Origin of the sequence: Amycolatopsis sp. NPDC051758, from assembly GCF_044453095.1 — a bacterium.
In the GTDB taxonomy this organism is placed as follows: Bacteria; Actinomycetota; Actinomycetes; order Mycobacteriales; family Pseudonocardiaceae; genus Amycolatopsis.
Genome location: NZ_JBITCJ010000011.1, coordinates 1 through 225,735 on the forward strand (window position 1 = coordinate 1; position 225,735 = coordinate 225,735).

At 70.7% G+C, this 225,735-nt stretch carries 213 protein-coding genes, 3 tRNA genes, 2 pseudogenes and 1 riboswitch (1 of these 219 only partly in view); of the genes and pseudogenes, 132 read left to right on the forward strand and 86 right to left on the reverse strand.

Translation table 11 applies throughout. The annotated features are described in order from the left end of the window. Positions 1-111: 111 nt before the first annotated feature. The 5 genes and pseudogenes from ACIA5G_RS39995 to ACIA5G_RS40015 form a co-directional block, all read right to left on the reverse strand. Positions 112-942, reverse strand: a pseudogene (locus ACIA5G_RS39995) (biotin-dependent carboxyltransferase family protein); the annotation flags it as partial. Beyond that, positions 939-1,550, reverse strand: coding sequence for an allophanate hydrolase subunit 1 (locus ACIA5G_RS40000; RefSeq protein WP_395933076.1), 612 nt, complete (start codon positions 1,548-1,550; stop codon positions 939-941). The pseudogene ACIA5G_RS39995 and the gene ACIA5G_RS40000, both read right to left, overlap by 4 nt. Continuing rightward, complete coding sequence (locus ACIA5G_RS40005; RefSeq protein ID WP_395933078.1) at positions 1,547-2,299, reverse strand: LamB/YcsF family protein; 753 nt, start codon at positions 2,297-2,299, stop codon at positions 1,547-1,549. The genes ACIA5G_RS40000 and ACIA5G_RS40005 overlap by 4 nt, the downstream gene beginning before the upstream one ends. Position 2,300: 1 nt before the next feature. Further along, positions 2,301-3,095 (reverse strand): putative hydro-lyase, encoded by a 795-nt coding sequence (locus ACIA5G_RS40010; protein WP_395933080.1) that lies wholly within the window; start codon positions 3,093-3,095, stop codon positions 2,301-2,303. Between the two features lie 10 nt (positions 3,096-3,105). Continuing rightward, the gene (locus tag ACIA5G_RS40015; protein ID WP_395933082.1) at positions 3,106-4,347 is read right to left on the reverse strand and encodes an MFS transporter; all 1,242 of its coding nucleotides are present in this window, start codon (positions 4,345-4,347) and stop codon (positions 3,106-3,108) included. Positions 4,348-4,464: 117 nt separating this feature from the next. Here ACIA5G_RS40015 and ACIA5G_RS40020 point away from each other — a divergent pair, with 117 nt between their 5' ends. Further along, positions 4,465-5,184, forward strand: a complete 720-nt coding sequence (locus tag ACIA5G_RS40020) for a GntR family transcriptional regulator (RefSeq protein ID WP_395933781.1) — start codon at positions 4,465-4,467, stop codon at positions 5,182-5,184. A 276-nt stretch (positions 5,185-5,460) separates the two neighbouring features. On the opposite strand, the gene ACIA5G_RS40025 is transcribed toward ACIA5G_RS40020, so the two are convergent. From ACIA5G_RS40025 to ACIA5G_RS40045, 5 genes are all read right to left on the reverse strand, one after another. Further along, the gene (locus tag ACIA5G_RS40025; protein ID WP_395933084.1) at positions 5,461-6,822 is read right to left on the reverse strand and encodes a ricin-type beta-trefoil lectin domain protein; all 1,362 of its coding nucleotides are present in this window, start codon (positions 6,820-6,822) and stop codon (positions 5,461-5,463) included. Beyond that, entirely contained in the window at positions 6,819-8,678 is a 1,860-nt protein-coding gene (locus ACIA5G_RS40030) for a ricin-type beta-trefoil lectin domain protein (RefSeq protein ID WP_395933086.1), read from the reverse strand. The genes ACIA5G_RS40025 and ACIA5G_RS40030 overlap by 4 nt, the downstream gene beginning before the upstream one ends. Next, positions 8,675-9,745 carry an RICIN domain-containing protein gene (locus tag ACIA5G_RS40035; protein WP_395933088.1) on the reverse strand — a complete coding sequence of 357 codons (1,071 nt, stop codon included), beginning with the start codon at positions 9,743-9,745 and terminating at the stop codon, positions 8,675-8,677. The genes ACIA5G_RS40030 and ACIA5G_RS40035 overlap by 4 nt, the downstream gene beginning before the upstream one ends. A gap of 72 nt (positions 9,746-9,817) precedes the next feature. Continuing rightward, positions 9,818-11,047, reverse strand: a complete 1,230-nt coding sequence (locus tag ACIA5G_RS40040) for a family 16 glycosylhydrolase (protein WP_395933090.1) — start codon at positions 11,045-11,047, stop codon at positions 9,818-9,820. A 782-nt stretch (positions 11,048-11,829) separates the two neighbouring features. Then, positions 11,830-13,065, reverse strand: coding sequence for an ROK family protein (locus ACIA5G_RS40045; RefSeq protein ID WP_395933092.1), 1,236 nt, complete (start codon positions 13,063-13,065; stop codon positions 11,830-11,832). A 132-nt stretch (positions 13,066-13,197) separates the two neighbouring features. Between ACIA5G_RS40045 and ACIA5G_RS40050 the strand changes: the two genes are divergently transcribed. The 10 genes from ACIA5G_RS40050 to ACIA5G_RS40095 all read left to right on the forward strand — a co-directional run bounded on the left by ACIA5G_RS40050 (position 13,198) and on the right by ACIA5G_RS40095 (position 23,755). After that, positions 13,198-14,385, forward strand: coding sequence for an ROK family protein (locus ACIA5G_RS40050; RefSeq protein WP_395933094.1), 1,188 nt, complete (start codon positions 13,198-13,200; stop codon positions 14,383-14,385). A 205-nt stretch (positions 14,386-14,590) separates the two neighbouring features. After that, positions 14,591-16,261 carry an ABC transporter substrate-binding protein gene (locus ACIA5G_RS40055; protein WP_395933096.1) on the forward strand — a complete coding sequence of 557 codons (1,671 nt, stop codon included), beginning with the start codon at positions 14,591-14,593 and terminating at the stop codon, positions 16,259-16,261. A gap of 18 nt (positions 16,262-16,279) precedes the next feature. Continuing rightward, a complete protein-coding gene (locus ACIA5G_RS40060) occupies positions 16,280-17,389 on the forward strand; it encodes an ABC transporter ATP-binding protein (protein WP_395933099.1) in 1,110 nt (369 codons plus the stop codon). Then, the gene (locus ACIA5G_RS40065; RefSeq protein WP_395933101.1) at positions 17,386-18,366 is read left to right on the forward strand and encodes an ABC transporter permease; all 981 of its coding nucleotides are present in this window, start codon (positions 17,386-17,388) and stop codon (positions 18,364-18,366) included. Before ACIA5G_RS40060 ends, ACIA5G_RS40065 begins: the two co-directional genes overlap by 4 nt. Before the next feature lies 1 nt (position 18,367). After that, complete coding sequence (locus ACIA5G_RS40070; RefSeq protein ID WP_395933103.1) at positions 18,368-19,351, forward strand: ABC transporter permease; 984 nt, start codon at positions 18,368-18,370, stop codon at positions 19,349-19,351. Next, the gene (locus tag ACIA5G_RS40075) at positions 19,348-20,343 is read left to right on the forward strand and encodes an ABC transporter ATP-binding protein (protein WP_395933105.1); all 996 of its coding nucleotides are present in this window, start codon (positions 19,348-19,350) and stop codon (positions 20,341-20,343) included. The genes ACIA5G_RS40070 and ACIA5G_RS40075 overlap by 4 nt, the downstream gene beginning before the upstream one ends. A 42-nt stretch (positions 20,344-20,385) precedes the next feature. Then, positions 20,386-21,789, forward strand: a complete 1,404-nt coding sequence (locus ACIA5G_RS40080; protein ID WP_395933107.1) for a GH1 family beta-glucosidase — start codon at positions 20,386-20,388, stop codon at positions 21,787-21,789. A gap of 72 nt (positions 21,790-21,861) precedes the next feature. After that, the gene (locus tag ACIA5G_RS40085; RefSeq protein WP_395933109.1) at positions 21,862-22,233 is read left to right on the forward strand and encodes a nuclear transport factor 2 family protein; all 372 of its coding nucleotides are present in this window, start codon (positions 21,862-21,864) and stop codon (positions 22,231-22,233) included. Between the two features lie 194 nt (positions 22,234-22,427). Next, positions 22,428-23,069 (forward strand): DUF2306 domain-containing protein, encoded by a 642-nt coding sequence (locus tag ACIA5G_RS40090; protein ID WP_395933783.1) that lies wholly within the window; start codon positions 22,428-22,430, stop codon positions 23,067-23,069. Positions 23,070-23,137: 68 nt separating this feature from the next. After that, on the forward strand, positions 23,138-23,755 hold the full coding sequence (locus ACIA5G_RS40095) for a DUF2306 domain-containing protein (RefSeq protein WP_395933785.1): 618 nt from the start codon (positions 23,138-23,140) through the stop codon (positions 23,753-23,755). Here ACIA5G_RS40095 and ACIA5G_RS40100 read toward each other — a convergent pair. Both ACIA5G_RS40100 and ACIA5G_RS40105 read right to left on the reverse strand, forming a co-directional pair. Then, positions 23,706-24,869: an acyl-CoA dehydrogenase family protein gene (locus ACIA5G_RS40100; RefSeq protein WP_395933111.1), complete on the reverse strand. Its 1,164-nt coding sequence runs from the start codon at positions 24,867-24,869 to the stop codon at positions 23,706-23,708. The two genes, ACIA5G_RS40095 and ACIA5G_RS40100, sit on opposite strands and share 50 nt — an antisense overlap. Next, a complete protein-coding gene (locus ACIA5G_RS40105) occupies positions 24,866-27,208 on the reverse strand; it encodes a bifunctional salicylyl-CoA 5-hydroxylase/oxidoreductase (RefSeq protein ID WP_395933113.1) in 2,343 nt (780 codons plus the stop codon). The genes ACIA5G_RS40100 and ACIA5G_RS40105 overlap by 4 nt, the downstream gene beginning before the upstream one ends. Before the next feature lie 67 nt (positions 27,209-27,275). On the opposite strand from ACIA5G_RS40105, the gene ACIA5G_RS40110 reads away from it, so the two are divergent. Further along, positions 27,276-27,671 carry a RidA family protein gene (locus ACIA5G_RS40110; protein ID WP_395933116.1) on the forward strand — a complete coding sequence of 132 codons (396 nt, stop codon included), beginning with the start codon at positions 27,276-27,278 and terminating at the stop codon, positions 27,669-27,671. Here the strand turns inward: ACIA5G_RS40110 and ACIA5G_RS40115 are convergent. Further along, a complete protein-coding gene (locus ACIA5G_RS40115; RefSeq protein WP_395933118.1) occupies positions 27,658-28,512 on the reverse strand; it encodes a PaaX family transcriptional regulator C-terminal domain-containing protein in 855 nt (284 codons plus the stop codon). The two genes, ACIA5G_RS40110 and ACIA5G_RS40115, sit on opposite strands and share 14 nt — an antisense overlap. 137 nt (positions 28,513-28,649) lie before the next feature. Beyond that, the gene (locus tag ACIA5G_RS40120; protein WP_395933120.1) at positions 28,650-28,901 is read right to left on the reverse strand and encodes a DUF2510 domain-containing protein; all 252 of its coding nucleotides are present in this window, start codon (positions 28,899-28,901) and stop codon (positions 28,650-28,652) included. Positions 28,902-29,064: 163 nt separating this feature from the next. Between ACIA5G_RS40120 and ACIA5G_RS40125 the strand changes: the two genes are divergently transcribed. Genes ACIA5G_RS40125 through ACIA5G_RS40135 form a run of 3 tightly spaced genes read left to right on the forward strand, consistent with a single transcriptional unit; the run spans position 29,065 to position 30,862 of the window. Beyond that, complete coding sequence (locus ACIA5G_RS40125) at positions 29,065-29,742, forward strand: GNAT family N-acetyltransferase (protein ID WP_395933122.1); 678 nt, start codon at positions 29,065-29,067, stop codon at positions 29,740-29,742. Positions 29,743-29,785: 43 nt separating this feature from the next. After that, a complete protein-coding gene (locus ACIA5G_RS40130) occupies positions 29,786-30,466 on the forward strand; it encodes a hypothetical protein (RefSeq protein ID WP_395933124.1) in 681 nt (226 codons plus the stop codon). A gap of 36 nt (positions 30,467-30,502) precedes the next feature. Continuing rightward, a complete protein-coding gene (locus tag ACIA5G_RS40135) occupies positions 30,503-30,862 on the forward strand; it encodes a PLDc N-terminal domain-containing protein (protein ID WP_395933126.1) in 360 nt (119 codons plus the stop codon). Positions 30,863-30,902: 40 nt separating this feature from the next. On the opposite strand, the gene ACIA5G_RS40140 is transcribed toward ACIA5G_RS40135, so the two are convergent. After that, positions 30,903-31,367 (reverse strand): MarR family winged helix-turn-helix transcriptional regulator, encoded by a 465-nt coding sequence (locus ACIA5G_RS40140; RefSeq protein ID WP_395933128.1) that lies wholly within the window; start codon positions 31,365-31,367, stop codon positions 30,903-30,905. A 144-nt stretch (positions 31,368-31,511) separates the two neighbouring features. On the opposite strand from ACIA5G_RS40140, the gene ACIA5G_RS40145 reads away from it, so the two are divergent. Next, positions 31,512-31,907, forward strand: a complete 396-nt coding sequence (locus ACIA5G_RS40145) for a nitroreductase family deazaflavin-dependent oxidoreductase (protein ID WP_395933130.1) — start codon at positions 31,512-31,514, stop codon at positions 31,905-31,907. Here the strand turns inward: ACIA5G_RS40145 and ACIA5G_RS40150 are convergent. Beyond that, on the reverse strand, positions 31,904-33,094 hold the full coding sequence (locus tag ACIA5G_RS40150) for an acyltransferase family protein (RefSeq protein ID WP_395933132.1): 1,191 nt from the start codon (positions 33,092-33,094) through the stop codon (positions 31,904-31,906). The genes ACIA5G_RS40145 and ACIA5G_RS40150 overlap by 4 nt on opposite strands. Positions 33,095-33,182: 88 nt before the next feature. Then, a complete protein-coding gene (locus ACIA5G_RS40155) occupies positions 33,183-34,502 on the reverse strand; it encodes an FAD-binding oxidoreductase (protein ID WP_395933134.1) in 1,320 nt (439 codons plus the stop codon). 87 nt (positions 34,503-34,589) lie between these two features. On the opposite strand from ACIA5G_RS40155, the gene ACIA5G_RS40160 reads away from it, so the two are divergent. The 4 genes from ACIA5G_RS40160 to ligD all read left to right on the forward strand — a co-directional run bounded on the left by ACIA5G_RS40160 (position 34,590) and on the right by ligD (position 38,947). Further along, on the forward strand, positions 34,590-35,468 hold the full coding sequence (locus tag ACIA5G_RS40160) for a LysR family transcriptional regulator (RefSeq protein WP_395933136.1): 879 nt from the start codon (positions 34,590-34,592) through the stop codon (positions 35,466-35,468). 62 nt (positions 35,469-35,530) lie between these two features. After that, positions 35,531-36,328 (forward strand): oxygenase MpaB family protein, encoded by a 798-nt coding sequence (locus ACIA5G_RS40165; RefSeq protein WP_395933138.1) that lies wholly within the window; start codon positions 35,531-35,533, stop codon positions 36,326-36,328. A gap of 49 nt (positions 36,329-36,377) precedes the next feature. Then, positions 36,378-37,952 (forward strand): hypothetical protein, encoded by a 1,575-nt coding sequence (locus ACIA5G_RS40170; protein ID WP_395933140.1) that lies wholly within the window; start codon positions 36,378-36,380, stop codon positions 37,950-37,952. Positions 37,953-37,990: 38 nt separating this feature from the next. Then, positions 37,991-38,947, forward strand: a complete 957-nt coding sequence (gene ligD / locus ACIA5G_RS40175; RefSeq protein WP_395933142.1) for a non-homologous end-joining DNA ligase — start codon at positions 37,991-37,993, stop codon at positions 38,945-38,947. 75 nt (positions 38,948-39,022) lie between these two features. On the opposite strand, the gene ACIA5G_RS40180 is transcribed toward ligD, so the two are convergent. Further along, a complete protein-coding gene (locus ACIA5G_RS40180) occupies positions 39,023-39,796 on the reverse strand; it encodes a CDP-alcohol phosphatidyltransferase family protein (RefSeq protein ID WP_395933144.1) in 774 nt (257 codons plus the stop codon). Between the two features lie 78 nt (positions 39,797-39,874). On the opposite strand from ACIA5G_RS40180, the gene ACIA5G_RS40185 reads away from it, so the two are divergent. The 6 genes from ACIA5G_RS40185 to ribA are packed head-to-tail and all read left to right on the forward strand — an operon-like array spanning position 39,875 to position 44,819. After that, on the forward strand, positions 39,875-40,837 hold the full coding sequence (locus ACIA5G_RS40185; protein WP_395933147.1) for a zinc-binding alcohol dehydrogenase: 963 nt from the start codon (positions 39,875-39,877) through the stop codon (positions 40,835-40,837). A gap of 32 nt (positions 40,838-40,869) precedes the next feature. Further along, positions 40,870-41,268 (forward strand): 6-pyruvoyl trahydropterin synthase family protein, encoded by a 399-nt coding sequence (locus ACIA5G_RS40190; protein WP_395933149.1) that lies wholly within the window; start codon positions 40,870-40,872, stop codon positions 41,266-41,268. Further along, complete coding sequence (locus tag ACIA5G_RS40195; RefSeq protein ID WP_395933151.1) at positions 41,265-42,332, forward strand: glycosyltransferase family 4 protein; 1,068 nt, start codon at positions 41,265-41,267, stop codon at positions 42,330-42,332. Before ACIA5G_RS40190 ends, ACIA5G_RS40195 begins: the two co-directional genes overlap by 4 nt. Then, the gene (locus ACIA5G_RS40200; protein ID WP_395933153.1) at positions 42,329-43,156 is read left to right on the forward strand and encodes a methyltransferase domain-containing protein; all 828 of its coding nucleotides are present in this window, start codon (positions 42,329-42,331) and stop codon (positions 43,154-43,156) included. The genes ACIA5G_RS40195 and ACIA5G_RS40200 overlap by 4 nt, the downstream gene beginning before the upstream one ends. Next, positions 43,153-44,172 carry a YbhN family protein gene (locus ACIA5G_RS40205; RefSeq protein ID WP_395933155.1) on the forward strand — a complete coding sequence of 340 codons (1,020 nt, stop codon included), beginning with the start codon at positions 43,153-43,155 and terminating at the stop codon, positions 44,170-44,172. The genes ACIA5G_RS40200 and ACIA5G_RS40205 overlap by 4 nt, the downstream gene beginning before the upstream one ends. Beyond that, complete coding sequence (gene ribA / locus ACIA5G_RS40210; RefSeq protein ID WP_395933157.1) at positions 44,169-44,819, forward strand: GTP cyclohydrolase II; 651 nt, start codon at positions 44,169-44,171, stop codon at positions 44,817-44,819. Before ACIA5G_RS40205 ends, ribA begins: the two co-directional genes overlap by 4 nt. Here ribA and ACIA5G_RS40215 read toward each other — a convergent pair. Continuing rightward, entirely contained in the window at positions 44,808-45,506 is a 699-nt protein-coding gene (locus tag ACIA5G_RS40215; RefSeq protein ID WP_395933159.1) for a creatininase family protein, read from the reverse strand. The genes ribA and ACIA5G_RS40215 overlap by 12 nt on opposite strands. 28 nt (positions 45,507-45,534) lie before the next feature. Here ACIA5G_RS40215 and ACIA5G_RS40220 point away from each other — a divergent pair, with 28 nt between their 5' ends. From ACIA5G_RS40220 to ACIA5G_RS40240, 5 genes and pseudogenes are all read left to right on the forward strand, one after another. Beyond that, entirely contained in the window at positions 45,535-46,335 is an 801-nt protein-coding gene (locus ACIA5G_RS40220) for an inositol monophosphatase family protein (protein ID WP_395933161.1), read from the forward strand. 137 nt (positions 46,336-46,472) lie between these two features. After that, positions 46,473-47,954 carry a serine/threonine-protein kinase gene (locus tag ACIA5G_RS40225; protein ID WP_395933163.1) on the forward strand — a complete coding sequence of 494 codons (1,482 nt, stop codon included), beginning with the start codon at positions 46,473-46,475 and terminating at the stop codon, positions 47,952-47,954. 118 nt (positions 47,955-48,072) lie between these two features. Further along, positions 48,073-49,132 (forward strand): annotated as a pseudogene (locus ACIA5G_RS40230) (glycosyltransferase). 160 nt (positions 49,133-49,292) lie between these two features. Continuing rightward, positions 49,293-49,706 carry a DUF4231 domain-containing protein gene (locus ACIA5G_RS40235; RefSeq protein WP_395933787.1) on the forward strand — a complete coding sequence of 138 codons (414 nt, stop codon included), beginning with the start codon at positions 49,293-49,295 and terminating at the stop codon, positions 49,704-49,706. 3 nt (positions 49,707-49,709) lie between these two features. Beyond that, positions 49,710-50,681, forward strand: a complete 972-nt coding sequence (locus tag ACIA5G_RS40240) for an RNA polymerase subunit sigma-70 (RefSeq protein WP_395933789.1) — start codon at positions 49,710-49,712, stop codon at positions 50,679-50,681. Here the strand turns inward: ACIA5G_RS40240 and ACIA5G_RS40245 are convergent. Both ACIA5G_RS40245 and ACIA5G_RS40250 read right to left on the reverse strand, forming a co-directional pair. Further along, the gene (locus tag ACIA5G_RS40245) at positions 50,668-53,910 is read right to left on the reverse strand and encodes a GH92 family glycosyl hydrolase (RefSeq protein WP_395933165.1); all 3,243 of its coding nucleotides are present in this window, start codon (positions 53,908-53,910) and stop codon (positions 50,668-50,670) included. The genes ACIA5G_RS40240 and ACIA5G_RS40245 overlap by 14 nt on opposite strands. A 103-nt stretch (positions 53,911-54,013) precedes the next feature. Then, positions 54,014-55,339, reverse strand: coding sequence for a PLP-dependent aminotransferase family protein (locus tag ACIA5G_RS40250; RefSeq protein WP_395933167.1), 1,326 nt, complete (start codon positions 55,337-55,339; stop codon positions 54,014-54,016). A gap of 47 nt (positions 55,340-55,386) precedes the next feature. Here ACIA5G_RS40250 and ACIA5G_RS40255 point away from each other — a divergent pair, with 47 nt between their 5' ends. Further along, a complete protein-coding gene (locus ACIA5G_RS40255; RefSeq protein WP_395933169.1) occupies positions 55,387-56,379 on the forward strand; it encodes an aldo/keto reductase in 993 nt (330 codons plus the stop codon). Here the strand turns inward: ACIA5G_RS40255 and ACIA5G_RS40260 are convergent. Then, complete coding sequence (locus ACIA5G_RS40260) at positions 56,307-57,203, reverse strand: LysR family transcriptional regulator (RefSeq protein WP_395933171.1); 897 nt, start codon at positions 57,201-57,203, stop codon at positions 56,307-56,309. The genes ACIA5G_RS40255 and ACIA5G_RS40260 overlap by 73 nt on opposite strands. A gap of 85 nt (positions 57,204-57,288) precedes the next feature. Between ACIA5G_RS40260 and ACIA5G_RS40265 the strand changes: the two genes are divergently transcribed. The 7 genes from ACIA5G_RS40265 (at position 57,289) to ACIA5G_RS40295 (ending at position 66,274) form a co-directional block, all read left to right on the forward strand. Then, on the forward strand, positions 57,289-58,542 hold the full coding sequence (locus ACIA5G_RS40265; RefSeq protein ID WP_395933173.1) for an MFS transporter: 1,254 nt from the start codon (positions 57,289-57,291) through the stop codon (positions 58,540-58,542). Between the two features lie 124 nt (positions 58,543-58,666). Continuing rightward, positions 58,667-59,263, forward strand: a complete 597-nt coding sequence (locus ACIA5G_RS40270) for a TIR domain-containing protein (RefSeq protein ID WP_395933175.1) — start codon at positions 58,667-58,669, stop codon at positions 59,261-59,263. Then, complete coding sequence (locus ACIA5G_RS40275; RefSeq protein WP_395933177.1) at positions 59,260-60,888, forward strand: CATRA system-associated protein; 1,629 nt, start codon at positions 59,260-59,262, stop codon at positions 60,886-60,888. Before ACIA5G_RS40270 ends, ACIA5G_RS40275 begins: the two co-directional genes overlap by 4 nt. Before the next feature lie 9 nt (positions 60,889-60,897). After that, on the forward strand, positions 60,898-61,509 hold the full coding sequence (locus ACIA5G_RS40280) for a hypothetical protein (protein ID WP_395933179.1): 612 nt from the start codon (positions 60,898-60,900) through the stop codon (positions 61,507-61,509). Then, positions 61,506-64,610 (forward strand): ATP-binding protein, encoded by a 3,105-nt coding sequence (locus ACIA5G_RS40285; protein ID WP_395933181.1) that lies wholly within the window; start codon positions 61,506-61,508, stop codon positions 64,608-64,610. The genes ACIA5G_RS40280 and ACIA5G_RS40285 overlap by 4 nt, the downstream gene beginning before the upstream one ends. Before the next feature lie 185 nt (positions 64,611-64,795). Beyond that, positions 64,796-64,972 (forward strand): hypothetical protein, encoded by a 177-nt coding sequence (locus ACIA5G_RS40290; RefSeq protein ID WP_395933183.1) that lies wholly within the window; start codon positions 64,796-64,798, stop codon positions 64,970-64,972. Between the two features lie 99 nt (positions 64,973-65,071). Then, a complete protein-coding gene (locus tag ACIA5G_RS40295) occupies positions 65,072-66,274 on the forward strand; it encodes a helix-turn-helix domain-containing protein (RefSeq protein WP_395933185.1) in 1,203 nt (400 codons plus the stop codon). On the opposite strand, the gene ACIA5G_RS40300 is transcribed toward ACIA5G_RS40295, so the two are convergent. After that, on the reverse strand, positions 66,249-69,203 hold the full coding sequence (locus ACIA5G_RS40300) for a tetratricopeptide repeat protein (protein WP_395933187.1): 2,955 nt from the start codon (positions 69,201-69,203) through the stop codon (positions 66,249-66,251). The two genes, ACIA5G_RS40295 and ACIA5G_RS40300, sit on opposite strands and share 26 nt — an antisense overlap. Before the next feature lie 200 nt (positions 69,204-69,403). Between ACIA5G_RS40300 and ACIA5G_RS40305 the strand changes: the two genes are divergently transcribed. From ACIA5G_RS40305 to ACIA5G_RS40315, 3 genes are read left to right on the forward strand one after another with little or no spacing between them, the layout of a single operon-like run. Next, positions 69,404-70,003: a hypothetical protein gene (locus ACIA5G_RS40305; RefSeq protein ID WP_395933189.1), complete on the forward strand. Its 600-nt coding sequence runs from the start codon at positions 69,404-69,406 to the stop codon at positions 70,001-70,003. After that, positions 69,990-70,928, forward strand: a complete 939-nt coding sequence (locus ACIA5G_RS40310) for a hypothetical protein (protein ID WP_395933191.1) — start codon at positions 69,990-69,992, stop codon at positions 70,926-70,928. Before ACIA5G_RS40305 ends, ACIA5G_RS40310 begins: the two co-directional genes overlap by 14 nt. Positions 70,929-70,973: 45 nt before the next feature. Next, complete coding sequence (locus ACIA5G_RS40315; protein WP_395933193.1) at positions 70,974-73,190, forward strand: DEAD/DEAH box helicase; 2,217 nt, start codon at positions 70,974-70,976, stop codon at positions 73,188-73,190. 6 nt (positions 73,191-73,196) lie between these two features. On the opposite strand, the gene ACIA5G_RS40320 is transcribed toward ACIA5G_RS40315, so the two are convergent. Beyond that, positions 73,197-73,269 (reverse strand) — tRNA-Arg (locus ACIA5G_RS40320). Positions 73,270-73,542: 273 nt separating this feature from the next. On the opposite strand from ACIA5G_RS40320, the gene ACIA5G_RS40325 reads away from it, so the two are divergent. The 8 genes from ACIA5G_RS40325 (at position 73,543) to ACIA5G_RS40360 (ending at position 80,935) form a co-directional block, all read left to right on the forward strand. Continuing rightward, positions 73,543-74,196 carry a response regulator transcription factor gene (locus tag ACIA5G_RS40325; protein WP_003087851.1) on the forward strand — a complete coding sequence of 218 codons (654 nt, stop codon included), beginning with the start codon at positions 73,543-73,545 and terminating at the stop codon, positions 74,194-74,196. Then, positions 74,197-74,805 carry a trimeric intracellular cation channel family protein gene (locus ACIA5G_RS40330; protein ID WP_395933195.1) on the forward strand — a complete coding sequence of 203 codons (609 nt, stop codon included), beginning with the start codon at positions 74,197-74,199 and terminating at the stop codon, positions 74,803-74,805. 68 nt (positions 74,806-74,873) lie between these two features. Beyond that, entirely contained in the window at positions 74,874-75,566 is a 693-nt protein-coding gene (locus ACIA5G_RS40335; RefSeq protein WP_284742850.1) for a response regulator transcription factor, read from the forward strand. After that, positions 75,563-76,978 carry an ATP-binding protein gene (locus tag ACIA5G_RS40340; RefSeq protein WP_395933198.1) on the forward strand — a complete coding sequence of 472 codons (1,416 nt, stop codon included), beginning with the start codon at positions 75,563-75,565 and terminating at the stop codon, positions 76,976-76,978. The genes ACIA5G_RS40335 and ACIA5G_RS40340 overlap by 4 nt, the downstream gene beginning before the upstream one ends. Before the next feature lie 48 nt (positions 76,979-77,026). Beyond that, positions 77,027-77,449 (forward strand): hypothetical protein, encoded by a 423-nt coding sequence (locus ACIA5G_RS40345; protein WP_395933200.1) that lies wholly within the window; start codon positions 77,027-77,029, stop codon positions 77,447-77,449. Between the two features lie 106 nt (positions 77,450-77,555). Continuing rightward, positions 77,556-78,356, forward strand: a complete 801-nt coding sequence (locus tag ACIA5G_RS40350; RefSeq protein ID WP_395933202.1) for a DeoR/GlpR family DNA-binding transcription regulator — start codon at positions 77,556-77,558, stop codon at positions 78,354-78,356. Beyond that, positions 78,353-79,435, forward strand: coding sequence for a galactose-1-phosphate uridylyltransferase (gene galT, locus ACIA5G_RS40355; protein WP_395933204.1), 1,083 nt, complete (start codon positions 78,353-78,355; stop codon positions 79,433-79,435). The genes ACIA5G_RS40350 and galT overlap by 4 nt, the downstream gene beginning before the upstream one ends. A 72-nt stretch (positions 79,436-79,507) precedes the next feature. After that, a complete protein-coding gene (locus ACIA5G_RS40360) occupies positions 79,508-80,935 on the forward strand; it encodes a trypsin-like peptidase domain-containing protein (RefSeq protein ID WP_395933206.1) in 1,428 nt (475 codons plus the stop codon). A gap of 849 nt (positions 80,936-81,784) precedes the next feature. Here the strand turns inward: ACIA5G_RS40360 and ACIA5G_RS40365 are convergent. Genes ACIA5G_RS40365 through ACIA5G_RS40380 form a run of 4 tightly spaced genes read right to left on the reverse strand, consistent with a single transcriptional unit; the run spans position 81,785 to position 84,868 of the window. Next, complete coding sequence (locus ACIA5G_RS40365) at positions 81,785-82,915, reverse strand: molybdopterin-dependent oxidoreductase (RefSeq protein ID WP_395933208.1); 1,131 nt, start codon at positions 82,913-82,915, stop codon at positions 81,785-81,787. Continuing rightward, positions 82,912-83,544 (reverse strand): methyltransferase domain-containing protein, encoded by a 633-nt coding sequence (locus tag ACIA5G_RS40370; RefSeq protein WP_395933210.1) that lies wholly within the window; start codon positions 83,542-83,544, stop codon positions 82,912-82,914. The genes ACIA5G_RS40365 and ACIA5G_RS40370 overlap by 4 nt, the downstream gene beginning before the upstream one ends. After that, positions 83,544-84,227, reverse strand: coding sequence for a DUF2064 domain-containing protein (locus ACIA5G_RS40375; RefSeq protein WP_395933212.1), 684 nt, complete (start codon positions 84,225-84,227; stop codon positions 83,544-83,546). Before ACIA5G_RS40375 ends, ACIA5G_RS40370 begins: the two co-directional genes overlap by 1 nt. Continuing rightward, positions 84,224-84,868: a glycosyltransferase family 2 protein gene (locus tag ACIA5G_RS40380; protein WP_395933791.1), complete on the reverse strand. Its 645-nt coding sequence runs from the start codon at positions 84,866-84,868 to the stop codon at positions 84,224-84,226. The genes ACIA5G_RS40375 and ACIA5G_RS40380 overlap by 4 nt, the downstream gene beginning before the upstream one ends. A 170-nt stretch (positions 84,869-85,038) precedes the next feature. Here ACIA5G_RS40380 and ACIA5G_RS40385 point away from each other — a divergent pair, with 170 nt between their 5' ends. The 3 genes from ACIA5G_RS40385 to ACIA5G_RS40395 are packed head-to-tail and all read left to right on the forward strand — an operon-like array spanning position 85,039 to position 88,224. Continuing rightward, positions 85,039-86,466, forward strand: a complete 1,428-nt coding sequence (locus ACIA5G_RS40385; protein ID WP_395933214.1) for a hypothetical protein — start codon at positions 85,039-85,041, stop codon at positions 86,464-86,466. A gap of 10 nt (positions 86,467-86,476) precedes the next feature. Further along, a complete protein-coding gene (locus ACIA5G_RS40390; protein ID WP_395933216.1) occupies positions 86,477-87,178 on the forward strand; it encodes a response regulator transcription factor in 702 nt (233 codons plus the stop codon). Further along, on the forward strand, positions 87,175-88,224 hold the full coding sequence (locus tag ACIA5G_RS40395) for a sensor histidine kinase (RefSeq protein ID WP_395933219.1): 1,050 nt from the start codon (positions 87,175-87,177) through the stop codon (positions 88,222-88,224). The genes ACIA5G_RS40390 and ACIA5G_RS40395 overlap by 4 nt, the downstream gene beginning before the upstream one ends. On the opposite strand, the gene ACIA5G_RS40400 is transcribed toward ACIA5G_RS40395, so the two are convergent. Both ACIA5G_RS40400 and ACIA5G_RS40405 read right to left on the reverse strand, forming a co-directional pair. Beyond that, on the reverse strand, positions 88,221-89,054 hold the full coding sequence (locus ACIA5G_RS40400) for an MBL fold metallo-hydrolase (protein ID WP_395933221.1): 834 nt from the start codon (positions 89,052-89,054) through the stop codon (positions 88,221-88,223). The genes ACIA5G_RS40395 and ACIA5G_RS40400 overlap by 4 nt on opposite strands. 37 nt (positions 89,055-89,091) lie before the next feature. Beyond that, positions 89,092-90,147 carry an NAD-dependent epimerase/dehydratase family protein gene (locus ACIA5G_RS40405; RefSeq protein WP_395933223.1) on the reverse strand — a complete coding sequence of 352 codons (1,056 nt, stop codon included), beginning with the start codon at positions 90,145-90,147 and terminating at the stop codon, positions 89,092-89,094. Positions 90,148-90,269: 122 nt separating this feature from the next. On the opposite strand from ACIA5G_RS40405, the gene ACIA5G_RS40410 reads away from it, so the two are divergent. From ACIA5G_RS40410 to ACIA5G_RS40425, 4 genes are read left to right on the forward strand one after another with little or no spacing between them, the layout of a single operon-like run. After that, positions 90,270-90,770 carry a molybdenum cofactor biosynthesis protein B gene (locus ACIA5G_RS40410; RefSeq protein WP_013230045.1) on the forward strand — a complete coding sequence of 167 codons (501 nt, stop codon included), beginning with the start codon at positions 90,270-90,272 and terminating at the stop codon, positions 90,768-90,770. A 43-nt stretch (positions 90,771-90,813) separates the two neighbouring features. After that, positions 90,814-91,644, forward strand: coding sequence for an aldo/keto reductase (locus ACIA5G_RS40415; protein WP_395933226.1), 831 nt, complete (start codon positions 90,814-90,816; stop codon positions 91,642-91,644). After that, the gene (locus ACIA5G_RS40420) at positions 91,641-91,907 is read left to right on the forward strand and encodes a hypothetical protein (protein WP_395933228.1); all 267 of its coding nucleotides are present in this window, start codon (positions 91,641-91,643) and stop codon (positions 91,905-91,907) included. Before ACIA5G_RS40415 ends, ACIA5G_RS40420 begins: the two co-directional genes overlap by 4 nt. A 46-nt stretch (positions 91,908-91,953) precedes the next feature. Beyond that, the gene (locus ACIA5G_RS40425) at positions 91,954-92,127 is read left to right on the forward strand and encodes a hypothetical protein (RefSeq protein ID WP_086861556.1); all 174 of its coding nucleotides are present in this window, start codon (positions 91,954-91,956) and stop codon (positions 92,125-92,127) included. A gap of 5 nt (positions 92,128-92,132) precedes the next feature. Here ACIA5G_RS40425 and mscL read toward each other — a convergent pair whose 3' ends face one another. From mscL to ACIA5G_RS40445, 4 genes are all read right to left on the reverse strand, one after another. Next, on the reverse strand, positions 92,133-92,546 hold the full coding sequence (gene mscL / locus ACIA5G_RS40430; protein ID WP_395933230.1) for a large-conductance mechanosensitive channel protein MscL: 414 nt from the start codon (positions 92,544-92,546) through the stop codon (positions 92,133-92,135). A 34-nt stretch (positions 92,547-92,580) separates the two neighbouring features. Next, positions 92,581-93,210, reverse strand: coding sequence for an SAF domain-containing protein (locus tag ACIA5G_RS40435; RefSeq protein WP_395933232.1), 630 nt, complete (start codon positions 93,208-93,210; stop codon positions 92,581-92,583). Between the two features lie 130 nt (positions 93,211-93,340). Beyond that, on the reverse strand, positions 93,341-93,652 hold the full coding sequence (locus ACIA5G_RS40440) for an FmdB family zinc ribbon protein (protein ID WP_395933234.1): 312 nt from the start codon (positions 93,650-93,652) through the stop codon (positions 93,341-93,343). A gap of 86 nt (positions 93,653-93,738) precedes the next feature. Then, complete coding sequence (locus ACIA5G_RS40445; RefSeq protein WP_395933236.1) at positions 93,739-94,329, reverse strand: 5-formyltetrahydrofolate cyclo-ligase; 591 nt, start codon at positions 94,327-94,329, stop codon at positions 93,739-93,741. Positions 94,330-94,353: 24 nt separating this feature from the next. On the opposite strand from ACIA5G_RS40445, the gene ACIA5G_RS40450 reads away from it, so the two are divergent. The 8 genes from ACIA5G_RS40450 to ACIA5G_RS40485 all read left to right on the forward strand — a co-directional run bounded on the left by ACIA5G_RS40450 (position 94,354) and on the right by ACIA5G_RS40485 (position 100,565). Beyond that, positions 94,354-95,259 carry a UTP--glucose-1-phosphate uridylyltransferase gene (locus tag ACIA5G_RS40450; protein WP_395933238.1) on the forward strand — a complete coding sequence of 302 codons (906 nt, stop codon included), beginning with the start codon at positions 94,354-94,356 and terminating at the stop codon, positions 95,257-95,259. Next, complete coding sequence (gene glp, locus ACIA5G_RS40455; protein ID WP_395933240.1) at positions 95,256-96,533, forward strand: gephyrin-like molybdotransferase Glp; 1,278 nt, start codon at positions 95,256-95,258, stop codon at positions 96,531-96,533. The genes ACIA5G_RS40450 and glp overlap by 4 nt, the downstream gene beginning before the upstream one ends. Beyond that, positions 96,533-97,201: a GNAT family N-acetyltransferase gene (locus tag ACIA5G_RS40460; protein ID WP_395933242.1), complete on the forward strand. Its 669-nt coding sequence runs from the start codon at positions 96,533-96,535 to the stop codon at positions 97,199-97,201. The genes glp and ACIA5G_RS40460 overlap by 1 nt, the downstream gene beginning before the upstream one ends. 162 nt (positions 97,202-97,363) lie before the next feature. Continuing rightward, the gene (gene glpR, locus ACIA5G_RS40465) at positions 97,364-98,203 is read left to right on the forward strand and encodes a gephyrin-like molybdotransferase receptor GlpR (RefSeq protein ID WP_395933245.1); all 840 of its coding nucleotides are present in this window, start codon (positions 97,364-97,366) and stop codon (positions 98,201-98,203) included. Positions 98,204-98,257: 54 nt separating this feature from the next. Further along, a tRNA-Ala gene (locus ACIA5G_RS40470) sits at positions 98,258-98,330 on the forward strand. A 302-nt stretch (positions 98,331-98,632) separates the two neighbouring features. Next, a complete protein-coding gene (locus ACIA5G_RS40475) occupies positions 98,633-98,992 on the forward strand; it encodes a GntR family transcriptional regulator (protein WP_395933247.1) in 360 nt (119 codons plus the stop codon). Further along, positions 98,992-99,873, forward strand: coding sequence for an ATP-binding cassette domain-containing protein (locus ACIA5G_RS40480; protein WP_395933249.1), 882 nt, complete (start codon positions 98,992-98,994; stop codon positions 99,871-99,873). The genes ACIA5G_RS40475 and ACIA5G_RS40480 overlap by 1 nt, the downstream gene beginning before the upstream one ends. Then, positions 99,870-100,565 carry a hypothetical protein gene (locus ACIA5G_RS40485; RefSeq protein WP_395933251.1) on the forward strand — a complete coding sequence of 232 codons (696 nt, stop codon included), beginning with the start codon at positions 99,870-99,872 and terminating at the stop codon, positions 100,563-100,565. Before ACIA5G_RS40480 ends, ACIA5G_RS40485 begins: the two co-directional genes overlap by 4 nt. 48 nt (positions 100,566-100,613) lie before the next feature. Here ACIA5G_RS40485 and ACIA5G_RS40490 read toward each other — a convergent pair whose 3' ends face one another. Next, positions 100,614-101,840, reverse strand: a complete 1,227-nt coding sequence (locus ACIA5G_RS40490; RefSeq protein WP_395933253.1) for a cytochrome P450 — start codon at positions 101,838-101,840, stop codon at positions 100,614-100,616. Between the two features lie 119 nt (positions 101,841-101,959). On the opposite strand from ACIA5G_RS40490, the gene ACIA5G_RS40495 reads away from it, so the two are divergent. Beyond that, positions 101,960-102,889, forward strand: coding sequence for an ATP-binding cassette domain-containing protein (locus tag ACIA5G_RS40495; RefSeq protein ID WP_395933255.1), 930 nt, complete (start codon positions 101,960-101,962; stop codon positions 102,887-102,889). Continuing rightward, on the forward strand, positions 102,886-103,635 hold the full coding sequence (locus ACIA5G_RS40500; RefSeq protein ID WP_395933257.1) for an ABC transporter permease: 750 nt from the start codon (positions 102,886-102,888) through the stop codon (positions 103,633-103,635). Before ACIA5G_RS40495 ends, ACIA5G_RS40500 begins: the two co-directional genes overlap by 4 nt. On the opposite strand, the gene ACIA5G_RS40505 is transcribed toward ACIA5G_RS40500, so the two are convergent. From ACIA5G_RS40505 to ACIA5G_RS40520, 4 genes are all read right to left on the reverse strand, one after another. Next, positions 103,619-106,747, reverse strand: a complete 3,129-nt coding sequence (locus ACIA5G_RS40505) for a BTAD domain-containing putative transcriptional regulator (RefSeq protein ID WP_395933259.1) — start codon at positions 106,745-106,747, stop codon at positions 103,619-103,621. The genes ACIA5G_RS40500 and ACIA5G_RS40505 overlap by 17 nt on opposite strands. 29 nt (positions 106,748-106,776) lie before the next feature. After that, positions 106,777-107,424, reverse strand: a complete 648-nt coding sequence (locus ACIA5G_RS40510) for a DUF6308 family protein (protein ID WP_395933260.1) — start codon at positions 107,422-107,424, stop codon at positions 106,777-106,779. A gap of 62 nt (positions 107,425-107,486) precedes the next feature. After that, positions 107,487-108,473 carry an alpha/beta hydrolase gene (locus ACIA5G_RS40515; RefSeq protein WP_395933261.1) on the reverse strand — a complete coding sequence of 329 codons (987 nt, stop codon included), beginning with the start codon at positions 108,471-108,473 and terminating at the stop codon, positions 107,487-107,489. Positions 108,474-108,489: 16 nt separating this feature from the next. Continuing rightward, complete coding sequence (locus tag ACIA5G_RS40520) at positions 108,490-109,788, reverse strand: cytochrome P450 (RefSeq protein WP_395933262.1); 1,299 nt, start codon at positions 109,786-109,788, stop codon at positions 108,490-108,492. Between the two features lie 182 nt (positions 109,789-109,970). Here ACIA5G_RS40520 and ACIA5G_RS40525 point away from each other — a divergent pair, with 182 nt between their 5' ends. Together ACIA5G_RS40525 and ACIA5G_RS40530 are read left to right on the forward strand one after the other, a co-directional pair. Continuing rightward, positions 109,971-110,789 (forward strand): SAM-dependent methyltransferase, encoded by an 819-nt coding sequence (locus ACIA5G_RS40525; protein WP_395933793.1) that lies wholly within the window; start codon positions 109,971-109,973, stop codon positions 110,787-110,789. An 11-nt stretch (positions 110,790-110,800) separates the two neighbouring features. Continuing rightward, positions 110,801-112,924: a putative bifunctional diguanylate cyclase/phosphodiesterase gene (locus ACIA5G_RS40530; protein ID WP_395933263.1), complete on the forward strand. Its 2,124-nt coding sequence runs from the start codon at positions 110,801-110,803 to the stop codon at positions 112,922-112,924. Here ACIA5G_RS40530 and ACIA5G_RS40535 read toward each other — a convergent pair. The 11 genes from ACIA5G_RS40535 to ACIA5G_RS40585 all read right to left on the reverse strand — a co-directional run bounded on the left by ACIA5G_RS40535 (position 112,867) and on the right by ACIA5G_RS40585 (position 123,174). Further along, positions 112,867-113,787, reverse strand: a complete 921-nt coding sequence (locus ACIA5G_RS40535; RefSeq protein ID WP_395933264.1) for a DMT family transporter — start codon at positions 113,785-113,787, stop codon at positions 112,867-112,869. The two genes, ACIA5G_RS40530 and ACIA5G_RS40535, sit on opposite strands and share 58 nt — an antisense overlap. A gap of 27 nt (positions 113,788-113,814) precedes the next feature. After that, positions 113,815-115,932 (reverse strand): MMPL family transporter, encoded by a 2,118-nt coding sequence (locus ACIA5G_RS40540; protein ID WP_395933265.1) that lies wholly within the window; start codon positions 115,930-115,932, stop codon positions 113,815-113,817. Positions 115,933-116,043: 111 nt separating this feature from the next. After that, the gene (locus ACIA5G_RS40545) at positions 116,044-116,292 is read right to left on the reverse strand and encodes a hypothetical protein (protein ID WP_395933267.1); all 249 of its coding nucleotides are present in this window, start codon (positions 116,290-116,292) and stop codon (positions 116,044-116,046) included. Next, positions 116,289-116,639, reverse strand: coding sequence for an ArsR/SmtB family transcription factor (locus ACIA5G_RS40550; protein ID WP_395933269.1), 351 nt, complete (start codon positions 116,637-116,639; stop codon positions 116,289-116,291). The genes ACIA5G_RS40545 and ACIA5G_RS40550 overlap by 4 nt, the downstream gene beginning before the upstream one ends. 69 nt (positions 116,640-116,708) lie before the next feature. Then, positions 116,709-117,446 (reverse strand): Long-chain-fatty-acid--CoA ligase, encoded by a 738-nt coding sequence (locus ACIA5G_RS40555; RefSeq protein ID WP_395933271.1) that lies wholly within the window; start codon positions 117,444-117,446, stop codon positions 116,709-116,711. Between the two features lie 52 nt (positions 117,447-117,498). Beyond that, the gene (locus ACIA5G_RS40560) at positions 117,499-118,221 is read right to left on the reverse strand and encodes a DUF2786 domain-containing protein (RefSeq protein WP_395933273.1); all 723 of its coding nucleotides are present in this window, start codon (positions 118,219-118,221) and stop codon (positions 117,499-117,501) included. 18 nt (positions 118,222-118,239) lie between these two features. Then, positions 118,240-118,935 carry a response regulator gene (locus tag ACIA5G_RS40565; protein ID WP_395933275.1) on the reverse strand — a complete coding sequence of 232 codons (696 nt, stop codon included), beginning with the start codon at positions 118,933-118,935 and terminating at the stop codon, positions 118,240-118,242. Then, positions 118,932-120,068, reverse strand: a complete 1,137-nt coding sequence (locus tag ACIA5G_RS40570) for a sensor histidine kinase (RefSeq protein WP_395933277.1) — start codon at positions 120,066-120,068, stop codon at positions 118,932-118,934. The genes ACIA5G_RS40565 and ACIA5G_RS40570 overlap by 4 nt, the downstream gene beginning before the upstream one ends. Before the next feature lie 194 nt (positions 120,069-120,262). Beyond that, on the reverse strand, positions 120,263-120,820 hold the full coding sequence (locus ACIA5G_RS40575) for a TetR/AcrR family transcriptional regulator (protein ID WP_395933279.1): 558 nt from the start codon (positions 120,818-120,820) through the stop codon (positions 120,263-120,265). Further along, entirely contained in the window at positions 120,799-121,596 is a 798-nt protein-coding gene (locus ACIA5G_RS40580; RefSeq protein WP_395933281.1) for an SGNH/GDSL hydrolase family protein, read from the reverse strand. Before ACIA5G_RS40580 ends, ACIA5G_RS40575 begins: the two co-directional genes overlap by 22 nt. A 105-nt stretch (positions 121,597-121,701) precedes the next feature. Beyond that, a complete protein-coding gene (locus ACIA5G_RS40585; RefSeq protein WP_395933283.1) occupies positions 121,702-123,174 on the reverse strand; it encodes a GAF domain-containing protein in 1,473 nt (490 codons plus the stop codon). A 104-nt stretch (positions 123,175-123,278) separates the two neighbouring features. Between ACIA5G_RS40585 and ACIA5G_RS40590 the strand changes: the two genes are divergently transcribed. Continuing rightward, complete coding sequence (locus ACIA5G_RS40590; protein ID WP_395933285.1) at positions 123,279-124,802, forward strand: aldehyde dehydrogenase family protein; 1,524 nt, start codon at positions 123,279-123,281, stop codon at positions 124,800-124,802. Next, a complete protein-coding gene (locus ACIA5G_RS40595; protein WP_395933287.1) occupies positions 124,802-125,173 on the forward strand; it encodes a DUF779 domain-containing protein in 372 nt (123 codons plus the stop codon). The genes ACIA5G_RS40590 and ACIA5G_RS40595 overlap by 1 nt, the downstream gene beginning before the upstream one ends. On the opposite strand, the gene ACIA5G_RS40600 is transcribed toward ACIA5G_RS40595, so the two are convergent. Next, a complete protein-coding gene (locus ACIA5G_RS40600) occupies positions 125,142-126,518 on the reverse strand; it encodes a M20 family metallopeptidase (RefSeq protein WP_395933289.1) in 1,377 nt (458 codons plus the stop codon). The genes ACIA5G_RS40595 and ACIA5G_RS40600 overlap by 32 nt on opposite strands. A gap of 54 nt (positions 126,519-126,572) precedes the next feature. Here ACIA5G_RS40600 and ACIA5G_RS40605 point away from each other — a divergent pair, with 54 nt between their 5' ends. Both ACIA5G_RS40605 and ACIA5G_RS40610 read left to right on the forward strand, forming a co-directional pair. After that, positions 126,573-127,256 carry an MOSC domain-containing protein gene (locus ACIA5G_RS40605; RefSeq protein ID WP_395933291.1) on the forward strand — a complete coding sequence of 228 codons (684 nt, stop codon included), beginning with the start codon at positions 126,573-126,575 and terminating at the stop codon, positions 127,254-127,256. Continuing rightward, positions 127,246-127,839, forward strand: coding sequence for a TetR/AcrR family transcriptional regulator (locus ACIA5G_RS40610; RefSeq protein ID WP_395933294.1), 594 nt, complete (start codon positions 127,246-127,248; stop codon positions 127,837-127,839). Before ACIA5G_RS40605 ends, ACIA5G_RS40610 begins: the two co-directional genes overlap by 11 nt. A gap of 2 nt (positions 127,840-127,841) precedes the next feature. Here the strand turns inward: ACIA5G_RS40610 and ACIA5G_RS40615 are convergent, their stop codons facing one another. Both ACIA5G_RS40615 and ACIA5G_RS40620 read right to left on the reverse strand, forming a co-directional pair. Continuing rightward, on the reverse strand, positions 127,842-129,416 hold the full coding sequence (locus ACIA5G_RS40615) for a beta-N-acetylhexosaminidase (protein WP_395933296.1): 1,575 nt from the start codon (positions 129,414-129,416) through the stop codon (positions 127,842-127,844). Between the two features lie 66 nt (positions 129,417-129,482). After that, on the reverse strand, positions 129,483-131,360 hold the full coding sequence (locus ACIA5G_RS40620; protein ID WP_395933298.1) for a propionyl-CoA synthetase: 1,878 nt from the start codon (positions 131,358-131,360) through the stop codon (positions 129,483-129,485). Between the two features lie 229 nt (positions 131,361-131,589). On the opposite strand from ACIA5G_RS40620, the gene ACIA5G_RS40625 reads away from it, so the two are divergent. Next, entirely contained in the window at positions 131,590-133,329 is a 1,740-nt protein-coding gene (locus tag ACIA5G_RS40625; RefSeq protein WP_395933300.1) for a serine/threonine-protein kinase, read from the forward strand. Positions 133,330-133,343: 14 nt separating this feature from the next. On the opposite strand, the gene ACIA5G_RS40630 is transcribed toward ACIA5G_RS40625, so the two are convergent. Next, on the reverse strand, positions 133,344-133,910 hold the full coding sequence (locus ACIA5G_RS40630) for a class I SAM-dependent methyltransferase (protein WP_395933302.1): 567 nt from the start codon (positions 133,908-133,910) through the stop codon (positions 133,344-133,346). 82 nt (positions 133,911-133,992) lie between these two features. Between ACIA5G_RS40630 and ACIA5G_RS40635 the strand changes: the two genes are divergently transcribed. After that, complete coding sequence (locus ACIA5G_RS40635; protein WP_395933795.1) at positions 133,993-134,706, forward strand: AraC family transcriptional regulator; 714 nt, start codon at positions 133,993-133,995, stop codon at positions 134,704-134,706. A 1-nt stretch (position 134,707) separates the two neighbouring features. Here ACIA5G_RS40635 and ACIA5G_RS40640 read toward each other — a convergent pair whose 3' ends face one another. Then, entirely contained in the window at positions 134,708-136,276 is a 1,569-nt protein-coding gene (locus ACIA5G_RS40640) for a dolichyl-phosphate-mannose--protein mannosyltransferase (RefSeq protein WP_395933304.1), read from the reverse strand. 80 nt (positions 136,277-136,356) lie between these two features. Here ACIA5G_RS40640 and rsmI point away from each other — a divergent pair, with 80 nt between their 5' ends. The 4 genes from rsmI to ACIA5G_RS40660 all read left to right on the forward strand — a co-directional run bounded on the left by rsmI (position 136,357) and on the right by ACIA5G_RS40660 (position 148,318). Next, a complete protein-coding gene (gene rsmI, locus ACIA5G_RS40645; protein ID WP_395933797.1) occupies positions 136,357-137,196 on the forward strand; it encodes a 16S rRNA (cytidine(1402)-2'-O)-methyltransferase in 840 nt (279 codons plus the stop codon). Positions 137,197-137,394: 198 nt separating this feature from the next. Further along, positions 137,395-141,567 carry a LamG-like jellyroll fold domain-containing protein gene (locus ACIA5G_RS40650; RefSeq protein ID WP_395933306.1) on the forward strand — a complete coding sequence of 1,391 codons (4,173 nt, stop codon included), beginning with the start codon at positions 137,395-137,397 and terminating at the stop codon, positions 141,565-141,567. Between the two features lie 36 nt (positions 141,568-141,603). Next, positions 141,604-147,930, forward strand: coding sequence for an RHS repeat-associated core domain-containing protein (locus tag ACIA5G_RS40655; RefSeq protein WP_395933308.1), 6,327 nt, complete (start codon positions 141,604-141,606; stop codon positions 147,928-147,930). Positions 147,931-147,934: 4 nt separating this feature from the next. Beyond that, positions 147,935-148,318 carry a hypothetical protein gene (locus tag ACIA5G_RS40660; RefSeq protein ID WP_395933310.1) on the forward strand — a complete coding sequence of 128 codons (384 nt, stop codon included), beginning with the start codon at positions 147,935-147,937 and terminating at the stop codon, positions 148,316-148,318. A gap of 13 nt (positions 148,319-148,331) precedes the next feature. Here ACIA5G_RS40660 and ACIA5G_RS40665 read toward each other — a convergent pair whose 3' ends face one another. Continuing rightward, positions 148,332-148,871: a QsdR family transcriptional regulator gene (locus ACIA5G_RS40665; RefSeq protein ID WP_395933312.1), complete on the reverse strand. Its 540-nt coding sequence runs from the start codon at positions 148,869-148,871 to the stop codon at positions 148,332-148,334. 50 nt (positions 148,872-148,921) lie between these two features. On the opposite strand from ACIA5G_RS40665, the gene ACIA5G_RS40670 reads away from it, so the two are divergent. Continuing rightward, entirely contained in the window at positions 148,922-149,878 is a 957-nt protein-coding gene (locus tag ACIA5G_RS40670; RefSeq protein WP_395933314.1) for a zinc-binding alcohol dehydrogenase family protein, read from the forward strand. On the opposite strand, the gene ACIA5G_RS40675 is transcribed toward ACIA5G_RS40670, so the two are convergent. The 5 genes from ACIA5G_RS40675 to ACIA5G_RS40695 all read right to left on the reverse strand — a co-directional run bounded on the left by ACIA5G_RS40675 (position 149,855) and on the right by ACIA5G_RS40695 (position 154,228). Beyond that, positions 149,855-151,105 (reverse strand): aminodeoxychorismate synthase component I, encoded by a 1,251-nt coding sequence (locus tag ACIA5G_RS40675; protein ID WP_395933316.1) that lies wholly within the window; start codon positions 151,103-151,105, stop codon positions 149,855-149,857. The genes ACIA5G_RS40670 and ACIA5G_RS40675 overlap by 24 nt on opposite strands. Positions 151,106-151,124: 19 nt before the next feature. Next, on the reverse strand, positions 151,125-151,739 hold the full coding sequence (locus tag ACIA5G_RS40680) for a glycoside hydrolase family 25 protein (RefSeq protein WP_395933318.1): 615 nt from the start codon (positions 151,737-151,739) through the stop codon (positions 151,125-151,127). Positions 151,740-151,817: 78 nt separating this feature from the next. Further along, entirely contained in the window at positions 151,818-152,582 is a 765-nt protein-coding gene (locus tag ACIA5G_RS40685; RefSeq protein ID WP_395933320.1) for an ABC transporter permease, read from the reverse strand. Continuing rightward, the gene (locus ACIA5G_RS40690; RefSeq protein ID WP_395933323.1) at positions 152,572-153,549 is read right to left on the reverse strand and encodes an ATP-binding cassette domain-containing protein; all 978 of its coding nucleotides are present in this window, start codon (positions 153,547-153,549) and stop codon (positions 152,572-152,574) included. Before ACIA5G_RS40690 ends, ACIA5G_RS40685 begins: the two co-directional genes overlap by 11 nt. A gap of 79 nt (positions 153,550-153,628) precedes the next feature. After that, positions 153,629-154,228, reverse strand: a complete 600-nt coding sequence (locus ACIA5G_RS40695) for a PadR family transcriptional regulator (RefSeq protein ID WP_395933325.1) — start codon at positions 154,226-154,228, stop codon at positions 153,629-153,631. A gap of 52 nt (positions 154,229-154,280) precedes the next feature. Here ACIA5G_RS40695 and metG point away from each other — a divergent pair, with 52 nt between their 5' ends. From metG to ACIA5G_RS40720, 5 genes are all read left to right on the forward strand, one after another. Next, positions 154,281-156,077, forward strand: a complete 1,797-nt coding sequence (gene metG / locus ACIA5G_RS40700; RefSeq protein WP_395933329.1) for a methionine--tRNA ligase — start codon at positions 154,281-154,283, stop codon at positions 156,075-156,077. Between the two features lie 9 nt (positions 156,078-156,086). Continuing rightward, positions 156,087-156,923, forward strand: coding sequence for a TatD family hydrolase (locus ACIA5G_RS40705; protein WP_395933331.1), 837 nt, complete (start codon positions 156,087-156,089; stop codon positions 156,921-156,923). A 209-nt stretch (positions 156,924-157,132) separates the two neighbouring features. Continuing rightward, on the forward strand, positions 157,133-158,557 hold the full coding sequence (locus ACIA5G_RS40710) for a transglycosylase family protein (protein WP_395933333.1): 1,425 nt from the start codon (positions 157,133-157,135) through the stop codon (positions 158,555-158,557). A 367-nt stretch (positions 158,558-158,924) separates the two neighbouring features. Next, entirely contained in the window at positions 158,925-159,761 is an 837-nt protein-coding gene (gene rsmA, locus ACIA5G_RS40715) for a 16S rRNA (adenine(1518)-N(6)/adenine(1519)-N(6))-dimethyltransferase RsmA (protein WP_395933335.1), read from the forward strand. Positions 159,762-159,897: 136 nt separating this feature from the next. Further along, positions 159,898-160,004: riboswitch (SAM riboswitch) on the forward strand. 193 nt (positions 160,005-160,197) lie between these two features. Beyond that, complete coding sequence (locus ACIA5G_RS40720) at positions 160,198-161,211, forward strand: methionine ABC transporter ATP-binding protein (RefSeq protein ID WP_395933337.1); 1,014 nt, start codon at positions 160,198-160,200, stop codon at positions 161,209-161,211. 75 nt (positions 161,212-161,286) lie between these two features. Here the strand turns inward: ACIA5G_RS40720 and ACIA5G_RS40725 are convergent, their stop codons facing one another. After that, complete coding sequence (locus ACIA5G_RS40725) at positions 161,287-162,684, reverse strand: MFS transporter (RefSeq protein WP_395933339.1); 1,398 nt, start codon at positions 162,682-162,684, stop codon at positions 161,287-161,289. Positions 162,685-162,788: 104 nt separating this feature from the next. Here ACIA5G_RS40725 and ACIA5G_RS40730 point away from each other — a divergent pair, with 104 nt between their 5' ends. The 6 genes from ACIA5G_RS40730 to ACIA5G_RS40755 are packed head-to-tail and all read left to right on the forward strand — an operon-like array spanning position 162,789 to position 168,790. Continuing rightward, a complete protein-coding gene (locus tag ACIA5G_RS40730; RefSeq protein WP_395933341.1) occupies positions 162,789-163,331 on the forward strand; it encodes a TetR/AcrR family transcriptional regulator in 543 nt (180 codons plus the stop codon). A gap of 9 nt (positions 163,332-163,340) precedes the next feature. Next, positions 163,341-164,303 (forward strand): 4-(cytidine 5'-diphospho)-2-C-methyl-D-erythritol kinase, encoded by a 963-nt coding sequence (locus tag ACIA5G_RS40735; protein WP_395933343.1) that lies wholly within the window; start codon positions 163,341-163,343, stop codon positions 164,301-164,303. Beyond that, the gene (locus ACIA5G_RS40740; RefSeq protein ID WP_395933345.1) at positions 164,300-164,722 is read left to right on the forward strand and encodes an ASCH domain-containing protein; all 423 of its coding nucleotides are present in this window, start codon (positions 164,300-164,302) and stop codon (positions 164,720-164,722) included. The genes ACIA5G_RS40735 and ACIA5G_RS40740 overlap by 4 nt, the downstream gene beginning before the upstream one ends. 4 nt (positions 164,723-164,726) lie before the next feature. Continuing rightward, positions 164,727-166,493 (forward strand): ABC-F family ATP-binding cassette domain-containing protein, encoded by a 1,767-nt coding sequence (locus ACIA5G_RS40745; protein ID WP_395933347.1) that lies wholly within the window; start codon positions 164,727-164,729, stop codon positions 166,491-166,493. Next, a complete protein-coding gene (locus ACIA5G_RS40750; RefSeq protein ID WP_395933349.1) occupies positions 166,490-167,077 on the forward strand; it encodes a (d)CMP kinase in 588 nt (195 codons plus the stop codon). Before ACIA5G_RS40745 ends, ACIA5G_RS40750 begins: the two co-directional genes overlap by 4 nt. A 24-nt stretch (positions 167,078-167,101) precedes the next feature. Further along, entirely contained in the window at positions 167,102-168,790 is a 1,689-nt protein-coding gene (locus tag ACIA5G_RS40755) for a fatty acyl-AMP ligase (protein WP_395933351.1), read from the forward strand. A 112-nt stretch (positions 168,791-168,902) separates the two neighbouring features. Here the strand turns inward: ACIA5G_RS40755 and ACIA5G_RS40760 are convergent, their stop codons facing one another. The 4 genes from ACIA5G_RS40760 to ACIA5G_RS40775 form a co-directional block, all read right to left on the reverse strand. Next, positions 168,903-169,259: a DivIVA domain-containing protein gene (locus ACIA5G_RS40760; protein ID WP_395933353.1), complete on the reverse strand. Its 357-nt coding sequence runs from the start codon at positions 169,257-169,259 to the stop codon at positions 168,903-168,905. A 168-nt stretch (positions 169,260-169,427) separates the two neighbouring features. Further along, positions 169,428-169,766 carry a DivIVA domain-containing protein gene (locus ACIA5G_RS40765; protein ID WP_395933355.1) on the reverse strand — a complete coding sequence of 113 codons (339 nt, stop codon included), beginning with the start codon at positions 169,764-169,766 and terminating at the stop codon, positions 169,428-169,430. Between the two features lie 21 nt (positions 169,767-169,787). Continuing rightward, on the reverse strand, positions 169,788-170,381 hold the full coding sequence (gene pth, locus ACIA5G_RS40770; RefSeq protein ID WP_395933358.1) for an aminoacyl-tRNA hydrolase: 594 nt from the start codon (positions 170,379-170,381) through the stop codon (positions 169,788-169,790). 9 nt (positions 170,382-170,390) lie between these two features. Then, positions 170,391-170,999 carry a 50S ribosomal protein L25/general stress protein Ctc gene (locus ACIA5G_RS40775; protein WP_395933360.1) on the reverse strand — a complete coding sequence of 203 codons (609 nt, stop codon included), beginning with the start codon at positions 170,997-170,999 and terminating at the stop codon, positions 170,391-170,393. Positions 171,000-171,369: 370 nt separating this feature from the next. On the opposite strand from ACIA5G_RS40775, the gene ACIA5G_RS40780 reads away from it, so the two are divergent. Together ACIA5G_RS40780 and ACIA5G_RS40785 are read left to right on the forward strand one after the other, a co-directional pair. Continuing rightward, positions 171,370-172,464 (forward strand): hypothetical protein, encoded by a 1,095-nt coding sequence (locus ACIA5G_RS40780; RefSeq protein ID WP_395933799.1) that lies wholly within the window; start codon positions 171,370-171,372, stop codon positions 172,462-172,464. 100 nt (positions 172,465-172,564) lie between these two features. Then, positions 172,565-173,206 carry an NAD(P)-dependent oxidoreductase gene (locus tag ACIA5G_RS40785; protein WP_395933362.1) on the forward strand — a complete coding sequence of 214 codons (642 nt, stop codon included), beginning with the start codon at positions 172,565-172,567 and terminating at the stop codon, positions 173,204-173,206. Here the strand turns inward: ACIA5G_RS40785 and ACIA5G_RS40790 are convergent. The 5 genes from ACIA5G_RS40790 to ACIA5G_RS40810 form a co-directional block, all read right to left on the reverse strand. Next, positions 173,200-174,069 carry a TIGR03621 family F420-dependent LLM class oxidoreductase gene (locus ACIA5G_RS40790; protein ID WP_395933364.1) on the reverse strand — a complete coding sequence of 290 codons (870 nt, stop codon included), beginning with the start codon at positions 174,067-174,069 and terminating at the stop codon, positions 173,200-173,202. The two genes, ACIA5G_RS40785 and ACIA5G_RS40790, sit on opposite strands and share 7 nt — an antisense overlap. Before the next feature lie 64 nt (positions 174,070-174,133). Further along, positions 174,134-175,114 (reverse strand): ribose-phosphate diphosphokinase, encoded by a 981-nt coding sequence (locus ACIA5G_RS40795; protein ID WP_395933366.1) that lies wholly within the window; start codon positions 175,112-175,114, stop codon positions 174,134-174,136. After that, a complete protein-coding gene (glmU, locus tag ACIA5G_RS40800; protein ID WP_395933368.1) occupies positions 175,111-176,583 on the reverse strand; it encodes a bifunctional UDP-N-acetylglucosamine diphosphorylase/glucosamine-1-phosphate N-acetyltransferase GlmU in 1,473 nt (490 codons plus the stop codon). Before glmU ends, ACIA5G_RS40795 begins: the two co-directional genes overlap by 4 nt. A gap of 48 nt (positions 176,584-176,631) precedes the next feature. Beyond that, the gene (locus ACIA5G_RS40805) at positions 176,632-178,386 is read right to left on the reverse strand and encodes a diguanylate cyclase domain-containing protein (protein WP_395933370.1); all 1,755 of its coding nucleotides are present in this window, start codon (positions 178,384-178,386) and stop codon (positions 176,632-176,634) included. A 42-nt stretch (positions 178,387-178,428) separates the two neighbouring features. After that, positions 178,429-178,500 (reverse strand) — tRNA-Gln (locus tag ACIA5G_RS40810). A gap of 204 nt (positions 178,501-178,704) precedes the next feature. On the opposite strand from ACIA5G_RS40810, the gene ACIA5G_RS40815 reads away from it, so the two are divergent. The 3 genes from ACIA5G_RS40815 to ACIA5G_RS40825 all read left to right on the forward strand — a co-directional run bounded on the left by ACIA5G_RS40815 (position 178,705) and on the right by ACIA5G_RS40825 (position 180,761). After that, positions 178,705-179,670, forward strand: a complete 966-nt coding sequence (locus tag ACIA5G_RS40815; protein WP_395933372.1) for an acyl-CoA desaturase — start codon at positions 178,705-178,707, stop codon at positions 179,668-179,670. A gap of 96 nt (positions 179,671-179,766) precedes the next feature. Beyond that, a complete protein-coding gene (locus ACIA5G_RS40820) occupies positions 179,767-180,360 on the forward strand; it encodes a TetR family transcriptional regulator (protein ID WP_395933374.1) in 594 nt (197 codons plus the stop codon). Beyond that, positions 180,357-180,761, forward strand: a complete 405-nt coding sequence (locus tag ACIA5G_RS40825; RefSeq protein WP_395933376.1) for a DUF6228 family protein — start codon at positions 180,357-180,359, stop codon at positions 180,759-180,761. Before ACIA5G_RS40820 ends, ACIA5G_RS40825 begins: the two co-directional genes overlap by 4 nt. On the opposite strand, the gene ACIA5G_RS40830 is transcribed toward ACIA5G_RS40825, so the two are convergent. The 6 genes from ACIA5G_RS40830 to ACIA5G_RS40855 all read right to left on the reverse strand — a co-directional run bounded on the left by ACIA5G_RS40830 (position 180,754) and on the right by ACIA5G_RS40855 (position 185,769). Then, a complete protein-coding gene (locus ACIA5G_RS40830) occupies positions 180,754-181,146 on the reverse strand; it encodes an NUDIX domain-containing protein (protein WP_395933378.1) in 393 nt (130 codons plus the stop codon). The genes ACIA5G_RS40825 and ACIA5G_RS40830 overlap by 8 nt on opposite strands. Beyond that, complete coding sequence (locus ACIA5G_RS40835) at positions 181,143-181,646, reverse strand: isochorismatase family protein (protein ID WP_395933380.1); 504 nt, start codon at positions 181,644-181,646, stop codon at positions 181,143-181,145. Before ACIA5G_RS40835 ends, ACIA5G_RS40830 begins: the two co-directional genes overlap by 4 nt. A 261-nt stretch (positions 181,647-181,907) precedes the next feature. Continuing rightward, complete coding sequence (locus tag ACIA5G_RS40840) at positions 181,908-183,089, reverse strand: PQQ-dependent sugar dehydrogenase (protein WP_395933801.1); 1,182 nt, start codon at positions 183,087-183,089, stop codon at positions 181,908-181,910. Positions 183,090-183,105: 16 nt separating this feature from the next. Then, positions 183,106-183,945 carry an alpha/beta fold hydrolase gene (locus tag ACIA5G_RS40845; protein WP_395933382.1) on the reverse strand — a complete coding sequence of 280 codons (840 nt, stop codon included), beginning with the start codon at positions 183,943-183,945 and terminating at the stop codon, positions 183,106-183,108. Positions 183,946-183,991: 46 nt separating this feature from the next. Beyond that, positions 183,992-184,648 (reverse strand): response regulator, encoded by a 657-nt coding sequence (locus ACIA5G_RS40850; protein ID WP_395933384.1) that lies wholly within the window; start codon positions 184,646-184,648, stop codon positions 183,992-183,994. After that, complete coding sequence (locus tag ACIA5G_RS40855) at positions 184,645-185,769, reverse strand: sensor histidine kinase (RefSeq protein WP_395933386.1); 1,125 nt, start codon at positions 185,767-185,769, stop codon at positions 184,645-184,647. Before ACIA5G_RS40855 ends, ACIA5G_RS40850 begins: the two co-directional genes overlap by 4 nt. Before the next feature lie 132 nt (positions 185,770-185,901). On the opposite strand from ACIA5G_RS40855, the gene ACIA5G_RS40860 reads away from it, so the two are divergent. After that, entirely contained in the window at positions 185,902-186,498 is a 597-nt protein-coding gene (locus tag ACIA5G_RS40860; RefSeq protein WP_395933388.1) for a class I SAM-dependent methyltransferase, read from the forward strand. After that, positions 186,470-186,958 carry a DedA family protein gene (locus ACIA5G_RS40865; RefSeq protein WP_395933390.1) on the forward strand — a complete coding sequence of 163 codons (489 nt, stop codon included), beginning with the start codon at positions 186,470-186,472 and terminating at the stop codon, positions 186,956-186,958. Before ACIA5G_RS40860 ends, ACIA5G_RS40865 begins: the two co-directional genes overlap by 29 nt. Here the strand turns inward: ACIA5G_RS40865 and ACIA5G_RS40870 are convergent. Further along, positions 186,934-187,707 carry a helix-turn-helix domain-containing protein gene (locus tag ACIA5G_RS40870; RefSeq protein ID WP_395933392.1) on the reverse strand — a complete coding sequence of 258 codons (774 nt, stop codon included), beginning with the start codon at positions 187,705-187,707 and terminating at the stop codon, positions 186,934-186,936. The two genes, ACIA5G_RS40865 and ACIA5G_RS40870, sit on opposite strands and share 25 nt — an antisense overlap. 74 nt (positions 187,708-187,781) lie before the next feature. Between ACIA5G_RS40870 and ACIA5G_RS40875 the strand changes: the two genes are divergently transcribed. From ACIA5G_RS40875 to ACIA5G_RS40890, 4 genes are all read left to right on the forward strand, one after another. Further along, positions 187,782-188,693: an LLM class flavin-dependent oxidoreductase gene (locus ACIA5G_RS40875; RefSeq protein WP_395933394.1), complete on the forward strand. Its 912-nt coding sequence runs from the start codon at positions 187,782-187,784 to the stop codon at positions 188,691-188,693. An 87-nt stretch (positions 188,694-188,780) separates the two neighbouring features. After that, entirely contained in the window at positions 188,781-192,335 is a 3,555-nt protein-coding gene (gene mfd / locus ACIA5G_RS40880; RefSeq protein ID WP_395933803.1) for a transcription-repair coupling factor, read from the forward strand. Between the two features lie 85 nt (positions 192,336-192,420). Then, entirely contained in the window at positions 192,421-193,269 is an 849-nt protein-coding gene (locus ACIA5G_RS40885) for a helix-turn-helix domain-containing protein (protein ID WP_395933396.1), read from the forward strand. After that, a complete protein-coding gene (locus tag ACIA5G_RS40890) occupies positions 193,238-193,399 on the forward strand; it encodes a DUF397 domain-containing protein (protein ID WP_395933398.1) in 162 nt (53 codons plus the stop codon). Before ACIA5G_RS40885 ends, ACIA5G_RS40890 begins: the two co-directional genes overlap by 32 nt. Here ACIA5G_RS40890 and ACIA5G_RS40895 read toward each other — a convergent pair. Beyond that, a complete protein-coding gene (locus ACIA5G_RS40895; RefSeq protein WP_395933400.1) occupies positions 193,383-193,790 on the reverse strand; it encodes a hypothetical protein in 408 nt (135 codons plus the stop codon). The two genes, ACIA5G_RS40890 and ACIA5G_RS40895, sit on opposite strands and share 17 nt — an antisense overlap. A gap of 86 nt (positions 193,791-193,876) precedes the next feature. Between ACIA5G_RS40895 and ACIA5G_RS40900 the strand changes: the two genes are divergently transcribed. From ACIA5G_RS40900 to ACIA5G_RS40945, 10 genes are all read left to right on the forward strand, one after another. Continuing rightward, positions 193,877-194,932, forward strand: a complete 1,056-nt coding sequence (locus tag ACIA5G_RS40900) for a SurA N-terminal domain-containing protein (RefSeq protein ID WP_395933402.1) — start codon at positions 193,877-193,879, stop codon at positions 194,930-194,932. Further along, on the forward strand, positions 194,929-195,858 hold the full coding sequence (locus ACIA5G_RS40905) for a MazG family protein (protein ID WP_395933404.1): 930 nt from the start codon (positions 194,929-194,931) through the stop codon (positions 195,856-195,858). Before ACIA5G_RS40900 ends, ACIA5G_RS40905 begins: the two co-directional genes overlap by 4 nt. Before the next feature lie 78 nt (positions 195,859-195,936). Beyond that, a complete protein-coding gene (locus ACIA5G_RS40910; RefSeq protein ID WP_395933406.1) occupies positions 195,937-196,500 on the forward strand; it encodes an RNA polymerase sigma factor in 564 nt (187 codons plus the stop codon). Further along, on the forward strand, positions 196,497-197,324 hold the full coding sequence (locus ACIA5G_RS40915; protein WP_395933408.1) for a zf-HC2 domain-containing protein: 828 nt from the start codon (positions 196,497-196,499) through the stop codon (positions 197,322-197,324). The genes ACIA5G_RS40910 and ACIA5G_RS40915 overlap by 4 nt, the downstream gene beginning before the upstream one ends. A 10-nt stretch (positions 197,325-197,334) precedes the next feature. Beyond that, positions 197,335-198,138 carry an ABC transporter ATP-binding protein gene (locus tag ACIA5G_RS40920; protein WP_395933410.1) on the forward strand — a complete coding sequence of 268 codons (804 nt, stop codon included), beginning with the start codon at positions 197,335-197,337 and terminating at the stop codon, positions 198,136-198,138. Then, positions 198,138-199,496: a hypothetical protein gene (locus tag ACIA5G_RS40925; RefSeq protein ID WP_395933412.1), complete on the forward strand. Its 1,359-nt coding sequence runs from the start codon at positions 198,138-198,140 to the stop codon at positions 199,494-199,496. The genes ACIA5G_RS40920 and ACIA5G_RS40925 overlap by 1 nt, the downstream gene beginning before the upstream one ends. After that, the gene (locus ACIA5G_RS40930; protein ID WP_395933414.1) at positions 199,493-200,056 is read left to right on the forward strand and encodes a hypothetical protein; all 564 of its coding nucleotides are present in this window, start codon (positions 199,493-199,495) and stop codon (positions 200,054-200,056) included. The genes ACIA5G_RS40925 and ACIA5G_RS40930 overlap by 4 nt, the downstream gene beginning before the upstream one ends. A gap of 46 nt (positions 200,057-200,102) precedes the next feature. Continuing rightward, complete coding sequence (locus ACIA5G_RS40935) at positions 200,103-200,228, forward strand: hypothetical protein (protein ID WP_395933416.1); 126 nt, start codon at positions 200,103-200,105, stop codon at positions 200,226-200,228. A 210-nt stretch (positions 200,229-200,438) separates the two neighbouring features. Next, a complete protein-coding gene (locus ACIA5G_RS40940) occupies positions 200,439-200,957 on the forward strand; it encodes an ArsR/SmtB family transcription factor (RefSeq protein WP_395933418.1) in 519 nt (172 codons plus the stop codon). 111 nt (positions 200,958-201,068) lie between these two features. Beyond that, positions 201,069-201,473, forward strand: coding sequence for a hypothetical protein (locus ACIA5G_RS40945; protein WP_395933420.1), 405 nt, complete (start codon positions 201,069-201,071; stop codon positions 201,471-201,473). A 56-nt stretch (positions 201,474-201,529) separates the two neighbouring features. On the opposite strand, the gene ACIA5G_RS40950 is transcribed toward ACIA5G_RS40945, so the two are convergent. Genes ACIA5G_RS40950 through efeU form a run of 6 tightly spaced genes read right to left on the reverse strand, consistent with a single transcriptional unit; the run spans position 201,530 to position 206,989 of the window. Next, positions 201,530-201,940 (reverse strand): PPOX class F420-dependent oxidoreductase, encoded by a 411-nt coding sequence (locus ACIA5G_RS40950; RefSeq protein WP_395933422.1) that lies wholly within the window; start codon positions 201,938-201,940, stop codon positions 201,530-201,532. A gap of 33 nt (positions 201,941-201,973) precedes the next feature. Beyond that, on the reverse strand, positions 201,974-203,113 hold the full coding sequence (locus ACIA5G_RS40955) for a GDSL-type esterase/lipase family protein (RefSeq protein WP_395933805.1): 1,140 nt from the start codon (positions 203,111-203,113) through the stop codon (positions 201,974-201,976). Then, positions 203,110-203,679 (reverse strand): TetR/AcrR family transcriptional regulator, encoded by a 570-nt coding sequence (locus ACIA5G_RS40960; RefSeq protein WP_395933424.1) that lies wholly within the window; start codon positions 203,677-203,679, stop codon positions 203,110-203,112. Before ACIA5G_RS40960 ends, ACIA5G_RS40955 begins: the two co-directional genes overlap by 4 nt. A gap of 60 nt (positions 203,680-203,739) precedes the next feature. After that, on the reverse strand, positions 203,740-204,996 hold the full coding sequence (efeB, locus tag ACIA5G_RS40965; protein ID WP_395933426.1) for an iron uptake transporter deferrochelatase/peroxidase subunit: 1,257 nt from the start codon (positions 204,994-204,996) through the stop codon (positions 203,740-203,742). Continuing rightward, positions 204,993-206,147: an iron uptake system protein EfeO gene (gene efeO, locus ACIA5G_RS40970; protein WP_395933428.1), complete on the reverse strand. Its 1,155-nt coding sequence runs from the start codon at positions 206,145-206,147 to the stop codon at positions 204,993-204,995. The genes efeB and efeO overlap by 4 nt, the downstream gene beginning before the upstream one ends. After that, positions 206,144-206,989 carry an iron uptake transporter permease EfeU gene (gene efeU / locus ACIA5G_RS40975; protein WP_395933430.1) on the reverse strand — a complete coding sequence of 282 codons (846 nt, stop codon included), beginning with the start codon at positions 206,987-206,989 and terminating at the stop codon, positions 206,144-206,146. Before efeU ends, efeO begins: the two co-directional genes overlap by 4 nt. A gap of 369 nt (positions 206,990-207,358) precedes the next feature. On the opposite strand from efeU, the gene ACIA5G_RS40980 reads away from it, so the two are divergent. Then, complete coding sequence (locus tag ACIA5G_RS40980; protein WP_395933807.1) at positions 207,359-208,105, forward strand: murein transglycosylase; 747 nt, start codon at positions 207,359-207,361, stop codon at positions 208,103-208,105. 237 nt (positions 208,106-208,342) lie between these two features. Here ACIA5G_RS40980 and ACIA5G_RS40985 read toward each other — a convergent pair whose 3' ends face one another. Beyond that, complete coding sequence (locus tag ACIA5G_RS40985) at positions 208,343-208,762, reverse strand: tetratricopeptide repeat protein (protein WP_395933432.1); 420 nt, start codon at positions 208,760-208,762, stop codon at positions 208,343-208,345. Positions 208,763-208,834: 72 nt separating this feature from the next. Between ACIA5G_RS40985 and ACIA5G_RS40990 the strand changes: the two genes are divergently transcribed. The 19 genes from ACIA5G_RS40990 to ACIA5G_RS41080 all read left to right on the forward strand — a co-directional run. Further along, a complete protein-coding gene (locus tag ACIA5G_RS40990) occupies positions 208,835-209,281 on the forward strand; it encodes a VOC family protein (RefSeq protein ID WP_395933434.1) in 447 nt (148 codons plus the stop codon). 93 nt (positions 209,282-209,374) lie between these two features. Next, complete coding sequence (gene eno / locus ACIA5G_RS40995; RefSeq protein ID WP_360686931.1) at positions 209,375-210,661, forward strand: phosphopyruvate hydratase; 1,287 nt, start codon at positions 209,375-209,377, stop codon at positions 210,659-210,661. Positions 210,662-210,858: 197 nt separating this feature from the next. Continuing rightward, complete coding sequence (locus ACIA5G_RS41000) at positions 210,859-211,221, forward strand: septum formation initiator family protein (protein ID WP_395933809.1); 363 nt, start codon at positions 210,859-210,861, stop codon at positions 211,219-211,221. Positions 211,222-211,340: 119 nt separating this feature from the next. Further along, positions 211,341-211,850 (forward strand): DUF501 domain-containing protein, encoded by a 510-nt coding sequence (locus tag ACIA5G_RS41005; protein ID WP_395933437.1) that lies wholly within the window; start codon positions 211,341-211,343, stop codon positions 211,848-211,850. 148 nt (positions 211,851-211,998) lie between these two features. Beyond that, positions 211,999-213,171, forward strand: a complete 1,173-nt coding sequence (locus tag ACIA5G_RS41010) for a lytic transglycosylase domain-containing protein (protein WP_395933439.1) — start codon at positions 211,999-212,001, stop codon at positions 213,169-213,171. A 10-nt stretch (positions 213,172-213,181) separates the two neighbouring features. Beyond that, entirely contained in the window at positions 213,182-214,135 is a 954-nt protein-coding gene (locus ACIA5G_RS41015) for an exopolyphosphatase (RefSeq protein ID WP_395933441.1), read from the forward strand. A gap of 282 nt (positions 214,136-214,417) precedes the next feature. Beyond that, positions 214,418-216,043: an ABC transporter substrate-binding protein gene (locus tag ACIA5G_RS41020; protein WP_395933443.1), complete on the forward strand. Its 1,626-nt coding sequence runs from the start codon at positions 214,418-214,420 to the stop codon at positions 216,041-216,043. Positions 216,044-216,134: 91 nt separating this feature from the next. Continuing rightward, positions 216,135-217,064, forward strand: coding sequence for an ABC transporter permease (locus ACIA5G_RS41025; RefSeq protein WP_395933445.1), 930 nt, complete (start codon positions 216,135-216,137; stop codon positions 217,062-217,064). Continuing rightward, on the forward strand, positions 217,057-218,010 hold the full coding sequence (locus tag ACIA5G_RS41030; RefSeq protein WP_395933447.1) for an ABC transporter permease: 954 nt from the start codon (positions 217,057-217,059) through the stop codon (positions 218,008-218,010). The genes ACIA5G_RS41025 and ACIA5G_RS41030 overlap by 8 nt, the downstream gene beginning before the upstream one ends. A 5-nt stretch (positions 218,011-218,015) precedes the next feature. After that, on the forward strand, positions 218,016-219,014 hold the full coding sequence (locus tag ACIA5G_RS41035) for an ABC transporter ATP-binding protein (RefSeq protein ID WP_395933449.1): 999 nt from the start codon (positions 218,016-218,018) through the stop codon (positions 219,012-219,014). Beyond that, positions 219,007-220,005, forward strand: a complete 999-nt coding sequence (locus ACIA5G_RS41040; protein WP_395933451.1) for an ABC transporter ATP-binding protein — start codon at positions 219,007-219,009, stop codon at positions 220,003-220,005. The genes ACIA5G_RS41035 and ACIA5G_RS41040 overlap by 8 nt, the downstream gene beginning before the upstream one ends. Before the next feature lie 73 nt (positions 220,006-220,078). Then, the gene (locus tag ACIA5G_RS41045; RefSeq protein WP_395933453.1) at positions 220,079-221,800 is read left to right on the forward strand and encodes a S8 family serine peptidase; all 1,722 of its coding nucleotides are present in this window, start codon (positions 220,079-220,081) and stop codon (positions 221,798-221,800) included. An 88-nt stretch (positions 221,801-221,888) separates the two neighbouring features. After that, the gene (locus tag ACIA5G_RS41050; RefSeq protein WP_395933455.1) at positions 221,889-222,719 is read left to right on the forward strand and encodes a hypothetical protein; all 831 of its coding nucleotides are present in this window, start codon (positions 221,889-221,891) and stop codon (positions 222,717-222,719) included. A gap of 48 nt (positions 222,720-222,767) precedes the next feature. Further along, positions 222,768-223,595: a hypothetical protein gene (locus ACIA5G_RS41055; RefSeq protein ID WP_395933457.1), complete on the forward strand. Its 828-nt coding sequence runs from the start codon at positions 222,768-222,770 to the stop codon at positions 223,593-223,595. Beyond that, the gene (locus ACIA5G_RS41060; protein ID WP_395933459.1) at positions 223,592-224,377 is read left to right on the forward strand and encodes a hypothetical protein; all 786 of its coding nucleotides are present in this window, start codon (positions 223,592-223,594) and stop codon (positions 224,375-224,377) included. The genes ACIA5G_RS41055 and ACIA5G_RS41060 overlap by 4 nt, the downstream gene beginning before the upstream one ends. Beyond that, the gene (locus ACIA5G_RS41065) at positions 224,374-225,150 is read left to right on the forward strand and encodes a hypothetical protein (RefSeq protein ID WP_395933461.1); all 777 of its coding nucleotides are present in this window, start codon (positions 224,374-224,376) and stop codon (positions 225,148-225,150) included. The genes ACIA5G_RS41060 and ACIA5G_RS41065 overlap by 4 nt, the downstream gene beginning before the upstream one ends. Then, positions 225,147-225,323 carry a hypothetical protein gene (locus ACIA5G_RS41070; RefSeq protein WP_395933463.1) on the forward strand — a complete coding sequence of 59 codons (177 nt, stop codon included), beginning with the start codon at positions 225,147-225,149 and terminating at the stop codon, positions 225,321-225,323. Before ACIA5G_RS41065 ends, ACIA5G_RS41070 begins: the two co-directional genes overlap by 4 nt. A 54-nt stretch (positions 225,324-225,377) precedes the next feature. Next, positions 225,378-225,635, forward strand: a complete 258-nt coding sequence (locus tag ACIA5G_RS41075; RefSeq protein ID WP_395933465.1) for a hypothetical protein — start codon at positions 225,378-225,380, stop codon at positions 225,633-225,635. After that, positions 225,632-225,735 carry the 5' portion of a hypothetical protein gene (locus ACIA5G_RS41080; RefSeq protein ID WP_395933467.1) on the forward strand. 199 nt of this gene lie beyond the right edge of the window, so only the first 104 of its 303 coding nucleotides appear in the window; it begins with the start codon at positions 225,632-225,634; its stop codon lies off the right edge, out of view. The genes ACIA5G_RS41075 and ACIA5G_RS41080 overlap by 4 nt, the downstream gene beginning before the upstream one ends.

Genomic DNA, 225,735 nt, shown 5'->3' on the forward strand with positions numbered 1-225,735 from the left:
GCGGGGGGGGGGGGGGGGGGGGGGGGGGGGGGGGGGGCCCGCGGGGGGGGGCCCCCCCGCGGGGGGGGGGGGGGGGGGGGGCGGGGCGGGGCCCCCCCCCCCCCCCCACGACGCGGGACGGAAGCTCAGGGTCTGGCCGGGGCGCAGTTGCGCGGCGAGGTCGAGGTCGTCCTCTTCGACAACGGCGATCACCGGGTAACCACCGGTGGTCGGGTGGTCGGCGTGGAACAGGATCGGCCGGCCCGACGGTGGCACCTGCAGCGACCCGGGCACACACGCCTCGGACGGCAGCTCGTCGGTGCGGACCCGCCGGAGCGGCGGGCCGGTGAGCCGGATGCCGACCCGATCGGAGTCCGGCGAAACCGTGTACACAGTGGACAACAGCTCGTCCGGCGAAGCGAACCAGTCGCGACGCGGTCCCGGCGTCACGCGCAAAACCGGCGACGACGGCAGCGAAGCACGGGGAGCCAGGTCGACCACCGGGAAGCCGAGCGCCGCGTCACCCACCGGCAGCAGCATCCCGGCCGTCACCGGGGGCGGGCCCAGCTTGCCGAGCGTGTCGGTCGCCCGCGAGCCCAGCACCGGTGCAACGTCGATCCCGCCGCGGACCGCGACGTAACACCGCAGGCCCGCGGAAGCCGTGCCCAGCGCGAACTCCTCGCCGGGCCACAGCGTGATCGGGGAATTCAAGCCGCCCTTCGACAGCGGGCACAGTGCGCCGGTCACCGCCACCGTCGTGACGCTCGAAGCACGCAGCACCAACCCGCCGAGCGTCACCTCGAGTGCCGCGGCGCCCGGCGAATTCCCGACGAGCCGGTTGGCCAGCCGGAACGACCCGCGGTCCGCGGCGCCCGACCGGCCGACGCCGAGTGCGGCGTGCCCGGGCCGGCCGAGGTCCTGCACCGTTGTCGTGAACCCCGGCCGGACGACCTCGAGCTTCACGACGTCACCGCCGAGAACCGGACGCGGGTGCCGGGTGGCAGCAGGTTCGGCGGCTCGCGCTCGACGTCCCACACCGGCACGTCCGTCCGGCCGAGCAGCCGCCAGCCGCCGGGCGACGCGCTGGGGTAGACCGCGCTGTACTCGCCGGCGATCGCCACCGAGCCGGCCGGGATGCGCGTGCGTGGTGACGACCGGCGTGACACGTGCAGCCGAGTGTCCAAACCGGACAGGTAGGCGAATCCTGGCGCAAAACCGCAGAACGCCGAGACGTACGAACCCGCGCTGTGCCGCTCGATCACGGAAGCCACGCTGAGACCGGCCTCGGCCGCGACGTCTGCCAGGTCTTCACCGTCGTACACCACCGGGATCACCACCTCGCCGGAAGCGGAAACCGCCGTGTCCAGAGGGGACACCTCGCGCAGCACGGCACCAAGCCGGTCCGCGGTTGTCACCGCCGGATCGAAGCGCACCAACAGCGTCCGCGCCGCCGGGACCAGCTCCTCGACGCCGGCGATGTCCAGTGACGTCACCGCTGCTTGGTAGCCCAGCACGTCGTCCAGTTCCACGAGCACCGCGCGCCGTCCGCACGGCAGCAGCCGGACGGTCATCCGGTGAACGCGGTGAGCGCCACGTCCGCGCCGGTCAGGCCGTCGCGGATCCGCCGGGCCAGCTCCACCGCGCCCGGCGTGTCCCCGTGCACACACAGGGAATCCGGGCGCAGGTCGAGCTTGCTGCCGTCGGCCGTCACGACCCCGCCGCCGGTCGCCATCACCACCGCGCGCTCCGCCACGGTGGAAGCGTCGTGCAGCACCGCGCCGGGCTGCTTGCGCGAGACAAGCCGGCCTTCGGCGGTGTAGGCGCGGTCGGCGAACGCCTCGGCGTACGCCACCACCCCGGTTTTTTCCGCCTGCCGCTGCATTTCCGAGTCCGGCAGGCAGAGCAGCGCGAGCGCGGGGTCGTACCGGCGCAGGCCGGCGACGATCGCCGCGGCCTGCTCCGGGTCGCTCGCCGCGGTGTTGTACAGCGCGCCGTGCGGCTTCACGTACGTCACGCGGCTGCCGGCCGCGCGGGCGAACGCGTCGAGGGCGCCGATCTGGTAGAGCACCTCGTCCGCCAGGTCGTCGGGCGCGATGTCGAGCGCGCGCCGGCCGAACCCGGCCAGGTCGCGGTACCCGACGTGCGCCCCGATCGCGACGCCGCGCTCGGCCGCCAGCTCGCACACCCGCCGCATCACCGACGGGTCGCCGGCGTGGAAGCCGCACGCGACGTTCGCGCTGGTCACGATGTCGAGCATGGCTTCGTCGTCGCCCATCTTCCAGGCGCCGAAGCCCTCACCGAGATCACTGTTCAGATCCATCTCAACCCACCCGGTATTCGCTGTCGTGCCGGTCGGTGACGAACATGTACCCCGGCGCGTGGGTGATCGCGAACGGCGGACGTGACGCCATCAGCGCTGCCTGCGGGGTGACCCCGCAGGCCCAGAACACCGGGACGTCACCGGGGTGCGCGTCCACCGGATCGCCGAAGTCCGGCCGGGAAAGGTCTTCGATCCCGAGCGTACGCGGATCGCCGATGTGCACCGGGGCGCCGTGCACCGACGGCATCGCGCGGGTGATCCGGATGGCGTCGTCCACCCGCTCCTCCGGGATCTGCCGCATCGAAACGACCATCGGGCCGAAGAGCCGTCCGGCGGGTTCGCACTGCCGGTTCGTCACGTACATCGCGACGTTGCGGCCCTGGTCGACGTGCCGCAGCGGGATGCCCTCGGCGGCCAGCGCCGTCTCGAACGTGAAGCTGCAGCCGATGGAGAAGGCGACCATGTCGCTGCGCCACAGACCGGTCGCGTCGGACACCTCGCCGGCCAGCACGCCGTTCTGCCAGATCCGGTAACGCGGCAGGTCGGTGCGCAGGTCCGCGCCCTCGGCGAGCCGGGTGGCAGGGTCGCCCGGGTCGGTGACGTCGAGCAGCGGGCACGGCTGCGGGTTGCGGGTGCAGAACAGCAGGACGTCGTAGGCCCAGTCCTCGGGCACGGCGATCAGGTTGGTCTGGGTGAAGCCGTTGGCCCAGCCCGTGGTGGGGCGGGCGTTGCCGCGGCGGAACACCGAGCGCGCCTGCGCCGGGCTGAACGTCGCGGGCTGGTCGAAGGTCGTCATGAGCTCCCCCTCAGTCGACAAGTTCGATGCCTCGGGTTTCGGGCAGGCCCAGCAAGGCGAGCACGGCGATGCCGTACCCCAGCGCGCCGAACACGATCGCGCCGCCCGCGCCGAGGAAACCCACGACGGTCGGGAAGATCGCGCCGACGGCCCGGCCGAAGTTGTACGTGAAGCCCTGCCCGGTGCCGCGCAGCGTCGTCGGGTACAGCTCGGCCAGGTAGGCGCCGAAGCCGCTGAAGATCGCGGACATCGAGAAGCCGAGCGGGAAGCCGAGCACGAGCACCAAGCCGTTGGCGCCCTTGGGGATCTGGGTGTACGCGACGATCAGCCCGGCCGACAGGATCGCGAACGTCAGGAAGGTTTTCTTGCGCCCCATCAGGTCCGTGAGGTAACCGCCGCAGACGTACCCGACAAAGGCCCCGGTGATCAGGAAGGCGAGATAGCCGCCGGTGCCGATCACGGTCAGCTCGCGCGTCTTCTTCAGGTAGGACGGCAGCCACGTCGAGATCGTGTAGTAGCCGCCCTGGACGCCGGTGGCCAGCAGCGCGGCGAAGAACGTCGTGCGCAGGAGGTCACCCTTGAAGATCTGGCGGAGCGTGCCCTTGGGGCGTTCGGCCTTCAGTCGTTCCTCGGCGCGCGGCGCGTCTTTGACGCTCTTGCGGACCCAGAGCACGAGCAGCGCCGGGATGACGCCGGTCCAGAACATGATCCGCCAGGCGACGTCGTCACTCGCGACGGTGAACACGACGGTGTAGACGATCACCGACAGGCCCCAGCCGACCGCCCACGCGCTCTGCACGAACGCCACGGTCCGGCCGCGGTAGCGGGACTGCGAGTACTCGGCGACCAGCGCCGCGCCGGCGGCCCACTCGCCGCCGAAGCCCAGGCCCTGCAGGGCGCGGAAGATCAGCAGCGTCTCGAAGTTCGGTGCGAACCCGCAGAGCACGGTGAAGATCGTGTACATCGCGATGGTGATCTGGAGCGTGCGGACGCGGCCGATCCGGTCGGCCAGCATGCCGGCCCCGACCCCGCCGACGGCCGAGACGACCAGCGTCGTCGTGCCGAGCAGGCCGGCTTCGCCGCTCGAAATGCCGAAGTACACGGTGATCGCGGCCAGGCCGAGCGGCAGGGTCTGGTAGTCGAACGAGTCCAGGCCGTAGCCGCCGAACGCGCCCACGAAGGCGCGGCGTCCGCGTTTGCCGAGTGTGCGGAACCAGTCGAACGGCCGGGCCTCGGTTGCTGTGGCAGTCATGTCGGGCACCTCCTGGCCAGTGTCTCATCGTGGCGTGCCTCACACAGTAGGGATTGTTGAACAATTCCACAAGACGGCAATTACATCGTCCTCAGTGTGACGGGTACCATCGGTGAGGTGGTCATCGAAGACAGCGCAGTCCCGGGCCTGGAGGCCGATCGTGGCCTCGTCAGCCGCAAGAGCACGGCCGAGCGGGTGGCCGGCGTCCTCCGCAAGCGCATCGCGGAGGGCTTCTTCCTGCCCGGCGGGCGGCTCTCGGAGCAGGACATCGGCAACGCGCTCGGCGTCTCGCGCAACACGCTGCGCGAGGCGTTCCGGCTGCTCACGCACGAGCGCCTGCTGGCCCACGAGCTCAACCGCGGGGTCTTCGTCCGCATCCCGAGCGTCGAGGACGTCGTGGACATCTACCGCGTCCGCAAGATCATCGAGTGCGCGGCGGTCCGCGAGGTGACGGCGAAGCCGGCGTCCTTCGCCCGGATCCGCGAGAAGGTCGAGATCGGCGACGAAGCCGCCCGGACGGGCAACTGGAAGGACCTCGGCACCGCGAACGTCTGGTTCCACCAGGAGCTGGCCGCGCTGTCCGGGAGCGAGCGGATCAACGAGCTGGTCGGCCGGCTCACCGCCGAGCTGCGGCTGGTCTTCCACATCATGGCCGAGCCGCGCCGCTTCCACGAGCGCTACCTGCCGCGCAACCACGAGATCCTGGACCGCATCGAGGCCGGCGACGGTACGGGTGCGGAGCAGCTGCTGATGAAGTACCTCGAGGACGCGGAGGAGCAGCTGGTCGGGGCGTATGCCGACCGCGCCGACGCGGCCCGGGCGGCGATGTCCGAATAGCTGGGGTCGGCGCGGTGGTTGGGCGCGAGGCGTGGCCGTTCGGGCACCGTCGGCGTCCGGACGGGCCGAGCACTCGTCTTGACCGGGTCCGGCTGGATAACCTCGGGGCGGTTTCGCCGCCGGAGACCCCCAGCGGCAGGCGAGACCACCCGGCTGCCGGGTCGCGGCCTCCCCAGTGCCGCGGCCCGGCAGCCCCAGAACCCAAGATGCCGTCAAGGCCACCTTGCGGGCGTCAGACGCCCATAAGGTGGCCTTAACGGCATTCGAGGGGGAGCGTCAGCCGGCGTAGCGGGCGAAGATCCGCGTGAAGTCCCACGCCTGCTGGGAAACGCCCGAACACGTGTCGTCGTTCGGGTAGGCGCCCGGGCACGGGCGGTCGCGGTTCGCGGACCAGAACGTCAGCCGGGCCAGGTGGTGCGTGTTCGCGTAGGCCAGGATGGTGGTGAAGTCGTTGAGCGTGACCGTCTCGTTGTTGTCCGTGATGCCGTTCATCGACGAGATGCCCATGTGCCGGTAGGCCGTGTCGTCGTCGTAGCCGTAAGCCGACTTGACGACGTTCTTGAGGCCCTCGGCGGCCCGCTGCGTCAGCGTGCCCATGTTCTGGCCGGCGCCGCCGAAGTCGAACGGCATGATCGTCCAGCCGTCCACCGTCAAGCCCGCCGAAGCCGCCCGGTTCACCAGGCTGTTGTCCGGTCCGGACTGTCCGGTGCCGAACGTGACGTACAGCTTGATGCCCGGGTTGTTCGCCCGCACCGTCTTCAGCGCGTCGACCGTGCGCTGCTGCACCGTCGGGTTGCTGTAGGCGTCGGCCTCGATGTCGATGTCGATCGCCTTGAGACCGTAGGCGTTGATCACCTTCTGGTAGCCCGCCGCCAGCTCACCCGCGCTGCCGCACGACGACTCCAGCTTGTTGCCGGAGTACCCGCCGAACGACGGGATGACGTCGCCGCCGCCCGCGCGCACCGCGTTGATCGTGTTCTGGTCGACACCGCCGGTGAGCGCCCGGCCGCCGTCCCACATCGGGTTGCAGTAGCCGTTGGACAGGACGAACGCCAGCGTGAACCACTTGACGCCGGTGGCGTTCTGGATCGTCTGCGGGCTCGGCGGGTTGCCCCAGCCGTTGTAGAGGTACGGCGCGACGGCCATCACGCCCGGCCCGGTCGGCGGGGTGGTGCCGCCGCTGGGGAGCGTCCACTGCTGGTTGGCCGTGCTCGCGCACGTCCAGATCTGCAGCCGCGTCCCGTTGGCACTCGAGTTGCCGGTGGCGTCGAGGCACTTCCCCGACCCGGTGTTGACGAGGTTCTTCGCCGCGTTGGCCGTCCACTTCTGGGCGTTGGAACCGTTGCAGTCCCAGAGCTGGATGGTCGTGCCGTTCGCCGTGCCGGCGCTGGTCACGTCGAGGCACTTGCCCAGCGCCTGCAGGGATCCGTCGGACCCGACCGTCCACTGTTGAGCGTTCGAGCCGTTGCAGTCGTAGAGCTGGATCGCCGTCCCGTTGGCGCTGCTGGCCGCGTTGACGTCGACGCACTTGCCGGCGATGCCGGTGATCGGGCCGGTCGCCGCCTGCGCGACACCCGGGGCGAGCACCAGTGCCGACGCCGCCGCTACGAGAGCGCCGAATGCTGCGAGTTTCTTCATGCGGGCACGTTCCACTTCTGGTTGGCGGCCCCGGTGCACGTCCAGATCTGCAGCCGGGTGCCGTTCGCACTCGAATTGCCGGTCGCGTCGAGGCACTTGCTCGACGCCGCCCCGACGATGTCCCGGGCCGCCGTGGCCGCCCATCTCTGGTTCGCCGTCCCGCCGCAGTCCCACAGCTGCAGCTGGGCACCATCCGCTGTGGACTGTCCGGTCACGTCGAGGCACTTGCCGAGCGCGCGGATCGTGCCGTCGGTGCCGACCGTCCACTGCTGCGCACCCGAGCCGTTGCAGTCGTAGAGCTGCACGGCCGCGCCGTTCGCGCTGCTGGCGTTCGCGACGTCCAGGCACTTGCCGCCGAGGCCGGTGATCGGGCCGGTCTTGCCGGTGCTGCCGCCGTTGCCCTGGTTGCCGGCCCAGGTGAACGTCGCCGACGTGTGGCCGGGCAGGTTGTAGGTGAACGAGGAGTTGCCCCAGTTCACCCGCACGCTCTGGTTGCCGGTGCTGGTGTTGTACGCGATCAGCGCCTTCGAGCCGTCCGGGTTCTTCCACGCGACGTTGCGGACCGTCGAGTTGTCGTTCGAGTCGATCCGGACCGCGCCCGGCTTCACGAACTTCGTCAGGTGACCCATCGTGTAGTACTCGACGGTGTAGTCGACCTGGCCGTTGCGGCCGTCTCCGTTGTGGACCGTCACCAGGCCGGTGCACGTGTCACAGCCGCCGTTGTGCGGGTTGTGCGCCTGGTCCATCGCCAGGCTCCACTTGGTGACCGTGCGGCTCCAGTTGCGCGTGTAGTCGACGATGTTCGTCATGTCCTCGGCCTGCTGGTTCGACACCCAGGTGCCGCCCGAGTGCTCGGTCGAGTACGCGTTCACGCTCGGGTACTGGTTGTGCACGGTCGTCTGCTGCGAGACGTTCCCGCCGTAACCGTGCCAAGCCATGCCGCCGAAGTTCGGGTGGCTGCGGATCGCCGCGTCGTCCATTGTGGGCGCCGCGAAGGACTGGTACTGGTCCCAGTTCCAGTCGAGCGCGAGGACCTTTGTGGACAGTCCGGCGTTCTGTAGCGCGGGCAGCAGGTTGGTCTTGGTGAAGTACGCCAGGCCCGCGCCGTTCCAGTTGGTCGACGGGTAGCTCGCGCAGCACGTCGGCTCGTTCTGCACCGACAGGTAGTTGATCGGCACGCCGGCGGCCTGGTAGGCCTGGGCGTACTTGACGAAGTACTGCGCGTAGGCCGGGTAGAACTGCGACTCGACCCAGCCGAGCAGGTAACTGTCGTTGTCCTTCATCCACGGCGGCGCGCTCCACGGCGACGCCATGACCTTGATCTGCGGGTTGAGCTGCAGCGCCTGCTTGGTCAGCGGCAGGACGTCGGTCTGGTCGTGGGCGATGGAGAACTTCGTCAGGTTTGGGTCGGTCTGCCCGGCGGGCACGTCGTCGAACGTGTAGCTGTAGCGCGCGATGTCCGACGCGCCGATCGGGTTGCGCAGGAAGCTGATGCCGATGCCCGCGTTGGGGTCGAACAGCTTCTGCATGACCGAGTTGCGCGTGCTGGCGCTGAGCAGGTTGCTCGAGTTGAGCAGCCACGCGGCGGAGTCGGTGAACGACGCGCCGGCGCCTTCGAACTGTTGGTAGGTCGTGTTTTCGTTGACGTTGATGGTCTGGCCGCCGGTCCCGGTGCCCGCGGTGAAGCTGATCGGTGTCTGCTGCTGCAGGCCGCGGGTGACGTTGACACCCTTGGCGTCGTCGGTCGTGGTGAGCCAGACGTTCACGGTCTCGCCTGCGGCTTGCGCAGGCACGGCGAAGGTGGCGGCCGCGAGCGCGGTCACACCCAGTACGGAAAGGAGAGAGCGTTTTCTCATGGGAGTGTCCACTTCTGGTTCGCGCCGGTCCCGCAGGTCCAGATCTGGAGCCGGGTCCCGTTGGCGGAGGTGTTGCCGGTGGCGTCGAGGCACTTGCCGGAGCCGGCGTTCACGAGGTTCTGCGATCCGTTGGCCGACCACTTCTGCGCGTTGCTGCCATTGCAGTCCCACAGCTGGATCGGGGTGCCGTTCGTGGTGCCCGCGCTGGTGACGTCGAGGCACTTGCCGAGTGCGCGGATCGTGCCGTCGGTGCCGACCGTCCACTTCTGAGCGGTGGAGCCGTTGCAGTCGTAGAGCTGGACGGCGGTGCCGTTGGTGCTGCTGGCCGCGTTGACGTCGACACACTTGCCGCCGATGCCGGTGATCTGCCCGCCGCCACCGGTGGGCGGCGTGGTGGTGCCGCCGGCGAACTGCGTGGCGACCTGCTCGCCGAGGCTGGTGGCGTTGGCGTGGTTCTCGATCGGGTTGACGTGCGTGTTCGGGAACACGATGTACGTCACCGGGCCTTCGGTGCCACCGTTGCTCGGGTCCGGGTTGATGCCGAGGTTGACCGCCGTCGCGTAGGACGCCTCACCGATGATGCTGGTCGGCCCGGTGTCGCCGACCACGGCGTAGGTGACCTGGTTGTTGTAGATCACCGCCACGACCGAACCGCCGTCGATGCCGTAGTTGCGGTAGTCCCATGTGGACGTCGGCTGCGGCAGGACGATGTAGGGCAGCTGCGCGGCGTTGAGCGGCTGGTCGGTCGAGGTGTGGAACGCGGTGTCGGGGTAGAAGCAGCAGTCGGTGTCCTCATTGCACTGTGTGGTTCGGACACCGTCGCAGTCGATGTCCATGTCGGCCTTGAAGAACACCGCACCGTTGGCCTGGCAGACGGGCACGGTGGCCGCGCCGCCTTCGTCGAAGGAGTACTTGCCGTTCGAGATCTGCTGGCAGGACGTCGTCTTCGCGAGCAGCTGGCTCGCGGACGGGCCCGCCTCGACCGCGGCCTGCGCCGAACCGGCCGCCGTCAGGTAGGAAAGCGCTATCAGGGCACCGCCCAAAAGCGCCAGGAGCTTTCTCCGCACTGGATTCTCCTAGGGAAAGAGGGTGCGACGACCAGGCGGACCGAGCCGGCCCGCCTGGTCGAGGGGGTCAGATCAGGGCGTGGTCCACTTCTGGTTGGCGCCGCCGCCGCAGGTCCAGATCTGCAGGCGGGTGCCGTTCGCACTCGAATTGCCGGTGGCGTCGAGGCACTTGTTCGCGTTGGGGTTCACGATGTCCTTGGCCCCGCTGATCGCCCACTGCTGGGCGGCGGTGCCGTTGCAGTCGTAGAGCTGCACCGCGGTGCCGTCGGCGGTGCCGGCGGCGTTGACGTCCATGCACTTGCCCAGCGCCCGGATCGTGCCGTCGGTGCCGATGGTCCAGTTCTGCGCCGCATTGCCGTTGCAGTCGGTGATCTGGATCGGCGTGAGGTTGGCGGTGCTGGCGCCCGCGACGTCGACACACTTGCCACCGATGCCGGTGATCCGCCCGGTGCGCCCGGTCGGCGGGGTGCCGCCGCCGGTGTCGTTGGTGACGTGCACGTAGTCGACGACCAGCTGCTGCGGGAACTGCGTGCTGCTGTTGGGGTCACCCGGCCAGTAGCCACCGACGGCGAGGTTCATGATGAGGAAGAAGCCGTGGTCGTAGACCCAGCGGTTGCCGTTCAGGTCGGACGGCGTGCGCGTCTGGTAGAGGTTGCCGTCGACGTACCACTTGATCTGGTTCGGGGCCCAGTCGATGGCGTAGGTGTGGAAGTCGTCGGAGAAGTTGGGGCCGCTGTACCCCGCGCCGATCCCGCCGGCGCCGGAGTAACCCGGGCCGTGGATGGTGCCGTGCACGGTGTTCGGCTCGAACCCGACGTTCTCCATGATGTCGATCTCGCCGTCGGTCGGCCAGTTGCCGCCGCCGAGCATCCAGAACGCCGGCCACATGCCCTGCCCGCGCGGGAGCTTCATGCGCGTCTCGAAGTGGCCGTAGGCCTGGGTGAACTTGCCGGCGGTGTTCAGCCGTGCGGAGGTGTATTCGCAGCGGCCGTACCAGCAGTTGTAGTTGCCGGGGTTTTCGCGCTTGGCCGTGATCACGAGGTGGCCCTGGCCGTCGAGCTGGGCGTTGTTGGTACCGGAGGTGTAGTACTGCCGCTCGTGGTTGTTGACGTTGTCGCCGGTTTCGAGCTGCCACTTCGACCCGTCGACGGCGGCGCCCGCGGGGCCGTCGAAGTCGTCGGTGAAGGTGGCCGCGGCTTCGGCCGCGGGCGCGGACAGCGCTTGCTGCCCGGCGAACAGGAGGGAGGCAGCGGCGAAGAGTGCTGCTGCTCTTCGGAACTTGCGGAACTTCGAGGTGGACATCGTTGTCGCCTCTCTCACCGTGGGGACCGGCGTTCCGCGCGCAGCACGGAACGCGGGGAGGGGAGGTGGCCTCGCATGCCGGGGCGGCGGCAGGCGCGACCGAGCGTCGCCGCGGCTCGCGACCCGGGGCGGGGTGGGTCACGGACGACGGCGGGTGGGCTTTGTTGTGTCTGGCAACAAAGTATGCATGGTCCAGACAAGCCGGGCAACCGTCGGACGGTCATTTTTTTTCAACCCGAATTAAGGGTGGGCGGGTGACGTCGCCGGGCGGTTGGAGCGCTGGTGAGGGTGGTTCCCGGTGAGTGGGGCACGGTCTTGTCCACAGGCCTTCGGGGTTGTGGACAGGTTGGTTGCCGGGGTGGGTTTGCGCCGGGGTTTGTCGGGGGGTGTCGATACGCTGGAGCGGGGATGGTCCCCCTGGGAGGGCGGGCCCTGCTTGGGGGCGGTGATGGGGCTTTGCCGCGGCAGGGTTTCCGCGCGGTCGCGCAGTCGCCCGGCGACCGCCAAGGGCCGGGCAGACCGGAGTGCCGGTGCAGCCGATCGCGAGTCGGTTACCGACTTTGCCGGAATCCTGCCGGGGAGGGCGGGCCTGCTTCCCGGCGGTGATGTGGCTTAACCGCCGCAGGGCATCCACAGAGTTGCCGAGTTGTGGACAGGTGAGCTGTCGGCGCGGGCTTGCGCCGGGTTCTGTCGGGCGGTGCCGATACGCTGGAGCGGGGATGGTCCCCCTGGGAGGGCGGGCCCTGCGTTGGGGGCCACGAGTGGGGAAACCGGATCCGGTCTCAGGCCGCGTCGGAGTCCGGAGCGCTCGGCTTCGCGATCCGCGACGTCGCCCCCTGCTCCAGCAGATCCGCCACCGGCAAGGTCGCCGCTCCCGTTGCCACGGCGTCCAGCCCCAATGACCCCAGCTGGATCGACGTCTGGCTGAACGGATGCCGCAGCGCGTGCTCGCCCGCTGCTTCCCGGATCTGCGGCAGCAGCTGCTCGCCCAGGGCCAACCCTGCCCAGCCGCCGATCACGATGCGCTCCGGGTTGAACAAGTTGATCAGGTTCGCGATGCCCGCGCCCAGGTAACCGGCGGTTTCCTCGAGGACGCGCGACGCCGTCTTGGACCGAGGGGCCGCTGCGAGCAGGGCTGCGAACTGGGCCTGCTCGTCCTCGCCCGGGACGTCCTTGCCGCGCACCCGCCGGTACCGCGCCAGCACCCCGCCGGCGCCGATGTACGCCTCCAGGCACCCGCGCGCGCCGCAACGGCAGTCCTGTCCGCCGTACGCGATCGTCGTGTGGCCCCACTCGCCCGCGCTGCTCGTCGAGCCGCGATACGTCGTGCCGTCGGTGACCACTGCCGCGCCCACGCCCGAACCGATCAGCGCTATCACCGCGTGCTTCGCCCCGCGGCCGGCGCCGAACCACATCTCCGCCTGGCCCTGTGTCTTCGCGCCGTTGTCGATGAACAGCGGGAGCGTCACGCCGGCGTCCTGCAGCAGCGACACGAACGGCACCGCGTCCCAGCCGACCGTCGGCGCGTGCACCAGGACCTGCGCACCCTGCTCGACCGTGCCCGGCACGCCGATGCCGACGCCGAGCACCGCCGAGTCGTCGATGCCCGCGCTCGCGAACACCTCACGCAGCCCGGACGTCACCTGCGCGACCGCGGTTGCCGGGTCCGGCGCCTTCGGCAGCGGGTGCTCGACCGTCGCGAGCCGGTTCATCGCCAGGTCGAACAGCTCGACCTTGACGCCGGTTTCGCCGATGTCGACGCCCGCGACGTGGCCGTACGCCGGGTCGACGCGCAGCAGCACACGGGGCCGTCCGCCGTCGGACTCGACCTGGCCCGCTTCGGTGATGAGCCGTTCTTCGCCCAGTTCGGCGGTCACGTTGCTGACCGTTGCGGCACTCAATCCGGTGAGCTGGCTGAGTTCGTGCCTCGACAGCGGGCCGTCGAAGTACAGTTTCGACAGCAGCAGGGATCGGTTGTGCCGCCGCAGATCGCGGACGGTGGTGCGCTTGCTCGCCATGGGCAACCCATCTGAACTCTTACCGGCTCACTGACAGGATGCCTGATCACCGTAAGTTGTGGCTATGTATTAAGTAGTGAACTAAGTCCCGAACTGATGGTCGCACGGCCGGTGTCTGGCACAATCCCCACGGTGACCCAGGTGGTACGCCAGACGACCAGAGACCTCCGGCGGCACAACCGCGCGGCACTCCTCTCCTCCCTGTACCTCCGAGGCCCCGTCAGCAGGCTGGAGCTAGTAGCTGAATCGGGACTATCGGCCGCCACCGTTACCAACGTCGTCTCCGAGCTCATCGCGGACGGCGTTGTCGCGGAGGCGGGCTCGGTCGAATCCGACGGCGGCCGGCCCCGGACGCTGCTGGCCGTCCGGCCCGACTTCGGGCACGTCGTGGGCGTCGACGTCAGCGAGACGCACGTCGAAGTCGGCCTGTTCGACTGTGCGCTCGGGACCCTCGGCACGGTACGGCACCCGCTCGTCGGCACCCGGCTCGATCCGGACGAAGTGGCCGGATTGGTGCGAACCGGCATCGCTGAAGTGCTCGAAGGCGGCGAACCGGACGCGGTGTTCGGCGTGGGCATCGGCGTGCCCGGCGCGGTCCGCGACGGCGGGATCGTGCACGCGCCCACCCTCGGCTGGCGCGGTGTGGCCTTCGCCGACCTGATCCGCCCGCACATCGACGCACCCCTTCACCTCGACAACCGCGCCCGCACGCTCGGCCAAGCCGAGACCTGGCGTGGCGCCGGCCGAGGCGCCGAACGCGCCATCGTCGCGCTGCTGGGTGTCGGGGTCGGGGCCGCCGTCGCCACGGCCGGGCCGTCGCACCCGGGCATCACCACGAGCGAGTGGGGCCACACCGTCGTCAAGGCGGCCGGGGCGGCCTGCCGGTGCGGCTCGCACGGCTGCCTGGAGGCCTACGTCGGCACCGAGGCGATCGTCCGTCACTACGCCGGCCGCGTCGGCAAGGAACCGGTCATCGGGGACGAAAGCGACGCCGAGCTGGCCCGCATCGTCGCCGAGGCGACCGTCGACGGCCCGGCCGCCGAGGTGCTCGCCGAGACCGGCGAATACCTCGGGATCGGCATCGCGAACCTGATCAACCTGCTCAGCCCCGACCGGGTGGTGCTTTCCGGCTCGGCGGGGGCGATCATGGGACCGGCGATCCTGCCCGCGGTGCGTGACGCGGTGAGCCGGCACGCGCTCGACTACCTGGCGGGCCGCACCGAGGTCGTCCTCGGCCGGCTCGGGCCCGAGGCGGTGGCGCTCGGCGCGGCGACCCTGCCCATCGCCCAGCTGCTCGCGGCCGGCGGCCGGAGCGGCTGAAACCCTTGCGCCGCAAGGAGTAGCACCTGAGGCAGCCCATAGTGGTCAGTTCTTTTAGTACTTAAACTTAGGCACAAAACGTTACCACCGTGTTATTGACGTGACCCGAGTCACCCGGGTTGACTTCGGGGCGTCGTTCGGTCGCCGGCGGTCGGGGCTCGCTACCAGTCGACACCAAGCAAGTCGTCGATGACTAGGAGGACCGATGCGAGTCAAGCGCTCCATCGTCGCAGCGCTAGTAGCACTGATGGCCGTCACCGGCCTGACCGCGTGCGGGGGAGGCAGCTCGAGTGCCGGGCAGGGCAACCCCGACGCGGTGCTCAACGTCGGCAAGCCCGACGGCCCGCAGTCGGAGAACAACAACCCGTTCCTCGAGACGTCCGCCCTGTCGAACATGGGCTACCGGTGGATGATCTACGAGCCCCTGGTCATGCACAACCGCGTCAAGCCGCAGGAGCCCGGCAAGCCCTGGCTGGCGACGAAGTGGGACTGGTCGGACAACTACAAGAAGCTGGTCCTGACCGTCCGGGACGGCGTCAAGTTCTCCGACAATAAGCCGATGACCGCCGAGGACGTCGCCTACACGTTCCAGCTGCTGCGCGACAACAAGGCGCTGAACGTCGACGCCGTCCCGTTCAAGGACATCACCGCGGCCGGCAACCAGGTGACGCTGGGCTTCGAGACCTCCCAGTTCGTCAACCAGCTCAAGATCCTGCAGACCCTCGTCGTGCCGAAGCACGCCTGGCAGGGCATCAAGGACCCGGCGCTCGACACCGTGAAGAACCCGATCGGCACCGGGCCGTACACGCTGAAGTCGGCGACGCCGCAGACGATGATCGTCGTCCGGCGCGACAGCGGCTACTGGCAGGAAGCGCCGAAGGTCAAGGAGATCCGCTACACCTCCTACACCGACAACAACGCGCAGGTCAACGCGCTGGTCAGCGGGGCGTCGGAGTGGAGCTTCGTCTTCATCCCGAACTACAAGGCCGTCTACACGAGCAAGGACCCGCAGCACTACAAGCTGTGGTTCCCCGCGCAGCTGGCCGTCCACGGCCTGTGGTTCAACACCGAGAAGGCGCCGTGGAACGACCCGAAGCTGCGCCAGGCGATCAACAAGGTGGTCAACCGCGACGATATCTTCAACCAGGGTGAGGCCGGCTACTTCTACCCGAAGAACGACCAGGTCACCGGCATTCCGACGCCGGCGGGCGACCCGTTCATCGCGCCGCAGTACAAGGGCCAGTCGGTCCAGGTCGACGTGCCGGGCGCGAAGTCGCTGCTGACCGGGGCCGGGTACAAGTTCAACGGCGACAAGCTGGCCGACCCGAGCGGCAAGCCGGTCACCCTGAAGCTCACCGTGCCGTCGGGCTGGTCGGACTACATCACCGACCTCGAGATCATCAAGGACAACCTGTCGCAGATCGGCATCACCGCGACGGTCGAGAAGATGAACCAGGACGCGTGGATCAAGTCGGTCGACACCGGTGACTTCGAAGGCCTGATGCACTGGACCAACGACGGTGCGACGCCGTACGACATGTACCGCGACGTCATGGACGGCACCCGCTACAAGCCGACCGGCCAGGGTGGCATCAACGGCAACTACGGCCGCTTCAAGAACGACGAGGCGACCCAGGCACTCGCGACCTACGCCAACGCCGAGGACGACGCCGCCCGCACCGCCGCCATGGCGACGCTGCAGAAGATCATGATCGACCAGCAGCCGATGATCCCGACCTCGGCGGCCAACTCCGGCGGCGAGTACAGCACGAAGAACTGGGTGGGCTGGCCGGACGAGGCCAACCCGTACGGCCCGGCGCAGCCCACGCTGCGCAACGCGCTCGACATCGTCCTGCACCTGAAGCCCGCGGCCTGATCCATGGCGGACTCAGTCATGACGGAACACGGGGACGGCCGCGGCGACGCGGCCGCCCCCGCCCCCTCCGACCCCATCGCCGTCGGGTCGGAGGGGGACCTCCCCGTGGTCCTCGAAGCCGAAGGACTCACGAAGCACTTCCCGGTGCGGCGCAAGGGCCGGGCCGCGCTGACCGGCCCGCGCCGCGCCGTCCAGGCCGTCGACGACGTGACCTTGACGCTCCGGCGGGGCCGGGTCACCGCGCTGGTCGGTGAGTCCGGCTCAGGCAAGTCGACGGTCGCCCGCCTGCTCGCGGGGCTCTACCCGCGCACCGCCGGTGACATCCGGCTGCACGGCGAGACGGTGAACGTCCGCCACGGCCGGGCGTTCCGGGCCTACTGCCGCCGGGTCCAGATGATCTTCCAGGACCCGTTCGCGTCGCTGAACCCGGTGCACACCGTGCGCTACCACCTCACGCGGGCGCTGAAGATCCACGGCCGCGCGGGTGACGACCTCGAGCAGGCGCTGCACGACCTGCTCCTGCGCGTCCAGATGACCCCGCCCGAGCGGTACATCGACAAGTTCCCGCACGAGCTGTCCGGCGGGCAGCGCCAGCGCGTCGCGATCGCGCGGGCGCTCGGCGCCGACCCGGAGGCGCTGCTGGCCGACGAGCCGGTGTCCATGTTGGACGTCTCGATCCGGCTCGGGGTGCTGAACCTGTTGCGGGACCTCAAGGAGCGCCTGCACCTGGCGATCCTCTACATCACCCACGACATCGCGTCGGCGCGCTACTTCGCCGACGAGACGATGGTGATGTACGCGGGCCGGATGGTCGAGGGCGGCGACAGCGAGACCATCACGCAAAACCCGGCGCACCCGTACACGCGCCTGCTCATCAACTCCGCGCCCGACCCGGACCGGCTCCAGGCCGGTGCCGGGGACAGCGAACTCGCGCCCGGTGAGGTGCCCGCCGAGCGTGGCGCCGGTGAGCCGCCGAGCCTGATCGACCCGCCGTCCGGCTGCCGGTTCCACCCGCGCTGCCCGGTCGCGATGGAGCGGTGCAAGACCGACCTGCCGCCGCGGTTCGAGGTCGACGACGCGCCCGGCCACTGGGCCGCGTGCTGGCTGTACGACGGAGCCGCCCGATGAGGTTCCTGCTGCAGCGGCTGGCCTTCTACGTCTTCACCGCGTGGGCCGCCGTCACCATCAACTTCTTCATCCCGCGGCTGATCCCCGGCGACCCGGTGCAGTCCCTGATCGCGAAGAACCAGGGCATGATCAGCGCGGAAGCCATGCAGTCGCTGTACACCCTCTTCGGCCTGGACAAGAACGAAAGCCTGATCTCCCAGTACTTCGACTACTGGGGCCAGCTCTTCCGCGGTGACCTCGGGATCTCGTTCACGTTCTTCCCGTCGCCGGTGTCGGAGCTGATCGGCGACAGCCTGCCGTGGACGATCATCCTGGTCGGCATCACCACGATCGTCGGCTTCGCGCTCGGCACCGGGCTCGGGGTGGTGGCCGGCTGGAAGCGAGGCTCGTGGGTCGACGGCCTGCTGCCGGTGACGACGTTCCTCTCGTCGATCCCGTACTTCTGGCTCGGCCTGATCGCCCTGGCGCTGCTGGCCGGCCCGGGCAGCTTCTTCCCGTCGTCCGGCGGGTACGACCCGGGGGTGGTGCCCGGCTGGGACGGCGGGTTCATCGGCAGCGCGATCCAGCACAGCCTGCTGCCCGCGCTCACCATCCTGATCAGCTCGATGGGCAGCTGGATCCTGGGCATGCGCAACATGATGGTCACCGTCGCGTCGGAGGACTACGTCACCGTCGCGCACGCCAAGGGCCTGCCTGAACGCCGGGTGATGGTCGGGTACGCCGCGCGCAACGCGCTGCTGCCGAGCGTGTCCGGCTTCGCGCTGGCGCTGGGTTTCATCGTGGGCGGCACGCTGCTGGTGGAGATCGTCTTCTCCTACCCGGGTGTCGGTTACCAGCTGTTCCAGGCGGTCGGCTCGCAGGACTACCCGCTGATGCAGGGCATCTTCCTGATCATCACGCTGTCGGTGCTGGTGGCGAACCTGTTCGCCGACGTCGCGTACCTCGCGCTCGACCCGCGCACCCGGAAGGAGGGCTGACATGGCTGTGCCCGCAGCGGACGTCAAGGCCGTGCAGGCCCTGCCGGCCGGCGCACCCGTCCGCCGGCGTCGGTTCCGGTTCCTCACCGGCGGCAAGACGGCCACCGGCCTCGCCGTCATCGTCTTCTTCCTGGTGATCGCGATCATCGGCGAGTGGATCGCGCCGTACGACCCGTCGGCCCGCAGCAGCGACCTGCTCGAAGGGCCGTCGGGCCGGCACTGGTTCGGCACCACGCACCTCGGCCAGGACATCTTCAGCCAGGTGGTGGTCGGCACCCGCAGCGTCATGCTCGTCGGGCTGGCCGCCGGCGTCGTGGCGACGATCCTCGCCGTCGTCGTCGGCGTGACGTCCGGCTACCTCGGCGGCACGCCGGGTGAAGGGCTTTCCGCGCTGTCCAACGTGTTCCTGGTGATCCCGGCGCTGCCACTGATCATCATCATCGGCAGCGCGGTGCCCACCGGCGGTGACATCCTGGTGGCGGTGATCATCGGGTTCACCTCGTGGGCCTGGGGCGCCCGGGTCCTCAGAGCGCAGACGCTTTCCCTGCGAGGGCGCGAATACGTCGAAGCGGCCCGGGCGACCGGCGAGTCGACGTGGCGGCTCATCTTCTTCGAGATCCTGCCGAACCTGACCGCGGTGATCGCGTCCAGCTTCGTCGGCACGGTGATCTTCGCGGTGATGTCGGAGATCACGCTGGCGTTCGTCGGCGTCTCCGGACTGTCCAACTGGAACTGGGGCACGATCCTGTTCTGGGCGCAGAGCCAGCAGGCCCTCGCGCAGGGCGCGTGGTGGTGGTTCGTGCCGGCCGGGCTGGCGATCGCGATCCTCGGCACCGCGTTGTCCCTGCTCAACTTCGGCATCGACGAGTTCGTCAGCCCGCGGCTGCGCGGGAGCGGCAAGGCGCACGTCAAGGGCGCCGACGGGCGAACGCATCGCATGCGCGTGGGCTTCACGCCCGTGCTCGGGCGGGAGGAACAGCCATGATGGACCCGGTCCTGGAGATCAAGGGCCTGGACGTCGACTACGGCGTCGGCGAAGAGGCCGTGCGCGCGGTCCGGGACGTGCACCTTACGCTGCACCGCGGCGAAGTCCTCGGCCTGGCCGGGGAAAGCGGCAGCGGCAAGTCCACTTTGGCCTACGGGCTGACGCGGCTGCTCGCGCCGCCGGGCGTGATCCGCGGTGGCCAGGTCATCTACCACCCCGCCGACGGTGAGCCGTACGACGTCCTGAAGCTGACGGACAAGCAGCTGCGGGACTTCCGGTGGGCGGAGACGTCCATCGTGTTCCAGGGTGCGATGAACTCGCTGAACCCGGTGCACAAGGTCGTCACGCAGCTCGTCGACGTCATCAAGGCGCACGAGCCGCGGTCGACGAAGGCCGGCCGCTACGCGCGGGCGAAAGACCTGCTCAAGCTGGTCGGGATTTCGGCCGACCGGCTGGAGGCGTTCCCGCACCAGCTGTCCGGCGGCATGCGGCAGCGCGTGATGATCGCGATGGCGCTCGCGCTGGAGCCGCGCGTGGTCATCATGGACGAGCCGACCACCGCGCTCGACGTCGTGATGCAGCGCCAGATCCTCGGCCAGCTCGTGGAACTGCGGGAACGGCTGGGCTTTTCGGTCCTGTTCATCACGCACGACCTTTCGCTGCTGGTCGAGTTCTCGGACCGGATCGCGATCATGTACGGCGGCCGGATCGTCGAGCAGGCGCCGGCGTCGGACCTCTACCGGGACGCGCTGCACCCGTACAGCCACGGCCTGCTGAACTCGTTCCCCGCGCTGCGGGGCCCGCGCCGCGAGCTCAGCGGCATCCCCGGCTCACCGCCGGACACGCGGGGCATGCCGGCCGGCTGCGCGTTCCACCCGCGGTGCCCCAAGGCCTTCGAGCCCTGCGACTCGCGGGTGCCCGAGCTCGGCCTGCCCGGCGGGGACTCGTCGCGCGAAGTGGCGTGCTGGCTGCACCCCGTGGTTACTCCCTGAACGCCGCTCGCCCCTGTCCGGTACCACTGGAGGAGACCTGCCTTGACCGAGACCACAGCCGCGACCGCCCAGCAGCAGGCGTTGATCGACAGCCTGCCGCCGGACTTCCGCTGGGGCGTGGCCACCGCCGCGTACCAGATCGAAGGTGCGGTCTCCGAAGACGGGCGCACACCGTCCATTTGGGACACCTTCTGCCAGGTGCCGTGGGCGATCGACAACAACGACACCGGTGAAGTGGCGTGCGACCACTACCACCGGATGCCGGCGGACATCGGGCTGGTCGACGAGCTGGGCGCGGACACCTACCGGTTTTCCGTGGCGTGGCCCCGGGTCCAGCCGCGCGGGCGCGGCGGGGTCAACGAAGCCGGGATCGGGTTCTACGACCGGCTGGTGGACGAGACGCTCGGTCGCGGCATCGCGCCGTGGCTGACGCTGTACCACTGGGACCTGCCGCAGGAGCTCGAGGACGCGGGCGGCTGGCCGGCGCGCGACACGGCGTACCGCTTCGCCGACTACGCGATGCTGGTGTTCGACCGGCTCAAGGATCGCGTCCGGCACTGGACGACGCTGAACGAGCCGTGGTGCTCGGCGATGCACGGGTACGTCCACGGCGTGATGGCGCCGGGCCGGCGTGACTACGCGGCCGGGTTGCACGCGGTGCACCACCTGCTGCTGGGCCACGGGCTCGCGACGCAGCGGATGCGCGAGGCCGCGCCGCCGGACACGGAGTTCGGCATCACGCTGAACATGTGCACGGCCGACCCGGCGACGGACTCTCCCGAAGACGTCCGCGCGGCGCGTCAGGCCGACGGCCTGGGCGTCCGGATTTACCTGGACCCGTTGGTGCGCGGGGAATATCCGGCGGACGTGGTCGAGGACCTGGCCGCGCGCGGTGTCAAGCTGCCGGTGCAGGACGGCGACCTGTCCGTCATTTCGGCACCGCTGGACTTCCTCGGCGTGAACTACTACTTCGGCCAGCAGTTCTCGGGTGTCGACGAGACCGGCCGCGCGGTCGACGACGACGGTGTCCCGGCGTCCCGCACGGTCCCGTTCGGCGAGCCGACCACGGCGATGGGCTGGGAGATCCTGCCGGACAAGTTCACCGAGCTGCTGACCCGTCTCGGCCGGGACTACCCGAACCTCCCGATGTACATCACGGAGAACGGCTCGGCCTTCGACGACGACCCGGACTCGTCGGGCTTCGTCCGCGACGAGCAGCGCACGGCGTACCTGGCCTCGCACATCGCGGCGGTGGCGGCGGCGCGCAACGCGGGCGCGGACGTCCGCGGGTACTTCGCCTGGTCCCTTTTGGACAACTTCGAGTGGGCATACGGGTACGCGAAGCGGTTCGGGCTGATTCGCGTGGATTACGAGACGCAGGAGCGGACGATCAAGCAGAGCGGGTACTTCTACCGCGACACCGTGCGGCGGGTTCGCGGCAGCTGACGCGTCCGGCCGCCTGTTCGCCGATCGCATAATGCCGCGGACCGCGCAGCACGCGCCGGTAGCGTCCGGGGCATGGAAGATGCGACAGGGCGCGCGGAGCTGCGCGCGGCCGAAGACCGGCTGCAGGCGGCCCAGCTCGCCGGGGACGTCGAGGAGCTCGACCGGCTGCTCGACGACAGGGTGTGCTTCGCGATCGGCGCCGAGCTGCAGACGAAGCAGGACGACCTCGACGGCCACCGGTCCGGGCGCCAGAAGGTGACCCGGCTGGTGGAGGAGGACCTGCGGATCTTCGTCGACGGCGGCACCGGCGTCACCTGGTTCCTCGGCCAGGTCGCCGCGGTCGTCGACGGGCAGCCGATCGAGGCGCGGATGCGGTACACGCGCACGTGGCTGCGCACGGACGTTGGCTGGCGGGTCGTCGCGGCCCACATCGCGCCCGCGTGAGTCACCGCGCTGAAGCCGTCACGGCTCTTCGGCGGTAAGGACGGCCCCACCACCCCGGCGGTGGCGGGCACCATGGTTCACCCCCGGGGACAGCCCTAGCGTCGGACGGACAGCCGACCCCGGGGGTAACCATGACCGTCCGAACGGAGATCAGACCCGCACCACAACCGCAGCGCTGGTGGCGAAGGCCGTGGATCGGCCCGCTGGCCCTGCTGGTGCTCGCCTTCCTGGCCTTTTCGCTGCCGCCGTACCTCGCCTTCGATCCCGCCCGGTCGCGCGTGCCGCAGCCGGCCGGTTTCGCCGCGCACTACTGGTTCCTCGTCGCCCACGTGATCTTCGGGTCCATCGCGATGGTGGGCGCGGTGCTGCAGATCTGGCCGTGGCTGCGCCGGACGCACCCGGTTTTCCACCGGCACACCGGCCGCGCCTACGTTTTTGCCGGTGTGCTGCCGGCCGGGGTCATGGCGCTGACCATCGGCTCGCAGAGCCCCTTCGGCCCGATAACGCAGGTCAGTGACGTCGTTGCGGCGCTGTTGTGGCTCGGGTGCACCTTCGCCGGTTGGCGCGCCGTGCGCGAGCGGCGCTTCGCCGACCACCGCCGGTGGATGATCCGCAGTGCGTCGCTGACGTTCTCGATCCTCGTCAACCGGCTGATCTCGCCGATCGCCATGGTCGTGCTGGAACCGCAGATCGCGACCACGTTCGGCGGCAGCGAGCTCGCCTACTCCCAGAGCGTCGCGGCGATCTCCTCCTGGGGCAGCGTGGCGCTCGCGCTGGTCCTCAGCCAGCTGTACCTCGACCGCCGCCCCGCGCGGCAGCCGGCCGGTGCGCGATGACCGCCGTCCGGACGGAGACTCCGCCGCCCGTCGTGCAGCCGCGCAAGACGTGGTGGCGACGGCCGTGGGTGGCGCCGCTGGCACTGCTCGTCGCCGCGTTCCTCGCCTACTCGGTGCCGCCCTACCTCACGCTCGACCCCGCGCAGTCCCGCGTGCCCGCACCGCCGGGGTTCGCCGCGCACTACGGGTTCCTGGTCGCGCACATCCTCTTCGGGACGATCGCCGTCGTCGGGGTCATCCTGCAGGTCTGGCCGTGGCTGCGGCGCACGCACCCGGTGGCCCACCGCCGCATCGGCCGCGTCTACGTCTTCGGCGGCGCGATCCCGTCCGCGCTGATGGCGTTGACCATCGCCCTGTTCAGCCCGTTCGGCCCGGCGGCCGGGGTGCTGAACGTCGTCGCGGCCTTGCTGTGGCTCGGGTTCACCATCGCCGGCTTCCGCGCGATCCGGCAGCGCCGGTACGCCGACCACCGGCGCTGGATGATCCGCAGCTTCGCGATGACCATGAACACGTTGCTCAGCCGGGTTTACGCCCCGATCGCGTTCATCACCCTCGGCCCGTACTATTCCGAGGCGGCGCTCTTCCAGGCCGCCTCGACGTTGGCGGGCACGCTGAGCCTGCTGACCCTGCTGCTGCTCAGCCAGTGGTGGCTGGACCGGAAGCCGAAGCCAGCCATCGCGCGATGATCGTCCGCTGGATTTCCGAGGCCCCTTCGTAGATGCGGGGGGCGCGGACTTCGCGGTAGAGGTGTTCCAGCAGGTGCCCGCGCCGCAGTGCGCGGGCACCGTGCAGCTGCACCGCCGAGTCGACGACGAACTGCGCGGCTTCGGTGGCGAACAGCTTCGCCATCGCCGCCCGGCCGCCCAGGTTCTGCTCGCCCGCGTCGTACGCGCCCGCGGCCGCGTAGACCAGCAGCCGGGCGGCTTCCGTGCGCGTCGCCATCTCGGCCAGCGCGTGCGCCACCGCCTGCTGCTTGATCAGCGGGCCGCCGAACGCTTCCCGCTTGCCCGTGTGGTCCACAGTGGCGTCCAGTGCGGCCTGCGCCATCCCGACGGCGAACGCGCCGACGCTCGGCCGGAACAGGTCCAGCGTCCGCATCGCGACGGCGAACCCGCGGTTCTCCTCGCCGAGCAGCTCCTCGCGCCGGACCTCGACACCGTCGAACGTCACCGTGCCGATCGGGTGCGGGCTGACCAGGTCCAGGTGCTCGCCGGCCAGGCCGGGCCGATCGCCGGGGACGACAAAAGCGCTGACCCCGCGGGATCCGACGCCTTCTGTCGTGCGTGCGAACACCGTGTAGAAGTCGGCTTCGGGCGCGTTGGAGATCCACATCTTCTCACCGGTGAGGCGCCAGCCGTCCCCGTCGGCTTCCGCGGCGAGTGACAATGCGGCCGCGTCCGAACCGGCGTCCGGCTCGGTGAGGGCGAACGCCGCCACCGCGTCCCCGGCCGCCACCGCCGGCAGCCACTTCGCCACCTGACTGTCCTGTCCGGACTGAAGGACCGGGTAGGTTCCCAAGCCTTGCAACGCCAACGCCGTCTCGGCCTCGGTGCTCACCGTGGCGAGGTTCTCGCGCAGGATGCACAGGTCGGTCGCGGCCGCTTGGCGCGACGGCTTTCCCTCGGCGACGCCGGGGAAGAGCCGGGCGAGCAAGCCGAGGGCGCCCATCGCCTTGAGCAGCGGGCGGTTCACCGCACCCTCCACCCCGGACTCGGCGATCGGGCGCAGCTGCTCTTCGCCCAGCCGCCGGACTTCCGACGCGAACTCCTGCTGCTCCGGCGTCAGGGCAAAAGCGGTCATGACGAAGCTCCCGGTCGCCAGCGGGCATGGGCGGTGCCGGCCGGGCCGGACCGGACGAGGTCGAGACGCGGCTCCGGCCCGTCGCTCCGGCCGGTCTGCGGCTTGCGGTTGCCCGCGGCGAACGGCTTCGGCCACGCCACGGGGTAACCCTGCTCGGCCGCCGCGTGCAGCGTCCACTGTGGATCGTAGAGGTGCGTGCGGCCCAGTGCGCAGAGGTCCGCCCGGCCGGCCAGGATCAGCGAGTTCACGTCGTCGTACGAGGAAATCGCGCCGACGGCGATCACCGCGATGCCGTACTCCTCGCCGATTTCGTTGCGGATCCGGTCGGCGTACGGCGTCTGGTAACTGCGACCGTACTGCGGCTTCTCGTCGCAGACGACCTGGCCGGTCGAGACGTCGATGCCGGCGGCGCCATGGGCAGCGAACGCGCGCGCGATCTCGACGGCGTCGTCGGCGTCCACACCGCCCTCGGCCCAGTCGGTCGCCGAGATCCGGACGGTCATCGGCCGTTCGGCGGGCCAGGCGGCGCGGACGGCGTCGAAGACTTCGAGGGGGAACCGCAGCCGGTTCTCGAGCGAGCCGCCGTAGGAATCGGTGCGCTGGTTCGTCAACGGCGACAGGAACGACGACAACAGGTAGCCGTGCGCGCAGTGCAGTTCGAGGACGTCGAACCCAGCACGAGCGGCGGCGTGGGTGCACGCGACGAACTCGGAGAGAATTGACGCCATGTCCGTTGTGGACAGTTCACGCGGGACCTGGTTGCGGTCGGAGTAGGCCAGCGCCGAGGGGGCGCAGACCTCCCAGTTGTCTTCGGGGAGGGGCTCGTCGATGCCGTCCCACATGAGTTTTGTCGAACCCTTGCGGCCGGAGTGTCCCAGTTGGACACCGATGCGCGCGGGTGACTGGGTGTGCACGAAGTCGACGACCCGCTTCCAGGCGGCTTCCTGGTCCGGCGTGTAGAGGCCGCCGCAGCCGGGCGTGATCCGGCCTTCGGGGGAGACGCAGACCATCTCGGTCATCACCAGCCCGGCGCCGCCGAGCGCCTTGCTGCCCAGGTGCACCAGGTGGAAGTCGCCCGGCACGCCGTCCACCGCGGAGTACATGTCCATCGGGGACACGATGATCCGGTTGGGCAGCTCGAGCTCACCGAGCCGGAACGGCTGGAACATCGGCGGCCGCGACGTCGTGCCCAGCGACTGCGCGAACCAGTGGTCGAGCTCGGTGGCGAACTCGGGGTCACGCAGGCGCAGGTTGTCGTAGGTGACGCGGCGGCTGCGCGTGAGGATGTTGAACGCGAACTGCGGCGGCTCCTGGTGGGCGTACTGCGCGATGTTCTCGAACCACTCCAGGCTCGCCTGCGCGGCGCGCTGCGTCGACGTGACGACCGGACGCCGTTCCAGCTCGTACGCCTTGAGCGCCTCCGCGACACCTTCGTTCTCGTGCAGGCAGGCGGCCAGCGCGAGCGCGTCCTCCATGGCCAGCTTCGTGCCGGAGCCGATCGAGAAGTGCGCGGTGTGCGCGGCGTCGCCGAGGAGGACGACGTTGTCGTGCACCCAGCTCTCGCAGCGCACGGTGCCGAACGAGACCCACTTCGAGTTGTTCGCCATGACGCGGTGCTCGCCCAGGACGTCGGCGCACAGCTCGCGGATCAGCGCGATCGACTTCTCGTCACTCTCGCCCGGCTTGAGGTTCGTGGCGGCGATCGGCCCGAACGTCCGCTGCCAGACGTCCTCCTGCACCTCGAGGATGAACGTGCTGCCGTCGCGGCCGTAGGGATAACCGTGGATCTGCATGATCCCGGCCGGCGTCTCGAGGACGTAGAACTTGAAGGCGTCGAACACCAGGTCCGTGCCGAGCCAGATGTAGCGGCACCGGCGGGTCTCGACGCTCGGCCGGAACGACTCGGCGAAGCGCGTCCGGATCGCGGAGTTGACCCCGTCGGCGGCGATGACCAGGTCGTAACCCGAGAGGTCCGCGGGCGCCTCCTCGCGGAAGCGCAGCGCGACGCCGAGCTCGGCGCACCGGCCCTGGAGGATGCCGAGCAAACGTTTGCGGCTCATCGCGGCAAAACCGTGGCCGCCCGAGGTGGTGACCGTGCCGCGGTAGTGGACGTCGATGTCGTCCCAGCGGGCGAACTCGGCGCGCATGGCGTTGTGCACCGCCGCGTCGGCGTGCTCGATGCCGCCGAGCGTCTCGTCGGAGAACACCACCCCGAAGCCGAATGTGTCGTCGGGCGCGTTGCGCTCCCAGACCGTGATTTCGTGACCCGGGCCGAGCTGTTTCGCCAGCGCGGCGAAGTACAGGCCCGCCGGGCCGCCGCCGATGACCGCGATTCGCACGCCGTCCAGATTATGTCGTCACCGGTACGACCGTCAATAAGGCGAAAGATGGGTTACGGTGGCGGGTATGGAACGCATCAACCCGCCGGAGCTCGGCAAGCCCTCCGGGTTCTCGCACGCGGTGGTGGCGGAGGGCCGGGTCGTCTTCCTCGCCGGGCAGACCGCGCTGGACGCGTCGAACAAGATCGTCGGCGACGGTGTGGTCGAGCAGTTCGAGCGAGCGCTGGGCAACCTGCTGACGTCGCTGCGTGCGGCCGGCGGGGCGCCGGAGGACCTCTGCAGCGTGACGATCTACATCGTCGACATGCCCGACTACCAGGCGCACACGCGCGAGATCGGCGCGGTCTGGCGGCGCCTCGCGGGCACCGAGTACCCGGCGATGGCGGGCATCGGCGTCGCCCGGCTGTGGGACGAGGAAGCGCTGGTCGAGGTGCAGGGCTTCGCGGTCGTCAACCCACGTTGATCGACTTCGCGACGTACGCCCGCGCCGGGGTCTCCAGCCGGGCGTGCAGCTCGAAGAACAGCTCGGCCGCGCGGATGCCGGACCAGTCGCGGGGCAGGAACTCGGCGGGCAGGCCGGGGTCGAGGTAGGGCATCCGCCGCCAGCCGGTGAGCACCCGGACGTAGTCGGCGAAGGCCTGTTCCTCGGCCACGGACTTGCGGCGCTGCCAGCGGCGTAGCGCCGGGCCGTGCTCGTCGAGGAACGTCGTGTACAGCTCGTCGAGCCGGTCGAGGTCCCACCAGTCGCGCACCTTCGCCGCGACGTCGCCGAAGGCCAGGTGGTCGGCGCGGAACAGGTCGGCGTACCCGGCCAGGCCGAGCCGCGTCAGTGCTTCGGCGGCCGCGTCGTGGAGGTGGGCCGGGGCGATCCAGACGCCGGAGGCGGCGGTGCCGAAGCCCATCCGGGCGAGCTGGGTGCGCAGCAGGTGGCGCTTGTGTCGCTCGGTTTCCGGCACCGAGAACACCGCGAGCAGCCAGCCGTCGGCCGGCGTCGCGCGCTCGCGCCGGAAGATCCGCTCGTCCCCTTCGCGCAGGATCTCCCGCGCGTCGTCCGACAGCTCGTAACCCGCCGTCGCGTCCCGGCGCACGGCTTCGAGGATGCCGCGCCGCTTCAGCCGCGAGATCGACGAGCGCACCGCGGGCTCGTCGACCCCGACGGCGGCCAGCAGGTCGATCAGCGAAGCCACCGAGAGCCAGCCGCCTTCGGTGCGCGAGTAGAGGCCGTACACCGTCACGATGAGCTGACGAGGCTGGGCCGCCCGGCCGGAGCCGTCCAGTTCGGTTGCCTCGGGTACGGCCGTCATCGGGCCACAATAACGGCTGGGTCGCCGGCGGGGAGAACACGATTTGGGACGGGTGCTCGCGAAGGTGCGTGTCGAGGGGGGTCGGTGCTGGTCAGCGCCTTCTGGTGGGCCCCGGCGGCGTACCTTGCCGGCGATCCCTAGCCGGCCGGCTTGAAGTGCTCCGTCCACCGGGATCCGTCCCACCACTGCGTTGCGCTCTGCTGCCGGGGCGAGGGGTACCAGCCGGCGGGCGGCCCGGTGGGCGCGGCAGCCGGAGCGGCGGCCGCCTGGGCCTGCTGTGCGAGTGCCTGCTGCTGGAGGCGGGTCTGCGCCTGTAGCTCGCGCAATGACTTCTTGGCGACACGCTGCTTCTTGCTGCTGCCGCGCACGAGCCCGGCTGTGCTGATCATGAGGGACTTCCGGATGAGGCCCACGCAGGCCGCCTTTCCCGTCGGGGTACTCGCAGTAGTCGGCGATCACGCAGGTGGTGTTACGCGTCCGCGTTCGCGATTCGGCCGAAATCAACCGCGACCGCAACTCGCTTCCCGGCCGCTCCGCTACGATCTCGCCGCGATGCTGCCAGCCACCAAGGGGATCTTCGACCGGCTCACCCGCCGCGGCCGCCTGATGACCAAGCGGACCTGCGACCGGGCCGGCCACGTGGTGCGCAGCGGGCGCTTCCTGTTCCGGACGCCGACCGCGTGGGAGTACGCGGCCGCCGTGGCCTGTGGGAGCGATCCGGCGGCGCAGCGGTGGCTCGGCTGGCAGCGGGACTCGATCGTCGCCGTGTCGGCGCGGGCGGATGCGCTGCGGGTGGTGCCGGGCACCGGGCCGGACTGGGTGTCGCCCGATCCGCAGTCCCTGGACCTGGTGATGATCGACGTCGAGGCCAACCGGTGCGTGGGCCTGGTGAGCGTCCACACCGGCGAGGACGGCGGCCCGGAGACCGGCGGCTACCTCGCGCCGGACTACCGCGGGCGCGGGCACGGCCGGGTGCTCTTCGCGGCCGGGCTGACGCTGGCGCACGAGCACCTCGGGCTGCCGCGGGTGCGGGCCGGCGCCGAGGTCGGCAACGTCGCGAGCGCGCGGTCGCTGCAAGCCGCCGGGCTCGCCCGCGTCGCCGGGCCGCCGACCTACCGGCTGCCGGACGGCCGCGTCACCGAGGCGTGGTGGTTCCAGCACGACGTCCCGCGTCCGGACCAGTGCGCCGGCCCGCAGGCGACGTGGTTCCCGCCGCCGCGGCTGTTCTGAAGCTTCGGCCGGCGCCGACGTTTCCCGCGGTTAGCGTCGCCCCATGACTTCGCTGGCCGCTCCGGTTCCGCCCGTTCCCGCCGATGGTCCGCCGGGGAGTGTCGCTTGGCTGCGGGCGTCCGTGTCCCGCTTCAGCAACGGCTCCGAGCACACTCGGCGACGCTCCCTCGCCGTCGAGATGCTGGCCCGAGTAGAGCCGGAAGCGTTGCGGTGCAAGGCTTTCTCGCAGGCGGCCGACGGTGATGCCCAGTCGGTTGTCGTCGAGGTGCTGGCGGGGGAGCTGGGCCTGCCGGTGGTGGCGTCGGACGTCGTGACGGCTGCGGCCGCCTACCACCCGCACGTGACGCCGTCCGCGGAAGCCGAAGCCGCGCTGGGCCGGCTGGTCGCGGCGTGCGGCGGGCCGTCCGAGCTCACCGCCGCGCGGATCGGCTTGCTGATGCAGGCCTGTGCGGCCACCGCCGGGCTGATCGGCAATGCGGTTCCGTTGGTACTGGCGGGAAAGCTGCCCGAAGAGGCCGTCGCGGAAGTGCTGCGCGCGGATCCTCCGGTGTCGCACACCCGGCGCCGGGTCGACGGCGAGGACGTCCTGGTGCCGTTGGCCGGGACGCCGTTCGGCGCGGGTCCGCGCGAATGCCCGGGGCCGGCGCACGCGATCGCGCTCGCGACCGGCGTGCTCGCGGCGCTGCGGGTGACCCGCGGCGAAGGGGCCGTGGGGCTCTGCTAAGACTTACCGCGTTCACTTCTGGGGAAGGTGCGGTAATTGCTGTACATGGATGGCCTGCTGGGCATCGTCACGCTCGGGTTGTGGATCTTCTGCCTGGTCGACGTGATCACGACCGACGAGTCGTCGTGCCGCAACCTGCCGAAGACGTTGTGGCTGCTGCTGGTGTTGCTGGTGCCGCTGGTCGGCTCGATCGTCTGGCTGGTCGCGGGCCGGCCGCAGCAGGTCGCGCGCGCCGGTGGCCGGTACGAGCGCAACGCGCCCGCGTTCCCGGAGTACGACCGGCCGGGCCGGTTCGCGGCGACGAGCGCCGATGACGACGAGGAGTTCCTGCGCAAGTGCCGGGAGCGCGCGGAGGCGCAGCGGAAGCTGGCCCGCGAGAAGTCCAGCGAGGACTGAGCCCGAACGCACCGAAGGCAACCAAGGCCGCATTGGGGCGCTAGCAGGTGGGGCCTTCGCAGGTGCCGCGTTCGTACGCTTCCAGCGTCGTGATCACCAGCTTGCGCTCGGCCGGGCTCAACGGCGCAAGCGCGTCGCTCCACGCCTTGGCGCCGCGGGCCAGCCAGGCGTCGACCGCCGGGCGCTTGTCCGGGGTGATGCTGACGATCGTGCGGCGGCGGTCGGCCGGGTCCTCGTCGCGGTTCAGCACACCCTGACGGCTGAGGTCGCCGACCATCAGGCTCGCCGTCGTCGGCGCGACCTGCAGGCGCGTCGCGAGCTCCGTGACGGTCATCGGGCCGTCGAAGAGCAGGTACGACAGCAGCGACAGGTGCCGGGGCGCCAGCGTGCAGCCGTTCAGCTCGTCGGGGACCGGCGTGCGCTTCGCCCGGCCGACCAGGCGAGGCATCAGGAGCAGCAGCTGACGCACGCCGTCCTCGACACTCGGCCCGGCTTCCGTTGACATCGCCCTCGTCCCGTCGGTAGATTTGTTTGCAAAGCAAACGCTTCGACTGCTCCGAGCCTACCTCGGGGCACCGATCGAGCGTACCGGCTGGAAACAGGGGTTGAGATGACGTCCGAGGTCCCGGGGTTGAACGAGGTTCGTGAGATGAACAGGGGGGTCGTCGAAGAGTTCCACGCGAACAAGGGCGTGGTCGGCGGCATGTTCGAGGGCAAGAACGTGCTCCTGCTCACGACCATCGGCGCGAAGAGCGGTGAAGAGCGCCTCTCGCCGCTGGTCTACACCCGCGACGGCGACCGCCTCGTCATCGCCGCGTCCATGGGCGGCGCGCCGAAGAACCCGGCGTGGTTCCACAACCTGGTCGCCAACCCGAAGGTGACGGTCGAGGTCGGCGAAGAGACGTTCGACGCCACGGCCACCGTGATCACCGACCGCGCCGAGCGTGACCGCCTCTACGCGGGCATGATCGCGCACGCCGAGGGTTTTGCCGACTACGAGAAGAAGACCACGCGGCTGATCCCGATCGTGGTTCTGGAGCGCTAGGACGCCGACGACGTCGCGGGAGCGGGAGCGGGCTCAGGCTTGGGCTCGGCGTGCGGTTCGGCCGGCCGGGGAGGGGCCTGCCGTTCCTCGCGCCGGGCCTCCTTCCGGGCGATCAGCCGCTTCCCGACGTCGATCAGCGGCTTCTCCACCCAGCGGTGGATCAGGTCCGCGATCGCCAGCCCCACCAGGAACACCGTCAGCGCCGAGACCGTCCGGTTCTGCGCGAGCCCGGGCACGGCCTGCACGACGACGAAGTGCACCGGCCCCTGCAGCAGGTACAGCGAGTACGACCGCTCGCCGACGAACCGCATCGGCGCCGTGCCGAGCAGCCACCGCAGCGGGCCCGGGCTGACCAGCACGATGAGCAGCAGCATCGTCAGCACCGCGTAACCCACGAGCAGCAGCAGGTTCTGCTGCGTCTCGGTCCAGAGGCGGTCCAGGTTCGCGGTCATCAGCCCGAAGGCGGCGGCGATCGGGATCGCGGCCAGCGGGTGCGTCAACGGCTTCAGCACCGCGTAGCCGCGCCGGTAGTGCAGCAGGATCGCCAGCAGGCAGCCGCCGGCGAGGATGAAGTAGTGGATGGTCGACGTGTAGATCGCGACCTTCGACGTGCCGAGCGCCCAGCCGCCGGTGGTCAGCGGCACCAGCGCCAGCAGGATCACCATCGCGGTGCCGACCAGCAGGAACTTGCGCTTGGCCGCGCCGATCCCGATCGCGACCAGCAGGAACGGCCAGACCAGGTAGAACTTCTCCTCGATCCCCAGCGTCCACGAGCCGCTGAAGAAGTTGTCGGAGCCGTTGCCGCCCGAGCCGGGGAAGAACTCGTTGAGGAACGTCAGGTAGTACTTCAGCGCGTGCGGGAAGTCGCGGGTGAAGAACTCGCCGCGCAGGATCACGAACGCGACGATCCCGCCGAGGATCACCAGGTACGGCGGCAGGATCCGGAAGACCCGCCGGATGTAGAAGTTGGACAGCGAGATCCGGCCGGTCCGGTCCTGCTCACGCAGCAGCAGCGTCGTGATCAGGAAACCGGACAGCACGAAGAAGATGTAGACGCCGACCCAGCCCGACAGGAACGTCCAGTTCGGCCCGCCGAAGTGGTAGAAGATGACCATCGTCGCGGCGATCGCGCGCAGGCCGTCAAGCCCCGGGAACCGGCGGCTGCCGAGATAGTCCTCGTGGCTCATCGTGCGCAAGGCGGGTCCCCCGTCGGTGTGATCGTCGGCGCGAGTATATGGCCTGGACTACCTGCCCTTCGCCGACGGTCACCGGTGCTCAGCCGACCGGGCGGAAGGTGTTCCCGGGGTCGTGCCGGCGCTTCAGCTCCCGCAGCCGCCGCAGGTCGGTGGCCGGGTGGACACTCTCGGCGACCTCCGCCGCCGTGTGCTCGCCGTACACGAACGGCAGCAGCCGCCCGGTTGTCCACGGCGCCAGTGCGTCGGACAGCTTCGAGTGGGCGCGCCGGATCACCGCGACGCCGTCGTCGCCGACCACCGACAGCGTCCGGACGACGAACTCGGCCGCGCTGTCCCAGCCCGCCCCCGGCGTCTCCGGCGTCCGGGCGAGCGCGCCGCCCAGGCGGTCGATGATCAGCACCGTCGGCACGGGCGCGCCGGGGCCCGCGTGCTCGAGGACCGCGTCGAGCATGGCGTCGTTCAGCTGCGAGACCGTCGTGTTGGTGCCGTGGTACCCGTGCGGCTGCCGCGGCTCGGCCGCGATCGACCCGGACTCGGTGAACGGCATCGGCTTCAGCGTGTCCATCAGCGTGGGCGCGGCGGCCCGCAGCGGCGCGACCAGGGAGTCGCCGTCCTCGCCGAGGTAGGCGATCCGGATCTGCGCGATGTGCTTGCCGCGCAACGGTTCCGGCAGCACCGGCAGGTCGGGGTACTCGATCATGGCGAGGGACGTCGTGAGTGTGTCCGGCGCGGCCGCCGACCACGTGCGCCAGGCCCGCAGCGCCGTCGAGAGGTCGGCCGTGTCGAAGTAGAGGCTGCCGCCGTAGAGATCGGTGACCGGGACCAGGTCGAACTCCATCGCCGTGACGACGCCGAAGCTGTCGCGGCCGCCGCGCAGCGCCCAGAACAGGTCCGAGCCCGGCTCGACGCGCCGGAGTTCGCCGTCCGCGGTGACCACGTCGAGGGCGCGGACGTGGTCGGCGGCGCGCCCGTACCGGCGGGCCATCAGGCCGAAGCCGCCGCTGAGGGTGTAGCCGACCACGCCGACGTCCGGCGACGAGCCGCTGAGCGGCGCCAGTCCGTGCGGCCCGGCGGCTTCGAGCACCGCGCCCCAGCGGGTCCCGGCCTCGACGCGGGCGGTGCGCGCCACGGCGTCGACCTCGACGCCGGTCATCCGGCGGGTGCTGATCAGCAGGCCGCCGTCGGCGCTCGTGGTCAGGCCGTGCCCGGTGGCCTGCACGGCGACCGGCAAGTCGTGGGCGGCGGCGAACCGGACGGCGGTGACGACGTCCTCGGCCGTCGTCGCGCCGACCACCACCGCGGGCTTGCTCGGGACGGCGAGCTGGAAGCCGGTGACCTCCTCGTCGTAACCGTCCTGGCCGGGCTGGAAGACCTCGCCGGTCAGCTGCGTGACGTCCATCGTGACTCCTTTCGTCTGTCTCCAGCTTCGAACGTGATCGATCAGAAGTCCAAGATCTGGTTTGTCTACTGACTAGAATCAGCGCTTATGGAACTGCATCAGCTCGCGTACTTCGTCGCCGTTGCCGAGGAAGGCAACTTCACGCGCGCGGCCGAGCGGCTGCACGTGGCCCAGCCCGGGGTGAGCGCGCAGGTCCGGCGGCTGGAGCGCGAGCTGGGGCAGGAGCTGCTGGACCGGTCGGGCCGCGCGGTGCGGCTCACCGACGTCGGCGCCGCGGCCCTGCCGCACGCCCGGGCCGCGCTCGCGGCGGTGCAGGGGGTGCGCGAAGCCGTCGACGAGCTGGCCGGGCTGGTCCGCGGCCAGGTCGCGATCGGCGCGGTGACGTCGGCGGGCCCGGTCGGGCTGCCGGACCTGCTGGCCGGCTTCCACGAGCGCTACCCGGCGGTCGAGATCACGCTGTCCGAAGCCAACTCGGACACGATGCTCGCGGGGCTGCTCGAAGGACGGCTGGACCTGGCCGTGGTCGGCCTGGCCGCGGATCCGCCGGCCGGCATCGCGACGCAGGTGCTGCTCGACGAGCCGTTCCTGGCGGTGACGGGGCCCTCAGGTCCGCTGGCCGACCGGACGGAGATCGCCGAACTCGCGGGCCTGCCGCTCATGGCGTTGCCGAAGGGGACCGGCCTGCGCACGGCGTTGGACGCCGCCTTCGCGCGGGAGGGACTGACGCCGCGGATCGCGTTCGAGGCGGCGGATCCGAACGTCCTGGTGCAGCTGGCGATGCGCGGCCTCGGGGTGGCGATCGTGCCGGAGTCGCTGGGCCGGTATCACGAGGCGGAGGTGCGGGTGGTCGAAATCGCCGGTCCTGGCCTGCGGGGAGTGCTGGCGCTGGCCTGGCGAACGGAGGGTCCGTTGAGCCCCGCGGCGCGCGCGTTGATCGCCTTCGCGCGGGCTGCCTACCGCTCTTGACAGGCCGTCAACAGGCGCGGTTTCCTTGACATGGTGAACCGCTCACGCGAGGAGGCGTGACCATGGCCGAAACCGCCCTCGACAACGCCGTTGTCGGCGCCGGACTGCTCGCCGGCAGCGCGAACGTGATCATGCAGCTCTCCCGCGCCCCCGTCGGTTACGGCGTCCTGGAGAGCAAGGTCGACAGCGGCAACCTCTTCCGCCACCCGGCGAAGCGGACGCGGACCACCCTCACCTACCTCGCGGTCGCCACGATGGGCACCGACGCCGAGCGCGCTGCCTACCGGCAGGGCGTCAACCGGGCCCACGCCCAGGTGCACTCGACCGACGCGAGCCCGGTCGCCTACAACGCCTTCGACACCGACCTCCAGCTGTGGGTCGCGGCCTGCCTGTACAAGGGCTTCGAGGACGTCTACCTGGCGTTCGTCGGCGGCGAGCCCGCCGAGTTCTACCGCGACGCCGCGAAACTGGGCACCACGCTGCAGGTGCACCCGGAGATGTGGCCGGCGGACCGCGAAGCGTTCGAGGAGTACTGGGCGGCCGGGCTCGCCGGCGTCGGAGTGGACGACACCGTCCGCGGCTACCTCACCGACCTCGTCGACCTGCGGTTCCTGCCGCCGGTGCTGGCCACGCTCGGCCGGCCGTTCCACCGCTTCGTCACCACCGGGTTCCTCCCGCAGCGCTTCCGCGACGAGATGCGGCTGCCGTGGACCACCGCCGACCAGCGCCGGTTCGACACGCTGCTCGCCGGGCTCGGCCGGGTCGTGCGCGTGCTGCCCGCGCCGGTGCGGCGGTTCCCGTTCAACCTCTGCCTCTGGGACCTGCGCCGCCGGCTGCGCACCGGGCGTCCGCTGGTCTGAGCCACCCCCGCTACAGTGTCGGGTCGGCACAGCCACCCGAGGGGATTCCATGACGGCGATCCAGGCGAACGTCGAGTCCGAGCAGCCCGCGCCGGTCCGGTCCGCTCGCCGCGCGCCGCTGATCGTCGTGTCGGTGGTGCTGCTGGCCGCGTTCCTCGTCGGCGCCTGGGCGGCCTGGTTCTTCACGATCGACGACGCGTTCATCAGCTTCCGCTACTCGGCGAACCTCGCCGACGGCCACGGACCGGTGTGGAACGTCGAAGGCCCGCGCGTCGAAGGCTTCACCAACTTCGCCTGGGTGATCTGGTCGGGGCTCGGCGCGGTGCTCGGCATCGCGCTGCCGCTGTTCACCAAGGTGACGTCGCTGCTGCTCGGCCTGGCGACGCTGTACCTGCTGATCCGCGAAGGCCACAAGCGCGCCGGGCTCACCGGTGTCCTGGTCGGCGCGGGCGCGTACGTCGTGTTCCTGCCGACCTACTTCCACATCACCGCGGGCCTGGAGACGGCCGCGTTCGCCGCGGTGCTGCTGCGCGTTGTCGTGCTCGGGCTGCGCGTGCTCGCCGGTGAGCAGGTGCGGACGTGGGAGCCGCCGGTGCTGCTGCTCCTGCTCGGCATGCTGCGGCCGGAGGGTGTGCTGGCCGCGCTGCCGGTGTTCGTGCTGTGGTTCTGGCGCGAGCGTGGGGCCGCGCGCTGGTGGTGGAGCGGCGGCGCGGTGGTCGTCGGCGCCGCGTACTTCGTGTGGCGCTGGCAGTACTACGGCCAGCTGCTGCCGAACACCTTCTACGTCAAGTTCGGCAACCTCGACTCCGGCTGGGCGTGGACGAAGCACACGACGTTGCTCCTCCTCCCGCTCCTGCTGCTGACGCTGTCGCTCGTGTTCCGCAAGGCGACGCGGGCGATCGGTGTGCTGCTGGTGGTCACCGTCGCGGTCACGTACCTGACGTACGCGGTGTCCGGCCCGACCATGGACTACCTCGACCGCTTCGCCGACCACGCGATCCCCGTCCTCTGCCTGGGCGCCGGGATCGCCGCCGGGACGTTCGCGCCACGCGTGCTCGGCGCGCTCCTCGGTGTGGTGGCGGTCGGCTGGTCGGCGTTCGCCGGCGCGACCGCACCCGACCTCGGCGTGATCGCGAACTACGGGCCCGACCTGCAACGCGCGCACGTCGCGATCGGCAAGGGACTGGCCGAGGCCGACGTCCCGGCGCCGGCCCGCAGCCTCGCCGTCACCGACGCCGGCGCGATCCCGTACTACAGCGGCTGGCAGTCGATCGACTACATCGGCCTCAACGACCCGAAGATCTCCCGCGGCGCCGACCCGACGCAGGTTGTCATGCAGGCCCGGCCGACCGTGATCGTGGTGACCGCGAGCGGCCCGGAGCCCTTCGGCAACCGGTACGGCTTCGACTTCGCCACGGCGACCGCCGGTTACCAGAAGGTCGCGTCGGTCGAGTTGCGCACCGCGTACTGGCAGAACGTCTACGCGCTGCCGCAGTACGCGTCGACGATCGGCGAGCACGTCCGGGCTCGCGCCGACGCCGCCCGGCAGGTCAACGACCCGGCCCGGTCCGAGGACACCGTCGACCGCTGGCTGGACCGGCTCCGCTCGCAGCTGCCTTTCTGAGAGTTGACCGCTCCGCGCGGGGGCGCAATGGTGGGCCGATGAGCAGCGACGAAGTACGGCACGGCGTCAAGCTGAGCAGTCTCGACCAGGAGGTCTTCCCCGACGCGGGAGTCACCAAGCGAGAGCTGCTCGACTACCTCGAGGCCGTCGCCGACCGGATGCTGCCGGAGCTGACCGACCGGCCGCTGACCGTGCTGCGGGTGCTGCGCGGGCAGGGGCCGTTCATGCAGAAGAACCTGCCGAAGTACACACCGGACTGGGTCGAGCGGGTCTCGATGTGGTCGTACTCGTCCAAGCGGGACGTCTCCTACGCGCTGTGCAACGACCTCCGCACGCTGGTGTGGTTCGGCAACCAGCGGGCGATCGAGTACCACACGGCGCTCTACCGCGGCGCCTCCGAGAACGGCCCGACCCACCTGATCCTCGACCTCGACCCGCCCGAAGACGGCGCGTTCTCGCTGGCCATCGACGCCTCGAAGCTGGTGCGCGAGGCGTTGCGCAACGACGGCCTCGACGGTGCGGTGAAGACCAGCGGCTCGAAGGGGCTCCACGTGTTCGTGCCGCTGGCGCCCGGCCAGTCGACGGAGGACATCGCGGCGGCCACCCGGGCGCTCACGGCCCGCGCGGAACGCATCGACCCTTCGCGGGGGACGACGGAGTTCGTCAAGGAACGCCGTGAGGGCAAGGTTTTCCTGGATTCGACCCGCGCGGGTGGCGCGACGGTGGTGTCGGTCTACAGCCCGCGGCACCGCCCGGGCATGCCGGTGTCGTTCCCGGTCCGCTGGGCCGACCTCGACGGCGTCAAGCCGGGTGACTTCACGGTGCACACGGCGCCGGGGTTGCTCGAATCCGGCGACCCGTGGACCGAGGAGATGCCGGAGCCGTTCGTGCTGCCGGCGGACCTGGTCGAGGAGGGGCACACGATCCCGATCGCCCGGGTGGTCGCGATGCACGAGGGCAAACGACGGGCCCGGGCGGCGCGCGAGTCCGACTGACGCCAGCGCCCCAATGTGGCCTTGGTTGCGTCTGACGCACCGAAGGCCGCCTTGGGGCGCTTGGGCCTGGCCGGGCTAGGCGGCCTGGTTATGCCCGGGCCGGGCAGTTCCCTCACCGAGCGAACGCCGCAGCGTCGCGCGGCCGAGCTCGATGATCCGGCCCGGCGCCTGCCGGACCCGCTGCCGGGCCAGCCACACGACGTCCCGGCCGAACGACCACACCAGCGTCGCCAAAGCGGCCGCCACCAGCGAGAACACGACCACCACCGGCAGCACACCGGACACCGCGACCACGAGCACCACACCCTGGACGGCCGCCACCGTCTTGCGCGCCATGCTCGGGTACAGCGGCGCGGTCAACCACGGCATCGCCCACGAAGCGGCGACGAACGCGTACCGCATCAGGCCGATCGCCAGCACCCACGGCCCGACCGCCCCCGACACCTCGATGCACAGCAGCAGGATCAGGAACGCGTCGATCTCCATGTCGAAGCGCGCGCCGAACTCGGACGCCGTGCCGGTGCGGCGGGCGACCTGGCCGTCGACGCCGTCCAGGAGCAGCGCGACGGCGATGACGCCGACCAGCCACAGGGCCGGCCGGCTGCCGTCCGCGATCAGTTCGGCGGCGCACCCGACGAGCGTCGCCCGCGCGAACGTGATCCAGTCGGCCGGGCCGAACCCCCGGCGGCCGCTGCGGCGCAGGCCCCAGGTCGTCAGCAGCACCAGGGCCAGGCCGTACACGAGCCCGGTCACCCAGGCGATCGGGCTCAGGACACCGCCCGCGACGGCCCCTGCGACGAGCACCCACGCCGGGACCGCCGAGCGTAGGAGAAGTTCGTGCTTGATCATCATCTACTCCGCGAATAGGCACGGTTGCTCATAGGGTGGCGGCGATACCAGCCTCCGGTCGCCCGCTGAGGAGAACACGTGGAACAGGCCTTCTGGGTTCAAAGTCCGGACGAAGGCGCGCTTCGGTTCGTGACACTGCGTGACCCGGGTCCGGACGAAGTGCTCGTCCGGACGCTGTGCTCCGGCGTCTCCCGCGGCACCGAAACGCTCGTCTTCCGCGGCGGTGTCCCGGCCAGCCAATACGACGTCATGCGCGCCCCCTTCCAAGAAGGTGACTTCCCGGGGCCCGTCAAGTACGGCTACCTCAACGTCGGGGTGGTCGAGCAGGGCCCGGCCGAGCTGACCGGCCGGACCGTTTTCTGCCTCTACCCGCACCAGACGGCCTACGTCGTGCCCGCGTCCGCCGTGACACCGGTGCCGGACACCGTCCCGCCCGGCCGCGCGATCCTCGCCGGCACCGTCGAGACCGCGGTGAACGCCGTGTGGGACGCGCGGCCGCGGCTCGGTGACCGGATCGCCGTGATCGGCGCCGGCATGGTCGGCTGCAGTGTCGCGAAGCTGCTGCAGGGCTTCCCGGCCACCCAGGTGCAGCTGATCGACGTCGACCCGGCCCGTGCCGAGATCGCCGAAGCCCTCGGCGTCGAATTCTCGACCCCGGAAGCAGCGCGAACCGGCTGCGACCTCGTGGTGCACGCCAGCGCCAGTGAGGCCGGACTCGCGAGAGCCCTCGAACTTCTCGCGCCGGAAGGCGAGGTCGTCGAGCTGTCCTGGTACGGCGACCGGCGGGTGAGCGTGCCGCTCGGCGAGAACTTCCATTCACGACGGCTGGTGATCCGCAGCAGCCAGGTCGGGACGGTCGCGCGGCCCGACCGCGACTACGCCCAGCGGCTCGGCGTCGCCCTCGAGCTGCTGGCCGATCCGGCGTTCGAAGCGCTGGTCAGCGGCGAGTGCATGTTTGAAGATCTTCCGTCCGTGCTACCCAGGCTCGCCGCGAATGAACTTTCCGCCCTCTGCCTCCGTGTCATGTATCAGCCGCAGTGACCACGTCCACCCCGAACGCATCGGAGGTCTTGGTGTTCAGCATCACCGTCCGTGACCACGTGATGGTCGCCCACAGCTTCCGCGGAGAAGTCTTCGGACCCGCGCAACGCCTGCACGGCGCGACCTTCGTGGTGGATGCCACCTTCCGCCGCACCGACCTCGACGAGGACAACATCGTCGTGGACATCGGCAAGGCCACGGAAGAGCTCGGGGCGGTGCTGAGCGACCTGAACTACCGCAACCTCGACGACGAGCCGGAGTTCAAGGGCATCAACACCTCGACCGAGTTCCTCGCGAAGGTCATCGCCGACCGCCTCGCCGACGCCGTCCACGCCGGACGCCTCGGCGAAGGCGCGCGCGGCCTCGAAGGCATCACCGTCTCGCTGAAGGAATCGCACGTCGCCTGGGCGAGTTACGAGCGTGCGCTGTGAACAGCATCTACGTCGTTCTTCCCGGGGACGTCGACGACACGTCGGTCCCGAGCGGGGGCAACACCTACGACCGCCGGATGTGCGACGGGCTGGCCGAGGCCGGCCTCGACGTGCACGAGATCGCCGTCTCGGGCAGCTGGCCGCGCCCGGACACCGAGGCCCGCGCGGTGCTCGGCCACCTGCTCTCGGCGCTGCCGACCGGGTCGGCGGTGCTGCTCGACGGCCTGGTCGCGTGCGGGGTGCCGGAGGTGATCGTCCCGCAGGCGCGGCGGCTTTCGCTGTCGGTGCTGGTGCACCTGCCGCTGGCCGACGAGACCGGCCTGAAGCCGGCGCTCGCCGCCGAGCTCGACGCGTGCGAGCGCGAGACGCTGCGGGCGGTGAGCTCGATCCTCGCGACCAGCGAGTGGGCGGCGCGCCGGCTGATCGACCACCACGGCCTCGCCCCGCACCGCGTCCACGCGGTGCCGCCGGGTGTCGACCCGGCACCGCCGGCCATCGGCACCGACGGTGTGTCCCGCCTGGTCTGCGTGGCCAACGTGACCCCGCGCAAGGGCCAGGGCGTGCTCGCCCAGGCGCTCGAAACCGTCGCCGACCTGCGCTGGACCTGCGAATGTGTCGGCGGGATCCGCCGTGAGACCAAGTACGTCGAGCGGCTGCGCGAGCACCGGCTCGGCGCCCGCTTCACCCTCACCGGCCCGCGCACGGGCGCGGCGCTGGCGGCGACGTACCACACCGCCGACCTGTTCGTGCTGCCTTCGCGCGCCGAGACGTACGGCATGGTCGTCACCGAAGCCCTCGCCCACGGCGTGCCGGTGCTGACCACCGACGTCGACGCATTGCCCGACACCCTCGGCGTCGCGCCGGACGGCTCGGTGCCCGGGATGCTCGTGCCCGGCGACGACGTCGGCGCGCTCGGCACGGCCCTGCGCCGCTGGCTGACCGACCCGGCCCTGCGGACGCGGCTGCGCGCGTCGGCGAGGCTGCGCCGCGAGACCCTGACCGGCTGGGACGACACCGCCCGCCGGATCGCCGAGATCCTGCAGCGGCAGGAGGCGGCGGCATGACCGCGTTCGCGCCGGACTGGCTGTACCTGCGGGAGCCGGCCGATGCCGCAGCCCGCGCCACCGAACTCGTCAACACGCTGCGCGAGAACCTGCCGGACGGCGATCTGGTGATCCGCGACCTCGGCTGCGGCACCGGCTCGCTCGGCCGCTGGCTGGCCGCCCGGCTGCCCGGCGCCCAGCGCTGGATCCTGCACGACGAGGACGCGGACCTGCTCACCCGCGCCCGCACCAGCCTGCCGGCGACCGCGCTCGACGGCAGCCCGGTCGCCGTGGTCGCCGAGCAGCGGGACGTCACCTCGCTGCGCGCCGGCGACCTCGCCGGGACGTCGCTGGTCACCGCGTCCGCGCTGCTCGACCTGCTGACCAAGGATGAGGTCACGGCGCTCGCCAAGGCCGTCGTCGAAGCGGGCTGCGCGGCGCTGCTGATGCTCTCGGTCACCGGCCGGGTGGAGCTCTCGCCCGCCGACCCGCTGGACCCGGCGCTCTCCTCTTCGTTCAACGCCCACCAGCGCCGGCTCACCGATGGCCGGCGGCTGCTCGGCCCCACTGCGGTCGACGTCGCCGCGACCGCGTTCGGCCGGCTCGGCGCCACGGTTGTCCGCGCCGAGAGCGCCTGGCGGCTCGGGCCCGACCAGGCCGAGCTGCAGCGGCAGTGGCTCGAGGGCTGGGTCGGCGCCGCGGTCGAGCAGCTGCCGGAGCTGCGCCCGGCCGCCGACGTCTACCTGCAGCGGCGGCTCGAGATGGCCCGGGCCGGCGAGCTGCACGCGGTGATCCACCACGGCGACCTGCTGGTCCTGCCGCCGAGCCTGGAGGTGGCGGCGTGAAGCGCGCACTGGCCTGGCTGCGCATCCTCGGCGCGGTCGGCATCCTCGCCGTCCTCGTCTGGCAGCTCGGCAGCGACGCCTTCCTCGACGGCCTCGGCCGGATCAACACCGCCGGCGTGCTGGCCGCGCTCGGCATCGGCTTCGCGACGACGCTGTTCAGCGCGGGCCGCTGGCAGATCGTCGCCACGCGGCTCGGCCTGAAGCTTTTGCTGCCCACCGCGGTCGCCGACTACTACCGCGCGCTGTTCCTCAACGGCGTGCTGCCCGCGGGCGTCCTCGGTGACGTCCACCGCGCGGTGCAGCACGGCCGCGACTCGGGTGACGTGCCGCGCGGCGTGCGCGCCGTCGTCCTGGAGCGCACCGCCGGGCAGATCGTGCTGATCGCGTCCGCGGTCACCGTCGTGCTGGGGTGGCCGGGGGTCGTGCCGGACGCGTTCCGCGAGGTCGTGACCATCGCCGGCGTGGTCGTCGTGCTGGTCGCCGTCGCCGCCTTCGTCGCCGGCCGGCTGTTCGGCGGCCGGTGGATCCACAGCGGCTCGAAGTGGCGCCGCGGTTTTGCCGTCACCCTCGCCGACCTGCGGCTCGGCCTGTTCAGCCGTGAGACGTGGCCCGCCGTGGGCTTCCTGTCGGCCGCGACGCTGGCCGGGCACCTGGCGCTGTTCGTCGTCGCCGCCCGGGTCGCCGGGGTCGACGCGCCGGTCGGGCAGCTGCTGCCCCTGATGATCCTCGCGCTGCTCGCGATGGGTCTCCCGCTCAACGTCGGCGGCTTCGGCCCGCGCGAGGGCGTCTGCGCCCTGCTCTTCGGCGCGGCCGGTCTGGGAGCCGCCCAAGGTGTCACCGTCGCCGTGGTCTACGGCGTGCTCACGCTCGTCGCGAGCCTGCCCGGCGCCGGTGTCCTGCTCGTCCGGAGCGTCGCCGGGTTCCGCGTGACCCGCGCTCCGCACACCGGTGTCCTGCCTGCTCCGCGCACCGCGGCGGACACCGGGATCGAATCGGAGATGGGGATCAAATCATGACCGCAAGCGAAGTCGTCGGGGACCTGCCGCACCGGCCCGTGGTCGAGCGGGTCGTCGAGACCCGGCTGCCGACCCGGCACGGCCTCTTCCGCGCGGTCGGCTACCTCGACCGCAGCGGCACCGAGCAGGTCGCGCTGGTCTACGGCGAGATCGCCGAGCTGGGCACGCTGACCCGCGTGCACAGCGAGTGCCTCACCGGTGACGTTTTCGCCTCGACGCACTGCGAGTGCGGCGAGCAGCTGGCGGCCGCGCTGGACCGGATCGTCGAAGAGGGTTCGGGCGTGCTGGTCTACGTCCAGGGCCACGAGGGCCGCGGCATCGGCCTGCTCGCCAAGCTCAAGGCGATGCGCCTGCAGGACGAGGGCCTCGACACAGTGGACGCGAACGTGGCGCTCGGCCTGCCGATCGACGCCCGCGACTACCACGCGGCGGCCGGCATCCTGCAGGACCTCGGCGTCCGCTCGGTGCGGCTGCTGTCGAACAACCCGCAGAAGGTCGAACAGCTCACCCGCTACGGAATCCGGATCAGCGAACAGGTTCCGCTGCTGGTTCCGCCGAATCCGGAGAGCCTGCGGTACCTGCGGACGAAGGCCGAGCGGATGGACCACCTGCTGCCGCACCTGGGCCAGGCGTTCTCAGGCGCCTAAGGCCTCGAGGACACCGGCGAAGCGCCGGACCAGCGTGTCCAGCACGACGTGCCCCTTCGCCGCGCTCGCCAGCGACGGCCGGCCGACCACCCCCGACTCCGTGTACGCCCGCAAGCCCAGCGTCAGCAGGTGCTCCCGGTCGGTGACGTGGTCGGCCGTCTCGTGGCCGGGCCGGACCAGGTGCGGGTGCGCGTGCAGCAGGATCGACGTCTCCAGCTCACCCGCGTGCATGTCGTCGTCCAGCGATGTCCGCAGGCCGGCCGCGGTGTGCGCCGCCTGCCAGTCGGCGACGCCGGGGAACAGCGCCATCCCGCCGGCGCTCTCTTGGACCACATTGGACAGTACGTAGTTGCCGCCGTGCGCGTTGACCAGCACGAGCCGTTCGACACCGGACGCGCGCAGCGAGTCCGCGACGTCGGTGACCACCGCGTGCAGCGTGCGTGCCGAGATGCTCACCGTGCCGGCCCAGGCGGCGTGCTCGTGCGAGCAGGAGATCGGGAGCGGCGGCAGGTGGAGCACCGGGTGGGCGGCGGCGACGGCCCGGGCGATCGTCGCCGCGATGACCGTGTCGGTGATCAGCGGCAGGTGCGCGCCGTGCTGCTCGAAGCTGCCGACCGGCAGCACCGCGACCCGGGCCGGCCGCTCCTGCACGTCACCGGTGGTGGCGAGCGGGAAGAGATCGGTCATCGGCGCGTCCCTTCTCTATGTTGGTGGCATGAGCGAGCATGCCGCACTCCTGGACGTCGCGCGCGAAGCCGTGGCGAAGGCGACTGCCGTCGTCCGGTCGCGCCCGACGTTTTCCGTTTCCGCAAAAGGCGATCGCGACCTGGTGACCGACGTCGACATGGCGGTCGAGGACGCGCTGCGGGAGTTCCTCGCCGCCGAGACGCCGGAGATCGGGATCCTCGGCGAGGAGCGCGGCCGCAGCGGGGACGGCGGCGAGCGCTGGTGGGCCCTCGACCCGATCGACGGGACCGCGAACTTCGCCCGCGGAATTCCGCTCTGCGGGATTTCCCTGGCGCTGGTGGACGGCGAACACAGCACGGTCGCCGTGATCACGCTGCCGCACCTCGGCGTCACGTACACCGCTTCGCGCGGCGAAGGCGCCTTCGCGAACGGAGAGCGGATCGGTGCTTCGACGGCGACGGAGATTTCCGACGCGATGATCGCCGTCGGCGACTTCGCGATCGGGGAGCTCGCCGACGAGAAGAACCGCGCGCGGCTGGTGCTCCTTTCGGACCTCGGCGCGCGGGCGCAGAAGATCCGGATGTACGGCAGCGCGGCGGTCGACCTCGCCTGGGTGGCGGACGGAAAGCTCGACGCCGCACTGATCCTGGCCAACAAACCGTGGGACACGATGGCCGGTGTGCTGCTCGTGCGCGAGGCCGGCGGTGTCGTCGTCGACCGCGACGGCAGCGAGCACACGGTCCGTTCGGCTGCGACGATCGCCGTCGGCGCCGGGCTGCGCAAGGAGATCGTGGACGCACTTGATCGTGCCCATGGGGTTGTTCGTTAAGCTTTGCGGGTACACGGTGGGCGGCGCCACAGCGCGCGATTGCGCTGTCCGCGCAAGGTTTTCGGTTACGTTGGTACCGGTCGGCGCGTGAGCCTGGCATGCTGACCGGATCTCGTCGGCCGCTCGGAGAATGGTGGATGCTCGTGGAAAGTCGCCGGATCCGCGATCGGTACCGGCTGATCGAGCCGATCGGCGGCGGTGCGATGGGCACGGTGTGGCGCGCGCAGGACGAACGGCTCGACCGCACCGTGGCGATCAAGGAACTCCTGCTGCCGCACGACCACGACGAGCACCGCACCGAAGAAGCGAAGAACCGCGCGATGCGCGAGGCGCGGATCGCCGCCCGGCTGCAGCATTCCCACGCGATCACCGTGTTCGCCGTCCTCGAGGAGGAGGACCGGCCGTGGTTGATCATGGAATACCTGCCGTCGAAGAGTTTCGCCGTCCAGATCAAGGACGAGCCCGCGTCGGTCGACGACGCCATCCGCGTCGGCGCGCAGATCAGCTCGGCGCTGGCCGGCGCGCACCGCGTCGGGATCGTGCATCGCGACGTGAAGCCCGCGAACATCCTGGTTTCCGACGACGGCACGGCGAAGATCACCGACTTCGGCATCTCCCGCGCGATCGGTGACGTCAAGCTCACCGCCACCGGGGAGATCGCCGGCACGCCCGCCTACCTCGCGCCCGAAGTGGCCCGCGGTGAGGACGCCGACTTCGCCGCCGACGTCTTCTCGCTCGGCGCGACGCTGTACGCCGCCGTCGAGGGCCAGCCGCCGTACGGCACGGCGGACAACCCGATCGCCTTGCTCTACAAGGCGTCCAGCGGGGAGATCGAGCCACCCACCAAGGCCGAGCGGCTGACCCCGCTGCTGCTGCGGATGCTCGACAGCGACCCGGCCGAGCGGCCGTCGATGGACGAGGTCGAGCGGGAGCTGCGGGTGCTGCTGCCGGACGCGGAGCCGGGCGCGTCGGTGCTCGCGGAGACGGTCCCGGACGCCGAGGTGGCGCCGGTGCTGACGCCGACCGTGCCGGCCGCGGTCACCGTGCCCACGGGCGAGGTCGGCGCGGTGTCGCCGGGCGCGCGCAAGGGCCTGATCGCCGTCGGGGCCGGCGCGGCGCTGCTGTGCGTCGGCGTTGTCGTGGCGATCTTGCTGATCGTGCGCCAGAGACCTCCGCAGGACAACGCCGCCCCGCCGGCGTCGCCCGCGCCGTCCACTTCGGCTTCCGCCACTCCCTCGCCGTCGCCGTCCCCGTCCCCGTCCCCGTCTGCTTCGCCGTCTTCGGCGACGTCGGCCCCGCCCACCTCGCCGACGGTCTCGACCGTGGCGTCCGCGAAGACGGCGGCCGACGCGTTGTCCGCTTACTACGCGTTGCTGCCGGGTAACCCTGCCGAGGCGTGGAACCTGCTCACCGCGAAGTTCAAGGCGTCACGCAACCAGACGTACGAGTCGTACCGGAGCTTCTGGTCCCGGTACAAGTCGGTGACGCCGAGCAACGTCAAGGAGATCGGGCCCGGCCGCGTCACGGCGCACGTCGTCTACGACGGCGGCAACGCCGAGAACGACACCTTCACGATGGTCCAGGAAGGCGGCGTCTGGAAGATCGACGCCCAGAACTGAACCTTCCCGCGTCCGGCTGCGTGTGACGTATGAGCCGTCACCGCCGTCGACCCGCGCTGGAGGTAGCCGTGTCCGTTCCCACCCTGCTCCGGCGTTCGCGATGAGGCCCGCCGACCCGATGGTGTTCATCCTCCCGGCCGCGCCGCCGGGCAGCGACACCTACGACAAGCGGATGTGCCAGAACCTGCCCGCCGTCGGGCAGCCGGTGCTGGAGCTGCCGGTCGCCGGTGACTGGCCGAACCCCGACGCGACGTCCCGGCGCCGCCTCGCCCGATCCTTGGCCGCCCTGCCGGACCGCACCGTGGTGCTGCTCGACGGCATGGTCGCCTCCGGGGTGCCCGAGATCGTCGTCCCGCACGCGCGCCGGCTGCGGCTGGCGGTGCTGGTGCACCAGGCCCTCGCCGACGAGCCCGGCCTCGACCCGGCACGCGTCGTGGAGCTGGACGCGTGTGAGCGGGAAACCTTGCGGATGGCCGGCATGGTCGTCGCGACCAGCCCCTGGCTGGCCCGGCTGCTGATCGACCGCCACGACCTGGACCCGGGCCGCGTCTACGTGGCCAGACCCGGCACCGACGCGGCGCCCCTCGCGGCCGGCGCGGACGGGGTGTCCCGGCTGCTGTGCGTCGGTGACGTCACCCGCCGCAACGGCCACGACCTGCTGGTCCAGGCCCTCGGCGAGATCGACCACCTCGCGCTGTCCTGCGTCTTCGCCGGGTCGCTGGAGGTGGACCCGGCGTACGTCGGCGAGCTCCGCTGGTCGATCGAACGGCTCGGCCTCGGCGGCCGCATCACCCTCGCCGGCGACCAGGTGGACCTCGGCGCGGCCTACAACGCGGCGGACCTGCTGGTCGTCCCGGCGCGCGCGGCGACGCCCGGGATGTTCGTCGCGCAGGCGCTCGCCCGGGGCATCCCGGTGCTGGCCACCGAGGTCGGCGGGGTCTACGACGCCCTCGGTGTCGACGCGGACGGCGAGGTGCCGGGGCTGCTCGTCGAACCGGACGACCCGTTCGGCCTCGCCGACGCACTGCACCGCTGGTACGCCGACCCCGGAGCTGCGCCGCTCCCTGCGCACGGCGGCGCTCGGTCGCGGCAGCGCTCTGGAGGAGTGGGACGTCGCGGCGCGCCGGCTGACGCACGTGCTTTCGCGGCTGGCGTCGGAGCCACGCATCGTCGCCTGACGCTTGCCCGGGCTGGCAGTCTGGCCGGATGGCGTCCCAGTCACCGCGGTCCGACCACCACCTCGACTCCGAACGCGGGCTCCTCGAAGTCGCCGGCCGCGACCCGGACCGCCCGCTGCGCGACCAGCTCCTGGGCTTCCGCGACCTGGTTTCGGCCGACATGGACTGGGCCGACACCCGCAAGCGCCGGTTCCGGCGGCGCGCGTCGGTCGTGCGGGTTTCCGCTTTGCTGCTGACCGCGGCGTCGACCGTGGTGCTGGGGATCCCGGAGATCCCGGGCCGGGCGTCGATCGCGCTGCCGATGGTCGCGCTGGTGACGGTGCTCGGCGGGCTCGAAACGTTCTTCAACTGGCGATCGCGCTGGGTGCTGATGGAGGAGACCCGCTACAACCTCAACCGCATCCGCGACGAGATGGACTACTACCTCGTCGCCACGCCGACGACCGAGTTGAGCCGCGAGCGGCTCGAGGAGTTCTTCGACCGGCACCAGACGACCTGGGCCGACGCCAGCCGCCAGTGGGTCGAGTTCCGCAAGCTCGACCGCCCGCCGCAGTCACCGGAAGTCCGGGCCTGACCGATTCCTTTTGCCTCCCGTGCCGGTCGAAGGAGGGTGACCGTGGATTTCGAGCCGTACCGGCGTGAGCTGCTCGCGCACTGCTACCGCATGCTCGGCACGCCCGACGAGGCCGAGGACGTCGTCCAGGAGACGTACCTGCGCGCGTGGCGGGCGTACGACCGTTTCGAGGGCCGCGCGTCGGTGCGCTCGTGGCTCTACCGGATCGCGACGAACGCCTGCCTCACGGCTCTTGAGCAGCGAGGACGGCGCCCGATGCCGTCCGGCCTGGGCGCGCCGTCAACCGACCCGGACGCCCCGCCGATCCCAGCCGAACCGGGCGACGCCTGGCCGCGCCCGATCCCGGACGCCCTGGTCACGCCCGATTCCGACGACCCGGCAGTGATCGCCGTGGCCCGCGACGGCGTCCGGCTGGCCCTGATCGCCGGCCTGCAACTGCTCCCGCCCCGGCAGCGAGCGGTACTGATCCTGCGCGAAGTCCTGGCGTTCCCGGCGGCGGAGGTCGCGGAGATGCTCGGCACGACGGTCGCGGCGGTGAAGAGCACCCTCCAACGCGCCCGCGCAACTCTCGGCGAGGCTCCGGCGGTCGGTGAGCTGACCGAGCCGGAGCAGCGTGAACTCCTCGACCGCTACATGAGTGCGTTCATGAATTCGGACCTGGCGGCGCTGGAGCAGGTCCTGCGCGAGGACGCGGTGATCGAGCCGGTGCCGTCGCGGACGTGGTTCGCCGGTCGCCGCACGTGCGTCGCGTTCCTTCGACAGGTCATGGGCAACCCGGGCGAGTGGCACATGACACCGACCAGCGCAAACGGCCAGCCGGCGGCGATCACCCGTTACCGCGGCGAGCCGTACGGAATTGCCGTCCTGACGACCGGCATCGGCGGCATCGCGCGGATCACCGTCTTCGGCTTCCCTGACCTGGTGGAACGGTTCGCCGGGACGGACCCGGCGAACCGAACCGTCACGCCAGGGTGAGCGCGTAGATCTCGACCCGCGGGTCGTTCGGCAGGCTCACCGACTGCAGCGTCTTGGCCCCGTCCACCGCGGCCGAGACCCCGAACAGCCGCACCGGCGGCCCGTCGACACCGCTGCCCGCCTTGATGCGGTGCGGCATCTCGAGCACAACCGGACTACCTGAGCCGGCCCAGTCGCCGAACGTCACGGCGACGTCGGCGCTGGTGCCGTCGGTGTAGTGCGCCGTCAGCGTGGTCGACACCGGCCCGTTGTGCGACGACCCGACCAGCCGCAGCGCCGTGTGCTGCCCCGCCGGGAGCAGCAGCGACTGCCCTCGCGCCTCGACGAAGTTCGCCGCGGTGCCCGAAGCATCCGGTGCCGAGTACGTGACGCCGTCCCAGGTCACGGGGCCCGTCGCCGGTAGCAGCGAAGCGTCGTAGCTCCAGCCGCCGCCGTCGAAGTTGCCTTCCGACGACGCGGCGACCGTCGCCGTGCCGTCGTGGTTGTAGTCGCGGCCGAGGTCGACCGCGCACTGCGCCCCGGACGAGACACACGCCGACGGCGTCCGCACCTCGATCGTCACCGACTTCGTGACGGTGTTCGCACCCAGGCCGGCCACCTTGACCTGCACCGGATACGTCCCGGCGGCAGCGTTCGCCGGCACCGACACCGTGATCGGCACCGTCTTCTGCACCGGCAGCCGCCCGGACCAGATCACCTGGACCGGCTGGACCTTCGCCTTCCACCCGGCCGGCGCGGTCGCGGAGATCGTCACCGGCTGCAGCAGCGGGTTCTGCGCGAGGACGTCCAGGTCGAGGTGCACCTGCTGCGCCGCGCCGGAAGGAATCACCACGGACGTCTGCCGCAGCGACGCGTCGACGTGCCGCCGCAGGTCGCCGACGGCGTTGTTCACCGAGGGCGGTTCAGAGCCGGTACCCCACGAAGACGGCTTCGAGCCGAGCTTGTGGTTCAGCGTCCCGCCGTGCGCGATCGCGGCCCAGTCCAGGGACGTCTGCCGGACGTCGCGGCCGTTGAGCGACACGCTCTGGACGTACCGGTTGGTGTCACTCGCTCCCGGCGCGTTCACCGTGAGCGTGCCGCCCTGCGACCGGCCGTACTGTCCGATCCGGACGGTCGCCGACTCGAACTGCGGGCTCGACAGCGCGAGGAAGTTCGCGCCGCTCATCGTCGGGTACAGCCCGAGCGACGAGAAGACGTACCAAGCGGACATCGTGCCGAGGTCGTCGTTGCCGGTCATGCCGTCCGGGCCGGTGGTGAACAGCGTCATCGCCGCGCGGACGACGGTCGCGGTCTTCGCCGGCGCGCCGACCCAGTTGTACATGTACGGCGCGAGCAGGTCGGGCTCGTTGTTCGGGTTGTACGTCGCCTTGCCGTAGTAGTCGTACGGGCTGGAGATCCAGTCGTTGCGCGCGGTGCCGGCCGGGTCCTTCAGCAGGTTGTCGTAGGCGAAGAAGGAGTCGAGCCGCTTCTGCGTCGCGGGCTTGCCACCCATCAGCGAGACGAGCCCGGCCGGATCCTGCGGCACGAGCCACTGGTACTGGTAGGCGCCGCCTTCGTGGAACTGGTGGTCGGCGTCGACCGGGTTGTACGGCGTGAGGAAGGTGCCCTCGGTGGTGCGTGGCCGGAACTGCTGCGTCGAGGAGTCCCAGAGGTTCTTGTACCACTGGCCGCGGTCGGCGAACATCCGCGCGTCGGCTTGGTGGTTCAGCCCCTTCGCCATCAACGCCAGCGCGGCGTCGGCCGCCGAGTACTCCATGGTCGCGGACGCGGGGTGCTCGCAGTCGTTGTCGCCGCCCTTGGCCGCGCAGTCCTTGCCGAGCTCCAGTCCGCTCGGGATGTACCCGCGGTCGTTGTAGTAGTTGACGCCGGACCGCCCGTTGTACGGCGAATCGGCGGGCGGCGTGCTCGTCGCGTTCTTCTTGAGCAGCGCGTACGCCTCTTCCTCGTGCCCCGCGAGCAGCCCCTTCGACCACGCTTCGACGAGGAACGGCGTCACCGGGTCGCCGGTCATGATGTTGGTTTCGCTCTCGGCCAATGCCCAGCGCGGCAGCCACCCGCCGTCACGTCCGATCGCGACAACCGACAGCGCGACGTCCCGCGCGACCTGCGGTTCGAGCATTTCGAGCAGCTGGTTCTGCGGCCGGTAGGTGTCCCAGAGCGAGAAGTTCTGGTACGGCGTGTACCCACTCGCGGTGTGCACCTTGCCGTCGAAGCCGGTGTACGCGCCGTCGGTGTCGCCGGCGAGGTTCGGGTGCAGCTGCGAGTGGTAGAGCGCGGTGTAGAACGCCGTCTGCCGCTCGGTGGTGCCGCCGCCGATCTTGATCGCGCCGAGCCGGTCGGCCCACTGCTGGTGCAGCGCCGCGCGGGTGGCGTCGAAGTCGTAACTGCTCTGTGTTTCCGCCGCCAGGTTCTTCCGCGCGCCGTCGAGCCCGGTGTAGGACAGGCCGACCTTGAGGACGACGTCGTGGTCGGTGGTGGCGTCGAAGCTGGCCCAGGCGCCGTTGCCGCCGGTGCCCGCGGCGTCGCGGCTGTCGGGCGTGCGCGTCGAGCCGCGCCACGTGCCGTAGGAGCTGAACGGACGGTCGAAGGTGGCGGTGAAGTAGACGGTGTGCTCGTCGTGCCCGGCGCAGAACCCGCCGGCTTTGACCCGCCCTTCGAGCGTCCGGTCGCCGATGACGTGGATTTCGGAGTCCTTGACGGACTGGTTCGCCTGGCCGGTGTTGAACAGGACGTTCGCCTGCCCGGTCGAGGGGAAGGTGTAGCGCTGCCAGCCGGTGCGCGCGGTCGCCGTCAGCTCGGCATTGACGCCGTACTTCTTGAGGCCGACGCGGTAGTAGCCGGGCTCGGCGTGCTCGTCGTCGTGGCTGTACCCGGACTTGTAAGCGTCTTTGTCAACGTTGTCGACGGCCCCGGTGGTCGGCATGATCGGCAGCTCACCCATCACACCGCAGCCGACGCCGGACAGGTGCGTCTGGCTGAAGCCGTAGATCGCGTTCTGCAGGTAGTCGTAGCCGCCCTGCCCGCCGGTGTCCGGGCTGACCTGCACCATTCCGAACGGCGCGCTCGCGCCGGGGAAGGTGTTGCCGAAGTTCTGCGTGCCGACGAAGGGGTTGACGAGGCCCACCGGATCCACTGGTGCAGGCGCGGCCTGCGCCACGGCGGGCGCCAGGCCGGCCACCACCACCCCCACGGCCACCGCGGCGGCCAACCGTCTGCTCTGCGACCACATGGGCGCACCTCCCAGGAGATGACAACGTTGTCAGAAGCGGACCTTCGGTCAGGCCCTCGGTTCGGTGAGCAGCTTTCCACCTCGACGCGGCTTTGAGAAGCCCTCAACCGGCCGCTTCGCGCAGCAACCGGGCAGCGGTCTCGACAGCGTTGTCGGCGAGGTTGCCATAGCCGAGGACGAGCGCGGGCGCGCCGGGCGCCCCGCGGTAGTCGTCAAGATCGGCGACCTTGACGCCCTTTATGAGTGCTTCCTTCGTCACCTCGGCCGCGTCGCGGTCCAGGTGCAGGACGAGGTGCAGCCCGGCCGCCGCGCCGGAGATCCGCGCCGGTCCGAGCGCTTCGACGAGCCGGTCGCGCCGCGCCCGGTACCGCAGCCGCGCCGCGCGCAGGTGCCGGTCGTACCCGCCGCCCTCGACGAAGTGCGCCAGCGCGAGCTGGTCCGGCACCGGCGGGGCCGGCTCCGTCAGTGTCCACTGTGGAGGGATCGCGACCCAGCCGAGCCCGAGCGCCGGACTGAGTGTCTTGCTGACCGACCCGAACAGCACAACTCGCGCCGGCGCCACGCCCTGAACCGTGCCGACGGGCCTTCGGTCGTACCGGAACTCGGCGTCGTAGTCGTCTTCGAGGATGAGCCCATCAACGTCGTTCGCCCAGGTCAGCAGCTCGGCGCGGCGGAGCGGCGAGAGAACGGCGCCGGTGGGGAACTGGTGCGCGGGTGTCACCAGCACGGCCCGTGTCCCGGCGGGGATGCCGTCGACCCGGATTCCGTGGTTGTCGACCGGCACGGGGTCGATCGCCATCCCGGCGGCCTCGGCGGCCCGCCACAACCGCCTCCACCCGGGATCTTCGACCGCGAGCCGCGTGATGCCGTTCTGCCTGAGGGTGCGGCACACGCGGGTCACGCCGTCGGTGACACCGGTGCAGATCCGGACGTCGTCCGTCTCCGCGCCCCGCACCCGTCGCAGGTATCCGGCGAGGGTCCTGCGGAGCCGGGGGTGGCCGTGCGGCGCGGGGAGGCCGAGGTCGGTGTGCGGTGCGGTGGCGAGGACCCCGCGCACGGCGTCGGCCCACTGCTGCCGGGGGAAGTGCCGCAGGTCGGGGAGGCCGGGAGCGAGGTCGTACCGCGGCGGAGACTCCTTCTTCGCGAGGGCTTTCGGCGGCGTCTCGCTTGCGATTTGGCGCACGCGCGTGGCCGACCCGGTCCGTCCGGCGAGGTACCCCTCGGCGACGAGCTGCGAGTAGGCCTGGGTGACGACCCACCGCGAGCACCCGAGATCAGCAGCGAGCTGACGGCTGGGCGGCACGGCGACACCGTCCTCGAGCACGCCGTCCCGGATGGCCTTGCGGAGGGCGCGTGCGAGTCGCTCGTGCCGTGGTCCCGGGCCGGTCAGTTCGAGCAGGACACCCCAATTGGTCTGTGATCCAGTCACAGAATTGGACTGTAGTACCGAACCGATTCCCTTCTAGGTTTGTCCGCATGAAGAAGGTGGAACTGGGCCGGACCGGTCAGCAGGTGAGCCAGGTGTCGCTGGGCTGCATGACGATGGGCACGTCGACGGACGAGAAGACGTCGGCCCGCATCCTGGACGCGTATCTGGACGCGGGCGGCGACTTCCTGGACACGGCCAACTGCTACGCGTGGTGGGCGGGTTCGTCGTTCAGCGGTGGGGAGAGCGAGGCGGTGCTGGGCCGGCTGCTGCGCGGTCGCCGGGACCGGGTGTTCCTGGCGACGAAAGTGTCGGCGCAGCCTACGGACCTCCCGGCCGCCCGCGCGGCCCAGCGTCCGTCCGGTATGGACTGGGAGGCGGTGGAGCGGACGTACGAAGGCGCGAGCGCCGCGGTGATCGAGCGGTCCGTGGAGGAGAGCCTCCGCCGGCTCGGCACGGACCACATCGACCTGTACTACGTCCACGTCGACCTCCGCCGCGAGCCATTGGAGGAGACACTGTCCGCACTGGACGGTCTGGTGCGTGCGGGTAAGGTCCGGCACACGGGCTGGAGCAACATCCGCGCGTGGCGCCTGGAGCACATCCACTCGTTGTCACTGGCCCACGGCTGGGCGCCCCCGGCGGCGGTCCAGGTCCAGCACTCGTACCTGCGCCCGGCCGGCGCCGACACGCCGTCGATCGCCGGCGGCGAGCTGCTGGACTGGCTGGTGGCACACCCGGACGTCTCCCTGGCGGCGTATTCGGCGCTGTTGCGTGGAATCTACGACGACGCGGCGTATCGCGAGGCCACGCCGATCTGGCGGTCGTACGCCGGTCCGGACTCGGAGTCCCGCCTGGCCGCGGTGTCCAAAGTGGCGTCCGCGCTGGGTGCCACGGGCAACCAGGTGGCGCTGGCGTGGCTGCTGCGCAAGCAGGTGATCCCGCTGATCGGCCCCCGCACGTGGGAGCACTACGAGTCGATCGCCCCGGCGTTCACTTTGGACTTGTCCGATGAGCACATGTCATTGCTGGACAACGCATAGGCGAGCAACGCGGCGATGCCGGGCTTGTGCTCGTCACGACGTCGCCAGGTCATGGTCACGGCGGTCGTCGCCCCGGCGAGCGGGACGGCGACCGCCCCGGGGTGGCCGACAACGGCGGGCACGATCCCGCACCCCATCCCGGCGGCAACACACTTCGCGAGCGCGGCGAGGCTGCCGACCTCGGTGGTGACGACGGGCCCGTCGATCCGGTCCAGCATCTCCCGGAAGCCACAGCCTTGTGGTGTGGCAAGGAATCCGACACCGCGGAGATCGCCGGGCCGGACCTCTTCCTTGGCTGACAAAGGGTGCGTTTCCGGGACGATGACCACAAGCGGTTCCTCACCGAGCGTGGCACTGGCGAGCGCAGGATCGTCCGGCGCGTCCCCGAAGGTGAAGCAGACGTCCATTTCGGACGATCGCACGGCTTGGTAGAGCTCACCGCGGCCGCCTTCCTTGAGCGAGAGCCGCACGCGCGGCCACCGGTTCCGGTAGGCGCTGAGGAGGCCGGACATCCGGTGCGCACAAAGGGTTTCGAGTGCGCCGACAGTCAGGTCGCCGGCGGGCTCTCCGCGTTCTTCGTCCACGGCGGCCTTGGCTTCCTCGACGAGCGAGAGGACCTGGCCGGCATAACCGACGAGCCGTTCCCCGGCGGCGGTGAGCCGGAGTTTTCGCCCGCGTTCGAAGAGCTTCGACCCGAGCTCGGCCTCGAGAGCCTGGATCTGTTCGGTGACGCTGGACTGCGCGTAGTGCAGTTCGGCGGCGGCGTGGGTGAAGTTGAGCGTCCGCGCGACGACGCGGAAGGTGCGCAGGTGGCGCAGTTCCATTGGTGCCCCCCCCATCGGAGTTCCCGATACCAGCCATCGTAACTCCCTGCTTCCGCCGATGTCACGGAGTGTCCAAGCTGGCCTGGTGCCAAGACTCCTCATCGGCCTCTCGCTGGGCTACTTCCTGGTCATGCTGGACACCACGATCGTCACGGTGGCCCTCCCTGCCCTGTCTCCGGATCTTTCGGACCAGCAATGGATCTCGAACGGCTACACGCTGACGTTCGCGGCGTTCCTGTTGACGGCAGGAGCATGGTCCGACCGCTTCGGCGCCCGCCGGGTGTTCTTCACGGGCCTGATCTCGTTCGCGGCGCTGTCGTTGTTGTCGGCTCTGTCGGTTTCGGCTCCGATGCTGATTGCTCTCCGCGCCTTCTCGGGCGGCGCCGGGGCGCTGTTGGTGCCGTCGTCGCTGTCCCTGATCGCAGTCGCGTACCCGGCGCCCGCGTCCCGCGCTAGGGCGATGGGGGTGTGGGCGGCATTGAGCGGAACGGGCCTGGTGGCAGGCCCCCTGCTCGGCGGCCTCCTGACGGAGACGTTCGGCTGGCGAGCGATCTTCCTGGTGAACGTCCCGGTGGCGCTGATCGCCCTGGCTCTGTCTGTGATGGCCCCAGCAACCCCCGCTTCGCCTCGTCGTACCGATCTGATCGGCCAACTGTCAGCGATAGTCGCTTTATCGACACTGACCTACGCACTGGTGGAGCACAAGTGGTGGATGCTGGCCCCATCCGCGCTGGCAGCGGCGGCATTCACAGCGTCCCAGCGCCGCCCGCAGGCAATGCTCCCGCGCCGCCTGCTCTCCCGAAACCTCCTGGCCGGCGTGATCGTGAACTTCGGCTTGTCGGGCGTCTTGTTCGTACTGTCGTTGTACTTCCAGGAAACCCGAGGCTTATCGCCGTCGGCAACGGGTTTGGCATTCCTGCCCCTGACGATCCCAACGGCGTTCAACCCGATCTTCACGGGCCGCCTGGTGGCCCGGACAGGCCCGCGAACCCCGGCAACGTCCGGCTTCATCCTGATGTCGTCGGGCACGCTGATCCAGGCGTTCGCCCCGGCCCTTTCGGTGGTTGCGTTGGCCCTGCTGGGTTTCGGGGTATCACTGGTCATCCCGTCCCTGCTGACAGCAGTGATCGGCGCGGCGCCACGGGAGCTGGCGGGCATGGCGGGAGGGGCCCTGAACGCATCCCGCCAGACGGGCGCGGTCCTGGGCGTGGCGATCCTCGGAGCCCTGGCGCCCACAGGCTTGGCGCTACCGGTTGCCGCTGTGGTGCTGCTGATCGGGGCGGTGATGGTGGCCCGTCAACCGCGGAAGGCGGCGGCGAACCGTGTGCCGAGGTCCTGAAAGCACGCGGCTGACCGGCATCATCACCGTGTCCACTTTTTAGCATCTTTTTGGACAATACTGCGCTTTCTGGCCATTTATTTGTCCTGGTGCTACTCCGATCGGTCTGCCTATCATCGTCCGCGTGTCCGACTACGAGTACGACGTGTTCGTCAGCTACAGTCGACGCGGAAGTGCGCCGAAATGGCTGCTGAACAACTTTCTTCCCAGTCTCCTCGACTGCCTCGTCGACGAGCTCGGTCCCGAGCCGAAGGTCTTCGTCGACAAGTCGATGCCACGCGGCGTGCACTGGCCGTCACAGCTGGAAAAGGCACTGCGCCACAGCAAGATCATGGTCGCCGTGCTGTCCGCGCCGTACTTCGTGTCGAAGTGGTGCATGGCCGAGTGGGAAAACATGCAAGCACGTGAAAAAGTGCTGGGACTTGCCAGCCCACAACGACCGCAAGGCTTGATCTACCCCATCCGGTATTCGGATTCGATCAACTTCGAGAACGAAGGACGGCAGCGCTCCTGGTGGGACTTCAAAGGGCTTGACAACCCGAACAAGGGTTTCCAGGAGAGCCGGGACTGGCACCCGTTCCAGCAACGAGTCCGCGAGTGCGCGCAGGACCTCGCCGTGCTGCTCGGCCAAGTGCCGCCGTGGCAGCCGGACTGGCCCGTCATCGAGCGTCCCGACCCTGTCTTGCCGCCGCCGCCGACGATTCCGAGGTTCGACCCATGACGGGGACTGTGGTCACCTTCTACTCCTACAAGGGTGGCGTCGGGCGCAGTTTCACGCTGGCCAACGTCGCCGTCCTGCTCGCGCGTTGGGGTTATCGGGTACTCGCCCTCGACTGGGACCTGGAAGCTCCGGGGCTGCACCACTACTTCGGCCCACGCCTGGCAGAAACTCCTCGAGGCGGTGTGATCGATCTGGCCTCGGCCTTCCTCGCCGGTCAGGAAGACCCCAGCGAGCACGCCGTCAGGGTTGAGCTCGCCGAACGGGGCACCGTCCACCTGCTCGCCGCGGGCCGGCAGGACTCGACCTACACGGGCCGGGTGCAGAACATCGACTGGGCGGAGCTGTACCGCCAGGGGTTCGCCGACTTCCTGGAGCGGTGCCGTGAGCAGTGGACCGAGGACTACGACTTCGTCCTGATCGACAGCCGGACCGGCATTTCGGACATCGCCGGCATCTGCACCGCGCACCTGCCCGACCGTCTCGTCGTGCTCTTCACGGCCAACGACCAGAGCGTCGACGGTGCGATCGACATCGCCCGTCGCGCCAACATCGCTCGCGACCGCCTGCCCTACGACCGTCCACCCCACCTCGTGTTGCCTGTTCTGTCGCGGCTCGACAACCGAGTCGAGTACCAGCGGGCCGAGCACTGGCAGCAGAAGTGCTCCGAGGCGACTGCGGAGCTGTTCCGGAACTGGCTTGCGAAGAGCGTGACGCAGGAGCTGATGTTGCGGCACCTCACGGTGCCGTACGTTTCCTACTGGAGCTTCGGCGAATACCTGCCGGTGACCGAAGAGACGACGCCGTCGGCCGATCAGATCTCCTTTGCCCTGGAGACGATCGCCGCGGTGATCGCGCAGCAGTTCGACCGTACGGACCTCCTCGCGGACAACCGGGACGCCTACGTGGCCGCCGCTCGCACCCAACGACGTTCGTACGATTGGGATGTCCTTGTGTCGGTGCCACATTTGGAGCCGACCGCTTCGGCCACACTCATCGACGAGCTCGTCGAGCTCGGCCTGCGGGTGGTTCGGTCACGGTCGAGCGACCCGGAGTGGGCCATGGAGCTGCCTGCCGATCCGGCCAAGCATCTTTGCTTGGTGCTGGACGGCGGCGTCAGTCGCTGGCAGGCCACCGAGGCGGAGCGATTCCTTCGGCACACCCTGGAGGTCGGCAGCGATCGCCAGTTGTTCTGCGTGGTCACCCGCAAACCTGGTCATGAGCAGCTCCCGTCATTCTTGCGCAATCAGCGGTTCTTCGAGCTGAATGCGAACAGCCGCCCCGGCCACGTGGCGCGACAGCTCTACGAAATCATCACCGACGCCCCTGTTCGCCGCACCGAAGCCGACCAGGTCACCCTGCGTGAAGCAGCCGCCGTGCTTCGCTCGATACCGGAGGTGGTCGCGAGGACCAGCCGGTGGACCCTCATCGAGCAGACCGTGCGTGACATGGCTTCGGCGCTGGATGACGGTGATCTTCCACTGCTCAAGGACCTGACCGTGGATCTGCAACACCTGAACCAGGTCCGGGCGAACGAAAGCCGCATCACGGTGCCTGATGCGCTTCAGTCGCGGATCACCGATCTGATCGCCCGGGTCGACAGACGCATCGAATTCTCGACCAGATGAGGAGTAGGTATGGCGGACCGGTTCGGAAGTGCCGAACAAGCCACGTTGTTCGTGCTGCTGCTGCACAAAGGAGAGATGCCGAACTCGATACTCAGGAAGGAACACGGTGTCGACCTTCCGAAGGCCGGGCGAGAGAAACTGAACAACGCCGGCCTGGTCGAAACCCGCGAGCAGAGCAAGCGGTACTTTCATCGGATCACGCCGGCGGGAGAAGAATGGTGTGAACGTGACCTGGCCGAGATCGAGGCGCCGCCAAGGTCCAGCGCTCTGGCGAAGATCGGCTTCGAGTTGCTGCGGCGTTGCGCTCGTTACGCGAGACAGAACAAGATCCCGATCGCCGACCTGATCGGCACGCCGGGAGATCTTGAAGACTTGATCCGAAGGGTCTACCTGGCGCTTTCGGGCCGGCCTCAGGACTGGGTCCGGCTGGCCAAGCTTCGTCCAGAGCTGAACGGCGCCCCTAAGGACGAGGTGGACCAAGTTCTCCTGGCCATGGCGAGGACCGGACGAGCGCACCTCGCCCCGGACTCCGACCGCAGGGGGCTCACCGACGCCGACCGAAGCGCGGCGATCCGCGTCGCCGGTGAGGACAACCACTTCTTGGCGATCGAGGCGTCATGAGCGACGATCAACGCCAGGCGCTCGCTGCGGTGCGGTTCAACTCCGTCGAGGGACCGGACGACGTTTGGGGCGCTTCACCGTTCCACGTCGACGGACTCCATGCGAGGGCTGTCGAAGACTTGCGAGCAAGTATCTCGGATGCCGGACACAGTAGGGGACCAAGCCCGACCGGAGTGACACTGCACGGACGGAAGGGTGCCGGGAAGACTCACCTGCTCGGTCGTGTTCGCCGCATCGTGCAGGAGGAAGCAGGCTATTTCTTCCTGATCGACCTCACCACGGGTGCCGCGTTCTGGGATGACGTTCTCCGCGGCATGCGTGGCGAGTTGTACCGCAAGGGTGACGACAACGAACTCCAGCTGACCAAGCTGCTGAGGCGGCTTTGTGATCAGGGCGGAGTGTCCGATTCGATCGCAAAGGTGGTCACCGGCCAAGCGGACCTGACCGTCGACGAGCTGAACGGCTTCATAGGCGCCGTGCGTCAGCTCGACGCCCTGGTGGCCGCCGAGTGTTCGGACACGATCCGGGCGCTCGTGCTATATGCGGCCACCGACGTCAAGCTGATGGACCTCGGTAAGGATTACCTTTCGGGCAAGTCTGAAACGACGAGGGGCGAGCGCCGGCCTTGGGGGTTGCGTTCCGAGCCGAAAGCTCAACGCGAACTGGTGACCGAGATTTCGCGAGTACTTGCGCTCACCGGGCCGAGCGTGGCGGCGATCGACCAGCTGGACTCGCTGATAACCAAGGCGGATCACAGCGATGGCAGGCCGTCCGCGGAGACCGCGGGCGAGCTGGCGATCATCGCGGACGGCCTCACGCAGCTGCGCGAGACCACCAGACGGACGCTCTCGATCGTGGCGTGTTTGCCCGCCACCTGGCAAATGCTGCGGGACCAGGCGGCGGACTCGTTCGACGACCGGTTCCCGGTAACTCTGACCCTCGGCACCATCGTCGACCCGGAGCTCGCACGCAAGCTGGTCGAGAAGTGGCTGGGAGTGATTTATGAAGGCATTGGCTTTGATCCGCCGCATGCCACTTGGCCGGTAGCGAAGACGGCATTCGAAGATCCGTGGGAAATGTACACGCCGCGTCAGCTCCTCCTGCTTATCCAGAAGCACGCGAAGGTTTGCTTGCACGGCGAGATCCGGGAGCTCGTTTCGTTCGCCGAAGAGCTGGTCGAGCCGGTGGACACGTCGCCGAGGCCGGGATCCGAAGCTCCGTACTACGCCGCACTCGATCGGCAGTTCGCGGAGTTGCGCAAGAGTGCCGATGTGGAATCCGCGATGCACAAGAACTCCGTCGACCAGATCATGCCGGACCTCGTCCAGGCCGCGTTGCGGTCGTGGATCGCCGAAGTCGGCAACGACGACCGGTCCTGGCAGGCTGAGGGTGTCGACGGCACGGGCGATCTGCACGCCGGACTGCGGCGAACGGTGAACGAGGAAGATGATCGCTGGGAGCTGTGGGTGTTCCGCGCCTTCGGCACGCCGCAGCACGGCAACAGCGTGATACGACAGGTGCGGGCGGCCGGCTCGGCCGCAGCCGTCGGAGCCGGGGTGCACAACAGGCACCTGGTGCTGATCCACTACGGTCCCGACAAGCGGGGCGGTTGGACCGGAACGAAGACGAAAGCCGAGGTCAAGGCGCTGGAAGCGCTGGGCAGCCCCCGGGCGGAGATCAGCGCCGACGATATCCGCACCTTCTGGGCACTCAACCAAATGCTCTCGCAACAGACTTATCAGTTACTGGATTGGCTCGTCTCGAGGAAACCGGCCAGTAAGACCAGCATCCTGCGGACGCTGCTCCCGGCGACGGAACAGGCTCGCAGCAACCAGCGGGAAACCCGCCCGCCGCCGGAAGTCGAGTCCGCTGAACGTAAGCACAACGCCATCACGCTGGGCGTAGACGGTGAAATCCGCATCGAGCTGGAGTCCCTCCGCAAGCACGCGGTGATCTTCGCCGGTTCCGGCACCGGAAAAACGGTCCTCCTGCGAAGGATCATCGAAGAATGCGCACTCCACGGCGTCTCCGCCATCGTCCTCGACCCGAACAACGACCTCGCGCGGCTCGGCGACGCTTGGCCGCAACCACCCGACGGCTGGCGAGAAGGGGACGCGGACAGCGCGGCCGACTACCTCGCCAACACCGAGGTTGTCATCTGGACCCCGGGGCGGGCCGGGGGGCGGCCGATCAGCTTTCATCCGCTGCCGGACTTCGCCGGTGTGCGGGACGACGAGGACGAGTTCACCGCCGCTGTCGAGGCGGCCGTGGCGCGGCTCGTGCCGCATGCTCGGCTGAGTGGCACCACAAAGGGCGCGATCCGGGGACAGGCCGTGCTGCGCGAGGCGCTCACGTACTTCGCGCGGGAGGAGTCGCGCAGCCTGGCCGAGTTCGTCGACCTGCTCGCCGAGCTGCCCGTCGGGGTCAGCAAGCTCGCCACCGGCACGAAGACCGCCGCCGACCTGGCCGAGACCTTGCGGGCCGCGATGGTCAACGATCCGCTGCTCGGCGGGTCCGGGGAACCTGCTGATCCCGCCGTGCTGTTGACGCCGTCGCCGGGGAAGCGGGCCCGGGTCTCGGTGGTCAGCTTCATCGGGCTCCAGTCCGAAGAGCAGCGCCAGGGGTTCATCAGCCAGCTCCAGCTGGAGGTGTTCGCCTGGATCAAGCGCAACCCCGCCGGTGACCGGCCGCTCGGCGCCCTGTTCGTGATGGACGAGGCGCAGACGATCGCGCCGTCCGGCGGTTCGACCGCGAGCACGCGCAGCACCATCATGCTCGCCTCGCAGGCGCGCAAGTACGGGCTCGGCCTGCTCCTCGCGACGCAGGCGCCGAAGGGCCTGCACAACCAGGTGACCGGCAATGCGACGACGCAGTTCTTCGGCCGCCTGCAGGTCCCGGCGCAGATCGCGGCGGCGAACGAGATGGCGAGGGCCAAGGGCAGCAGCGTCGGGGACATCTCGCGGCTGGAACGCGGGCAGTTCTACGTCACCGGCGAGACCTTCGGGTTCCGCATCATGCGGGCCCCGCTCTGCCTCAGCCACCACCCGCCCAGCCCGTTGCGGCTGGAAGAAGTGCTCGACCGGGCTCGTAACGGTCGCTGACGAGAAGGCCGCGTTCCGAGGGGGAACGCGGCCTTCTTGCTGTCCGGATCGGGGTTGACCGTTTCCCGCTGTCGTGGGAAACGGTCAACTCCTTGTTGTCGAATGGCGCATGACGAATCCTGATTGCAGGGCACGGAAATGCCGGAAAAGCCCTGAACAATCACCCTCTCCAAGGAGGATTCGCCATGTCCAAAAAGCTGGCCAAAATCGGTGGCACCGTGCTCGCCCTCTGCATCATCGGCGCGGCCCCGCTGATCGGTTCCACCTCGGCGTACGCGGACGGCGACGGCGGCACCCCGCCGCCGCCCACCACCAGCACGCCGCCCCCGGCGGGCACCAACGGCAACCCCTGGCACGGGTGACGCGGGCCGGGCCGGCCGTGAACGGTTCACGGCCGGCCCGGCAATTGCGCCGGTGCTCCGGAAATGGTGTACTCGGATACCGTGGGAATGGAGGTCCGCATGGCCGGAACATTCGGTGCGCTGTTGCGGGAATGCCGCGCCGCCGCCGGAATCTCGATGGGCGAGCTGGCCAAGCGGGTCAACTACAGCAAGAGTTACATCAGCAAGATCGAAAATGACCTCAAGCCGCCGAACGCGATGCTGGCGCGGATCTGCGACGGCGTCCTGGACGCCGGTGGCGCGCTGATCGAATCGGCGCACGAGGCGAAGGCGCGTTCGGAGGCCGCGAACACCCTCGACCGCCGCCAGATGCTGGCCGGCGCGGGGGCGGTGCTCGGCATCGCGCTGGCCGGCGGGCCGCGCCCGATCCTCGACGAGCGCGTGGTGAGCGGGCTGCGCGCGTCGTTCGAGCAGCTGCGCACGCTCGGCATGCAGACCAGCCCCGCGGTGGTCCTCGAGTCCCTCGTCACCCAGACGCACACCGTGCACGCGCTGGCGAGGGGAAACCCGGAGCCCATCCGGTCGCGGCTGCTGCTGCTCGCCGCCCGGATGGCCGAGTACACCGGGTGGCTGAGCCAGGAAGCGGGCAACGACCAGGACGCGCTGAAGTGGACGAGGCACGCCTCGGAGCTGGCCCGCGCCGGCGGCGACCGGGAGATCGAGAGTTACGCGTACGTCCGGGAGGCCGGGCTGGCGCTGTACCGGCAGGACCCGATCGCCACGATCGACCTGGCCCGGCAGGCGCAGAAACTCGGCCGGGCCGGTGCGCGCACGTTCGGCTTGGCCGCCAGGCGGGAAGCGCAGGGACACGCGCTGGCCGGCGACCGGGACGCCTTCGAGCGGGCGATGGACCGCGCGGCCGGGCCGCTGTACGCGTCCATTGTGGACACCACGGACTACCCGGTGCTCGGGTCGACCGCGCCGGACCCGCTGGCGCTCGCCCGCGGCTGGTCGCTGGCCGACCTCGGCCGGAGTGGCGAATCGGCGTTGATGCTGGGTGACGTCCTCGCCGGGGTGCCGGCCGCGAACCGCCGCACCAGGGCCCGGTTCGGCGTCCGCCGGTCACTGGCGCACGCGCTGGACGGCGAGATCGACGAGAGCTGCCGGACGCTGGCCGAGACGCTCGACGACGCGGCGCAGGTCGACTCCGCGACCGTCCGCACGGACCTGCGCGAACTGGCCAGGTGCCTCAGCCGGTGGCGCGGCCACCACACCGTCCGGGAGATCTACCCCGAGCTCAGCCGCGTGCTGCACCGGCACTGACGGCACCGCAGGCGCACTCCAGCGCCGCGCGTTCCGCCCGCACGTCCCCGGCTTCCGGCAGACCCAGCTCGGCGAACCCGTCCTCACTCGCTTTCCAATGCGGAACGGCGTGTTCATGGTCGCCCATCGCGTGCAGCGTCCGCGCGACGCCGTGGTGTGCGCGGGCCTGGTAGCTGCGGTTTCCGTCACCGACAGCCAGGTCCAACGCCGCCTTGCCGGCGCTCAGCGCGTCTCCGTGCGCACCCCGGGCGAGGGCGGTCGCGCCGCGGTCGAGGTAGAGCTGGGTGCGCAGGTCGGCGTCGGGCACGTTCACCGCGACTTCCTTGGCCTTGTCGTGGTAGCGCACGGCCTGGGTCAACCGGCCCTGCTGGCGGTGCACGTTGCCGATGTTGTTCAGCGCGTACGCCTCGACGCAGTGGTCGCCGACCTCGGCGGCGTGCCCGTGCGCCTCCGTGTAGCTGGCCAGCGCCTCGGTGAGCAGGCCGAGTTTCTCCTGCACGGACCCGAGGTTGTTCAACGTGTGCGCCACGCCCTGGGTGTGGCCGACTTCGCGCAGCATCCGCGCCGCAGCGTCGTGCTGGCGGAGGGCGACGGCGAAGTTGCCGTGCTGCTCGTTGAGGTACCCGAGCATGCTCAACGCGTGGGCCTCACCCCGCCGGTCTTCACTCTGCTCGTACTTGGCCAGCGCCGCCTCGAGGTGCGCGATCGCCTGGTCGTGCTGACCCAGTTCCATCGTGGGAATGGCGAGCGCGCACAACGTCGCCGCTTCGCCGCGTGAATCGCCAAGACGACGCCACTTGGGCAACGCCTGCGCGGCCAGCTCCAGCGCCTCCGAAAGCTGTCCGCGCCGGTCGTGCGCGGTTGCCAGCCGGAGCAGCACGTGCGCCTGGCCCCGGTCGTTGCCGGGGTCCGCGGAGACGACCTTCCAGGCGAGGTCGAGGGTGCCGAGCCAGTCCTCGAACTGGTTCGTCGTGTTGAAGTAGCGCCACAGCAGCACGGCCAGCCGCCAGGTGTGCTCGGGCAGCTCGTGGTCGGCGGCGTAGCGGATCGCGGCCACCAGGTTGTCCCGCTCGGCGACGATCCACCGCAGCCCCGCTTCGGCGTCGGCGAAGGCCGGTGTCACCGGGCACGACCGGTCCGTCGCGGGCAGCTGGGCGCGGTCGAACGGGTACGCGGCGCCGACCGCGGCGGCCAGCGTCACGAGGTAGAAGTCGAGCAGCCGCACCAGCGCGCCCGCGTGGTCGGACGGCTCACCGGCGGCGAACTCCTTGAGCGGGTCCAGCATCTGGTACCGCTCGGGTGCGGCCTCCTCCAGCAGGCTGACCTCGTGGAGGTCGTCGAGCAGCAGGCGGGCCTCGGTGACGTCGCAGCCGGCGAGCGCGGCTCCGCCGGGGACGCCGACGTCCGGCCCCGGCAGGCTGCCGAGCAGCCGGAACAGGGCACGCTGCGGCTCGCCGAGCTGCTGGTAGGACACCCGGACGGCGGCGGTGCCGTCGACGTCTTCACTGTCCGCGCCCCAGGGCCCGCTCTCCTCGAGCAGCCGGAGCAGGTGCGTCAGCGGCCACCCTTCGTGCCGCCGGAACAACGCGGCCGCAACCCGGATGGGCATCGGCAGGAACCCGCACCGGCTGACCACCTCGGCGACCTCGGCCGTCCGACCGCGCACCCGCGCTCGCCCGGTCAGCTCGTGGAACAGCTCGGCCGCCTCGTCGGCGGGCAGCGGCGAAAGCCGGATGTTCTCCCCGGTGTCCGCGTCACCCATCCGCCGGCTGGTGACGACGGCCAGGCAGCCGTCCGCCTCGGGCAGCAACGGCCGGATCTGCTCCGGCGACGCGGCGTTGTCCAGCACGATCAGGGTGCGCGTGCCCCAGAGCGTGTCCTGGTAGAGCCGGACCTTCCGGCCGACGGTGGCCGGGACCTGCTCGGCGGGCACGCCGAGCTCGACGAGCAGCTCGGTGAGAGCGTCGCCGACCTCGACCGCGTCGACGCCGGGGGTGAACCCGTTCAGCCGGACCAGCAGCTGCCCGTCGGGGAACCGGTCGCGGAGCCGGTGGCCGGCCTCGACCGCCAGACCGGTCTTGCCGACGCCCGGCGCACCGCTGACCCAGACCGCGCGCCGGCCCGCCGCGGCGGCCGACTCGATCGCGGCGAGCTCCGCGGCCCGGCCGGTGAACCCGCCCGGCCGCGACGGCAGTGAGCTGGGCGGATCGCCCTGTTCGGCGCGCGCGGCGAGCTTGCGCAGCACGGGCCCGGGCGCCATGCGCTGGCCCGCGAGCGCGTCACGAGTGGTGTTGAAGACGCGCAGCGCGGCCATCCGGTCGCCGCCGGCGAGCAGGGCGCGCATCAGGAGTTCGGCGTGCTTCTGGCTGGCCGGGTCGACCTGGACGAGCGGGCGCAGCCGGTCGCGCGCGGACCGGTGGTCGCCGGACTCCAGCTCCAGTTCGGCCAGGTCACCGACGGTGTCGGGGTAACCCTCGTCCGGCGAGACCACCTCGGCGCCGCCGACGCGGTCGATGTCGATGTCCTCGAGGAACTTCCCCCGCCACAGGTCGAGCGCGGCGCGCAGCAGGGTGATCGCGCGGCGCGGGTCGTCGGCGCGGGCGTCCGCGGCTTCGGCGCGCAGCCGGCCGAAGCGGACGGTGTCGAGCTGATCCTCGCCGACCCGCAGCAGGTAGCCGGTCGGCGTCGTCTCGATGCTGACGTCACCGGAGTCACCGACGACGTCGCGCAGCCGCTTGATGTAGCTGCGCACCAGCGTGGGCTTGGTTTCCCGGCCGGCCCAGACGATCTCGGTGAGCCGGGCGGTCGACACCGGCTTGTTCGCGTTCAGGAGCAGCACGACGAGGACGAACCGCTGCTGCTGGTCGCCCAGCTGCACCGGGACGCCGTCGTGCCACGCCTCCAGCGGGCCGAGCATCCGAAACTCCACGCGACCTCCCCGGCCGTCAGCTTGCTGTTCGCAAAAGACATCGCGCAATCGGCCGGAAGGGTTTCGAAAATCCGCATTTCTTCCACGTTCGATACACGCACTGTTGCCAAGCTGCGCCGGTGAACCAGGGGCGTGAAGGAGAAACCGGAATGGGGTCCGACGTGTTGCCGTGCTACGTCGCTTGTGATGTGTCGCTCTCCATGGCCGATCACATCGACGAGCTGAACACGGGACTGCGGGAGTTCCGCGGCGCGGTGCACGCCGACGCGTCGGTCACCGACCGGGTCCTCTGCAGCGTGGTCGGCTTCGGGGAGACGCCGCACGTGGTCCAGTCGCTGCTCCCGATGGACGAGCTCGCCGAGCTCCCCGCACCCCGCGCGTGCGCCGGCACCAACTTCGGCCCGGCGTTCACGTTCCTGCGCTCGGCGATCGACCAGGACGTCCTCGCCCTGGAACGGCACCGGCTGCGGGTCCACCGCCCGGTGGTGTTCTTCCTGTCCGACGGCCAGCCGACGGATCCGGTGACCTGGCCGGCGGCCTTCGCCGTCTTGACCGACCCGACGTGGCAGCGCCGCCCCCACATGGTGGCGTTCGGGGTCGGCGACGCGGACGAGGAGGCGCTCGGCCGCATCGGCACGTACCGCACGTACCTCAGCCGCGACGGCGTCCGCATGGGGACGGCGCTGATCGCGTCGGTGATGCACGTTCTGTCCACTTCCGGTCCACGGGCCGATCGCACCCTGTCCCGAAAGGAGACGTCATGGAGACGCACTGAAGGAGACCAACGTGGAGCGCGCTGAGCTGGTCCAGGAGTTGAAGACGCTCCGCAAGGGCCGTGGCCTGCAGGGCAAGGTGGAAGAGCGGGTGGGGCCCTTCCTGCGTTCGGCGTGCTCGGTTTCGGAGGACGACGGCCTGATGGCGATCCGCGCCAAGGTGGCGGGCCGGCTTTCCGAGCTGGCCGCCCACCTGCCGGAGGACCTCCGCCTGGCAGCGCTGGCGGCCTTCGCGATAGCCGCGGAGGCCCACCAGCCGCTGTACCAGGACCGCGTCCGCTGGGCGGCGAGGCGCGTCGACCGTGATCCGCGAACGGTGCGCCGCCGTGTCGACGAGGCGATCGACTTGCTGGCCGAGCTGGCCACCGGGTCGTCTCGCGTTTCGGCGGCCGCTCCGGAGTCCAGCTGGCACACGACGCTGCTGGCGGTGGCGATGGTCCTCGACCAGCCGCAGCCGTCGGTGCTGGAGCAGCGCCGGGTGGTCGCCGACCAGGACGGACTGAGTTCGCTGGACCTGGCGGTTTCACTGCCTTCAGGTCGCGAGGATCTCGAGGTCACGGTGCTCTACGGCGGAACGCTGGTGGATCGGGGGATGGAGGCGACGGACCGGTGGGGCTACGGCATCGAGATGCCCCGGCCGCTGGCCAGGGGAGAGTCGTGCGAGGTGGCGATCTTGTTCCGGCCGGCGACGTTGCGGCCTTGCATGGTTTCGGTGCCGCGGCATCCGTGTGATCAGTTCGACCTGCGGGTGCGATTCGGCGCCGATCGGCCCCGGGAGGTGTGGGCGTTGGACGGCGCGTTCCAGCGGGACGTGTCGGACTCCGGGTACCGGGGACGGCGGCACGAGGTCGACGAGGCGGGGGAGCTGCACCTGACGTTCCACCACCTCACCCCGGGGATGGCGTACGGCGCGCGCTGGACGACGGGCAGGCCTGAAGAGAATTCGCGATAGTGATCTTGTCGTAGGATGTGTGGTCATCGTGGGTGGAGGGGAGCCATGCCGGTGACCGACCCGAGTGCCTTCACCGCTGCCAAGGCCAAGATCGGCGCCGCGGCGAAGACAGCTCTTGCCGACGTCCGCACTTTTGCCAGGCGAGCCGACGCGCTGCTGTCAGCTTCCGAATCGCTCCGAGAGGCCGCTCACCGGCAGACGAGTCTCCTCGCCGACCAGCAGGCTCAAGCGGTCCTCGCCAATCAGCCCGTGACCGACTTGCGGAACCTTGCGGGCAAAGGCGTCCGGCTCAATGCGCTGGCCGAGGCCGGCTATCGCACGGTCGCCGATGTCGTGGCCTCGAGTGCCTACGAGCTGCAGGCTGTCCCGGGGATCGGGCCGCAGACCGCCCAGCAGGTCTGGTCGGCTGCTCGCGGCCTCGCCCAGCAGGTGCGCGGCGAAGTCCGGGTCCGGTTCGACCCGGACCGCCAAGAATCCGGTCAGACTCGGCTTCTCGGCATTTTGACAGCCGTCCGGCGCGCCGATCACATGCGGTCGACGCTGCAGGCGCCGATCCGGCAGTTCACCACGCAGACGGCCCCGCTGGTGGACCAAGCGGAGCCCACCGCCAGTCGTACCGCCATGTTCTTTCGCTTGCCCGCGAAGAAACAGGCTGCGCTGGCCGCACTTGCCCAGCTCGACGCGATCCTCACCGACCCCCGCGTCGTCTCGTTGCGGCAAGCGGTGGACCGCGAAGAACGGGCGCTCGCCCCGGACGCATATGCGCCTGCCCAGCTTTGGCAGCAGTACGCGGACGACGCCGCGTCGTTCAACGCGCTGTTGTCCACTGTCGGCGGCCAGGGCGAAGCAGAGGAAACCGAGGCCGCGCAAGGCTTCATCCCGGAGGAGCTTCGGCAGGAGATCACCGCGGTCCCCTTGGACACCAGCCTGCTCAAGGCCACATTGCGCGGTTACCAGGTTTTCGGGGCGCAGTACGCGATTCACCAGCAGCGGTCGATCCTCGGTGACGAAATGGGCCTGGGCAAGACCGTTCAAGCGCTCGCCACGATGACGCACATGGCCGCCAAGGGGCAGACCCGCTTCCTCGTCGTCTGCCCCGCAAGTGTGCAGATCAACTGGATCAACGAAATCGGCAAGCACACCGGCCTCACCGCGCACAGCCTTCACGGTCCGGACCGAGGCTCGTCCGCTCGGCGCTGGCTGCGAACGGGCGGAGTCGCCGTCACCACGTTCACGACACTCAGCCGTCTGGACGGAGTGATGGACGCCGGTGTCGCGTTGCTCGTGGTCGACGAAGCGCACTACGTCAAAAACCCCGCCGCGCAACGGTCCCAGCACGTGGCAGTCGCAGTTGGCCGGGCACAGCGGGTGCTGTTCCTCACCGGAACTCCGATGGAAAACCGCGTCGAAGAATTCAGGAACCTCGTCAGCTACCTAAATCCGGGTATCGCTCGCAGGGTCGACGCGACCGATGCGCTCGCCGGCGCCCGGCGTTTCCGCCGCGCTGTCGCACCGGTGTACCTGCGCCGCAACCAAGAGGACGTGCTCATCGAGCTGCCCGACAAGATCGAAGTCGAGGACTGGGTGCGGTTCACCGCCGACGACGAAGCCGCGTACGCGGCGACCGTGCGGTCGGGCAATCTGATGCAGATGCGCCAGGCAGCGTTTCACGCTTCCGACCCCGCCAAGCTCGACCGGCTCGCCGAGATCGTGGACGAGGCCCGCGAAGACGGCTACAAGGTCGTGGTGTTCTCCAATTTCCTCAAGGTCCTCGGCAAGATCCGGACGAAGCTCGGGGACGCGGCGATGGGACCACTGACCGGATCGGTATCCCCGCCTGCACGGCAGGAACTCATCGATGCCTTCACAAGACATGAGGGTCACGCCGTGCTGCTCAGCCAAATCGAAGCCGGCGGCGTCGGCCTGAACATCCAGGCCGCCTCCGTGGTGATCATCGCCGAACCGCAGTGGAAGCCCAGCATCGAGGAACAGGCGATCGCCCGCGCCTACCGAATGGGGCAGATCCGCAAAGTGCAGGTGCACCGCCTGCTGGCCAAGGGCAGCGTCGACGAGCGCCTACGCGAAATCCAGGAACGCAAGAGCCTGCTGTTCGCCGAGTTCGCCCGCAAGAGCGACGCCAAGGAAGCTGACCGGCGAGCCGTTGACACGAGCGAGCACCGACCGCCCGTCCTGGACGACCACGCCGTGCCTTTGGAACAGCGCATAGTTATCGCCGAGCAGCATCGGCTCGGCATCACCTGACTTGGGTGCCCCCGGCAGGATTCGAACCTGCGACACCCGCTTTAGGAGAGCGGTGCTCTATCCCCTGAGCTACGAGGGCATGTAATGCCTAGCCCAGCTTAGCGGTCCCCGGCCACGCCGGGCAGCAGGGGCACGGATGGCGCAGCCCGACCTCCGTCGTCACCCAGGTGAGTGGTTCTGACCGCGTCCCCACATGGCGGATACACCCAGGGGGACCGTCCACCGCACCTGACCTGGACGGACCAGTGCCTCACCTGGTCGTGTCTGGTTTCGAACTGCTGAACAACAGTAGGTAACCTTCGTTAACGGGACGCGGGGAGCCGCCTCCTACTGGCTGTTGCGGAGGGCTTCGTTGATCAAGCTCATGTTCGCCGACGACGAGGAACTGGTGCGCTCGGGGCTGCGCGCGATGATGTCCGGGGCCCAGGACATCGAGATCGTGGGCGAGGCCTCCGACGGCAGATCCGCGGTGGAGGTCGCGCGGCGGTACCACCCCGACGTCGCCCTGCTCGACATCAAGATGCGGGCCCCTGACGACGGCATTCGCGCCCTGCGGGCCATCCTTGCGCTCCCCGATCCGCCCACCGTGGCCATGCTGACCACCTTCGACATCGACGAGTACGTCAGCCTCGCGCTGCGGCTCGGGGCCAACGGCTTCCTGCTCAAGGACATCGATCCCGCCGCCCTGCTCAGGGCGGTCAGGGACCTGGCCAGGGGTGGCGCCGTGCTCGATCCCGGTGTGGCCGCGCGGATGGTTCAGTCCCACCGGGACGAACAACGTGCTGCTCAGCCGGCTCGCAAGCTGCTCGCCTCGCTGTCCGAACGGGAACGTGAGGTTGTCGCGCTCATCGGCCAGGGACTGAGCAACGCCGAGATCGGTGGGCGTCTGCACCTCTCCGAAGCCACCGTCAAGGGGTACGTCTCCGCCGTGCTCTCCAAGATCGGGGCGGCGAACCGCGTGCAGGCCGCCCTGCTGGCCTACCGCGGTGGCCTGCTCGACCAGTAGATGCTGCTCACGGCGCTGGAGTTCCTCGGGCTCGTCGCCTTCGCGGCGTCCGGGGCGCTCGCCGCCGTGCGAGCGCGGCTCGACGTCTTCGGTGTTGTTGTGGTCGGGCTCACCACCGCGCTCGGCGGTGGTGTCATCCGGGACGTCCTGCTCGGCATCCACCCGCCGACGACGCTGCGGAACTGGCCCTACCTCGCCGTCTGCGCGGCGACCGCGCTGGTCGTCTTCGTCTTCCACCCGCAGGTCGCGCGGCTGCGGCGCGGTGTGCTGCTTGCGGACGCGCTTGGGCTCGGAGTCTTCGCGACCGCCGGGACGACCATCGCGCTCAACGCCGGTGCGACCGTCTACGCCGCGTGCCTGATCGGGATGACGACCGGGATCGGCGGCGGTGCCGTGCGCGATCTGCTGCTCCGGGAAATACCCCTGGTCCTGCGGAAAGAGATCTACGCCGTGGCCGCGCTGGCCGGCTCGGTGCTCGTCGCCATCGGTCACGCTGTGCACCTGCCGGAGGGGCCGGTCACCGTGGTTTCGGCCGCCGCCGTGGTCACCGTGCGGATGGTCGCGCTCTGGCGGCACTGGAACGCGCCGGTCGCGCGGGCGCCGGAGTGAGGGAATCTCTTTGTTAGTTCTGTGTGTGTTCTTAGGCGAGTCTCAGCACGCTGAGTAAAACTATCGCCATGCGCATCCTTGTGGTGGACGACGACCGCGCCGTCCGTGAGTCGCTCCGGCGGTCCCTGGAGTTCAACGGCTACCAGGTCCAGCTGGCCAGCGACGGTGCGCAGGCCCTGGAAGCGATCATCGCCGACCGGCCGGACGCCATGGTCCTCGACGTCATGATGCCGCGGCTCGACGGCCTGGAGGTGGCGCGCCGCCTGCGCAGCACCGGCGACGACCTGCCGATCCTCGTGCTCACCGCCCGCGACACCGTCTCCGACCGGGTGTCCGGGCTGGACGCCGGCGCCGACGACTACCTGCCGAAGCCGTTCGCACTGGAAGAGCTGCTCGCCCGGCTGCGGGCGCTGCTGCGCCGCGCCAGCCCGGAGGCCCAGAACGGCCAGGCGTCCGAGATGCTGTCCTTCGCGGACCTGACGCTCGACCCGGGCACGCGCGAGGTCCGTCGCGACGGCCGTGAGATCAGCCTGACCCGGACCGAATTCGCACTGCTGGAACTGTTCCTTTCCTACCCGAAGCACGTCCTCACGCGGGGCCGGATCCTGGAGGAAGTATGGGGTTACGACTTCCCGACGTCGGGCAACGCGCTGGAGGTCTACGTCGGCTACTTGCGCCGCAAGACGGAGGCCGAGGGGGAGCCGAGGCTGATCCACACGGTGCGGGGGGTGGGCTACGTCCTGAGGGAAACCCCGCCGTGACCGACGCCGGCGCGGAGGACCCTCGCGGCACGCGCTGGGGCACGCGCCGGTTCTCGCTGCGGGGCCGGGTGACGCTGCTGGCCGCCGCTTGTGTGGCCGGCGCCGTCGCGCTGGTCTCGATCGGCGCGTACATGGTCGTGCGCAGCAACCTCTACCAGCAGCTGGACGACGGCCTGATGGCGCGCGCCCAGGCGGCGGTCGACTCACCGCAGGTGCAGACCGAGCTGCGGCAGGTCCCCGGCGCGTTCCTGGCCAGCGCCGACCTGCAGATCGGGCAGCTCAACGCCGCGCCCGACGTTCAGCACGCCGTGATGACCTACCCGCTGTCGAGCTCGCCGCCGCCGTTCGACCAGCGTGAGCTGGCCGTCGCGAACGGCGACTCGGTGGAGTCGCTGCGGACGGACTTCCGCACCGACAGCCGGGTGGTCGCGCTGCCGACCGGGCACGGCGAGGCCATCGTGCTCGCCCAGTCGATGAGCCCGACCAAGCGCACGCTGAACGAGCTCGCGCTGGTGCTGTTCCTGATCGGCGGGGCAGGCATCCTGGTCGCCGCCGCGGCGGGCACCGCGGTCGCGCGGACCGGCCTGCGCCCGGTCGACCGGCTGACGTCGGCCGCCGAGCGCGTCGCCAAGACCGGCGACCTGCGGCCGATCCCGGTCAGCGGCGACGACGAGCTCGCGCGCCTCACCCAGACCTTCAACACCATGCTCGGCACGGTCGCGGACTCGCAGGAACGCCAGCGCCAGCTGGTCGCCGACGCCGGGCACGAGCTGCGGACGCCGTTGACGTCGCTGCGCACCAACCTCGAGCTGCTGCTCGCCGCGAGCAAGCCGGGCGCGCCGCCGTTGCCCGACGGCGACCGCGTCGACATCGTCGCGGACATCAGCGGCCAGCTCGACGAGCTGACCCAGCTCATCGGCGACCTCGTCGAGCTCGCGCGCCAGGACGAGCCGCGCGAGCGCTTCGAGCGTGTCGACCTGCTGGACGTCGTCGAGCGGGCGCTGGACCGGGCGCGGCGCCGGGCGGGTGAGATCAACTTCGACGTCTCGCTGCAGCCGTGGGTGCTGACCGGCGACAACAGCTCGATCGAACGCGCGATCCTGAACCTGCTGGACAACGCGGTGAAGTTCTCGCCGCCCGACGCGACGGTCTGGGTCCGGCTGTACCCGCTCGGCGACGGCACCGCCGTGGTCGAGGTGGCGGACGCCGGCCCCGGCATCGCCGAGGAGGACCTGCCGAAGGTGTTCGACCGCTTCTACCGCTCGTCGGAGGCGCGGACGCTGCCCGGCTCGGGCCTCGGTCTGGCGATCGTGAAGCACGCGGCCGAGCGGCACGGCGGGGCGGTGTACGCCGCGCGGGCGCCCGAGGGCGGCGCGCTGATGACGGTCCGGCTGCCGGGGGCGCCCGGCTGAATCGGGCGTTCGTGAGACGCCGGCCCCGGGATCGGCCAGGATCGGCGCATGCTGCTCGTCCGCCGGTGCCTGATCGCGGCGGTGAGCGGCGTGCTCGCGGCACTGGCCTTGAAAGCGCTGCCGGACGTGCACCTGTGCACCGGCGTGGAGTGCATCTTCGTCGGCGTCCTGGTCGGGCCGCTCCTGCTGTTCGGTGCGGCCCTGCTCGCGTGGGCGCTGATGGCGCTGGCCCGCATCCGCCCGTCCTGGCCCGTCGCGCTCGGCGGCCCGGTCGTGCTGCTGGCGCTCCTCACCACGGTGCTCGACCTGGCGGAGGTGTCGTTCCTGATGTTCTCCGTCGCGGTCGCCGGCTGCTACGCGCTCGCGGCGCTCGTCACCGCGGACGAACTGCCGCGCGCGTGGCGTGTTGCGCTCGGGGCGCCGGTGGTGGTGTTGTTCGGCTGGGGCGTGGTGCTGCCGATCGTGCTGTGACCTGGTCTTTCGAAGTTCACCCTCGGCGCCCCTGCGGATACCGTGTTGAATCGTGTAGGATTTTGTGTGGTTGGGGCTCGAGGTTCAGCGGGGACGGAGTTGAACGGTGCTGGCGCGTCAGCGACAGGCGGTGATCCTGGAAGAGGCACGCCGGACCGGTGCGGTCCGGGTCAGTGATCTCGTGACCAGGCTGGGCGTGTCCGACATGACGGTCCGCCGCGATCTCGACGTCCTCGCCGGGCGCGGGCTCGTCGAGAAGGTGTACGGCGGCGCCACTTCGATCATCGGCAAGAGCACCGACGAGCCCGGCTTCGAGGCGAAGTCCGTGCGCCAGCGCGCGCAGAAGGAAGCCATCGCCGAGCTCGCCGCGACCCTGGTCCGGCCCGGCACCGCGATCGGCATCTCCGCCGGCACCACCACATGGACGCTGGCGCGGGCGCTCGACGCCATCCCCGGGCTCACCATCGTGACCAACTCGATCCAGGTCGCGGACGTGCTGCGCGGGTCGACACAGCCGGAACGCACCGTCGTGCTCACCGGCGGGGTGCGGACGCCGTCGGACGCGCTGGTCGGGCCGGTCGCCGTGCACAGCCTGCGGTCGCTGCACCTCGACGTCGTCTTCCTCGGCGTGCACGGGATGGCCGACGGCCCGGGGTTCACGACGCCGAACCTCACCGAGAGCGAGACCGACCGCGCGCTGGTCGAGGCCGGGCGCAAGCTCGTCGTGCTCGCCGACCACACCAAGTGGGGCACCGTCGGGATCTCCACGATCGCCGACCTGGACGAAGCCGACGTCGTCGTCACCGATGACGGGCTTCCCGACGACGCCAAGGAAACACTCGCCGAAAGGGCAGGGGAACTCATGATCGCCGAGACGGCGGAGACGGTCGAGGCCGAGGAAGCGTGAAGCGCACCGTACGACACCTGGCCGACGGCCGGGAGATCATCTACTTCGACCAGCCCGGCGCGCCCGACCGCGTCGCGGAGGACACCCGCGACCTGCCGCCGGTTTCGGCCGCGTCGGAGATCCGGCTGGACCCGCTGCTCGGCGAGTGGGTCGCGATGGCCGCGCACCGGCAGACGCGGACGTACAAGCCGCCCGCCGACCTCTGCCCGCTGTGCCCGAGCAAGCCCGGAAAACCGAGTGAAATCCCCGAAAGCGACTACGACGTCGTCGTCTTCGAGAACCGGTTCCCGTCCTTCGCCGAGGACGTCGTCGGCGAGCCGTCCACTGTGGATGGTCTCGGGCTGGTGCCGGTGGCGCCCGGCCGTGGCCGCTGCGAGGTCGTCTGCTTCACCAGCAACCACGACGGTTCCTTCGCCCAGCTGACCGCGGAGCAGGTGCGGGCCGTCGTCGACGCCTGGGCCGACCGCACGGCCGGACTGTCCGAAGTGCCCGGTGTGGAACAGGTTTTCCCGTTCGAGAACCGCGGCGAAGAAATCGGCGTCACGCTGTCGCACCCGCACGGCCAGATCTACGGCTACCCGTTCGTCACGCCGAAGACGGCGCGGATGCTCGAGGTCGCCCGCGCCTACCAGGCCGAACACGGCCGCCCGGTGCTCGGTGACGTGCTCGCCGCGGAAATCAAGTCCGGCTCGCGTGTGGTGGCCACCGGCGAGCACTGGACGGCGTTCGTGCCGCCGGCGGCACGCTGGCCGGTCCAGGTGCAGATCGTGCCGCACCGGCAGGTCCCGGACATCCCGGCGCTGACCGACGCCGAGCGCGACGACTTCGCCGCCGTCTACCTGGACGTGCTGCGCCGCTGCGACGCGCTGTACGACCGGCCGCTGCCGTACATCGCGGCGTGGCACCAGGCGCCGGTGCGCCGCGACCGCGAGCTCGGCTGGCTCCACCTGGAACTGTTCTCCGTGTTGCGCGCCAAGGACAAGCTGAAGTACCTGGCGGGGTCCGAATCGGGCATGGCCGTGTGGATCAACGACGCGACACCGGAGCAGATCGCGGAACGGCTTCGCGCGGCGGGCTGAGGCGGCCATACTCATCTCCGATGCACAGGTTCGGCTCAGGAACCTCTCAGGACCATCGCGCAAGGTGAGGGCATGACCGAGAACGACCCCAACGCGCACGACCCCGCGGCGCCGCGGCACCCCGCGGACGCCCAGCCCGGCCACGAGGCCGCTCAGGGTGGTTGGGCGGGTACTCCGTACGGCGAGCAGGCCGCGCCCGAGTCCGGCGGCACGCCGCAGTACTCCGAGCCGTCCTACCACGCGGTGACCGGGGCCGATCCGTCGTACGGGACGCCGCACGCGAACCCCTGGTCCGCGCCGGGTGCGCAGGTGCCCTCCGGCCAGACCCAGCAGAGCGTCTACCCGCCGCCGAACCCGTACGCGCAGCCCGGCACGTCCGTCTACAACACACCTGCCCCGCAGCCCAAGCGCAGCGGCGGGAAGCTGCTCGCCGGCGTTGCGCTCGTCGCGTTGCTGGTGGGCGGCATCGCGGGCGGGACGGTCGGGTACCTGACCGGCGGGACCTCCGGTGGCCCGGCGGGCAACGCGCTCAACGCGCCGAAGCCGGCCCAGCAGACCGGCAACGCGCCGGCCGGCTCGGTCGAGTCGGTTGCGCAGAAGCTGTCGCCGAGCGTCGTCGAGCTGCAGGTCAGCGGGCAGCAAGGGGCCGGTGAAGGCTCCGGGTTCGTGATCAGCACCGACGGCTACATCCTGACCAACAACCACGTCGTCGAGGTCGCCGCCGGCGGCGGGCAGATCCAGGCCGTGTTCCAGGACGGCCGGAAGGCCGCCGCCAAGGTGATCGGCCGCGACCCGACAACCGACATCGCGGTGGTCAAGGTCGACGGTGTCGGCAGCCTGACCCCGGTGGAGATCGGCCGGTCCGACGACCTGCGCGTCGGCCAGGGGGTCGTCGCCATCGGCTCGCCGTTCGAGCTGGCCGGCACGGTCACCTCGGGTATCGTCAGCTCGCTGCACCGGCCGGTGCGCGCGGGCGGCGGCAGCGGCGGCCAGGAGACGGTGATGGACGCCGTCCAGACCGACGCGGCGATCAACCCGGGCAACTCGGGCGGTCCGCTGTCCAACATGTCCGGCCAGGTAATCGGCATCAACTCGGCGATCTACAGCCCGCAGTCGGCTTCGGGCGGCCAGGGCCAGGGCGGTTCCGAGAGCGGCAACGTCGGCATCGGGTTCGCCATCCCGATCGATCAGGCCCGCCGCACCGCGGACACGATCATCAAGACCGGCCAGGCGATCCAGACCTACATCGGCTCGCAGGTCAAGGACGCCCCGCAGGGCGGCGCCGAGCTCGGCGCGATCACCGCGGGCAGCCCGGCGGAGAAGGCCGGCCTCAAGGCGGGCGACGTCGTCACCAAGATCGACGACCGCGCCATCGACAAGGCCGACACCCTGGTCGCGGCGATCCGCACCCGGGCGCCGGACGAGAAGGCGAAGTTCACGCTCGCCGACGGCCGCACGGTCGAGGTGACGCTCGGCGGGCAGCCCGTCCCGGCCAACTGATCCATTCCAGACGCTCGGCCGCCTCGGCGGCGGCCGAGACCAGCTTCGGCTCGACCCCCGTACACCGGGGCCGGACCCACTAGGCCACGCGCGACCAGGCACTTGATGCCGGTCGCGCGTGGCCGCATTTGTGGCCGGGTCAGGTGGTGGGACGGTCGGTTCGCGTGCCTGGAGAGTCGGTTCGCGTGCCTGGAGGGTCGGCTGGCGTGCCTGGAGGGTCGGCTTGTGTATCTGGAGGGTCGGCTGGCGTGCCTGGAGGGTCGGTTCGCGTATCTGGAGGGTCGGTTCGCGTGTCTGGAGGGTCGGTTCGTGGGGTGGGCGGGGCATCACTTGTGATTGGGCGGGCATCTCGCGTGTCTGGAGGGGCATCTCGTGTGATTGGCAGGGCATCACTCGTGCCTGGGGGGACGACACGCGTACTTGGGGGGACGACTCGCGTGCCTGGGCGGACGACACGGTGGCGGAGAGCGGTCAGGACCACTGCCAGCCAGACCGCGGCGAGGGTGAGGGCCAGGCCCAGGGCCGGGTTGCCGTCGTGGAGGCCGGGCATCGGCGGGGTGCCGTACGGGCGCCAGAGCAGCGGGAACGCCAGGATCGCCAGCACGCCGGTGAGCACGGTGCCGGTGACCACCGGGGCTCGCCACCGGGGCGGGAGGAGGCGGGCCAGGGTGAAGCCGAGCACCGCCGTCAGGGGTGCGACGATGCCGTCGTTGAGGATCGGGCCGCCGACGATCCAGCCGACCGTGCCGAAGACGTCCGGGCGCAGCGGGAACGCGTACTCGACGAAGAGCACCACACCCCACGCGAGCGCCGCGAGGCCCGGCAGGGCGAGCAGAGCGCGTGCGATCTTCACAGCACCTCCAGCTTCGTGACCCACTTCGTCTGCAGCACGCCGGGCCGGTTCGGGGCGATGATCCGGCACGGGAAGCCGTGGTCGATGTCGAGGACCTCGCCGTTCAGCTCCAGCGCGAGCAACGTCAGGTCGTCGGCCGTGTGCTCGCCGGGGAGCACACTGACGCCGTACAGCCCGGCACGCTCCAAAGAGGACACCCGGACCGCAGTGCCCGGTTGCGCGCCGGTGGCTTTCAGCAGTGCCGGCAGGGAAACCCCGCGCCAGGCCGCCGACTGGCTCCACCCTTCGACGCAGGCGATCGGCAGCTCCGCCGTCGTCTGCGGCAAGGCGCGCAGCTGGTCGAGCGAGAACGTCGTGGTGCCGCGCGGGGTCACCACCGAGAGCCGCCACGCCGCGGCCCGCGCGGACTGCGTGACGCCCGCGGCCGCTGCCGTGCGGTTCACCGGGAGGTTCTGCGTGCCCTTGCCCGTCTTCCACGCGAGGCCGGAAACGCCGCGCAGGAACGGAACCGTCGCCCCGGCGGTCGCGACGACCGCGACACCCGTCGCGAGTCCCGTCGTCAGCAGGAACCCCCGGCGGGACAGCCCGGCGGCCGGCGGCTCCGCCTCTTCGACGGTCGTGCGGCTCAGCGCCCGGCGGATGACCGGCAGCTTCACCGCGACGTGCACCAGGATCGACCCGATCGCCAGCCACGCGACCGCGTAGTGCACCTGCGGGAAGTAGAACCCCCACGGGTAGTTCTGCGCCACGTTCAGCAGCCCGGTCGTCAGCTCGAAGAACGCCGCGCCCGAGAGCACGAGGATCGACAGGCGCTCCAGCGCGTGCGGGAGCGAGCGGACGAGCGGCCGGCCGAACAGCTTCGGGTAGACGCTCCACAGCTTCGCCAGCAGCAGCGGGATCGACGCCACGCCGGAGATCACGTGCAGCCCCTGCGTGACGCGGTAGAGCCAGACCGGCCGGCTCGGCCAGAAGAACCACTCCGGCGGGTGCTGGATCAGGTGGCTGATCAGGCCCGTCACGAAGCACGTCGTGAACGTCACCGCGAGCGCCAGCCCGATCTTCGACGTCACGCGCTCGTGGTGCGCCGGGGCCGTGAACTGTTCTTCCTTCGGGACGGGCAGCTTCACGACCGCTCCAATCGTGCGAACCAGCGGTGACCGTGCCGGGTGGTCCGGTCGACGCGCAGCCCGGCGGGCACGGCGACGTCGGCGATCGCGTCCACGCCGACCCAGGCCCAGGTGAACCAGGCGACGTCGGCACGGCCCGGTTGCAGCCGGACACGCTCGTGCCGCAGGCCGTGGCCGGGTGGCTCCAGTTCGACGAGGACGTCGCCGTCCGGGGCGATCAGCTGCGCGGTGCGGCGCAACAGCGCGGCCGGGTCACCGCCGATGCCGATGTTGCCGTCGGCGAGCAGGGCGTGCCGCCACCGGCCTTCACCGGGCAGCCGGTCGAAGATGCTGCGGTGCAACGCACTCCCGCCGCGACGGCGGGTCAGGCGGACGGCCGTGCGCGAGCTGTCCACACCGAGGGCGAGGACGCCGCGTTCGGCCAGCGCCGCGGTGAGCCGGCCGGGACCGCAGCCGAGGTCGATCGTCGGCCCGGAACAGGCGTCGAGCAGGACGTCGTCGCCGTCGGACGGCTCGGTCCAGCGCTCGACCGGCAGCTCGATCCGCTCGCCGTTCGCCAGTTCGAGCCAGCACCGGTGGCCGAGCAGGCCGTGGTCGAACTCGTTGCCGGTGATCGCGGGCGCCGTCATCACGCGACCGCCCGGCCGTCGACCGCCGCGACGGCGCGGGCGAACCGGCCGTCCGGGCACACCGCCGCCACCGCACGGGCGTCCGCCATGGTGTCCACATCGGACAGCCGGCGGCCTGCCCGTGGCCGCAGTCCGCACGCGATGAGCGCGCGCAGGGTGCGCTCGCCGGTGTCGTCGCGGGACATCGGGACGCCGGCGAGGACCTGCGCGTGCCGCGGCTCGGCTAGTCCCAGCGCCCACCAGCCGCCGTCCGCCGCCGGGCAGAGCACCGAGTCGTGCCCGCCGTGCACGACCGGTGCGGCGGCCTCGGCGAGGGACTCCGGTGTGACCTGCGGGGTGTCCATGCCGATCTGCAGGATCGGCAGGCCGGCGTGCACCGCGGCGGCGTCGGCGTGGGCGTTCGCGAGGCGGGCGCCGAAATCCCAGCCGCGCTGGGGGATCACGGTGGCGCGGTGCAGCGCGAGCCCGATTTCGGCCGACCGGGCCGCGGCGCCGAGGTTGCCGGTCATCGCGACGACGGGTGCGGCGCCGGGGACCGCGCAGACGGCGTCGAGAGTGTCGAGCAGTGCGGCCGCGGCGATTTCCGCGGACTGAGCCGGTGTCGCCGGCGGGCAGAGCCGGGTCTTGGCGAGCCCGGGCACCGGCGCCTTGGCCACGACCAGCAGCACGAATCGTGGTGTCATCGGGCCAGCACCCGTCCGAAGTCGCGGACTGCGCGCAGGGTGCCCCGGACCGAGCCGGACACCTTCGACTTCGTTCCCTTGGCGCGCTCGCCGTAGCGGACGTCGAACTCGCGGACGTGCCACCCGGAGCGCTGGGCCTTGATCAGCAGCTCGAGCGGGTAGCCGAAAGCCCGGTCGGTGACGCCGAGGCCGAGCAGCGCCCGCCGGTCCGCGGCACGCAGCGGCGCGATGTCGCGCACCGGCAGCCCACGGCCGCGCAGCAGCAACGCGAGCACGACGTTGCCCGCTCGCGCGTGCCACGGCCACACGCCGGGACCGGTCGGCACCCGACGGCCGACGGCGAGGTCGGCGCCGGCTTCGACCGCGGTTACCAGCCGCGGCAGGTCGCCGAGGTCCAGGGAACCGTCGGCGTCGGCGAAGCACACGATGTCCGCGGTGGCGGCTTCCAGGCCCGTGTGCACGGCCGCGCCGTACCCGCGGCGCGGCTCGTGGACGACCTTCGCGCCGAGGGCGGCCGCCACTTCGGGCGAGCCGTCGGCCGAGCCGTTGTCGACCACGATCGCGCGGTAGCCGGGTGGCAGGCCGGCCAGCACACCGGGGAGGGCACCCGCTTCGTCGAGGCAAGGGAGGACGACGTCCACTCCTGAGTCAGTCACGGCGCCGACCGTAAGTCCGGGGTGGACTGTGGGAAAGCCTTGTCCCCCTTACCGAATCATGACATTGGCCAACCGGGTGATGAGTTCTTACCGCGTCGTTACGGCTCTCGCTCCGAGGGCGCGGATCCCCGCGTGCGGACTTAGGGTGGACGGCGATGAGCGAGCCGAACCCGGCAGCCCGGCTCGCCGAGCCGCCTGTCCGCGAACCCGAAGCCCCGGCACCCGATCGACCCGGGCGCCGCGCCCGCCGGGCCGATCTCCTCGCCGTCGCGGCGGCCGCGGTGCTCGTGGCCACGGCCGCCGCGGTCGGCCTCCACTACAACCGGCCGGACTCCGGCGTCGTCATCTTCGTGTCGTCGCCGCCGCTGTTCGCCGACTGGCTGCCGCACATCGGCCCGGGCTCGGTCTTCGCCGTGCTCATCGCTGTCGCGGTGGTGCTCCACGGCCCGGCACTGGCCGCCCGCCTGCCGTGGCGCCGCGCCCTCGCCGCCGGTTATCTGGCCTCGCTCGCCTGGATCTTCTCACTCGCCATGGTCGACGGCTGGGCCCGCGGGTTCGCCGGCCGGCTCACCATTCCGCAGGAGTACCTCCACGAGGTGCCCGGCATCACCGACATCCCGCGGATGCTGCGTGAGTTCTCCTCCCGGATCCTCGACTTCCAGCCGGACTCGTGGACGACGCACGTGTCCGGGCACCCGCCGGGCGCGACGCTCGTCTTCGTCTGGCTGGACCGGATCGGCCTGCACGGCGGGGCGTGGGCGGCGACGGCCGTGGTCCTCGTCGGCAGCCTGGTCGCCGTTGCCGTGCCCGCCACGGTCGCGCTGCTCGGCCGGCCCGAGGCGGCTCGTGCGGTGCTGCCCTTCGCCGTCCTGACGCCCGGCGCGGTCTGGATCGGCGTGTCGGCGGACGGCCTGTTCGCCGGGGTGACCGCCACCGGGCTGGCGCTGCTCGCGTTGTCCGCGAGGGGGTTCGGCCACGGCCGCCGGTACGCCGTCCCGGCCGGGGCGGCCGCCGGGGTGCTGCTCGGCTTCGGCGTCTTCCTCTCCTACGGCCTGGTGTTGCTCGGCCTGCTCGCGGTGGCGGTGGCCGTGCTGGGCCGGCAGTGGCGGGCGGCGGCCCTGGCGATCACCGCCGCGCTGGCCGTCGTCGGCCTCTTCGCCTGGGCCGGCTTCTGGTGGCTCGACGGTTATCACCTGGTCGTCGAGCGCTACTACCAGGGAGTCGCGCTGGTCCGGCCCTACTCGTACTGGGTCTGGGCGGACCTGGCGGCGGTGACCGTGGCCCTCGGCCCCGCGGTGGTGGCCGCCCTCCGGCGTGGCCTCACCGAAGCCTTCTTGCCCCGTCCGCGCCGGGCCGTGCTCACCGATCCGGTGCTGCTCCTCGGCGTCGCCGCCCTGCTCACCATCGTCTTCGCCGATGCTTCTGGCCTGTCGAAGGCCGAGACCGAACGGATCTGGTTACCGTTCGGGGTGTGGTTGCTGCCGATGACGGCCTTGCTGCCGCGGCCCGGCCGGCGGTGGTGGCTCGCGGCGCAGGCGGCGACGGCGCTGGCGGTCAACCACCTGCTGCTGACCGGTTGGTGAGGGAGAAGTGATGAACGATCAGGCCGGGCGCGTGCTCGTGGTCGACGACGACGAGACGGTCCGCGACGTCGTCCGCCGGTACCTCGAGCTGGCCGGGTTCACCGTCGACATGGCCGGCGACGGCGCCGAAGGGCTGGGGAAGTTCGCCGCCCACGAGCCCGACCTCGTCGTCCTCGACGTCATGATGCCGGGGATCAACGGCCTCGAGGTGTGCAAGCGGCTGCGCCAGGTCAGCCAGGTGCCGATCGTCATGCTCACCGCGCTCGGCGAGGAAGAGAACCGGATCGCCGGGCTCCAGCTCGGCGCCGACGACTACGTGACAAAACCCTTCAGCCCCAAGGAGCTCGCCCTCCGCGTGGCCTCGGTGCTGCGCCGCGCGCGGATGCCGCGCCCGGAACCGGCGGCCGCGGAGCTCGTGGACGGCGGCCTCCGGCTGCAGATGACCGCGCGCACCGCGACGCTCGGCGGTCGCGAACTCCCGTTGACCACGAGGGAGTTCGATCTGCTGGCGTTCTTCCTCGGCCACCCCGGCGTCGCCTACTCGCGGGCGGACCTGCTCGAAAAGGTGTGGGGCTGGGACTTCGGCGATCAGTCCACAGTGACCGTCCACGTGCGACGGTTGCGCGAGAAGATCGAGCGTGACCCGGCCAAGCCGACCCGGGTCGCGACCGTGTGGGGCGTCGGCTACCGCTACGACCGGGAGCAGCCGTGATCGGCTCTGGTGAGTCCGCTGCCGAGATGCTGACGCACCTCTGGCACATCCTGCCGTTCGCGCTGATGTTTTCCTTGCCGGTGGCGGCACTGGGCGGCGCGGTGCTGTACGTCCTGCGCCGGGGCTCGCTGGCCACCACGCTCACGGTGCTGGTGCTGATCCCGGTGCTCGCCACGCTGGTCGGGGTGCTGGGTGTCAGCGGGTTCATGTTCACCCCGGCGCTGACCACGATGCTGCTGGTCTGCCTGCTCGTCGCGGTGGTCACCGTGCCCGCGGCGATCATCCTCGGCCGGGCCATCGCGCGCCGCAGTGTGTGGGAGCGGGAGGCCCGGGACCGGGAGCGCGCGGCCGAGGCGTCCCGGCGCGAGCTGGTCGCCTGGATCAGCCACGACCTGCGCAGCCCGCTGGCCGGCATCCAGGCCATGGCCGAGGCGCTGGCCGACGGCGTGGTGTCCGAACGCAGCGAGGTCGCCGACTACGCCCAGCGGATCAGCGGCGAGACCACCCGGCTGTCCGCGATGGTCGGCGACCTGTTCGAGCTCTCGCGGATCACCGCGGGCGCCCTCGAGCTCACCATGTCCGCGGTGCCGCTGCAGGACGTCGTCAGCGACGCCGTCGCGGCTCAGGCCCCGGTCGCCGAGCGGAAGCGGGTGCGCGTGCTCGCCAACGCGTCGACGTGGCCCGTGGTCACCGGCAGCGACCCGGAGCTGGCGCGGATCGTGCGGAACCTGGTGTCCAACGCGATCCGCCACACCCCGCCCGACGGGACGGTCGCGGTGCAGATCGGCGTCGACGGTGACGAAGCACTGCTCGCCGTCGACGACTCCTGTGGCGGCATCCCGGACGACGAGATCACCCGGGTCTTCGACGTCGCCTTCCGCGGGACGCAGGCCCGGACCCCGGAGCGCAGCGGCACGACCAGCGGCGGCGGGCTCGGCCTGGCCATCGCCAAGGGGCTGGTCGAGGCCCACCGCGGGAAGATCGGCGTGCACAACCACGGGCCCGGGTGCCGGTTCGAGGTCCGCCTCCCGCTGGCGATGTCCTAGACCGCCCGGGCTTCCCGCCCCGGGCCGAGCCGCAGGAACTCCATGCCCGGGAAGTGCGTGGGCGCGATCACCGCGTCGGAGCGTTCGGCCTCGTCCAGCCAGCGACGCCGGGTGCGGGCCGCTTCCTCCGGATCGTGGTCGGCGATGAACCGGACCCGGTCGTCACGCAGCTGCACCGGGGTGTGGATGACGTCGCCGAGCAGGATCAGCCGCTCGCCGTCCGCTTCGACGTCCAGCACGTAGTGCCCGGGGGTGTGGCCCGGCGCGTGCCGCGCGGTGATGCCCGGGGCCAGCGGGACGGCGTCGCCGTGGATCGCCTCGACGCTCCCGGCCGCGCGCACCGCCTCCAGCCCGATCCGGCTCCAGTCGTCGTGGCTCAGCCGGCCGACCAGCGGCTGCCAGTCCGCGGCCCCGTGGACGATCCGGGCGCCGGCGAACGCCGGGTCACCCTGCGGCGCCAGCCAGCCCACGTGGTCGGAGTGCAGGTGCGTGACGAAGACGGTGTCGACGTCTTCGGGCTGCACGCCCGCCGTGGCCAGGGCCGCGAGGAGATCGCCGCCTTCGCCCATGGGTGGTGCCGGGTCGCCGGCCGCGGGTGTCGTGCCAGCCGGGAAGCCCGTCTCGCGCGGGCCGAACCCGGCGTCGACGAGGATCGTCCGGCCCTGGCCGCGGACGAGGAACGCGCCGGTCGGGACGTGCACCGTGCCGTCCGGGTCGAGGACCTCGGCGTGCTCGGCCGGGTCGAGGCCGGGGAAGAACGGGGTCGGGAGTCGGATGAGCCCGTCGGCCAGTGCGTCGATCGTGTAGTCGCCCACCGTGGTCCGCTGCATGACACGAACAAGTTCGACCGGCGCCGAACCATTCCCGTCAGACCGGGTCGCGCAGCTCCGCCGTGGCGAAGTCGGCCATGCCCTTGGCGAAGCCGATCTCGGCGGTGAAGCCCAGCAGCTCACGGGCGCGTGCCGGGTCGGCCACCACGTGGCGCACGTCGGCCGTGCGGGCGCCGCCGACCACCTGCGGGGCCAGGCCACCGCAGGCCCGCGCCAGCTCCTCGGCCAGCTCGCCCACCGTGTGGGGGGTGCCCGAGCAGACGTTCAGCGGCGTGATGTCGCCCGCCGGGCCGTCCGTCCTGAGCGCCAGGACGTTCGCCCTGGCGACGTCGTGGACGTGGATGAAGTCGCGCTGCTGCCGGCCGTCCTCGAGCACCCGCGGCGCCTCGCCGCGCTCCAGGGCCGAGCGGAACAGCGACGCCACCCCGGCGTACGGCGTGTTCTGCGGCATCCGCGGGCCGTAGACGTTGTGGTAGCGCATCGCCCACACACTGCCGCCCGTCTGCCGCGCCCACGCGCCGGCCAGGTGCTCTTGCGCGAGCTTCGTCGCCGCGTACGTGCTGCGCGGGTTCAACGGAGCGTCCTCGGGCACCAGCCGCCAGCTCAGCTCGGCACCGCAGGCCGGGCACCGCGGCTCGAACCGGCCGGCGTCCACATCGGACTGGCGGCGCGGCGACGGCGCCACCACGTCGTGGTCCGGGCACGCGTACCGGCCTTCGCCGTAGACGACCATCGAGGACGCCAGTACCAGTTTGGAGATGCCGGCCGCGTACATCGCAGCCAGGACGACCGCCGTGCCGTAGTCGTTGTGCAGGGCGTACGACGGCGCGTCCGACTGGTCGACCCCGTGCCCGACCACCGCGGCCTGGTGGCAGACCGCGTCGATGCCGTCCATCAACTCGGTGACGATCTCGGTGTCGGTGACGTCTCCCCGGAGGAACCGATGCCTGCCGGTGTAGGCCGGTGGGGTGGCGGAGCCGTGAGCCGTCGGGAGCAGGTTGTCGAGCACCACGACCTCGTCACCACCCTCGGCGAGCAGATCGGCGATGTGTGACCCGATGAACCCGGCTCCGCCGGTGACCAGTACGCGCACACCGGACACGCTAAGGGGCCGGACCGGGGCAGGCCCAGCCGTACGCGGCCGTGTCACTGAATCGTCAGAACTCACCCGGCACCTCCCGGCGCCGGGTGGCCGTAACCGACTACGGTGGGCGCATGGAACGGAGTGCACAACGGCTGGGCCGGGCCCTCGTGGTCATCGTGGACGATCGCGTGGCGCACGGCGAGCACGAGGACACCACTGGCCCGCTGGTCACGGAGCTGCTCGAAGAAGCGGGCTTCATCGTCGACGGTGTGGTGGTCGTCGAGGCCGAGACCGCAGGTATCCGCAATGCGCTCAACACCGCCGTGATCGGCGGCGCCGACCTGGTGATCACCGTCGGCGGCACCGGCGTGCTGCCGCGTGACCGCACCCCCGACGCCACCGCCGGTGTGCTCGACCGCCCGATTCCGGGCATCAGCGAGGCCATCCGCGCGTCCGGCCTGGCCGCCGGCGCGGTCGACGCCGGGATCTCCCGGGGTCTCGCCGGGGTGTCGGGCAGCACCCTCGTGGTCAACCTGGCCGGCTCGCGGTCCGCGGTGCGGGACGGGATGGCCACGCTGACCTCGCTCGTGCCGCACGTGATCGACGAGCTTTCGGGACTGGAAGAGGTCTAAATCCTTCGCGTGGCCGGGGTGGCGCCGATAGCGTCGCCCCGTCATGGACTTTTGCATCGGTGGTGCCCGGCAGGTGCGCCGGCTCGGCTTCGGGGCGATGCACCTGCCGACCGAGCCCGGACCCGCGCGCGAGCGGGGGATCGCGGTCGCCCGGCGGGCTGTCGAGCTGGGTGTCACGCTGATCGACACCGCCCACCTCTACGGCGGCGGGGCGAACGAGGAACTGCTCGCTTCGGCGTTGCACCCCTATCCGGACGAACTGCTGATCACCACCAAGGTGGGGGTCGCGCGCACCGGGCCCGGCGGTGAGTGGCGGCTCGACGCGCGGCCCCCGATCCTGCGTGAGCAGGTGGAGCAGGCCCTGCGCCGGTTGCGGGTGGAGCGGATCGAGCTGCTTCAGCTGCATCGCATCGATCCGGAGACGCCGCTCGCTGACCAGCTCGGCACGTTGCGCGAGCTTCAGGTCGCCGGGAAGGTCGGGCGGATCGGGTTGTCCGAGGTGAGCGTCGACGAGCTTGCCCGGGCCCGGGAACTCGTTGAGATCGTCAGTGTTCAGAACCGCTACAGCGTGCTCGACCGTGAGCACGAGCCGGTGCTGCGGGCTTGTGCCGATGCGGGGATCGCGTTCTTGCCCTGGCGGCCGGTGGCCCCGGCGGCCGGAGCGGCTGAAGTTGCCGACGTCGCGGCCGAGCTGGGTGCCACGGCCGCTCAAGTCGCGCTCGCCTGGCTGCTCGGCCACTCGCCGGTGATCCTGCCGATTCCGGGGACCGGCCGGATCGCGCACCTCGAAGAGAACGTCGCCGCGGCCGGGGTCCGGCTCAGCCGGGAGCAGCGGCGGCGGCTCGATGCGCTCGGCGAGGGCGGAACTTCGTGAACGGACCGGATCTCGGGGAGATCGAGGCCTGGTTCGACGATGTCCTCTCCGGCCGGGTCAGCCGGGACGCGGCCGATCGCTGGGCCGCGCAGTGGATCAGCGACGACTTCGCGTGCCGGGTCGAACTCGACGAGGACCAGCTTTGGGCGCTCGAGCTGCTCTGTGGCATCGACCTCACACACGGGCCGGGCGCCGGCCTCCTGTTCAGCGAGGAGCAGGTCCGCGGGTGGCGGGACCAGGTGCGGGCGCACCGCGGCGGTTGAGTTCGCTCTGGAGTTGTCAAGGAACGCGTCGTGGGACACTGGGGGTATGCCGGGCGAACAGCGGAAACCCCAGACCAGCAGCGAGCGGCGCCGCCGGGTCGACGAGATCTTCGGGGACGTCCTGCCCGAGACGACCTCCGACGAGCGTGACCCGGAGCGGCGCACCGGCCTCCCGGACGACTGGTACCGGGAGAACCGGCCACCGCACCACGACCGCTGACGGCGTCAGTCGCGGCCGTTGCCGCGCTGGGACTGGGCCCGCAGCAGGTCGCGGATCTCGATGAGCAGCTCGACGTCGGTCGGCTCGGACGGGCCCGGCTCCTGGCCGCGCTTGCGCCGCTCCTGGACGTGCTTCACCGGCAGCACGATCACGAAGTAGACGACCGCCGCGACCAGTATGAAGTTGATCGCCGCGTTGATCACGCCGCCGAAGTCCAGGAACGTGGCGTCGTTGTTGGCGAAGATCTGGTAGCCGAGGCCCTTCGCGGCTTCCGTGCCGCCGATCGTGCTGATGAGCGGCTTGATGAGGCCGTTCGTGAACGCCGTGACGATCGCCGTGAACGCCGAGCCGATGACCACCGCGACGGCGAGATCAACGACGTTGCCGCGCATCAGGAAGTCTTTGAAGCCTTTGAACACTGGTTCTCCTCACGAACGAGACGGGGGGCGTGGGCTAGCGGAGAGTAACCGTTACCGGACGCTCCAGTGAAATCGCCGCCACCCTCGTCGCAATCGCCTCCGGGAGCCGGAGCAGCACCAAGGGTCCTTTGGCCGCGGACGCCTCACGCTTTCCCACCGTCACCACCGTCGCACCACCGGCCAGCACGGACGCGGGCACCCCCGGCTCCGGCGCCGCCACGACGTCGACACGCTGGCCAGGCCGCAGCAGTTCGGCGACGGCCGCATCGGCCAGCCGGACCGGCACGGTAGCCGTTCCGGGATCACCCGAGGCGGGGATGGCCGAGGCCAGCCGGACGTCGGTCAGGGGCTCGCCGGCCCGGACGGCGCCCGCCAGCAGCTGCCCGTCGACGACGTCGAGGGTGCTCAGCACGCCCGATGGACGTGCGTCGTCGGGGAGGTCGGCCAGCCGGACGTCGGCGGCGCGCAAGGTCGCGCCGGAAGGAAGGTCGTGGGCCGCGACGACCGTCGGAGTCGTCGGTGCGCCCCGCGCGGAACCGGGGTGGGCGAAGAGCAGTGCGCCGGTCAGCAGCAGACCGGCGGCGAGCCAGCGGCGGATCAGCCGCGCCCGCCGGCTCTGCAGCCGGCTCAGATCAGGTGCGTGGAGCTTCGACAGGACGTCCACAGGTCCCCCTCGGTCGGATCCGGTGCGGCGGTGTGCCGCACGGGATCGACGTTAGGGAAGCCGGACCGGCCGCCGGAAGGGCCGGATCCGGCGCCTGTGGACAACCGGGGTGTTGTGGACAACTCGCGGCTCAGGAGGCCGCGGCGGTCGTCTTCGTCGTGCTCGAGGAGGAGGATGCCGAGCTCGTGTCGGACTTGGACTCGGACTTCGACTCGCTCTTGGTCTCGGTCTTCGCCGGGGCCGACGTGGTGCTCGACTTGCTCGAGTCACGCGAGTCGGTGCGGTAGAACCCGCTGCCCTTGAAGACGACGCCGACCGAGCTGAAGACCTTGCGCAGAGTGCCGGAGCACTGCGGGCACACGGTCAGGCTGGGGTCCGAGAACGACTGCACGGCTTCGAACCGGTGGTCGCATTCTTTGCAGGCGTACTGGTACGTAGGCACTGACGGCTCCTTCACTGGCACTCATCCGACAAGAGTGCCAACCCAATTGTGCTGGATGACATTCCCTGAAAGCAATTCCTGGTTGCTCACATCGGCAGCTCGAGCACGCCTCGAGCGGGCGTCAAGACCCCGCTCATACGCACGTCGTGGGCCTCCCCGGGCAGCCGCTCGACCAGCTCTTCGTCCCGCACGACGGCCAGCAGAGCCGCCCCGGCCGCGGCGAACACCAGCGAACGATCGTAGTGGCCGGCGCCCCGGCCGAGCCGGACGCCCCGATGATCCACGGCCAGCGCCGGCACCAAGATCAGCTCGGCCGCGCCGACGGCGTCGGTACCCAGGCGTTTCCCGCCCGGTTCGCGGATGCCGCGCATCGTGCTCGGCACCAGATCGGCCTCGCCGGTGTACTCGGCCCAGTCGAGCGGCCCCGGGTCGGGGCGGATGACCGGCAGCAGCACCCGCGCCCCGCCGGCGGCGAGCGCGTCGACGAGCGCCGTCGTGCCCGGTTCGGTGCCGAACGGCAGGTAGGCGCACACGGTCGTGGCTGTGACCTTCGACACCGCGCTGACCAGCGCGGACGCCTCCTGGGCGTGCGATTCGGCGGTCTGGTCCGTCCTCGCGCGCGTGAGCCGGGTACGCCACTCCGCCTTGCTCAGGTGCTCATTGCCCAGCGCATGCATGACCTCACGTTAGGCTTTGCGCCCATGACGGGCGCCGCAACCACCCAGACGTTCAGAACCGCCATCGTGCCTGCCGCCGGCCTGGGCACGCGCTTCCTGCCGGCGACGAAGGCCGTGCCCAAGGAGCTGCTGCCGGTGGTGGACACGCCGGGGATCGAGCTGGTCGCGGCCGAGGCCGCCGCCGCGGGGGCGGAACGCCTGGTCATCGTGACCTCACCGGGCAAGGAAGCCGTCGTCAAGTACTTCGAGACCCAGCCCGAGCTGGAGCGCAACCTCGAAGACAAGGGCAAGACCGAGCTGCTCGAAAAGGTCCGCCGCGCGCACGGGCTGCTCGCCGTCGAAACCGCCATCCAGGAGCAGGCCCTCGGCCTCGGCCACGCCGTCGCGCAGGCCGAGCCGAACCTGACGCCCGACGACGAGGCCGTCGCCGTGCTGCTCCCCGACGACCTGGTCCTGCCCACCGGCGTGCTCGAGCGGATGAGCGCGGTCCGCGCCCAGTACGGCGGCAGCGTGCTCTGCGCGTTCGACATCCCGAAGGCCGAGATCTCGCCGTACGGCGTCTTCGACGTCACCGAAACCGACGACGAAGACGTCAAGCGCGTGCACGGGATGGTCGAGAAGCCGAAGCCGGAGGACGCGCCGTCGACCTACGCCGCAGCCGGGCGCTACCTGCTCGACCGGGCGATCTTCGACGCGCTGAAGCGGATCACGCCCGGCAGCGGCGGCGAGCTGCAGCTGACCGACGCCGTCGCGCTGCTGATCACCGAAGGACACCCCGTGCACGTCGTCGTCCACCGCGGTGGACGCCACGACCTGGGGAATCCGGGTGGTTTCCTGCGCGCCGCGGTCGATTTCGCGCTTGAAACGCCCGAGTACGGTCCATCTTTACGGGCGTGGCTGACGGAACGGATCGGGACAGATCGCCCATGACGGAATCCCTCGACGCGGCACGGCCCGAAGTGGCCGAGGAGGAGGCCGAGTTCCGCTCGGTCGACGCGCAGATCTCGATGACGCTGGACGCCGCCGTCCGGCCCCAGCCGGTGCGGGTGGCGATCTCCGAGGCCCAGGGCCTGCTCTGCGCCGAGGAGGTGGTTGCCGAACACGCGCTGCCCGGGTTCGACCAGGCAGCGGTCGACGGGTACGCGGTGCGCAGCGTCGACGTGCGCACGGCCGGGCAGGAGCCGGTGCAGCTGCCGGTGGTCGGCGAGATCGCGGCGGGCTCGCGCCAGCCGCGGCGGCTGCAGCCCGGCCAGGCGGTGCGAGTCGACACCGGCGCGCCGCTGCCGACGCTGGCCGACGCCGTCGTGCCGCTGGCCTACACCGACGGGCACCAGGCCCGGGTCACCGTGCACCGCTCGGTGCCGTCCGCGGGGTACGTGCGCCGCGCCGGTGAAGACGTCCAGATCGGCGACGTCGCGGTGCGCAACGGCGACACGATCGGCTCGGCGCAGGTCGGCCTGCTCGCCGCGGTCGGCCGGGCCAAGGTCCTCGTGTACCCGCGGCCGCGGGTCTCGATCGTGTCGGTCGGCGACGAACTGGTCGACATCGACCGGACGCCGTCGGTCGGGCAGGTCTACGACGTCAACTCCTACGCGCTGGCCGCGGCCGCGCGGGACGCGGGCGCCGAGGTAAGCCGGGTCGGCATCGTGGCGAGCGAGCCGAAGCGGCTGCGGGAGATCGTCGAAGGCCGGCTGCTGATGTCGGAGATCGTCGTGGTCGCGGGCGGCGCCGGGGGCTCCAGCGGCGACGAGGTCCACGCGGCGCTGTCCGACCTCGGCCGGATCGACATGACGCGGGTGGCGATGCACCCCGGCTCGGTGCAGGGGTTCGGCAGGCTCGGCCCCGACTCGGTGCCGACGTTCCTCATCCCGGGCAACCCGATGAGCGCGCTGGTGGTGTTCGAGGTGCTGGTGCGGCCGCTGATCCGGGCGGCGCGCGGGACCCGCAACCCGCACCGGCGGATCGTCGGCGCGCGGCTGCTGTCGCCGATCACGTCCACCGAGGGCCGGCGTGGTTTCCTGCGCGGCCAGCTGCTGCGCGACGAGGCCAACGGCGAGTACCTGGTCCAGCCGCTCGGGCAGTCCGGGGCGCACCTGCTCGCGTCGCTGGCCGAAGCGAACTGCCTGATCAACGTGCCGGAAGAGCTGACCGACGTCCCCGCGGGGGAGCAGGTCCAGGTCACCTTCCTGGCGCAACGGGCCTGATGAACTCCGTGTCCGGCGTGTCCTACCCGGTCGAAAGCCGCCACCCGGGCTGGCCGGCGCGGCTCGGGCCGCTGCGCGTGCCCGCCGGGGAGGTCGCGATCCGGCCGGTCCGGCTGCGCGACGCGGGCGAGTGGAGCCGGATCCGGCTCCGCGACCGCGCGCACCTCGAGATGTGGGAGCCGACGGGGATCGGCCCGTGGCCGGAACGCAACGCCTTCTGGTCGTGGCCGTCGCAGTGGGCGGCGTTGCGTTCGCTCGCCCGGCGTGGTCAGTGCCTGCCGTTCACGATCACCCTGAACGGTCGTCTTGCGGGCCAGATCACTGTGGGTAACGTCATCCGGGCATCGCTGCGATCCGCCTGGATCGGGTACTGGGTGTCGTCCGACGTGGTCCGCGGCGGGGTCGCGACGGCCGCCGTCGCCCTCGTCACCGACCACGCCTTCGGCCCGGCCGGGCTGCACCGGCTGGAGGCCACCGTGCGGCCGGAAAACGTCGCCAGCCTGCGGGTTCTCACCAAAGCGGGTTACCGGCAGGAGGGGCTGTTCGAGCGCTACCTCGACGTCGCCGGCGCCTGGCGGGACCACTACTGCTTCGCCGTCACGCGCGAGGAGACCGGCCCCGGCCTGGTGTCCCGGCTCGTCTCGGCGGGCCGCGCGGACTACGCCTGACGGTGATTACCCACCCGGGGCAGTGCGCGCGTTACCACATGCAGTGAGAATCACCTAATCCGGTGAGGCATTTCCGTGATCCAACCCGGCGAGCCTCCGTCCGATCTGTTACTCCTGTGACTAGCGTGATTTCAGGTGAAGGATCGGGGGAGGTGACGGGAGATGCCCAGCTCCGTGATCATCGTCGCGCTCGCGGCGGCATGGCTCGTCGTTCTCGTGCCCATGGTCGCGCGTCGACGGCAGCAGGTTGCGCGGACGACCGACTCCGCGCTGGCGGCCAGGGTCGTGCGCAGTGGACGCAACGAAGACCGGGAGGAATTCGCCATGTCCGACGAGCCAGTGAAGTCCCGGCCCTCGGTCGAGGACGACCTAGCCGAGCTGGAAGCGGATCTCGAGCTCGAAGACGACTACGAGGAGCCGGAGTCCGACCCGGATCCGCTCCCGCAGCCGAAGCGCGCTTCGCGAGCCGAACGTGACCGGCCCGGTTACCGGCCCGGCCGCGGCGGCTTCGACCCCGAGGCCGCGGAGATCGCGGCCCGCGCGAAGTACAGCTTCCGGCAGCGGATCGTCGTCATCCTGCTCGCGGTCGCGGTGATCACGGCCGCCGTCGCCGGCTTCGTCATGCCGATGGTGTGGTGGGGCCACGCGGCCGCCGACGTCGTGCTCGTCGGGTACCTCGTCTACCTGCGCCGCCAGGTGCGCATCGAAGAGGAGATCCGGCAGCGCCGGCTCGCCCGCTTCAACAGCACCCGCGCGCCCCGCCGCCCGGAACCGCGTCCTTCGGTGGAGGACACGATCGAGGACGACGAGCCGGCCGAGGTCGACACCGAAGACGTCGAGGTTGTCGAGCCGGTCCGCCGCGAGGTCGTCGAGCGCCGCCCGTCCCCGACATCCCGCGTCCGCCGCAGCGCGGTCGTCGTCGACCTCGACGACGAAGACCCCGCGTTCGAGGAGCTCGACGAGCCCGGAACCGGGCCTTATCGCCGGGCTGTCGGAGAGTGACCCCCCTCAACGGTGTGCTCGCAGGGCACTGCTAAGCTCTACGAGCACAACCAAGGGGCTGTAGCGCAGTTGGTAGCGCGTCTCGTTCGCATCGAGAAGGTCAGGGGTTCGATTCCCCTCAGCTCCACCGAAGTTCGTAGGTGAGCCCTGTTTGCGGAATGCGCAAACGGGGCTCACTTCTTTGTGTCTCTTGGGGGTCGGACCCCCAAACCCCCGCCAGGGCGGCTCCGCCCCCTGGACCCCCGGCCGTGGTTGCCTGGGGTGGGCGGGTTCCGGTGGGTACTACCTAGGTTGCTGTTGAGGGCCATCCGGTGTGGGTGGCCTTTTTTGTGCTTGCGGCTTTGGGGTGGGGTTGACATGGGCGGCTGGAGGTTGCATGGTTAGTTACATGAGTGATGAACCGACTAACCAGGGTGGGCTGGGGTCGGCGTGAGGGATGATGGGCGGCCTCTTTTTCTGCAGATTGCCGGGCAGATCGAGAACTCGATCGTGGATGGGAGCTTGGCTGCGGACACGCAGGTTCCCTCCACCAACGAGCTTGCGGCTTTTCACCGGATCAACCCGGCTACCGCGGCCAAGGGCATCAACCAGCTCGTCGCCGACGGGATCCTCTACAAGAGACGAGGCATCGGCATGTTCGTCGCCGCGGATGCGCGTGCGCAGCTGCTTGAGCGGCGGCGTGGGGACTTCGCGCGTCAGTTCCTCGCTCCGCTGATGGCGGAGGCGGGCAAGCTCGGCATGGACGCCGAGGAGATCAAGAAGCTGATCGACGTCTGGGAGCCGCAGTGATGAACGTGGTGCGCACCACCGGGATGAGCAAGCACTACGGCCCGCTCGCCGCGCTCGACGACGTGAGCCTGGAGCTCGCCGAAAACACGATCCACGGCCTGCTGGGCCGCAACGGCGCGGGCAAGACCACGCTGATGCGGATCCTCACCGGGCAGGCCTTCGCAACGAGCGGCACGGTGGAGGTCTTCGGGCAGCACCCGTACGAGAACGCCGGTGTGCTTTTGCGGACCTGCTTCATCAAGGAGAGCCAGCACTACCCGGAGAAGTTCCGGGTCAAGCACGCGCTGCGGGCGGCGGGCCTGCTCTACCCGAACTGGGACGACGCCTACGCCGCGTCGCTACTGGGGGACTTCGCCGTCCCGGCCGGCGCGCGGATCGGCAAGCTCTCCCGCGGCCAGCTCTCGGCGGTCGGGGTGATCATCGGGCTGGCTTCGCGGGCGCCGCTGACCCTGTTCGACGAGCCCTACCTCGGCCTCGACGCCGTTGCGCGCCAACTGTTCTACGACCGCCTGCTCGCCGACTACACCGAGCACCCGCGCACCATCGTGCTCTCCACGCACCTGATCGACGAAGTCAGCGACCTGATCGAACACGTTGTGCTGCTCGACCGCGGCCGGGTGCTCATCAACACCGACGCGGAGTCGCTGCGGGGTGAGGCCGTTGCGGTCACCGGGCCCGCCGACACCGTCGAGCGTTTTGCCGCCGGATACCAAGAACTGCACCGTGAACGCATCGGCGGCTCGCTGCGGGTCACCCTCACCGGCGCCCGCGACCGGTACGAGCCCGGGCTGGACTTCGAGCCGGTTTCGCTGCAGCAGCTGGTCGTCCGCACCACCCAGCACCACGGCGCGCCGGTCGCCGCCGGGAAGGAACCCCGATGAAACGCGTGCTCGACGTCGCGCGGATCCAGCTGGTCAACTGGCCGGTCCTGCTCGGCTACCCACTGGCCATGCTGGCCGCACTGCCCTTGCTGGGCTGGGGCATCGACATCTCCAACGGCGTAGGTGCGCTCGGCGCCCACGAGATCTACCTGCTGCCCGCCCTGTGGGGTGTGGTCGCCCCCGCGCACCTGCAGTCGATGACGCAGGTCTTCCCCTTCACGCTGGGGCTCGGCGTGACCCGCCGAACGTTCGCCGCGGCCACCGCACTGGTCGTCCTCGGCCAGGCATTGCTCCTCGGGCTCGTGATGACGGTGCTCGACGTCGTCGAGCGGTCGACCGGCGGCTGGGGCCGGGAGGCGCGGATCTTCGGGCTGGACGTGCTGGGCCAGCACAGCCCGCCCGCGCTGTGGCTCGTCTACAGTGGACCGCTGGTCGCGGTGTCCGCGATCGGGGTGCTGGCAGGCGTGGTGTTCCAGCGCTGGCGGCAGACCGGGATCTACCTCGCGCTCGCCGGCGCCGTCGTGCTGGTCGCCGGGACCAAGGTCCTCGCGGCGCAGCGGAGCTGGTGGCCCGCGATCAGCGACTTCGTCGGCGGCCAGCCGTCGTTCGCGCTGTACACCGCCTATCCGCTGGTGTTCGCGCTGGCGCTCGGTGGCGCGGCGTGGCTGGTGCTCCGGCGCGCGACCACCTGAGCGACCGGAAAGGCTCGTGCCCGCGAAGGGACACGAGCCTTCCGGCGGCTACTGGGGCGTGTCCGTCCAGGTGACCGGCAGCGCGTGGACGCCGTAGATGTTCATGTCCGTCTTGAGCTTCACCTCTTCCGCGGGGACGGCCAATGACAATGTCGGGAAGCGGCGCAGCAGGGCCTCGAAACCGGCGCGCATCTCGATGCGGGCCAGCTGCTGGCCGAGGCACTGGTGGACACCGTGGCCGAAGGACAGGTGGCCGCGGGCCTTGCGGTGGATGTCCAGGGTGTCCGGGTTCTCGAAGCGCTGCGGGTCGTGGTTGGCGGCCAGCAGCGAGATGATGACCGTCGAGCCCTCGGGAATCGTTTCGCCGCCGAGTTCGATGTCCTCCGTCGCGTAGCGGAAGAAGATGTCGGCAATGGACAGATAACGCAGGAGCTCCTCGACGGCGTCGGGCAGCAACGCCGTGTCGGCGCGCAGTTCGGCCAGCTGCGCAGGGTGCTCCAGGAGCGCAAAAGTGCCCAGCGCCAGCATGTTCGCGGTGGTTTCGTGGCCCGCGAGCAGCAGCAGGAACGCCGCGCCGGTCAGCTCCTCGATGGTGAGGTCGTCGTGGCGGGCCAGGTCGGACAGGATGTCTTCGCCGGGCTCGGCGCGCTTGGCCGTGACCAGCTCGGCCAGGAACGTCGACAGCGCGCCGTACGCGCCCATCTTCTCCTCGAGCGTCACGTCCTTTTCGAGGAACTTGGCCGAGTTGACCTGGAACGTCTCCCGGTCCGCGTAGGGGACGCCGAGCAGTTCGCAGATCACCAGCGAGGGCACCGGCAGCGCGAACTCCTTGACCAGGTCGATCGGCGGGGTCAGCTTCGCCAGGTTGTCCAGCTGGCGCTCGACGACCTCGGTGATGTGGTCTTCGAGCTGCTTCATGCGCTTGACGGTGAAGGCGCCGGTGAGCCGCTTGCGCATCCGGGAGTGGTCCGGCGGATCCATCGAGATGAACATGCCCGGGATCTGCGGGGACGGCTCGGTGGCGACCGGAATACCGGGGGTTTCGTACGGCATGTGGAGCACGCCGATGTCCTGGCGGGAGCTGAACCGGGTGTCGGCCATCAGCTGGCGGACCGCGTCGTAGCCGGTGACGAGCCAGCCCTCGTGCCCGTCCGGGAAGATCATCGGGCTGACAGGGCGCGCGTCACGCAGCCGGGCGATCCGGGCGCCCGGGTCGAACGGGCTCACGTCGCGCTCCATCGGGAGGCCGTGCGGGACGGGAACCGGCTGAGTCATCGGATTTCCTCTCGTGGTGGGTGCTGCGAGAACCCTCGCCGAGGGGCCTGACACGGCCCTGACACGGCCGGGCCGGGGCGTGTCAGGGCGGCGTCAGGCAGGCCGCCCACAGTGGCGGCATGAGTGATTCAGCGATCGCGGTCTCGGGACTGCGCAAGGCCTACGGGGACAAGGTTGTGCTCGACGGCATCAACCTCGACGTCCGTGCGGGCTCCATCTTCTCCCTGCTCGGCCCGAACGGGGCGGGCAAGACGACAACGGTGAACGTGCTGACCACGCTGGCGCAGGCCGACAGCGGGACGGCGCGGGTGGCCGGCCACGACATCGTGACCGAGGCCAAGGCGGTGCGCGCGGCGATCGGGGTCACCGGCCAGTTCGCGGCGGTGGACGAGCTGCTGACGGGCCAGGAGAACCTGCAGCTGATGGTCGACCTGCAGCGGGCCGGCAAGCGGGTCGTCCCGGAGCTGCTGGAGCGGTTCGACCTGGTGGAGTCGGCGCGCAAGCCCGTGTCGACCTACTCCGGGGGCATGCGCCGGAAGCTGGACCTGGCGATGACGCTCGTCGGCGACCCGCGCATCATCTTCCTGGACGAGCCGACGACGGGGCTGGACCCGCGCAGCCGCCGCACGATGTGGTCGATCGTCCGCGAGCTGGTGGCCGACGGCGTGACCGTCTTCCTCACCACCCAGTACCTCGACGAAGCCGACCAGCTCGCCGACCGGATCGCCGTGCTCGACCACGGCCGCCTGGTCGCCGAGGGCACCCCCGACGACCTCAAGCGCCGGATCCCCGGGACGCACGTCCGGCTCCGGTTCGCGACGGCCTTCCAGCTCGACGCGGCCGCTCGCCTCTTCTCCGGCTCCACCAGGGACGACGAGTCGCTGGCCCTGCGGGTCCCCGGTGACGGCGGGACGAAGTCGCTGCGCGCCATCCTGGACCGGCTCGACGAGTATTCCCTGGCCGCCGAAGAGTTTTCCGTGCAGACCCCTGACCTCGACGATGTTTTCCTCGCCCTGACGGGCCGTACCACGGAGGTGGCCGCAAAATGAGCACCCAGTCCCACTCGATCGTCATGCTGCGCCGCAACTTCAAGCACATCGCCCGGAACCCGACTTCGGTGTTCAACGCGGTCCTGATGCCGATCATCATCATGCTGATGTTCGTGTACATGATGGGAGACGCCTTCGACGTCGGTGTCGACTACATCGACTACGCGACGCCGGGCCTGATCCTGCTGGCCGTCTGCTACGGGCTGGGAGCCACCGCGACGGCGGTGAACTCCGACATGACCAAGGGCATCATCAACCGGTTCAAGGTCATGGACGTCTCCCGCGGCGCGGTGCTGACCGGGCACGTCGTCGCCAGCGTGCTGACCAACCTGGTCGCCATCGCGGCCCTCGTCGGAGTGGCCTTCCTGCTGGGATTCAGCCCGTCGGCGGGCTTCCTCGACTGGCTCGGCGTCGCGGGCATGGTGGTCCTGCTCGGTTTTGCGGCCGGCTGGCTCACGATCGCCCTGGGCCTGGCGGCGAAGTCCCCGGAGACGGCCGGCCTGGCCTCCGTGCCGCTGGTCATGCTGCCGTTCTTCAGCAGCGCGATCGTGCCGGCGGAAAAGATGGGGCCGGGCCTCCGGCAGTTCGCCGAATACCAGCCCTTCACGCCGATCATCGAAACCATGCGCGGGCTGCTCAACGGCGCGCCGTCCACCGGCACGGCGATCGCCGCCCTCGCCTGGTGCGCCGGGATCGCCGTGGTCGGTTACCTGTGGGCGCGGTCCACGTTCAAGAAGCGAGCGTGACGGCGACCAGCCGGTTCCAGTCCGTCTCCGCGCCTTCCCGAGCCGCCTCGGCGTACCCCTCGTCGCCGAGGCGGCTCCGCACGGCCTCTTCGATCCGGGTCAGGTCCGGGTTGGACCGGTCCGGCAGCCCGCGCGCGGCGGTGCTCGCCGCGAGCAGCCGGGCGGCCTGCTCGTGCCGGCCCTGGCGCAGTGCCAGGTCCGCGACCGCGACGAGCACCTGCGCGATCGTGGGCGCGTGCCCCACCTCGGCCGCCGCCTGACAGGCCGCGGTGAGGCGCTCGTGGGCTTCACCGAGATCGGCGGCGAGGTAGCTCAGCAGTTCGTTCGTCTTGGCGCGGACGCTCGCCTCCTCCGCCGTGTCACCCCAGACGGCGGTCGCGACACCGACTTGTTCGCGCGCCTCCTCGGCGTCACCGCGCAGGCGAGCGAGCTCCGCTTTCGAGAGGGCCAGCATGGCCAGCGCGTCCGGCCAGGTGACCCGTTCCGCGTAGCGCGCGGCCTCGGCCATGGCGGCCGCGCCGGCGGCTTCGTCGCCCGACATCCAGTACAGCTGCGCCTGGCGCGACCGCATCCGGATGACGTCGTCGATGGCGCCGACTTCGGTGAGGACCACGATCGCCTGCTCGTAGTGCTCGCAGGCGGTGGTGAACTCGCCGCGCATGGCGATGCGCTCCGCCAGCTCGGTCTGGGCGAACGAAATCCCGAAGCGTTCGCCGAGCGCGCGGAACTCCGCGAGTGCCGTCTCGAAGTACGCTTCCGCGTCCCGCCCGCCCCGGCCGAGCATGGACTGCATCTTGCCGAGCTGCAGCCGGGCCATCGCGCGGACCCAAGGGTCCTCGCTGTCCAGCGACACCTCCCACGCGGACTCGGCCGTGCCCGGTTCCCGCAGCATGTGTTCCAGCGGGACGACCAGCCCCAGCATCGGGTTGGCGAACCCGATGCGCCCGCCGTAGTCGTAGGCCTGGTGGATCCACTTCGCGGCCTGGTGTTCGTCACCGAGCCCGGAGCTCACGAACGTCACGAGGAGGGCGTACACCCAGGCCCGGACCCCGTCGGTCACCTCGCCGGGGGTTTCCGTGGCCGCGGTGATCAGCTCCATGCCCTCGGCCTTGTGGCCGACGAGCCACCAGTACCAGCCGGCGCCCGCCGCGAGCCGCATCGCCGCCTGCGCGTTGCCGGCCGCGAGCGCACCTCGCATCGCGGCGCTGATGTTGTCGTGCTCGGGAGTGAGGACGGCGAGCCAGGTCAGCTGCTCGGCGCGGCGAAGCAGCGGATCCGCGGTCTCCACGAGTTCGGTGAAGTGGGCGAGGTGCGCTTCGCGCGCCAGTTCCGACTCGCCGGCCTCGGCGAGCCGCTGCGCGGCGTACTCCTTGATCGTGCCGAGCATCCGGTAGCGCGGTGCGCCGTCACCGTCGACGACCAGCAGGGACTTTTCGGTCAACGCGGTGAGCAGCTCGAGCACCTGCTCCGGCTCGACGGCGGCACCCGCGCAGACCCGCTCGGCCGCGTCCAGGCTCGCCCCGCCCGAGAACACCGAGAGCCGGCGCAGGACCGTCCGCTCGGCGTCGTCGAGCAGCTCCCAGCTCCAGTCGACGACGGCACGCAGGGTCTTGTGGTGCGGCAAGGCGGTGCGGCTGCCGCCGGTCAGGAGGCGGAACCGGTCGTCGAGGCGGTGGGCGAGCTGGTCGAGGGACATCGTGCGCAGCCGGGCCGCGGCCAGCTCGATCGCCAGCGGCATCCCGTCCAGTGCCCGGCAGACGCGGGCCATGGTCGCCAACGTCCGGTCGTCGACGGCGAAGTCCTTGCGCACCGCCTCCGCCCGGTCACGCAGCAGCTGGACGGCCGGCGAAGACTCGATCTCGGCGTCCCCGTCCGGCAGGGCCAGCGGGAGGACCGGCCACAGCGCCTCGCCGGTGATGCCGAGTGATTCCCGGCTCGTCGCCAGGATCCGCAGCCGCCGGCACTCCCCGAGCACCCGGTGCGCGAACGCCGCCGCCGACTCGATCACGTGCTCGCAGTTGTCGAGGACCAGCAGCGCGTCCCGGTCGCGGATCGCGGCGATGAGCCGGTCGACCGGCGCCACGGCCGCGGCCTCGCCGAGCAGGGCGTCCCGGAGGCCGAGCGCGGCGAGCGTCGCCTGCGCGATGTTGTTCCCGTCCGCCTTGGCGCCGTCCGCGCCGATGCCCGCGAGCTCGACCAGCCAGACGCCGTCCGGCCGGCCGCCGACCAGCGTGCGCGCGGTTTCCGTGGCCAGCCGGGTCTTGCCCGAGCCGCCCGGCCCGATCAGGGTGGTGAGCCGGTGCGCGGCGACGAGCTCGCCGACCGCGGCGACGTCGGCGTCCTTGCCGAGGTAGCTGGTCAGCTCGGCACGCAGGTTGGTCTTCCGGTTCTCCACCGGCCGCTTCGGCTCGCCCTGCAGCAGCGAGACGTGCAAGGCGGACAGCTCCGGCGAAGGGTCGACGCCCAGCTCGTCAGCCAGGGCTTCCCGCGTGCGCTGGTACACGAGCAGCGCTTCGCTGTCCCGGCCGGCTGCGCTCAGAGCCCGCATCAGGGCGGCAGTGAGCCGTTCCCGCATCGGGTTCGCGGCCACCAGGTCGGTCAGCTCCGGGACCAGCTCCGCACCGCCGGCCTCCGCGTCGAACCGGTCTTCCAGGGCCGCGAGGCGCAGCGCCTCGAGCCGGGTGACGGCGGCGTCGAACGCTTCGCTGTCCTGCAGGCCGACGTCCTGCATGGCCGAGCCGCGCCACAACGCGAGGGCGTCACGCAGCAGCCGCGGATCCTCTTCGGCACGGGCCTGCGCGACGAGCCGCTCGAACCGCACGGCGTCGACGGCGTCGGGATCCAGGGTGAGCCGGTAGCCGTTCGGGTGCCCCTCGACCGCGCCCTCCGGCAGCACCTTCCGCAGCCGGGAAACCAGGCGCTGCAAGGCGTTCGCCGTCTCCGCGGGCGGGTTTTCACCCCAGATCCAGTCGACGAGCCGCGCCTTCGGCACGATCCGGCCCGCCTCGAGCGCGAGGGCGGCCACCAGTCCGCGCAGCCGGGCACCCGGCACGTCGGCGACGGTGCCGTCGGCCGTGCGCACCTCGAAGGGTCCCAGCATCCCGATCTTCACCCGGCCGATTTTGCCATGGTCGCAGCGGGTCAGCGTTGGGTGCCGGAGCGCATCCAAAGGATCACGTCGATACACCGGAGCAGGCTGATGTCCGCGATCCCGCCCGCCTCTGCCCGGAGGTCCGCCACCGCGGCGGCCCGGGTCGGGTCCGTGTGGAACCAGCTCCACAGGCAGTTCCACGGGCTTGACGGCGCCTTCAGCACCGCCTTGACACGGCTGTCGTACACCGGGATCAGGCGGGGGCGCTTGCGGGCCATCAGCTTGGCCGCCGTCACCGGGCGGTGGTTGCCGCCGCAGCGGCGGAACAGTTCCCACAGGTGGAAGGCCGGTGAGTCCGGTTCGTAGGTCGACCAGCCGACCGAATGCATCGGGACGTCCACCGGGATCTGCTCCAGCAGCTCCCTGATCTGGTGGGCGTAGGTGATCGTCGCGTCGATCGCGACGTCGGCGAGGCTGGTGATGCTCAGGAAGTTCAGGGCCAGGACGTCGGCTTCGGTCACCGTGTTGGCGACGTCGGGACGGTCGCCGCCGCCGGCGAAGCGCTCGAACCAGCGGCCGGTGTAGCGGGCCGGTGAATGCTGGTCGAAGTAACGCCGGAGTGCAGTCAACGATTCGCCGCGGTGTGCGCCGCGGACGCATTCGTCCAGAAGGTGGTGCTGGTGGGCGTAGCCGGTCATGTCGAGCGTCCCCTCATCCGCCGACGGTGGTCAGCTGAGGGTCGCGGGGGCCGCCCTACCCGTTACGCCAGGGTTTTCAGCCAGTTGATCACCACCGCGAAGTACGTCGGCGCGTTCGGGGCGTAGTTGATCGCGTGGCCGTAACCGTTGAGGATGTACGTCTGCAAGGAACCACCGAAGAACGGCAATTCCGAGGTGCGCAGCGCCGCCGGGGATGAGCAGTCGCTGCCCAGCACACCGCAGAAGTGCTCGTCGTTGCCGACCACGAGCAGGGTCGGCGCGGTGATCTGCTGGGAGGCCGGCGTGACGACGGTGGTCAACGTCAGGCTGTCCACCGCCTCGGTCGCCGCGAAGACGTCCTTTGTGGACTCGTCGTAGGCGATCGCGCCCGCGTCTTCCGGGCCCGGGGTGTGGAACGCTTTGTACCGGGTGCCCGGGCCGGTCGTCAGGTAGCCGGCGTCGAGGCCGCGGCCGGCCAGCGCGGGGTCGAGCGGCGCCGGGATCATGTTGGCCAGCACGGGAATCACCGTGATCAGGTTCATCCGGTGCGTCATCCCGGTGACGAGCACAGCGTCGACGTCGCGGTAGCGGCCGGCCTCGATCATCGCCATGGCCGACCCGATCGAATGGCCGCCGACGATCACCTTCGCGAACCGCGGGCGCACGGTCCGGATCACCTCGTGCGCCGCAACCGCCTGGACCGACGCGCTCAGCAGCGTGCTCAACGGCTTCGAGCTCTGGCCGGTGCCGAGGCGGTCGAGCGCGAGGGTGGCGATCCCCGCCTGGTTCATCGCCAGGCGGAACGACCGGATCTCCGGGGTGTAGCCGATATCCCAATAGGACGCGTTGTACGTGCCACCGGGGATCAGCACCACCACGGTCTTCGCGCCGGTCGGGGTGCACAGGCGGCCGTGCATCGTCTGCGGGAGCAGTGCGACGGTGACCGGGACGTTCAGGTCTTCGCAGGTCGTGGCCGCGTTGGCCGGCGCGGGTGCGAACAACGCCGTCAGCGCGAGCAGGACGGCAGCACAAAAACGAAGGCGGGGCAAGGAGAACGACCTCCAGCTAGCGGGGGACTGCCGTCATCGGCAGGCGGTCGGGGTAGGCGGCGGAGGTGAACTTCACGCGCACCGGCCGGCCCGGCACCGGGACCAGCCGCCACCGCGCGGCCACCGTCGCCACCGTGATCACGATTTCGTTCTGGGCGAAGCGGTTCCCGATGCACTGCCGGGTACCGGCCCCGAACGGGATGAACGCGCCCTTCGGCAGCTGCGACTCGCGTTCCGGCGCCCACCGGCCGGGGTCGAACCGGTCCGGGTCGGCGAACGACGCGGGGTCGTTGTGCATCGCGTGCGGGCTGACGATCACTTCGCTGCCCTCCGGCAGCCGTACGCCGCCGAGCTCGACTTCGGTGAGCGTGCGGCGCATCAGCATCCAGAGCGGGTACTTGCGCAGCACCTCGTCGACCACCTGCCGGACGTAGACCAGCCGGTGGAGGTCGTCGACGGCGACCGGGCGGCCACCGAGCACCTCGTCGATCTCGGCGTGCACGCGCGCTTCGACCTCCGGGTGCCGGCCGAGCTCGTGGAACGTCCAGGACAGCGCGAGTGCGGTCGTTTCGATCCCGGCGGTGAGCAGGGTGAGCACTTCGTCCCGCGCCTGCTCGTCGGTCATGCCGGCCAGCAGCAGTGTCGACAGCAGGTCACCGTGGTCGACACCTTCGGCACGCCACTCGCGGATCACCTCGAGCACGATCGCCTGCATCCGCGTGATGGCTTCGTCGAAGCGCCGGTTCCCGGGAACCGGCAGCTTTTCGACGAACTTCGGCGACAACGCGCGAATCATTCCCTGCTGGATGATGAGGTAAATCGATCGGCGGGCTTCGGCGATGGCCTCTTTTCCCAGTCCCGTCGAGAACAACGCCTCACCGACGATCGTCACCGCGAGGCCTTGCAGATCTTCGTCGAGCGGCCGCACGTCGCCGGGGCGCCACGAGTCGCTCAGTTCGGCGGCCGCGCGGCGCATGGTTTCCGCGTAGCCCGCCAGGCGCTCCCGGTGGAACGCCGGCTGCATCAGCCGGCGCTGGTGCAGGTGGAAGTCGCCGTTCGAAAGCACCAGCCCGTTGCCGACGAACGGCCGGAACTTGTCGAACATGGCGCCCTTGCGGAACTTCGGCCCGGCCGTGACCAGCACTTCGTTGGCCAGCCGCGGGCTCGTGACGACGTAGGTGGGCGACGGGCCCAAGTAGATCTTCACGATCTCGCCGTGCTTGCGCAAGGAATCGGTGAATGCGGAGCGTTGCCGCAAGAGTGCCGGAGTGTGCCCGAGAAAAGGCCACCGGCCCGGAGCGACCGGGGCGGTCATGCGGACTCCTCGTTTAGGCCATTGTGTGGATGTTCCGAAGGAGACGGCCTACGGTAGGCGCGTCCGGTCGAACGGGACAGTGCCCGATCGGGTGGTGTGCACTCACGCATATGGCGCAGTGGACGGATCGTCCGGAATCGCTAAGCTCTTTCCGGTCCGACGCGACTGAGAAGGTGTTCCTCGTGACCCGATCGCCGGAATGGGTTCCTCCGGGTGTTGACATCTCCGTGCCGAGCATGGCGCGCACTTACGACTTCATGCTCGGCGGCGGGCACAACTTCGCCGTGGATCGTGCGGTGGGCGAACAGATCGAACACGCGATGCCCGGTCTGCGTGACGCGGCGCGGGTGAATCGCGCGTTTCTCGGGCGCGCCGTGCGGTTCATGACGGACCAGGGCATCCGGCAGTTCCTCGACCTCGGCTCCGGCATCCCGACGGTGGCGAACGTGCACGAGGTCGCGCAGGCCGAGCACCCGGACTGCCGGGTGGTGTACGTAGACCGCGACCCGGTGGCGGTCGCGCACAGCGAATTGATGTTGGCGGGCAACGATCATGCCGCGATCGTGCAGGCGGACATGCGGGATCCGGAGAAGATCCTCGAATCGCCGGAGGTGCGCGGGCTGCTCGACCTCGGTCGGCCCGTCGGGCTGCTGATGCTGCTGATGCTGCATTGGGTCCCGGACGAGTCGGACCCGCTCGACCTCGTCGGGCGTTATCGCGCGGCGCTGGCGCCCGGCAGTTTTCTCGCGATCACCCACGTCACCGGTGATCACCAAGGCGACAATCTCGAAGAAGCGACCGACGTGATCAAAGAGAGCCGGAGTCCCGACCAGGTGACGCTGCGGACGCACGCCCAGGTTTCCGATCTTTTCGCCGGTTTCGAAATCGTCGAACCCGGATTGGTCGGCTGTGGGGAATGGCGGCCGTCGGGGCCGGCGGACATCTCCGACGCGGCCGCGATGAACATGCTGGTTTACGCCGGAATCGGCCGCAAGAACTGAGCGAGCGCACCATGCCGATGACCGATCACCCGCCCGGCCGGCCCGCGGGTCCCGACCCGGGACGCGGGCGGACCGTGCTCGCCCGGAAATGGGCGTACCTGCTCAGCGGCGTCACCGTCGTTTCCCTGAACCGGGAGGAGCTCGACCGGGAGCTCCGCGGAATGGTCGAAACGCTGTGCGAGCACCTGCACGGCACGGCCGCCGACACCGCGCCCGCCGCGCGGCTCGGCGAACGACTGGTGAAACTCGGTTACGTCGGCGAACCCGGGCTGCGGTGCACGCTCGACGTGCTCGGCAAGGGCCTGCCGGCGCTGGCCGAGCTCCAGCCGGTGGACCGCCTCACCGAGCGGATCGTGCTCACGCTGGGCGCGCTTTCCTGCGGGTTCCTGCTCGCGCACGAGCGCAGCGTGCTCGACCAGCAGGAGATCATGCACCTCTCGCTCCTCAAGGCGGTGCGGGACGCCCAGTGGAACCTCAAGCAGAGCGAAGCGCGCTTCGACGAGGTGGTGACGGCGTCGGCGAGCGGGATCGCGGTGGTCGCCCTCGACGGCCGGATCGTGCGGGCCAACGCGGCGCTGGCCGAGATGCTCGGGCACGCGCCCGGCGAGCTGACCGGGTCCGGGCTCTACGAGGTCGTCCACCCGGATTCCGTCGAGGTGCTCCGCGAGGCGCTGGTGGCGCTGCTCGACGGCAGCAAGGAGCGGGTCCGGCAGTCGCAGCGGCTGCTGCGCGGCGACGGCGACGTCGCGCGCATCTCGCTCACCGCGTCACTGCTGCGGGACGCCGACGGCCGGCCCGGGCACTTCGTCGTGGTGGTCGAGGACGGCACCGAGCTGATGCTGCTGCAGGGCGAGCTGAGCCGCCAGGCGCTGCACGACGTGCTCACCGGGCTGCCGAACCGCCAGTACTTCGGCACCTACCTGGAGACGGCGTTGCGGCGCGCCGATCCGGTGTACGGCGTCACGCTGTTCCACGTCGACCTCGACGCGTTCGGCATGGTGTGCAACAGCCTCGGCCGCCGGGTCGGCGAGCAGCTGCTGGTGCACTTCGCGCAGCGCCTGAAGGTCGTCATGGCGCGCGAGAAGGCCATGATCGCGCGGTTCCACAGCGACGAGTTCGGCATCCTGGTCGAGAACACGGCGGCCACGCCGGACATCGGCACCATCGTGCGGGCGATCAACGACGAGCTCGCCGAGCCGTTCTTCGTGAACGGGCAAGGACTTGCGCTGTCGGCCAGCGCGGGAGTCGTGCACCGGCCGGCGAAGGGCATCGATCCGGCGGAGCTGCTGCGCGCCGCGGACCAGACGCTGCGCCGCGCCAAGGCACGACGGCGCGGCCAGTGGATGATGTTCGACCGGGCCGCCGACACCGAAGACCGGCAGACGCAGGCGCTCGCCGTCGGCATGGCCGGGGCGTGGGAGAACGGCGAGCTCAGCGTGCGGTACCGGCCGGTGGCGGGGCTGGCGGACGGCGGGTTCGCCGGTGTTGAAGCCCGCCTGCACTGGGACCGGCCGGGCGAGCCGGCGCTCTCGCACGAACGCTGCGCCGAACTCGCCGAGGCGACCGGGCTCGTGCTGCCGCTCGGGGACTGGCTGCTGCACGCGGCGAGCCGCCAGGGTGAATGGTGGCGGCAGCGGGCGGGGTTCGGGCTCCCGGTGGTCGCCGGGCTCACCGGGCACCAGGTGTCGGACGACGCGCTGGGCACGCGTGTCACGCGGGTGCTGTCGGACACCGGCCTGCCGCCGGAACAGCTGATGCTCGGCGTCCCGGCCGGCTCGCTGCCGGTGGCCGGGGTGATCGACAACGTCACCGCGCTGACCGACCTCGGGGTGCACGTCATGCTCGACGAGTTCGGGCTGGGGCCCGGCGACCTGCGGGCGATCGAGGACCTGCGGGTCGACATCGTGCGGGTCGACCGCCGGCTCGCCGAGTGGCAGGCGTGGTCGGAGTCGACCTTCCTCGGCTCGCTCGTGCCGCTGGCCGGGGAGGTCGGCGCCAAGCTCGTCGTGGACGGGATCCACAACGAGGACCAGGCGAGCTGGTGGCGGACGGCCGGCGCGGAACTGGCGACGGGTGACTACTTCGGGGCCGCCAGCCCGCCGGATGGGCTCGTTGCGCACTTCGCCGGCGCCTGAGCTCGCCACCGCGTCAGCCCGACGGCGACCAGCACGATCACCATGCCGCCGACCACCCGGAGGGTCAGCGGTTCGCCGAGGACGATCGCGCCCAGCGCGACCGAGACCACCGGGAGCAGGTAGCCGACGGTCGCCGCGGCCGTCGGGCCTTCGTCGGTGAGGATCCGGTAGTTCAGGTAGAACGTGATCCCGGTGCCGAAGACGCCGAGGATCGTCACCGCGACCACCGCGGTCAACGTCAGGTGCGGCGCGGTGGACGCGACGGGCAGCGCGACGGCCGTCAGTGCGGTGGCCGTCATCAGCTGCGCCGCCGAGAGGGCCAGCGGGGCGCCGTCGGGCGGCAGTTTCCTTGCCATGTAAGCAAATGCGATCGCGTAGCTGAGGCCGGCGCCGAGCAGGGCCAGCGCGCCCGCGCTCAGCAGGTTCGCCTGCTGCCACGGCGCGAAGATCACCAGGACACCGGCGAACCCGAGGACCAGCCCGAGCAGCCGCGCCGGGGTGAGCCGGCGTTCCGTGCCGAGCGCAACACCGATCAGCAACGACCACAACGGCGTCGTGGCGTTCATGACACCCGCGATCCCGGAGTCCACCGTGCGTTCCCCGATGCTGAACAGCGCGAACGGCAGGGCGTTGCAGAAGAACGCGGCGATGACCAGCCGGCCCCAGGTCGCGCGGTCCCGTGGGAGGCGCTGGCGGGCCGCGAACGCCAGCCCCAGCAGCGTCAGCGCGCCGAGTGCGCACCGGACCAGTGTGAGGTGGACGGGGCTCAGCCCGGTCAGGGCCAGTTTGATCCACAGGAAGCCCGAACCCCACAGCAGGGCCAGAACCACTATTCGCGCCGAAGCGCCCCGTCCACCGTTCACTCCGTCCACGGTGCCGCGAACGATCAGTCAGGACAAGTGAAAAGTCCTGGACTGATCTTTAAGGGTTTCTACAGAGTTGGTCCGCCAAAGCCGATCACCGCACAGGGCCAGCGCCGCCGGGAGGAGCACCCCGCGGACGAGCGTCGCGTCGAGCAGGATCGCGAACGCCATGCCGAGGCCGAGCATCTTGTACTCGATCGCGGCGAGGCTCAGGAAGATGCTGAACACGCCGGTCATGATCAGCGCGGCGCTCGTCACGACGCCGGAGCTGCTCGCTGTGCCCTCGACGATCGCCTCCCGCATCGAGACGCCGGTCAGCCGTCGTTCGCGGATCCGGCTGAGGATGAACACGTGGTAGTCCGTGCTCAGCCCGAACAACAGCACGAACAGGAACATCGGCAGCCAGCCGAGCACCCCGCCGTAGGGTGTGAAACCCAGTAGTGGCGCGAGAAAGCCGTCCTGGAACACCAGTGTGAGCACCCCGTAGGAGGCGCCGACCGAGAGCAGGTTGAGCAGGATCGACACCACCGGCACCGCGACCGACCGGAACACCACGAGCAGCAGCACAAACGCGAGCAGCAGGATGAACCCGAAGACGTACGGCGCCCGGTCCAGCACCTGCGCGGTGAAGTCGTGCGCCTCGGCCGTCCGGCCCGCCACCGCGAAGTGGACCCCGTCGAGCCGGCCGATCGTCTGCGGCAGCAGGGTTTCCCGCAACGTCGTCAGGGTCCGGTCGGCGGCTTCGTTGTTGCCCGTGCCGCCGAGCGGGATCCGGACGACGAGCGCGTTGTCCACCGGGACCACCACGGTGGGGTTCGGGACCTGGGCGGTGAGTGCGCCGATCGCGGTGCGCACGGCCGGGGTGTCGACCGGGCCCCGGTCGCTCCAGAGGACGACGTGCGCGGGCATCGTCACGCCCGGGAACGCTTCCTGGACACGCGCGGCCGCGTTGATCACCGGGACACTGCGGGGCAGGCTCTCGACCGGCGCCGGGTCCTGCAGCCGGATCCCCAGTGCGGGCAGGGCCAGCAGGGTCAGGAGCCCGGCGGCGACCCCGCTCCACAGTGCCGGGCGCCGGGTCACCGTCGACGCGACGCCGGCCCAGAAGCGCGAGCGGGTGCCACGCTTGCCCAGCACCGGGATCCGGACGCGGTCGACGCGGGCTCCGAGCAGCGAGAGCATCGCGGGGAGCACCGTCACCGACGCCAGCACGGCGAGCCCGACCACGAGGATCGTGCTCACGGTCAGGCCACGGAGGTTGTCGAGGCCGGTGAACAGCAGGCCCGTCACGCACAGCGCGACCGTCAGGCCCGACACGACGATCACGTGCCCCGACGTCCGCGCGGCGATCCGGATCGCCGCGTCGACGCCGTGCGCGCGTTCCTCTCGGAACCGGCGCAGGAAGAACAGTGAATAGTCGACGCCGACCGCCATGCCGATCAACAGGGTCATCGAGGAAGTGGCGCTGTTGACCGGAATCCAGTTGTCCACGGCGGACAGAAGGCCGAACGTGGCCAGCACCGTGGTGCCCGCCAGCAGCACCGGGATCGCCGCCGCGACCAGTGAGCCGAACACGGCCAGCAGGATCAGCAGGGTGAGGGGCAGCGAGCGCGTCTCGGACCGCTTGATGTCCTCCTTGATGCTCTTGTCGACCGCGCCGGACACGCTGAGGTCGCCCGCTTGTGCGAGCCGGGCGGCCGGGTGGCGGGAGGCCACCGTGTCGACGGCCGCGGTCGCCGTTGCGAGGTTGGCCCGGATCTCCGCGCCGGTGCCGAGGAGCCGGAAGGTGACGAGGCCGGACCGGCCGTCGGCGGAGACCTGGGCCGGGTCGTCCAGCGGGCCGCGGATGTCCGCCACCGCACCCGAAGCCGACAACGTCGTCATCAAGTCGGTGGTGGCGGCCGGGGAATCGAGGGGCACCAAGACGTTCTCCCAGAACGGCTCGCGGGATTCCTGGCGGTCGAGAGCCGCTTGACCGGTGCCGGCGTCGCCGGCTGGGCTCGACCGCGCGTCGGTGCCGGGAGCGAACGTGCCGATGACCCAGGCGAGCGCGACGAGCGCCAGCCAGCCGAAGATCGCCGCGGCGCGGTGGCGTGACGACCAGCGCGCGACGCGTTCGACCACGGGCGTGCCTGCAGGCAGCATGAACTAAAGTCCTTCCGTGAAGGAGTGATCCGATGAGACTCGCCTCCGGGCGAGGTGACGCTTCTTCCTCCTGGGCCGCCGAGTTGCCGCTCGGCGGCCCAGGGCCTCAGGTCAGTCGACCTCCTTGAGCACCCGCTCGATGGAACGCAGCCGGTCCTGGACGTCGCGCAGCTGCCGTTCGGTTTCTTCCTGTGTCCGGACGGCTTTTTCGGCCAGCGACCGGTATTCGTGCTCCCGCGCCAGCGTGGCCTTGGCCCGCCAGGTCGAGGCCAGCTGCACGATCGCGATCGACAGCACAACGGTGATCAGGACGAAGACCCCGGTCACGCCGATGATCTCCTGCCACTGGTGCCAGTTCATGTCCGTCCCTCCTCGCCGTCCCCGTTGCCGTGGACGGAGTCCGGTGTGGTCAGCGTCGGCACGGCGGCCGCGATCGCCTGCGGGGTCAGCACCACGGAAAACGGCGTGAGCTCGTAGAACCGCAGCGTCTTGCCGTCTTCACCGACCTCGAAGCTGGCGCTGACCAGGCCGGCCGCTTCGAGCTTGCGCAGGTGCACCTGCAGCAGCGCACGGCTGATCCGCAGCTCGCGCGCCAGCTTGCTGACGTAGGCGCGCTCGGCCTGGAGCGCCGCGACGATCCGCAGCCGGTGCGGGTTGCCGAGGGCGCCGAGCTGCCGCAGGAGCTCGTCCCCCGTCGGCTCGCTCACCCCGTCCACCACATGCCAACAAAAGTTAGCAGGTGCGGTGCGGTGGGGGTATCAGGGTGATCCCTGAGGTCACATCGGGTGGTCCATCCAGACGTTCGGCTCGACGTACGTCGCCGTGTTGTGCGCCGTCGACGCGTACACCGGGGCGATGCCGCCCGGGATGAAGTTCTCGCCGTCCTGCATTTTTACGCCCGTCCAGGCGCGCCAGTCGTCGAGCGAAGCCGCCAGGGTCACCGCGAACGGGCACACCTTGACCACCTTCGCGCCGAGCCGCTCGTGGGTGCGCAGCCAGCGGTCGGCCAGCAAACCGTCCGCACGGCGGCGGGCCGCGTACTCCGGCATCGGGACCGCCGGCTCGGCCTCCTTGCCGATCGGCCGGACCGAGACGATCAGCTTGCGCAGTCCCGTTTCCGCGGCTCGCGCCTTCAACGCCTTGAGCATCGGCGCCGACCGGCCGCTGCCCCGCAGGTGCGGCGCGATCACGACTTCCAGCGCGCACAACGCGTTCGGCGCGCGGCCGTCCATCACGTCCTGCGCCGCCCGCTCGATCGCCTGGTCCCAGCCGTGGTCCGGGAGTTCCGCGCGGTCGGGCGCCGGGTAGGCCAGCGGGACCGACAGCGCGCGGGCGATCGGCACGCCGTTGTCGTCCAGCGCGATGAGGAAGTAGCGCGGCCAGTGCCGCAGGAACCGCGCGCCGGTGATCATCCGGCCGGCGGCGCCCTGGTAGATGAACTGGCCGCCGACGTCACCGAGGTTGAGTGCCGCGTCGAGCAGGTCGGGACGGTCGGCAAGATCGACAACGCGCATGCGCCCAGTGAAGCGAAAAGATCACCGGCCGGATAGCGGCATCCGGGCGACCTCAGCGGGCGGGCAGCGCCCTCAGCCGGCGGGTGAGCGCGGACGGGTCGAGGTTCGCCTTCGTGCCGGCGTCGTGGCCGTCGAGGTAACCGCTGCCGGACAGCCGCCGGGGCGCGGCCGAGCGCAGGCCGCCGAACTGCTCGTCGAACGCGTGCTGCACCATCTGCGCGCGGTCGCGGACCACCAGCTCCGCCGACCGCTCGCCGGGCGCCGCCGTGCGGACGGCTTCCTCTTCCGCGTGGGAAAGCCGCTCGTGGACCGCGCGCGCGAAGCCGTGCAGCCAGGTGCGCCGGTAGGCCGCGAGCGACTCGCCGGGGAAGAAGCCGTCCGGCCGGACGCGGGTCAGCTGGGTGCTCGCCTGCAGCAGCAGGCTGGTGAACAGCAGCTCCACCCGGCCGAGGTCGGAGCGGTAGCCGAAGACCGTGACGCTCTCGACCTTCTGGCCGTAGCGGTGCAGCAGGGTCCGGCAGCGCAGCGGGTACGCGACCGAGGTGAGCAGGCTCGCCTTGTCCCGGCTGTACGGGTCGTTCATCGGGATCTTGAGCGTGCCGATCTCGTCGCTCGCGCCGGCCGCGGCGAGCATCGCCTGGTCGATGCCGTACCGCGCGACCAGCTCGGCGGCCTTCTTGTTGTAAGCCTCGGCCTCCGCCTCGGTGACCGCCGGGTCCTCGGCCTTGGCCAGCAGCTTGCGGATGCGCTCGAGCTGCGGGTCTGACTCGGTCATGGACGAGAGGGTATTCGATCAGGTGTTCGGGCGCTCGCACCGGGTGCGCGTGTCGCCGCCCGGGTGCACGAGCCCGGTTTCGTAGGCCACCACGACGGCCTGCGCGCGGCTCGAGATGCCGAGCTTGGCCATCAGCCGGTTGAGGTGGGTCTTCACCGTCGCTTCGCTGACCCGCAGTTCGCCCGCGATCCGGCCGTTCGTGGCGCCGGTGCCGACGAACTTCAGCACCTCCAGCTCGCGGTCGGTCAGGCCGGCCAGCACGGGCGCGGTGGCCGGCGGCTCCGGCGGGGTCCGGGTGAACGCCTCGACGAGCCGCCGGGTGATCGTCGGGCCGAACAGCATGTCCCCGCGGGCGGCCGCGTGGATGCCGGCGATCAGCCGCTCCGGCGGGCTGTCCTTGAGCAGGAAGCCGGCCGCGCCCGCGCGCAACGCCGTGTAGACGTATTCGTCGAGGTCGAACACGGTCAGTATGAGCACGGCAGGCCGCGGCGGGGTCGCCTCGGCGAGGATCCGTTCGGTCGCCTTGACGCCGTCGAGCCCGGGCAGGCGGATGTCCATCAGGATGACTTCGGGACGCAGCGCCGCCGCCTTCTCGACGGCTTCGAGGCCGTCACGGGCTTCACCGACGACGTCGATTCCGGGGACCGCGCCGAGCAGCGCGGCGAACCCGGCGCGGACGAGGTCCTGGTCGTCGACCACCAGCACGCTGGTCACTCGGGCTCCTGCGGTTCGGGCAACGGGCGCGGGTACGGCAGCGTCAGCACGACGGCGAACCCGGCCGGGTCGCGGGGGCCGATCTTGATCACGCCACCGTACATCCGGGCGCGCTCGCGCATGCCGACCAGCCCGTGCCCGGCCGGGTTCGGCGCGGCCGCGCGTCCGCCGCCGTCGGTGACGCTCAGAACCAGGTGCTCGGCCTGGTAGTCGAGGACCAGTTCGGCCGCGGTGCCGGCGTGCTTGAGCACGTTCGTCAGCGCTTCCTGCGCGACGCGGAACGCGCACAGCTGCTGGCCCGGCGGCAGTGTCCGGGGCGAGCCGGTCACGCGGAGGCCAACCGGGATCCCGGCCTCGCGAACGCGTGCGGCGAGCGCGTCGAGGTCCGCGAGGCCGGGCTGTGGCCGGTACTCCTCCGGCGCGTGCTGCGGCGGGCGAAGCACGCTGAGGAGGCGTCGCAGCTCGTCGAGCGCTTCGGTCGTGGTCCCGGTGATCGTGCCCAGCGCGGTCCGGGCGGTGTCCGGGGCGGAATCGAAGACGTACCGCGCGAGGTTGGCCTGCACCGAGATCACCGAAAGGTGGTGCGAGACGACGTCGTGCAGCTCGTGCGCGATCCGGATGCGCTCCTCGGCGACGGCCTGCTCGGCCTCCTGTTCGGCGTCGCGCAGGCGGTGGCTGCGCACGTAGGCGGCACGCCCGATCGCCGCGATCCCGGTGGTGAGGAGCAGCGCCAGGAGCGAGTCGCCGACCGGGGAGACCGGGCTGCCGGACAGCATCGACGTCTCGTAGGCGGCCAGGCCGAGCACGGTCACGACCAGCGCGTCGCGGAACCGGCAGTGCGCCCACACCGTGTAGGCGGCGACGATCACGCTGAGCTGGCCGAGCTGCGACCGGAAACCGAGGCCGTAGAACAGTCCCATCAGGACGACGCAGGCCACCAGCGCCGGGATCGGGAACCGGCGGCGCAGCACGAGCGGCAGCGCGCTCACGACGGCCAGGACCAGCCCGAGCGGCCGCGCGTGGTCGCCGAAGTGCCCGCCCAGGTCGGTCGCGCCGGCGAGCTGGTAGGCCGCGACGACCACCGCGAGCACGGCGTCGGCGAGCTGTGGCCGCGCGCGAAGGAGTCCCAGCACGCTGCGAAGCTACCTGGTCGACCCTGCGTGGTAGCCGGAGCCCGCGGCCTACCGCGAAGGTTTACCCGGCACTGCGTCGCCGGTTGCTTCCCCTGCGTGGCCGGCCGCCGCTAGCGTCGTCGGCTGGCTCGGTGGAGAGGGTGTCCCAACCCAAGGCAGGGGGAGGGCTTTGGTGCGTCCTCTTCGCCGGGTTCCTAGCCGAGGTACGCGTCGAGCGTGACGGCCAGCGCCGACTCGGGCGACGGCGCGAAGCTCGCGCCGGCCAGCCCGCCCCACAGCCACAGCTGGGCGAGGCCGTGCAGCGCGGCCCACAGTGACGCGGCGACGAGCCGCAGGTCGGCGCCGGACCGCGCGATCGGCGTCGGCACCGCCGCCACCAGCACGGCGAAGGTGTCGAACACCGCGCTCGCCGCGGCCGAGAGGGCCGGGTCGTCCGCGTCGATCAGGTCGCGGCGGAACATCAGCTCGAACATCGCCGGGTTCTGCAGGGCGAAGTCGAGGTAGCTGTGGCACGCGGCGGTCAGCCGGACGCGCGGCGAAGTGTCCGGCAGCGTCGCGCGGCGGGCGAGCAGGTCGGCGTACCCGCGGGTCGCGACGGCCGAGAGCAGCTCGGCGCGGCCGGAGAAGTGCCGCAGCGGCGCGCCGTGCGACACCCCGGCGGCCTTGGCGATCCCGCGCAGCGTGACGGCGCCGACGCCTTCCTCGGTGAGCAGCTCGGTGGCCGTCGTGATCAGGCGTTGCCGGGTGCCCATGCCTCGTCCAGGGTCATCGGGAGCAGGTCGGGGCGCTTCGGGAAGAAGCCGTCCCCGGGCTGGCGGCCGATCAGCCGGTTGCGCGTGCGGGTCACGGCGACCGGAGCGACCTCGTGGAGCAGCCAGTGCAGGTCCGCGCGCCAGCTGCTGTGCTGCGCGGCGCCGGGCAGCGGGGCGAGCCAGGCGGGGTCGGGTTCCCGGCCGAGCAGGCCGAGGACGTACGCGGCGAGCCGGCGGTGGCCGTGCGCGGACAGGTGGAGCCGGTCGGCGCCGAAGTAGCGCGAATCGGTGACGGCCTGGTCGGGCCACAGGTCGATGAGCAGCGCGCCGTAGCTGACGGCGGCTTCGCGGACGGCTTCGTTGAGCGCGACGATCCGCGGCCGCATCCGGCGGCCCAGCGGCATCCGGTGGGAGATGTCGCTGAGGGTGAAGGTGACGACGGTGGGCGAGATCTCGGTGCAGGTCCGGATGGCTTTGTCGACCCGGCGCGCGACGGTGCGGGCGTCCCAGCCCCGGCTCATCACGTCGTTGCCGCCGCCGAAGAGGGCGATGAGGTCGGGCTCGAGCCGGGCGGCCCGGGGCGCCTGCTCGGGGACGATCTGGTCGAGCCGGCGTCCCCGCACGGCGAGGTTGGCGTAGCGGAAGTGCGGCTCGTCCTGGGCGAGGTGGGCGGCGACGAAGTCGGCCCAGCCGCGGTAGTGGTCTTCACCGGGGTACGGATCGTCGAGACCCTCGGCGCAGCTGTCGCCGAGGACGACGAAACGGTGGTAGCTCATCCCGATCTCCGTAACCCGTGGTTCACCTTGTGGACACTGTCTATCAAACTTCTGTAGACGCTGTCTACATCGGGTTCGACGAGGAGTCGCAGGGGGCGGCCGGGCTCAGGCGAGGCGGTCCCGGTGAGCCGAGACGGCGGCCCGCCGCGGATCCGCGGGCGGGAGCGTGCTCAACAGTCCGTCCAGCACCGCGAAGTCGTCCACCCCGCAGGCCGTCTCCCAGAACGACCACAGCACGCCCGCGTCGCCGCTGTTCAACGCCACCTGGCGGACCTGGGCCGTGAGCGTTTCACGCTCTTCGCGGATCGCTGGGGCCTCCGACTCCGGCAGCAACGGCCCGCGGAAGACCCGCAGGACGTCCGCCGGGGAGCCCGTCCGCAGGAATGCCCGCGCACGCAAGAAGTCCGCGTCGATTTCGGCCGCCAGGCGGTACGGGCGCGTCTGGACCACCGACGCGCCCAGCTGGGACCGCAGGCGGTGGATCTCCGCGCGGACCGTCACCGGGTTGCCCGTCTCGCCGTACAGCTGCAACGCCAGCCGTTCCGCCGAGAGGCCGTTCGGGTGCAGGGCCAGCAGCGTCAGGATCTCCGCGTGCCGCAACGTCAACGGCACCTCGCGACCGTCCACAGTGGTCGAATGCGCGCCGTCGGCCAGGTACTCGAGCCGCAGCCGGGAACGCTGGCCGCCGCCGCCCGAAGACAGCCGGAGCAGGTAACCCTCGGGCAACGGCTCGACCGTCGCGATGCGGCCGTCGGGCAGCGCGACCGTGCCGCCGCCGCGGCGGACGTCCACTGTGGACGGCAGCAGGCACGCCTGGGCCGCCAGCACCCGGCCGCCGGCCGAGAGCAGCGCGCCGGGTCGTCCTCGCAGGGCCTCCAGGTGCGGCATGTTGACGCGCCGGAGCCGTTCGTCGCGCACCGCGAGCTGGGCGCGCAGCTGGCCTTCCGCGAGCTGCGCCGTGGCCGTGACCAGGGAAAGCATCGCCGGGTGCACCGTGCGCAGCGGTCCGCTGACGTCGATCGAGCCGAGCAGCACGCCGGTCTCGGGGTCGCGCACGGGCGCCGCCGCGCACGTCCACGTGTGGTAGCGCCGGACCAGGTGCTCGGCCGAGTAGATCTGCACCGGCTCACCGGTGGCCAGCGCCGTCCCCATCGCGTTCGTGCCGATCGCCGCCTCGCTCCAGCGGGTGCCCTCGCTGAGGCCGACCCGGTCGCCGCGCAGCAGCTGGCCGGCCGCGCCCTCGCGCCACAGGATCAGGCCGTCCGCGTCGGTCACGATCATCACGTGCTCGGCGTCGTCGGCGATGCTCACCAGCATCTGCCGCAGCACCGGCAGCACCGGCGCCAGCGGATGGGCCTCCCGCAACGACGAAAGGTCCGCCGACGAGTACACGAACGGCGCCTCGCCTTCGTCCGGGTCGACCCGCGCGGCGAGCGACCGGTTCCACGAATCGGAGACGACGGAGCGTGGCGGCCGCGGCCCGGGAACACCCTGGAGCACCGCGTCGCGGACGTGCTCCAGCAGCCGCGCGTACGACTCGGGGTCGCGCAGCATCTCCGGTTCGGGCGCCTCTGCCACGTCCTCCAGCGTAGAGACCCAGCTCACAGCGCTGCAACGCTCGTGCAACGTAGCCGCGCCTACGTTCGCCGGACTCCGTCACTCCGAGCAACGAGGCAGGGAAGATGGCCCAGTACGCCGCACCGAACACCGAAGGCAGTGTCGTCAGCTACGAGTCGCGCTACGACCACTACATCGGCGGCGAGTACGTGCCGCCCGCGAGCGGCCAGTACTTCGAGAACCCGACGCCCGTCACCGGGAAGACCTTCTGCGAGATCGCCCGCGGCACCGCCGAAGACGTCGAGAAGGCGCTCGACGCCGCCCACGGCGCGGCGCCGGCGTGGGGCCGGACCTCGGTCGAGGAACGCGCGAACGTCCTGCTGAAGATCGCCGACCGGATGGAGCAGCACCTCGAGGCGATCGCGGTCGCCGAGTCGTGGGAGAACGGCAAGGCCGTCCGCGAGACCCTCGCGGCCGACATCCCGCTGGCCATCGACCACTTCCGCTACTTCGCCGGCGCCCTGCGCGCCCAGGAGGGCGGCATCTCGCAGATCGACGAGAACACCGTCGCCTACCACTTCCACGAGCCGCTCGGCGTGGTCGCGCAGATCATCCCGTGGAACTTCCCGATCCTGATGGCGGTCTGGAAGCTCGCCCCGGCGCTGGCCGCGGGCAACGCGATCGTGCTCAAGCCGGCCGAGCAGACCCCGGCGTCGATCCACCTGCTGTTCTCGATCATCGGCGACCTGATCCCGCCGGGTGTGGTCAACATCGTCAACGGCTTCGGCGTCGAAGCGGGCAAGCCGCTGGCCTCCAGCAACCGCGTCCGCAAGGTCGCTTTCACCGGCGAGACCACGACCGGCCGGCTGATCCTGCAGTACGCCAGCGAAAACATCATCCCGGTGACCGTCGAGCTCGGCGGCAAGAGCCCGAACATCTTCTTCGACGACGTCGCCGCGCAGAACGACGCCTTCTACGACAAGGCGCAGGAGGGCTTCACGCTCTTCGCGCTGAACCAGGGCGAGGTCTGCACCTGCCCGTCGCGGGCCCTGGTCCAGAGCGGCATCTACGACCGGTTCATGGGTGACGCCGTCGAGCGCGTCCGCCGGATCAAGCAGGGCCACCCGCTCGACACCGACACGATGATCGGCGCGCAGGCCTCGAACGACCAGCTCGAGAAGATCCTGTCCTACATCGACATCGGCAAGCAGGAGGGCGCCGAGATCCTCACCGGCGGCACCCGCAGCGACCTCGGCGGCGAGCTGTCCGGCGGGTACTACGTCGAGCCGACGGTGTTCGCCGGGGACAACAAGATGCGGATCTTCCAGGAGGAGATCTTCGGCCCGGTCGTGTCGGTGACGAAGTTCGACGACTACGACGACGCCGTGAAGATCGCCAACGACACCCTTTACGGCCTCGGCGCCGGCGTCTGGTCCCGCGACGGCAACACCGCCTACCGCGCCGGGCGCGACATCCAGGCCGGTCGCGTCTGGGTGAACAACTACCACGCCTACCCGGCGCACGCGGCCTTCGGCGGTTACAAGGCGTCCGGCATCGGCCGCGAGAACCACAAGATGATGCTGGACCACTACCAGCAGACGAAGAACATGCTCGTCTCCTACTCCGACCAGGCGCTCGGGTTCTTCTGATGGACGCCCGGCGGGTGGACCTGACCGAGGAATCCGCGGACCTGCTGCGGAAGCTGGTCGCGGTCCACGGTCCGGTGATGTTCCACCAGTCCGGCGGCTGCTGCGACGGGAGCGCGCCGATGTGCTACCCGGTCGGCGAGTTCAAGACCGGCCAGACCGACGTGCACCTCGGCGACCTGGTCGTCGACGGCATCAACGACGTGCCGGTGTGGATGTCCGGACCGCAGTTCGAGTACTGGAAGCACACGCACCTGACGATCGACGTCGTCCCGGGGCGCGGGAGCGGGTTTTCCTTGGAGGCGCCCGAAGGCGTGCGTTTCCTGATCCGCTCCCGGCTGCTCACCGACGAAGAGTCGGCGGCGCTGAACTGAAAGCACTGAACAACGCCGTGGCGAGCACCAGCCCCTCCCGGGCGACCGGGGCGAGCAGGTGCTCGTCCGGCGCGTGCTGCAGGCAGCCCGGGTAGGAGTGCGGCAGCCACAGCGTCGCCAGTCCCAAGATGTCGGTGAAGACGTGGTTGGGCAGGCCGCCGCCGAAGTTGGGCAGGAGTGCGACCGGTCGGTCCGCCACCGCGTCCAAAGTGGACTTCGCCCAGTTCGCCCACGGGTTGTCGACCGGGGTCCGGCTGGCGCGGAAGCTGGCGTCCGCGGTCACCTCGACCATCGAGAACCCCTGTGCCGCAAGGTGTTCGCGAACAGCGGGAGCAACACCGTCGACGTCGGTGCCCGCGACGTACCGGAGCTGCAGCACCGCACGGGCCCGGCCGGGGATCGCGTTGACCGGGCGGTCGGCGTCGGCCGCGCCGAGCGCGAGGACCTCCAGGGTGTTCCAGCCGTAGAGCCGTTCGGCGGGCGTCAGCCGTGGATCACCCCAGTGCTCGTCCAGCTCCGGGTCGCCCGGGGTGGTCCCGACGATCACGCCGTTCAGGGCCGCGCGCACGCTGCCCGGCAGTTCGGGCGGCAGCAGCCCGGGCACCTGGATGCGGCCGTGGCCGTCGACCAGGCTCGCGATCGCGCCGGCGAGCGTGGTCGCCGGGTTGCGCAGGATCCCGCCCCAGTTGCCGGAGTGGTACGAGTCCGGCCGCAGGTCGACGTCGAGGGTGATCCGGACGCCGCCGCGCGCGCCGAGGAACAGCGTCGGTGTCGCCGCGTCGAGACGAGGACCGTCCGAGGCGATCAGGACGTCGGCGCTGAGCAAGTCGCGTTGCTGCGCGGCGAACTCGTCGAGCCCTGGTGAGCCGATCTCCTCGCCGGTCTCGAACAGGAATTTCAGGTTGAAGCCCAGCTTCCCGCGCTCGGCCAGCAGCAGCCGCAACGCCGTGAGGTTGACCAGGTGCTGGCCCTTGTTGTCGGCGGTGCCGCGGCCGTACCAGCGGTCACCGTCGGCGGTCAGCGTCCACGGGTCGAGGCCGTCGCTCCACTGCCCGGCTTCGCCGACGACGTCGGCGTGGCCGTAGCAGAGCAGCGTCGGCAGCTCCGGTGCTTCGACGCGGACGCCGACCAGGAACGGGCCGCCCGCCGGGTCCGGGTTGGGGTGCTGGGTGACGTCGCAGCCGAGGCCGGTCAACGCGGGGGCCAGGACCTCGTCGAGGTAGGCCTGGATCGCGGCGCGGCCTTCGGGGGCGTCGCTGACCGTGGGGTAGGCGACCAGCCTGGCCAGCTCGGTGAAGAAGGCGCCGGAGTCGACGTGGGCGCGGGCCTTGTCGAGCAGTTCCATACCCGCCACCTTAAGGGCCTGAAACTGTACGAACGATCGTGCTATCTTGTGGGTATGAACGTCGACAGCGTCTACGTGGGGGAACCGAGCGTGCTGGGGTACCGGCGCGAGCTGCCGGTGCTCAGCGGGATCACGAAAGCGCTGGTCACGGTGCCGGAGCTGAACTTGACCGAGTTGAACCTCGACGGCGACCGCCAGGCCGACCTCACCGTGCACGGCGGGGTCGACAAAGCGGTCTACGTCTACCCGGCCGAGCACTACGCGGCCTGGCGCGAGGACGGCTTCGAGGTGTCGACGGCCGACTTCGGCGAGAACATCTCCCTGAGCGGCGTCACCGAGGACGACGTGCGGATCGGGGACGTCTGGGCCTGGGGTGACGCGCTCGTGCAGGTCTCCCAGCCGCGGTCGCCGTGCTACAAGCTCGCCATGAAGACCGGCCGCCGGGACATCACTCCGGCGATGATCGACTCCCTGCGCAGCGGGTGGTACCTGCGCGTGCTGCGGCCGGGCACCGTGCCGACGTCCGGCGCGCTCGAGCTGGTCGAGCGTGCGGACGCGCCGACGGTCGCCGAGGTGTACGTCATCACGTTCGCGAACTACGGGCAGCTGCCGCCGGAGCGCGTCGAACAGGCGCTGGGCTTCGCGGACCGCGTGCTGGCGACCCCGGCGCTGGCGGAGCAGTGGAGCGCCGGCATCCAGTCTACTGTGGACCGTTGGCGGGCGCGGCGTGCCGGTTGACGGCCGGGTCGCCCGCGGCGACGCGACCCGCCGCGTGGTGCTGCGTCGGGCGGTGGACGTCGCGTCGGTCGACGGCCTGGACGGGCTGTCCCTCGGCCGGCTGGCCACCGAGCTCGAGCTGAGCAAGAGCGGCGTGTTCGCGCTGTTCGGCTCGAAGGAGGAGCTGCAGCTCGCGACGATCGAGGCCGCTCTCGGCATCTTTGACGCGCACGTGGTGGCGCCCGCGCGGGCGGTGGAGCCGGGCCTGCCGCGGCTGCGGGCGATCTGCGATAACTGGCTGGTCTACTCGGAAAAGCGCGTCTTCCCGGGTGGCTGTTTCTTCTTCAACGCCGGCGCGGAGTTCGACGCACGACCGGGCCGCGTCCACGACGCGGTGGCGGCGGCGAGCGGCTCGTTCGCGACGTTCATCCGGGAGACTGCCCACGAGGCCGTCACCCTCGGCCACCTCACCGCGGACCCCGAGGTGCTGGCCTTCGAGCTGCACGCGCTGGGCCGCGCGGCCAACGCGGACGCCGTCCTCAACAACGTCACCACGCCCTACGCCCTGGCCAGGCGGGCGATCGGCGCCCGCCTGGCCGGGTGACGTCACTTCCAGTCGACCTGCGGGGAGCGGTAGAAGTTGATGCCCTGGGTCACCCAGCGCGGCGCCTGCTTGGCGAGGCGCAGGCGGTAGGCGTCCCAGTTGTGCGTCGGCTTCGGGGACCAGCCGATCTCCGCGATCCCCGGCAGCCGCGGGAACGCCATGTACTCGATGTCGTCGCTGGTCCGGATCGTCTCGGTCCACAGCGGCGCCTCGACCCCCGCGACCTGGCTCTCGCCGACGCCGGTCACCAGCGACGCGGGGTCCCAGTCGTACCCGTCGCGGACCTCGACCAGCGCCGCCCAGTCCTGGCCCAGCGGGGTCGACTCGGTGTACTTCATGTCCAGGTACGCGTAGTTCGCCGGCGACATCAGGATCTTGTTGCCCCGGGCCGCCGCGGCCGCGACGGAGGCGTTGTCACCCCCGAAGTCCCAGTACTGCGGGATCGCCGACACCGGCGGGGTGGCCTTGGCGATCTCGTGCCAGCCGGTGATCTTCTTGCCGTACTTGGCGACGATCGGCGCCACCTTCTGCTCGAAGGTGATGTAGTCCGCCGGCGGCGTTGCGTGCGCCTCGTCGCCGCCGATGTGCAGGTACTGGCCCGGCGTGATGGCCGCCAGCTCGCGCACGACGTCGTCGACGAACCGGTAGGTGATCGGCGAGGAGATGCACAGCGAGCTATAGCCGACCTCGGTGTCCGTCCGCGGCGGGACGGCGACGCCGTCGCAGTTCAGCTCCGCGTACGTCGACTGCGCCGCGTTCGTGTGGCCCGGCATGTCGATCTCGGGGATCACCGTGATGTGCCGCGAAGCCGCGTACGCGACGATGTCCTTGTACTGCTTCTGCGTGTAGTAGCCGCCCGGGTCGCCGTACGCGGCCGTCTTGCCGCCGATCGTCGCCAGCTTCGGCCAGCTCTTGATCTCGATGCGCCAGCCCTGGTCGTCGGCCAGGTGCAGGTGCAGCGTGTTGATCTTGTACTGGGCGATCTGGTCGATGTACAGCTTGACCTGGTCCGGCTGGAAGAAGTGCCGCGCGACGTCGAGCATCGCGCCGCGCTCGCCGAAGCGCGGGTAGTCGAGGATCGTGCCGCCGGCGACGGTCCACGTCCGGTGCTGCACGCGCTTCGCGTCGATGGCCGACGGCAGCAGCTGCCGCAGTGACTGGACCCCTTCGAAGAGGCCGTCCGCGGTGTTGGCCTTCAGCGTGACGCCGGTTCGCGCGACCTTCAGCTCGTAACCCTCGGTGCCGGTGCGGGCGTCGCGGCCCAGCTCCAGCGAGATCGCGGGCAGGCCCCACGCGTGCGGCACGACCGGCAGCGGGTAACCCGTGGCCGGGCGCAGCAGGCCCCGCAGGTAGTCCGCGACCTGGCCGGCGCCGCGGCCGGCGCTGATCACGGTGAACGGCGTGAGCCGGAAGTCCGCCTTCGGATCGGCCTTCGCCGAGACGGGCGCCGGGATCACGTCGGTCACGCTGCGTTCCGGCGCGGCCGGGGAAGCCGGGGAAGCGGCCGCGGCGGCGGGCAGGCCGACCGCCGTGAGACTCACGATCGCCGCGGTCAGGACGGCTCTGGACAAGCGCATCAGGGCACCTCCGGTCGGGGACTCCTCTCAAAGGTACAGACCAGCCGGAGCATTTGGAACAATACTTTACGAACTGCGGAGCGCGGGGCGGATCGCTTCCAGCACCGCCGGATCCTCGATCGTGGCGGGCACGGCTTCGTCGCGGCCGTCGGCGATCGCGCGCATGGTCCGGCGCAGGATCTTCCCCGACCGCGTCTTCGGCAGTCCGTCCACAATGGACACGTCGCGGAACGCGGCGACCGGGCCGATGTCCTCCCGGACCATGGCCACCAGCTCCGCGCGCAGCTGGTCCTCGGGGATGTCCGCGCCCGCCTTCAGCGTCACGAACCCGCGGGGCAGCTGGCCCTTGAGCCGGTCGGCGACCCCGATGACGGCGCACTCGGCGACCGCCGGATGCGAAGCCACCACGGCCTCCATCGACCCGGTGGACAGGCGGTGGCCGGCCACGTTGATGACGTCGTCGGTGCGGCCCATGACGAACAGGTAGCCGTCTTCGTCGAGGTACCCCGAGTCGCCGGTCAGGTAGTGGCCCTCGTAGCGGGAGAGGTAGGCCCGGCGGTAGCGCTCGTCGTCACCCCACAGCGTCGGCAGCGAACCCGGCGGCAGCGGCAGCTTCAGCGTGATGGCCCCTTCGCGCCCGGCCGGCAGCTCGTTGCCCGCCCGGTCGAGGATCCGGATGTCCGAGCCCGGGACGGGCTTGGTCACCGAGCCGGCCTTGACCGGCATCGGCTCCAGGCCGCGGAGGTTGGACGCGGTCGGCCAGCCGGTCTCGGTCTGCCACCAGTGGTCGATGATCGGCTTGCCCAGCTTCCCGTGCGCCCAGTGGTAGGTCTCCGGGTCGAGCCGCTCGCCGGCCAGGAACAGCGCCTTGAACGCCGTCAGGTCGTACTTCGCCAGCTCCTCGGCGTCCGGGTCGACCTGCTTGATCGCCCGCAGCGCGGTCGGCGCGCAGTACAGCCCCCGGACCCGGTGCTCGGCGATGACCCGCCAGAACGCGCCCGCGTCGGGCGTGCCGACCGGCTTGCCCTCGTAGAGCACGGTCGTCGCGCCGACCAGCAGCGGCGCGTACACGATGTAGGAGTGGCCGACGACCCAGCCGACGTCCGAGGCGCCCCACCAGACGTCCCCCGCGTGGATGTCGTAAACCGCGTCCATCGAGTACACCAGCCCGACCGCGTGGCCGCCGTTGTCCCGCACGACGCCCTTCGGGCTTCCGGTCGTCCCGGACGTGTAGAGGATGTACAGCGGGTCCGTGGCCGCGAGCGGCACCGGGGCGGCCGGGGTGGCGCCCGCGGCCAGCTCGCGCCAGTCGAAGTCGCGGCCGGTCAGCTCGGCGAGCGCCTGCTCGCGCTGCAGCACGACGACGTGCTCGGGCTGGTGCTCGGTCATCTTGAGCGCGGTCTCGATGATCGGCTTGTACTCGATCACCCGCGTCGGCTCGATGCCGCACGACGCCGCCAGGATCACCTTGGGCTTCGCGTCCTCGACCCGGGCGGCCAGCTCCTTCGGCGCGAACCCGCCGAAGACCACCGAGTGCACCGCGCCGATCCGCGCGCAGGCCAGCATCCCGATGACGGCTTCCGGGACGTTGGGCAGGTAGATGAGGACGCGGTCACCCTTCGTGACCCCCAGGGAGCTGAGTGCACCGGCGAACCGCGCGACCGTGTCCCGCAGCTCTTCGTAGGTGTAGGTGCGTTGCTGTCCGGTCACGGGGGAGTCCCAGATCAGTGCGGCCTGATCCCCGCGGCCGGCCTCGACGTGGCGGTCCAGCGCGTTGTAGGAGGTGTTCAGCTCGGCGCCGGGGAACCAGCGGTGGAAGGGTGGGTTCGAGTCGTCCAGCGCACGTTCCGGGGCCTTCGTCCAGCTGATCTTTTCGGCCGCGGCCAGCCAGAACGCCTCCGGTTCGGCCAGGCTGCGCCGGTAGGCCTCGGAGTACGCGCTCATTCTCCGCCCCTTCGTCGACTTCCGGCCGCCGGTACGGCAGCCACCTGTCCTTGCCAGGTTTCCGCGAACGGGGGTTCGGCAGCGTCTCCTCGACTGCGCCGGCCGCCGCCGGAATCCGCACCGTTGAGACCCGGCAACCTCACGGCGGCCGCGAGCGTCCTAAGCTGGACCGCGGGGAAATGCCGCGTGACGGTGACAAGCGAACACGGACAGTGAGGGGAGCCCGGCGGTGAACGGACTCGCGAGCGCGTTGCTCTCGCTAGCCCATTCCTTGTTCGGCCCGGGCTTCTGCCCCGGCGAATGGGTCTGGGCCACGAGTGCGGCCGGTGCGCTCGTCGCGCTGTTGCCGCCGATCGGCGCGCTGGCGGTGTCGATCATCCGCAAGGGGACCGGCAACCGCTACGACGCCACCACGCTGTCGGTGTTCGGCGGGATCGGCCTGGTCAGCACGCTGGTGCTGCCGTGGCTGCTCGCCATCGGCGTTTCCGGTGTCTACCGCGCGGCCTACGCCAAGGAGAAGACCGGCCTGTCCGCGACCGAGCTCTCGTCGCTGAACAGCGCCGGCGGCTGCTGGGTGGACAACCAGCGCGAGTACCTGGGCGGCGGCCAGACCGTCTTCGACGTGCTGTCCGCGCAGAGCGGCAAGGAAATCCCGTTCTTCGTCTACCTGGTGGCGTTCATCGTGCTGATGGGCGGCTCGCTGCTGTTCGTGATGCTGCAGGGCCGCACGGCCTTCCGCCGCGGCCCGAAGTGGCCGTCCCGGTTCTTCTGGATCCCGTTCGCCGCGATGGCCGTGTTCAGCGTCGGCATGGAGGCGAACACCGCGCTCCACTTCTGGCTGGGCTTCCTGCCGTTCAGCGTGCTGGGCCTGATCCCGGTCGCGATGGTCGGGCCGCCGCCGTGGTCGGTGATCAACCGGCCGGACGCGCCGCCGCGGCGTGAGCCCGAGCCGTACCGGCCGCCCCCGCCGTCGCAGGTCCAGCCGCGGCCCACCCCGCCGCCTCCGCCCCCGGTCAACAAGCCGTACCCGAAGACCGCGCTGGCGTCCGCGCCGGAGCCGCCGCCGATGGCCGGCGCGCTGGCCGCGGCCCCCGGCCCGGTCCCGCCGCCGCCCGGCTCGCGCAACGCCGGCGGCAGCCGCTACCGGCGCGTCAAGCAGCTCGGCGCGGGCGGCTTCGGCACGGTCTGGCAGGCCGTCGACACCCAGCTCAACCGCACGGTCGCGCTGAAGATCGCGCACGCGCCGGACCGCGACACCGCCGAGCGCATGCAGCGCGAGGCCCGCGCGCTCGCCGTGGTCAGCCACCCGAACTGCGTCAAGGTGTACGACCTGGTCGAGGAGCCGGACGGCCTCGCCCTGGTGATGGAGTACCTCGAGGGCCGGCCGCTGGCCGAGCTGGTCGACGGCCAGGGCCCGCTCGACGACGTCGCCGCCGGCCGCCTCTGGGCGACGATGGCGGGCGCGCTCGCCGCGGCGCACGACAAGGGTGTCCTGCACCGCGACATCAAGCCGTCGAACGTGGTGCTCGACCCGAGCGGCCTGGCCCACCTGATCGACTTCGGCATCGCCCGCAGCCAGGGCGACTCGAAGATGACGGCCACCGGGATGATGATCGGCACGCCGGACTTCGTGGCCCCGGAGCAGGCGATGGGCGCCACGGCGTCCCCGGCGTCGGACGCGTGGCAGCTGGCGGCGACGATCAGCTACGCGCTGTCCGGCCAGCCCCCGCGCGGCACCCGCGAGACCCCGATGGCGGCGCTGATGGCCGCGGCGCGGGCGGAGCCGGTGTCCCGGCTGCCCCAGCGCAGTGCGCACGCCCGGCTGCTGGCGGCGTCGCTGGACCCGGAACCGCGTCGGCGTCCGACGCTCAACGCCGTGCGGCGTGAGGTCGAGGGCTGGCTGTCGCGGGCGGGCAAGTCGGCCGACGGCCCGGTGACGCGGGTGGTGCCGCGCCAGCCGCACCGCTGACCCGGCTCACGGCTTCACGGCTTCACGGCCGAGAAGATCACCAGCTGCTTCGGCTCCAGCTTGACGTTCACCTGCTCGAACCCGGCCTTCTCGAGCCGCCCCGGGAACGTCGACGCGTCGACGACGTTCATCGTGTCGCCGATGTGCAGGATGCGGAAGCGCAGGTTGAGCTGGCCGTCGCTGCCGCAGTACGTGCCGCCCGGGCGCAGGACCCGCGCGGCTTCGGCGAAGATCGCGTCCTGGAGCCGGCTGGTCGGGACGTGGTGCAGCATCGTGAAGCAGACGACCGCGGAGAAGCGCCCGGACTCGAACGGCATCTCCGCGCCGTTGCCCTCGACGACGTCGGCGCGGTCGCCGTACTTCGCGCGCAGCAGCTCGGTCGACGCGTGGTCGATCTCCAGGACCGTCAGCTTCGGCACCACGTCGAGCAGCACTTTGGTGGTCGCGCCGAACCCGGGCCCGATCTCGAGCACGTCGTCACCCAGGTCGCGCTCTCGCAGCCACGGTGTCAGGCGCTCCTCGACGGTGGCCGCCCACTTCTCCGAGCTGCAGATCTTGCGGTGGATCAGGTTCATCGGCATGACTCCGACGCTAGGGAGCCCCGGACGTGACCGGTAGCCGATAGCCTGACAACCGATGTCGCAGAACAGTCATTCCGGGGCGATGCTGCTCGGCGCCGTCGACCTGCCCGCCGGCACCTGGTTCCCGGTGCACGAGCACCCCGTCCACCAGCTCGTCTGGTCGGCCCGCGGGGTCGTCGCGGTGAAGGCGGGTGACGCGGGCTGGGTGCTGCCGCCGACGCGCGCGCTGTGGATGCCCGCCGGCGTCCCGCACCGCACCGGCGCTCTCGGCCGCGTCGCGCTGCGCGGCATCTACGCCGACCCAGCGCTGTCGCCGGTGAGCTGGCCGGAGCCGCGGATGGTCGCCGTCCGGCCGTTGCTGCGCGAGCTGCTGGAGTACCTGACCGGTGACGGCGTTGCGCCCGCGGCCCGGCTGCGTGCCGAAGCCGTGGCGTTCGACCTGCTGGAACCGCTCGACGTGGTGCCGATCGTGGTGCCCTCGCCCGCCGACCCGCGCGCCCGCGACGTCGAAGCGGCGGTGCTGGTCAACCCGGCCGACTCCCGCAGCCTCGCCGAGTTCGGCCGAGACGTCGGCGCGGCCGAGCGCACGCTGGCCCGCCTCTTCGTGCGCGAGTGCCGGATGACGTTCGGGACGTGGCGCACGCAGGTGCGCTTGCGTGCGTCGTTGCCGTTGCTGGCGCAGCAGCTCCCGCTGGAGACGGTGGCGCACCGCATCGGTTACAGCTCGGCGAGCGCGTTCGTCGCCGCGTTCCGGCGCGCGGTCGGCGTGACGCCAGGCGCGTACTTCGCGGGCTGAGCTACCGCCAGGACGGCAGCCAGCGTTCGGCTTCCCACTGGCCGTTCGTGATCGCGATGCCGTTCAAGATCGGCCACAACCAGGCGAAGTTCGCCACCACCAGGCCGACGTACAACGACACGACGAGCAGACCGGTCCCACGTCTTTCGAAACCGCGGCGGGCGCTGCCGAGGATCTGGCCCAGGCACAACGTCAGCCCGAGCACCAGGAACGCGGCCAGCGGCGTCGCGTAGAAGAAGTACATCTGGCGGTCGATGTTGGTGAACCAGAAGACGTACCCGCCCAGGTAGCCGACCAGCACGGCCGCGTAGCGCCAGTCCGCGCGGAAGACCGAGCGCCAGACCGACCAGCCGAGCATCGGGATCGCCAGCCACCACATCGCCGGGGTGCCGATCAGCATCGTCGCGCTGACGCAGCGGGACTCGCCGCAGCCGGTCACTTCGCCGTCGTAGCTGTACAGCATCGGGCGCAGCCCCATCGGCCACGTCCACGGCTTCGACTCCCACGGGTGCGGGTTGTCCTTCGGCGTCACGAGCGTCTCGTGGAAGTGCAGGACGTTCGCCGAGTAGTCGCCGAGCGAGCGCAGGGACGCCGGGATCCAGCCCCAGGCACCCGGCGCGATGTCCTTGATCTCGGTGTAGTGCCGGTCGGTCGCCGTCTCGCTGGCGAACCACGCCCAGTACGCGCCGAGGTACATGACCAGCGGGATCACCAGGATCGCCCACAGCGCGGGCGCCACGTCCCGGCGGATCGTGCCCAGCCAGGGCCGTTCGACGCCGGCCGTGCGCCGCGCCGCGACGTCGAAGAACACGCACAGCAGCCCGAACGCGACGATGTAGTACAGCGCCGACCACTTGACGCCGAAGGTGAGCCCGATCATCAGCCCGGTCGCGAACCGCCACCAGCGAAACCCGAGCTTCGGGCCCCAGACGGACTCGTTGACCCAGCCCTCGCGGACGGCCGTCGCGAGGCGTTCGCGCACCTGGTCGCGGTCGGCGAGCAGGCAGGAGAACGCGGCGAGCACGAACACCGCGATGAAGATGTCGAGCATCCCCATCCGCGACTGCAGGTGCAGCACGCCGTCGCTGATCACCAGGACCCCCGCGATGCCGCCGAGCAGCGTCGAGCGGGTGAGCCGGCGGGCGATCCGGATGGTCAGGAAGATGATGAGCGTGCCGGCCAGCGCGGGCATGATGCGCCAGCCCCAGCCGTTGTAACCGAACAGCCATTCGCCGATCGCGATCAGCTGCTTCGCCAGCGGCGGGTGGACGACCAGCTCGTAGCCGTAGTTGTCCTCGTACCCGCCGTTGCGCAGCACCTGCCACGCCTGCGGCACGTAGTGCTTTTCGTCGAAGACCGGGCTGCCCTTGTCGGTGGGCGTGCCCAGGTTCTGCAGCCGGACGATGCCGCCGATCACGGTCAGCACGATGGTGACGACCCAGCCGCGCAGCCGGTCGGCCGGCATGCCTCGGCCGAGCAGGGTCAGTTCGCGGTCGGTGGGCGGCCGGAGCGCAGCCACCGGGTCCGGCTGGACGCTCTCGTCGTCGGGACGGGTCAGCACGGCGGTCACGGGGGCGATCCTACGGGCGGGCCGGGGCGTGCGTCGTCCGCATCCGCTGATCAGCCTAGGCTGGCCCGGTGAGCTCACCCGTGACAACGGGCCGTCTGGTCCTGGCCGCCACCCCGCTCGGCGACGTCCGCGACGCTTCGCCGCGCCTGGCGGAAGCGCTGGCCGAAGCCGACGTCGTGGCCGCTGAGGACACCCGCCGGTTCCGGTCGCTGGCGTCCGCGCTCGAGGTGACCCCGCGCGGCCGGGTGGTGAGCTTCTACGAAGACGTCGAGACGGCGCGCCTGCCCAAGTTGCTCGAATCGTTACGCGCGGGCGAGACGGTGGTGCTCGTGACGGACGCCGGTATGCCCAGTGTGTCCGATCCGGGCTTCCGGCTGGTGGCGGCGTGTGTTGCCGAGGACATCCCGGTGACGTGCCTCCCGGGCCCGTCCGCGGTGACCACGGCGCTCGCTTTGTCCGGTTTGCCGTGCGACCGGTTCTGCTTCGAGGGCTTCGCGCCCCGCAAGCCGGGCGAACGCGCGAAGTGGCTGGCGTCGTTGCGCGACGAGCCGCGCACGGCGGTGTTCTTCGAGTCCCCGCACCGCCTGGCGTCAACGCTGTCGGACGCGGCTTCGGCGCTGGGCGATGAACGCCGGGCCGCGGTGTGCCGCGAGCTGACGAAGACGTACGAAGAGGTGAAGCGGGGAACGTTGGCCTCACTGGCTTCGTGGGCGGCCGAGGGGGTCCGCGGGGAGATCACGGTGGTGCTTTCCGGCGCGGAGCCGCGTGCCGTGTCGGTGGCGGACCTGGTCGGCGAGGTCGCGGCACGAGTGGCTTCGGGGGAGCGCCTGAAGTCCGCGGCGGCCGAGATCGCCGAGGCGACCGGAGTGTCCAAAAAGGAGCTTTACGACGCCGTCCTGGCGGCGCGGAAGGCCGAATGATGCGCTGTCGCAAGGAATGTCCGATTTGTGTGGACAGTCGCTTGTGAGCTCAGGATTAAGCCGTTCGGCCGCTTCCCTCCCTGTCGATCATCGACGATCGTTTCCCCTGGGCGCGGCCCGGACTGTCCGGCCGCGGAGTGAGGGGAATCTTCCGTGGCTTCCGTGGTGCGTTCTTCGCGGCTGAGATCCAGACGTGGCGTGGTTTTCCTCGTGCTGGCCGTGGCGTTCGGGATCCTTCCCGCCACGGCCTTTTTGCGTCCGCCGCCGGCCGCCGCGGACACCGTCGCGCAGGTGCCGGACACCGCGCCGGACGAGGCGACCGCGGCGCGCTACGCCGGCCAGGCCCGCAAGCGCGTCCAGGTCACCGGGCAGACCACCGAAACCGCGGAGACGTTCGCCAACCCGGACGGCACCTTCACCCAGACCCGGCACGTGCGGCCGGTGCGGGTCAAGCAGGGCGCCGGCTGGCTCACCCCCGACTCGACCCTGGTGCCGACGGACGGGGTGCTCGCGCCCAAGGCGGCGACCACCGGCATCACGCTCTCGACCGGCAAGCGCGCCGCGGTGAAGTCGGCGGGCGCGCAGCCGCTGCTGCGCTTGACCCGGGACGGCACGACGGCCGGGTTCGACTGGCCCGCGGCGCTGCCCGAACCGGTCGTCACCGGCTCGACCGCCACCTACCCCGAGGTCCGGCCGGGTGTCGACCTGCGGGTCGAGGTCGACGTCGACACGGTCCACGAGGTGGTCGTCGTCAAGACCCCGGAGGCGGCGAAGAGCCTGGCGAAGCTCGACTTCGGCGTCCCGGTGCAGAACGGCGCCGTGACGAAGGACGCCGACGGCGCCCTCCACGTCCGGGACGCGAAGGGCGACGAGAAGTTCACCGCCCCGGCGGCCACGATGTGGGACTCGTCCGGGGTCGAAACGGCGACCCAGGACTTCACGCGCGGTCCCGCCCCGGCCGGTCACCGGGCCGCGGTCGGGGTCGACCTGGCCGGGTCGAAGCTGACGCTGACGCCGGACCCGAAGCTGCTCACCGGCGCCGACACGGTCTATCCCGTCTACGTCGACCCGACCTGGCACGACAACTACTGCGGCGCGTGCGGCCGGAACCACTACCTCGTCCAGTACGCGTGCGGCGCGGGCAAGACGCCGGGTGACGCGGTCTGGGACAGCGACGACAACCTCCGCGCCGGGTACGTCAACGACGGCCGGGCGCAGTGCAGCAACGGCTCCACCCTGGTCACCGCGCGGTCCTTCGTCGAGATGAACCTGGGCGGGCTCGCCGGGAAGAAGATCTACGGCGCGTCGCTGAACCTCACCCTGACCAACGCGGGCAACTGCTCGGCGACCAACAACGTGGTCTGGGCGGGCGGGATCAGCGCCGGGCTGAAGTTCAACAGCGGGCCGGCCTGGTGGAACACCGTCGGCACGGTCGGCGGCAACTGCGGCGGCGACGTCAACCACGCCGGCTTCGACATCACCTCGACGATCAAGACCTCCGTCGAGGACAACGCCTCGCCCACGTGGACGTTCGGGATCGTCTCCCCGAACGAAGGCGACCCCGCGACCTGGAAGCGGTACTCGACCCAGGTCGGGTTCTCGGTCACCTACAACTCGAAGCCGAACCAGCCGAAGAACCTCGCGATCTTCAACGGCACCCAGTCCTACCCCTGCGTCCAGGGCGCGTCGCGGCCGGTGCTCGGCCCGACCAGCACGGGTTACGTCACCCGCGCCAACGTCTCCGACCCGGACGGTTACGCGCTCGACGCCCGGTTCCGCGTCTACAAGGGACTGGTCAGCAAGGGCAGCGGCAACTACACCTGGGACGGCCTGGAGTTCGGCTCGGACAACATCCTGAGCGACCCGAACCAGGCGAACCGCAACGCCGTCACGACGCTGCCCAAGACCGAGATGAACGCCGACGGCTTCTACTCGTGGGACGTGCACGCCAGCGACGGCCGGGAAACGTCCTGGGCCGTGCCGTGCGAGGCCGAGGTCGAGCTGACCCCGCCCGCCGCGCCCACCATCGCGTCGCAGACGTACCCGGCGGGCTCCTCCGGCGGCGGCCCCGGCCGGCCCGGTGACTTCACGTTCCGGGCGGCCGGCACGGCCGCGCCCGTCGACCACTACGTCTGGAAGCTCGACAACAGCGTCGCGCCGAGCTGCAACGGCACCGAGGCCGGCACGGTGAAGCCGGCGGCCCTCAACGGGCCGGGCACCACCGCGATCGCGCCGGGCACCTCGGGCTCGCACGTGCTCAGCGTGTGGGCCTGCAACCGGGCGAAAACACCGTCGAACCGCGTCGACTACGCGTTCACCGTCAAGGACGCCGCGGCCCCGGTGGCCGCCTGGCAGTTCGAGGGTGACGGCCGGTCCCAGGTGGCCGGGCTGCGCTACGCGGGCGTCGGAACCGGCAACTTCGCCGCGGGCAAGCTCGGCCAGGCCGCGACCGTGACGGGCCAGTCCGGCGACTACTTCGCGACCAGCGCCCGGGTGCTGGACCTGGCGAAGTCGTTCTCGGTGTCGGCGTGGGTCAACGCCGCCGACCTGAGCAGCCGGCGGGCCGTGCTCTCCCAGGACGGCGACCAGAGCAGCGGGTTCGTCCTGCAGTACCTGGAAACCGGCAAGTGGGCGTTCAGCCTGAGCAGCGCGGACGTGGCGAGCCCGGTGGTCACCTCCGCCGTGTCGTCGGCCGCGCCGTCGGCCGGCGCCTGGACCCACCTGGCCGGTGTGTACGACGCCACGGCGCACACCGCGACGCTGTACGTCGACGGCCAGGCCCAGCAGACCGTCACGGCCACCGCGGCCGGCGGCACGGGGCCGCTCGTCCTCGGCGCCGCCAAGTCCGGCGCGGTCCGGAGCTACCTGTTCAAGGGGGCGCTCGACGAAGCCGCGGCGTTCGGCCGCGCACTGTCCGCCTCGGACGTCGCGGCGCTCTACGGCCAGAACGGCGTCCCCGCCGGTCTGTCCGCCGCTCGCGAGTACACATTGGACGGTGACACGAGCGACGCCACCGGCACCGACGGCACGCTGACCCTGACGAACCTCGCCTACGGGCCGGGGTATTCGGACGCCGCCGGTCAGTCCGCGACCGAGGACGGCATCGGGCACTCGAGCGGGCAGGCGCTGGTCGACCAGGGACCCGGCTACGCCACCACGACCGCGCCGGTGGTCGACAGCAGCCAGAGCTTCTCGGTCTCGGCGTGGGTGAAACCGGACGACGCCAACTTCTACACCCTGGCCGCGCAGATGGGCACCAAGGGCAACGCCTTCCAGCTCAGCATGTCCACGACCACCATCGGGATCGGCATGAGCAGCACCGACACCGCCGATCCGGCCGCCGCCGGCTGGCGGTGGGCGACCGCGCCCGTCGGACCGGTCGTCGGCGTGTGGACCCACATCACCGGGGTTTACGACGCCGTCGCCGGGAAGGAGCGGTTCTACGTGAACGGCGTCCTGGCCGGCGAGGTGGCGATCACCGCCGGCACCGCGTGGCGCGGCAACGGCCCGTTCACCGTCGGCAAGACGGCCGACCAGGAGGTCGGCGTCTACCGCGGGTCGACCGACCAGGTCCAGGTCTGGGACCGCGCGCTGCCCGCGGCGGAGGTGGCCGGCCTCGCGAACACCGCCGTGCTGCGGGCGAACTACCAGCTCGACGGCACCACGGCCGACTCGGTCAGCGGCACGGCGGGCACCCCGTCGGGCGGGGTCACCATGACGACCGACGACGCGGGCGCGAACGTCGCCCGCTTCGACAAGTCGTGGACGGGGCAGATCAACGGGGTGCGCCCGGCGAACCTGCGCAGCGACCGCAGTTTCACGTTCGAGGCCTGGGCGAAGCACACCTGGACGGCGGCCGACGCCGCAGCCGCGGCGCAGGCGGATCCGTCCAGCGGCGGGGTGGACCTGCCCGGCCGGCAGATCGTTTCGGTGGATTCGGCGACGTTCTCGCCCTACATGTTCGGCTACAACGCCGACACGAAGGACACCAACGGCGTCCACCACCCGCGCTGGTCGTTGACGATGACGTCGTCCACGGCGACACCCGCCTCGCCGCAGGCGTGGTTCGTGCTGTCGCCGGCCGACGTCGTGAACAACGAGTGGACCCACCTCACGGGCACCTACGACGCGACCACCAAGACCGCCTGCCTCTACGCGGCCACCGACGAGTACCAGTACACGCCGGCCTGCGTGGCGAACGTGACCGGCTGGAACGGCGCCAACCCGCTCGACGGGCTGCTGCTCGGGGCCACCGAGTGGAGCGGCCAGCACGGCGGTCACTGGTACGGCGACCTCCGCGGCGTCCGGCTGTACAGCGGTGTGCTCGACATGCAGCACATCAACGCCGACGTCGTCCTCGACCACCCCTAGTCCTCCCCGACCCTTCGCAGAACGGGCAGATTTCCCATGCGCAGAAGTGCCAGACGGGCCGGGCTGGGCCGGTCTTCCCGGGTCACCGCGGCCGTGCTCGCGATCACCATGCTCGCCTCCGGCGGGACGGCGGTCGCCGCGCCGGTGACACCCGGCGGGTGGTCGGTTCCGGCGGGACCGAAGGAAAAGAGCATCCCGGTGAGCCCGGTGGCGACCGGGAAGGCGCCGGACATCAAGATCGGCACACCGCCGGTCGTGCCCCCCGTGTGGCCGGTCGCCAAGGACGTCGACGTCGACCTCGCGCCGGCCGCCGCCCAGCAGGTGCAGGCCGCGGACACGGCGGTGCGGCTCAGCCGGGTGGCGGCCGCGGCCGCCACCGCCAAGCCGGCCAAGGTGCACGTGAAGGTGGCCGACCACCAGGCGGCCGAGGCGCTCGGGCTCGACGGTGTGGTCCTCTCGGTCACCGGCGCCACCGACGGCCCGGTCCGCGTCGGGCTGGACTACGGCGGGTTCGCGAACGCGTTCGGCGGTGGCTGGGGTGACCGGCTGCGGCTGTTCACGCTGCCCGCCTGCGCACTGTCCACACCGGACAAACCCGAATGCCGCAAGCGCACGCCGATCGAGGGGTCGGCCAACAACGCCAAGACGCGCCAGGTGACGGCCGACGTCGCCCCGGGCGCGCAGCGGACCCAGGTGCTCGCGGCCGCCGCCGCGGCGGACGGCTCGGGCGGCTCGACCACGGCGATGCCGCTGTCGGCGGCCGGCGACTGGTCCGCCGGCGGCTCGGGCGGCGACTTCTCCTACAGCTACCCGTTCGCGGCGCCGAAGGCCCCGAACGGCGCGGCGCCGAACCTCGCGCTGTCCTACTCCTCGGGCAGTATCGACGGCCTGACCTCGGCGACCAACAACCAGGCGTCCTGGATCGGCGACGGCTGGGACTTCACCCCCGGCGGCTTCATCGAGCGCAACTACAAGGGCTGCAGCGAGGACCTCGGCGGCAACAACGGCCAGACGAAGACCGGCGACCAGTGCTGGAGCCTCGACAACGCGTCGCTCGTCCTGGGCGGCCGGTCGACCCAGCTGATCAAGGTCGACGACACCCTGTGGCGGCCCAAGAACGACGACGGGTCCAAGGTGGAGCTGCTGACCGGCGCCACCAACGGCGTTTCGCACGGCCAGCACTGGCGCGTCACGACCGGCGACGGCACCCAGTACTACTTCGGCCTCAACCACCTCCCGGGCTGGACCACCGGCAAGCCGGAGACGCAGTCCGCGTGGACCGTGCCGGTCTTCGGCAACAACGCCGGTGAAGACTGCTACAAGGCGAACGACTTCGCGCACTCCTGGTGCCAGCAGGGGTGGCGCTGGAACCTCGACTACACCGTCGACCCGCACGGCAACGTAAGCACCTTCTACTACCAGCCGGAAAAGAACTCCTACGGGCTGAACCTGAACGTCACCACCGCCGGCACCTCCTACGTCGCGGGCGGTTACCCGCTGCGCGTCGAGTACGGCCTGCGGCTGGCGGACGGCAGCGTCTACGGCAGCGGACCGACGAACCAGGTCACCTTCGACACGGCCGAGCGGTGCATCCCGGACGCGTCCTTCGACTGCGCGCCGGCGAAGCTCACCGCCGCGAACGCCGCGCACTGGCCGGACGTCCCGTTCGACCAGATCTGCGCCGAGGGCGCGACCTGCGACTACGGCGCGCCCGCCTTCTTCACCCGCAAGCGGCTGACCGCGGTCCACACCCAGTACTTCACCGGCACCACGCCGAGCGACATCGACCAGTGGGACCTCGTCCAGTCCTACCCGGGTTCGGGTGACGCCGCGCCGCCCGCGCCGTGGCTGAACTCGATCACCCACACCGGCAAGGCCGGCGCCACGCCGATCACCCTGCCGCCGACGGTCTTCGACCGGTACATCTTCCCCAACCGCGTCGACACGCTCGGCGACAAGTACGCGGCGATCACCCGCAGCCGGCTCAAGACGATCGAGACCGAGACCGGCGGGCGGGTCTCCGTCGTCTACTCGGCACAGGACTGTGTGCCGGGCACCAAGATGCCCGCGTCACCGCAGACGGACAAGTACCGCTGTTTCGCCTCCTACTGGAGCCCGCCGGAGTCGAAGGACCCGGTGCTGGACTGGTTCCACAAGTACGTCGTCACCGACGTCACCGAGGACGACGGACCGGGCGACTCGGTCCCGGTCGAGACGCACTACTCCTACCCGGCCGACACCGCGGCCTGGCACTACGACGACAGCCAGTTCACCCCGGACGACCGCCGCACGTGGAACCAGTGGCGTGGTTACAACCTGGTGACCACCTCGATCGGCGCGCCGGGCACGACGCAGACCGTCACCGAATCCCTGTACCTGCGGGGCATGGACGGCGAGGTGGTCACCGACTCCGACAAGGGGACCTTCACCGACAAGGACCCGTTGCAGGGGTTCGTGCGCGAGTCCCGGACGTTCCTGGCGGACGGCAAGACCGTCGACTCCTCGTCGATCAACGACCCGTGGTTGCGCGGCCCGACCGCGACCAGCTCGGACGGGCGCCTCAAGGCGTACCTGATCGACACCCAGGCCGTGCGCGGCCGCACGCTCCTTTCGGACGGCACGACCTACCGCCGGACGCAGGTGAACAAGGAGTTCAACGAAAACGGGATGACCACCCAGGTCGAAGACCTGGGCGACACCTCGACACCCGCGGACGACACCTGCACCAACACCGTCTACGTCGCCAACGCCGCCGGGATGTTCGACCGGTCGAGCACGGTGGCCATGTTCGGCGGGAACTGCGACGGGACGCAGACGGCGGCGAACAGCATCACCGACGTCAAGGTGGCCTACGACCACCAGGCCGTCGGCGAGCCGCCGACCAAGGGTGACATCACCGAGCAGGACACGCTCGACACCTGGGACGGCAGCGGCAAGCACTACGTCGCCACCACGCAGGACACCTACGACGACCTCGGCCGCGAGACCGAGGCGAAGGACGTGTTCGGCAACCTGACCAAGACCGAGTTCGTCCCGGCGGCGGGCGGCCCGGTCACCCAGATCAAGACGACCAACCCGCTCGGCTGGACGTCGACGACGACCCTCGAGCCCGCGCGCGGCAACCCGACGAACTCGTCCGACGTGAACAGCGTCACCACGGACATCCTGTACGACGCGCTGGGCCGGAAGACGTCGGTCTGGAACCCGGGGCGGCCCAAGAGCCTGTCCGCGTCGGCGACCTTCGAGTACGGGCTGAGCAAGACCGGCCCGATCTTCGTGCGCACGAAGACGTTGCAGGACACGGGGTCCTACACCGACGCGTACACGATCTACGACCGGCTCGGCCGGACCCGGCAGACCCAGGTCCCGGCGCAGGGCGGCGGCCGGATCATCACCGACATCCTCTACGACTCGCGCGGCCTGCAGTTCAAGACGAACGCGCCGTTCTTCAACGACGCCTCGGGGCCGAACGGCACGCTCGTCGCGGCGGCGGACAACGTGGTGGTGGCGCAGACGGTCACCGAGTTCGACCGGCGGGCGCGGCCCACCGCGACGATCCTGATGTCCGGGGGTGTCGAGCAGTGGCGGACGAGCACCCGGTACGACGGCGAGCGCACGACGACGATCCCGCCCGCCGGCGGCTCACCGTCCACAGTGGTCACCGATGCCCAGGGCCAGACCGTCCAGCGGCTGCAGTACACCAACGGCTACACCCCGGGCGCCGCGAACCCGGCCGACGTCACGACCTACGCCTACAACGCCGCCGGCGCGTCGACGTCCGTGCAGGACTCCTCGGGCAACGTCTGGTCGACCAAGTACGACCTGCGCGGCCGAAAGATCGAGCAGAACGACCCGGACGCGGGGAAGTCGACGTCCACCTACGACCAGGCCGGGCAGCTGAAGTCCACCACGGACGCCCGGAACCAGACGCTCGTCTACACCTACGACACGCTCGGCCGGAAGGTCCGCGAGAACAAGGACTCCGAAACCGGCACACTGCTGGCGAGCTGGACCTACGACACGCTGCCGCACGGCCTCGGCCTGCCGGCCTCGTCGACCCGCTGGGACGGCGCGGACGGCTACACCAACCGCGTTGTCACCTACGACGCGTTCAGCCGGCCGACGAAGACCGCCGTCGACATCCCGGGGCCGGCCGGTGACCCGCTCAAGAACACCTACGAGTTCTCGACGAAGTACACGGCGACCGGCGCGGTCGCGGAGACCGTGAGCCCGGCGGCGGGGAACCTGCACCAGGAGCACGTCTTCCACGAGTACACCGACCTCGGCCTGCCGTCGAAGACCTACACGATCGACTCGACGACCGGCGCGCGCACGGACCTGGTCTCCTCGACCGGGTACACCTCGCTCAACGAGATGTCGACAATGCAGCTCGACGGGGAGAAGTCGGCGTCGAACGTCGGCGTCACCCAGACCTACGACCAGGTCACCCGCCGGCCGCAGACCACGACCGTCAGCCGGGAGACGCAGATCGCGCCCGAGCTGACGAAGCGGACCTACACCTACGACCCGGCGGGCAACGTCCGGAAGATCGCCGACACACCGGCCGGCGCGTCGGCCGACATCCAGTGCTTCGACTACGACTACCTGCAGCGGATGACGGACGCCTGGACCCCGACGTCGGGTGACTGCGCGGCGGCCAAGTCGGCGTCCGCGCTGAGTGGCGCGGCGCCGTACTGGAACACGTACACGTTCGACAAGACCGGCAACCGCAAGACGCAGGTCGAGCACAAACCGGCCGGCGACGTGACGACCAACTACACGTACCCGGCGTCGGGCGCGAGCGCGGTGCGGCCGCACGCGCTGCAGGCCACGAGCGCGGCGGGCCCGACCGGCACGGCGACAACGGCGTACACCTACGACGAAACCGGGTCGGTCAAGACGCGCAACGTCGGCGGCAACACGCAGACGTTCACCTACGACGCCGAAGGCTACACGGCGACCGAGACGGACCCGTCGGGCCAGAGCTCGTACCTCTACGACGCGGACGGCAACCGCCTGGTCACCCGCGACCCGACCGGCACGACGCTGACGATCGGCGACCTGGAGATCGTCCGGGCGGCGGGCACCCAGGCGGCGACGGCGATCCGCTTCTACTCCCACGGCGGCTCGCTGGTGGCCGAGCGCGCGGGTTCGGCGGGGCTGAAGTGGATGCTGGGCGACCTGCACGGCACGAACGGCCTGTCGATCACGCAGGGGACGCTGCAGCCGACGCAGCGGTACACCGACCCGTTCGGCAACGTCCGCGCGCAGACGTCGACGTGGCCGGACAAGCACGGTTTTGTCGGGGGTTATCAGGACACGACGGGCCTGACCCACCTGGGAGCGCGTGACTACGACCCGACGACGGGCCGGTTCACGAAGGCGGACCCGGTGCTGACGCCGGACCTGCCGCAGACGTTGAACGCATACGCGTACGCGAACAACGCACCGGCGACGGAGTCGGACCCGACGGGCCTTTCGGCTTGCCACAGCATGGGTTCGGACGGGCTGCTGTGCAATGCGGGGACGCCGCAGGCCGAGGGCTGCTCGTGGAACCCGAGCTGCAACGTGCAGGGCCACCACACGCAGCAGGAGATCGACAAGCACAACGGCAAGTACGCGCGTGACGACACGCTCAACAAGGCCGGCATCAGCGAAGCCGCGTACAAGGACGCGCAGGCGGTGGTGAAGAAGTCCAAGTGGGACGTCTTCGTCGAGGCGGCGGGCGAGCTGATCAAGGGCCTCATCGGCTGGGACGACATCAAGGACTGCGTGACGCAGGGCGCGTTGGGCGCGTGCGTCCGGACGATCATCAACTTCATCCCGTGGGGCAAGGTCCTCAAGGCCGGCGAGATCATCGCGGACTTCTGGAAGGGCGCCAAGGCGCTGATCACCTTCGGCAAGGAGGTGGAGAAGGCCGAGAAGGTCATCGTCGACACGGAGAAGGTCCTGGCCGACGCTGACCGGGCGGCGAATGCGGCTGCGGATGCGGAGCGGGCTGCTTCGGAGGTGGCCCACGGGGCCGAGGAAGCCAAGGGTGTCGAGGCTGCCGGGGCGCCGCCTGAGCAGGTCGTCAATCTGCCCGAAGAAAGCGCACCGAAGCCGATGAAACCGGAACATGCCCTCCAGGCATGGTCCGACCACCTTGGCGAGGGGCCCCACACCAACCTGCATCCCAGAACTGGTGCGGTGGATCCCAACCGGCTGGTTTCCGCAGACGGGCGTCGTAGCATTCGCATGGGTGACCATGAGATGAACAGCAAGCCGACCAAGTTTCACTTCCACCTGGAAACCTGGGATTGGAACTCGGTCACCAACGTCTGGACTGTGCGCAACGTGATGCAACGAGTGCCGCTAAAATGACCGCATGCGGGTAGAAGTCACAGCCGTGCTCGATCCGGACCGGCGTCTGATTCACTTCGAATCAGCCGTCGGTTCGGCCGACGCGTTCGTGCACGGTACGGCCCCTTTGGTACGGGGGGTGCTCGATGTCGAGGTCGACATCCCAGACGAGGTGGAGAGCTGGGAGGTCGTGGAGGGCGGTCAAAGTGCTGTCGTCGGCGACGAGAACGGGCGTGTGCGAATCGTTGGGGAAGTACTCAGTTTTGATGTCGAAGACAGGATCGTCTCGCTGCGCGTTGGCGGTGACGTACTCCTTGTTGAGCTTGCGGATCGGCCGGTGGAAAACCTCGTCGGGGCAAGGCTGTCCATGGATGTGCCGCAGATTCACTTATATGAACTGAATCTTTGAGATTTGCGAGGGGCTAGGTCAGCAAAGCGGTCACGGCGGCATGCGCCTTCTCCGCATCGGGCGCATCCCCGGTGATCACATCGGTGTACACAAAGGACTCCCCGATCCGCACCAGCAGATAAGCCAGATCCGGCACCGGCAACGGCGGAACCAACCGCCCAGCCGCGACCTCGCCCGACAACAGCGACTCCAGCTCCGCCGTGGTCCGCCGCTGGCAAACACTCGCCCGGGTCGTCAACAGCCGCAGCGCCCGCTCAGGCTCCCGGCGCAAAAAGTCCCGGAACGGCGGCGACTCGTTCGCGAACCGGACATACCCACTGACGAAGTCCGCCACCCCGGCCGCGCCTCGCCCCACCGAAGAGGGCCAAAGCCGAGCGATCGAAGCCGCGGACAGCGACCACAGGATCTCCCCGAGCAGGAGATCCCGCGACCCCACCCGCCGGTGCAGCGTCGCCCGGCTGATTGACAGCGCCTCGGCCAGCTCGCCCATGTCCACGCGCCGGCCGGTCAGGAACCAGTCGCGGGCGAGGTCGAACGCAGCCGAGTGAGACATATGCCAGAATGTCTCACATCGCGGAGTGAACGGCCAGGAGGGACAGCGACATGCGCGCAGTGCAGGTGACGGAGTTCGGCGGACCCGAGGTGCTCACGCCGGTCGAGCTGCCCGATCCCGTGGCCGGCCCCGGCGAGGTCCTCATCAACGTCGATCGCATCGGCGTCAACTACGCCGACACGCACCAGGCCGAGAACAGCTACCTCGCGCCGTCGAAGCTGCCGCTCGTTCCCGGTGGTGAGGTGGTCGGGACGCACGATGGCAAGCGCGTGGTCGCCCTGCTCAACGGCGGGGGCGGGTACGCCGAAAAGGCCGTCGCGGCCGAGGCCATGACCTTCCCGGTGCCCGACGGCATCAACGACCTCACCGCGCTGTCCATGCTGGTCCAAGGCGCCACCGCCTGGGTCCTGCTCAAGAAGAACGCCCACCTCGAAAAGGGCGAGTCCGTCGTGGTGCACGCCGCCGCCGGGGGTGTCGGGACGATCGCCGTGCAGCTCGCCAAGGCGTGGGGTGCCGGGCGCGTCATCGCCACCGCCAGCAACGACGAGAAGCGCGCCCTCGCCCTCGAGCTCGGCGCCGACGTCGCCATCGACTCGCGTGCCGAGGACATGACCCAGGCGCTCATCGAAGCGAACAACGGCCGCCGCGTCGACGTGGTGCTCGACATGGTCGGCGGGAAGACGACCGACCAGAGCATCGCCGCGCTCGCGCCGTTCGGCCGGCTGGCCTTCTACGGCATGGCCGGGCGCGACAACCCGAAGCCGGTCGAGCTGCGCAACATCCTCGGGCACAGCACGACGATCAGCGGCATGTGGCTGCCGCACGTCTTCCGCCTGCCGGGCAACGTCTTCGGGACCGCGCTCACCGAGCTGTTCGAGCTCGTCGAAGAGGGCAAGCTCAAGGCGATCCCGGGCGGCGAGTTCGCACTCTCGGACGCCCGCGGCGCGCACGAGGCCCTCCGCTCGCGCAAGACCGTCGGCAAGCTACTGCTCGACCCCGGCAAGTAGGTGTTCCAGGGGTGCCGCCTTGTGGAGGCACTCCTGCCACTCCGCCTCCGGGTCCGAGTCGGCCGTGATCCCGCCGCCGACACCGAGGGAGATGGCGCCGGCGCGGATCTCGAACGTCCGGATCGCGACGTTCAGCTCCAGCCCGGCCACCGGGGACACCAGCCCGATCGCACCGGTGTAAACGCCGCGGCCGCACGGTTCCAGCTCCGCGATCAGGTCGAGCGCACGGATCTTCGGCGCGCCCGTCACCGAGCCGGGCGGGAACGTTGCCGCCAGCAGCGCGGCGTCGGAAACCGACGGCCGCAGGACGCCGGTGACCGTCGAATCCAGGTGCCAGACCCCCGGCGCCGGGCGCACCTGCAGCAGCGACGGCACCGTCACCGACCCCACCTCGCACACCCGGCCCAGGTCGTTGCGCACCAGGTCGGTGATCATCACGTTCTCCGCGACGTCCTTTGTGGACTGCCGCAGCAGCAGGGCGTTCCCGTCGTCGAGCGGCCCGCGCCGGGGGAGCGTCCCCTTGATCGGTGTCGAGCGCACCGAACGGCCGTGGCGCGCCAGGAACAGCTCCGGCGAGAACGACACCACCGAACCCCACGAGCCGGACAGGAAAGCTGCCCGGCGAGGCGCCAGCGAAGAAACTCCGGCTGCGAACAGCGCGGACGGCGACCCGGAGAACGAACCGCTGAACCGGCAGCAGATGTTGGCCTGGAACAGCTCCCCGGCCTCGATCGCGTGCACGCACGCCTTCACCGCGTCCCGGTGCTCCGAGGGCAACGGACGTCGCAGCGGCCCGGCTTCCCAAGAAAGATGCGGAATGTCCGAAGCCAGCAGCGACTCCATTGTGGACACCGAGGGCCCGCCGCCGTCCAGGGACTCCAGGTAGCACGTCCCCGAGGCGGACCACCGCAGCACGTGGTCCGCCCAGCCCCAGGCGGACGCGGGCAGCGCGCCGGTCCGGCCCGAGGGGTCCGCGAGGTCGTACGACAGGTACCCGAACCAGCCGCCGCCGAGCACGCCGGGCGGCGCGGAAATCTCTTCAGAAAAAGACGGAAGGTCTCCAGGCGAGACCGAAAGCGACGGCGCGATCACGGCCCGTGAGTCGAACCAGTCGCCGGACAACATCGCCGGCGGCGGCAGCCCGCGGGCACGCGCAAAAGCAGCCAGCACCAGCAGCGCGCGCGACGGTGTCACGTTCGTCTGAAGTGCCCTACTCGTCACGCGCATGGCGCCATACCACCACACGTCAAAGCAAAAGGTCGCCCAGTGTGAACGGGTACACGACGGCGTTCTGCTCCACCGGCCCCGCGATGCCCGGCACGTCCGGCGCCAACGCGTGCTGGTGGACGCCGAGCCGCGAGTGGAACCAGCCGGCCCGGCCGGGGATGCCGTTGTGGCGGATCAGCCACAGCACCACTTCGGAGTCGGCCCAGCGGTCCGGGTGCAGCCGGTGCTGCCAGCAGTCGTAGTCGGCGTACACCAGCACACGCTCGATCCGCGCGGCCTGCCGGACGTACTTGATCCACGCCTTGATGAACCGGTCGTCGACGCTCGGCGCCGCCACCTCGAGCGCCGGCGCCAGCGAGCCGGGGGAGAACGCGCCGAGCCGGCTGGCCGTCCGCACGAAGTGGTCGGCCTGGTCGTGCACCGCGCCGGGCCGCGCGTAGTGGCGGCCGCCGACGTGCAGCCCCGCTTCCTGCGCGCCGGTGAGGTTCCGCTCGGCGGCCGAACTGCTCCAGTTGACGTTCTCGCTGATCGTCACCGAGACGAACCGGTTCTGCGCGCCGCGCACGGCGTGCCAGTCGGCCACGCGCTCGCGGTGGGACAGCGAGATGCCGAGTTCGGCTTCCGGCTCCGTCACAGTCCGCCCCCGGCGCGCTAGATGAGAGCACACCATACGTCGCCGGGAGCGGACCCGCAGTGACTCACACGCGGTTGATCAGGCGTTTTCTTTTTGGAACGTCCGCGTGCCCCACCACACCGACAACACCGCCATCACGAGCACCACGACGCTGCCGGTGAACAACGCGTCCGTCGTGAAGTCGCCGCGGAAGGTGTTCCGCTCGACGTCCACCACGTGCCGGAACGGGTTGATCTGGGAAATCGTGTACAGCCACTTCGGCGCGACCCCGGCCGTGATCGGCAGGAGGATCCCGGAAAGCAGCAGCAGCGGGATGAGCACGGCGTTGAGCAGGGCCGGGAACGTCTCCTCGCTCTTGAGCGTCAGCGCCAGCGCGTAGGAGCACGACGCCAGCGACACCGCCAGCAGGAACACGATGACCAGGCTCAGCAGCACACCGCCGACCGGCGCGTCCAGGTCGAACGCCAGGTACGCCAGCACGATGATCAGCACGGCCTGGACCACGGCCTGCAGCGCGTTGGCCAGCACCTTGCCCAGCAGTAGCGCCCCGCGGCTGACCGGGGTGACGCGGAACCGCTCGACCACACCGGAGCGGTACTCGGCCAGCAGCCCGAAGCCGACGAACGAGCTGCCGAACAACGCCAGCTGGGCGATCAGCGCCGGGGTGAGCAGCATCCAGCCGTCCACTTCGGACAGGCCCTGGGCCTGCATCGCCTTGACCATCAGCGGGCCGAACAGGAACAGGTACAGCAGCGGCTGCATGATCCCGATCAGCACCCAGGTCGGGTTGCGCAGCGCCGCGGCCATGTCGCGGCGGAAGATCAGCCAGGTGTCATGCAGCACGGGTGCCCTCCTCCGCTTCGCGCAGCGAGCGCCCGGTCAGGGTCAGGAAAACGTCGTCCAGGGTCGGTCGGTGCACCTGCACCGACCGCATCGTGATGCTCTTCGTGTCCAGCGCGCGCAGCAGGTCCGGCAGCGCGACGTCGCCGCGCGGCACCCGGAACCGGACGGTCCCCTCAGTCACGGAAAGCTCGTGCGCGCCGGTCAGCCGTCCCGCGATTTCGGCGGCGTCCGCGGCCGCTTCCGGGTCGACCCCGACCTCGACGCGGTCGCCGTTGACCTGCGCCTTCAGTGCGTCCGGCGTGCCCTCGGCGACGATCCGGCCGTCGTCGATGACGATCAGCCGGTCCGACAGCGCGTCGGCTTCGTCCAGGTAGTGGGTCGTCAGGAAGACCGTGACGCCCTGTGCGGCGCGCAGCCGGCGGATGTGCTCCCACAGGTTGGCGCGGCTCTGCGGGTCGAGCCCGGTCGACGGCTCGTCGAGGAACACCAGGCCCGGCGAGTGGATCAGCCCGAGCGCGATGTCGAGCCGGCGCCGCTGCCCGCCGGACAGCGTCTTGGTCAGCCGCTGGTCGAGCCCGCGCAGGTCGAGCTGCTCGGCGAGCTCGGCGCCGCGCGCGATCGCGTCGGCCTTGGTCATCCGGTAGAGCCGCCCCTGCAGCTCGAGCTCGTCGGCGACCTTGCTTTCGGGTGCGCTGCCGCCGCCCTGGGCGACGTAGCCGATCCGCTTGCGCACCCCCAGCGGGTCGGCGAGCAGATCGCAGCCGCCGACGGTCGCGGTGCCCGCCGTCGGCTTCAGCAGCGTGGTCAGCATGCGCAGGGTGGTCGTCTTCCCAGCGCCGTTCGGGCCGAGGAAGCCGACCAGCTCGCCCGCTTCGACGTCGAGGTCGACGCCCTTCACCGCGTGTACTTCGCCCCCGGTGCGGCCCTTGCGGCGGAACCGCCGCTCGAGACCGCGTGCCGTGATCATGAGATCCCCTCTCCAGTAGTCAAGATTGACTAGCCAAGGTGCTCACTGTGCACCAGAAGAGTGCGCTAGTCAAACTTGATTACCGAGCGGGCGGCTCGCCGAAGGCGTCCCCGGACTCGTCGGCCATCACGTATTCGCCCGCTTCGAGCCGGGCGATCAGGCCTTCGAGCCAGGTGAGGCTCGTGTCGGTGATCCCGCCCCACAGCCGGTACAGCTCGCCGACGTGCTCGGGGGTGCCCTGCCCCATGTTCACCTTCAGCTCTTCCAGCATCAACGTCGCCTGCTGCTGTTCGGCCCGCAGGTGCACCAGCCGGTGCCGGAGCAGGTTGATCACGCGCGCGCGGGGCAGGGTGGTCATCAGCGAGATCGCCGCCGACAGGTCCGGGTGGTTGAGCTCGTGATCGGACAGCGCCTTCGACAGCAGCACCTGGTACTCCTGCTCGCCCTCGCCGGTGAGCCGGTAGGCGGTCCGGTCCGGACCGCCCTCGCCCGGCTCGACGTCGACCTGTTCCAGCAGGTCTTCGGCGGTCATCTTCTTCAGCGCGTGGTAGATCGAGCCGGGCTGGACGTTGGCCCACTTGTCCGCGGACCAGGTGAGCAGCTCGCGCCGCACCTGGTAGCCGTGCGCGCGGCCGTACATCCGCACCACTCCGAGCACGAGCAACCGTGTCGCCGACAACCGGGCCTCCCTCTCGACAAAGCGCGTGACGCCCTCCGTAGGCTAATAAGGTATGAGCACCCCTGTGTTGACCGCGGTGGCCTGGCCCTACGCCAACGGCCCCCGCCACATCGGCCACGTGTCCGGATTCGGCGTCCCGTCCGACGTCTTCTCCCGCTACCAGCGAATGGCCGGCAACCGGGTGCTCATGGTCTCCGGCACCGACGAACACGGCACCCCGATCACCGTCCAGGCGGACAAAGAGGACTCCACCCCGCAGCTGACGGCGGACAAGTACACCCGTCAGATCGGCAACGACCTGCAGGGCCTCGGGCTGTCCTACGACCTGTTCACCCGGACCACGACCGGCAACCACGCCGAGGTGACGCAGCAGATCTTCCTGGCGCTGCACCGCAACGGCTACGTCGTGCCGAAGACCACGCGCGGGGCGATCAGCCCGTCCACCGGCCGCACGCTGCCCGACCGTTACGTCGAGGGCACCTGCCCGATCTGCGGGTACGACGGCGCGCGCGGCGACCAGTGCGACAACTGCGGCAACCAGCTCGACGCCGCGGAGCTGATCAACCCGAAGTCGCGGATCAACGGCGAGACGCCGAAGTTCGTCGAGACCGAGCATTATTTTCTTGATCTGCCGGCGTTCACCAAGACCCTGGGTGACTGGCTGGGCACCAAGACCGACTGGCGCCCCAACGTCCTCAACTTCACCAAGAACCTGATCGACGACATGCGGCCCCGGCCGATCACCCGCGACCTCGACTGGGGCGTCAAGATCCCCCTCGACGGCTGGCGCGACCAGCCGCTGAAGCGGTTCTACGTCTGGTTCGACGCGGTGATCGGGTACTTCTCGGCCAGCGTCGAGTGGGCGCGGCGCTCCGGCAACCCGGACGCGTGGCAGGAGTGGTGGAACAACCCCGACGCCCGGTCGTACTACTTCATGGGCAAGGACAACATCACCTTCCACGCCCAGATCTGGCCGGCCCTGCTGTTCGGCCACAACGGCGAGGGTGACAAGGGCGGCGAGCCCGGCAAGTACGGCAAGCTGCACCTGCCGGACGAGATCGTCTCCAGCGAGTTCCTCACCATGAGCGGCTCGAAGTTCTCGACCTCGCGCGGGCGCGTCATCTACGTCGAGGACTTCCTGCGCGACTTCGGCCCGGACACGCTGCGGTACTTCATCTCGGTCGCCGGCCCGGAGACCCAGGACACCGACTTCACCTGGGACGAGTTCGTCCGCCGGACCAACTTCGAGCTGGCCAACGAGTGGGGCAACCTGGTCAACCGGTCCATCTCGATGGCGCACAAGAACGTCGGCGCCATTCCGCGTCCGGAGGCCCCGACGGCGGCCGACGAAGAGCTGAAGGCGCTGTCGCGCAAGGCCTTCGACACCGCGGGCGCGCACCTGGCCCGGTCCCGGTTCAAGCTGGCGGCGAGCGAGGCGATGAAGGTCGTCACCGCGGCGAACAAGTACATCTCCGACCAGGAGCCGTGGAAGCTCAAGGACGACCCCACGCGGCGCGACACCGTGCTGCACACCGCGCTGCAGGTCGTCTCGGACGCCAACACGCTGCTGACGCCGTTCCTGCCGCACTCGGCCCAGAAGGTCCACGAGGCCCTCGGCGGCACCGGCGTCTGGGCTGCCCAGCCGGAGCTCAAGGAGGTCGACGACCTCGACATCGCCGGCCGGGTCAACCCGATCCTCACCGGCGACTACGCAGGCGAGCAGGCCAAGTGGGAGTCGAAGCCGATCGAGGTCGGCAAGCCCCTGCAGAAGCCGTCGCCGCTGTTCACCAAGCTCGACCCGGCGCTCGGCGAGACCGGCCCGGAGTGGGCGCCGATCGTCAAGGAGTAAGAGGTATGCATGGGTGACGAGAAGCGCGAGCTGCCGCCGGTCCCGGACCGGCTCCCGGTGTCGGTGGTGGACGCGCACACCCATCTCGACGCGTGCGGCGCGGTCACCGCGGCCGATGTCACGGCCATGGTCGACCGCGCCGAGCGCGCCGGGGTCGCCCGCGTCGTCACGGTCGCGGACGACCTCGCCTCCGCCCGCTGGGCGGCCGAGGCGGCGACCTGGGACCCCCGGGTGTTCGCCGCGGTCGCGATCCACCCGACGCGGACCAAGGCGTTCGGCGAGGCCGAGAAGTCCGAAGTGGAGCGCCTGGCGGGCCACGAGCGCGTGGTCGCCGTGGGCGAGACCGGCCTCGACTACTACTGGGACTACTCGCCCCACGACGCCCAGCAGGAGGCGTTCCGCTGGCACATCGACCTCGCGAAGCGGCTGGACAAGCCGCTGATGATCCACGACCGCGAGGCCCACGACGACGTGTTGCGCATCCTGGCCGAAGAGAATGCGCCGAATGCCGTAATCTTCCATTGTTTTTCCGGCGACGCGGAAATGGCCCGCAAGTGCGTCGACGCCGGTTTTGTTCTTTCGTTCGCCGGCACGGTGACGTTCAAGAACGCGAAGGGGCTCCACGAGGCGGCGCGGCTGTGCCCACCGGGGCAGTACCTCGTCGAGACCGACGCGCCGTTCCTGACCCCCCACCCGTTCCGTGGGCGGCCGAACGAGCCTTATGGCGCCGCCTACACCGTCCGTCACCTGGCGGCGCTCAGGGGCGAAGCTGTCCACGAAGTCGCCGAAGCGGTCCGGACCACTGCCGAGCGGGTCTACCGACTCCCCAGCGTCACAACGGGTTGAACGCATTGCGACATCAGGGTTCCTTGATCGTCCACCTGATGGAGTGACGGGGATCACGACACTCCGGGGGGTGTTTGCGCAACCCGGCGGGACCCGTTACTGTCCCGTGATCGTGCCGGTCGGTACTGCGTTCAGCAGTTTCCGATCGTCACGCCCAGTCGTAGAGACGGCGCCCCCGACCGCCGTCTCGTGAAAGGGAACGATCCCCGGTGACAGGTAGCAGACAGGCTGGAGCGCGCTCCGCGGCCGTCCTCGATCGTCGTTACGAGGACACCGCCTACGGCCAGCTCGACTTCTCCGACGACCCGAACATCACGCAGCAGGACATCCTCGCCGCGCTCGGCCCCGACGCCGACGCGATGATGGCCGAGATCGACGTCGACGTCGACGAGCTGATCCGCCTCATCAACGCCGAGACGACGTTCCTGCCGCCGATCGTCATCCCGGACGAGATCGAGGCGGACCGGACCGCGTCCCCGCAGGCCAAGCGGGCCGCGATGGACGAGAGCATCCGCCAGACCAGCAAGGTCTGGAAGCGCCGCTTCCTCAAGGGCGCCGTCCTCAGCGTCATGATCAGCGTCGCCGGCGGCGGCGCGGCCGCGCTGGCGATGAACAAGAGCGTCACCGTCGACGTCGACGGCCAGCAGCAGACCGTGCACTCCTTCGGCGACACCGTCGGCGAGGTGCTCGAGGACGCGGGCCTGTCCGTCGGCGCGCACGACTCGCTCTCCCCGTCCCCGCAGGCCGAGGTCGGCGACGGCGGCGTCATCAAGCTCGAGCGCGGCCGGCAGCTGAAGCTGCTCGTCGACGGCGCGGAGCACACCTCCTGGGTCCGCGCGACCCACCTCGGCGAGGCGCTCAGCCAGCTCGGCATGGCCGGCATGGACAAGCCCGGCACGTGGATGTCGATGCCGAAGGACGGCGAGCTGCCCCTGCAGGGCGCCACCGTCGAGATCAAGACGCTCAAGAACATCACGCTGTACGACGGCGCGAACGCGCCGAAGAAGGTCACCAGCACCGCGGTCACCACGAAGGAGTTCCTGGGCGAGTACAAGCTCACCCTGGGTCCGGAGGACCAGGCCGAGGGTGGTCTGGACGTCAAGCTGACCGACGGCGCCGAGGTGCACATCAGCCGCACCGGCGTCTCGACGGTCGTCCAGAAGGAGACCATCGACCCGCCCGAGCAGAAGGTCGACGACCCGAACCTCGAGAAGGGCAAGACCGAGGTCGAGGACCCCGGCACGCCCGGCGAGAAGATGGTGACCTACAAGGTCACGCAGAAGAACGGCAAGGAGGTCGCTCGCGAGAGCGTCTCCGAGCAGGTCATCACCGAGGCCAAGCCGAAGATCATCCACGTCGGCACCAAGAAGCCCGCGAACCCGGTCATCGGCGACGCGTCCTCGTGGGACCGCATCGCGCAGTGCGAGTCGGGCGGCAACTGGGCCACCAACACCGGCAACGGTTACTACGGCGGCCTCCAGTTCGACAAGCGCACCTGGGACGCCTACGGCGGCGACCAGTACGCGAACCTCCCGCACCAGGCTTCGCGCGAGCAGCAGATCGCGGTGGCGGAGAAGGTCCGCGACGCCCGCGGCGGTTACGGCGCCTGGCCGGTCTGCGGCAAGAAGGCCTGACCTCTGCTTTTCCGAAACGGCCCCCGCTCCGCGGGGGCCGTTTCGCGTGTCCCGAGAGGCATCACGCGTGATTGGAGGGGCATCACGCCGATGCCCTTCCAATCACATGTGATGCCCTTCCAATCACGCGAGTCCCGCCTTCAATCACGCGAGTCCCGGCTCCGATCACGCGAGCCGACCCTCCAGGTACGCGAGCCGACCCTCCAGGTACGCGAGTCGTCCGTCCAGGTACGCATGTCGTCCACCTGAGTACGCGAGTCCTCCGTCCCGGTACGTGAACCGACCCTCCGGGTACGCGAGCCGACCCTCCGGGTACGTGAACCGACCGTCCAGGTGCGCGAGCCGACCCGCTCGGTAGGCTCTGCCGGTGGTTGAACTGTTGGGACCTGCCGAGATCCGCGGGCTGGCGGCCGAGCTGGACGTGCGGCCGACGAAGAAGCTCGGGCAGAACTTCGTGCACGATCCCAACACCGTCCGCCGGATCGTCGAGCTCGTGCACCTCGGGCCGGACGACGTCGTGCTCGAGGTCGGGCCCGGGCTCGGGTCGCTGACGCTGGGGCTGCTCGCCACCGGCGCGCGGGTCGTGGCTGTCGAGATCGACCCGGTGCTCGCCGAGCGGCTGCCGAAGACCGTCGCCGAGCGGGGGCCCGAAGCGGCCGAACGCCTCACCGTCATCGAGGCCGACGCGCTGCGCGTGACCAACGCCGAACTCCCGGAGCCGGCCGCGCTTGTCGCCAACCTCCCCTACAACGTCGCCGTGCCGGTGGTGCTGCACCTGCTCGCCGAGGTGCCGTCGCTGAAGTCCGGCCTCGTCATGGTCCAGACCGAGGTCGCCGACCGGATGGCGGCCGGCCCGGGCAGCCGGATCTACGGCGTCCCGAGTGTCAAGCTCGCCTGGTACGGCCCGGCGCGCAAGGTCGCCGCGGTGCCACGCTCGGTGTTCTGGCCGGTACCCAACGTCGACTCCGCGCTCGTCGCCTTCGAGCGGGGTGACGCGCCCGCGTCCGACGATCGGGAACGGCTCTTCCGGCTCGTCGACGCCGCGTTCTCACAGCGCAGGAAGACGCTCCGCGCCGCGCTCGCGGGCTGGGCGGGCTCGGCCGAGCGGGCCGGCGAGCTGCTGGTCGCCGCCGGAATCGACCCGAAGACGCGGGGCGAGCAGCTCGACGTCCACGACTTCGCCCGGATCGCCGCCGCCGGCTAGACGTCCACTGTGGAGATCGGCCGGGCGGCGCCGGTCGACGTCTTCCGGAGTGCTCGTCTCGCCATCCGGACGCCTCCAGACGTGTGATCTGGGCCAACGGGCTTGCGTTCGCTCTGCGGGATCGGTTTACTCAGTATGTCCATCCCGAGCGACTGAGAGACCTGGCTCGCCGAAGTCGCAGCAACCACCCTCCACAGGGCAGGTGCTACCGCCAGGACCGATGGAGGCCGTTTCCGATGAAGAGGGTAGCTCGCCCCCTGCTGCTGACCAGGCGTCGCGTAGTCGACGAAGGCCGCCGCTCCGTGACCGCATGTCGACGCTCCAACTGAGCTTTCCCGAGCCGGTCCACCTCTTCTTCTTGCACCGTCCATAAAGGACGGACTTCGCTTGCGGCCGGGCGCCTCCGAGAGAGCGCGCCCCGTTTTCTGGAGCCTTCGTGATCACCGTCGAAAACCTGTCCAAGTCCTTTGCCACCAACGGAAATTCGGTCGTCGCGCTGCGCGACGTGAGCGTCGACGTCCAGGCCGGCTCGCTGTTCGGCGTGGTCGGTCCCGCCGGTTCCGGCAAGTCCGTTCTCGCCCGTTGCATCGCGCTCCAGGAGCGCCCCGACCGTGGTGTCGTCCGGCTCGACGGCCTCAACACTGGCACCCTCGACGGCCGTCGCCTGCGGGAAATCCGCCGTCAGCTGGGCGTGGTCGGCTCCAAGCCGGAGCTGATCGCCGAACGCACCATTGCCGGCAACATCGCTTCCCCGCTCGAGCAGCTCGGTGTTGACGGCCCGCAGCGCCGCAGCCGGGTCGGCTCGCTGCTCGACCTCGTCGGGCTGACGCCGCGTGCCGCGCAGCGCCCGTCGGAGCTGTCCGCCGGTCAGCTTCGCCGCGTCGCAGTCGCGAAGGCGCTCGCGGCGGCTCCCGCCGTGCTGCTGGCCGACGACCCGACCGCCGGGGTCGACCCGGAGGAGGCCGGCGCGGTGCTGACCGTGCTCGACCGCGCCCGCGCCGAGCTGGGTGTCACCGTGGTGATCACGACGCCGGACGCCGGTGTGGTCCGCCGGGTCTGCGACGACGTCGCGGTGCTCGAGGACGGCACGGTCGTCGAGCGCGGCACGGTGCTCGACCTGATCTCCGACCCGGCCAGCCGCACCGCGCAGGCGCTGCTGCCGGCCATCGAGACCTCCCGCTCGCAGGCCGCGCGGTACGACCGCTCGGTCGACGTCGTGCTGGTCGGCTTCGCGTCGGTCGGCGCGCTGCTGCCGGAGGCCGCGGGCCGGTTTGACGTCGAGTTCGCCACCATCGGCGGCGGGCTGACCCGGATCGGCGACACCCCGGTCGGCCGCTTCCGCCTCGGCGTCCGCGGCGAGCGCGCCGACGCGGCGCTGGCGTGGGTGACCGAGCGCGGCGGCCACGTCACGCACACCGCCCGCGGCCCCCAGGGTGTCGCGGCAGCCTGACCCCGAAGTGCCGTTAAGGCCACCTTACGGGCGACAGACGCCCGTAAGGTGGCCTTAACGGCTTCCGGCGGCTGGTCAGCGGGTGCCGCGCGGAAGGACCAGCAGTGCGGTGAGAGCGGCTGCGCCGACGAGGCCCGCCGCCCAGGCCGCCGCCGTCGTGTAACCGTGGACGGTCGCCGACGGCGTGGTGACCCCGGCCGCCGCCGCGGTGGCGATCGTGTTCAACGCCGCCGTCCCGAGTGACGCGCCCACCTGCTGCGACGTCGTCACGAACGCCGACGCCGCGCCCGCGGCCCGCGCTTCGACGCCGCGGGTGGCGACGTTCAGCACCACCGGCATGCACAGCCCGGCGCCGATGCCCAGCAGCAGCTGCATCGGCAGGATCACCGGGACGTACGACGCGTCCGGCGTCAGCCGCGTGGCGAGCAGGAGCCCGCAGCCGAGCACGAACAGCCCGCCGGCGAGCAGCGGCCGCGGGCCGAAGCGCGGCAGCAGCCGGCCGGACAGCTGGGTGGCCGTCAGCATGTTCGCGGCGAGCGTCGGCAGGAACGCCAGCGCCGCGGCGAGCGCGCCGTAACCCATCACCACCTGCAGCTGGTAGGTCAGGAACAGGAACATCCCGAACGCGCCGAACGACGCTGTCCCGATCGTCAGGTACGCGATCGCGCGAGCCCGGTCGCGCACGACTGAAAGTGGCAGCAGCGGGTGCGGGTGCCGGGCCTGCCGGAGCACGAACCAGCCGAGCAGCACGAGGGAAAGCACGAGAGAACCCAGTACTGCCAACGAATTCCAACCGAGCACGGCCACTTCGGACAGAGCGTGCACGAGCAGGACGACCCCACCGCAGCTGAGCACTGCACTGGTCCAGTCCAGCTTCGTCTCCCGGTGCCCGGCGACCGCCGGCACGGCGAACCAGGCGCCCAGCCCGGCCAGCACCGCGATCGGCACGTTGACGTAGAGGCTCCAGCGCCAGTCGAGGAACTCCGTCAGCGCGCCGCCGACGGTGAGCCCGAGCGCGGAGCCGGACATCATGATGGCGCTGAAGATCCCGAACGCCTTCGCGCGTTCGCGTGGTTCGGTGAAGGTCAACGTCAGCAAGGACATCGTCGACGGCGCGAGCAGCGCGGCGAACACCCCCTGCGCGGCCCGCGCGCCGATCAGCCACGCCGGTGACGGGGCCGCCCCGCCGATCGCGGACGCGACGGCGAACCCGGCGACGCCGACGAGGAGCGTGGTGCGGCGGCCGATCCGGTCGGCGAGCCGTCCGCCGAGCAGCAGCAGGCCGCCGAACGCCAGCGTGTACGCGGAAATCGTCCACTGGCGGCCGGTGTCGGACATGCCCAGCGCGTGCTGCGCCGACGGCAGGGCGATGTTCACGACGGTCGTGTCGAGCACGACCATGAGCTGGGCCAGGCCCAGTGCGCCCAGGGCGAGCCGGCGGCTCACGGCGCGTGGTGGCGCGAGTGTGGTCATGGTGGACCCCCGAGGTAGGCTGTGGATGCATTGCTTGACGGCCGACTAGCAATGCCAAGCTAAGTCATTGCTAGTCGGCCGTCAAGTAAGCTGAGGAGCGAGGCATGGCCGGACGGCGCACCGACACGCGCGAGCGCATCCAGCGCGTCGCGCTCGAGCTGTTCGCCGAGCAGGGCTACGAAGGCAGCTCGCTGCGGGAGATCGCCGAGCGCCTGAACGTCACGAAAGCCGCGCTGTACTACCACTTCCGCACCAAGGAGGACATCGTCTCGAGCCTCCTCGAGGACTGGGGGACCGCGCTCGACGACCTCCTGGCGCGCGAGACGGGCCCGGCCGAGCTGCTCACCGCGTACGCCGGGCTGGTCGAAGACCGGTTCGGCCCGGTGATGGGCCTGGTCCAGCGCAACACGTCGGCGTTGAAGGCCATCGCGGCCGGCGCGGGCCTGGCCGACCGGATGCTGCGGCTGCACGAGCGGCTGTGCGGCGGCGCCACCGATCCCGAGGCGGATCTGCGGGCGCGGCTCGCGCTGGTCGCCGTCCAGCTCAACAGCGCCGAGGGTGGCCCGGGCACACCGCCGGCCGTCGCGCTCGCCGTTGCGCTGGACGTCCTTTCTCCTGGCCGGAGCACGACCGGCACGGGCACGTAGGCTGGTCGGGTGCTCGCCGTAGTTCCGCCCCCAGTCACCGTCCGGGTCCCGGCCAAGGTCAACCTGCACCTTTCGGTCGACGACCTGCGCGAAGACGGTTACCACGAGCTGGTCACCGTGTTCCAGGCGCTGTCGCTGACCGACGAAGTGACCGTCGCCGTCACCGACGAGCCCGGCCTGGAGATCTACGGCGAGGGTGAAGGATCGGTGCCCGCGGACGCCACCAACCTGGCCTGGCGGGCGGTCGAAGCGCTGGCCGCGCACGTCGGCCGCACCGAAGAGCCGAAGGTCCGCGTGGTGCTGCGCAAGGGCATCCCGGTCGCCGGCGGCATGGCGGGCGGCAGCGCCGACGCGGCGGCGACGCTCGTCGGGCTCGCTTCGCTCTGGAACCTCGACGTGACGCGCGACGAGCTGGCGGAGATCGCCGCCGGCCTCGGCAGCGACGTCCCGTTCGCGCTTTACGGCGGCACCGCGCTGGGCACCGGCCGGGGTGAGCACCTGGTCCCGGTGCTGTCGCGGCACACCTTCCACTGGGTGCTGGCCTTCGACCAGCGCGGCCTGTCGACACCGAAGGTGTTCGGCGAGCTCGACCGGCTGCGCGCGGAGGGCAACCCGCCGCGCATCGGCTCGCACACCCCGGTGGTCGAGGCGCTGGCCTCGGGTGACCCGCGCCAGCTGGCGCTGCTGCTGGGCAACGACCTCCAGGCGGCCGCGGTTTCGCTGCGTCCCGGCCTGCGCCGCACGCTCCGGGCCGGTGTCAACGCGGGTGCGCTCGCGGGCACGGTCTCCGGCTCCGGCCCGACGTGCGCCTTCCTCTGCGAAGACGGGCAGGCCGCGGTGGAGGTCGCCGCCGAGCTTTCGGGCGCCGGCGTGTGCCGCACGGTGCGGGTCGCGCACGGCCCGGTCCCCGGCGCCCGCGTGGTCGGCGGGGACGACGCGCCGCGGCCGGCGCCGCCGCGGGTGCACGCATGAAGCACGCGCAGTTCGGATTTCCCGGGCCACTGCGGGACAAGCTGGTCGCGGCGATCCTCGACGGCTCGAAGACGACGACCACCGCGCTGCTCGTGGAATACGAGCAGGAGGGTGAGGCGTTGCCTTCGGTGGGTGAGCGTGAGCTGGTGCTCGACTCGTCCGGCGCCGGGGTCGCGGTCATCAAGACGACCGAGGTGCGCGTCCTGCCACTGTCCGAAGTGGACATCGAGCACGCGGTTGGTGAGGGCGAAGGCTACTCGAGCGTCGCCGAATGGCGCGCCGAGCACACGAACTTCTGGCAGGGAGCCGAGATGCGCGCCGCGCTGAAGGCTCCGGAATTCACCGTGGACGACACGACCATGGTTGTGGCGACGCGGTTCGTCGTCGTGGCAGCGTCTCCCCAAGAAAGGATCGGCTGAGCGGATGGCCAACCTGGTCAACCTGGAGGCGGTGAGCAAGTCCTACGGGGTGAAGCCGCTGCTGGACGGCGTCTCACTGGGCGTCGCGGCCGGGCAGCGCATCGGCGTCGTCGGCCTCAACGGCGGTGGCAAGACCACGCTCCTCGAAGTCCTTTCCGGACTCGCCGAGCCGGATTCCGGGCGGGTGAGCCACGTCGGCGGCCTGCGGATGGCCGTCGTCACGCAGCGCACCGAGCTCCCGGCCGGCAGCACGGTCGGCGAAGTCGTGCTCGAACGTTACGGCGCCGAGCACGAATGGGCCGCCGACGCACGCGTCCGGTCCATTGTGGACGGCTTGGGCATCACCGCGATCGGGCTCGAAACGCCCACCGCGAACCTCTCCGGCGGTGAGCGGCGCCGGGTGTCCCTGGCCGCCGCGCTGACCGGCGAGCTCGACTTCGTCGTGCTCGACGAGCCGACCAACCACCTGGACGTCGAAGGTGTCCAGTGGCTCGCCGACCACCTGCTGACCCGGCGCATCGCGGTTGTGGTCGTCACGCACGACCGGTGGTTCCTCGACACCGTCGCGAGCGTGACCTGGGAGGTCGCCAACGGCCGCGTCGAGAGTTACGAAGGTGGTTACGCGGACTGGATCTTCGCGCGCGCCGAGCGGGCGCGGCTGGCCGCGACGGCCGAGGAGAAGCGGCAGAACCTGGCCCGCAAGGAGCTGGCGTGGCTGCGCCGCGGCCCCCAGGCGCGCTCGTCGAAGCCGCGGTACCGCATCGACGCCGCCGAGGCGCTGATCGCCGACGTGCCGCCGCCGCGCGACTCCGTCGAGCTGATGGCGTTCGCCAAACGGCGGCTCGGCAAGACCGTGCTGGAGCTGGAAGACACGACGTACCAGGTCGGCGACCGGACACTGCTCGACCACGTCACCTGGCGCGTCGGCCCCGGCGACCGGATCGGCCTGGTCGGGATCAACGGCTCCGGCAAGACGTCGCTGCTCAAGCTGCTCGGCGGTGACGTCGAGGGTTCGACCGGCCGGCGGATCGAGGGCAAGACCGTCGCGCTCGCGCACCTGCGCCAGGAGCTCGACGACCTGCCCGCGGACCTGCGCGTGCTGCAGGCGATCGAGCAGGTCGCCGGGCGCGTGGTGTTCGGCAAGCAGGAGATGACGGCGTCGCAGCTGGGCGAGAAGCTCGGCTTCCCGCAGGCCCGCCAGTGGACCCCGGTCGGCGACCTGTCCGGCGGCGAGCGGCGCCGGCTGCAGCTGTGCCGGCTGCTGATGGCCGAGCCGAACGTCCTGCTGCTCGACGAGCCGACGAACGACCTGGACATCGACACGCTGCAGCAGCTGGAGGACCTCCTCGACGGCTGGCCGGGCACGATGATCGTGGTTTCGCACGACCGGTACCTGGTCGAGCGCGTCTGCGACACGATCGTCGCCCTCTTCGGCGACGGCCGCATCACCCACCTCCCGGGCGGCATCGAGGAGTACCTGAACCGCCGGGCCGTCGCCAAGGAGCCCGCGGGCTCGGCGGCCCCGACGGCGGCGAAGGCCGAGGCGAAGAAGTCCGCGGCCGACCTGCGCGCGGCCCAGAAGGACCTCGGTCGGCTGGAGCGCAAGCTAGACCAGCTGCACACGAAGGAGAAGAAGCTCCACGGGTCCCTGCTGGAGGCGGCTACCGATCCGGCGAAGCTGATGGAGCTGAATGCCGAGCTGAAGGGCGTCCAGGGGGAGATCGAGGACGTCGAGGCCCGCTGGCTGGAGACGTCCGAGCTGCTCGAGTGAGGGTGCTCGGGCCGAGTGACTCGCTTGGCACGCAGGCGATCCGCCGGATCGCGGTGGCCGGCCCGGCCGGGTCGGGCAAGTCGACGTTGGCACGGACCCTGGGCGAGCGTCTCGGTGTGCCGTACGTCGAGTTCGAATCCTTCTTCCACGGGCCGGGGTGGACCGTGCGGGAGACGTGGCAGGCCGACGTCCTCAACCACCTCGACAGTGATGCCTGGTCCATCGAGTGGCAGGGCGAGCAGGTCCGGGAGCGGATGACCGCACGCCTCGACGTGCTGGTGTGGCTCGACCACCCGCGGGCCTTGACCATGGTCCGGGTCGTCAAGCGCACGCTCCTGCGGCGCATCGGGCGGGGTTCGAAGATCCCCGGCGGGAACGTCGAGGGCCCGCTGTACACGTTCTTCACCGACCGGCAGCACATCGTCAAGATCGCGTGGCGGTACCACCCGATCCTGCGCGCGCGGGTCCGCGAGGTCGTCGACGAGAACCGTCATCCCGGCCTCGTCGTCGTCCGGCTGCGGGGTCAGCGCCAGGTCGACAACTGGCTTCGAGGGCCGGTTTCCGCGTTGATCGGCGGATGTTGACACCCAGACAGTAATCTGACGCGCATGAGCAGGTTCGTGGACACGCTCGTCGCCACCGCGACGGCGCGAGGTCAGCAGCGGGGCATGGTCACCGGGGAGCCGAAGGAGCCGGTCCGGCGGACCTGGGCCGAGGTGCACCAGGAAGCCCGGCGGATCGCCGGTGGGCTGGTCGCGGGTGGGTTCGAGCGCGGCGGGGCCGTTGCGGTGCTGGCCGCGGCGCCGGTGCTGATCGCGCCGACCGTGCAGGCCGTGTGGCTGGCCGGGGGCAGCGTCACCATGCTGCACCAGCCGACGCCGCGCACCGACCTCGCCGAGTGGGCCGAGGACACCGTGCGGGTGCTCGGGATGATCGGCTCGGACCTGGTGCTGCTGGGCGAGCCGTTCGACCAGCTGGCTCCGGTGCTGGCCGAGAAGGGCATCGGCTACCGGCTGATCACCGAGCTGGCCGACGCCGAGCCGCTCGCCGACGTCGTCGTCACCGACGAGGGTGAGACCGCGCTGCTGCAGCTGACCAGTGGCTCGACCGCCGACCCGAAGGCCGTGCGGATCACCTACGGGAACCTGTACTCCAACGTCAAGGCCATGGTCGAGCGCGCGGAGTTCGACTTCGACGTCGACGTGATGGTCTCGTGGCTGCCGACCTTCCACGACATGGGCATGGTCGGCTTCCTGACCGTGCCGATGACGTTCGGCGTCGAGCTGGTCAAGATCACGCCGGTCGAGTTCCTGTCCGGGCCGCTGATCTGGCCGGAGCTGATCACCAAGTACCACGGCACGACCACGGCGGCGCCGAACTTCGCGTACGCGATCGTCGGGCGCCGCATGGCCCGCGTCGACGACGACGATGCCTACGACCTCTCGAAGCTGCGGATCGCGCTGAACGGCGCCGAGCCCGTCGACGAGTCCGCCGTCCAGACCTTTGTGGACGCCGGCGCGCGGTTCAAGATGCCCGCGGAGTGCGTGTTCCCGGCCTACGGCATGGCCGAAGCGACGCTCGCGGTGTCGTTCGCGCCGCTGTTCACCGGGCTCACCCTGGACGTCGTCGAGGCAGACGCGCTCGAGGCCGAGAACCGCGCTGTGCCGGTCCCCGAAGGTGACGAGCGGCGTGGCACCGACAGCGTCCGGTCGTTCGCGGTGCTCGGCCGCCCGCTGGACGGGCTCGAGGCGGAGATCGTCAACGACGCGGGTGAGCGGATCGGCGAGCGCGAGGTCGGCGAGATCCGGCTGCGCGGCGAGGCCGTCACGCCCGGCTACCTGACGATGGACGGCCCGCTCGACACCCAGGACGCCGAGGGCTGGCTGAACACCGGCGACCTCGGGTACCTGATCGACGGCCAGATCGTCATCTGCGGCCGTCGCAAGGACGTCATCATCATGGGCGGCCGCAACCTGTACCCGACGGACATCGAGCGCGCGGCGACGTCGATCGAGGGGGTCCGCCCGGGCAACGCGGTCGCGGTGCGGCTGGACGCGGGAAGCCGTCGTGAGCGCTTCGCGGTTGTCGTCGAGTCGAAGCTGGCGGGTGACGCCGAGGCCGAGAAGAGCCTGATGAAGCAGGTGTCGGCCCGGGTCCGCGACGCCGTCGACATGCGGCCGTACGCGGTGCTGGTGCTGCCGGCGGGGAGCCTGCCGAAGACGCCGTCGGGCAAGGTCAAGCGCGCGGCGACGGCGCAGCAGTTCGCCGACCGGATCAAGAAGAACGCCGACTCCTGACCGGCCCGGCCCAAGCGCCCCAATGTGGCCTTCGGTGCGTCTGACGCACCGAAGGGCCCCTTGGGTGCGTCTGACGCAACCAAGGCCACATTGGGGCGCTTGAAAGCCGGGGTCAGCGTTGCTGGAGGCGCTCCGCGCGCAGGGTCGGCGGGGTGGCGCGTTCGGTCATGGCTTCCGCGGCCGTGCGGGCGCCCGGGAGGTCCGGGGCGTGGCCGGTGCGGGCGGCGAGCTGGTCCTCCACCCGGTCGAGGAAGTCGTCGACCTCGCGCTCGTCGTAGCCGCGCTTGCCGATCAGCGGCTTCGCGAAGATGACGTGGTGCACTTCGGCGGCGGTCAGGTCGTCCTCCTCGGCGATCGTCTTCGCGATCCGCCGGACGAACTCGTCGACCTCGTGCTTCGCGTAGCCACGGCGGCCGATCGGGGCGTTACCGAAGGTGACCTCGGTGAGGTCTTCGGCGGTGAACGACATGCAACTCTCCGATTCCGGGGTTGGGCGGTGCGAACTGCCGTACACCGTCCTAACCCGCGAACGGGCTCCCCGGAAGGGGCGGACCTCGAAGCTCACCCCGACGGGCGTCCGCCGTCCGCCTGTGAGTGAGCCGGGACTACTCAGCGCTGTGTGGCCGGCTTCACACCGTCAGGACCGGCCGAACCACTTCCGCTGGCCCTGCGGCCGGCTCTCCTCGGCGACCGGCGATGGCGGCGGCGGCGGCGGAGGGGGCGGGCTCCGCAGCTCCACCAGCGCCGCCTCGGCCTCGTCGAGGAACAGGTCGACCTGCGCCTGGTCGTAACTGCGCATGCCGACCGCCATGATCGTGAACTCGACGTAGTGGATGTCGTCGGCGGTCAGGATGTTGCGCCCGGCCAGCGCCTCGGCGATCAGGTCGAGGAAGGCGTCGACCTCGTCCTCGTTGTAGCCGCGCCGGCCGAAGCGGGGTTTGCCGAACGCGATCGCCCGGACTTCGTCAGGGGTCATGGCCTTACCTAACCACCGATGTCAGCCTGCATGGAAGGCGTTTTGCGCGGCCTCGAGACCGGTGCCGACCAGCGCCTCGGTCGCGTCCGCGCAGCGGTCGACTTCGAACGGGAGCTCCTTGCGCTCGACCGTCGAAAAGTCCTTCAGCACGAAGTCGGCCGGGTCCTGCCGGCCGGGCGGGCGGCCGATGCCGAACCGGACCCGGTAGTAGTCGCGGGTGCCGAGCGACTTCGTGATCGAGCGCAGTCCATTGTGGCCGTTGTCGCCGCCGCCGAACTTGAGCTTCAGCGCGCCGAAGTCGACGTCCAGCTCGTCGTGCACCACGACGACACCGGTCGGCGGCACCTTGAAGAATCGCGCCGCGCCGACCACCGGCCCGCCGGACAGGTTCATGTACGACCGCGGCTTCACCAGCACGACACGGCGGCCGCCCAGCCGCCCCTCGAGCACTTCGCCGCCGCTCTTGTGCGTCTTGAACTTGCCGCCGACCCGGGCGGCCAGCTCGTCCAGCACCATGAATCCGACGTTGTGCCGGTTTCCGGCGTACTGGGGTCCGGGATTGCCGAGGCCGGCGAGCAGGATCAGCTCGCCGGCCCCGGGCAGGTCTTCGGTCATGCGGAAATGCTATTCGGCGGCTTCGGCCGACTCGCCGCCCGCTTCGGTAGCGGCGTCTTCGTCGTCGGCCTCTTCACGCTGCGGCTCGTTGACGGCGACGACCAGCGACTCGGGGTCGGTGACCAGGGTGGCGCCCTGCGGCAGCTCGACCTGGGCGGCGAGCACCTGGCTGCCGACCTCGAGGCCCTCGATCGAGACCTCGAACTGCTCCGGGATGTGCAGCGCCTCGACCTCGACGGTCAGGGTGTCGACGTCCTGGTTGACCAGGCCGCCGGGGCCGGGGTTGCCGGTGACGACGACGGGGACGTCGACGACGATCTTCTCGCCGCGCTTAACGACCAGCAGGTCGACGTGCTCGATGTAGTTCTTGAGCGGGTGCACGACGATGGTCTTCGTCAGCGCCAGCTCGTCGGAGCCCTCGAGGTCGAGCGTGATGACGGCGTTGGAGCCGTTCTCGCGGACGACGCGGGCGAACTCGATGGCCGGCAGCGCGAAGTGCCGCGGGTCCGAGCCGTGGCCGTACAGGACGGCGGGGATCTTGCCGGCGCGACGCGTACGACGCGCGGCGCCCTTGCCGAACTCGGTGCGCGGCTCGACGGACAGACGTACCTCGGACACGGTGTGGCACTCCTTCAAATCACGAACATGGTGCGGTGGACAGCATGCTGCGGCGGGGGATGCGGGTTGTTCTGTTCAGGCGGTTGCGTTCGGCGGCGAGTTTTCCGGGCGTGCACGACAGCCGGGGGCTACTCCGAGCCGCCGCGTCGATCACGCCGGGCACCCTGGAAGGGCCCCGCCTCGCCGAGACAACCTCAAGAGTGTAAACCAACCTCATCACGGTGGGTTGCGGCGGGGGCCCGGGCCAGGCTAGAACCCTCCTGGACCCCGGTGCGTGACGACACAAATCCGGTGGCGGGACGCGGCCGGCCGAGGTGTGCTCGGGTGGCGGAAGAGCAGGGGGCGGAAGATGCGGGCTCGACGGAGCATGGTGGCGGCGGTGCTGCTGCTGGGCGGGCTGCTCGCCGGCTGCCAGGTGGCGGTCCCCGGCACCGCGGGCGTCTCCGCCGCCGGCCGGCAGACGGCTGATCGCCGGGCCGAGCAGCGCGCCGCTGTCGACGCCGCCCTCACCGCGCTGGCCCAGGCGCCCGCGCTCGCGCTGAAGTCGACGACCAAGGGCGCCGAACAGCAGTTCCGGGTCACCCGCGGCGGCAATGCGGTCGGCGGAGTGCCGCTCGAAGGCCGGGTGGTCCAGGTGACAGCCGCGGCCGGCCAGTTCTACCTGCAGGCCGACGCCGACTACTGGAAGGCCCACGCCATCGACGAGGGCACGCAGTTCGGCACGAGCTGGGTGCGCTCGCTCGGCTCCGAACTGCCCTTCGACCCGGCGGCGAAGTTCGCCCCCAAGGCCCTCGCCGACGCACTGCGCAAGGCGCTGCCCGGGCTCGACCGGCTGGGTGAGCCGGTCACGGCGAAGCTCCCGGACGGCACCGAGGTCTACCAGCTCGGCGCCGCGCCGAGCGTCCTGCGGGTCACGACGGCCAAGCCGAACCGCGTCGTCAGCTTCGCCCCGGTGCTGCTCGACCCGCAGGCCGGGCCGAAGTACGGCGCTGAGTTCCGCGTCAGCCCGCTGACCGGCGACGCGCTGAAGACGTTCCACACCGACCTGGACACCACCGTCGGCGGGCTGGGCCAGCCGTTCGAGGGGCTGGTGCAGGCCAGCGCCGTGGTCACCAACGACCTCCTCGACTGCAAGGACTTCGTCGGCTCCTGCACGACCACGGTCGACGTCTCCACCAGCGTGGTGGGCACGCCTGCCTCGGGTGAGAAGAGCGTCGTGCACATCAACCTCTCGGTCGAGGTCAGCGCCGACTCGCTCGGCGCGCAGACCTGCACGGCGGCGGCCGACGCCGAGCCGTACGCGACGGTCAAGATGTCCTGCACGGTCAAGTTCAAGCTGCCCAACCGCACCGCCAGCTACCAGGTGCTGTCGAAGCCGAACGCGACCGCGGAGGTGCGCGCGGCCCTCGACGTCAACGCGGTGAAGCAGAAGGTGGCCGCGGAGTTCGCGAGCCTGGGCGGCTGAGCTGGACACCTACCCGGGGGTGCGTTGCTTCCGTTGAAGTAGGTGATCTTCCGTTCCTAGCATCGGCTGTGTACAGCCGATTCGAACGGGAGAGAGTGACATGGCCAAGCTGGTGGTTTTCGGGGGGACCGGGTACGCCGGGGGCAGGATCGGCGCCGAGGCGCTGCGGCGCGGGCACGAGGTCGTCGGTGTTGCGCGGAACGCCGGCGCGGTGCCCGAAGGCGTCGAAGCGGTGCCGGGCTCACTGCACGACGAGGAGTTCGTCTCGCAGGTCGTGAAGGACGCGGACGTCATCGTGGTCGCGACCCCGGCCCGCGCGCTCGACGGCAAGAAGCTCATCGACGCCGTGCCGGCGCTGGCGCGGATCGCGCGCGAGAACGGCGTCCGGCTGTCGTTCGTCGGCGGTGCGGCGAGCCTGCTGGTCGCCGAGGGCGGCCCGCGGCTGTTCGACACCCCGGAGTTCCCGGCCGAGTACAAGGAAGAGGCCGGCAACCACGCCGAGGTGCTCGGCCTGCTGCGCGAGCAGCCCGAGGACCTCGACTGGTTCTACGTCAGCCCCGCCGCCGAGTTCGGAGCCTGGACCCCGGGCGAGCGCAAGGGCGAGTTCCGGATCGGCGGCGACGTCCTGGTGACCGACGAGAACGGCAAGTCGCACATCGGCGGTGACGACTTCGCGACCGCGTACGTCGACGAGATCGAGCAGCCGAAGCACCGCCGCGCGCGCTTCACGGTCGCTTACTGAAGTTCTTTCAGCACCGGGGCGAAGGTCTCGAAAAACGGCTCGAAGACCGTGATGTACGAGAAGCCGTAGCGCTTTCGCCGTTCTTCGAGTTGCCCGGCGATCTCCTCGACCGTGCCCAGCAGCAGCTGAGGCGCGTCGAGGAGCTCGCGGGCGTCCTTGACGGCAGTGCGCTCGGTCTTCTCGTGCCACGCCTCCGCCGCCGCTTGGCGGTCGTCGGTGACCTCGACGTGCTGGACCAGCATGTTGTACTCGATCTCGCGGCCCTTGGCGTGGTCCCGGAAGTACGCGACGCGCTCGTCCACCGCCTCGGCGTTGTCGAGTTTGAAGGTGCCCGGCGGCTTGCCGGGCTGCTGCCTCAGGCCCGCGAAGCCGACGATGTCCGCGTGCTCGGCGGCCAGCTTGAGCACACCGTCGCTGTTGCCCGCGATGAGCAGCCGGGGATGGTCGATGCCCTCGTCTTCGAAGTGTTTCCGCAGGTGGCCGAGGCTCTCTTCGAGGTAGGCGATCCGCTCGGACGCCTTGTGCCACGGCAGGCCGGCGTCGTCGAACTCGCTCTTCATGTGCCCGGAGCCGAGCCCGAGGTCCAGGCGTCCGTCGAGCAGCGCGGCCGTCGAAGAGGCTTCGCGGGCGAAGAGCGCGAGGTTGTAGAACGGCACGTTGGAGACGAGGGTCCCGAGCCGCGGCCGTTCGGTGACGGCGGCGGCCATGGCGAGTACCGGGAACGGCGCGAACCGCCCGGTGCCGAGGTGGTCGGGCACGGTGATGGCGTCGTAGCCGAGCTCCTCGGCTCGCCGGCACTTGGTGATCCACGCGTCCCGGCTGCCGATCTCGCGGAAGCTGACGCCGAACTTGAAGTTCCCCATGCCGGTGACGCTAGCGCCGGAAACCCCCGCCGGGCGCGGAGTTTCGCGCCCGGCGGAAGGGTTGTCAGGCGTTGCCGTCGAAGAGCGACGTGACCGAGCCGTCCTCGAAGACCTGCTGGATGGCTTCCGCCAGCATCGGGGCGATCGACAGGACCGTGAGGCCCTCGAACCGCTTCTCCTCGGGGATCGGCAGCGAGTTCGTGACGATGACCTCGCGTGCCTTGCACTGCGAAAGCCGCTCGGTCGCCGGGTCCGACAGGATGCCGTGGGTCGTCGCGATGACGACGTCCGCCGCGCCCTCGTCGATCAACGCCTCGGTGGCCTTCACGATCGTGCCGCCGGTGTCGATCATGTCGTCGATCAGGACGCAGAGCTTGCCCTCGACCTTGCCGACCACGCGGTTCGCCACGGCCTGGTTCGGCTTGTCCGGGTCGCGCGTCTTGTGGATGAACGCGATCGGCCGGTCGCCCAGCGTCTGCGCCCACTTCTCGGCCAGCCGCACGCGGCCCGAGTCCGGCGAGACGACGGTGATGTCGGCGTTGCCGTAGGTCTTCTTGATGTGGTCGGCCAGCACGGTCTGCGCCATCAGGTGGTCGACCGGGCCGTCGAAGAAGCCCTGGATCTGCGCGGTGTGCAGGTCGACGGTCATGATCCGGTCGGCGCCCGCGGTCTTGAACAGGTCCGCGATCAGCCGCGCGGAGATGGGCTCGCGGCCCTTGTGCTTCTTGTCCTGGCGCGCGTACGGGTAGAACGGCATGACCACGGTGATCCGCTTCGCGCTCGCCCGCTTGAGCGCGTCCACCATGATCAGCTGCTCCATCACGTACTCGTTGATGGGCGTGGTGTGCGCCTGGATGACGAAGGCGTCGGTGCCGCGGACGGACTCCTCGAACCGGACGAACAGCTCGCCGTTGGCGAACGTGTGCGCCGTCTGCGGGGTGATCGTCACGTTGAGGTGCTCGGCGACCTCTTCGGCGAGCTCCCGGTGCGCCCGTCCGGAGAAGAGCATCAAGTTCTTCTTCGGCGTACCTGACTTCGGACTCATGCTGGCGACTCCCCGTCGGTTCCTGCTGCTGAATCGGCGTCGAGGGCGGCCTGGGCCGCCTCCGCCGCGGGTGTACCCGGCCGGCGCCGGATCGCCCAGCCTTCGATGTTGCGCTGCGGCGGCGCCGACACCGCGAGTGTGCCCGGGGGGACGTCCTCGCGGATCACGGCACCCGCACCACTGTAAGCGCCGTCACCGATCCGCACCGGGGCGACGAAGGTGTTGTCCGCGCCCAACCGGACATGCGACCCGATAACGGTCTTGTGCTTGTTGACGCCGTCGTAGTTCACGAACACGCTCGAGCAGCCGATGTTGCTGTTCTCACCGATCGTGGCGTCGCCGACGTAGGTCAGGTGCGGCACCTTCGTGCCGGCGCCGATGTCGGCGGCCTTCGTCTCGACGAACGCGCCGAGCTTGCCCTTCGTGCCGAGCTTCGTGCCGGGGCGCAGGTAGGTGAACGGGCCGACGTTGACCCCGTCGCCCAGCTCCGAGTCCGAGCCGTGCACCCGCACCACGGAGGCGCCGGCGCCGATGGTCATGTTCGTCAGGGTGCTGTCCGGCCCGACCGTGGTGCCCTCGCCGACCGTCGTCGCGCCCTTGAGCTGCACCCCGGGCTCGATGACGACGTCACGCGACAGCGTCACGCCGGCGTCGATCCAGGTCGAGGCGGGGTCGACGACGGTGACGCCCTCGCGCTGCCAGCGCTGCACGATCCGGCGGTTGAGCTCGGCGCCGAGCACCGACAGCTGGACGCGGTCGTTGACACCCTCGGTCAGCCACGGGTCGTCGACGACCAGCGCGCCGACGTCGAGGCCGTCGCCGTTCGCGATGCCCAGGACGTCGGTGAGGTAGAGCTCGCCCTGCGCGTTGTCGGTCGACAGCCGCGAAAGGCCGTCGCGCAGCACAGTGGCGTCGAAGGCGTACACGCCCGAGTTGATCTCGGTGATCTCCGCCTGCTCCGGGCTGGCGTCCTTGTGCTCGACGATCCCGGTGACCTTGCCCGCCGCGTCGCGCGTGATGCGGCCGTAGCCGGTCGGGTCGGCGACCACCGCGGTCAGCACGGTGACCGCGTTCTTCGCCTCGGTGTGCTCGTCGAGCAGGGCGCCCAGGGTCGCGGTGTCGAGCAGCGGGACGTCGCCGTAGCTGACGATCACGGTGCCGGTGAGGTCCGCCGGCAGCGTCGCGAGCGCGCAGGACACGGCGTGGCCGGTGCCCTTCTGCTCGGCCTGCACCGCGGTGCCGACCGCGCGGCCGAGGGCCGCCCCGACCTGCGCGAGGCGCTCGCCGACCGCCTCGCGGCCGTGCCCGACGACCACGACGAGGTGTTCGGGATCCAGGCCGGCGGCGGCCCGGACGGCGTGCTCGACGAGGGGCCGCCCGGCGATCGGGTGCAACACCTTCGGGGTCGCGGATCGCATGCGGGTGCCCTCACCCGCGGCGAGGATCAACGTGCTCAGCGGGCCGGTCAACGGCGCTCCCAACGGTTACCACAAGATGGCTTCTGTCGGGCACCGATCCTAACTGGGCTCTTCGGGCTCCCACGTCGGGTCGGTGGGTAGGCCCTCGCCCGCCCACGCCGCGGCCGGGTCGGCGGCCATCGAGTTGGCCGACGCAACCTGGTTGCCGCCGCCGCGTTTTGCCTGGTACATGGCCGCGTCGGCACGGGCGAGGACCTGCTCGCCGCGCTCCTGGGGCCGCAGTGAAACGAGCCCGATCGACAGCGTGACGCCGTGCGAAAGGTGGTGCGGCAGGCCGGCGACGGACTTCACCGCGCGGCCGAGCGCCATCTTCGCCGCGGACGCCGGTGTGCCCGGGAGCAGCACGATGAACTCGTCACCGCCGTAGCGCGCGACGAGGTCGTCGCCGCGCAGGGCGTCACGAAGCGTGCTCGCGACAACACGCAGCACGTTGTCCCCTTCGGCGTGCGACTGCTTGTCGTTGACACCCTTGAAGCCGTCGAGGTCGACCAGCGCGACGGCCAGGGGCTGCGCGTCCGCCGACGATGCGAGCTGACGCAGCTTCTCGTCCAGCGCGCGCCGGTTCGGCAGCCCGGTGAGCGGGTCCTGCAGCGCCTGCTGGGTGATCGCGCCGTGCTCGGCGGAGAGCCGTTCGTGCTCGCGGCGGGCATTCAGCGTGGCGATCTGCGACTCGCGCAGGCTCCACATCTCGTTCTCGAGGCGCCTCGCGTAGTCGATCAGCGACTCGCTGGCGCCGGACGCATAGTCCGGGCTCGTGTCGAGCCGCGCCAGCTCACGCGCGATGTTCAGCCGCATCGACGGCTGCGAGGTGTCGTCGGTCAGCGACTCGCGGGCCGAGCGCAGCACGTCGAGGGCCTCCCCGCGGCGGCCGGCCTTGTCCAGGCAGCGGGCCAGCGCGATCGCGACGATCTCGCGTTCCCCCGGGTAGCCGGTGCTTTCGTGCAGGTGCTGGAGCCGGTCGATCTGGTCGGCGCTCGGGCCGTGCAGCGCCTGCGCCGCGGCGAGGACGCCGACCTGGTCGACGGCGGGGACGTTCGCCTTCCGCGGGAACAGCGACTCGGTGAACGGCCCCTCGGCGGCGACGGCCATGGACGCGGCGGTGCGGAACTTCTCGGCGCTCTCGTCGTACTCGTCGATGCGTTCGAGCCGCAGGCCCCAGCCGAGCAGCATCTTGACGCGGTTCATCAGCTGCAGCGTGATCTCGTGCGGGCTCGCGCTCTCGCGGATCGCGGCGGCGGCGCGGCCGATGACCTCCTCGGCGGCCTCGTACACGCCGAGCTGGTTGAGCACGATCCAGCAGTCGTTCAGCGTCGACCACAGCATCCGGTTCCAGGCGCGGATGCCGATCTGCCGGTTGGGGATGGCGGAGTCGTCGAGGATGGCCAGCGCGCGGGCGATCTCGGTGAGCGCGGGGTCCTCCTGCGCGGCGATCACCAGGCGGCGGCCGCGCAGCGCGTGCGCGTCCGCCCGCAGCAGGGCGAGGCCGTGCCGGCGGGTGTGCGCGAGCATCTCGTCGAGCCGGGGCTCGGCCTCGGCGGCCAGGCCGCGGGTGATCAGCCGGGCGATCGCCGACGCGCGCAACAACTGCGCGACCATCGTCGGCTCGCCGCGCCGCTGGGTCTCGTCGAGCAGCTCGTCCATCAGCTCGACGATCTGGAGCTGCTGGGTGTACTCCTGCCGCTGGACCGCGGCGATCAGCTCTCGCGCGCGCCCGACGAGCCAGGCGTCGGACATTTCGGCCAGGGCAGGACGTCTGGCCGCCACCGGGTCGGTCGCCTCGTCGGTCAGCGCCAACCTCCCGGTGTCGTGGGCTCGGTCCTACTGCTGCTGCTGCTGCTCCGCCGCCAGGATTCGAACCTGAACTGTCAGAACCAAAATCTGAAGTGCTGCCGATTACACTACGGCGGATCGATCCTGGTCAGGATAGCGACGATCGGGTGTCGTCCGCGCGGGGGATCCGTTAGCGGGCCCCGTCCGCCGGGTACCCCGGTTCCGAAGCCCCGATGGGTGGTTCAGGCACTCCCCAGTCGCCGAAACCTCCTGTACCGTAACTTACGGCATCGTAGGTTAGGCGACCCTTTGCAGGGCACCGCGCAGGAAGAAGTGAAGCGTATGACGGCCACGCTCGACCGTTCACAGCCCACCGGGGAGCCTTCGGCTCCGAAGGGGCCCAAACCTGTCATCGAAGGCACCCGCGGCATCGGCGTGCAGCTTTCGGTCTACTTCGGCGTGATCGCGCCGTTGGTGGCACTGCTGGTCGCGGTGCCGTTCGCCTGGGGCTGGGGTCTGAGCTGGGTCGACGTCGGCATCTTCGTGGTGTTCTACGCGATCAGCGGGCTCGGCATCACCGTTTCGTACCACCGCTACTTCACGCACGGCTCGTTCAAGGCCAAGCAGTGGCTGCGCGTGTTCATGGCCATCGCGGGCAGCATCGCCCTGCAGGGCCCGGTCATCACCTGGGTCGCCGACCACCGTCGCCACCACGCGTTCTCCGACCGCGACGGCGACCCCCACTCCCCGTGGGCGTTCGGCACCTCGCCGTGGGCCATCGCCAAGGGTTTCTGGCACGCCCACATGGGCTGGCTGTTCGAGCGCGACCAGACCAACGCCGAGCGTTTCGCGCCGGACCTGGTCAAGGACCCCGCGATCAAGAAGGTCGACGATCTGTTCTGGCTGTGGGCGCTGATCAGCCTGGCGCTGCCGGCGCTGCTCGGCGGCCTGATCTCGTGGTCGTTCTGGGGCGCGGTGACGGCGTTCTTCTGGGCCGGGCTGGTGCGCATCTGCGTGCTGCACCACGTGACGTGGTCGGTCAACTCGATCTGCCACATGATCGGCGAGCGCCCGTTCACCGCGCGCGACAAGTCGGCGAACTTCTGGCCGCTGGCGATCTTCTCGTTCGGCGAGTCCTGGCACAACCTGCACCACGCCGACCCGACGTCCGCCCGGCACGGCGTGAAGCGCGGCCAGATCGACATTTCCGCGCGGCTGATCTGGATCTTCGAAAAGTTCGGCTGGGTGCACGACGTGCGCTGGCCGACCCCGCAGCGGTTGGCCCGAATCACCACGGAGAAGCACTAGTCCCGTAGGGTTCGGTGAGTGGCGGGGAGACGACGTTCAAAACGTGAACAGCAGGTCACCGGGGCACGACCGGCCGCCCCGGTGACCCGTGTGCGCATGACGGGCAGCGAGCGGCGTCAGCAGCTGCTCAACGTGGCGCGGGCGCTGTTCGCCGAAAAGGGTTTCGACGGCACGTCGATCGAAGAGATCGCGCACCGCGCCAACGTGTCGAAACCCGTGGTGTACGAGCACTTCGGCGGCAAAGAGGGCATCTACGCGGTGGTCGTCGACCGCGAAACGCAGCTGCTCCTCGAGCGGATGGTTTCGACGCTGCACGGCGGTCACCCCCGCGTGATGCTGGAGCAGGCGGCGACGGCCCTGCTGTCCTACGTCGAGGATTCCCACGACGGCTTCCGGATCCTGGTCCGCGACTCACCGGTGGCCAGCTCGACGGGCACGTTCTCGACGGTGCTGAACGACATCGCGAGCCAGGTGGAGCACATCCTGGCCCAGCAGTTCGCGGCCCGCGGGTACGACGAGAAGCTGGCGGCGCTGTACGCGCAGGCCTTGGTGGGCATGGTCGCGTTGACCGGCCAGTGGTGGCTCGACGCCCGCAAGCCGAAGCGCGACGAAGTGGCGGCGCACCTGGTGAACCTGGCTTGGAACGGCTTGTCGCACCTGGAAGACAAGCCGAAGCTGCGGCTCGGGTGAGCGTTTCCGTTGCGGGACCGAGTGTCACGCTGACCCTCGCGAACCTCGACCGGTCCCACGGCGACGTCGTGGTGTTCGAGGCGCGGGCCGAAGGCGTGGATCTGCTGGCTTCGATGTGGGTCGAAACCCTTTACGGCGACGCCATCGACAGTTTCGCGGCCGGATTGGCGCGGGATTTCCGCGGCTGGGACGGCACCCGCACCTGGAAGTCGTTCCGCGGCGAGCTCGAACTGCGCGCGACTCACACCGGGCGGGTGGTCGAGCTGGCGTGGACGCTCCACCACCCCGGGCCGGCCTGGGAGAGCCCGGGGTTCTGGGACTGCACCGTCCGGACGTTCGTCACGCCGGGCGAGGAGCTCCGCCGGTTCAGCGCGGACGTGGCGGAGTTCCTCGTCAGCTGAGCTGCCCGGCCTTGTGCAGGTGGTCGAAGATGAGCTTGTCCACCGCCGACACCTTCTCCCGGTCCGCGTAGCCCAGCCAGGTGATCTCCTCGATCTCGCTGCTCGCCTTCAGTGCCCCCGTGTAGGACGCCGTGAAGCACGTCATCCGGACGACGACGCCCGACGCCTTGCCGTCCGCCTGGGCTTCGAAGACCCCGGCCGGTTCGATCGACTCCGGCTTGATCTCGACGTCGACCTCTTCGCGGACCTCGCGAATCAACGTCTCGGCGTCGGACTCGCCGGGCTCGCGTTTGCCGCCGGGGAGGTAGTACACGTCTTTGCCGCGCGAGCGAGTGCTCAAGATCCGGCCATCGACGAGGTGGAGCCACGCGATCTTGTCGATCACGCCAGCCCCGCCAGCGCTTCTTCGGTCGTCACGACCGTGCCGAGCCGCGGGAAGATCTTCGTGATCGCGTTCTCGTGCGAGATGTCGGCGAGTGCGGTCATCGCGTCCGACACCGCGACCGTGGTGTAGCCGTGGTCCGCGGCCGCGCGCAGGGTGGATTCGACGCCGAACTCCGTTGCGATGCCGCCGAACAGCACCGTGCGCACACCCGCCCCGCGCAGGAACTCGTCGAGGTCGGTGTTCGCGAAGCCGCCGATGGTGTACTTCGTGACGATCTTGTCGTCCTGCGGGTCGAACACCAGCTCGTTGCCCGGCGGGTTGTCCGGCCGCGACACCTGCACGATGACGACGGGCGCGCCGGCCTTGCGGAAGGCGTCCCGCAGCCGCAGCGCGTTCGCGAGGACTTCTTCGCCGCTGTACGGCGTGGTCGGCAGGGCGACGATCCGCTCCTGCAGGTCGACGAGCACAAGTGCGGACGTGGCCGGGTCGATCTTGGTCATGTCCCGATCCTAGACACCGGCGCCGGAACCGGGTTGGAATGCCGGTCCCCGAACGCCAGGTCGGCGATGGCGCTCGGGGACCGGCGCGGTGCTGCCGCGGGAACGCTTTCTTCGGACCGCGTCCAACACTCGTCGGTGGCGGGCGAAAACCTTGGTGCACACCATGTTCCGCGATCGGCTCGCCACGCGACAGTGCTCACGGCACCGGCTGGGCGTGAAAAAACCACGCCCGGCAAGGGGTGCTACTTCCAGCGTGCGCTGTCAGGCCGGGGTGACCTTCAGCAGCTTGTCGTCCGTCCCGTCGGACGTCGTCACGTACAGCGCGCCATCAGGACCGCTGCGGACCGCGCGAAGCCGCCCGAACTGGTCGTCGAACTCCGGGGGCAGCGTGACGTCCAGGACCTTGCCCGCGGCGTCCAAGTGGTACAGCAGCAGCTTCTGGCCCTTGAGCGCCACCACGACCAGCGCGCCGTCGTTCGGGCCCCACTGGGCGCCGGTCAGGAACGCGTCGCCGCTGATCGCCTCGGTGATCTTGCCGGACGTCCACAGTGGACTCACCGCGTCCGGGAAGCGCTTGAGGTCGGTCATCGGCACGCTCTCGTCGTAACTCGAGTCGGTGCCGCCCTTCGACGGGTCCCAGCCGTAGTTCGCGCCCGGTTTCAGCAGGTTGACCTCGTCGTCGAACGTCGGCCCGTGCTCGGCGGTGATCACCTGGCCGCTGCCGGGACGGATCGCCACCCCCTGGACGTTGCGGTGCCCGTAGGTGTAGATCAGCCGTTCCTTCGGGTCCGACGACGTGATGAACGGGTTGTCCGGCAACGGGTTCCCGGTCTTCGCGTCCAGTCGCAGCACCTTGCCGCCGAGGGAGTGGCGGTCCTGCGCGATCGACGCGCGGGCCGTGTCGCCGGTGCCGACCAGCAGCGCGCCGTCCGGCGCGAACGTCGGGCGGCAGCCGGAGTGCCGGCCGCTCGGGTTCACCGGCAGCCCGGTCAGCAGATCCTTGACCTTCGTCGCGCTCCCGCCGTCTTCGGCCAGCTTCCAGGTGACCAGCCGGATGTCGACGGCCTTGCCGTCCTCCTTGTGGTCCTGGCAGGTGATGAACTCGCGGCTGGTCGCGAAGTCCGGGCTGACGACCATCCCCAGCAGCCCGCCTTCGCCCTGCACGAGGACGTCGGAGAAGTCGGCGCGGACCTCGGCCGCGCGCCCGTCGCGGACCAGCGCGAGCTTGCCCGGCCGCTGCGGCACCAGGATGCTGCCGTCGGGCAGGAAGCCGACGTCCCAGCCGTGCTGCAGGCCGGCGGTCACCGTCTCGACCTTGAACTTCCCGGACGCCGCCGCCGGGGTGGCCGCGGGCGGCACGCTCTGGACCGGCTCGCTCGCCGCCCCCGAACAGCCCGCGACCAGCAGGGACACCACACCGAGGAGACCCAGCACACACCGCATACGGTTCATCCTGCCATCAAGCGGTGAAATCGCCGTTCGCCGCCGCGCGCGTGAGGAACTCCAGGTCCGCGGCGCCGGGGATGTAGTGCCCGGTGCCCGGCACCAGGTCGACCGTGGCGCCGGCCGCTTCGAGACGCCGCTTGGTCGTCGCGGAGTCGACCATCGCGTCCTCCGCCCCGGCGACGGCGTACACCGGCATGGTCAGCCCGCTCAGGGCCGCGTCGCCGAAGACCGGGAACGGGCCGGTGCGGTACCGGTAGTTCGCGGACACGAGCAGCTGCTGCGCCACGATCGGCGACGACTCGGGCTCGCCGAGCACCCCTGCCACCGAACGACGACGGCCGCGTTCACCGAGCAGCGCCAGCAGTACGGCCTTGACGACGAACCCCTTCTTCATCGGGCCCAGGCCGATCGGGCACCGCAGTGCCAGCGCCGCGACGCGCTCCGGCCGCCGGGTTGCGTAGTCGAGGGCGAGCCAGCCACCGAACGACGAGGTCAGGAAGGCCGCGCGAGCCGCGCCGACGTGGTCCAGGACGGCGTCGAGCCACCCGGCGTACCGATCCGTGGTCAGCGGCGGCCGCGTCTCGGCGCTCAGCCCCGGCTCGCCGATGATGTCGACGGCGTACACGCGGAAGTGCTCGATCAGTGCCGGGAACCGGTGGGCCCACTCCGCGGAGTTGCTGCCGGAGCCGTGCAGCAGCACCAGCGGCGACGCCTCGGCCGGGCCGGCCGCGACGACGAACGTCTCGCCTTCGGGGGTCGGGATGCGCAGCTCGTCGTGAGGCCAGGCCTTCAGCGCTTCGAGGTAGCGCTCCCGCAGCAGGCGTGCGCCGGCTTCGGACTTGTATATCGTCATGCAAAATACCCTAACACTCCCTATCAACCGGATAGATAGGGAACTATTACGAACCTGGGCGCACCAGCCCGGACTCGTAGGCGAAAACGACCGCGTGCACCCGGTCGCGCAGCCGCAGCTTGCCGAGGATCCGCCCGACGTGCGTCTTCACCGTCGTCTCGCCGATGTACAGCTTCGCGGCGATCTCGCCGTTCGACAGCCCGCGCGCGATGAGCCCCAGCACGTCCTTCTCGCGTTCGGTGAGCACGTCGAGCTTCGCGGTGTCCACGGGATCGCGGTCGTCGGCGAGGTAGCGGTCGAGCAGCCGCCGCGTGACCGACGGCGAGACCATCGAGTCGCCGCGCAGCACCCCGCGGACCGCGACGAGCATCTCCTCCGACGGCGCGTCCTTCACCAGGAACCCGCTGGCCCCGGCACGCAGCGCGGCATACGCGTACTCGTCGAGGTCGAACGTCGTGATGATGAGGACACGCACGTCCGGCAGCTCGGCGCAGATCCGCCCGGTCGCCGCGACCCCGTCGAGCACCGGCATCCGGACGTCCATGAGCACCAGGTCCGGCCGCAGCTCGCGGGCCTTCGTGACGGCGTCCTCGCCGTTGACCGCCTCGCCCGCGACAACGAAGTCGTCCTGGCTTTCGATGATCATCCGCAGCCCGACGCGGACCAGCTCCTGGTCGTCGCAGAGCAGCACCCGGACGCTCACGGCCCGACCACCAGGCTCGCGTGCACCCGGTACCCGCCGTCCGGCGACGGGCCGGTCGCCAGCTCACCGTGGTACATCTCGACGCGCTGGCGCATCCCGGTCAGCCCGCGCCCGGACGACGGCAGCGCGGGCGCCGGGGCGGGTGCGGCGCGGCCGCCGGTGTTCGTCACCTCGATCCGGATCTCGGGCGGCTCGAAGGCGACGCTGACGCGGCCGGTCGCGTCGGCCGGGGCGTGCTTGATCATGTTGGTCAGTGCCTCCTGGACGATCCGGTACGCCTGCAGGGCGGCGCTCGCGGGCAGGCCGTCGAGGTCACCGCCGACCTCGAGGGTGATGTCCCGCCCGGACTGTTCGACGAGCTCACGCAGTTCGGCGACGGTCGGCTGCGGGCTGCGTGCCTCCTGGCCCGCGTGCAGGACTTCGAGGAGCCGCCGCAGCTCCGCGAGCGCGTCGCGGCCGGTGCGGCCGATGGTGTCGAGCGTGCGGTCGACAACGGCGGGGTCGCGGTGCCGGGCGAGCTTCGCGCCTTCGGCGTTCAACACGATCACGCTCATGCTGTGCGCGAGCACGTCGTGCAGCTCGCGCGCGATCCTCGTGCGTTCCTCGGCGGCGGCCGCGCGGGTCTGGGCGTCGGCGCGTTTCGCTTCCTCGGCGGTGAGCTGTTCCTTGGTGCGGAAGAACTCCCCGAGCGCCCACGCGGCGATGTGCAGCGGTAGCACGCCGAGGACGGCGAAGGTCGGGTTCTGGGTGAACGCGCCCCAGGTGAACCCCCACATGAAGTCCAGCACGAAGACACCCGCGGCGATCAGCGCGCCGAACCGCCGGTCACCCCGCGCGACCAGCGTGAACAGGACGACCGCCATGGCCAGCTCGGTGCGGCCGCGGTCGTAGGCCCAGATCTGGTTCGTGTACACCGCTGTCGCCCCGGCGATGATCAGCACGGCGACGGTCCGCGGGAACCGGCGGCGCACCAGCAGGGGGAGCAGGAACAGCATCGGGATCGCCCGGACCGTCCACGCGTCTTCGCCGGCCCAGTTGGGCGCGAGGAAGATGAACACGGCGTACAGCGGCAGGTCCACCGTCCACCGGTGCCTGCGCACCCACACCACGAGTCGTTCCACGCACCGAACGTAACGCGGAGACCGGTCCCGTGGCGTCATCCCGGCGGGCCGTTCCGGTCCTCCCCCGGGAGGACGAACCCCGGCCGAGCCGGCGGATTCGCGGCCACCCCGGCGGTTCCTAGCGTCGGGGTCATGTCGATCACCAGGGAATTTCTCCGCCACCCGATGCTGACGGGCGCGATCGCGCCGAGCTCACCACGGCTGGCCGGGACGATGACCGCGGGCCTCGGCCTGGAACGCGCGACGTCCGTCGTCGAGCTCGGGCCGGGCACCGGCGTGTTCACCGAAGCGGTCCTCGCGCTGCTTCGCCCCGAAGCACGGCTGACCGCCTTCGAGATCAACCCGCGTTTCGCGTCCTCGCTTCGCGCCCGGTTTCCGCAGGTGGACGTCGTCACCGGCTCCGCGGAGAGGCTGCCTGTCGAAGACGTGGACGTCGTCGTCTCGGGGCTGCCGTGGACGGCCATGACCGCGGACCGGCAGCGCCGCATCCTCGACGCGGTCACCGCGGCGCTGGCGCCGAACGGCCGGTTCACGACTTTCGCCTACGCCCACGCCGCTTGGACACCGCCCGCGCGTCGCTTCGCCGCTTCGCTGCGAAGCCGTTTCGCGGTCGTGGAGCGCACTTCGGTCGTCTGGGGGAACCTGCCGCCCGCGTTCGTCTACCGCGCGGCGCTGCCGGTGGCGGTGGGGAGGACCCGGCATGGACAGCCTGCTACGGCCACTGCTTGACGCGCCTCCGGCGGTCGTCTACCTGGTTTGCGCGCTGCTGATCACGGCGGAAACCGCGCTGCTGCCGGGAATCGTACTGCCGACGCTGTCGGCGTTGCTGCTGATGGGGTTCCTCGCCGAGCGGGGCACGCTCCACCCCGGACTCGCGCTGGCGGTGGCCGTGCTCGCCGCCGTCCTCGGCGACCAGCTCGCGTACCTCGAAGGACGGCGTTGGGGACGCCGGCTCGCCCGCCGCGTCGGCCAGGAACGCTGGGATCGCGCGGAAGCGGCGGTCGCGCGGTACGGCGTCCCCGCGGTGATCGCCGGACGCTGCCTGGTCGGCGTCCGGACGGTGATGCCACGTGTCGCGGGCTCGGCCGCGATGCCGTACCGCCGGTTCGTGGCGGGCAGCGTAGGGGCGGCGGTGCTGTGGGCGAGCGCGGAACTGCTGGTGGGTCACCTGACGGCGGCGGTGGTCTGAAGCCGTTCCGCCGTTTCGGCGTCCGCGGGCAGGAACGTCTCCAGCTTCAGCTCCGACACCGTGACGTCCGCCGCGGTCGCGAACGTCGTGATCGCCGTGATCAGCCGCAGCTCACCGACCGAAGTGGACAGTCGGACCGGCACCGCGAACCCCAGGTGCTCCGGACCCGGCGCGGTGGCGGGCGGCAGGTAACCCTCCAGCTCGGTGAGCTGGCGCGCGAGCCGCTCGTCCGGGGTGCGGGCCAGGTCGTTGCGGATGCGCTCCAGGATGTGCCGCGCCCAGTCGTCGAGGTTGCGCACGCGCGGCGCCATGCCCTGCGGGTGCAACGCGACCCGCAGCGTGTCGACCGGCTCCTCGAGGAGCTCCGGCGCGACGCCCTCGGTGAGCAGCGAAAACGCGTCGTTCTGCGCGACCAGCACGCCGTAGCGGTCGACGACGATCGCGGGGTAGGGGCGGTGGCCGTCGAGCAGCCGCCGCAGGCCGTCGAGCACCGGCTTGATCGCCGGGTCGTCGAGCCGCGTTTCGGGGTACGACGGCGCAAAACCGGCGGCGAAGAGCAGGCCGTTGCGCTCGCGCAGCGGCAGTTCGAGCGACTCGGCGACGCGCAGCACCATCCCGCGGCCGGGGAGCGAGCGCCCGCTCTCCATGAAGCTCACGTGCCGTTGGGTCGTCCCGGCCCGTAAGGCCAGGTCGAGCTGGCTGAGATGCCGCCGCGTGCGCCAGTCCTTCAGCGCGGTTCCGAAGTTCACGCGCCCATCATCTCGGCCCGTGCCATTCCCCGCGAGGAATTGAGCGCATACCCCGCGGCGGCGAGGCTGGCGGCATGACGAACTACGGCCTGGTCGTGCCGACCTACCAGCCCATCCTCGACGCCGGGCGGACCGCGCCCGAGCTGGTCGACACCGCCGTCTCCGCCGAAGAGCTCGGCCTCGACTCGGTCTGGGTGGGCGACACCCTCGCGCGCGCTCCGCTGGACACCTTCACGGTGCTGTCGGCGTTCGCCGCCCGGACTTCGCGCGTGACGCTGGGGACCGCGGCGCTGCTCCCGGCGTTGCGGGACCCGGTTCTCTCGGCGAACCAGCTGCTTTCCCTCGACCTGCTCAGCGGTGGCCGGCTCACGGTGGCGGTCGGCGCGGGGTTCGCCGGGCGGAGCGAGCCGGAGTTCGCGTTCGTGGGCGTGCCGTGGGCCCGGCGGCGGGCGCGCCTCGACGACATCGTGGGCCTCTGGCGAGCGGCGTGGAACGGCGAGTCGTCTTTCCACGGCGAGGTGCTGCACTACGACTCGCTGCCCTCCTATCCCGCGCCTTCACGGCCGGGCGGCCCACCGGTGTGGCTGGCGGCGTACACCCCGGGAGCGCTGGAGCGTGTCGGCCGCCTCTACGACGGCTGGCTCCCGTACCCGCCGGATCCGGCGGACTACGCGTCGGGGCTGGCGCAGATCCGGCCGTCGCGCCCGATGACGCCGGCGTTGTTCGCGACGGTCCTGGTGGAGGACGACGTGGATCTCGGGCGTGCCCTGCTGGAGGAGTACTGCCGGCGCAACTACGGCATGCCCGCGGACTTCGTCCAGCGCATCCAGATGCAGGTCACGGGCTCGGCGGCCGAGGTCGCGGCGCGGCTGCGCGCGTACGAAGGGGCGGAGCACGTGCTGCTGCGGATTGCGAGCACGGACCCGAAGGTCTTCGACGAGCAGCTCCCGCGGCTCGCGGAGGTGGTCAAGCTGCTCCGCTCTTGACGGCTTGCCAGCGCATGGGCCGTGGCCAGCCGTGATCGGAAACCTGTCGGGGGTGGCACGTAGGCTGGGACCGTGACCGACGCTCCATTGTCCGGACTCCTCACCGCCACCCTTCCCGACCCGGCCCTGCGTGGCGTGGTCGAGCGCGCCGGTGCGCCGCTGCTCGAACTGCAGGGGCCGATCGCCGCGCGGCAGCTCGTCGCGGCCGCCCTCGCGAGTGACGAAGGTGCGGCCAGGCCCGTCCTCGCCGTCACCGCCACCGGCCGCGAAGCCGACGAGCTGACCGCGTCACTCGGCGCCTTCCTGGGCAAGGACAGAGTCGCGGACTTCCCCTCCTGGGAGACCCTGCCGCACGAGCGGCTCTCGCCACGCGCCGACACCGTCGGCCGCCGGCTCGAGGTGCTGCACCGGCTCAAGACCGGTGACGACGACCTCCGCGTGGTCGTCGCGACCGTCCGCAGCCTGATCCAGCCGATGGCCCCCGGCCTGGGCTCGCTGAAGCCGATCGACCTCGTCGTCGGCGAGGAGCAGCCGTTCGAGGAGCTCCTCGAACGGCTCGTCGAGCTGGCCTACACCCGTGTCGACATGGTCGAGAAGCGCGGCGAGTTCGCCGTCCGCGGCGGCATCCTCGACCTCTTCGGGCCGACCGCGCAGCACCCCGTCCGCGTCGAGTTCTGGGGTGACGAGGTCAGCGAGATCCGCGCGTTCGCCGTCTCCGACCAGCGGTCGCTGCCCGGTGAGATCCCGCGGGTCACCGCGCCGCCGTGCCGGGAGCTGCTGCTCACCGAGGCCGTCCGGGGGAACGCCGCGGAGCTGGCGAAGACCTACGAAGCGGACGCCCACCTGTCCGAGATGCTCACCAAGCTGGCCGACGGCATCCCCGTCGAAGGCATGGAGGCGCTCATCCCGGTCCTCTGCGAAGGCGAGCTGGAGCTGCTCACCGACGCGATGCCGGTCGGCGCCCACGTGCTGCTCACCGACCCGGAGAAGATCCGCGCCCGCGCCGCCGACCTGGTCCGCACCGGCCAGGAGTTCCTCGAAGCGTCCTGGACGACGGCCGCCGCGGGCGGCCTGGCCCCGATCGACCTCGGCTCGTCGGCCTACCGCGGCCTCGACGAGATCGCCTCCCACGCCCAGGACACCAAGCGCGCCTGGTGGACGCTCACCCAGCTGACCAGCGAAGACCCCGACGTCTACCGCGTCTCGGTCGAGGCCGCCCCGGCCTACCGCGGCGAGCTCGAACGCGCGACGGCGGACCTGCGCGCGCACACCGCGTCGGGCGGCACGGCGGTGCTCGTCGTCGCCGGGCACGGCACCGCGGCTCGCGCGGTCGAGCAGTTCTCGGCCGCCGACGTCCCGGCCGCGCTGGCGGGCGACGGCCTGAAGAGCGCGCCGGCGCCGGGCCTCGTCACGGTCACCTGCGGCGGCCTCACCGACGGTTTCGTCTCACCGGAGCGCGCCCTCGTCGTGCTCACCGAGTCGGACCTGACCGGCCGCGGCTCCGGCGCCGGAACGTCCACAAAGGACCTCACCACCAAGATGCCGTCCCGGCGGCGCAACGCCGTCGATCCGCTGGCGCTCAAGAACGGCGACTACGTCGTCCACGAGCAGCACGGCATCGGCCGGTTCGTCGAGATGGTGCAGCGCACGGTCGCCGGCGCCACCCGCGAGTACCTGCTGCTGGAGTACGGCTCTTCCAAACGCGGCCACCCGGGTGACCGGCTGTTCGTGCCGACCGACCAGCTCGACGAGGTGTCCAAGTACGTCGGCGGCGAGCTGCCCACGCTCAACAAGCTCGGCGGCTCCGACTGGAAGAACACCAAGGCCAGGGCCAAGAAGGCGGTCAAGGAGATCGCCGCCGAGCTGGTGCAGCTGTACGCCGCGCGCCAGGCCGCGCCCGGGCACGCGTTCGGCCCGGACACGCCGTGGCAGGGTGAGCTCGAGGACGCCTTCCCGTTCACCGAAACCAACGACCAGCTCGCCGCGATCGACGAGGTCAAGGCCGACATGGAACGCGGCGTCCCGATGGACCGCGTCATCTGCGGCGACGTCGGCTACGGCAAGACGGAGATCGCCGTCCGCGCGGCGTTCAAGGCGGTGCAGGACGGCAAGCAGGTCGCCGTGCTCGTCCCGACGACGCTGCTCGCCCAGCAGCACCTCAACACGTTCCACGAGCGCATGCGGTCGTTCCCGGTGACGATCAAGGGCCTGTCCCGGTTCACGAACAAGACCGAGTCGGACATCATTCTGGAGCAGCTCGCCGCCGGCGAGGTCGACATCGTGATCGGCACGCACCGCTTGCTGCAGACGGGCATCCGGTACAAGGACCTCGGCCTCGTGATCGTCGACGAGGAGCAGCGTTTCGGGGTGGAGCACAAGGAACACATCAAGGCCCTGCGCACGCACGTCGACGTCCTGACGATGTCGGCGACGCCGATCCCGCGGACGCTGGAGATGTCGCTGGCCGGCATCCGCGAGATGTCGACGATCCTCACCCCGCCCGAGGACCGGCACCCGATCCTGACCTACGTCGGCTCGTACGACGACAAGCAGGTCGGCGCGGCGATCCGCCGCGAGCTGCTGCGCGACGGCCAGGTCTTCTACGTCCACAACCGCGTCTCCTCGATCGAGAAGGCCGCGCGGCACATCCGGGAGCTGGTGCCGGAGGCGCGCGTGGTCACCGCGCACGGGCAGATGAACGAGGACAAGCTCGAGAAGATCATCCAGGGCTTCTGGGAGAACGAGTACGACGTCCTCGTCTGCACCACGATCGTCGAGACCGGCCTGGACATCTCGAACGCCAACACGCTGCTCGTCGAGCGTGGTGACTTGCTCGGGTTGGCGCAGCTGCACCAGTTGAGGGGCCGGGTCGGGCGAGGGCGCGAGCGCGGGTACGCGTACTTCCTGTACCCGCCGGAAGCGCCGTTGACGGAGACCGCGCACGACCGGCTGGCGACGATCGCCCAGAACACCGAGCTCGGCGCGGGCATGGCGGTCGCGATGAAGGACCTGGAGATCCGCGGCGCGGGCAACATCCTCGGCGCGGAGCAGTCCGGGCACATCGCGGGTGTCGGGTTCGACCTGTACGTGCGGTTGGTCGGCGAAGCGGTCGACGCGTTCCGGAGGCATGCGGGCGCCGAGCCGGCGGAGGACGAGGAGATGGCCGACGTCCGCGTCGACCTCCCGATCGACGCCCACATCCCCCACGACTACGTCCCGGGGGAGCGGCTGCGGCTGGAGGCGTACCGCAAGATCGCGGCGGCGCCGGACACCGAGGGCCTGGACGCGGTGCGCGAAGAGCTCATCGACCGTTACGGCCAGCCGCCGGCGCCGGTCAACCGGCTGCTGGCGGTGGCGAAGTTCCGGCACACGTGCCGCGAGGCGGGCGTGACGGAGGTGGCGGTCCAGGGCAACACCATCCGGTTCGCGCCGCTGCCGCTCGCCGATTCGCAGATGGTCCGGCTGAAGCGGCTGTACCCGAAGGCGACGTTCAAGGCCGTGACGAACACGGTCTCGGTCCCGAAGCCCACGGAGGGTCCGGCGGGCGGCCGCATCGGCGCGCCGACCTTGCGGGACGACGAGCTGCTGGACTGGTGCACGAAGCTCTTGAACCAGCTGACGAAGAAACCGGCGGCGGTGTAAAGAGGGCTGGACACCCTGCGCCACTTCGGGGGAACTTCCGTTGTGGCGCCGGGGTTTCCTGTCCCGGTGGCCCTACGTTCGCCCCATGAACATCCGCAGCAGGCAGCTGGGTGAGCGGCTGCTCCAGCGCATGACGGAGAAGCACTGGGGCGTCCGCGAGATGTCGCGGCGGCTGGAGATGAGCGCCCAGTGGGTCTCATCGGTGACGCGCGGCCTGCATCGGCCGGACCCGGTGCACTTGGCGCGGTTCCTGACGGTGCTCGGGGTCAGGGGAGCGGAATACCGTGAGCTGATGGCGCTGGGTGACGAGATGCGCAAGCCCGGCCTCCTCGAACGCTCCGACGACATCCGAACTCTGATCAGTCACGAAGAACACGCCACCGCCATCTCGGTCTTCCAGGCGAATGTGGTGCCGGGGCTGCTGCAAACCGGTGACTATGCCCGGAGCCTGGCGATCGAGATGGGTAACCAGCCCGAACCCGACAGGCTCGATGTGCAGGTCTTCGCCCGGCTGTCCCGGCAGGCGATCCTCACGCGGCCGGGCGTGCGATTCCGGTTCTTCCTGCACGAATTCGTGCTCCGCCTCCCGGTCGGCCGCTCTCGCGTGATGAGCGGCCAGCTCCGGCAGCTGATTCGGTTGTCCGCCCAGGAGAACGTGGTCATCCGCATCGTTCCGGCGAGCTTGGGCGGCCATCCCGCCTCGGCTGGGCACTTCCAGCTGATGGAATCGGACTCGTACCAGCCGGTCGTCTGCATCGAAAGCGAAACGACATCGATCTACCTGGAAGAACCACGCGAGATCGAGGCATACCGGCGCGTGTTGGGCGGCCTGGAAAACGGTGCCCTCGATGAGGCAAACTCGCGAGAGTTCGTTGCCGAACTCTCATCGGAGGTACAGGACGATGCCGGAAGCGTGGCGCAAAAGCACCCATAGCAGCCAGGGCGACTGTGTCGAGGTGTCCACCGGCCCCGAAGTCCTCATCCGGGACACCAAAGACCGCGAAGGCGGCACCCTCGCCGTCTCCGCCGCTCCTTGGCGCGAACTCCTCAGCCGACTTCGCTGAACATCGGCGGCATCGGCTCCGCCAGCCCCATCCGCACCTGCTCCACCGGCACCGGAACCGCCCCGGCGTCCGCCATCGGCAACGGCCGCGGCTTGCGCGGCTTCCGCGCCCCGGCGCCACCACCGCGCCCCGGGTACACGAGCAACCCCCGGGCCGGATCGGGCACGGCGTCCAAAGCCGCCGTCACGACCGGAAGTGCGCGAAACGCGTCGCGGCTTTCCTCGGACTTGAACTCGATCTCCAGCACCACGCCCCAGCGGTGTTCGTGCCACACCCACTGCTCGGCGCCGTTCGTCAATGCTGCTTCGGTCAGTGCGTCACCGCGGGCGAGGCGCCACAACGTAGCCGTGGACTCGCCATCGAAGACCTCGATGGTCAGCCAGTGGTCCATGCCGTCGACGTTACGCCCGGCGACACCGCACGGGTGTTGCGTTTCGGGTGCGATGGTGTGAGAGGGTATGCGCTGTGATGCGGATCATGGGGCGCCCTCGCGCGCTGGTCGCGGTTGTTGCCGGTGCTCTTCTGCTCGCCGGGTGCGGGTCCGGTCCCAGTCAGGTCGGCGCCGCCGCGATCGTCGGCGACCGGGCGATCTCCATCGACCAGGTGCAGAACCTGATCACCAAAGCCGTCCGGGAACAGCCGTACGCGCAGAAGCTGGCGAGTGAGCACAAGCTCGAGCTGCTCGGCCGCGCGATCGTCAGCCAGCTCGTTGTGCATGAGCTGCTCACCCAGGCCGCGGAGAAGGCGGGCATCTCGCCGAACTACGGGCAGATCGACGCCCAGCTGGCGAAGGATCCCCTCACCGGACCGGTTCCGGCGGACGCGAGCAACGAAGCCCAGGCCGTCGGCCAGGTCGTCGCCCGCACGCGTGACCACCGTGAAGAACTGACCGACACGTTCCTCGCGCAGGCCCTCGCCGACAAGGCCGCCCCGAACCTGTCGGTCACGTTCGACTACACGTCGATCGGCTCGATGCCGGACTCCACCACCGGCGCCACGCCGGAGGGCCCCGCCGCCAAGCAGGCGGCCTTCGACCTGGCCCGGCAGTTCGCCGCCGACCCGGCGGCCATCACCAAGCGTGTCGGCGCCGACGTCCAGTACGAGGCGTCGCTGCGGCAGCAGGCGGCCCAGCAGGGCCAGAACGTCGACTCCATCCCGCCGCTCACCGGCGCCAACGAGGTGCTGCCCGCGTCGCAGGCCGGCACGCTCGCGGCCACCCCGCTCTACGGTTCGCCGGTCGGCACCGTCACGGTCTTCCCCTACCCGCAGCGCGAGGGCACCTGGTTCGTCGGGGTGGTCCGGCAGCGCGTGGACAACAAGCCGGTCGCCACCGAGCAGGCGCCGGAGCTCGACGCCGCCACGAAGACCGCGATCGGCATGCGGCAGCTGCAGCCGCTGTTCGACGAGCTCGGTGCGCGTGTCAACAAGCGGTACGGCGTGTGGGATGTTGTGAGCATGAACGTCGTGCCGAACTTGGACAACGCGCAGGGCCTCGTGCTGCCCTCGGGTGGTTCCAGCCCCAAGCAGCAGTGACCACGGGCGTCGTTGTGGTCGTCCGCGGGGCGACACTGCCCGGCGCGGCGCTGAAGATCCTTCGTGACTCCACCGCGGTCTACGCGGCCACGGACGTCGACCCCGCCACGTTCGGCGTCCCGGCCATCACCGAGGCGCCCTCGCTGGTGGACGTCGTGCTGCTCGCCGGGTCGCGGGACGAGCCCGCGGCGTCGCTGCTCATCGCGACCGGCGCGGAGGTCATCGAGACGCCGGTGCCGCCCCTGGTCGAGGCCGCCGACGTGATGGACCGGCTCCGCTCACCGGGCGGCTGCCCGTGGGACGCGGTCCAGACGCACGATTCGCTCCGGCAGTACCTGGTCGAGGAGACCTACGAGCTGCTCGACGCCATCGAGGAAGGCGACCGCGAGGCGCTGCGCGAGGAACTCGGCGACGTCCTGCTGCAGGTGCTCTTCCACTCCCGCGTCGCCGCCGAGGACGCCGAGGATCCCTTCAGCATCGACGACGTCGCCGCCGCGCTCGTGAAGAAGCTGGTCGGCCGGCACCCGCACGTCTTCGCCGACGCCGACCGGGTGCACACGGTCGAGCACCAGAACCTCAAGTGGGAAGAGCTGAAGCAGCAGGAGAAGCAGCGCAAGTCCATTGTGGACGGCGTCGCGCTCGGCCAGCCCGCGGTCGCGCTGGCCGGCAAGCTCGGCCAGCGTTCCGGGCGCGCGGGCATCCCGCTCGACCTCTTCCCGCCCGGCTCCGGCACGGCGCCGCAGCTGTTCCGCATCGCGGCCACGGCCCGCCGCGCGGGCGTCGACCCCGAGGGCGAGCTGCGGGCGCTGGCGAAGCAGTTCGCGAAGGACGTCCAGGCTGCCGAGCAGGCCGCCCGCGACGCCGGGCTGGAGCCGACGACCCTCGAGGCCGACGGCTGGCGGAAGTTCTGGCCCTCCCGCGCCTGACCTCCGAGCGGCCGCCGGGTGTGACGCAGCACACAATCGAGTGAGAACCGTTTCCGCACTTCCGGCGTCTTGCCTGGTGTGAGACAGAAGCCACTGGAGGACGCCGACGAGGAGCACCTCGTCCGGCGCACGGCCAAGGGCGACCGCGCGGCGTTCGAGGAGCTCTACCGCCGCACGTCGCCCTGGCTCGTCGTGCGCCTGCGCCGCCGGTGCGCGGACGAGCAGGTCGTCGCCGAGGTCATGCAGGAGACGTACCTGGCCGTCTGGCGCGCGGCGGGCTCCTTCGCGGGCGCCGCGACCGGCGGCACCGCGGTCGGCTGGATGTGGACGATCGCCGCGCGCCGGCTGGTCGACGCGTTCCGGCGCCGGGCGCACCACGCGCAACCGCCGCTGGCCGTCGCGATGGCGCTGGACGTCGCGCCGGTGCCGGCGGCGGAAGACCAGGCGCTGGCCGCGACGGTGGGTGACGAAGTCGGTGACGCGCTGCGCGACCTCGCGCCCGAGCTGCGGGCGGTGCTGCAGGCGATGGTGCTCGACGGGCTGACCGTCCGCGAGACCGCCGTCCTGCTCGGACTGCCGGAAGGAACCGTCAAGACCCGCGCCCGCCGGGCGCGGATCGCGATGCGGGAGGCACTGTCATGACCCATGCGTCGGACGAGCTCATCGCCGGCTACGTGGCGGGCGACGCGCTCCCGGGAGACCAGCTGTGGGGGCTCGAATCCCACCTCGAGACGTGCCCGGTGTGCCGGGCGCGGCTGGCCGAGGTGGCGCCCGTCCAGCCGATGGTGGACATCGTCTGGGCGCGGCTCGGCGTCGAGGTCGAGCTGTCGGGCGTCCCGTTCCACGGGCCGCCCGCGCCGGCACCGGCCCCGGCCCCCTACCGGAGCCGGCGGCGGTGGCTCGACACCTGGGTCACCCCGGTGATGCTGCCGTGGCTGGGGATGATCGTGCTGGTCACGCTGCTCGCGGCGGTGCTCGACCACATCGGGAGCGCACTGCTGGACGTGACGGTGGTGCAGCTGCTCGCGCCGGTGCTGCCGGTGCTCGGTGTCGCCGCGTCGTGGGCGCGGGGGCTGGATCCGGCGTACGAAGTCGTCGTCGCGACGCCGCGGGCCGGGCTGTACCTGATCGCGCGGCGGACGCTGGCCGTGCTGCTCGTCGTCCTGCCGGTGCTCGGCGTCGCCGGGTGGCTGACCGGCACGGCCCTCGCGCTCTGGCTGCTGCCGAGCCTGGCCTTCACCACGGGGACGCTCGCGCTGGGCGGGCTGATCGGCGTCACCCGGGCGGCGTACGTGCTGGTCGCGGTGTGGGTCGCGGGACTGGTGCTGCCCACCGTGCTGGCCCACGAGCAAACGTTTGCGTTCAGCACCGGCGCGCTGCCGGTGTGGGCGGGGATCTTCGCGCTGACGACGGTGGTCGTCGCCCTGCACAAGGGCGCGTTCACCCGGCTCAGCCCGCGTAACTAGGGAGGAAGACATGCGTGCTGTCGGGGCCGCCGAGGTCGCGCCCACCACCTACGCCTGGGAAATCCAGGCCGAAGGGCTGAAGGTGCGGGTGGGCCGGCGGAAAATGGCCGTGGACGGGCTGGACCTGTCGCTCGGCAAGGGGGTGCACGGCTTGCTCGGGCCCAACGGCGCGGGCAAGACGACGCTGATCCGGGCACTGGCGACGGTGCTCCGGCCGGCGGAAGGCAGGCTGTCGCTGCTCGGTGCGCAGGCCGGGGGGCACACCGGGCAGCGCGGCCTGCGCCGGCGGATCGGCTACCTGCCGCAGAACTTCGGGTTCTACAAGCGGTTCACCGTCCGGGAGTTCGTCGAGTACATCGCGTGGCTCAAGGAGATGTCCAAAGAGGACATCCCGGGTGCGGTGCAGCGCGCGATCGAGCGGGTGGGCCTCGCCGACCGCGCGGACGACCGGATGAAAACACTCTCGGGCGGCATGGTGCGGCGGGTCGGGATCGCGCAGGCGATCGTCAACGACCCGGACATCCTGCTGCTGGACGAGCCGACCGCCGGGCTCGACCCGGCGCAGCGTGTGCGGTTCCGCGAACTGGTGCAGGAGCTCGGCCAAGACTCGTGTGTGCTGATCTCGACGCACCTGGTCGAGGACGTCGGCACGGCGTGCTCCGACGTCGTCCTGTTCGCCGAGGGCAAGCTGGTGTTCCAGGGGACACCGCAGGAGCTGGCCGCGGCCGGCACGGCGGCGCACGTGGGCGACAGCCCGATCGAGCGCGGCTACTCGGCGCTGCTGAACCACGAGCCGGGCAAGGGGGCCTGGTGATGATCCTGCGCACCGAACTCCGGCGCTCGATCGCGCCCTGGGCCGGACTGGCGCTGCTCGTGGTGGCGCTCGGCTTCCTGTTCCTGCTGTCCGGGCCGTGGTGGAAGACACCCGCGCCGTGGACGGGCAACACGACGACCACCGCGCTGTGGCTGCGGTTCCTGCTGGTGTTCCTGTGGCCGATCGCGGTCGGGGCCGGGGCGATCCAGGGCATGCGCGACAGCCGGTCCGGCATGGTCGAGCTGTTGTCCACGACGTCGCGGCCGGGCTGGCACCGGGCGCTCAGGCTGGCCGGCGCGGTGGGGGCGCTGGCCGCGCTCGGGTTCCTGCTGGTGTTCGGTGTGGGCCTGGTCATGGTGCTCGTGAACGGCGGGTTCGTGTCCGTGACCTTCCTGCCGGTCATGCTCGTCGGCCTGCTCGCCGTCGTGGCGGGGAGCTGGGTCGGCCTGGCGGTCGGGCGGCTGCTGCCGCACCCGCTGACCGCGCCGGCGCTGGCCGTGCTGACGCTGGTGGGGTCGATCTTGGCCTGGATGTCAGTCGAAGCCGGCGTGCTGGGGGTGTCCTACCACCGGTTCGGGTTGCTGACGCCGGTCCTCGGGCAGCCGCGTGGCTCGCTGGTGACCACGCCGGCTTCGGTGGACCTCGGCCAGACGGTGTGGTTCGTCGGGCTCGCCGTGACGGGATTCCTGCTGCTGGCGGCGAACTCCGCGCGGGCCCGGCTGCTCGGCCTGCTGCCGCTGGTGGCCGGCGCGGCGATCGCGCTGCCGGTCTTCCCGGCGTCCGCCGACGGGCTCCTGGCCCCCGACGGCATCGCCGCCCGGCAGGTCTGCGACGGCCCGATCTGCGTCAGCCGGGCGCACGAGGACAGGCTGGCCGCGTTGGCCGGGCCGGGTCGTGAAGCACTGGCGATGCTGGCGAAGCTGCCCGGCGCGCCGACCCGGGTCGAGGAGCAGACGGGGTCGCACTCCTTCGTCAACCCGCCCGCCCGCGACGCCGGCGTCGCTTACCTGGACTTCCAGCTCAACGAGGCCCTGCTCACAGCGGACGCGGCCACCTTGCGGGAAGCGGTGCTGGCCGGGGCCGGCCTGCCCACGTGCGACCAGCCGTACGGCGCCAGCCTCGCCGACATCGGCGGCCGGATGATCGCGGCGGCCTACTTCACCGGCGAGCTGAAGCCGTTGCCCGAGTACGGCACGAGGTGGGTCACCCGCCAAGACGGTCAGGTCGAAGAGGCGTGGGCGAAGTTCCGCGCGCTGCCGGCCGAGGTCCAGTTCTCGCGGATCGTCGCGCTGCGCCGGGTGTTGCTGACCTGCCAGGGCGACCCGCTCGACACCCTGGTGCCGGGGGCGATGCGATGAGGTGGGCGACGCTCTACGCGCGTTCGCGCCAGGTCCCGGCAGCGTTCTCGGCCCTGGTGCCGGCCACAGCCGGCCTGTGGTTCCTGACGCGCGGCTCGTGGTCCCCGATCCCGGTGATGCTGACCCTGACGGCAGGCATCGCGGTGGCCGCGATCGGCCTCAGCGGCCAGGACCCGGACCTCGACCGCACCGCGGCGATCCCGTGGCCGATCCGCCGGTTCGCGCACCTGGCCCTGATCGGCCTCACCGCCGGAGGCGCGGTGCTGGCAGTCCAGGAACTGGGCACGCCGACTGTCGACATATCGATCATCCTGCGCGACGCGGCGGGGCTGCTGGGCCTGGCCGGCCTGGCAGCAACAATCGCGGGCGGCCAGTTCGGCTGGACGCTCCCACTGCTCTGGGCCGCGATAACGCCGTTCGTCCAGGACGACGGCTCGACGACGAGCCACATCGTGGGCTGGATGCTCCAGCCGCCGGGATCAGCGACAGCCACCTGGACGGCGCTGGCACTTGCAGTCTCGGGCACCGCGGCCTACACGGCTTGGGGCGGCCGCCGGTAGCGCCAGGGTGCCGTGGGGTCGGCTCAGCCGGATCCTGCGGCACGGCATGGAGGAGGGGACCGCCGGGCACCGCGGCGGCAGCCTGGACGGCGGTGGTGCCGGCCGCCCCGGGCACCGCGGCCGCTACGGCCTGGGCGGCCGCGACCAGTGTCGCGCGTCGCAAGTTGTTTGATGTTCGGGCCGAGCACCCCAATGTGGCGTTCGGTGCGTCCAACGCAACCAACGCCACATTGGGGCGCAACCCAGGGCACCGCGGCGGCTACGGCCTGGGGCGGCCGCCACGTTCGCGCATGGTTCCCGGCTCGGCTCAACCGGAACCCGCGGCCCGGCGTGAAGGGGGTGACCGCCCCGCACCGCGGCGGCGGCCGGACCGGAGGAAGCCATGTTACGTGTGCTTTTCGACGTCGAAGACCTCGCTCGCACCCGGTTCGCCGCGGTCGGTGACCAGCTTGCCTGGGTGCGGGCGGGGCTCGGCGACCTGCTGAACGCGCTGCACCCGCGGATCCGGTGGCAGGCGCCCGTGCTGGAGATCCGGGACCTTCCGGACGGCACCGTCCGGCTCGGTGGCCGTGGGCTGCTCGTCGACGCCGCCGCGCGCCGGCTTCGGTTCGTTTCCGGGGCCGCTCAGCCGGTGCTCTACTGCCCGGTTGTCGCCCCGGCGAGCGCACGGCCGGACTCCGCGCTGGGCGAGGTGCTGGGCCGCACCCGGGCGGAGATCCTCCGGCTCCTCGGGGACGGCGAACGGTCGACGGCCGAGCTGGCGGGGGCGGCGCGGATCAGTCCGTCGCGGGCCTCCCAGTGCGCCGCCGCCCTTCGTGCGGCCGGGCTGGTCGCCACGCGGCGGACCGGGCGTTCCGTGCGTCACGGCCTCACCGGACGGGGCCGGCGCATGCTGGGCTGATCGTCCACAGTGGAGCCATTTCGGCATGGGCGAAACCCCGGACCACCCGGGGGAACCCGCGGTTAGGGTCACCGCGGGCCGGCAGGGTGCCGGGAGTGGGGAGAAACTTTCATGCGGGTCATCAGGTCTTTGGTCGCCATGGGCGCGGTCGCGGCGGCGATGTTCGGCGCGACGGGCGTCGCCGACGCGGCGACGACGACGGCGTGGCGGATCGAGTACGGCGCGAGCGTGACGGCGGGCACCATCTCGTGGACCGACGGGCGTTCGGCCTCCGTCGACGGCAATGTCCACGCGGTCAGCGGATACCGCGAGACCTGCGTCTGGGGTGTGAACGGCACCAGCACGACCGAGGTCGCGTGTTACGGGGCCAACCCCGGGAAGGACCACCCGTTCTACCACCTGCTGACCATCAACAAGGTCGGTGGTGTGCAGCTCATCCACATCAGCTTCTACGACGAGTTCAACCACAAGCTCGGCCAGCGTGGCTGCACGCGGAGCGGGTGCGTGGCCGAGTGACCCGGCGGGCCGCCACGGGAACGCCCAGGGTCCCGTGGTGGCCTCGCCGAAGGACCTCAGACGTCGCGGATGTTCGTCTCCAGCTCCAGCGGCTCCCGGTCCCAGTCCTCCACCCCGAACGCGAGGATCCGCGCGGGGTGGATCCGGATCACGGCGTCGTCGAAGTGGTTGTCCGGGAGGTTGACCTCGGTCAGCGCCTCGGCGCGGCCGCGGATCTCCAGGCACCGCACCCGCCACGGGTTCATGGAGGGCAGGTCGTCGACGACGAACGCGACCTGGTCGTCGGTCGCCAGGTTGCGGAACTTCTTGCTGCCGCGCAGGTTGTGGCCGGTGACGTCGATGGTCTTCTCGTCCGGGTTGTACCGGAAGCCGACCGGGTTGACCTGCAGGGTTCCGTTCGGCTGCCGGGTCGCCAGCCGGCCCAGCGGCTGGGCGTCGAGGTACGCGAGCTCTGCTTCGGTGAACATGCTCCCAGCTTTCAACTTCAAGGGAGCTTGAAGTCAAGCGAACGGGCCGCCGAAGGCGTGTTCGACGAACCGGTCGCCGATCCGGCGGTGGGCCGCCGCGTCCGGGTGCAGTGCGTCCGGCAGCGGGAACTCGGCAAAATCAGCGGCGCCGTACAGCTCGCGGCCGTCCAGGTAGTGCAGGTTCGGGTCCTGCCGCTGCGAAACGACGCGGGCCAGCTCGTCGCGGATCACCTCCAGGGTCAGCTTCCCGGCCGCGACCTCGGCGGGGTCGCCGGTGGCGCGGAACCGCACCTCACCCGAGGCGAGCGCCTCGTGGTCGAAGTCGCCGGGGCCGGGGGTCCGCTCGTGGATCGGGCAGAGGATCGGCGACACCACCAAGAGCGGCGCCGACGGGTGGCCCTCGCGGATCGTGTCGAGGAACCCGTGCACCGCCGGGCCGAACGCGCGCAGGCGCATCAGGTCCGCGTTGACGACGTTGATGCCGATCTTGACGCTGATCAGGTCGGCGGGAGTGTCCCGCAACGCGCGGGCGGTGAACGGGTCGAGCAGGGCGTTGCCGCTGAAGCCCAGGTTGATCAGGTCGACGCCGGCAGAGACAGCGGCCAGCGCGGGCCAGGTTCCCGACGGGCTCGCCGCGTTCGAGCCGTGGCTGATCGAGCTGCCGTGGTGCAGCCAGACGCGTTCGCGGGCCGGCGCGGGCTCGACGGGCTCGTCCGTGCGCAATCCGACCAGCGTGGTCATCTCGTTGTGCGGCAACCAGATCTCGACGTCCTTCAGGTGCCCGGGCAGGTCCGCGAACCGGACGACGCCGGTGGTGCCCTCGCGGTGCGAAGACGCACCGGTCGCCATGTCGACCGTCACGGTGTCGCCGCCGGTGATGCTCGCCTGCGCGGTGAGCTTGCCGTCGACGAGCAGGTCGTAAACGCCGTCCGGCCGCGGCGGCGCGCCCGCGTAGACCAGTTTTGTCGGCAGCGTCTCCAGTTCGACGACACGCGCGCGGGTCCGGAACCGCAGGCGGACACCGGCGGGCTGCGCCTCGGCCATGGCCAGCCGCGGGTCGGTGTTCTGGGCCCGGGCGCGGGCGGGCAGTCGGTGCGGCGCCAAGCCGCGTCCGGTGGATTCGAGTTCGAGGGCGCCGCGCACGAGGCCGGCGGTCATCGGGGTGCTGATCAAGGTCGTGGCCAATCGTGGAGAAGGGAATCGAGGACGTCGAGGAGCCGGGCCCAGCTCTCGGGCGCGGCGGGTGAGCTGTGGTCGAACCCGCCTTGCGCTTCGAGCGCGACGAACCCGTGGAAGAAGCTGCCGAGCAGCCGGACGGCGTGCGTCTCGTCCGGCCCGGCCAGGTCGTAACCCCGCAGGATCGCGCGCATCATCTGCGCATGCCGGACACCGGCGCTCGCGGCGGCGGTCTCCGGGTCGAGCCGCAGCTGCGCGGCGGCGTAGCGGCCGGGGTGCTCGCGGGCGTAGTCGCGGTAGACGCCGGCGAAGGCGACGAGCGCATCCCGCCCGGCGCGCCCCGCGAGCGCGGCGGCGGCCCGGTCGGCAAGCTCCTCCAACGCGCGCAGTGCGATCTTCGTGCGCAGGTCGTGGGCGTTCTTGACGTGCGAATACAGGCTGGCGACCTTGACGTCGAAGCGCCGCGCCAGCTCCGACGGTGTCACCTGGTCGAAGCCGATCTCGTCGGCCAGCTCCGCCCCGGCACGCACCAGGCGTTCCGTGGTCAACCCAGCTCGAACCATAGCTCCTCTTCCGTTTGCCTAAAGCCATGGTAGATCAACCTAAAGGCTTTAGGCAAACGGCTAGGAGAAGAGGCCCTCGCCCCAGTAGCCGGTCGGCGACACACCCGGCGGCACCGCGAAGTGCGCCGACCCCGTGTGCTGGACGTACTCCATCATCGCGTCCTTCGAGGACAGCGCCTGCTGCATCGGGACGTACTGCGCGCGCGTGTCCCGGTTGAACGCCAGGAAGAACAGCCCCGCCTCGAGGTGGCCGACACCGTCGGAGCCGTCGACGAAGTTGTAACCGCGGCGCAGGATGCGGACGCCGTTGAGCGCCTGGTGCGACGCCAGCCGGACGTGGGCGTCCTCGGCGATCACTTTCTCGCCGCCCGCGCCGCCGACGTCGAGGTCCAGCTCGTCGAACTCGTTCTGCTGGCCGAGCGGGGCGCCGACACCCTTCGTGCGGCCGACGATCTGCTTCTGGCCGTCGAGGGTTTCGCGGTCCCACGTCTCGATGTGCATCCGGATCCGGCGCGCCACCAGGTAACTGCCGCCGGCCATCCAGGCCTGGCCGTCGCCGGCCTGGGTCCACACCTGGTCGCGCAGGAAGTCGGTGTCCTCGGACTTGATGTTGTTCGTGCCGTCCTTGAAGCCGAACAGGTTCCGCGGTGTCTGCTGCGCCCGCGACGTCGACGAGCTGCGGCCGAACCCGAGCTGCGACCAGCGGACCTCGGTGACACCGAAGCCGAGCCGCACCAGGTTGCGGACCGCGTGCACCGCCACCTGCGGGTCGTTCGCGCACGCCTGGATGCACAGGTCGCCGCCGCTGCGGGCCGGGTCGAGCTTGTCCTTCGGGAACAGCGGGAGGTCGATCAGCTGCGCCGGTCGCTTGGCCGCGAGACCGAAGCGGTCGTCGAACAACGACGGCCCGAAGCCGATCGTCAGCGTCAGCTGGGACGCGGGCAGGTCGAGGGCCTCGCCGGTGTCGCCGGGCGGGGCGAACTCGCCGCTGCCGACCGCGCCGCCGTCGACGACCTCCTGGCCCGCCGTCATCCGGCGGGCCGCGGAGGTCCACGTCTTCAGCAGCTGCCGCAGCTTCTCGCGGTCCTTCGTCGTGACGTCGAGGGCCGCGAAGTGCAGGTTCGCCTGGGTCGGCGTGACGATCCCGGCCTGGTGCTCGCCGTGGAAGTCCACGGTCGTCACCGACGCCTCGGCGCTGCCGCCGGTCGCCTTGTCGATCCCGATGCCCGCCGCGGCCCCGGCTCCGGCGAGCGCGACACCCGCTCCCGCCAGGCCGAAGAGCTTCCGGCGGGAGACCCGGGTGCCGTCTTCGGTCACTTGGACACGACCTCCGCAACCTTGCTCAGCGGCTCGCTCAGGGCGTCGACGGCCGAGGCGAACTCCTTGATCTGGTCCTGGGAGAGCTCGGTGTACAGCTTGAAGCCGTCACCGGCGCGGGTCTTGTCCAGCAGGCCCTGGACGTTCGTGAACTCCTTGTCCAAAGTGGACACCAGGGCGGCGTCGCGCTCCTGCAGCAGCGGGCGCAGCGAGGTGATCGCGCCCTTCGAGCCGTCGAGGTTGGCCTGGAAGTCCCACAGGTCGGTGTGCGAGAAGGTCTCCTCCTCGCCGGTGATCTTGCCGGTCGCGACCTCGTCGAGCAGGCCCTTCGCGCCGTTGGCCAGGTCGAGCGCGGTCAGCTGGAGCGCCTTCGACTTCGCGACCAGGTCCTTGACGTCGGTCAGCAGTTTGTCCGCGATCTGCGGGCTGTCGGCCTGCAGACCGGAGACGTACAGGTCCTTCTCGAGGCGGTGGAAGCCGGTGAACTGCTGGCCCGGCTCCAGGTCGGCCTCGCGGACGTCGATGGCCGGGTCGAGGTCGCCGAACTTCTCGGCCACCGGCTCGATGCGCTCGTAGTAGATGCGAGTGCGCGCGTACGCGGCCTTCGCCTCGTCGGCCTTGCCCGCCTTCACGAGGCCGACGAACTTGGCCGTCTCCTCCTCGAGCGCGGCGGTGTTGTTGGCGACGTAGTCGGCGTAGTTCTTGGTGGCCTGCGCCTTCTGGGCGTTGGCGTCGGTCTGCTTCGGCGCGCCACCGGTGATCGTGAAGTCGCCGCGGATGCCGTTGCCGGCCATGCCCGGCTTGCACGCCGTCTGGTACTTGCCCGCGTCGGAAGCCTCGACGATCAGCCGCCGGTTGAGCCCGGGCGCGATGTTCTCGACCTCGCCCATGATCCGGTCACCCTCGGCGTAGAGGTAGAACTCGGTGACCTTGGTGCCCTTGTTGGTGATCTCGAAGGTCACGTTACCCGCGGCGGCGGTGTTCGCCGAGACGGTGCACGCGGTGTCGGACGCCTCGACCTTGATCGGACCGCCGGCGGCGGCGTTCCCGGTGCCGTTGCCGCCCGAGCTGTCGCACGCGGCCAGCGTCACCAGGGCGGCGGCGCCGGCCAGCACGGCCAGCGGGGTTCTGGGGGACTTGCGCACGGTCACTCCTTCGAGGCGGCCGCGACGGCGGGCGCCGGCGCGGTCTTCTTGCTGGGCTTGAGGAAAAGGGGCAGCACGACGGCGACGTAGGCGACCCAGGCGATGGCCTGCAGCACGGTCGTCTGCTGCGAGTAGTTGAAGATCCCCTTCAGCAGCGCGCCGTACCAGGACGTCTCCGGCAGGACGTTCGAAGCGTCGAAAGCCAGCGTGCTGATGCCGGGCAGGAAGGCGGCCTCCTGCAGGTCGTGCAGGCCGTAACCGAGCACGCCGGCGGCGACGAACACCAGCAGGACCCCGGTGATCGTGAAGAACTTCGCCAGGTTGAACCGGACGGCGCCCTTGTAGAGCAGCCAGGCCAGCACCACGGCCACGGCGATGCCGGCGGCGAAGCCGATCAGCGGCTGCACGGTGTCCGACTGCGCGGCCTGGACGGTGGAGTAGAAGAACACCGCGGTTTCGAGGCCTTCGCGCCCGACCGCGAGGAACGACAGCAGCAGCACGGCCATCGGGCCGACGTCCAGCGCGTCGTCCATCTTGCCGCGCAGCTCGGCGGCGATGCTCTTCGAAGCCTTGCGCATCCAGAAGATCATCGCCGTCACGAACACGACCGCGATGATCGACAGGCTCCCGCCGAGCAGCTCCTGGTGCTCGAACGACAGCTGCGCGGTCGTGTAGGTGAGGACCGCCCCGACGGCGATCGACAGCAGCACCGCGGCGCCGACACCCGGCCACACCCAGCGCAGCGCGTGGCGCCGCTCGGTCTTGACGAGGAACGCGACGAGGATGCTGACGACCAGCGCGGCCTCGAGGCCTTCGCGCAGCCCGATCAGCGCACTCGAAAACACCACGTTCCCGCCTCCTGGTTTCTAGTGGGTCAGTGAAGTTTTTAGGTAAGGCTCACCTGTAAGTCCAGCGAGCGAAAGCCGCTCCGGACAGCGGAAACGGGCAAAAAGGACAGGGGAACGAAGTTAGGTTAGGGTAACCGCAGGTCAGCGCTCTGCGCGTCGACTCGATAACAAAATCTGTGACTTCGCCGTCACCGGACCTCGGTTTACCCTCCGCTTGCCTGGTCAGGCGGCTGGGGGACCCCTTGAGTGGCTCCGTAACCTGTTCGGGTGGCCGATACCGCTCAGCCGACCGTCACGCCTCCGGAAACTCCGCCCTCGGGCGGTCCACCACGGCGCTATCTCGGCCGGGCGGCCCTCGCGGTGGCGCTGGTGCTCACCGGCGTGGTCCTGGTCCTCACCATCGGTGTCCGGAACCCGGACGCGCCGACCGCGCCCCCGCCCGTGCAACCGGCGCTGGCCATCCCGGAACAGCGCCCGCAGCCGGGCGCGGAGTCGCCGCGCGCCGGGCTCGCCGCGCCGGTCGACCGGCCGCAGGTGTCCGACCAGGCCGAACTGGACGCGTGGGCGACCCGCGTCGCGGACAAGACGCACATCCCGGCGCGCGTGCTCGCCGCGTACGGCCGGGCGGAAATGTGGATGCAGCGCCAGAAGGCGACGTGTCACCTCTCCTGGGCGACGCTCGCCGGCATCGGCCGCGTCGAGACCGAGCGCGGCGAGTTCGACCTCTCGGCGATCGGCGCGGACGGCCGCCTCGTGAAGCCGGTCGTCGGCCCGCCGCTGGACGGCTCACCCGGCGTCCCGGCGGTGCACGACTCCGACGGCGGCAAGCTCGACGGCGACAAGTCGTGGGACCACTTGATCGGGCCGATGCAGTTCCAGCCCTCGACGTGGAAGAAGTACCAGGAGCGCGCCAACGGCGACGGCGGCACGCCCGACCCCCAGAACATCGACGACGCGGCCTTCACGGCGGCGCGCTACCTGTGTTCGGGCAGCGACGACCTCGGCACCCCGGCCGGCTGGTGGCGCTCGATCCTGTTCTACAACCAGGCCGTGCCGTACGGCCAGGACGTGTTCAGCGCGGCGGACGCCTACGCGGAGGCGAGCGTCGCGCCCTGAGTCAGTGCTCCCGGTCGGCGAAGTACGGCGTGACGGCCATCAGCACCAGCAGCAGCAAGCCGGCGTACGCACCCAACGTGGCGAAGATCGACATTTCGGTCCCTCCTGAGTCCCCTGCGGTCTGGAACCAGCTTCGCCCGGGGAGGGGGTGCGGCGGATCGGCCGAGGGGCCCGGCGAGATCGGCCGAAAGTCTGATCTCGGGCAGGCCGTTCGGCCCTGGCCGGGGACTCGAGGGGTCAGGCTTCGCCGGGTCGGGATTCGCGCAGTGCGATGTGCGCCTTGACCTCGCTGATCGCTTCGAGGTACTCCGGCACCGGGTTCATCGCCGACGCCATCCGCATCTGGGCCAGCGCCTCGACGAACCGGCCGAGCCGCTGCAGGGTCCGGCCGAGGACGAACCGGGCGTAGTGATCGGTCGGGTCCAGCTCCAGCACCCGCGTCAACGCCTGTTCGGCCCGGCGCAGCTGGGCGGAGTGGAAGTACGCGCGCCCGGCCAGCAGGTGGACCGACGGCTTGTCCGTTTCCGATTCCAAGAGGGGCTGCAGCGCCTTCAGCGCTTCGAGCGGACGACGGCGGCCGACCAGTTCTTCCGCCTGGCGGAAGGCATGAAACCGCGACTCCTCGGGAGGCTGCGAAGCAGCTGCGGCGTCCGTCATGGTCACTCCCACGTTACCCCGGAGGAGGGGCTGGCACACGCCTCCGATCGGGACGTGATGGACTGTTCCGCCATGAGCAGCGGGTACCGGGGCCTGGCGCCCTACCTCTACTACGCCGACGCCACGGCGGCGCTCGCCTGGCTGACCAGGGTCTTCGGGTTCACCGAGGAGGTCCGGTTCTGCGACGCCGCGGGCGAGGTCTTCCAGGCGACGCTGCGCGCCGGCGACGCGCGGATCCAGATCGCGGGTGTCGGCCCGGACTACTGGCAGGCCAAGGGGGTCGACGGCCCGGTCGGCCAGCTCAACATCCTCTACGTCGACGACGTGGACGACGACTACGAGCGGATCGCCGTCGCGCTCGGTGACGAAGCCGAGCTGGACCCGCCGCAGGACCAGCCCTACGGCGCCCGGGTGTTCACCGTCGCCGACCTCGGCGGCAACAGCTGGACGTTCTGGCAGCAGACGTCCGAAACCGTCGAGCTGCCGCCCGGCTGGCAGGCGATCCGCGCGGGGGACTGACCAGCGGCTACCGGCCGTGCCTCCAACGGGTGAACCGCGGCGACGGCTAGGCTGGGCGCGAAACCGCAGGCACGACGCACCGAGGAGCATGGCGTGGCTCTCATCGAGCAGGTAGGCGCGCGCGAGATTCTGGACTCGCGTGGCAACCCGACCGTCGAGGTGGAGGTGGCCCTCGACGACGGAACCCTGGCGCGGGCCGCGGTCCCGTCGGGTGCGTCCACCGGCGAACACGAAGCCGTCGAGCTGCGAGACGGCGACACCGGCCGCTACAACGGCAAGGGCGTCGAGCGCGCGGTCGCCGCGGTGCTCGACGAGATCGGCCCGGAGATGGTCGGCATCGAAGCCGTCGACCAGCGGATCGTGGACCAGAAGCTGGTCGACCTCGACGGCACGCCGGCGAAGTCCCGCCTCGGCGCGAACGCCATCCTCGGCGTCTCGCTGGCCGTCGCGAAGGCCGCCGCCGAGTCGGCCGAGCTGGAGCTGTTCCGCTACCTGGGCGGCCCGAACGCGCACGTGCTGCCGGTCCCGATGCTGAACATCCTCAACGGCGGTTCGCACGCGGACAGCAACGTCGACGTCCAGGAGTTCATGATCGCGCCGATCGGCGCGGAGACCTTCCGCGAGGCCCTGCGCTGGGGCGCCGAGGTCTACCACTCGCTGAAGTCGGTGCTGAAGGGCCGCGGCCTTTCGACCGGTCTGGGCGACGAAGGCGGCTTCGCGCCGAACCTGGCGAACAACCGCGAGGCGCTCGACCTGATCCTGCAGGCCATCGAGAAGGCCGGCTACGCCCCGGGCCGTGACGTCGCGCTCGCGCTGGACGTCGCCGCGACGGAGTTCTTCGCCGACGGCGCGTACACCTTCGAGGGCAGCAAGAAGAGCGCCGAGCAGATGTCGGCCTACTACGCCGAACTGATCCGCGACTACCCGATGGTCTCCATCGAGGACCCGCTGAGCGAGGACGACTGGGACGGCTGGGTCACCCTGACCGCCGACATCGGCGAGAAGGTCCAGATCGTCGGTGACGACCTGTTCGTCACCAACCCGGACCGGCTCGAGGAGGGCATCACCCGCCGCGCCGCGAACGCGCTGCTGGTGAAGGTCAACCAGATCGGCACCCTGTCCGAGACGCTCGACGCGATTTCGCTGGCCACGTCGTTCGGCTACAAGTCGATGATGAGCCACCGCTCCGGCGAGACCGAGGACACGTTCATCGCGGACCTGGCGGTCGCCACCGGCGTCGGCCAGATCAAGACCGGCGCCCCGGCCCGCGGCGAGCGGATCGCCAAGTACAACCAGCTGCTGCGCATCGAAGAGACCCTCGGTGACGCCGCCCGGTACGCCGGCGAGCTGGCCTTCCCGCGGTTCAGCGCCGAGGGCTGAGCCGGATGGCGGACCGGGGGAGGACGACGCGCAACCGCCGCGGCGGTGGCGGCGGGGCGGCACGGGCCAGCCGGCCCGCGCCGGCCCGTCGTCCCGAAGCGGCGCGGCGCCGCACCGCCGACGCGGAGACGACCAGGGCCCGGTTGCGCCGGGGCCTGGCGGCGAAGCGCGCGTCGGGCGCGGCGAAGGTGCTCGGCATGTCCACCACCCGCCGCGCGGCGGTGGTGGCGATCGTGGTGTGCGCGCTGGCGTTCACCATCGCCGTGCCCCTGCGCACGTACCTCTCCCAGCGGACCGAGGTCCGCGAACAGCAGTCGCAGCAGGCACAGCTGCAGCAGGAGGTCGCTCAGCTCCAGGGCCGCAAGGCGGAGCTGAGCGACCCCGCGCAGATCGAGGCCGAAGCCCGGCGGCGGCTGCGGTACGTCAAGCCGGGCGAGACGCCGTACATCGTCCAGCTGCCCGAGGACAAGGCGCCGGACGCGGCGCCGCAGCCGGGACAGCAGCAGGTCGCGAACGGCTCCTGGTACGAGAACCTCTGGAACCAGGTTTCCGGCGGCTGAGCCCCGAGCGCCCCAAGGCGGCCTTGGTTGCGTCTGACGCACCGAAGGCCGCCTTGGGTGCGTGTGACGCACCGAAGGCCACATTGGGGCGCTCTGGCGCACGCATTAGCCTGGTGCGCGTGAACAGCACGCAGCAGCACCGGTTCGAGCCCGTCACCGACGCCGACCGCGAGATCATCGCGGAGCAGCTCGGACGGCCGCCGCGGGCGCTGCGGGCCGTGGCCGCGCGGTGCCCGAGCGGGCACCCTTCCGTGGTGCAGACCAGCCCGCGGCTGGAGAACGGCACGCCGTTCCCGACCCTCTACTACCTGACGTGCCCGAAGCTGAACTCGATGATCGGCACGATCGAGGCGTCCGGGATCATGAAAGAGATGACGGAGCGGCTCACCACCGATCCCGAGCTCGCCGCCCAGTACCAGCGCACCCACGAGACCTACCTCGCCGAGCGCGACGCCATCGAGCCGCTCGGCCACCAGGTCACCGCCGGGGGCATGCCCGGCCGCGTCAAGTGCCTGCACGTGCACGTGGCCCACTCGCTCGCGGTCGGTCCGGGGGTAAATCCGTTCGGTGACGAGACCCTCGTGCTCCTTAAGGCGAACGGGTGGCCCACGGGAGACTGTGCCGAGTAACGAACGCGGGCCGTAAACAGATAACTGGGCTGGGTGAGCGAAAACCCCGGTCCGGGAAGATCCCGACTCCCGAAGGGGTGAAACCGCGCCCCGGGTACGGCAGGCTGTCACCCGAGGGTGTGACGACCGGCCAGGAGGGCTTCGAGTTATGCGTGTGCGGCGACTGCCTGACGCAGTCGGGAGCTACACCCGAAGATTCGGGATCCGCCACCGCACCGCGTACCCGCTGATCACCGGCATCTTCGCGGTGGTTCCGGCGCTGGTCGTCGGCGGTGGCACCCTCGGCTGGCTCGGCGGGACCGGTGACCACACCCGCGACGCCGCGCTCAGCCAGGGGTACGACCCCGGCAACGCCGCCCTCCAGCAGATCGCCGTCGACGGCACCCTCCCCGGCGCCCCCAGCCCGCTGCCGCTCCCGGCCTACGAACTCCCCGACGGCCCCCTCGGCATCCCGGCCACCGCGCTCGCCGCGTACAAGAACGCCGCCGACGTCCTCGGCCGCGAGCAGCCGGCCTGCCACATCGACTGGGCCCTGATCGCCAGCATCGGCCGCATCGAGTCCAACCACGCCCGCGGCGGTTACGTCGACGCGGCGGGCACCACCCGCGAGCCGATCCTCGGCCCGGAGCTCAACGGCCAGGGCGCGTTCGCCGCGATCCCGGACACCGACCACGGCGAGCTCGACACGGACCCGGTGTGGGACCGCGCGGTCGGCCCGACCCAGTTCATCCCGGCGACCTGGCGCGGGTACGCCTCCGACGGCAACGGCGACGGCAAGTCCGACCCCAACAACATCTTCGACGCGGCCCTGGCCACCGGCCGCTACCTCTGCTCCGGCGGCTTCGACCTCTCGAACCCGGACCAGCTGCGCGGCGCGATCTACCGCTACAACAACTCCGACACCTACGTGAACACTGTGGTCCTGTGGGCCGAGGCCTACCGCAACGGGATCATGCAGGTGCCGGACAGCACGGTCCCGATCGGCGCGCCGAACGCGGCGCTGGCGCCGGCCCCGCCGGCGATCCCGCCCCCGCCGGTCCCGACGACGACGCCGACCAGCCCGCCGCCGACCACTGGCACCTCGAAGCCGCCGACGACGAGCACTACGCCGCCTTCGTGCACCAAGCCGCCGACAACCACGGTCACCACGACGACCGAAACGTCGACAACGACCACGCCGTCGCCGTCCCCGTCGACGACCGGCGAGACGACCACGCCGCCCCCGGCGACGACTCCGCCGCCGCCGACGTGCGGGCAGACCGTCACCTCGACGGTTACGACGACCACCACGACCACCACTGCGGCAACACCCGCCAGCTAGGGTGATCGGCATGCCTCGTGTTGCCGCGATCGACTGTGGGACCAACTCCATCCGCCTGCTCGTCGCCGAGCTGACACCGCGCCACGACGGCACGGTCGACCTGCGTGACCTGCACCGCGAGATGCGGATCGTCCGGCTCGGCCAGGGTGTCGACGCCACCGGCGAGCTGGCCCCCGAGGCGCTCGAACGCACGAGGGCCGCCCTCGCCGACTACACGGTCGCCGCCCGCCGCAAGGGCGCCGAGAAGGTGCGCATGGTCGCCACCTCCGCCACGCGCGACGCGAAGAACCGCGACGACTTCTTCCGCATGACCCGCGAGACCCTCGGGGTCGAGGCCGAGGTGATCAGCGGGGACGAGGAAGCCCGGCTCAGCTTCACCGGCGCCGTCGGGGAGCAGGACCCGGACGACGGCCCGTTCGTCGTGGTCGACGTCGGCGGCGGCTCGACCGAGCTCGTCCTCGGCACCTGGGACGGCCGCAAGGCCGAGGTGCTCGCCGCGAAGTCGGTCGACATCGGGTGCGTCCGGATCACCGAGCGCGCGCTGAAGAGCGACCCGCCGACCGCCGAAGAGGTCGCCGCCGCCCGCGACCTGGCCGGCAAGGTCCTGGCCGAGGCGTTCGACGTCGTCGACGTCTCGCGCGCGAAGACCTGGGTGGGTGTCGCCGGCACGGTGACCACGCTCTCGGCGATCGCGCTCGGCCTCCCGGAGTACGACAGCGAGCGCGTCCACCTGTCCAAGCTGGGCCCGGCGGACATCGACCGGCTCGCCTCGGAGCTGCTGCACGCCGACCACGCCACGCGCGCCGCGAACCCGGTGATCCACCCCGGCCGGGTCGACGTGATCGGCGGTGGTGCGGTGGTGGTCCAGACCCTCGCCGAGCAGCTCGCCGCCCGCGGCGGGCCGACCGAGCTGGTGATCAGCGAGCACGACATCCTCGACGGGATCGCCCTTTCGCTCGCCTGAGCCCGCGCGCCCGGCCACTGTCCGGAACCGGCCAAAAGTGGCCGCGCCGGTCTTTCGCGCGCCCGAAAAAGCTTGTGCCACAAGGGAAACCGAGGGTGAGCGCCCGATGACCACCTGTCCGCGCTAGGCCGTCCGGAGTATCCGTTTTCCTACCTTTGTTGTGCTCCAACCAGGTGGTCCTGACGGTCGTCACACATTTGCAACACCGCAGTCCTGTGATCAGCTTCATCGCCCCCGATAGCGTGCGTCTCACCTTTCGGACAGACGGAGATGGAGGGGATCATGCGTCGTTCGCGCAGGCTCTGGGGACCCACGGTGGTGATGACTTCGCTGGCGCTCGTGCTCGCCGCGTGCGGCGGCGGATCAGGCAGCTCCGCGGGCGCCGGCGAGACGGACCCGGACGGCACGGTCAGCGTCTACGGCACCGAACCGCAGAACGCACTGGTCCCGACCAACATCAACGACCTCGGCGGCACGAAGGCGATCCAACCGCTCTTCGCCACTCTGGTCGGCTTCAAGGGCGCGGACGCGAAGCCGTTCAACCTGATGGCCGAGTCGATCACCACGACCGACTCCAAGGTCTACGACATCAAGATCAAGCAGGGCTGGAAGTTCCACGACGGCACCGAGGTGAAGGCGCACAACTTCATCGACGCCTGGAACTACGGCGCCTACGGCCCGAACGGCCAGCTCAACACGGACTTCTTCTCGAACATCCAGGGGTACAAGGACGTCCACCCCGAGGACGAGAACGCCAAGCCGGCCACCGACAAGATGTCCGGCCTGGTCCAGAAGAGCGACTACGAGTTCCAGGTGACGCTGAGCGGGCCGTTCTCGGTGTTCGACATCAAGGTCGGCTACCAGGCGTTCGCGCCGCTGCCGGACTCCTTCTTCAAGGACCCCAAGGCCTTCGAGCAGCACCCGATCGGCAACGGCCCGCTGAAGTTCGTCTCGCGGACGCCGAACCAGGACATCAAGCTCACCCGCAACGACGACTACAAGGGTGACGACAAGGTCCACTTCAAGAACCTCGACATCAAGATCTACGCCAGCCAGGAGACCGCCTACCAGGACCTGCTGAGCGGGCGGCTCGACTTCATGGAGGCACTGCCGCCGTCGGCGGTCGCGGGCGGCAAGTACAAGGCCGACCTCGGTGACCGGCTGGTCACCGGCGCCCTGCTCGGGGTCAGCACCATCTCGGTGCCGTACTACGTGCCGGGTTACGACAACCTCGAGCTGCGCAAGGCCATCTCGATGTCGATCGACCGGGCGCAGATCACCAAGACGGTCATGAACGACACCTACGTCCCGCTGGACGGGTACGTCGCCCAGGGCATCACCGGCGCCCGCTCCGGCGTCTGCCAGTTCTGCAAGTTCGACCCGGCGGCGGCCAAGGAAGCCTTCGCCAAGTCGGGCTTCAAGGGCAAGCTGACCATCGCGTCCAACGCGGACGGCGGTCGCAAGGAACCGCTGACCGCGGCGTGCAACAGCATCAAGAACACCCTCGGTGTCGAGTGCGACTTCGTGCCCGCGACCGACTTCGGCCAGTGGCGCAGCATCGTGACCGGCAAGAAGCTGACCGGCATGGGCCGCTCCGACTGGTCGGCGGACTACCCGTCCATCGAGGACTTCCTCAACCCGATCTACAAGACCGGCGGGTCCTCGAACGACTCCAGCTACTCCAACCCGCAGGTCGACGCGATCCTGGCGCAGGCGGACGCCACCGCCGACAAGGACGCCGCGGTCAAGCTCTACCAGCAGGCCGAGGACCTGGTCGCCAAGGACCTGCCGTCGATCCCGGTGTGGGACGAGAAGGGTGTCGCGGCGAAGTCGAAGAACCTCAAGTCCGCGGCCCTGGACTTCCGGCGCATGCCGGACTACCCGGCCATCGAGGTCCTGAAGAAGTAGTGCCGCGCTGATCTGCCGCAACCACCACCACGGCGTCGTGGGCGGGAGCACCTTCCCGCCCACGGCGCCCGGCGCGCACTAGGAACTCGTCATGATCCGCTACGTCCTGCGACGGCTGCTCCAGCTGATCCCGGTGTTCTTCGGCACCACCTTCCTCATCTACGTCCTCGTCTGGGCCGTGCCCGGCGACCCGTTCTCCGGCAAGTGCGGGCAGGCCGCCTGCCCGCAGGCCTACATCGCCCAGATGACCGAGAAGTTCAACCTGGACGACAACATCTTCGTGCAGTACTTCAAGTACCTCGGGAGCCTGTTCACCGGTGACTGGGGCGAGACGTTCAACGGCACGTCGGTCGGCGAGCTGATCGGCACGTCGTATCCGATCACGCTGCGCCTGGCCGTGATCGCGGTGGTCATCGAGGCCCTCATCGGGCTCACCGCCGGCGTGCTGACCGGCCTGCGCGGCAAGGGTTTCCTCGACAACCTGGTCCTGGTCTCGACCACGTTCCTGATCTCGCTGCCGGTGTTCGTCACCGCGATCGTGCTGCAGCTCGCGCTGGGCAGCAACGGCCTCGGCCTGATCGAGGCGAGCGTGTCCGACAACCCCAGCGTCGGCGAGCTGATCGTGCCCGGCATCGCGCTCGGCAGCCTGTCCATGGCCTACGTCGCGAGGCTGTCGAGAACGAGCATCGCCGAAAACCGCCGGGCCGACTACGTGCGCACGGCGATCGCGAAGGGCCAGCCGAACAGCCGGGTCGTCGGTGTCCACCTGCTCCGCAACTCGGTGATCCCGGTGCTCACCTTCCTGGGCACCGACCTGGGCGCGCTGATGGGCGGCGCCATCGTGACCGAAGGCGTGTTCAACATCAACGGCCTGGGCGGGCTCATCTTCCGCGGCATCCAGAACCGGGAGAGCGCGACCGTCGTCGGCGTGGTCGTCCTGCTCGTGCTGGTGTACCTGCTGATGAGCCTGATCGTGGACCTGCTCTACGCCGTTCTCGACCCGAGGATCCGCTATGACTGACCCGAACCTGGTGGGCGGCGGCGGGGCCGACGCGGCTCAGCTGTCCCGCGTCGACGACTCCGGCACCGGCCCGCAGAAACCCCGCAGCCTGTGGGGTGACGCGTGGCGCCAGCTGCGGCGCAAGCCCGCGGTGGTTGCCTCGGCGGTGATCATCCTGGTGATCGTGCTCATCGCGATCGCGCCCGGGCTGTTCAGCTCGCGCGACGCCGGTTTCAGCGATCTCACGCACGCCAACGAGGGCCCGTCCGGGGACGCCTGGTTCGGCTACGACAACCAGGGCGCCGACGTCTACGCCCGCACGATCTACGGCACCCGCGCGTCCCTGCTGGTCGGCGTGTTCTCGACGCTGCTGACCGTCCTCTTCGGCTCGCTGGTCGGCATCTTCGCCGGTTACTACGGCCGGTTCATCGACAGCCTGCTGTCGCGCTTCGGTGACATCTTCGCCGGCCTCCCGTTCGTGCTCGGCGCGATCGTCATCCTGACCACGTTCAACGCACCCGGCTCGAACCCGGGCGCGGTGACGATCATCGTCCAGGTGGTCTGCTCGATCGCGGTGCTGAGCTGGCCGGTGGCCATGCGCATCATGCGGTCGGCGACGCTGGTGGCCAAGCAGCTCGACTACGTCAAGGCCGCACGCGGCCTCGGCGCGAGCACCCCGCGGATCATCTTCCGGCACCTGCTGCCCAACACGATCGCGCCGGTGCTGGTGTACGCCACCATCGCGCTCGGCGCGTTCATCGGCGCCGAAGCGACGCTGGCCTACCTGGGCATCGGGGTGCGCGCGCCGGTGATCTCGTGGGGCGTGATGATCAGCGACTCGCGGGACTACTTCCGCGCCGACCCGCACATGCTGCTGTTCCCCGGCGCCTTCGTCACCCTGACCGTGCTGGCCTTCGTGATGCTGGGTGACGGCATCCGCGACGCGCTCGATCCGAAGTCGAGGTAGCTCCCTTGTCCGACAACGAACTTCTCCTCGAGGTCGAGGACCTGCACGTCGAGTTCCGGACCGCCGACGGCGTCGCCAACGTGCTCAACGGCGTCGGCTACTCGGTGCACGCCGGGGAGACGCTGGCGGTGCTCGGCGAGTCCGGCTCCGGCAAGAGCGTCACCGCGCAGACCGTGATGGGCATCCTCGACATGCCGCCCGGCGTGATCACCGGCGGCGCCGTGCGCTGGCGCGGCGAAGACCTGCTGACGGCGTCCGACGAACGGCGCCGCGAGGTGCGCGGCAGCGAGATCGCGATGATCTTCCAGGACGCGCTGTCCGCGCTGAACCCGGTCTTCACCGTCGGCTTCCAGATCGAGGAACAGCTGACGGTGCGGCTCGGGATGTCCAAGAAGGACGCCCGCAAGCGTGCGATCGAACTGCTCGACATCGTGCGCATCCCGGCCGCGGACCGGCGGGTCAAGGACTACCCGCACCAGTTCTCCGGCGGCATGCGCCAGCGCGCGATGATCGCGATGTCGCTCGCGCTGGACCCGGACCTGCTCATCGCCGACGAGCCGACCACCGCGCTCGACGTCACCGTGCAGGCCCAGATCATGGACCTCCTGCGGGAAATACAGGAGGAACGCAAGATGGGCCTGGTGCTCATCACCCACGACCTGGCCGTCGTCGCCGAGGTCGCCGACCGGATCGCGGTGATGTACGCGGGCCGGATCGTCGAGCAGGCCGACGTCACCGAGCTGTTCCGTGCACCGGCTCATCCGTACACCGCGGCGCTGATGGACTCCCTGCCCCGGCTCGACCTCAAAGGACAGACGCTGGAAACCATCAAGGGCCTGCCGCCGAGCCTGCTCGACATCCCGCCGGGCTGCGCGTTCCACCCGCGGTGCAAACGCGCCGAAGCTCGCTGTTCCGAGGAAGTCCCGCCGCCGCACGCGATCGGCTTCGGCCGGACCAGCGCGTGCCACTTCGCCGAAGAAGTGGTGGTGAACACCCGTGCCTGACCCCATTCTTTCGGTCACCGACCTGAAGAAGTACTTCCCGGTCCGCACCGGCATCCTGTTCAAGCGCACGATCGGCCAGGTCAAGGCGGTCGACGGTGTCTCGTTCGACTTGATGCCCGGCGAGACGCTCGGCGTCGTCGGCGAGTCCGGCTGCGGCAAGTCGACCCTCGCCCAGGTGCTGATGCGCCTGGAGGAGCCGACCGGCGGCAGCGCGAAGTTCGAGGGCCGCGACATCTTTTCGCTGCGCGGCAACGAGCTGCGCAAGCTGCGGCGCGAGATCCAGATCGTGCTGCAGGACCCGTACACCTCGCTCAACCCGCGGATGACCGTCGGCGACATCGTCGGCGAGCCGTTCGAAATCCACTCCGACGTCGCGCCGAAGGGCTCGCGTGCCAAGAAGGTGCAGGAGCTGCTGGAGGTGGTCGGCCTCAACCCCGAGCACCTCAACCGCTACCCGCACCAGTTCTCCGGCGGGCAGCGCCAGCGCATCGGCATCGCGCGGGCGCTCGCCCTGCGGCCCAAGGTGATCATCTGCGACGAGCCGGTGTCCGCCTTGGACGTCTCGATCCAGGCGCAGGTGATGAACCTGCTCGGTGACCTGCAGGACGAGTTCGGCCTGTCGTACGTGTTCATCGCGCACGACCTTTCGGTGGTGCGGCACCTGTCCAACCGGGTCGCGGTGATGTACCTCGGCAAGATCGTCGAGATCGGCACCGACGAGGAGATCTACGAACGACCGTCCCACCCGTACACCCAGGCGCTGCTTTCCGCGGTGCCGGTGGCGGATCCGGCCGTGCGCGGGCAGCGGCAGATCATCCGGCTCGAGGGTGACGTCCCGAGTCCCCTGGATCCCCCGTCCGGCTGCCGGTTCCGCACCCGGTGCTGGAAAGCGCAGGACATCTGCGCTGCGGAGGTGCCGGAGCTGGTGCCGCGGACGGACGGCCACTTGTCAGCTTGTCACTTCGCGGAGCAGAAGTCGGTTGTTCCGTAACGTACGTTTGGCCGTTGTAACCACAATGTCCGATCTATACGGTGCAGGAACCGCTTTCCCGAGGAGGAGAATCGTGAAGAGACCCAGGCTTCTCGCCGCGGCCCTGGCCGTCCCGTTGTTCGGGGCGCTCTCGGCCGGCGCGGTCCCGGCCGCGTCGGCGCAGCCCGCGCTGTCCGGCCCGGCGACCGAGTTCACCGTGCTCGCCAAGGACGCCCAGAGCGTCGCGAGCGCGCAGAAGGCGATCCGCGATGCGGGTGGCACGGTCCTGGAGACCAACACCGCGGTCGGCCTGATCAAGGCCAGCGCACCGGCCTCCGGGTTCACCGAGCGCGTCTCGACGAACCGGGCCGTGTTCGGCGCGGCCAAGGCGCAGGTCATCGGTTCGGTGCCGAAGAACGGCAAGAAGACCAAGAACAACAACGTGGAGAAGGAAGGCCGCGGCACGGCCAAGGGGAACGCCGCCGCGAAGAAGGCCGTCGGGATGGACCCGCTGGACGACCAGCTCTGGGGCCTCAAGTCCGTCCGTTCGGACCTTTCGCGCACCAAGCAGCCGGGCAGCAAGCAGGTCAAGGTCGGCGTCATCGACACCGGCATCGACGGCACGCACCCCGACATCGCGCCGAACTTCGACGCGGCCGACTCGCGCAACTTCACCAAGGACATCCCGTTCGACGTCAACGGCGTCGAGGTCGACGGCCCGTGTGAGTTCCGCGGCTGCGTCGACCCGGCCAACCACGACGACGGCGGCCACGGCACGCACGTCGCCGGCACCATCGCCGCCGCGGCCAACGGCTTCGGCGTCTCCGGTGTCGCGCCGAACGTTTCGCTGGTGAACATCCGGGCCGGCCAGGACTCGGGGTACTTCTTCCTGCAGCCGACCGTCGACGCGCTGACCTACGCCGGTGACGCCGGCATCGACGTGGTCAACATGTCGTTCTACACCGACCCGTGGCTGTACAACTGTGCCGCGAACCCGGCCGACTCCGCCGCGGAGCAGGCCGAGCAGCGCACGATCATCGAGGCGACCCAGCGCGCGCTGAACTACGCGCACCGCAAGGGCGTCACGATGGTGGTCGCGCTGGGCAACCAGCACACCGACCTCGGTGCGCCGCAGCCGGACACCACCAGCCCGGACTACCCGGCCAACACGACGCACCCGCGTCAGGTCGACAACGCCAGCTGCCTGAGCCTGCCGGTCGAAGGCAACCACACGATCGGCGTCAGCGCGTTCGGGCCGTCGCAGGCGAAGGCGGACTACTCGAACTACGGCACCGAGCAGATCTCGGTTTCCGCGCCGGGCGGCTACTTCCGCGACGGCTTCGGCACGCCGTGGTTCCGCACGGTCGAGAACGAGATCCTCTCGACCTACCCGAAGAACGTGGGTGTCGCCGAAGGCAACATCGACGCGGCGGGCAACGTGACGCCGGAGGGTGTTGCGCTGGGTGTCCAGAAGGCGACCGCGGCCGACGGCCGGGTCGGCTACTACCAGTGGCTGCAGGGCACGTCGATGGCGACGCCGCACGCGACCGGCGTCTCGGCGCTGATCGTCTCCCAGTACGGCAAGAAGTCGGGTGCCGGTTTCGGCCTGGACCCGGACAAGGTCCAGCGGGTGCTCGAGGGCACCGCGACGGACATCGCCTGCCCGGTGCCGCGGACGGTCGACTACGCGGACGAGGGCCGCGGGCCGGAGTTCACCGCGACCTGCCAGGGTGACCCGTCGTTCAACGGCTTCTACGGCAACGGCGCGGTCGACGCCTACGCGGCCGTGACGCGCGGGGCGCAGTACCTGAAGTAAAGGAACTTGCGGAAGAGTGCCCCGGGGAGCCAACCTCCCCGGGGCGTTCTGCGTGTACCGGGGGACCAGGGGGAGGATTCTGTTGATCGTGCGTGAGCCGGCGCTGCCGGTGGATCCGAGACTGCCGGACGAGCCGACGGTGCTCGAGGTGGGCCGTGCGCGGGTGTGGCTGGCCAAGCGCGGGGTGATGGTGTGGCTGCCGACCCGGCTGCTCGCCCTCCGCCTCGGCGGACGGGCCCTCGGTGGCCAAGGGATACCCGCCTTCGCGATCGTCATCGCGTTCGCGTGGTGGTTCTCCTGGTCCATGCTCGACACCGCGGAGCTTCCGGGTTCGATCGCGGTCGAGGTGGTGCTCTTCACCGTGTTCCAGGTGCTGCACTGGCGCCGGGCACAGCGTCGTGAACAGGTCGCCGAGCGGCTGGCCGGCACCGGTGAACCGCTCCCGTTCCGGGTGGCGGCGAAGCAGGTGGGCTGGTGGTACCTCGGCTCGACGGCCATCACGTTCCTCGGCGGCGCGGTGCTGTGCGCGGCGACCTTCCTGACCATGCCGCAGTTCACGTGGAAGCACTGGTACCCGCCGTTCGTGGAGATCGGGCTGCACACGCTCGCGCTGGCCCTGGGCGCCGGCGCGACCGCGCTGGTGCTCGGCCGGGCGCTGCGCGCGCCGGTGATCGCGGAGGACGAGACGTCCCGGTGGGTCGACGAGCTGCTGCGGGCCGGGGACCCCTACCGGTTCGCCCCGAGCGCGGTGTACGCGGTGCTGGCGATGCCGGTCTTCGTGGTCGACTGGGCCACACCCGGCTGGCTGGGCTGGTCGGCGCTGGCGTACCTGGTGGTCGTGGTCGTCCTGCAGGTGACCGGCTGGCTGATCACCCGGCACCGGTACCGGCGGCCGCCGCCCGGCTACTACGGCAGGTAAACCTTTTCGCCCGGTGGTGCGTGTTCTCCGCGAGGTGAGGGGGTTTTTGTGGGCGAACGAGTACCGAGCCGCGGCGAGGTGGTGCAGGCCGCGGTCTGGCTCGGCAAGCACGGGGTCCGGGTGGGGATCCCGACGCGGCTGCTGGCGACGCGGCTGGGCGTGCGTGTGAGCCCGTGGAGGCGTTCGCTGATCGTCCGGCAGATCGGGATCTTCGTGGCCGCGCTCGCCTGCGGGGTCGGCTACCAGTGCTTGCAGTACCTGCCCGGCGTGCGCGGGGTCGAGATGACCGAGAGCAAGGTCGTGTACTTCATCCTCTTCGGGTTCCAGGCGGTGTCCTGGTCCGCCATCCGGCACCGGGACCGCCGGGCCGCGGCCGCACTGGGCCCGCGGGCACTCGACCGTCCCCGGCCGTCGTGGCGTTCGCTGGTGAACCGCTGGTACCTCGCGTCGGTCGTGGTGACCTTCGGGGGCGGCGCCGCGCTCGGGGCGACGATGTACTTCGCCACCGGGTACCGGACGTACGCCTGGAGCTGGCTCGGCGTGCTCGGGCTGGGAGCTGTCGTCTTCGCGGCGATCTTCAGGGGTGTGGTCCGCCGCCCGGTGATCGCGGAGGACGGGCCGTCGCTGGCGGTCGACGCCGTGCTGAGGATCGAGGACCTCAACCTCGCGATGCCTTCGCTGTACGCGGTCCCGGTGCTCATGGACCTGATCACCACCCACCGGCAGCCGCCCGGGTTCGCACTCTGGCTGATCGGTTACGTGATGCTCGCGATCGCGCTGCAGATCGTCGGCAAGGTCATCCACTGGCGACGCCGCCCGGCGCTCCCGGATGGCCACTACGGCGAACCGCTGCCGGCTCAGGAAGGTGTCCGATGATCACGTTGTCAGCGCGGGAGAAGGCCGCGGTCAAGTGGCTCGAGCGGCACGGGATCCGGGTGGCCGAGCCGACCTGGCTCCTGACGTTCCGGCTGAGCGTCCGCCGCGGGAAGGGCGCGCCGGAAGCCTTCACCGCGCTCTTCTTCGTGTACCTGCTGACGTTCGTCGGCATGGGTGCGTACCAGTTCAACGTGCTCATGCTCGTCGAGGACCACTCCCAGCTGCCCTACTTCGGGTTCAGCTACTTCATCTTCGCCATGACGATGCTGACGACGTGGTTGCCCGTCCGGTACGGCGACCGGCAGGTGGCGGCGGTCCTGGAGAGCCGGCTCCTGGACCGGCCGCGCCCGCCGTGGCGGGCGGTGCTCGGCGGCTGGTACCTGACCGCGCTGGCGGTCACGTTCGGCGGGGGAGCCGTGCTCGCGCTCGTGCTGGCGGCCGGCGGTTCGCTCTGGGCGTGGATCTGGCTCGGCCTGCTGGCGCTGGGCGCGCTCGTGAACGTGATGATCCTGACCAGCGTGCTCCGGCGGCCGGTGATCGCCGAAGACGAGGGCTCGCTGGCGGTCGACGCCGTGACGCGGCTCGAAGACGTCCAGCTGGCCATGCCGTCGATGTTCGCGCTGCCGGTGGTCGCCGACATCGTGTTCGCGGACGTGCCCGGCAAACCGTGGCTGATCGGTTACGTCGTGCTCGCGGTGGGCACGCACGTCGTCGCGTTGATCACCCAGCGGCGGCGGATTCCCGCCCTGCCCGCCGACGGTCATTACGGGAAGGCGTCGTGAACGCCGCCGAGCACGAGATGGGGCTGCGCTGGCTGGCGAAGCGCGGCCGGCCGGTCGCCACGCCGACGCCGTACCTCGGCGCCCTGCTGGCCACCCGCAACGTCCGCCCCGGCCGCGCGCTGCCGTGGTTCCTGCTGTTCGGCGTGCTCGGTCTGGCCGGCGCGATCGGCTACCAGAGCCTCTTCGGCGCGACCGCGGCCGCGTCGGCGTACTTCGTGTGCTTCGTCATCCAGCTCACGCTGTGGCGGAGCGTCCGAGCCCGGCAGCGAGAGCTGGCGAAGGCGACCCGCCCCTGGCCCGGCGCGACGCGCGACCTCAGCGCGCTCGGCGGCTGGTTCGCGGTGGCGCTGGCACTCGCGTACGTGGGCGGTGCGGCGCTGGCCGTCTCGATGCTCTCCACGGCTCCGGCCTACGCCGTGAGCTGGCTGGGCCTGCTCGTCCTCAGCGCCCTCTGCGGCGGCGGGATGCTGGCCGGCTACGCGCGGGGCCCGGTGCTCGCCGAAGGCCCGGAGTCCCTGGCGGTGTACCGCGCGGTGCTGGCGGAGAACATCCACTCGGCGTCACCCGCGCTGGTGGCGGCCCCGCCGATCCTGGACGTCGCGCTCGGGCACCGCTTGGTCCACGGGCCGCTGCTGATCGGGTACTTCGTGCTGGTGGTGGTCGCCGAGCTGCTCGCGTACCGGCGGAACCGCCGGCCGCTCCCGCCCGGGCACTACGGCGATCCGCTGCCCGCGCAGACCGCCGTGGACCGGTCACCTCCGGAATCCCGGTGAGGGACCCCACGACGCGGTCGATCATCGCGGGCCTGGCCGCCGTCACCGCGATGATCGCCTACACCGTCCTGGGCCGCGGCGTGGCGCTGACCGAAGGCGCCTACGTCTTCTTCCTGGTCATGGCGGGCCAGCTCCTGGACTGGAAGGTCGACCCGGTGCGGGCCGGGCCCTGAGGGATCACCACGGCGGTCGTCACGTTCGGCGGCGGTGCGGCGCTCGCGGCGGCCATGTTCTTCACCGGCGCTCGCGCGTACCCGCTGAGCTGGGCCGGCTTGCTCACCCTCGCCGCGCTGTGTTCGTGGCTGACCCGCCGGAACGGCTACTTCGTCCCGGCCGTGTACGCGACCGCGGTGCTCGCGGACGTCCTGGGCGACGGGCGGCAGCCCCGTGAGTTCACCGGCTGGCTGATCGCCTACGTGATCGCGGCCTGGGTGGCGCAGACTGTGACGGTGATCCAAGCGCGCCGGGCCCGGGTGCCCGCATGATCGACGCCGCCGGTTACGACCGGTTCCTCGCGGAAGCCCGCACCGCCCTCGCGGCCGGGATCACCCTGGACACGGTGTTGACCCAGCTCCGCCGCCGGGG

Coding starts and splice junctions, on each gene's coding strand:
- ACIA5G_RS40025 (WP_395933084.1), bottom strand. CDS start 6,822: ATGAAGAAACTCGCAGCATTCGGCGCTCTCGTAGCGGCGGCGTCGGCA.
- ACIA5G_RS40660 (WP_395933310.1), top strand. CDS start 147,935: ATGCGGGTAGAAGTCACAGCCGTGCTCGATCCGGACCGGCGTCTGATT.
- ACIA5G_RS40920 (WP_395933410.1), top strand. CDS start 197,335: ATGCGTGCTGTCGGGGCCGCCGAGGTCGCGCCCACCACCTACGCCTGG.
- ACIA5G_RS41060 (WP_395933459.1), top strand. CDS start 223,592: ATGATCACGTTGTCAGCGCGGGAGAAGGCCGCGGTCAAGTGGCTCGAG.
- ACIA5G_RS40545 (WP_395933267.1), bottom strand. CDS start 116,292: ATGAACTGGCACCAGTGGCAGGAGATCATCGGCGTGACCGGGGTCTTC.
- ACIA5G_RS40555 (WP_395933271.1), bottom strand. CDS start 117,446: ATGCGCGTTGTCGATCTTGCCGACCGTCCCGACCTGCTCGACGCGGCA.
- ACIA5G_RS40500 (WP_395933257.1), top strand. CDS start 102,886: ATGAGCACCCAGTCCCACTCGATCGTCATGCTGCGCCGCAACTTCAAG.
- ACIA5G_RS40765 (WP_395933355.1), bottom strand. CDS start 169,766: ATGACCCCTGACGAAGTCCGGGCGATCGCGTTCGGCAAACCCCGCTTC.
- ACIA5G_RS40220 (WP_395933161.1), top strand. CDS start 45,535: ATGAGCGAGCATGCCGCACTCCTGGACGTCGCGCGCGAAGCCGTGGCG.
- ACIA5G_RS40315 (WP_395933193.1), top strand. CDS start 70,974: ATGCCGGTGACCGACCCGAGTGCCTTCACCGCTGCCAAGGCCAAGATC.
- ligD (WP_395933142.1), top strand. CDS start 37,991: ATGAGCAGCGACGAAGTACGGCACGGCGTCAAGCTGAGCAGTCTCGAC.
- ACIA5G_RS40200 (WP_395933153.1), top strand. CDS start 42,329: ATGACCGCGTTCGCGCCGGACTGGCTGTACCTGCGGGAGCCGGCCGAT.
- ACIA5G_RS40130 (WP_395933124.1), top strand. CDS start 29,786: ATGACTTCGCTGGCCGCTCCGGTTCCGCCCGTTCCCGCCGATGGTCCG.
- ACIA5G_RS40690 (WP_395933323.1), bottom strand. CDS start 153,549: ATGATCACGGCACGCGGTCTCGAGCGGCGGTTCCGCCGCAAGGGCCGC.
- ribA (WP_395933157.1), top strand. CDS start 44,169: ATGACCGCAAGCGAAGTCGTCGGGGACCTGCCGCACCGGCCCGTGGTC.
- ACIA5G_RS40180 (WP_395933144.1), bottom strand. CDS start 39,796: ATGATCAAGCACGAACTTCTCCTACGCTCGGCGGTCCCGGCGTGGGTG.
- ACIA5G_RS40385 (WP_395933214.1), top strand. CDS start 85,039: ATGAGCGAGCCGAACCCGGCAGCCCGGCTCGCCGAGCCGCCTGTCCGC.
- ACIA5G_RS40940 (WP_395933418.1), top strand. CDS start 200,439: ATGTTACGTGTGCTTTTCGACGTCGAAGACCTCGCTCGCACCCGGTTC.
- ACIA5G_RS40400 (WP_395933221.1), bottom strand. CDS start 89,054: ATGCAGCGGACCACGGTGGGCGACTACACGATCGACGCACTGGCCGAC.
- ACIA5G_RS40725 (WP_395933339.1), bottom strand. CDS start 162,684: ATGACCACACTCGCGCCACCACGCGCCGTGAGCCGCCGGCTCGCCCTG.
- ACIA5G_RS40345 (WP_395933200.1), top strand. CDS start 77,027: ATGCTGCTCGTCCGCCGGTGCCTGATCGCGGCGGTGAGCGGCGTGCTC.
- ACIA5G_RS40630 (WP_395933302.1), bottom strand. CDS start 133,910: ATGCCGATGAACCTGATCCACCGCAAGATCTGCAGCTCGGAGAAGTGG.
- ACIA5G_RS40595 (WP_395933287.1), top strand. CDS start 124,802: ATGGACGCCCGGCGGGTGGACCTGACCGAGGAATCCGCGGACCTGCTG.
- ACIA5G_RS40935 (WP_395933416.1), top strand. CDS start 200,103: ATGGAGGAGGGGACCGCCGGGCACCGCGGCGGCAGCCTGGACGGCGGT.
- metG (WP_395933329.1), top strand. CDS start 154,281: ATGAGCACCCCTGTGTTGACCGCGGTGGCCTGGCCCTACGCCAACGGC.
- ACIA5G_RS40670 (WP_395933314.1), top strand. CDS start 148,922: ATGCGCGCAGTGCAGGTGACGGAGTTCGGCGGACCCGAGGTGCTCACG.
- ACIA5G_RS40070 (WP_395933103.1), top strand. CDS start 18,368: ATGGCTGTGCCCGCAGCGGACGTCAAGGCCGTGCAGGCCCTGCCGGCC.
- ACIA5G_RS40255 (WP_395933169.1), top strand. CDS start 55,387: ATGAAGAAGGTGGAACTGGGCCGGACCGGTCAGCAGGTGAGCCAGGTG.
- ACIA5G_RS40860 (WP_395933388.1), top strand. CDS start 185,902: ATGTCGATCACCAGGGAATTTCTCCGCCACCCGATGCTGACGGGCGCG.
- ACIA5G_RS40845 (WP_395933382.1), bottom strand. CDS start 183,945: ATGACGATATACAAGTCCGAAGCCGGCGCACGCCTGCTGCGGGAGCGC.
- ACIA5G_RS40885 (WP_395933396.1), top strand. CDS start 192,421: ATGAACATCCGCAGCAGGCAGCTGGGTGAGCGGCTGCTCCAGCGCATG.
- ACIA5G_RS40675 (WP_395933316.1), bottom strand. CDS start 151,105: ATGCGCGTGACGAGTAGGGCACTTCAGACGAACGTGACACCGTCGCGC.
- ACIA5G_RS40785 (WP_395933362.1), top strand. CDS start 172,565: ATGGCCAAGCTGGTGGTTTTCGGGGGGACCGGGTACGCCGGGGGCAGG.
- ACIA5G_RS40055 (WP_395933096.1), top strand. CDS start 14,591: ATGCGAGTCAAGCGCTCCATCGTCGCAGCGCTAGTAGCACTGATGGCC.
- ACIA5G_RS40930 (WP_395933414.1), top strand. CDS start 199,493: ATGAGGTGGGCGACGCTCTACGCGCGTTCGCGCCAGGTCCCGGCAGCG.
- ACIA5G_RS40620 (WP_395933298.1), bottom strand. CDS start 131,360: ATGAGCGCGTACTCCGAGGCCTACCGGCGCAGCCTGGCCGAACCGGAG.
- ACIA5G_RS40110 (WP_395933116.1), top strand. CDS start 27,276: ATGGAACGCATCAACCCGCCGGAGCTCGGCAAGCCCTCCGGGTTCTCG.
- ACIA5G_RS40125 (WP_395933122.1), top strand. CDS start 29,065: ATGCTGCCAGCCACCAAGGGGATCTTCGACCGGCTCACCCGCCGCGGC.
- ACIA5G_RS40520 (WP_395933262.1), bottom strand. CDS start 109,788: ATGACCGCCCCGGTCGCTCCGGGCCGGTGGCCTTTTCTCGGGCACACT.
- ACIA5G_RS40165 (WP_395933138.1), top strand. CDS start 35,531: ATGGCCGAAACCGCCCTCGACAACGCCGTTGTCGGCGCCGGACTGCTC.
- pth (WP_395933358.1), bottom strand. CDS start 170,381: ATGACCGAAGACCTGCCCGGGGCCGGCGAGCTGATCCTGCTCGCCGGC.
- ACIA5G_RS40925 (WP_395933412.1), top strand. CDS start 198,138: ATGATCCTGCGCACCGAACTCCGGCGCTCGATCGCGCCCTGGGCCGGA.
- ACIA5G_RS40540 (WP_395933265.1), bottom strand. CDS start 115,932: ATGCTGCCTGCAGGCACGCCCGTGGTCGAACGCGTCGCGCGCTGGTCG.
- ACIA5G_RS40990 (WP_395933434.1), top strand. CDS start 208,835: ATGAGCAGCGGGTACCGGGGCCTGGCGCCCTACCTCTACTACGCCGAC.
- ACIA5G_RS40915 (WP_395933408.1), top strand. CDS start 196,497: ATGACCCATGCGTCGGACGAGCTCATCGCCGGCTACGTGGCGGGCGAC.
- ACIA5G_RS40045 (WP_395933092.1), bottom strand. CDS start 13,065: ATGGCGAGCAAGCGCACCACCGTCCGCGATCTGCGGCGGCACAACCGA.
- ACIA5G_RS40305 (WP_395933189.1), top strand. CDS start 69,404: ATGGCCGATCACATCGACGAGCTGAACACGGGACTGCGGGAGTTCCGC.
- ACIA5G_RS41015 (WP_395933441.1), top strand. CDS start 213,182: ATGCCTCGTGTTGCCGCGATCGACTGTGGGACCAACTCCATCCGCCTG.
- ACIA5G_RS41000 (WP_395933809.1), top strand. CDS start 210,859: ATGTCCACCACCCGCCGCGCGGCGGTGGTGGCGATCGTGGTGTGCGCG.
- ACIA5G_RS40260 (WP_395933171.1), bottom strand. CDS start 57,203: ATGGAACTGCGCCACCTGCGCACCTTCCGCGTCGTCGCGCGGACGCTC.
- ACIA5G_RS40015 (WP_395933082.1), bottom strand. CDS start 4,347: ATGACTGCCACAGCAACCGAGGCCCGGCCGTTCGACTGGTTCCGCACA.
- ACIA5G_RS40275 (WP_395933177.1), top strand. CDS start 59,260: ATGACGGGGACTGTGGTCACCTTCTACTCCTACAAGGGTGGCGTCGGG.
- ACIA5G_RS40655 (WP_395933308.1), top strand. CDS start 141,604: ATGCGCAGAAGTGCCAGACGGGCCGGGCTGGGCCGGTCTTCCCGGGTC.
- ACIA5G_RS40245 (WP_395933165.1), bottom strand. CDS start 53,910: ATGTGGTCGCAGAGCAGACGGTTGGCCGCCGCGGTGGCCGTGGGGGTG.
- ACIA5G_RS40460 (WP_395933242.1), top strand. CDS start 96,533: ATGAACTCCGTGTCCGGCGTGTCCTACCCGGTCGAAAGCCGCCACCCG.
- ACIA5G_RS40730 (WP_395933341.1), top strand. CDS start 162,789: ATGGCCGGACGGCGCACCGACACGCGCGAGCGCATCCAGCGCGTCGCG.
- ACIA5G_RS40360 (WP_395933206.1), top strand. CDS start 79,508: ATGACCGAGAACGACCCCAACGCGCACGACCCCGCGGCGCCGCGGCAC.
- ACIA5G_RS40945 (WP_395933420.1), top strand. CDS start 201,069: ATGCGGGTCATCAGGTCTTTGGTCGCCATGGGCGCGGTCGCGGCGGCG.
- ACIA5G_RS40510 (WP_395933260.1), bottom strand. CDS start 107,424: ATGACCGGCTACGCCCACCAGCACCACCTTCTGGACGAATGCGTCCGC.
- ACIA5G_RS40040 (WP_395933090.1), bottom strand. CDS start 11,047: ATGTCCACCTCGAAGTTCCGCAAGTTCCGAAGAGCAGCAGCACTCTTC.
- ACIA5G_RS40755 (WP_395933351.1), top strand. CDS start 167,102: ATGAGCAGGTTCGTGGACACGCTCGTCGCCACCGCGACGGCGCGAGGT.
- ACIA5G_RS40815 (WP_395933372.1), top strand. CDS start 178,705: ATGACGGCCACGCTCGACCGTTCACAGCCCACCGGGGAGCCTTCGGCT.
- ACIA5G_RS40605 (WP_395933291.1), top strand. CDS start 126,573: ATGAACGTCGACAGCGTCTACGTGGGGGAACCGAGCGTGCTGGGGTAC.
- ACIA5G_RS40665 (WP_395933312.1), bottom strand. CDS start 148,871: ATGTCTCACTCGGCTGCGTTCGACCTCGCCCGCGACTGGTTCCTGACC.
- ACIA5G_RS40490 (WP_395933253.1), bottom strand. CDS start 101,840: ATGACTCAGCCGGTTCCCGTCCCGCACGGCCTCCCGATGGAGCGCGAC.
- ACIA5G_RS40840 (WP_395933801.1), bottom strand. CDS start 183,089: ATGCGGTGTGTGCTGGGTCTCCTCGGTGTGGTGTCCCTGCTGGTCGCG.
- ACIA5G_RS40030 (WP_395933086.1), bottom strand. CDS start 8,678: ATGAGAAAACGCTCTCTCCTTTCCGTACTGGGTGTGACCGCGCTCGCG.
- ACIA5G_RS41020 (WP_395933443.1), top strand. CDS start 214,418: ATGCGTCGTTCGCGCAGGCTCTGGGGACCCACGGTGGTGATGACTTCG.
- ACIA5G_RS40410 (WP_013230045.1), top strand. CDS start 90,270: ATGGAACGGAGTGCACAACGGCTGGGCCGGGCCCTCGTGGTCATCGTG.
- ACIA5G_RS41075 (WP_395933465.1), top strand. CDS start 225,378: ATGTTCTTCACCGGCGCTCGCGCGTACCCGCTGAGCTGGGCCGGCTTG.
- ACIA5G_RS40600 (WP_395933289.1), bottom strand. CDS start 126,518: ATGGAACTGCTCGACAAGGCCCGCGCCCACGTCGACTCCGGCGCCTTC.
- ACIA5G_RS40445 (WP_395933236.1), bottom strand. CDS start 94,329: ATGCATGCGCTGGGCAATGAGCACCTGAGCAAGGCGGAGTGGCGTACC.
- ACIA5G_RS40895 (WP_395933400.1), bottom strand. CDS start 193,790: ATGGACCACTGGCTGACCATCGAGGTCTTCGATGGCGAGTCCACGGCT.
- ACIA5G_RS40005 (WP_395933078.1), bottom strand. CDS start 2,299: ATGGATCTGAACAGTGATCTCGGTGAGGGCTTCGGCGCCTGGAAGATG.
- ACIA5G_RS40575 (WP_395933279.1), bottom strand. CDS start 120,820: ATGGGCACCCGGCAACGCCTGATCACGACGGCCACCGAGCTGCTCACC.
- ACIA5G_RS40330 (WP_395933195.1), top strand. CDS start 74,197: ATGCTGCTCACGGCGCTGGAGTTCCTCGGGCTCGTCGCCTTCGCGGCG.
- ACIA5G_RS40960 (WP_395933424.1), bottom strand. CDS start 203,679: ATGGTTCGAGCTGGGTTGACCACGGAACGCCTGGTGCGTGCCGGGGCG.
- ACIA5G_RS40085 (WP_395933109.1), top strand. CDS start 21,862: ATGGAAGATGCGACAGGGCGCGCGGAGCTGCGCGCGGCCGAAGACCGG.
- ACIA5G_RS40745 (WP_395933347.1), top strand. CDS start 164,727: ATGGCCAACCTGGTCAACCTGGAGGCGGTGAGCAAGTCCTACGGGGTG.
- ACIA5G_RS40375 (WP_395933212.1), bottom strand. CDS start 84,227: ATGACACCACGATTCGTGCTGCTGGTCGTGGCCAAGGCGCCGGTGCCC.
- ACIA5G_RS40450 (WP_395933238.1), top strand. CDS start 94,354: ATGACGGGCGCCGCAACCACCCAGACGTTCAGAACCGCCATCGTGCCT.
- ACIA5G_RS40100 (WP_395933111.1), bottom strand. CDS start 24,869: ATGACCGCTTTTGCCCTGACGCCGGAGCAGCAGGAGTTCGCGTCGGAA.
- ACIA5G_RS40580 (WP_395933281.1), bottom strand. CDS start 121,596: ATGAGCTACCACCGTTTCGTCGTCCTCGGCGACAGCTGCGCCGAGGGT.
- ACIA5G_RS40415 (WP_395933226.1), top strand. CDS start 90,814: ATGGACTTTTGCATCGGTGGTGCCCGGCAGGTGCGCCGGCTCGGCTTC.
- ACIA5G_RS40335 (WP_284742850.1), top strand. CDS start 74,874: ATGCGCATCCTTGTGGTGGACGACGACCGCGCCGTCCGTGAGTCGCTC.
- ACIA5G_RS40740 (WP_395933345.1), top strand. CDS start 164,300: ATGAAGCACGCGCAGTTCGGATTTCCCGGGCCACTGCGGGACAAGCTG.
- ACIA5G_RS40115 (WP_395933118.1), bottom strand. CDS start 28,512: ATGACGGCCGTACCCGAGGCAACCGAACTGGACGGCTCCGGCCGGGCG.
- ACIA5G_RS40560 (WP_395933273.1), bottom strand. CDS start 118,221: ATGACCGAGTCAGACCCGCAGCTCGAGCGCATCCGCAAGCTGCTGGCC.
- ACIA5G_RS40170 (WP_395933140.1), top strand. CDS start 36,378: ATGACGGCGATCCAGGCGAACGTCGAGTCCGAGCAGCCCGCGCCGGTC.
- ACIA5G_RS40160 (WP_395933136.1), top strand. CDS start 34,590: ATGGAACTGCATCAGCTCGCGTACTTCGTCGCCGTTGCCGAGGAAGGC.
- ACIA5G_RS40705 (WP_395933331.1), top strand. CDS start 156,087: ATGGGTGACGAGAAGCGCGAGCTGCCGCCGGTCCCGGACCGGCTCCCG.
- ACIA5G_RS40150 (WP_395933132.1), bottom strand. CDS start 33,094: ATGAGCCACGAGGACTATCTCGGCAGCCGCCGGTTCCCGGGGCTTGAC.
- ACIA5G_RS40285 (WP_395933181.1), top strand. CDS start 61,506: ATGAGCGACGATCAACGCCAGGCGCTCGCTGCGGTGCGGTTCAACTCC.
- ACIA5G_RS40495 (WP_395933255.1), top strand. CDS start 101,960: ATGAGTGATTCAGCGATCGCGGTCTCGGGACTGCGCAAGGCCTACGGG.
- ACIA5G_RS40835 (WP_395933380.1), bottom strand. CDS start 181,646: ATGACCAAGATCGACCCGGCCACGTCCGCACTTGTGCTCGTCGACCTG.
- glpR (WP_395933245.1), top strand. CDS start 97,364: ATGCCCAGCTCCGTGATCATCGTCGCGCTCGCGGCGGCATGGCTCGTC.
- ACIA5G_RS40865 (WP_395933390.1), top strand. CDS start 186,470: ATGGACAGCCTGCTACGGCCACTGCTTGACGCGCCTCCGGCGGTCGTC.
- ACIA5G_RS40215 (WP_395933159.1), bottom strand. CDS start 45,506: ATGACCGATCTCTTCCCGCTCGCCACCACCGGTGACGTGCAGGAGCGG.
- ACIA5G_RS40065 (WP_395933101.1), top strand. CDS start 17,386: ATGAGGTTCCTGCTGCAGCGGCTGGCCTTCTACGTCTTCACCGCGTGG.
- ACIA5G_RS40480 (WP_395933249.1), top strand. CDS start 98,992: ATGAACGTGGTGCGCACCACCGGGATGAGCAAGCACTACGGCCCGCTC.
- glp (WP_395933240.1), top strand. CDS start 95,256: ATGACGGAATCCCTCGACGCGGCACGGCCCGAAGTGGCCGAGGAGGAG.
- ACIA5G_RS40950 (WP_395933422.1), bottom strand. CDS start 201,940: ATGTTCACCGAAGCAGAGCTCGCGTACCTCGACGCCCAGCCGCTGGGC.
- ACIA5G_RS41010 (WP_395933439.1), top strand. CDS start 211,999: ATGCGTGTGCGGCGACTGCCTGACGCAGTCGGGAGCTACACCCGAAGA.
- ACIA5G_RS40590 (WP_395933285.1), top strand. CDS start 123,279: ATGGCCCAGTACGCCGCACCGAACACCGAAGGCAGTGTCGTCAGCTAC.
- ACIA5G_RS40795 (WP_395933366.1), bottom strand. CDS start 175,114: ATGAGTCCGAAGTCAGGTACGCCGAAGAAGAACTTGATGCTCTTCTCC.
- ACIA5G_RS40370 (WP_395933210.1), bottom strand. CDS start 83,544: ATGACGGCGCCCGCGATCACCGGCAACGAGTTCGACCACGGCCTGCTC.
- ACIA5G_RS40390 (WP_395933216.1), top strand. CDS start 86,477: ATGAACGATCAGGCCGGGCGCGTGCTCGTGGTCGACGACGACGAGACG.
- ACIA5G_RS40060 (WP_395933099.1), top strand. CDS start 16,280: ATGACGGAACACGGGGACGGCCGCGGCGACGCGGCCGCCCCCGCCCCC.
- ACIA5G_RS40290 (WP_395933183.1), top strand. CDS start 64,796: ATGTCCAAAAAGCTGGCCAAAATCGGTGGCACCGTGCTCGCCCTCTGC.
- ACIA5G_RS40900 (WP_395933402.1), top strand. CDS start 193,877: ATGGGGCGCCCTCGCGCGCTGGTCGCGGTTGTTGCCGGTGCTCTTCTG.
- ACIA5G_RS40530 (WP_395933263.1), top strand. CDS start 110,801: ATGCCGATGACCGATCACCCGCCCGGCCGGCCCGCGGGTCCCGACCCG.
- ACIA5G_RS40000 (WP_395933076.1), bottom strand. CDS start 1,550: ATGACCGTCCGGCTGCTGCCGTGCGGACGGCGCGCGGTGCTCGTGGAA.
- ACIA5G_RS40295 (WP_395933185.1), top strand. CDS start 65,072: ATGGCCGGAACATTCGGTGCGCTGTTGCGGGAATGCCGCGCCGCCGCC.
- ACIA5G_RS40985 (WP_395933432.1), bottom strand. CDS start 208,762: ATGACGGACGCCGCAGCTGCTTCGCAGCCTCCCGAGGAGTCGCGGTTT.
- ACIA5G_RS41030 (WP_395933447.1), top strand. CDS start 217,057: ATGACTGACCCGAACCTGGTGGGCGGCGGCGGGGCCGACGCGGCTCAG.
- ACIA5G_RS40615 (WP_395933296.1), bottom strand. CDS start 129,416: ATGCGCTTGTCCAGAGCCGTCCTGACCGCGGCGATCGTGAGTCTCACG.
- ACIA5G_RS40225 (WP_395933163.1), top strand. CDS start 46,473: ATGCTCGTGGAAAGTCGCCGGATCCGCGATCGGTACCGGCTGATCGAG.
- ACIA5G_RS40075 (WP_395933105.1), top strand. CDS start 19,348: ATGATGGACCCGGTCCTGGAGATCAAGGGCCTGGACGTCGACTACGGC.
- ACIA5G_RS40635 (WP_395933795.1), top strand. CDS start 133,993: ATGCTGCTCGGCGCCGTCGACCTGCCCGCCGGCACCTGGTTCCCGGTG.
- ACIA5G_RS40890 (WP_395933398.1), top strand. CDS start 193,238: ATGCCGGAAGCGTGGCGCAAAAGCACCCATAGCAGCCAGGGCGACTGT.
- ACIA5G_RS40145 (WP_395933130.1), top strand. CDS start 31,512: ATGAACAGGGGGGTCGTCGAAGAGTTCCACGCGAACAAGGGCGTGGTC.
- ACIA5G_RS40790 (WP_395933364.1), bottom strand. CDS start 174,069: ATGGGGAACTTCAAGTTCGGCGTCAGCTTCCGCGAGATCGGCAGCCGG.
- ACIA5G_RS40820 (WP_395933374.1), top strand. CDS start 179,767: ATGACGGGCAGCGAGCGGCGTCAGCAGCTGCTCAACGTGGCGCGGGCG.
- ACIA5G_RS40485 (WP_395933251.1), top strand. CDS start 99,870: ATGAAACGCGTGCTCGACGTCGCGCGGATCCAGCTGGTCAACTGGCCG.
- ACIA5G_RS40425 (WP_086861556.1), top strand. CDS start 91,954: ATGCCGGGCGAACAGCGGAAACCCCAGACCAGCAGCGAGCGGCGCCGC.
- ACIA5G_RS40760 (WP_395933353.1), bottom strand. CDS start 169,259: ATGTCGTTCACCGCCGAAGACCTCACCGAGGTCACCTTCGGTAACGCC.
- ACIA5G_RS40140 (WP_395933128.1), bottom strand. CDS start 31,367: ATGTCAACGGAAGCCGGGCCGAGTGTCGAGGACGGCGTGCGTCAGCTG.
- ACIA5G_RS40235 (WP_395933787.1), top strand. CDS start 49,293: ATGGACTGGGCCGACACCCGCAAGCGCCGGTTCCGGCGGCGCGCGTCG.
- ACIA5G_RS41025 (WP_395933445.1), top strand. CDS start 216,135: ATGATCCGCTACGTCCTGCGACGGCTGCTCCAGCTGATCCCGGTGTTC.
- ACIA5G_RS40155 (WP_395933134.1), bottom strand. CDS start 34,502: ATGGACGTCACGCAGCTGACCGGCGAGGTCTTCCAGCCCGGCCAGGAC.
- ACIA5G_RS40120 (WP_395933120.1), bottom strand. CDS start 28,901: ATGATCAGCACAGCCGGGCTCGTGCGCGGCAGCAGCAAGAAGCAGCGT.
- ACIA5G_RS40280 (WP_395933179.1), top strand. CDS start 60,898: ATGGCGGACCGGTTCGGAAGTGCCGAACAAGCCACGTTGTTCGTGCTG.
- ACIA5G_RS40010 (WP_395933080.1), bottom strand. CDS start 3,095: ATGACGACCTTCGACCAGCCCGCGACGTTCAGCCCGGCGCAGGCGCGC.
- ACIA5G_RS40875 (WP_395933394.1), top strand. CDS start 187,782: ATGACGAACTACGGCCTGGTCGTGCCGACCTACCAGCCCATCCTCGAC.